The sequence below is a fragment of the Micromonospora sp. FIMYZ51 genome (genome assembly GCF_038246755.1).
Lineage (GTDB): Bacteria > Actinomycetota > Actinomycetes > Mycobacteriales > Micromonosporaceae > Micromonospora.
On record NZ_CP134706.1, the window covers coordinates 739,191 to 968,686 of the forward strand.

Sequence of the window (229,496 nt, forward strand, 5' to 3'; positions counted from 1 at the left end):
CACCCATCATGCCCGCCCGCGGTGGACCATGTCGCCCGCCCCGGCGTGCGGAATCCACCTCAGGGGCTATGTTGTGGGCGTGCAGGCGACGGAGGCGGGGCAGGTTCCCCGGTGATCCATTTTCCCGCTCAGCGGCGCGGCCCGCTCAGCGCGCTGAGCCTACGGTTGGCCGCCGCCGTCGGGCTGGTGCTCGCCGTGGTCGCGGTCGTCTACCTGGAGCGCGACCAGTACCGTGACGTCAACGGTGACGGCCTGACCCTGCTGGACTGCTTCTACTACGCGGTGGTCTCGCTGTCGACCACGGGGTACGGCGACATCGTGCCGGCCACCCAGGCGGCCCGGCTGGTGAACGTCCTGTTCATCACCCCGGCCCGGGTGCTGTTCCTGATCATCCTGGTCGGCACCACGCTTGAGGTCCTGACCGAGCAGTACCGGACCGGCCGTCGCCTGCACCGGTGGGAGAGAAAATTGAAGGACCACGTCATCATCTGCGGCTACGGCACCAAGGGGCGCAGCGCCATCTCCGCGCTTATGGAGAACGGGCTGGACAAGTCCCGGATCGTGGTGGTGGAGCGCAGCGGCGCGGCGTTGCGGCAGGCCACCTCGAACGGGCTGGTCGCCATCGAAGGATCGGCGACCCGCTCCTCGGTGCTCAACCAGGCGCATGTGCGTACCGCCAAGGCGGTGATCATCGCGACCGACAGCGACGACGCGTCGGTCCTGGTGGCGCTGACCGTACGCCAGCTCACCGCCGGCCAGGTCCGGATCATCGCCGCCGCTCGGGAGGCGGAGAACGCCCCGCTGCTCAAGCAGAGCGGTGCCCACCACGTGATCGTCTCCTCGGCCACCGCCGGCCGGCTGCTCGGCCTGTCGACCTCGGCACCGCCGCTGATCGACGTGGTGGAGGACCTGCTCACCCCCGGTCAGGGCATGGCGCTGGCGATGCGGTCGGCCGAGCGCCACGAGGTCGGGCGGAGCCCCCGGGACCTGGACGCGCTGGTTATCGCGCTGGTCCGCCGGGGCAAGGTGGTCACCCTGGCGGACCAGGCGGGCGCGGTGGTGGAGACCGGCGACCTGCTGGTGCACGTACGCGACGACCGGCCCACCGCGAACGCCCTGCCCTGACCGGACGCGGCGAAGATCAGTTGATCGTCCAGGTGTCGCCGCTGGCCAGCAGGCCGGCGAGCTGCTGCTCGGGGGTCTCGGTCACCTGGGCCCGGGCATCGGCCAACTGCTCCTGCACCACGCTGTCGTAGGACGGCCGGCGCACCGAGCGGAACACGCCGATCGGGGTGTTCCGCAGGTCGAAGCCGGGCAGCCGGGACAGCGCGAAGGCGTACGCCGGGTCGGTGACGCCCGCGTCGTGCACGACGATCTCCTCGGCGGGCGTGGCGGCGGTCTCGCGTACCTCCAGGCCGAAACCACCCGGCGGGTGTACGACGCAGAACTGCCCGTCCTTGCCGAAGGTGATCGGCTGGCCGTGCTCCAGCCGGATCAGGTGGTCGTCCCGGATACCCGGGTCCTTGAGCGCGTCGAACGCACCGTCGTTGAAGATGTTGCAGTTCTGGTAGATCTCCACGAACGCCGAACCCTCGTGCTCGGCCGCGGCACGCAGCACCGACTGGAGGTGCTTGCGGTCGGAGTCGATGGTCCGACCGACGAAGGTCGCCTCCGCGCCCAACGCCAGCGAGAGCGGATTGAAGGGTGCGTCCGCCGAACCGACAGGCGTCGACTTGGTGATCTTGCCGACCTCGGAGGTGGGGCTGTACTGCCCCTTCGTCAGGCCGTAGATCCGGTTGTTGAACAGCAGGATCTTGAGGTTGACGTTGCGGCGCAGCGCGTGGATCAGGTGGTTGCCGCCGATGGAGAGCGCGTCGCCGTCGCCGGTGACCACCCAGACCGACAGGTCGGGACGGGAGACCGACAGCCCGGTGGCGATCGCCGGGGCCCGGCCGTGGATCGAGTGCATCCCGTAGGTGTTCATGTAGTACGGGAAGCGCGACGAGCAGCCGATGCCCGAGACGAAGACGATGTTCTCCCGAGGGATGTTCAGCTCCGGCATGAACTGCTGGACGGCCGCCAGGATCGCGTAGTCACCGCAGCCGGGGCACCAACGCACCTCCTGGTCGGACTTGAAATCCTTCGCGGTGAGCTTGAGGGCGACGGGCTCAGACATTCTTCAGGACCTCTTCCAGCATCGTCTCCAGCTCGGCGGCGGTGAACGGCAGGCCGCGGACCTGGTTGTAGCCGATCGCGTCGACCAGGTAGCGGGCCCGGATCACGTGGGCGAGCTGGCCGAGGTTCATCTCGGGGATGACCACCCGGTCGTAGGAGCGCAGCACCGCGCCCAGGTTGGCCGGCATCGGTGCGAGGTGCCGCAGGTGCGCCTGCGCCACCGACAACCCGCGCTGACGCAGGGTGCGGCAGGCGGCACCGATCGGGCCGTACGTCGAGCCCCAGCCGAGCACCAGCACCCGGGCGTCCCCGTCCGGGTCCTCCACCTCGACGTCCGGCACCGGAATCGCCTCGATCCGGGCGGCCCGGGTACGCACCATGAAGTCGTGGTTGGCCGGGTCGTACGAGATGTCGCCGGTCTTGTCGGCCTTCTCCAGCCCGCCGATGCGGTGTTCCAGGCCCGGGGTGCCGGGAATCGCCCACGGCCGGGCCAGGGTCTGCGGGTCGCGCAGGTACGGCAAGAAGGTGCTGCCGTCCTCGCCGTTGGGCGCGGTGGCGAACTCGACCCGCAGGTCCGGCAGGGACGCCACGTCCGGCAACAGCCACGGCTCGGAGCCGTTGGCGACGTAGTTGTCCGACAGCAGGATCACCGGGGTGCGGTAGGTAAGCGCGATCCGCGCCGCCTCCAGCGCGGCGTGGAAGCAGTCGGACGGCGACTTCGGGGCGATCACCGCCACGGGTGCCTCACCGTGCCGGCCGAACAGCGCCATGTTCAGGTCAGCCTGCTCGGTCTTGGTCGGCATGCCGGTGGACGGGCCGGCGCGCTGCACGTCGACGATGAGCAGCGGCAGTTCCAGCGCCACGGCCAGCGAGATCGTCTCGCTCTTCAGGGCCACCCCCGGGCCGCTTGTCGTGGTGACGCCCAGGGCGCCGCCGTACGAGGCACCCAGCGCGGCGCCGATCGCGGCGATCTCGTCCTCGGCCTGCATGGTGGTGACGCCGAACCGCTTGTGCTTGCTCAACTCGTGCAGGATGTCCGAGGCCGGGGTGATCGGGTACGCGCCGAGGAAGACCGGCAGGCCGGAGCGGACCCCGGCGGCGACGATGCCAAGCGACAGCGCCGCGTTGCCGGTGATGTTGCGGTACGTGCCCGCCGGCATCCGGGCCGGCTTGACCTCGTACCGGACGGAGAAGTCCTCGGTGGTCTCGCCGAAGTTCCAGCCGGCCTTGAAGGCGGCCACATTGGCCGCGACCAACTCGGGCCGCTTGGCGAACTTGCGCTCCAAAAACCGCAGGGTCGACTCGTACGGCCGGGAGTACATCCAGCTGAGCAGGCCGAGGGCGAACATGTTCTTGGCCCGCTCGGCGTCCTTCTTGGACACTTCCTGCTCGGCCAGGGCGCCGATGGTCATCGAGGTCAGCGCCACCGGGTGGACCGCGTAGCCGTCGAGCGTGTCGTCGTCGAGCGGGTTGCTCGCATAGCCGACCTTGGCCAGGTTGCGCTTGGTGAACTCGTCGGTGTTGACGATGATGTCGGCACCCCGGGGCAGGTCGGCGAGGTTCGCCTTGAGCGCCGCCGGGTTCATCGCCACCAGCACGTTCGGTGCGTCACCCGGGGTGAGGATGTCGTAGTCGGCGAAGTGCACCTGGAAGCTGGACACGCCCGGCAGGGTGCCGGCGGGAGCCCGGATCTCGGCCGGGAAGTTGGGCAGCGTGGAGATGTCGTTGCCCAACTGCGCGGTCTCCGAGGTGAACCGGTCGCCGGTGAGTTGCATGCCGTCGCCGGAGTCGCCAGCGAACCGGATGACCACCCGGTCGAGTTGGCGGATCTGCTTGCTCACGGCCGCACCTCGCTTCGTTGCGTGCCGCGCTGCGGCCGGCTGAACTGGCTGGTTACCCCGTCTTGCCCGGCCACGAAGACCTCCTTGACGCGCCGCTGCACCCGGCCGCCCGGTGACCGACCGGCCCGCTGTCGTTCCTCACCTGAGAGCCTACGTCGAATCGGGGTCACCTCTTGCCCACCGGTCCGCCGACTGGGACCGGATCATGGGGGTTTATGTGGGATCTTGTGGGCTTTCGTCCGGCGCGCCGTAATCCAGATCACCGCCCCGGCGCCGAGCCGGTCGTTGCGCCCGGAACCAGATGCCGCCCTCGGTCTCCGGTGCCGACCCGGTACCGGGAGGTGGGCCCGATGCGGCCCGCTGGGCCGCCGGCGGGTCGGCGCCGGGCACCGCCGTCCGGCGGCGTAGCGACATGGTGACCAGGCCGAGGGCGAGCAGCACCGGCAGCGCGATCAGCGACACCGCCGTCCGGGTCGTCGAGGTCATCCCGTCGCCCCGCGCCGTCGCCCCGGCCGGTAGCGCGCTCGGCGCGGCGACCGGTGGCGGCACCACGGCCGGTCCCTCCGGCAGCACCGCCGTGATCTGGAAGCTGAGTTGCACCCGCCGGCTGGGACCGTCGCGCTGGTCGAGGTGGCCGATCACCACACCCGCGAGCGGCTCGGCCCGGCGGACCTGCGGTGCCGCCGCGATCGGCAGGCGCAGCTGGGCCGTCCGCCCCGCCGGCACCGACCCCAGGTCGCAGCGGGTACGGGTGGCCGTCGCGGCGACACAGCGCGCCGGTGGTGCCGGCACCGTGATGCCGGCGGGCAGTTCCACCTCGACCCGCCCCCGCGCCTCGACCCGGCCGCGGTTGCCCAGCGAGACGGTGAGTCCGGCGCTGCCGCCGTCGGCGTCGATGGCTACCTCGTTGGCCCGCAGGGTGATGCCGCCGCTGTCGACCTGCACCCCGGCCGACCGGGATGGTGCCCCGGTCGGCGTCGGCGTCAGCGTCGGCTGGGCGCTCGGCGGTGCGGCGGTGGGCCGTGGCGTGCTTGTCGACCTGGGCGGCCCGCTGCTCGGTGTCGGTGCGCGGCTGGTGCCGCTCGGCGTGGGTGTCGACGGCGCCGGCGACTGTGGCGTGCTGGTCGCGCTCGGCGGCTCCCCGGTGGTCGGCGGCGTGCTGGGTGCCGTCGGGTCGTCCGTCGGCTCGGTCGGCGGGTTGTCCGGCCCGGTCTCGCCGGTGCGGTTCGGCCCCGTCCCGTCGGTGCGGTTCACCGGCGCGGCGACCGCCGCCCAGCCGGGCCCCACGGCGACGCCGGTGGCCAGGCCGAGGGCCAGGGCGCAGGCCAGCAACGGCCGTACGCGCCGTCGGTCGGCCCGCCGCTGGGCGGATCGTCCGGGTGGCCGAGCCATCGGGCCTCCGTACTGGTGGGTGGTGGTGCTGCCATGGTGGTCAGAAGTTGCCTGGGGACACTAGTCCCCGGTGAAAACAACTTCGCAACGCCGCAGCAAATTGATCCGGACGGTAGGCTGACCGACCGTGACCGGTTACCTGGGCTCGTACGCGACGCTCGGGCTGTTGCTGCTCGTCGGCGTGCTGTTCCTGGTCGTCGCCTTCGCGGCCAACCGGGTGCTGCGTCCCGCCCGGCCAGCCGACCCGCCCGGCAAGCGCACCAGCTACGAGTGCGGCCTCGACCCGGTCGAGGGCGACTGGGCGCAGATGCAGATCCGCTACTACGTGTACGCGTACCTCTACGTGGTGTTCGCCGTCGAGGCGGTGTTCCTCTTCCCGTGGGCCCTGGTCTTCGACCGGGCCGGCTTCGGGCTGGTCACCGTGGCCGAGATGGCGGTCTTCGTGGCCGTCCTCGCCCTCGGCCTGCTCTACGCCTGGCGTCGCCGGATTCTCACCTGGACCTGACCTGACCGGTCCCGTCAGGCGAGGCCGCGGCGGGTGAGCACGGGTGGGCGGGTGCCCGCGACGGCGGCGACCATGTCGAGGACGCGGCGGGTCGGCCGGACCTGGTGGGCGCGGAACACCCGGGCACCCAGCCAGGCGGAGATCGCGGTGGCGGCCAGCGTGCCCTCCAGCCGCTCGCTCACCGGCAGGTCCAGCGTTTCGCCGATGAAGTCCTTGTTCGACAGCGCGACCAGCAGCGGCCACCCGGTGTCGGCAAGCTCGCCGAGCCGCCTGGTGATCTCCAGCGAGTGTCTGGTGTTCTTGCCGAAGTCGTGTGCCGGGTCGACGAGGATTCCGTCTGCCCGTACCCCGAGCGAGACCGCGCGGTCGGCGAGGCCGGTCACCGTCCGAATCACGTCGGCCACCACGTCGTCGAAGGCGGCGCGGTGCGGCCGGGTACGCGGGCTGAGCCCGCCGGCGTGCGAGCAGACCAGCCCCGCCCCGGTCTGCGCGGCGACCCGGGCCAGCGCCGGATCCGCCCCCGACCAGGTGTCGTTGAGCAGGTCCGCGCCGGCCGCCACCGCCTCGACCGCGACCTCGGCGCGCCAGGTGTCGATCGAGATGACCAGTTCGGGGAAGGCGGCCCGGACGGCGGCGATGGTGTCGACGGTGCGACGGATCTCCTCGGCGACGTCGACCTCGGAGCCCGGTCCGGCCTTCACCCCGCCGATGTCGACGATCTCCGCGCCCTCGTCCACCGCCCGCTCCACCGCTCGTAGTGCGCTGTCGGCGGCGAACGTCGCGCCCCGGTCGAAGAACGAGTCCGGGGTGCGATTGACGATCGCCATCACCACCAGATCGTCGGGGCCGAACGTCCGTCCACCGAGCCGAAGCACCCCGGCCACGTCGCCTCCTTCACCGCCGTACGCCCGGCCGACGTCGCTGCCGGGCACCGGTGACGCTAGCCGGTCGCCACCGCCGGTTCCCGGTCCCGTCCGATCCGCCGCGCCGGGTGGGGTCGCTCTGCTCCCTTCGGCGTGCCACGATCAGTGCATGGGTCAGCTTCTGCTCGTGCTGGTCGTGGCGGTCGCCGTCGCGGCGGTGGTGTTCGGAGTGACGGTACTGATCGGTGGCCGGGATCCCGGCCTGGTTCCGGCGGAGGCGGACGGGCGCGCGGTGCCGCTGCCCGGCGACCGCCCGCTGCGCGAGACGGACGTGGGCGAGGTGCGCTTCGATACCGCGTTGCGCGGCTATCGGATGGCCCAGGTCGACCAGGCGTTGCGTCGGGCCGCGTACGACATCGGTTACAAGACCGAGCTGATCGGGGTCCTGGAGGCCGAGGTGGCGGCGCTGCGGCAGGGGCGGACGGCCGACGCCGACGCGCTGCGGCAGGCCCGCGAGCAGTCGGCCGGTCGGGCCACCGCGCCGCCCGAGCCAGCCGCCACCAACGAGCCGGTCATCGAGGTCACCGTGCGCACCGATTCCGCCGCCACCTCCGAGTCGGCCACCGCGTCTGAGTCGGCCACCGCGCCGGAGTCGGGCACCGCGCCGGAGTCGGGCTCGGCGTCCGGGTCGGCCACCGCCAGCGCAGCCGGCGAGCCGGCCGGGACCGCGGCGGCCGTGGATCCCACGCCGGAGAGCGGTACCGAGTTCGGCGCACCGCAGGCGGGCCGGACGGCCGAGACGAAGGACGAGCCGGACGCTGCCGCGGTCCGCTCGGAGTCGAAGTGAGCGATCCGGAGACTCCCGACGATCTTCGCGAGGCGGCGCAGCCCGGTGCCGGCGAGGTGACCGCCACCGTGATCGTCAACGCTCCGGCGGAGCAGGTCTTCGCGGCGTTGCTGGCCTGGGAACGGCAGTCCGACTGGATCCCGTTCACCAAGGTGCGGGTGGTCGAGGGCGACGGTGGCGAGGGCAGCCTCATCGAGGCGGTCACCACGCTCGGCCCGGCGGTGCTGCGGGACGAGATGCGGGTGGTCCGCATCGACGCGCCGTACGAGATCGGCGTGGTGCACTGCGGGACGCTGCTGCGCGGCCCCGGTGTGCTGCGCTGCACCCAGTTGGCGGGCGGGCGCAGCCAGGTGGTCTGGCACGAGTGGTTCCACGTGCCCGGCGGGCGCGCCGGCCGGGTGGCCTGGCCGGTGCTCTGGCCGGGCTCGAAGTTCAGCCTCACCCAGGCGCTGCGACGCTTCGCCCGCCAGGTCGAGCAGGGCCGCCTGCCCTGACCAGCGAGCCGTGACGGATCGCGCAGCGGCTGGTCGTCGGGGGGCCTGACTAGCCTGGGTGCCGTGACTGATCTGGTGATCGGCGCCGACGGGCTGGCCCGCTGCGCCTGGGGAGCGAGCACCCCCGACTACGCGATCTACCACGACACCGAGTGGGGCCGCCCGCTGCACGGTGACGACGAACTCTACGAGCGGATCACGCTGGAGGCGTTCCAGTCCGGGCTGTCCTGGCTGACCATCCTGCGCAAGCGGCCGGCGTTCCGGCGGGCCTTCGACGACTTCCGGATCGCCACCGTGGCCGGTTACGGCGAGGCGGAGGTGGCCCGGCTGCTCGCCGACGCGGGCATCGTCCGCAACCGCGCCAAGATCGAGGCGACCATCGCCAACGCGCGGGCCGCGCTGGAACTGCCCGAGGGGCTCTCCGCGCTGCTCTGGTCCTTCGCGCCGACCGGCCGGGCCCGGCCCACCAGCCCCGCCGAGGTGCCGGCGCTTACCGAGGCTTCCACCGCGATGGCCAAGGCGCTCAAGAAGCGCGGGTTCCGGTTCGTCGGCCCGACCACGGCGTACGCGCTGATGCAGGCGACCGGGATGGTCGACGACCACCTCACGGGCTGCCACGTCGTGCCGTCCGCTGCGGGCGTGATGGGATAGCACCATGACGACCGACACCGCACACCGGGTGAACGGGGCGAGCCACCCGGAGGGCACGGGCACCTGGGCGGTCCTGTTGCCCGCCGGGCGGTACGACGCCGAGCGGCTCGTCCACCACGACACGCTGGAGTTGACCGAGCTGGCGGACGCCGGCCTGCCCCGCCCCGGTGACCAGGTCGCGGTGCTTGCCGACGAGCCGTTGCGGCTGGTGGCGGTGGGTCGGGTCAGCGCGCCGACGGCCCAGCGTCCCGAGGACCCGGACGATCCGCAGTCCGACCGGGTGTCGCAGCCGCTGGTGGTGGCGTACACCCGACGGGCCTTCGACCAGCCGGTGCCGGCCGACGCGCTGGTGCTCGGCGGTCCGGTGACCGCCCTCGACCCGGGCACCTTCCGTGAGCTGGTCGACCGGCTCGGCCCGCCCCCGCAGCGGCGCTCCTGGCTGGTCAGCCTGGACCTGCCGATCGAGGCCGACTCGCCGGCCGAGGCGGTCCGCCTGTTCTGGGCGTACGTGCAGGAGTTGGGCCCGCGCGAGCTGCCCGCCTTCGTCTCGCCGTCCGGCGACGAGCTGGCCATGCAGGCGTTCGTGCTCGGCGCGGAGGCGAACCAGGACCCGGAAGAGGACGACTGACGCCGGCCTGACCCGGAGGGCCCGGTCCGGCGCGGCCAGCGGCTCGCTGCGGGCCAGCCAGCGGCAGCGCCAGCTCCGGTGGCGGGGCCGGGGTGCGGCAGCGCCAGCGAGCGGCTCAGCGGCCCTCGAAGACCGGCTTCTGCTTGGTGACGAAAGCCATGGTGGCCGTCCGGTGGTCCTTGGTGCCGCCGCAGATCGCCTGGGCCTGCGCCTCGGCGGCCAGTGCGTCGGCCAGGGTGCCGGCATCGGCCACGGAGAGCTGCCGCTTGATCGCCGCGTACGCCACAGTCGGTCCGGCGGCCAGTCGGGCGGCGAGTTCCTGGGCGGCCGGCAGCACGCCTTCGTCGTCGTCCACCAGCCGGTTGAGCAGGCCCAGCCGGCTGGCCTCTTCGGCGCGTACCGGTTCGGCAAGCATCAGCAGCTCGACGGCCTTGGCGTGGCCGACCAGCCGGGGCAGCGTCCAGGACGCGCCGGTGTCGGCGGCGAGCCCGACCCTGGCGAAGGCCATCAGGAAGCTGGTCGACGGCCCGCCGATGCGGATGTCGGCCAGGAACGCCAGCGAGGCACCGGCCCCGGCGGCCATCCCACGGACCGCGGCCACCACCGGCTTGGGCAGGTTGGCCAGCCGGGCGGCGATCGGGTTGTAGTGGGCCTGGACGGTGTCCAGCGGGTTGCCGCCGTTCCCCGATTCCAGGGTGCTCACGTGCTCGCGTAGGTCCTGGCCGGCGCAGAACGACCCGCCGGACCCGGCGAGCACCACCGCCCGGCAGCTCCGGTCGGCCTCCAGTTCGGCGAGAACGTCCCGCAATGCCTCCTTCAGTGCCACGTCGAGCGCGTTCATCGCGGTCGGGCGATTCAGCGTGAGGGTGGCGACGGCGTCGGTGCGGTCGACGAGCAGCGGGTCGGTCACGTCTGGCGATCCTTCTGTCGGGCCAACCGGTTACCACCGTCGAGGCACTGCTCGACGTACCGGTCGGCGGCTGGCCGGAGCCGGGCCGCGTGGCGGTCGAAGAAGCCGGCCGCGGCAATGCCGGGCCAGCGTTCGGGCAGCAGCGCCGGGGGCAGCTGCGGGTCCCGGAAGAGGAAGGTACGCCACGCGTGCACCAACCGGAACCGGGCCGCGTACGCGTCCTCGTCGCCGCTGCGGACGGTGATCCCGGCCAGGGCCGCCCGCTGCTCGGCGACGAAGCGCTCGTAGGCCCGGCCGATCTCGGCCAGGTCCCAGGCCCGGCGGACCAGGCCCATCGCGCCGGGGGTGCCGGCGGCGTGCGCGGCGCTGAACCGCTCGAAACGTACCCCGGCCTCGCTGAGCAGCAGGTCGATGTCCTCGGCGGGCCGGGTGGCGACCCAGGTCTGCTCGTCGAGCGTGCCGTAGCCGAGGTAGCGCAGGTTGGCGGCGAGCCGCTGGCGGTCCCGGCGCGCGGTGGGTGCGTCGAGCACCAGCAGATCGAACCGGCCATCCCAGGTGACCCGGCCGGTGCGGTAGATCCGGGAGGCGGCCTCGTCCAGCCGCCGGGCGGCTTTCGGAGTGATCGAATAGCCTGGTCCGGAGGCCAGCTTCAGCGGTTCGAGCCAGCCCTGACGGACCATTCGGGAGACCGCCGTCCGGACGGCCGGTGGTGCGATCCCGAGCGGTGCCAGGAGCTTGACCAGGGCGGCAACCGGTGCGCGGCCACCCCGTGGCCGGAGGTGGTCGCCGTACAGGTCGAAGAGAGCCGACCGTGCCTGCATGACCGCACATTGTGACAGGCCATCTCGGGATAAGCTAGATGCTGTTACATCAATGCTGCTTCGGTTTGGGTCCGGCGGTGTTCATCAGGGAAAATCGTTGGTCGACAACCCCCCGTGCAGGTTGCGGGAGGTCATGGCTAAGTGGCTGTGGGGCAACCCACCGACCCTGGTGTAGGTCTGAGGGGAGACAACATGGCGGCGATGAAGCCGCGGACGGGCGATGGTCCGCTGGAAGTCACCAAGGAGGGCCGGGGCATCGTCATGCGCGTTCCGCTGGAGGGCGGTGGCCGGCTCGTCGTCGAGATGACTCCCGACGAGGCGACGGCGCTCGGTGACGCGCTGAAGGCGGCCGCCGGCTGAATGGCCGGTCCGTCAGCGACGCTCGCCGCCGCGGACGGTTTCGTCTAGCCCTGAGCCACCGGTTACGGCCGGTGGCTCAGGGCCTTCACATCATTTCGCGGGCGTTCCGGTCCGCGACCTTCTTCAGGAGGTACGGCTCCGCGTGCTCGCCATCCGTCTGACCGCCGAGCCGGACCGGCTCGACACCGTGGCCCTGCCCATCCGACCGGGCGGTGCCGACGACGCGCCGGCCGCCCCGGCCCCGACCGGCGTGGCGCTGCCCGCCGGGGTGGCCGACGAGGCCGCTGCGCTGGCCCCGCTGGCGCGGCTGACCGGCCGGGCCGGTGAGGTCCGGACCCAACTTCGACCCGCAGGTGGGCCTGCCCGGCTGCTGCTGGTGGGGATCGGCGCGGGCGACGAGGCCGCCTGGCGCGCGGCCGGGGCGGCGTTGGTTCGGGCCGCCAAGGATGAGACGCATGTCACATTCGGGTTGTCGGCCGGCGTGTCGTCGGAGGCGGTTCGTGGACTCGTCGAGGGGCTGCTGCTGGGTTCGTACCGGTTCCGGCTCGGCGCCGACACCGACGCTCCCACGCTTGTCGGCGTCGACCTGGCGGTCACCGACCCCGAGGCCCACGAGCAGGCGGTGCAGACGGCCCGGACCACCGCCCGGATGACCCGGCTGGCCCGTGACCTCACCAACACCCCGTCCTCGGTCAAGGACCCGCAGTGGTTCGCCGACCAGGTCGCCGAGGCCGCCGCCGACCTGCCCGGGCTACGCCTGCGGGTCCGCGAGCCGGAGCAACTGGCCGCCGAGGGATTCGGCGGGATCCTCACGGTCGGCGGCGGCTCGGCCAGCGGCCCACGCCTGGTGGAGCTGGACTGGCAACCAGCCGACGCCCGGACCCACGTGGTGCTGGTCGGCAAGGGCATCACCTTCGACACCGGTGGCATCTCGATCAAGCCGGTACCGGCGATGAAGCTGATGCGCAAGGACATGGCCGGGGCGGCTGCGGTCGTCGCGGCCACCCTCGGCGCGGCGGCGCTGCGGCTGCCGGTCCGGGTCACCACCCTCGCCCCGCTGGCCGAGAACATGGTCAGCGGCGGTGCCTTCCGCCCCGGCGACATCGTCCGGCACTACGGCGGTCTGACCAGCGAGACGACAAACTCCGACGCCGAGGGGCGGCTGGTCCTCGCCGACGCACTGGCGTACGCCGTGCAGGAGCTGAAGCCGGACCTGCTGATCGACCTGGCCACCCTCACCGGGGCGAACGCGGTCGCGCTCGGCACCCGCACCGGCGCCCTCTACAGCGACAACGACCAGCTCGCCAGGGACCTGTTGGCCGCCATCGACGCGGCCGGCGAGTCGGCCTGGCGGATGCCGCTGCCCGCCGACTACGTCGAGCACCTCGGCAGCGACCTGGCCGACCTGTACAGCGCGCCCACCCAGGGGGCCGGATCCGTGCTCGCCGCGCTCTACCTGCGGGAGTTCACCGGCGAACTGCGGGACCGGTGGCTGCACGTGGACATGTCCGCCCCCTCCTGGTCGGATCGGGACGACGCGGAGCTGACCCGGGGCGCGACCGGCTGGGGCGTCCGCGGGCTGCTGCGCTGGCTGGGCACCCTCGCCTGAGCGGGGTGGCTCAGCACCTGACGGCGGCGAGCAACCCGCTGCCCACCGGCAGCACCGCCGGGACCCAGTGCTCCGACTCGCGGATGGCCTTCACCGTCTCGCGTACCGTCACCGTCTCCGCGTCGCGCGCCGCCGGATCGCCGATCCGGCCCCCGGCCAGCGCGCCGTTGAGCACCAGCACACCGCCCGGCCGCAGCAACCGCAGGGCGGCGTCCACGCAGGCGGTGAAGCCGGTCGCCTCGGCGTCGACGAAGACCAGGTCGTACGCGCCGTCGGCGAGCCGGGGAAGGACGTCGAGCGCCCGGCCGGTGATGATCCGGGTACGGCCGGCGGCGAAGCCGGCCTCGGCGAAGATGCGTCGGGCGATCCGCTGGTGCTCCACCTCGACGTCGATGGTGGTGAGCACCCCGTCGGTCCGCATACCGCGCAGCAGCCACACGCCGCTGACGCCGGTGCCGGTGCCGATCTCCACCACCGCGCGGGCGTTGCCGGCGGCGGCGAGCAGGCGCAACGCGGCACCCGCACCGGGGGTGACCGCGTCGAGGCCGACCTCGCGGGCGAGACTACGCGCGGTGCGCAGGACTAGATCCTCGGTTACGTACGACTCGGCGAAACTCAGAGCCGGGTTCGTCGAACTGCCGGAACCGGCGACCGTGGCGATGGGGCACCTCCGGGCGGCGAGCATGATGGGTGGGGCGGGTGGGCATTGTGACTCTAGAGGCGGTCCGCCAGGGACGCAGCCGGGCGTCCACCCACGGTGACAACCGCTGACCCCTGGGGCGTATCCGTGCAATCCTGGAAGCGGTGTCCCGTCGACCGCTCACGGGCGACGCCCGATCGCGGAGCGTGGATACCGGGGACGGAGTGGGAGGCACCGAGTGACCGACGGCTGGGACTGGCGCCAGCCCGGCGGGAGCGGCGTACCGGCGGGACAGCCGGGGCCCGGACACCCGTCGGTGGGCTCGCCGGCGACACCGCTGCCGAGCGGCCAGCCGGCCGCGTCAGCGCAGCATGGCGGCCACCCGGCGGCATCGCCATGGTGGTCCGACGCGCTCGCCGATCCGTGGCGAGATCCGCACGCCCGGGCGGCGGTGGTGCTACCGGCGGCACCTGCTCCGGGCACCGAGCCGGAACCGGTCACCGACCCGGACGCCCCCGGGCGGCCGAGGCTTCGTCATCTGCTGCTCATTCCGCTGGTGAGCGCCCTGCTCGCCGGCATGCTCGGTGGTGCCCTCGGGTACGCCTTCGCGGTCCGTGGCGGGGCCGGTGCGCCGGTGCTCGGTGCCCCTGCGGGCTCGGCACCCACGCTCGCGCAGCGGGCACCGGAGTCGCTGGCCGGGGTCGCCGAACGGGTCCTGCCCAGCGTGGTGACCGTACGGGTGGCCGGGGTGGCCGGCACCAGTGAGGGCTCCGGCTTCATCGCCAGCGTGGACGGACACGTGATCACCAACGACCACGTGGTCGCGGGCGGCACCGGCCAGGCGTCAGTGATCTTCAACGACGGCAGTACCGCCTCGGCGACCGTGGTGGGGCAGGACCCGGAGTCCGACATCGCAGTGATCAAGGTCTCCCGGAACGGACTGCGTCCGGTCGAGTTCGGCGACTCCGACGCGCTCGCGGTCGGCGACCCGGTGCTGGCCATCGGTTCGCCGCTGTCGCTGGCCAACACGGTCACCGCCGGCATCGTGAGCGCCCTGGACCGGACGATGCAGGCCGGCGAGCCCGGTGGGCCGACGCGCTACTACGCGGCCATCCAGACCGACGCCGCGGTAAACCACGGCAACTCGGGTGGCCCGCTGGTCGACGCGGCCGGGCGGGTGATCGGGGTGAACTCCACGATCAAGTCCCTGGTGTCGGACGGCCAGGAGGCGGGCAACATCGGTCTCGCCTTCGCCATCCCGATCAACCAGGCCAAACGGATCACCCAGGACATCATCGGCACCGGCAAGGCCCGCCGTACGGTGATCGGGGCGCAGGTCGGCGGCCCCGGTTCGGGCAACGGCGGTGCCGGCGTACGCCTCGCGGCGGTCGAGCCGTCCGGGCCGGCGGCCGGTGCCGGCCTCCAGGCCGGCGACGTGATCCTGAAGCTCAATGGTCGTCCGATGAGCGAGCCGACCGACCTGATCGCCCTGGTCCGCAAGTACGCACCCGGCTCGGTGGTGACCGTGGAGTACCGCCGGGGCTCCACCCGGCAGAACGCTTCGGTGACCCTCGCTGCGGACGTGAAGTGACCGCTCGCCCTCTTCTGGCCCGGCTGCCGACGTGCGTAGTCTGGCTGCGGTAGCCGGGGAGGAGGCCCAGCGTGTTCGAGAACCTGAACGTGTGGGAGGTCGGTGCGCTGCTGCTGCTGGCGCTGCTGATCTTCGGCGACCGGCTGCCGGCGGTGATCGCCGACGGGCTGCGCATGGTGCGCAACCTGCGCAACATGGCCCGCAACGCGACCACCGACCTGAGCAAGGAACTCGGCACCGACATCCAGCTTGAGGACCTGCACCCCAAGGCGTTCATCCGCAAGCACCTGCTCACCGAGGAGGACGAGCAGGCGATTCGGAAGCCGTTGCAGGGCATCTACGACGATCTCCGCGCGGACGTCACGACCGTGCACAACGACCTCAAGGAGGTGGCCACCGCGGCGGATCCCCGTACGCCCGCCAGCTCCGTACCGTCGTCGTCCGGGTCCGCGCCGGCTGGCGGCGCGACCCCGGCACCGGCCCCCCGCGCGGCCAGCTACGACGAGGTCACCTGACCAGGCGAGCGGTCAGCGGCCGGCCGGCTTGAGGCCCAGCGGCTTGCCGAGCAGCGACTCACGCCGCAGCGCGAGCCGGTCGGCGACCTGGTTCAGCGCCTTCGCCGCCGGCGAATCCGGCTCGGCGAGCACGATCGGGTTGCCCTCGTCGCCCGCCTCCCGGACCCGGGTGTCCAGCGGCACCTGACCGAGCAGCGGCACCTGCGCCCCGATGGTCTGGGTGAGCGAGTCGGCGACGGTCTGGCCGCCGCCGGCCCCGAAGATCTCCATCCGGGAACCGTCCGGCAGCTCCAGCCAGGACATGTTCTCGATCACACCGACCACCCGCTGGTGGGTTTGCAGGGCGATCGCGCCGGCCCGCTCGGCCACCTCGGCGGCGGCGGCCTGCGGCGTGGTGACCACCAGGATCTCGGCGTTGGGCAGCAGCTGGGCCAGCGAGATGGCCACGTCACCGGTGCCCGGCGGCAGGTCGAGCAGGAGCACGTCGAGGTCGCCCCAGTAGACGTCGGCCAGGAACTGCTGGAGAGCGCGGTGCAGCATCGGGCCGCGCCAGACCACGGCGGCGTTGCCGGCGGTGAACATGCCGATCGAGATGACCTTCACGCCGTGCGACTGCGGCGGCATGATCATGTCTTCGACGCGGGTGGGGCGGCCGTCCGCGCCGAGCATCCGGGGCACCGAATGCCCGTAGATGTCCGCATCCACCACACCGACGGATAGGCCCCGGGCGGCCAGGGCGGCGGCCAGGTTCACCGTCACGCTGGACTTGCCCACACCACCCTTACCGCTGGCCACCGCGTACACCCGGGTACGCGAGCCGGGCTGGGCGAAGGGGATGACCGGCTCCTCGGTCGCGCCACCGCCGCGCAGCTTGGTCTGGAGCGCCTGGCGCTGCTCGGGGCTCATCACGCCGAACTCGATCTCGACGCCGGTGACCCCGCTCACCGCGCCCACCGCAGCGGTGATGTCCGCGCGCAGCTTGTCCTTCAACGGGCAACCGGCCACCGTGAGCAGCAGCTCGACCCGGACCACACCGTCCTCGCCGATCTCGGCGGAGCGGACCATGCCGAGTTCGGTGATCGGCCGGCGGATCTCCGGGTCGTTGACGGTGGCCAGGGCGGCCTGAACGGCGTCGTTGACGGTGCTGACGGGAGCTGACATGCCCGCAATGCTACGTCGGTCGGGATCGGCTCCCGGTGCCAGCGGCACCCGGTGTGAGCGAGACGATCAGCTCTCCGGTGGGCGGCTCGCCCCGGCCCCGCGAGTGCCGTCCCCGCGATGATCGTCGTCGAGTTCGTCGCGGGGCTCGTCGAGCCCGTCGCCGGTACGCGCGTCGGCCTCCGCCCGCAGCCGGCGCTCCAGTCGCTGCCGGCGCTGCGCCGCCTCGTCCAACTCCTCGGCCAGCCGGGACAGCTCCGAGCGGACGAAGTCGCGGGTGGCCACCTCACCCAGCGCGATCCGCAGCGCGGCGATCTCCCGGGCCAGGTACTCGGTGTCGGCCTTCTGCATGGTGGCCCGGCGTCGATCCTCCTCCAGCGCCACCCGGTCGCGGTCCGACTGGCGGTTCTGCGCCAACAGGATCAGCGGTGCCGCGTACGACGCCTGGATGGAGAGGATCAGCGTGAGGAAGGTGAAGGTGTACGGGTCGAACCGGATGCCCTCCGGTGCGAGGGTGTTCCAGACGAACCAGAGCACCAGGACCAGGGTCATGTACACGATGAAGAGCGCCGTGCCCATGCCGCGCGCGATGCCCTCGGCCCAGCGGCCGAAGGTCTCCTGATCGACCCGGGGCAGCCGCACCCCGCGTGGCTCCCGGGGCAGGTCCAGCCGCTCGGCTCGTCGCTGATCAGCCATGACGGCGCTCCATGGGGTTGTCGGCGACGGTCGGGCTCGTGGTCGCCTCCGTGGCAGGGCCGGTCACGGCGTCACGATCCCGCCAGTCCCGGGGCAGCGAATGATCCAGCACGTCATCGACGGTGACGGCACCCACCAACCGGTTGTTCCGGTCGATCACCGGCATGGCCACCAGGTCGTAGGTGGCCATCCGGCGGGTGATCTCCGGCAGCGGGGTGGCCGGCCGCAGCGGGTCGATGTCGTTGACCACCACGCCGCCGAGCAGGTCGGCGGGAGGCTCCCGAAGCAGCCGCTGGAAGTGCACCATGCCCAGGTAGCGGCCGGTCGGGGTGGTCATCGGCGTACGGGCCACGAACACCTGGGCGGCCACCGCCGGGGAGAGCTGCGGCTCCCGGATCCGCGCCAGCGCCTCGGCGACCGTGGCGTCCGGCGGCAGGATCACCGGTTCGGAGGTCATCACGCTGCCGGCCGTGCCCGGGGTGTACTTCAGCAGCTGCCGCACCGGGTTGGCCTCGTCCGGCTCCATCAGGTCGAGCAGCACGTCCTGCTCCGGCGGGGGCAACTCGCCGAGCAGGTCGGCGGCGTCGTCCGGATCCATCTCCTCCAGGACGTCGGCGGCCCGCTCGCGACCCAGCGCGGCGAGGATCTCGACCTGGTCGTGCTCGGGCAACTCGCTCAGCACGTCGGCGAGCCGCTGGTCGTTCAGGGCCGCGGCGACCTCGATCCGTCGGGCGGCGGGTAGGTCCTGCAACGCGTTCGCCAGGTCGGCCGGGCGCAGATCCTCAAGTACGGCCAACAGGTTCGCGGTGCCGCGGGCGTCGGCGACGCCACTGAGTCCGCCTACCTTGTCCCACTCGACCTGGTGCAGGTTGCCCCGGCGGGTGAGCCGGCCGGTGTGCTCGCGTACGGCCACCCGGGTGAGCGACCACTCGCCGCCCCGGCTGCACTCCATCGCCACGTCCACCACCGTCGCCGCCCGATGCTCCGGCTCGATCTGCACCCGGCGGTCCAGCAGTTCCTGGAGCACCAGCAGCTCGTTCGGGCGCTTCTCGAAGCGGCGCAGGTTCAGGGTGCCGCTGCCCAGCACGATCGCGTCGGCGTCGATGGAGGTGATCCGGTTGATGGAGAGGAAGATCTGCCGGCGCATCGGCATCTCGGCGACCAGACCCACCACCTCGGGTGGCCGTTGGGCCGGACGCAGGCGGGCCACCGCGTCGCGGACCCGGCCCACCTGGTCGCCGTTGGGATCGAAGACGGCCACTCCGGCAAGTCGGGCGATGTACACCCGGGTCGGCGTGCTCACGCGCACCAGCCTAAGGGCCTAGGGTTTATCAACATGTCGACCTTGGCTTACGAGATCGTGGACGTCTTCACCGACCGTCCGTACGCCGGGAACCCGCTCGCGGTGGTCTTCGGCGCCGAAGGGCTGGCCACCGAGCAGATGCAGCAGCTGGCCCGGGAGTTCAACCTGTCGGAGACGGTCTTCGTGCTGCCCGCCACACAGGTCGGCGCAACCTACCGGGCCCGGATCTTCACGCCGACCGAGGAGTTGCCGTTCGCCGGTCACCCCAGCGTCGGCGCGGCGGTCACCGCCAGCCGGCGCGGACTGTTCCCGGTGGGACAGGTCACTCAGGAGTGCCAGGCCGGCGTGCTGCCGATCGAGGTGGCCGAGACGGGTGCGACCCTGACCGGCGGCAGCCCCACCCTCGGCCCCGAACTGGATCCGGAGCCGCTGCTGGAGGTGGCCGGACTGGCCGCCGAGGACCACCTCGGGCCGCCGCCCCGGGTGGCCGGCTGCGGACTGGAGTTCCCGTTCCTGCCGGTACGCCCCGACGCCCTGGCCCGCGCCCAGGTCAACCCGGTGGCGGCACGACGGTACGGGATCGAGCATGTGAGCGTCTTCTCCTGGAACGCCGACGCGCAAACCGCGCACGCCCGCGTCTTCGTGCCCGGACTCGGCGTACCCGAGGATCCGGCGACCGGATCGGCCGCGCTCGGCCTCGGGGTGTGGCTGGTCGCCAGCGGCCTGCTGCCGGCTGAGGGACGATCGTCGTACGCCGTCGCGCAGGGTGTCGAGATGGGGCGGCCGTCCTCGCTGGCCTGCACCGTCACCGCGGAGGGCGGCGCGGTGGTGGGCGCCACCGTCGCCGGCCAGGTGATGGCGGTGGCGCGGGGAGAGATCCTGGTACCGCCGTTCGTCGGCTGACCCGGCCGACGCCGTACGAGAGGATGCCGTGGTGACCGACGAGCCCGACCGCACCCCGCTTGTCGACGAGGCGATGAAGAAGGCTTCCGTGGCCTGGGTCGCGGTGGCCGGTGGCCCGTCGTTCGCGCTGTGGTGCGTGCCACTGGAGAACGCGCTGTTCGTGGTCACCGGTCCGGGCGAGCAGGCCGCGCCGGGGTTGGCCGACGCCGACGAGGCGCAGGTGACGCTCCGTGGTGACCACGGCGGCCGGATCGTGACCTGGCCGGCCCGGGTCAGCCGGGTGGTGCCGGGGACCGAGGAGTGGGAGACGTTGGCCCCACTTGTGGGTGCCAAGCGACTGAACGCGCCCGGCCCCACCGCGGATCTGCTGGCCCGCTGGGCGGCCGACGGGTGCGCCCTGCTCCGGCTGGCTCCCGCCGGGGCGCCGCTACACGGCGCGGAGTTGCCGGACGGCTCGCTCGCGGAGCCACCCCGGCCGGCGCCGGTGGTCCGCCCGACCCGCCGGCCGTTCCGGCTGCACCGGGTCCGGCGGCGCTGAACACACCGGTAGGCCGCCCGCAGCGGTCTGGTGTAACCGTGCCCTGACGCCACGTACCCGCCGCCCGCGTGTGAGGATTTCACCTCGTGCCGCCGCTACCGGACCGCCCGCCGCTGAACCTGCTCACCACCGGAGCCCTGGCGCTCGCTGTCGTCGCGGTCTCCTCCTCCGCGCCGCTTATCGCGTTCGCCGCCGCCCCGGCCCTGGCCGTGGCGTTCTGGCGCAACGTGCTCGCGGTGGCCGCGCTGAGTCCGTTCGCGGTGGCCCGTCGACGGGCCGAGTTCCGGCGGCTGCTCACCGGCTCCGGTCGGCGCGAGGGCATGTTCTGCGTACTGTCCGGGGTGGCGCTGGCGGCCCACTTCGCCACCTGGATGCCGAGCGCGAAGATGACCTCGGTCGCGGCGGCGACGGCCCTGGTCGCCACCCAACCGGTCTGGCAGGGGCTGATCGCCCGAGCGCAGGGCCGGCACCTGCCGCTGGGCATGTGGGCCGGGATCGGCGTCTCCGTCGCCGGTGCGGTGTTGGCCACCGGCGCCGACTTCACGGTCTCCGGCACGGCCTTCGCCGGTGATTTGCTGGCCCTGGTCGGTGGCATGTTCGCGGCCGTCTACGTCGCGCTTGGCGAGCAGGCCCGGGTCACGGTGAGCACCGCTACCTACACCACCATCTGCTACGGCGTGTGCGCCCTGGCCCTGCTGGTGGTCTGCCTGGTCGGCCGGGTGCCGCTGGGCGGCTTCGACACCGGGACGTGGCTGGCCGTGCTGGCCTTGGTCGTCGGGGCCCAACTGCTCGGCCACTCGATGTTCAGCTACGCGCTGCGGCGGGTCTCGGCCACCACGGTCAGCGTACTGATCCTGCTGGAGGTTCCCGGCGCGGCGCTGATCGGCTGGGCCTGGCTGGGCCAACTGCCCGCCCCGGCGACCCTGCCCGGCCTGGCGCTGCTGCTGGCCGGCGTCGCTCTGGTGGTGCTCTCCAGCGCCCGGACCGCCCGGCGCGCGGCGCCGGTCACCACCGCCGTCCCCGCCGACGCGGCACCGGTACGCGACTGAGCGCCGGCCGCCTCAGATTTCCTGCACCTCCAGCACCCGGGTGTTCGGCGCGGCCTCGCCCAGCGCGGTCCGCAGCGCGGCGCGTTCCGGGTCGGCCAGGAACGCCGTGTAGCCGGCCCGGGTGTCGAACCGGATGACGTGCACCTCGTTGTGCCCGTCGCCGGTGCGCAGTCGCCGCTCGACCCGGCCGCCGTGCCGGGGGAGCAGGGCGAGCACGGTGTCCTCGTACCGCTGGCCGGCCTCGACTGCGGCGGCCGGATACTCCACCAGGGCGACCAGGCGCACCGCGGCAGCCGAGTCGGTGACCAGCGACTTCCAGAATTGATGATCCACATGACCGCCCGGGATGCCCTCCCGGCGGCCGGTGTCGAGATAGCCGTGGTGGCGGTAGAAGTCCGGGGCCTGGAACGAGAACGAGGCGACCGAGATCTCCGTGCAACCTCTCCGCCGGGCCTCCTCCTCGGCCGCCGCCAGCAGCCGACCGCCCCAGCCCTCGCCGCGCCGGTCGGCGCGGACCCAGACCATGTTGATCCCAGCGCAGCCGCCCCAGGTCCACCCGGTCAACCCGGCCACCAGCGCACCGTCGGACCCGGTGACCCGTACCGAAAGATCGGCCTCGTCGTCGGCGCCGGTCGCCTGCTTGTTGAAGGCGGTCAGCTCGGCGTCCAGCCGGGCGGCCAGGTCCTCGTCCTTGCCGATTACCCGCAGGCTCTCGTTCCCCATGATCGTCACACGCCGGAGTATCCCAACGCCCTGGATCCCACGCGACCCCGTGACCTTCTTGCCGCCCTCCTCGCCGCCCCTCCGACCCGCCACCTGCGCCCTTTGCTCTGCTTCACTCCGCGTACCGGTTACCGGTCGAAACCGTTGCGTCGGTGGAAGCAGAGCAAAGGCACCGGGGGTGGCTGGGTAGGTTCGTTCGCCGTGGTCATGAGGGGCTAGCGTGACGGCACACGTGTCCTCGCAGTCGTTTGCGACGGGCCGGCCGCACCCGGAAGGAGCAGCGCCGATGGCCGTTGTTGGACGTCCCCGCCGATCCTGCCTCGCCGTGCCCGGGTCCAGTCTGAAGATGCTCGGCAAGGCGCAGGGCCTCCCCGCCGACCAGGTCTTCCTGGATCTGGAGGACGCGGTCGCGCCGCTGGCCAAGCCGGCGGCCCGGAAGAACGTGGTGGCCGCGTTGAACGAGGGCGACTGGGCGGGGAAGACCCGGGTGGTCCGGGTCAACGATCTGACCACGCCGTGGACCTACCGGGACGTGATCGACGTCGTGGAGGGGGCGGGCGCCAATCTGGACTGCGTGCTGCTGCCCAAGGTGCAGGACGCGGCCCAGGTGCAGTGGTTGGACCTGACCCTGACCCAACTGGAGAAGACGCTCGGCCTGGCGGTGGGCGGGATCGGCATCGAGGTGCAGATCGAAAACGCCGCCGGCCTGGTCAACGTCGACGCCATCGCCGCCGCCTCACCGCGGATCGAGACGATCGTCTTCGGCCCGGCGGACTTCATGGCTTCGATCAACATGAGGTCGCTGGCGGTCGGTGGGCTGAACCCGGACTACCCCGGCGACCCGTACCACTACATCCTCATGCGGATCCTGATGGCCGCCCGGATGCACGACAAGCAGGCCATCGACGGCCCGTTCCTACAGATCCGGGACGTGGCTGCGTTCCGTGCGGTGGCGAAGCGGTCGGCGGCGCTGGGCTTCGACGGCAAGTGGGTGCTGCACCCCGGGCAGATCGATGCCGCGAACGAGGTCTACTCGCCGACCCAGGCCGACTACGACCACGCCGAGTTGATTCTCGACGCGTACGAGCACTGCACCTCGGAGGCGGGCGGCAAGCGCGGCGCGGTGATGCTCGGCGACGAGATGATCGACGAGGCGTCCCGCAAGATGGCACTGGTGATCGCGGCCAAGGGGCGGGCCGCCGGGATGACGCGTACCTCGACCTTCACGCCGCCGGAGTGACCAAACCGGACCGCCCGCCGCCCCGACCGGAACCGGGGCGGGCGGGCAGGTCGCTGATCTCAACTGCTGGATGAGCTGGCGATGGCGATCCCGATTGCGACAACGTAGCCGATGATCACCAGCGCGAGCAGGCCGGTGAGGATCCAGCCGACGATGATGGCCGCCTTCGCCATGCCTTCGCCGCTCTCGCCGGTCTCCCGGATCTGGCGCATGGCCACGTGCCCCATGATCGCGCCGATCGGCGCGGTGATGCAGGAGCCGATCCCGATCAGGGAGAGCACCAGGGCGACGATGGCCATCGAGTTCGTTTGCCGCTGCGGGTAGCCGTAGCCGGGCTGCGGCGGCGGGTAGCCGGGCTGCGGCGGCGGGTAGCCGACGGGCCCGTACGCCGTGCTGCCCGGGTCCACCTTCGCGCCGGCGTACGGATCGGTGCTCGGGTAGGGGGTGACCGGCTGGTACGGGTCGTACCCGGCGGGCTGCTGCGGTATGGGTTGCTGCGGGCTCACCGGCAGGGTCGGATCGGCCGGCGGGCTGGAGGGCTGGCCGGTCGACGCGGGGTCGGGCCAGCCGCCGGACGGCGGGGGCTGTGTCATCGGGCTCACTTCCGTCGCGATGCTCGGGCGCAGTCAGGGTAGCCACCTTCCGGCAACCCTTCGACGCGCCCGGCAGCGGGTGCCGCGTTGCTCGGCGCCCCGGCAGGAGGCAGGATCTCGGCATGGCGATTGACGCGCGTGCGGCAGACCGGTCCGGCGGCAGGACGAGACGGGATGTCAGCCGGCCCGGCGTGGCTCGACGCTCCCGCCCCGCCGCAGGGTCGGGGCCCGAGGACCAGGGCGCACCGGCCCCGCTGCCCGATCCGGTGACCATGCGGCTGGACGGCAAGGTCGCCCTGGTGACGGGCGCGGGCAGCCCGGACGGCATCGGGTACGCCACCGCGCGGCGACTGTCCGACCTGGGCGCCCGAGTGGCAATCGTCTCCACCACCCGGCGCATTCACGACCGGGCGGGCGAACTCGGCGTGACCGGATTCGTCGCCGACCTGACCGACGAGTCGGAGGTCGGCGCGCTGGCGGACGCGGTCGCCGAACAGCTCGGTGACGTGGAGGTACTGGTCAACAATGCCGGCCTGGCCAGTCGGGCCAGCCCGGAGGTGCTTCGGCCGGTCGCCCAGCTCAGCTACGACGAGTGGCGTGGCGAGATCGATCGGAACCTGACCACGGCGTTCCTGTGCAGCCGGGCGTTCATCGGCGGGATGGCCGAGCGCGGCTGGGGCCGGATCGTGAACCTTTCGGCGACCGCCGGTCCGGTAAACGCGCTGCCCACCGAGGCGGCGTACGCGGCGGCCAAGGCGGGCGTGGTGGGGCTGACCCGGGCGCTGGCGATGGAGATGATCGCCGACGGGGTGACGGTGAACGCGGTGGCGCCCGGCACCATCTACACCGCCGCCTCGACAATGGCCGAGATCAAGCAGGGCCTGGGTACCCCGGTCGGTCGTCCCGGCACCCCGGACGAGGTGGCTGCGGCGATCACCTTCCTCTGCTCGCCGGCAGCGTCCTACATCACCGGCCAGATGCTTGTGGTCGACGGTGGCAACAGCGTGCGGGAGGCCCAGTTCCGCTGACCAGTGCCCGGCTGCTGCCCGGCGTCTCGCTGCTGCCCGGCGTCCGGCCAGTGCCCGGCGTTTCGGTTGGTCAGGTGCGGGTGCCGTCCGCGCCGGCCCAGATCACCAGGGCGAGCCAACCGCAGCAGAACAGCAGGTAGAGCCCGGTGAAGATGTAGCTGAGCACCAGGCCCCAGGTGGCCAGCTGATCGCCTTGCTCACCGCTGGTGCGGAGCTGGCGCTTGGCCAGGTGGCCGAGGGCGATGCCGGCCGGGGCGAAGACGAACGCGAAGACCAGCGACAGGATGGCGAGCACATTGGTGCCGCCACTGCCACCACCACCGCCCGGCGGTGACGGTGGGCCGTACTGACCGTAGGGCACCTGGGGGGCGTACGGCGGTTGCTGCCCCCACTGCTGGCCGTGTGGCGGCTGCCCCGGGTGCTCGTACGACGGCTGCCCGTAGGCCGGCTGGTCGTGATGCGGCGGCTGATCACCAGGCGGCTGCCCGTACGGCTGCCCACCTGGCGGCGGCTCGAAGGGCGACGGTGGCTGCTCCGGTTCTGGCGGCTGGCTCACACTGCCGGACGCTACCCGCAGGTCAGCCCAGGCGGGTGAGATTCGCGGCGGCCCGCTCGACGATCAGGCAGCGGTTCTCGACATAGTCGAGGCCGGCCTCCTCGGCGATCTGACGGGCCCGGGGCGAGACGATCCCCAACTGCAACCAGACCGCAGGCGCGCCGATCGCCACGGCCTGGCGGACGACGTCGACCGCATCCTCGGCGGGGCGGAACACGTCGACCAGGTCGACCGGGTGCGGGATGTCGGCAAGCGACCGGTACACCGGCTCACCGAACAGTTCGTCGGCGGTCGGGTTGACCGGGATGATCCGCCATCCGTACCGCTGCATCTCGGCCGGTACGCGGTGCGCGGCCTTGCTCGGGTCGCGCGAGGCGCCGACCACGGCGATCACGGCGGATTCGGCGAGGATCTGCTCAGCGGAACGCACCCGCCGACTGTAGCCCCGCCGAGCCGCTCCCGCCCGCCATCCGCGTGCCGCCGCATGCCGTATCCGCGTCCCGCCGCCATCCGCGTGTCGCGTGCCATCCGCGTGTCGCTGGCTGCCGGGCGCCGCTGGCTGCCGGGTGCGATCCGCCCCGGTGACGGTAGAGCCGGCTGGCGGTCAGAGCAGACTGAGTTGGACCGGCTCTGGTGCGTCCGGTGGCGACGCCTGGCGGTGGTCGCTCTGGTCGGGCCGGTGCAGGCCATGACGGCGCGCGGCGATGCGTACCCGCGCGGACAGCTCCCGCTGATACGGCTGTGGGGTGTAGGCACCCGCCCGGTACAGCTCCCGGTAGCGGGGAACCAGGTGCGGGTGTTCCCGGCCGAGCCAGCGCGCGTACCACTCGCGGGCGCCGGGGCGTAGGTGCAGCGGCAGCGGCGTCACGCTGGCGGCCCCGGCGGCGGCGATCGCCGCCACCGTGTGGTCGATGGACTCCTCGGAGTCGCTGAGGCCGGGCAGGATCGGTGCCATCAGCACCCCCACCTCGAAACCGGCGTCGGCGAACTGGCGTACGGCGTCGAGCCGCCGCTGCGGGCTCGGAGTGCCCGGCTCGACCGACCGCCACAGCCCGCCGTCGACGAAGCCCACCGAGAACGACACGCCGACCCGGGTGACCCGGGCCGCCTGCCGCAGCAACGGCAGGTCCCGCAGGATCAGGGTGCCCTTGGTCAGGATCGAGAACGGGTTCGCGAAGTCACGCAGCGCCTCGATGATCGGCGGCATGAGCCGGTAACGCCCCTCGGCCCGCTGGTAGCAGTCGACGTTGGTGCCCATCGCCACGTGCGCGCCCCGCCAGCGCGGCGCGGCCAACTCCCGGCGCAGCAACTCGCCCGCGTTGACCTTGACGACCACCTGCCGGTCGAAGTCCGCCCCCGCGTCGAAATCGAGATAAGTATGGGTGTTTCGAGCAAAACAGTATAAACAGGCATGGCTGCAACCCCGGTACGGGTTGATCGTCCACTCGAAGGGGACGCGAGACGTGCCGGGGACCTTGTTCAGGATCGATTTGGCCCGCACCTCGTAGAAGGTCATGCCGGCGAAGGCCGGGGTGTCGAAGGTGCGGACGGTCGCACCGGGCAGCGCCAGCGGCAGGGGTGGAGTCGCTGGCGCTGCCCGCCCGGGATCTTCCCCGACCGGGGGAGCGGTCAGGTTCTCCCAGCGCATGGCCATCATTCGAACACACGTACGAGTTGGTCGCAAGTGATCCGGCGGACATCAACGGCCGATCGGGTCCGCCACGATAGAAGATGGAGGCATGGAGAGGCCCACCTTCGTCTACGACGGGGACTGCGCGTTCTGCACGAGCTGTGCCGAGTTCATCGAGCGCCGCATCCCGACCGGCGCCCGCGTGGTGCCCTGGCAGTTCGCCGATCTCGACCGCCTCGGTCTGACCGAGGCGGAGTGTGAAGAGGCGGTGCAGTGGGTGGGGCTCGACGGCAGCCGCGCCGCCGGCCCGGACGCCATCGCCGCCCTGCTGGGTAGCAGCGGCCGAGTGTGGCGGATCGCCGGGGCAGGGCTCCGCTTCGCGCCGGTACGCGCCGCCGCCTGGCCCGCGTACCGCTGGGTGGCCCGCAACCGGCACCGGATGCCCGGCGGTACGGCCGCCTGCTCCCTGCCGCAGGCGACCCGCGAGCGGCTCTACGGCCCGCCGAGCAGCTGAGCGTCCCGCCGGCAGGCTGCGCTGCGCGCCGGATGGCGGTGCGTTCCGCCGGTCGGCGGTGCTGAGGTGGCCGGCGGTGCGTCAGCCGGCCGGCGATGCCGAGTCGGCGGTGACCGGTGGTGCGGGTATGGCCGGGTCTCGGCCACCCTGACCGGGCCGGCGGGCCAGCAGCCAGCGCAGTGCGACCACCGGACGGACTTTCTCCAGCGGCAGGAAGCTGGTCATGGCGACCAGGTGCGGGGCGAACGAGATGGTGATGGTCGCGATGGTGACCAGGTGGAACGAGTAGAAGAAACCGACCGTGGCGAGCCGCCAGCGCTCGGGCAGTACGAAGATCAACGGGCTGAGTAGTTCGAAGGCGAGGATGCCGAACTGGGCGACGAGCAACAGGTGGGGGACCTGGGCGATCAGATCGGCCAGCTCGGTGCCGCGCCGGATGATCGCCTTGGCCAGCACCGAACCGGTTGCCCAGTCCAGGCCGCCGAAGCGGAACTTCGCCCAGGCGGCGAGGAAGTAGGTGCAGATCACCGCGAGCTGGGTGACCCGTAACGCCCAGCCGCCCGCCTCGGTCCTGGTCGGATCCCCGTGCCGGGCTCGGCCCACGGTCGGCAGCACGGCCAGCGCGACGAGCAGGGCGAACCGGTCGTGGTCCACCTTCCCGTAGCTCATCGCGATGATCATCCACTGGAGGTAGAGCGCGAAGACGGCCCAGCCGAGCAACCGGGGCGCACGGCCGGTGGCGGCGAGCAGGGCGAGCAGCAGCAACGCCCAGAAGATCGCGCTGACCAGCGCCGCGGTGGGGGTCGGCAGCGGCAGGACGCGCCCGACGAAGAGCGGCTGGTACAGGTCGGCCGAGACGTCGACCCGGGCGCGTACCCAGGGAGTGAAGATCAGCAGGTCACCGGCGACGAAGAGGTAGACCAGGGTGCGGAAGGCGGCGACGCGGGCGCGCGGCACCGGCTCGGTCAACCAGCGGCTCACGACGTGACCTGCCAGCTGACCACGGTCTCGTCGTACCACCGGCCGGTGGGCCGGCGGTCGGTGATGTCGTGCCAACGGATCACGATGCGGACCTCGGTCAGCTCCGGGGCGTCTGGATGCCGCCGGGCGTACGCCTCGGCCACCTGCCGCAGCAGGCTGGGATCGGCGGAGTAGCGCGCCTGCTGGCCCTCGATCTCGGCCCGGCGGATGCCTGTCGCGCCCTCGCCGAGATCGACCAGGCTGCCGGTGCGGTCCACCCCCTCGACCCGGGTGTCCGGTGCGTCCGCGTTCGGCGGATCCGAGGTGGAGTACATCCGGAAGGGGCCGAACGGGAAGTGGTCGTCCTCGCCCCAGATCGTGCCGGCCAGCAGGACGGCCAGGGCGAGCACGGTGACGCCCACCCGGATCGCCCGACCACGGCTCGTCAAGGTATCCATCGGATGCAGAAGATACGGCACCCACGTTCGCCGGCGTGGCTGGTGTGGTGGGCCGTATCCGAGCTGTGACGAGGGGCGGAGCGGGCTGGCCGGCCGTGAAATGGCGGTGGCCGGGCCCGAATCGGGCCCGGCCACCTGGTGGTACGCGAAGGTCAGTGCTTGTGCTCGGCGAGCTTCTTGCGTACGTCGTCCATGTCGAGCGCGCGGACCTGCTCGATGAGGTTCTCCAGCGCCGACTCCGGCAGGGCGCCCGGCTGGGCGAAGACGATCACGCCGTCGCGGATGGCCATGATCGTGGGGATCGACCGGATGTCGAACTTGGCGGCGAGTTCCTGCTGCGCCTCGGTGTCCACCTTGCCGAAGGTGATGTCGGAGTGCTTGTCCGACGAGCGCTCGTAGACCGGAGCGAACCGCTTACAGGGGCCGCACCACTCGGCCCAGAAGTCGACCAGAACGATGCCATCGCTCTCGGTCACCTGGTCGAAGTTAGCCGTGGTCAGCTCGACGGTTGCCATATGAGTCTCTCCGATCACCCGGAACAAGTTACGTCTGGTGGAACCCGGCAGCGACCTATCGCATTCCCGCCCGGCTCTCCCCGAAACCCGGTTGCCCGGCCCCGGTGGGGGCTTTGTCCGCATCGATCACCGTCGGTCCGCCGGGCGTTCCGCAGGACGCAAATGCATGTCGCAATTGCGTAACCAGCCGTGATGGGAGCGTTTCCAATGAGATCGATCGCCGATCGCTCTGCGACCAGGTAAATTCGGCGCTGACGAGCACCGATTCGACCTGCGGAGATCGCTTGAGGGCAGATGATCAATCACGCTCCGTAATGTAACAAAAAGATAAATGTGACCTCGGTCTCTGTGCGACCGGACAGGCGTACGGCAGAATCTTGAGACATCAGAGCGTGGGCGGCGGGTGCCGGGGAGGGCCCCGCCGCTCATTGCGTCCGGACCCCCGGCCCCTTCCGTTGATCATGAAGTTGACGGCAGTGGTTGATCTTCAAACTGCCGCCAACCTCATGATCAACCTTGGTGGAGCCGGCGGAGCGGGTTCGAGGTCCCGGTCGGGCGCATATGCTGGCTGCGGAGGTCCCGCCATGAGCGAGCGCTGCGAGCGAGAAATCGGGCTCGGTGCGGTGTTGCCGCACGCGGCCGAGCGGGGCAACGAGCTGAGCCAACGCAGCACACCGCAGGGCGGAGCGCCGGCATGAGCCGCTCGGTCGCCGACGAACCGCCCGCCCCCGAGCGCCGCGTCGCGCGTACCCGGGCAGGGCCCTATTCGACGACCGAGTGGGAACTGCTCACCAGCCTGCCGGGCCGGGTGATCGTGATCGCCGCCCAGCCCGGTCCGGGCCGGCCGCCCCGAGGGGTGACCGCCGGCATCGCCGGGCTGGACGCGGTGGCCGCCGGCCGGGCCTTCGACAGCGACCTGGTCCGGGCGGTGGTGGCCGAGATCTACGCCCGGCACGACGGCGCGTCGCTTCCCGCCGCGCTCACCGAGCTGGTGGACGTGCTCGCCGACTGCCGCAGAGCGGTCCGGGTGCTCGACCGGCGCGCCGATCCGGCCGACTCGGCGGCGTACCGGCAATGGGTCCAGTCGGTCGCGGCCCGGGTCTGCGGCACGGCATCCGGGGCGCTCCCGCCCGGCACGCTGGCCCCCGCCGAACGTCGCCTTCTCGACCGGCTCGGTGTCGCGCTCGGACTCCGTTAGACGACCGCCCGCCGACGCTGCCACCGCCACCCGCGCCGGTCTGCCCGCCGGGACCGGCCTGCGCGCCCGACCGGCGGGGCTGATCGGCGCGCCCGACCGGCGGGACCGGCCTGCGCGCCCGACCGGCGGGGCTGATCGGCGCGCCCGACCGGCGGGACCGGCCTGCGCGCCCGACCGGTGCTGCCGATCGGCGCGCCCGACCGGCCGTTCTACCCTGCGGGACCGACCGGCGGGACCGACTGGCGGGGGCGACTGGCGGGGGCGACCGGCGGCCGGCACGACCTCGGCTGCGGGAGCGTAACCTGCGTGACCGTGACCGGCGAGCAGCTTGACATCGGTGTGGGACCCTGGCTCGGGGATCCGCCCGACGACCCTCGGTACGACCCGGAACTGCTCGCCGAAGGCGACCGGCGCAACGTCGTCGATCGTTACCGGTACTGGCGGCGGGAGGCCGTGGTCGCCGATCTGGACCGCCGACGGCACGACTTCCACGTGGCGATCGAGAACTGGCAGCACGACCTCAACATCGGCACGGTGGTCCGCAACGCGAACGCGTTCCTCGCCGCCGAGGTGCACATCGTCGGCCGGCGCCGATGGAACCGGCGGGGCGCCATGGTGACCGACCGCTACCAGCACGTACGGCACCACGAGACGATCGAGCAGTTTGCCGCCTGGGCCACCCGGGAGGCGCTGCCGCTGGTCGGCATCGACAACCTGCCCGGTTCCCGTCCGCTGGAGACCACCACCCTGCCCCGGCGGTGTGTCCTGCTCTTCGGCCAGGAGGGTCCGGGCCTGTCGGACGCCGCGCGGGACGCCTGCGACCAGCTCTTTTCCATCGCCCAGTACGGCTCGACCCGATCCATAAACGCCGGCGTGGCGAGCGGGATCGCGATGCACGCCTGGATCCGCGCGTACGCCGGACCCCCGCCGGACTGAGCGACGGCCGGGACCGGAAGACGGCCGATCGTCGCGGGCAATCGGGTCGCTCCGCTTGACGGCTCGCCGCTGCCGGGTGACGGTGGTGTGGTGAGTGTTGCGGTGAGTTGCCCCAGATGCGGTGGATCCGTGCGGCCACCGGATCTGATGCACGCCGAGTCCCGCTGCCTCGACTGCGGGCCGGTCGCACCGCTGCACGTCCCGGAGCACATCGGGGCCGAGATCGTGGCCAGCGTCGTGGAGCGCATCCAGGCACAGGAGGAGCCTGGGCGGCCGGCGGTGCCGCTCTGGTGCCCCTGGCCGTTGCCGCCGGGCTGGACCACGACCGGCGTGGCGTGGGCGGGCGACGACCGGCTCGGAGTACGCGCCACCGCGGTCGCCTGCGCCGGCCCCGCGCCGCTCGGTGCGGGCCCCGCCGACCTGGTTTTCGTGGCCGAGGAGCCGGGAGTGGGACTCGGCGCGCGGTACGCGGGCGTACCCGGCCCGGACGCCGGCCCGGAATTGGCCGAGGCGTTGACCGAACCTGGCCCGGGGCATCCCGGTCATGTCGGGCGGGCAGCGGTCCGGGCGGCCGGCCACCCAACTCCACTGTGGTTGGTTAATTCCCGGACAGATCGAAGCGCGTACGTCGGCGAGGCTCGGGGATTGTGGCTGTATGCGATAGCCTGGCCGGCGAGCGCGGGACATCTGCTCGCCGAGGACGTGCTGCTGCACGACCTGGTCGAGTGGACACCATCCGAGCTCGTGTACGGCGCACCATCTCCGTACCTGCACGGGAAGGCTTGACAAGCCCCCCGGAATGTCGGAGAACGGACGCAGATATTCACGGTACGACACCACGCTGATACTCTGGGTGCCGCTGCGGTAATGGGACCCGGCGCCGCGCGAGAGGATGGCCCGCCATGGTCAAGAAGGTCCTCACCTGGGCCGGAATCGCATTCTTGATCTTCTTCGTCGCCTACCGGCCAAATTCCGCCGCAGACGTGTTCAAGTCACTGGGCGGCGGGATCATGGACATCGCCCAGGGCTTCGGCGACTTCTTCACCAGCCTGGTCGCCTAGCTACCGATGGGCAGCCCCTCCGGTCCGCCGTTCGATCCCGACGACCCAGACCGGGCCCGCCGGGAGCGCGACACCGAGCCGATTCCCCGGATCGACCCCGACGACGGTCCGTACGGCTCCGAAACCCGCCGTAGCGACGGCCCGATCTTTTCGGACGATGCCGGTTACGGCGACGGTCCGGGCTACGGCGGCGACCCCCGGTCGGGACGCGCCTGGGTGCGCGACCCGGAGGCTGGCTACCAGCCGCCGCAGATCTCCGAGGAGGAGTTGGCGGGGCTCCGGGCCGATGCCAGTGGGATGACCCCGCGCCGGGTCCTGCCACTTGAGGACGAGCCCAGCTCGCTTGTGGCGCGCTACCTCTTCCCGACCGAGCGCTACCGGGGCGAGTGGAAGCGACACTGGATCCACCTCGCCACCCCGCTCATCGTCGGCATCGCCGCCACCTTCGTGCTCGGCTACCTCTCCGGCTTCCTCGCCGGGCAGGACGTCGGTGCCCTCACCACCATCGCGGTCCTGCTCTGGTTCGCCGTGATGGGCTGGGTGGCCTGGCGGGTGGCCGACTGGTGGTACGACCGATTCATCCTGACCAACAAGCGGGTCATGGTGGTCAACGGCATCATCACCCGGCGGGTCGCGATGATGCCGCTGACCCGGGTCACCGACATGAAGTACGAGCAGTCGCCAGCCGGTCGCGCACTCAATTACGGCACCTTCGTGCTGGAGTCCGCCGGCCAGGAACAGGCACTGCGCGAGGTGAAGAACCTGCCCAACCCCAACGAGCTCTACCTGCGTGTGGTCGAGGAGATGTACGAGCCGCAGGCGGTCGAGGCCCGGCTGGGCAAGGAGCAGGACGAGGCCAAGGCCGACGACGGCGCCTGAGGGCTATCGACCGAACATCGGAGCTGTCGCGGAACCTTTCACTCTCGACCCACCTTGTCCGGCCGTGGCAGGCTGCCTGGCGGGATCAGGAACGGAGGTGGCGCGTGGCCGACAGCGACCCGCTGGAGGAGGAGTTCCGTGATTTCGTCACGGCCCGCTCCGGCGCGCTGCTGCGGAGCGCGTACCTGTTGACCGGGGACTGGGGCACCGCGGAGGACCTGCTCCAGACGGCGTTGACCAAGACGTACCTGGCCTGGAAGCGGCTCGGCGGGATCGAGGCGATCGAACCGTACGCCCGCCGGGTCATGGTCAACACCTCGACCAGTTGGTGGCGACGCCGCTGGCACGGCGAACGGCCGACCGCGGTGCTGCCCGAGCGGGCCGCCGCCGACGTGATCGAGCAGCAGCTCGACCGGGACGTGCTCTGGCGGCACCTGCGTGCGCTGCCCGCCCGCCAGCGTGCGGTGCTGGTGCTGCGTTTCTACGAGGACATGTCGGAAGCGCAGACCGCGGCTCTGCTGAACATCTCGCCGGGCACCGTCAAGAGCCAGACCTCCCGGGCACTGGCCACCCTGCGTCGGCGGATCGGCACGGAGGAGGCGCTCGTGCTGCCCGGCTCCGAGGCGCCGTCCGCCGCACCGCCGCCCACCGCCGTGCGGGCGACGACCGGCCGGTCCGGCGCGCGGACGACGGCCAACCGCTCCTCCGGTACGCCCGCCACGGCCAACCGTTCCGGTACGCCCGCCACGGCCAACCGCTCCTCCGGTACGCCCGCCACGGCTGGCCGGTTCGGGCAGCCATCGCCGGTGCCGGCCGGCGATCTGCCTGGCCGGCCCACGGCGCCAACGCCACCGGTCGCGCCGCCACCCGTCGAACATCCGCCTCCGGTCGCCGCGCAGCCGCGTGGTGCGCTGGCCGGAGAGCGTCGGTGAGCGCTGGTTCCGGAGGCCGTGACAACCCGAGCGGGCCTCCGGGTCGTTCCTTGAGCGTGGGGCAGGACGAACTGGAACAGGCCGTCCGGGAGGCGTTCTCCCGGCAGGCGGCGGTGTCGCGTACCCCCGCCAGCGATTCGGCCGCGGCGGTGATCCGGCGGGCGAACCGCATCCGACGTCGGCGCACCTTCGCCGGGACCGGGCTGGCCGCGGTGGCGGTCGTGCTCGCCACCGCCACGGCAATGCAGCTGGGCGGGCAACAGCCGCCGGTCGGGGGCACCGTCGTGATCGGCGAGCCGGATCTGGGACCGGCGGTGACCTGGACCCCGACCAGCCTGCCGACCGGCCCCGACACCCAGACCCCGCTCGCCGACGTCGACCTGGTGCTGGGCGGGGCGATCGCCACCGCACAGGGGCGGCGGATCACCCTCCTCGACACCGTCCGGATCGAGCGTGCGCACCGGCGGGCCGACGGTCGCGGTTGGCTGGCCGTCGGGCCGCCAAGCCTGGCCGGCCGCTTCCTGTGGTCGGTGGCACCGGACGGTGCCGTTCAGGCGCTGCTGGCCGGTGCCGACGAGATCGTGTTGGACGCGAAGGGTCAGCAGGTCGCCTGGAAGCAGGGCACCGCGCTGGCCGCCGCCAAGATCGTCAACGGCGATTTGGTCGCCACCGCACGCGCCGAGGTGCCGGCCGAGGCCGTGCCGCTGCGGTTCGTCGGCGGCTCCGTCCTGCTGCGGCTCGATCCCGGCCGCCCCGGGCATGCGCTGTGGCGCCTGCAACCCGGCCCGCTCGACCCCGGCACCGACCGGGCCAGCCGTCGGATCTTCGGCGCGTTGCCCGACGGACGCATCGTCGGCGAGATCACCCGCGGGGCGGCGAAGCGCAGCTGTCTGACCTTGCTCGACCCGGCGGGCCTCGCCCCGGCTGGTGCCGACTGCGGGCCCGAGGTGAGCGGCGACGGACCGGGCGCAGTGTCGCCGGACGGGCGCTGGCTACTTGTCAGCGGGCGGTCCGGAGGGCAGGACCGGACGGTCCTCGTCGACCTGCGCCGACTCGACCGGTCCACCGAACCGGTGCCGGCCGGGCCGGCCGCGACCGGTGCCGCGGTCTGGAGCACGGCCAGCACCGCCTACTACACCGATGCCGCCGGCCGGCTGATCCGCATCGACGTCGACCGGGTGACCGCCGGCCGCCCAGCGGATCCGGTCGCCCTTGCCGGCCTTCCCGCCGAGGTTCGCCCGGTGGTGGTGAGCGCAGGCTGAGCGGCCGTCCCCGGTAACCTCGGGCGATGATCGCCCGGATCGACCTGCACACCCATTCCACCGCCAGTGACGGCACGCTCAGCCCGGCCGAGCTGGTCCGGGCCGCCGCCGAGACCGGGCTGGACGTCGTGGCGATCACCGACCACGACACCACCGCCGGCTGGCAGTCGGCGCTGCGAGCGCTGCCCCCCGGACTGCGGCTGGTCCGTGGCGCTGAGCTGTCCTGCCGCTGGTTCGGTGAGCAGCCACCGCTGCCGCTGCACCTGCTGGCGTACCTCTTCGATCCGGATCATCCGGAGCTGGTGGCCGAGTTGGCCCGGGTGCGGACCGCCCGCGCGGAACGGGGCGAGCGGATCGTGGCGCTGCTGCGGGCCGACGGCATCGAGGTCAGCTGGTCGGAGATCCTGACCGGCGCGGGCGGCGGGACGGTCGGCCGGCCGCACATCGCCCAGGCGTTGATCCGGGCCGGCCTGGTCACCACCACCGTCGAGGCGTTCGGGCCGGACTGGCTTGGGGAACGGTACCGGCTGCCCAAGGAAGACATCGACGTCTTTCAGGCCGTACGGTTGATCCGCGCGGCGGGTGGCGTGCCGGTCTTCGCCCATCCGAAGGCCAGCCGGCGCGGCCGGGTCGCCCCGGACGAGCTGTTCGCCGAGCTGGCAGCGGTCGGCCTGGTCGGACTGGAAGCCGATCACGAGGACCATTCGCCCGCCGAGCAGGCACACGTACGCGGGCTCGCCGCCGAGCTGGGCCTGCTGGTGACCGGCTCGTCGGACTTCCACGGCAGCCACAAGACCGTCCGGCTGGGCGCCTTCACCACCGCCCCCGAGGCGTACGAGCAGATCGTCGCCGCCTCGTCCGGGGTGATCGAGGTTGCTTCGGGCTGACCTGCGATTTCGACGCCGGCACCCGACGCTACGGTGACCGGGTGGATCTCAAGCTCTTCGGCGAGGTCTTCGTGACCCTGCTGGTCATCGTCGACCCGCCGGGCATGATGCCGATCTTCCTCGCGCTGACCGGGCCGCTGTCGGCGCGGGAGCGCAACCGGGCGGCCTGGCAGGCGGTCGCACTGGCGCTCGGCGTCATCGTGATCTTCGCGGTTGCCGGGCAGACCCTGCTCGCCTACCTGCACGTCGACCTGCCGGCGTTGCAGGCGGCCGGCGGGCTGCTGCTGATCCTGGTCGCCCTGGAACTGCTGACCGGCAAGGCCGACGACCCGACCAAGCAGGCCACCTCGAACATCGCCCTGGTGCCGCTGGGCACCCCGCTACTGGCCGGACCCGGCGCGATCGTGGCCACCATGCTCTTCGTCCAGCAGGCCGAGGCGGCGGCGGACTACATCGCCGTCGCCACCGCGATCGTCGCGGTGATGCTTACCGTCTGGATCGTGCTGCGGTTCTCCGGCGGGATCGTCAAGATCCTGCGCCCGGGCGGTATCGAGGTGCTCACCCGGATCGCCGGCCTGCTGCTGGCCGCGATCGCCGTACAGCTCATCGCGGACGCGATCTTCGCCTTCGTGGCCGACTTCACCGGGGCGGGCTGACCGGCGGCACCCCACAGGCCGGGCTGACCGACCCGGCCGCCCGGGCCGGGGGCTGCTCCGTGGCTCGGGCCTGGCTGCTCCGTGGCTCGGGGTTGGCTGCGATGGCTCGGGCCTGGCTGTCGTGGCTCGGGCCGGGCTGTCGTGGCTCGGGCCGGGCTGTCCGAGCACGGGGCTGGCTGCGCGCTGCCCCGGCTCGGGCTGGTCGGGCTGCCTGCGCGGCGGGCGGGTCGACCGGGCCGGCGGGAGTGTCGGGGGTGGATGGCAGGATCACAGGCGTGCGACGAGCCTCCCCGACCGGACGACCTGCCGGCGGTCGCGCGCCCCGGCCCCGCAACGCGCCGCCCGAGCAGCTCGGCTTCGAGGGCATGCCGGAGCGGCTTTTTGTCTGCACCCCGAGCAAACTGGGCGCGTACGCCGACTGTCCACGGCGCTACCGCTACTCCTACGTCGACCGTCCCGCCCCGCCGAAGGGGCCGCCGTGGGCGCACAACTCGCTGGGCGCCAGCGTGCACACCGCCCTGAAGAACTGGTACGCCCTGCCAGCCGATCGGCGTCGCCCCGAAGTGCTGCCCACCCTGCTCAAGGGCACCTGGGTACGCGACGGCTACCGCGACGACGAGCAGGAACGCGAGGTCTACCGGCGGGCACTGGGCTGGCTGGAGGCGTACGTCGAGGGGCTCGATCCGGCCGACGAACCGGTTGGAGTGGAGCGGGTGGTCGCGGTGAAGACCGGGGTGCTGGCGTTCAACGGCCGGGCCGACCGGATCGACTCGCGGGCCGGTGACGCCGGCCCCGAGTTGGCGATCGTCGATTACAAGACCGGCCGGGCCGGACTGGACGCCGACGACGCGCGGGGCTCGCAGGCCCTGGCGCTCTACGCGTACGCGGCCGAGCGGGTGTTCCGCCGGCCGTGTCGCCGGGTCGAACTGCACCACCTGCCCAGCGGCACGGTCGCGGCACACGAGCACACCGTCGAGTCGCTGGCGCGGCAGGTGACCCGGGCCGAGGAGACCGCCCGCGACATCATGGCGGCCGAGCGGACCATCGCCGACGGCGGCGACCCGGACGAGGCTTTCCCGACCACGCCCGGGCCGCGCTGCGCCTGGTGCGACTACCGGCGCAGCTGCCCGGCCGGTGCGGCAGCCCCGGAGAAGGAGCCGTGGGCCGCCGTGGACCGCCCCCCGGAGCAGCGCTGACGGCCGGTCCGGATCAGGGCGTGACGCCTGTCGGGCCGTCGGCCAGCGGGGCGACTCGGGTCATGCATGGTGTGACGCTTGCCGGTGCCGGCCTGCTAAGCGACTCGGGTCATGGTGTGACGCTTGCCGGTGCCGGCCTGCTAAGCGACTCGGGTCATGGTGTGACGCTTGCCGGGCGGTCGGCCAGTCGGGCGACGCGTTCCTTGGCCGCACGCTGCATCGGGCCCTCCCGCCAGTCGCGTGGCAGCGCGGTGAGGGCGAGGCGCAGCGCGCGTACCGAGACGTCGGCCGAGAGAGCGGTGGTGGGCAGGCCCAGTCCGCCGTACAGTCGCCGGGCCCAGGCCGGCAAGAGCGCGAGCGCGGTGCCGGCGATGCCCAGGTAGGCCCAGCGGGGTGGCCCCAGGTTGAGCCCGAGCCGGGCGGGCAGGCTGAGCCGCCAGGGCAGCGGCGGCGCGGTCAGGAACAGGGCGGTCTCGGCGGCCTCCCGGGTCATCCGCAGCTGGGGCCGGACGCGCTGGTAGTACTCGGCCACCTCGGCGGCCGTGCCGGGGACCGTCTCCGGGTCCAGCCCGACCAGTGCGGCGGAGCGGCGCTGCTCGGTGTAATACCGGTCCACCTCGGCCGCGTCCAGCGGTACGCCGGCCCGGCGCGCGGTGTCGAGGAACGATTCCACCTCGGCGACGTGCACCCAACGCAGCAGGTCCGGCTCGTCGACCCGGAACCGTTCGCCGGTGGCCGGGTCCACCGCCGTCAGCCTGGCGTGCAGCCGGCGGAGCCGCCGCCCCGCCTCCTCCGCCTCGGCAGTGGTGCCGAAGATCGTGCTACCCACGTAGTCGGCGGTGCGGATCAGCCGGCCCCAGGCGTCCCGGCGGTAGTTGCTGTTCTGCGCCACTCCGGCCATCGCCCTCGGGTGCAGGGCCTGAAGATAGAGCGACCGCAGGCCGGCGACGAACAGGATCGGCTCGGCGTGCAGCTTCCAGGTGACCGAATCGGGACCGAACAGGCCGACGTCAGGGGCTTCCACCAACCAAGCGTGCCACGCCCGGCCGGGTAGCTCAGTCGTGGGCGTCGCGGCGGGCCGGGTAGCTCAGTCGTCGGCGTCGCGGCGGGCCGGGTAGCTCATTCGTGGGCGTCGCGCCCGGCCGGGTAGCTCAGTCGTCGGCGTCGCGGCGGGCCTGGCAGGCGGGACATAACCCCCAGAAGGTCACTTCCGCCTCGTCCACCTGGAAACCCTGGGCAGGTCCCGGGTCGAGGCACGGGGCGCTGCCGACCGCGCAGTCGACGTCGGCGATCTCGCCGCAGCTGCGGCACACCACATGATGATGGTTGTCGCCGACCCGGGCCTCGTAGCGAGCGGGACTGCCGGCCGGCTCGATCCGGCGGGACAGGCCGGCTCGGGACAGCGCGCCCAGCACGTCGTAGATCGCCTGGGTGGAGACGGAGTCGAGGCGCTCGCGTACCCGTCGGGTGATCTCGTCGACCTCCAGGTGGCCGCCGCCGGCCAGGACGTCGAGCACGGCGAGACGCGGCCGGGTGACCCGCAGCCCACGCGACCGGAGCAGCTCCTCACCCCTGGACATGCGTCAATGACAGCACGGCCCTGGTGACGCGACAACCGGGGTGTTCTGCCTGCCGGCCCGGCCGCCCCGCACTCCGCCGGCACCGGGCCGGCTGAACCGAGCCGATCGATCGCGCGTGTGCACCAGGAGAGCTCTGGGCGGGCGGACGACACCGCCGTACCCTGACTCTCCACGATCACCTATCGCCGGAGGTCCGATGTTCGAAAAGGTGCTGGGTCTGCCCGCGCACGTGCTGGTCGTACACGCGGTCGTGGTCTTCGTTCCGCTGCTGGTGCTGCTCGCCGTCGCGTACATCGCGTTGCCCCGGTTCCGGGCACGGCTGGACTGGGCGTTGTGGATCCTGGCGGTGGTCGCGCCGGTCACCGCCTGGGTCGCCGAGGAATCCGGGGAGGCGCTTCAGGAGCGGCAGATCGCGCGGGGCTTCTCCGGCGAGATCCTGGAGAAGATCAACGACCATGCCGAGTACGGCGGACTGCTGTTCCGGTACACACTGGGTCTCGCCGTGGCGGTCATCGCGCTGCTCGTGGTGACCAGCCGGCACCCTCGGGTGGCGAAGCTGCCGCGCTGGGTGTCGCCAGTGTTGTCGATCGTGGTGGTGGCGCTGGGTGTGGTCGCCATCGTCTACGTCTGGCTGACCGGCCACTCGGGTGCCGAGATGGTCTGGGGCAACACCTTCGACTAGCGCCGCCGGCTCACCGTAGGGCCCGGGTGCAGAGCAGACAGACCAGCAGGAACAGGACGACGGCGGCGACCACCCCCAGCGTCCAGGTCACCCGCTGCGCACGCTGCTCCTGGGCGTCCAGGGCGGCCATGTCCTGGGCCGGCAGTTGCCGTGGTGGGTTCGCCCGCAGCTGCACCTCGGGCCGCCAGCCGGCCGGTGGCGCGACGGTGGGCGGCGGCCCACCGTAGGCGGGTGGCGCGGAGGTCGGTGGTATCGGCGGTTGCCCGGTGCCGCCGGCCTGGGCCGGGCGGTCCGCCGGTGCGCTGGGCGGTGACCCGGCGCCGGGTTCGGGCCGGCGCCACTGGTCGTCGGACGCCGGGCCGGATCGGGGGGTCGTCACGGCCTCCGACGCTACCAACCGCCGCGCCGCCCGTCGGCCAGGCCGCGCCGCGCTGCGTTACCCTTGCCGCTCGTGAGTACGCGGGATCCCGGCAGGCGGGGCGACGACGACCGTACGGTCGACCTGAGCGACGACATGGTGGTGCTGCCCGAGCAGACCGCCGACGACACCGACCGCGGTTGGGGAGAGTCGGCGGGCGGCAACGACGAGCGCCTGCTCGCCGAGCGCCCACCGCACTGGGACTGACCCGCCCACCACCCCGCTTCGCCCGGCGGCGTCACCCACTCACCCGCTCACCTGCTCCGCGCGGCGGTGCCCCGCACTCACCCGCTCACCTGCTCCGCGCGGCGGCGCCCCGCACTCACCCGCTCACCTGCTCCGCGCGGCGGCGCCCCGCACTCACCCGCTCACCTGCTCCGCGCGGCGGTGCCCCGCACTCACCCGCTCACCTGCTCCGCGCGGCGGTGCCCCGCACTCACCCGCTCACCTGCTCCGCGCGGCGGCGCCCCGCACTCACCCGCTCACTCGCTTCGCGCGGCGGTGCGATCGATGCGGTTGGGGCGGTGGGGTGTTAAGAAGGGGCCCCTTTACCGCACCAGGCGTTAATAAGGGGCCCTTCCTTGCGTCAGCTGGTGGCGGTGGCTGCCGGGGACTTGCTCGCGCCGCCGGAGGAGCCGGTCGACGAGCCACTGGTGGATCCGGACGACGGGGTGCTCGACGAGGAGGTCGAGGTCGTCGAGCCGGCGGACGACGAGTCGGACTTCTCGGACTTGCCGCTGGTTGCACTCGACGAGGTGTCCGAGCCGGAGCTGCGGGAGTCGGTGCGGTAGAAGCCGGAGCCCTTGAAGACGATGCCGACGGAGTTGAACAGCTTTCGCAGCCGCCCCTCGCATGCCGGGCAGTCGGTCAGCGGCTCGTCAGAGAAGGACTGCACCGCCTCGAGCTGGTGACCGCACGCGGTGCAGGCGTACTGGTACGTGGGCACGTTCTCCTCCGGATCTGACACGGCCGGTTGGCACTCGACGTATTCGAGTGCCAATGGTGCGTCATTGGCCCCCGGTTCGTCCAGCGGAAGTGTGGGGCACGACACCCGGGGGTGCCGGCAGCGCGTACCGGCCGCCGGGGGTGATCGCCGCGCGCACCGGTCGGTCGTGTGGTTCGGCGGGCAGCGCGTCCAGCAGTTCGCCGTCGTGCAACGGCACCACCGTGTAGGCGGTGGCGGGCAATCGGGCCAGGGCGCGGTCGTAGGAGCCGCCACCCCGACCGAGGCGTACGCCCCGACGGTCCACCGCCAGCGCGGGCACGACGACCAGTTCGGCGGCGGCGATCGCGACCACCCCGAGGCGGGGCGTGGCCGGTTCGCGGATGCCTCGACCGGCGGCCACCATCGCCGCCGGGCCGGCCCAGGTGGCCCAGTCCAGATCCAGGTCGTCGCGGAGAACCGGCAGGATCAACTGCGCCCCGGCGGGCAGCGCCGCGGCGAGCACCGCTGGCAGGTCCGGTCCGCCGGGCTCGGTGCCGACCGGCGCGTACGCGGCCATCCGCCCCGGCCGCAGGCGGCGTACCAGGGCGACCAACTCGGTCTGAACCCGTTCCGCCGCGTCCCGGCGGGCGGCCTCGGACAGGGCTCGGCGGCCGGCGAGCAGCGCGCCGCGCCGCGCCCGCTTCGCCTCACGTGTCACTTCCGCGTCCTGCGCAAATTCCGGCACGCAACACTCCTCACGCAACGCCTGTATCGCGGTCGCTCTGTGTCAGCATCGCAAGCGACGGTCGCAACTTCCGGGGGGAAGTGTTGACGCTACGCGGGCGGTTGACCGCAGCCTTCCTGGCTGTGGCGTTCGGCCCGGTCCTGCTCGGTGCGGTCTTCGTCGCCTCCACCGTGGCGGCGGTGGATCGTAGCCGCGCCACGGAGCGGTTGGCGGTGGCCGCCACGGCCGTGCGTACCTCGATAGACGCACTCTGCCAGCAACTGCGCGCCGCAGCCGACGCGGTCGCCCTCACCGCCGACCACGCCGGGGCAGCCGCCCAGGTGGTCGACCGGGGACTCGCCGCCGCCGTACAGGTGACCGACGTGACCGGCCGGGTCAGCTACGCCACCCCGAACCTCCCGCCGGCACCCTGGCGGGACTGCACCGCCTCGACACCGCTCGGCGGACCGGCGGGGGCGCTGGTGGCCCAGGTGGAACTGCGCGACACCACCGGTGCGGCGCTGGGTACGGTCGCCGCCGCGCAGCCGGTCGACCCGGCGCTGGTGGCGCGGTTGGCGGCGGTGACCGGGGTCGCGGTGACGCTGCTCGACGGTGCCGCCCCGCCGATGCAGGTGGCCCACACCACCGAGTCCGCCGGCGGCCGGGACGCCGTGCTCGCCGCTGCCGCGTCCCTGCACGACGATCGGGTCACCAGCACCACCGACGGCCGCTACCTGCGCCGGGCCGGCCCGACCGCCGGGCAGCCGCTGCCATTGGTGCTCTCGGTACCCAGCGACCAACCGCCCGGCCTGTACGCGGTCCTGGTCGCGGTGGTGCTGGCGGCTGCCCTGCTGGGCGTGGCCGCCGCCTGGCGGCTGGCCCGGGTGAGCACCCGGCCGCTGGTGGAACTGGCCGGTGCGGTGGACCGGGTGGTCGCCGGTGACCTGACCGCCCGGGTGCCGGTCCGTGGTGGTGACGAGATCGGCCGGCTGGCCGATGCCGTCAACCGGCTGACCCGTGAGACCGGTGGTTACCTGGCGGCGCTGGCCAGCAGCCGGGACCAGTTGCGCGGGCAGCTCGCCGTGCTCGGCGACACCCTGGCCAGCACCCACGACCTGCAACGGATCCTGCGGGTGACCCTGCACAGCGCGCTGGCGGCGACCGGTGCCCGAGCCGGGGCGGTGCTGCTCACCGGGCCGGGCGACGGGCTCGTCGCGCAGTGCACCGAAGGGTTCGAGGGGTGGCGGCCCGGCACCGAGCCACCCCGGGTGCCGTTGGCCACCGGCGCGATCGGTGCCGTCGCGGTGACCGGGCAGCCCTGCCGGGGCCGGTTGCCGACCGACGCCGGGCCGCCCGGTGAGCCGCGTTGCCGGACGTACGTCGCGGTGCCGCTGGCCGGGCCCGGGACGGCAGGGGAGACTCGACCCGCCGAGGCGGCGGTGCCCGTCACCGGGACCGTTGCCAACGGGGCCGGGACCGCCGCCACGCTTGGCGTACTCGCCCTCTACGACCGGCTCGGCGGCGACGAGTTCGACGACGAGGATCTGGCCACCCTGCGCACCTTCGCCGCACACGCGGCAGTGGCGGTGCACAACGTACGCGTCCACGAGGAGACCCAGCGGCTGTCGCTCACCGACCCGCTGACCGGGCTGTGGAACTACCGCTACCTGCGCGAGTCGCTGCGTCGGGAGGTGGAACGGGCCAACCGGTTCGGGCGGATGGTGAGCGTCCTCGCGCTCGACCTGGACCGGTTCAAGTTGGTGAACGACACTTATGGCCACGCGGCCGGCGACCACGTGCTTGTCGAGTTCGCCCGCCGGGTACGCGGCGAGATCCGGGAGGTGGACCTCGCCTTCCGGCAGGGTGGGGAGGAGTTCGTGGTGCTGTTGCCGGAGACCGACGCCCGAGGCGCGGCGATCGTCGCCGAGCGGCTCGGCGCGGCCATCCGCACCACCCCGGTGGCGGTGGTGGGGCATGCCGGGGTGCCGGAGTCGATCCCGGTCACCGTCTCCATCGGCATCGCCGTCTATCCCGATCATGCCGACACCGGACCACGGGTGCTGGAGGCGGCGGACGAGGCGCTCTACGCGGCCAAGGCCTCCGGTCGGGACACCTGGCGGGCCGCACCCACCCGTCCGGGCGGCGAACCGGCCGGGGCGGGTGCCGTCGGCACCGGCAGAACCGGTCAGGCGGGCGGCGCGTCTTCCGGTCCTCACCCGCCGAGTTACCGCCATGGCCGATAGTCTCGCGACATGTCGGAGCACTCAGCGAACCCCTCAGCGGCCGCCGCCACCGGTCGCCCCCGAGCCGTCAAAGCCGTCATTCCGGCCGCGGGCCTGGCGACCCGGTTCCTGCCGGCCACCAAGGCGGTTCCCAAGGAACTGCTGCCGGTTGTCGACCGTCCGGTGTTGCAGTACATCGTCGAGGAGGCGGCCCAGGCCGGCATCGGCGACGTGTTGCTGATCACCGGCCGGGGCAAGACGTCGATGGTCGACCACTTCGACCGCCGCCCCGACCTGGAAGAGCGGCTCGCGGAAAAGCCCGACCTGCTCGCCGCCGTCAAGCGGACCGAGGAGATCGCCGCCATCTACACCTGCCGGCAGCCGGAGCAGCTCGGCCTCGGCCACGCGGTCGGGTACGCCGAGTCGCACGTCGGCGACCAGCCCTTCGCGGTGCTGCTCGGCGACGAGTTCGTCAAGCTCTCCGAGCCGCTGCTGCCGGCCATGCTGGAACTTCAGGCCCGCACGGGTGGCGTGGTGCTCGCCTTCTTCGAGGTCGATCCGGCCGAGACCAAGCGGTACGGCATCGCCTCGGTCGAGCCCGCCGAGGCCGAGTTGACCGACATCGGCGAGGTCGTGAGGGTGACCGGCATGGTCGAGAAGCCGAAGCCGGAGGAGGCGCCGAGCAACCTCGCCGTGCTCGGTCGCTACGTGCTGCCCGGCAAGATCTTCGACGCCATCCGACGGACCCCGCCCGGCAGCGGCGGCGAGATCCAGCTGACCGACGCGATGGAACTGCTGCGTACCGAGGGCACACCGGTGCACGCGATCGTCTACCGGGGCACCCGCTACGACACCGGGATGCCGCTGGGCTATCTCCAGACCGTGGTCCAGATCGCCGCCGAACGCGAGGACCTGGGCAGCGAGTTCCGCAAGTGGCTGGCCGAATTCGTCAACTCCGACGCGTCGGGCGGTCCGAATACATGACCGCGCCGGCCGACGCCGAGGCGGCCGAAAACGGGTTGACGCGGCTCGCCGACTACCTGGGCAGCGTGCTGCGCAGGTTACGCGCGCTGCCTCCGCTCGACCTCGACCTCACCCAGGCGTACGGCAATGTCCTCGCCGAGGACGTCGTCGCGCCGCACGCCTTCCCGGCCTTCGACCAGGCAGCGGTCGACGGTTACGCCGCGCGCTGGGAGGACATCGCGGGCGGGGCCCGGGGTGCCGGCTACGTCCCGGCCCAGTCCGGTGGGCCGGGAGGCCGCACGGTACGGCTCAACGTGGTCGGTGATCTCGGCGCGGCCAGTTGGCGGCCGGTCCGGCTCACCCCGGGCTCGTGTTTCTCGGTCGCCGCAGGTGCGCCGTTGCCGATCGCCGCAGACGTGGTGGTGCCGGTGGAATGGACCGACCAGGGCATGGCGGCGGTGGAGATCTTCCGCGCCCCGAAGCGAGGGTACGGAGTACGCCGGGCCGGCGAGGAGGTGGCGGCCGGTGCCGTGCTCGCCCCCTCCGGCACGTACGTCTCACCCGCCCTGGTCGCGGTGCTGGCCGCCACCGGGATCGGGCACGTGGTGGTCCGACCCAGCCCACGGGTGGTCATCGTGGCCACCGGCGACGAACTGGTCGACGTGGGCCGGGGCAGCCAGCCCGGCCAGGTGGTGGACGCCAACTCGCACGCGTTGACCGCTGCGGCGGCGGAGGCGGGCGCGTTGGCGTACCGGGTGGGCATCTGTGACGACGACCCGGAGGGGCTGCGCGGGCTGCTGGAGGACCAGACCCTGCGCGCCGACCTGATCATCACGACCGGCGGGACCGGCACCGGCCCGGGTGACATGGTCCGACGCATCCTGTCCCGCCGAGACGGCGGCCGGGCCGGCCCGGTCACCTTCACCGACGTGGCGCTCTATCCGGGCACCGCGCTCGGCTTCGGCACCGTCGGCGCCGAGGAGGTGCCGGTGGTCTGCCTGCCCGGCGACCCGGGTGCCGCGATGATCGGCTTCGAGGTGCTGGCGCGCCCGGCGATCAACCTGCTCGCCGGCGCCGAGCCGGTGTTCCGGCCCAGTGTGCGGGCACACCTGCTGGAGACCGTCTCGTCGCCGGCCGGGCTGCGCGAGTTCCGGCCCGCCCACGTCGCCGAACGGCGTGGCGGGGGATACACTGTCCAACCGCTCAACGGCGGCCCGTTCACCCTCTCCGGCCTGGCAGAGGCGAACGGCCTTCTCGTTCTTGGCGAGCGGGTGACCGCAGCCGCCGCCGGCTCCACCGTGGACGTGCTGCTGCTGGACCGCCGACGGTGAATCGCCGCTGACGCTCGGGTTTGGAGGATCGGTGCGGTTCAGACGGGCACCCGGCTGGCCGGTGGTGCTCGCCGACGGCCCGGTACTGCTGCGGCCGTACCGGCGTTCGGACGCGACGCCCTGGTCGGAGGTGCGCCGCGCAAACCGCGACTGGCTGGCCCCCTGGGAGTCCTCGCTGGCCGGTGACTGGGCCGAGCTGAACTCGCCGGCCACCTTCCGCTGGGTCTACCGCGACCAGCGACGCTCGGCGCGTACCGGCGAGGGGATGCCGTTCGCGGTCTGCCTCCACGAAGACGGCGAAGAGCGGTTCGTCGGCCACCTCAACGTGGGCAACATCGTCCGGCGCGCTTTCTGCTCCGGCTACGTCGGATACTGGGTGGACCGCCGGGTGGCCGGCCGTGGCGTGATCCCCACCGCGCTCGCCCTCGCCGTCGACCACGCCTTCGGCCCCGGTGGCCTGCACCGGGTGGAGGTGAACATCCGGCCGGAGAATCTGCCGTCCCGCCGCGTGGTGGAGAAGCTCGGCTTCCGCGAGGAGGCGTACCACGCGCGCTACATGCACATCGACGGTGCCTGGCGCGATCACATCGGGTACGCGATGACCAGTGAGGAAGTCGCCGCCGAGGGCGGCCTGTTGGCCCGTTGGCACCGGCTGCGCGCCGGTACCTGGTGAGCCGTCCCACGTCCGGGATCGGCGCGGCGCAGTTGTTCCGAGGGCGGTGACCCGTAACCTCAGGTAACTGCAAGCTGCGGCAAGCGCTGCCCGACCTGCACGATTCACGCCGCCGGCACCGGTCGGTGGAAGATCCTGCGGCCGGGCGGTGGTTGCTCCGAATTCGGTGACGGGAGGGGTGAGGGTGCCGACCTCGGTGCTCCTCGCCGTCCTCGCCGCCGCCGGTCTGCTCGCCCTCGCTCCGGCGTTGGTCCGCCGGTACGACGCCGCCGAGCGGCTGGTGGCGGAGCGGGCGCAGTCGACGGCGCGGGTGCTCGAGCGCCGTCGACGACGTCGCACTGTCCCGGGCCGGCGCCCGGTCAACGCGCCCCGCACCCTGGTCGTCACCCTCAGTGAGGATGCCAGCTCGGGCGCGCTCGCCGCCCCGGTCTCCGGCCCGCCCGCCGCCCGCCGCTCAGGTGGCGAGCCCGGCGGCGGGCGGCGTTCCGGTCGGCCGAGCCGGCTGCGCGCCGTACCGTCGGTCAGCGGCCGATCCCGCCGCCGCCCGGACCGGCGTCGCCAGCACACCCCCGCCGTCTACCGCCGTCGCCGGGTGCTCGCCGCGCTGGTCCTGCTCAACGCCGTCGAACTGGTAGGCGTGCTGGTGGTCGGTCCCGGCTTCTGGATCAGTTTCGCGGTCACCGGCACCCTCCTGATCGTGTACGTCGCCCACCTGCGCGCCCGCGCGGTCGCCGAGCGCCGCCGCCGTCGCGCCCGCGCCCGCGAGGCCGCCTGGCTGGCCGCCCGCCAGGCCGAGGTACGCCGGGAACAGGCCCGTCGCGCCGCCGCCCGCCGCGAGGCGCAACGTCGCCTGGCCGCCCAGCGGGAGGCCGTCCGGCGTACCGCCATGGGCCTGGACCGCCCCGCCGACCTCCCGGCGGCGGCCAACGGCGGCTCCGTCTCCTACCGCCGCACCGGCGGCCTCCGCGGTCGCCCCTACGAAACCGGCCGCGGCATGTAAGGCGGCATGTAAGGAAGGGCCCCCTTTTAACGCCTGCGGTAGAGGAAGGGCCCCTTATTAACACTGCCGGTGGGCGCCGCGCTTGCGGGAGTCAACACTGCGGGCGGGCCGCCGCCCGAGCGGCACGTGGGGAGCGGCACACGATGATCGTGCCGGCCCGCCCGGTGGTGCCAACACGGTGCCAACACCGGTGGGCGGGGCGGTTCGCGGCCGGGACGGTCGACCTGTTAGCCTTGTCGCCGGCCCGCCCGGTGTAAGCCGGGTGGGACCGACGCCGGTCCGCCGGCGGAGGGGCTGTGGCGCAGACCGGTAGCGCACCTCGTTCGCATCGAGGGGGTCAGGGGTTCAAATCCCCTCAGCTCCACCCAGTTCAGAGGCCGTTTCCGCAAGTCGGAGACGGCCTTTTTCGGACTTGTCCCGCGGCGGCCAACCCGGAGAGCGCGTACGCCCAGGTCGGCTCGTCGGGGTAGCCGTCCGGGAACTGTCAGGCGGCCAGTGCCCAGGCGATCAACGCGAAGATGACCAGGACACTCCAGTTGACCCCGACGGGTACGCCGGCGTCAGTCGAACAGCCGGTCGAGCGCTTCCTGTTCGAGGTCGCGCCAGCGCTGGGCGTCCTTCAGTGCCTTGGCGATCTCCTTCTCCTCAAGATGGTGGGCGCCCTCCTCGCGGATGCACGCGACGCTGAACGGCCCGCCGACCGAAGGCGAGGTCCGTTCCAGCGACTCCAGTACCCGTACCACGCCCACCACGCCGTACTCGACGGTGCGGGTGGTCATCCGGAAGTGGGACAGCAGCGCGCCGGCCTGCTGGGCCATGGGCGCGCCGGAGCCGATGGCGTGGAAGCCCACGTCTTCGTAGCGGCCGATGAGCCCGTTGGGGTTGATCTCCACGATCCACGGTCCGCCCTGGCTGTAGCCGGCCGCGAGCAGGTACGCCGACACTCCGCCGCCGCCGTCCTCGCCGGGCACCTCCGGGATGTATTTCTCGTAGTGCTTCTTGAAGACGGGCAGGACGCGCTCCTGCAACTCGTCGCCGATGTCGGGTGCTTCGAGGATTGCGGTGGCCGAGTCCTGGAGGAGCGGGCGCAGGTCGTTGAGTACGCCTCGCGCGCCGCTGCCGCCCCAGGCGGCGCAGGAGCCCAGCGGGTGCAGCTTCTGGGCGGGGAAGCTCAGACCGCGGTCGCTCTCGGTGATCTGGGAGTCCGCGCCGATCACCACCCCGTCGCTACAGACGACAGCGAGTACGACGGTCATGGGGTCCTCCAGGGCAGGGGTATGAGGTTGGGCGCGAGGTACCCGGCATCCCGCGTGCCTACACCCCGACGGGTGTCGGCCCGTTCGCTGCCCCGGACGAGAATCCCCCTCCCGCCGCACAGGAGAGGACTCTCAGGCCGACCGGGCGGGCGGGGTGCTGGCGGCCGGTCAAGCGGTGGCCGGAATGACCAGTACGATGACGAGCCGCTCGGCGAGAAGTGGATACGCTCGCGGTCGTGACGCACGAGAAGGAGATCACTGAGCCGATCGACCTGTGCCTGGCCAACGGGCGGCTGCGTCCCGCCGCGGTGGGTTGGAGCCGGCGTCCCGTACACCGGGCGAACCTGCGCGGCTGGGGCCGCAACAAACGCTGGGAGTACTGGGGAATCGTCACGCCGCGCCACATCGTCGGCCTGGTCGCCTCGTCGCTGGACTACGCCGGGGTGCACAGCCTCTACGTGCTCGACCGTACGACGAATGTCGAGACCGACCGGAGCGTGGTGGTTCCCTTCGCTCGGGGCACCGTTTTCCCGCCGGTAAGCGGGGTGGGTGTGGTGCGGGCCCGTGGCGGCGGGATCTCGATCGACATCGACCAGGCGGTGACCGGGACCACGATCCGCGCCGCTGCCCCGGACATCGAGGTCGATCTGGTGGTGGCGCTGCCGGAGGGGAACGAGTCGCTCAGCGTGGTGGTGCCCTGGAGCACCCGCCGCTTCCAGTACACGGTCAAGGACGTCGGTCGCCCGGTACGCGGCAAGCTGCGGGTCAACGGGGAGGACCACGTGATCGCCGAGGCCGACTCGTTTGCCGTCCTCGACCACGGGCGCGGCCGGTGGCCGTACGCGATCCGCTGGAACTGGGCTGCCGGCAGCGGCCCGGGCCGGGCCATCCAACTCGGCGGACGGTGGACCGACCGCACCGGCTCCACCGAGAACGGCCTCTTCGTCGACGGCCGGCTGCACAAGATCGGCGATGACCTGCGCTGGGAGTACGACCGCGCCGACTGGCTGCGGCCGTGGCGGATCAGCGGTGCACGGGTGGCCGTGCGGTTCCATCCCTTTCACGAGAAGGTCGCCCGGACCAATCTCGGTGTGCTCGCCAACGAGACGCATCAGTGCTTCGGGCACTTCACCGGTTGGGCGACGACCGACGACGGCGAGCGGATCGACCTGGACGGGCTGGTCGGCTGGGCCGAGGAGGCGCGCAACCGCTGGTAGCGCGCGGGCCAGGCCGGGGCACGTGAATCGCACCGGTGCGGTGGATCAATTTTCTACGCGTGCCGCCGGTGGCCGCAGTACACAGAACTCGTTGCCGTCGTGGTCGGCGAGCACGTGCCAGGCCCAGCCGTCTTCTTCGATGCAGGTTTCGGTAATGCGCCGCGCGCCCAGCGACATCAGCCTGGTCACCTCTGCTTCCAGGTCGGGCACGCGCAGATCCAGGTGCATTCTGTTCTTCTGTGCCTTCGGCTCGGGGACTCGCTGCAACAGCAGCTCGACGCCGTTGCCGTCGGCTGGCAGCAGGCGCCGGTAGCGCCCGGGCGAGAGGGGTCCGGCCACGTATCCGAGCACCTGGGACCAGAACGTCCCCGCACGATCGAGGTCGGCACAGTCCAGGACCACCGCGAGGACGACGTCGTGCCGTCCGCCGAACCGAGCCGGTCCTTCGGTCATGACAGCAGGCTAGCCCGCCGGCTTCGGGTACGCCGACCGACCCGCATGATCCATGTCCTGAGTCGACTGTCAGGATTGCGGTATGACGGTTCAATTCGCCGGCCGGGTTGCGCTGGTCACAGGTGGCAGCCGCGGGATCGGCGCCGCCGTCGCGCGACGGCTGGCCGAGGACGGCATCCACGTCGCGTTCACCTACCGCGCCGCGGAGGCGAGCGCGAAGGCCGTGCTTGCCGACATCGAGGCGTACGGGCGTAGCGGCCTGTCGATCAGTGCGGACAGCGCCGATCCGGCGGCGGTGGTCGGTGCCGTCGAGCGGACCGTTGCCGAGTTGGGGCGGCTGGACATCCTGGTCAACAACGCCGGGGTGTTCGCGGGTGGGCCGATCGAGTCGGTCAGCTTCGACGACCTCGACCGGGCCGTCGCGGTGAACGTACGCGGGGTCTACCTGGCCACCCAGGCGGCGGTACGCCACATGGGCGCGGGCGGCCGGATCGTCAACATCGGCAGCAGCTTCGCCAGCCGAGTGCCGGCTCCCGGGGTGAGCGCGTACGCGATGACCAAGAGCGCGGTCAACGGGCTGACCCGGGCACTCGCCCGCGAACTCGGCCCGCGCGGGATCACCGTCAACCTGATCCTGCCCGGCTCGACCGACACCGACATGAACCCGGCGGACAGTGCCGGCGCCGACGCGCAGCGGTCGCACATCGCCCTCGGCCGGTACGCGTCACCGGCCGACGTGGCAGCCACGGTGAGTCACCTGGTGGGGGACGGCGGACGGCACATCACCGGCGCGTCGATCGCCGTCGACGGCGGCGCGACGGCCTGAACGTCGCGTCGGCCTCAACGCGCGTCAGCCTGAACGTCGCTCGGCCTGGAGGCGCGACGGCCTGAACGTCGCGTCGGCCGGTCAGGTCGTAGGCTCCTGTCGCAGCTGGGTGGCGGTGCGGACGAGCCCGGCGACGGCCCGGGAGCGGCTGTGCGGCGGCCAGGCGAGCACGGTGGTGACGTGCGGTGCGTCGGTGAGCGGGACGGCGGTGTGCGCGTTCCACAGCCACGATCGGGACGAGGCGCAGAGGACGGCCATGGTGCGTCCGAGGGCGATCAGCTGCGCCAGTTGCGACTGGTCGTGGATCTCGGGGCCCGGGCCGGGCTCGTACGTGCCGTCCTGCCGGGGCCAGCGGGCGACCGGCAGCTCCGGTACGTCGCTGATCTCGGCCATGCTCAGGGACGTACGCGCGGCGAGGGGATGCCCGGCGGGCACGATGGCGACCTGGTGTTCGGTAAGCAGGTCCTCGGTGTCGAGGCTGGCGAGGTCGTCGAAGGGGCGCTGCATGAGGGCGACGTCGGCGCGGCCGTCGCGCAGCATCCGCGCCTGTTCGCCCATGCGGCAGAGCAGCACGTCGACCTCGACCGCGCCAGGTTCGGCGGCGTGGGCGTCGAGCAGCTTCCGCAACAGCTCGTGATTCGCCCCGGCCTTCGTGGCAAGCGTCAGGTGGTTCGGGGCGGACGCGGCCCGGCGGGTACGGCGGGCGGCTGCGGCGGTGGCGTCGAGGATGGTGCGAGCCTCGTCGAGCAGCACCTGACCTGCGCCGGTGAGGGTGACGCCCCGGCGGTTGCGGTCGAGCAGGGTGACGCCGAGGCGCCGTTCCAGCTGCTGTATCGCCCGGGACAGCGGTGGCTGGGCGATGCCGAGGCGCTCGGCCGCCCGGCTGAAGTGCAGTTCCTCGGCGACCGTGACGAAGTACCTGAGTTCGCGGGTCTCCAGAGTGTCCACGACAGCGACGATACTGCGGTGATACCGGCCGGGTATGACAGCGCACCCAACCGGTGTAACGGCGGCACTCGTTGCCGAGCCACCATCGGCGTCATGAGTGACACGAAGACCGCGCTGGTCACCGGCGCGAACAAGGGACTCGGCTACGAGATCGCGGCCGGGCTGGGCGCGCGAGGCTACCGGGTGGCGGTGGGGGCCCGCGACCGTGGGCGGGGCGAGGCGGCCGTGCAGAAGCTGATCGCCGCCGGGGTGGACGCGTTCCCGGTCCCGCTGGACGTGACAAGCGACCGGAGCGTCGCCGAGGCGGCCGAACTGATCGACCGCCTCGACGTCCTGGTCAACAACGCCGGCATCTCGGGAGAGAGCGGGCCGGGATGGGTGCAGGATCCGACCACGCTCGACCTCGACGTGGTCCGCACGGTCGTGGACACCAACGTCTACGGCGTGATCCGGGTGACCAACGCGATGCTGCCGATGTTGCGGCGCTCGGTCTCCCCGCGCATCGTCAACATCTCCAGCAGCGTCGGATCGTTGACCTGGCAGACGGACCCGAACATCGAAGTCGGCCCGGTCATGGCGGCCTACTCGCCGACGAAGTCGTTCCTCAACGCCATCACGGTGCATTACGCGCGGCAGTTCGCCGGCACGGGCATCCTCATCAACGCCGCCTGTCCGGGCCTGATCGCGACGGATTTCACCGGCTTCCATGGCCGGCCACCCCAGGAGGCGGCGGCGACCCCGATCCGGCTGGCCACTCTGCCCGACGGCGGCCCGACCGGCTCGTTCTTCAACGACGACGGCGTGATCCCCTGGTGATTCCGAACATGTCCCGGCATCGGGTGCCAGGAGCGCCCACATTTACCGATGGGCGTCGATCCCTTGACGATGTCGGGATGTGAACGTTATCAATCAGTTGGTGGGTGTGAAAGCGTGGTGACGAGAGGCGACGAGACATGCGACTGAAGCTTTGTGGCAGGTTGCTGGCGGCCACTCTCACCACGCTGGTCACGGCGGCCACCGTCGCCGTCGTGGGGCCCGCTGCCCCGGTGCGGGCGGCCGCCGTGACCTTCACCAATCCGCTCGCCGAACAGCGCGCGGACCCGCACATCTACCGGCACACCGACGGCTACTACTACTTCACCGCGACCGTGCCCGAGTACGACCGGATCGTGCTCCGCCGCGCCACCACGCTCCAGGGACTCGCCACCGCCAGCGAGCGGGTGATCTGGCGCCGGCACAGCAGCGGCGAGATGGGCGCGCACATCTGGGCACCTGAGATCCACTTCATCGACGGCCGGTGGTACGTCTACTTCGCCGCCGGTCGCACCGAGGACGTCTGGGCCATCCGGCCGTACGTGCTGGAGAGCAGCGCCGCGAACCCGCTCGACGGGCCGTGGGCCGAGCGTGGCCAACTCCAGCCGGCCCGGAGCAGCTTCTCGCTCGACGCGACCACCTTCGTGCACAACGGCCAGCGCTACCTGGCCTGGGCGGAGTACGCCGGCAGCAACTCCAACATCTACCTCGCCCGCGCGGTCAACCCGTGGACGTACGCGGGCACCCCGACGTTGATCGCCACCCCCACGTACGCCTGGGAGACCCGGGGGTACCGGGTGAACGAGGGACCGGCGGTGCTGATCCGCAACGGCCGGGTGTTCATGACCTACTCGGCGAGCGCCACCGACGCCAGCTACGCCGTCGGGCTGCTCACCGCCTCGGCGGGCAGCAACCTGCTGAACGCGGCCTCCTGGTCGAAGCGGGCCACGCCGGTGCTGGCCAGCGACAGCCGGACCGGCCAGTGGGGACCGGGACACAACTCCTTCACCGTCGCCGAGGACGGCAGCGACGTGATCGTCTACCACTCCCGCAACTACGAGCGGTACCTCGGCAACGGCTACGACCCACTCAACGATCCGAACCGGCGGACCCGCATCCAGCGGGTCTACTGGAACGCCGACGGTACGCCGAACTTCGGCGTACCGGTGCCGGACGGCGTGACTCCGGTCCGGCTGCGGGCACACGACCTGCCGGACCGCTACCTGCGGCACTGGGAGTTCCGGGCGCGCCTGGAGCCGAACGTCACAAACCTCGCCGACTCTCAGTTCCGGATCGTCGCTGGGCTGGCGGACCCGGCGGCGATCTCGCTGGAGTCGACAAACTATCCCGGCTACTACCTGCGGCACCGCAACCACCAGCTCTGGGTCGAGCGCAACGACGGCACCAGCCTGTTCCGGCAGGACGCGACGTTCCTCCGCCGGCCCGGCCTGGCCGACCCCGCCAAGGTGTCCCTGGAGTCGGTGAACTTCCCCGGCCAGTACGTCCGGCACCGGGACGGACTGCTGTATCTCGAAGCCGTTGCGGACGCGGCCGGGCGGGCGTCCGCCACCTTCGCCCTGGAGTAGCCGAACGTGTCGGTGGGGGTGCCTAGACTCCCGCGACATGGCGACGGTGACCTTTGTGGACGAGAGCACGGCCGGTGCGCGTACCCCCGCGTGGGCCTTGCGGATCTTCGAGGAGCGGCTGACGCTGCGTGAGCTGATCCGGCGGCGGATCCACCAGGAGGTGGCCGAATACCACGCCGCCACCCCGGCACCGCGCCGGCTGCTCGTGCAGCCCACCCGGACCGAGCAGGCGTTGAACGGCGATCCCGCCGAGCGGTCGCCGCGCCGGGTCGACCCGGCGCGGCAGGTGGCCCTGGCCGAGGAGGCGTTCGGCCGCAACGGTTTCGTGGTGCTGGTCGGCGACCGCCAGGTCGAGGAGTTGGACGACGAGCTCGACCTGCGCCGCGACACCGAGGTCACCTTCCTCAAGCTCGTCCCGCTGGTGGGTGGCTGATGACCACCGCCACCGCCACCGTCTGGTACGTCACTCGCACCCGGGACCTGGTCGCCGCGAACGACCTGACCGCACTGGCCGACCACCTCTACGCGCAGGCCGTGGTCTGCCGGCACCACACGGCGGTACGCGAGTCCCTGCGCCCGCTGTCCCGCCCGGATGTGGCCCGGTTGGTGCACGGCATGGTCCGCATCGCGCTGAAGAACCCGGTGCGTTCCTGGGCCGCGCGAGACATGATCAACCAGGTGGCCCGGCGGCTCCCCACCGAGCTGACCGCCGAGCAGCTCAAGGATCTCACCGCGTACGCCGTCCAGATGTGGCATGGGCTGCCGCCCAGCGCGCTGGAGATCGTGGCCCGCGGGCTGGCCGCGACCGGCCCGCTCCCGGCCGACCTGGCGAAGGTGATGACCGACCGGTCCGGGGAGAGCCAACGATTGCGCCTGCTGGTGGCCGAGCTGGGCGGGCCGTACCTCGACCCGAGCGACCCGTGGGCCGAGCAGATCGGCACCGAGCTGTCTACCCTCGACCCGGCCTGGCAGCGGCTGATCGCCCATGCCAGCACCGCGATCACCGCCCGCCCCACGGCCGGCTGGTCGGCCGAGGCGTCCCGGCTGCTCGCCGAGATCGATCCGGCTGAGACCATGCGGGTGCTCGACGGGTGGCTGGCCGCCGCATCGCGTACCCCACAGTCGCAGCCCACCTCGGCCAACGCGGACCTGCTGCGCGGTCTGCTCTGGCTGGCCGAGCGGTCCGCGCCCGCCCCCGAGCAGGTACGCCGGATCGGTGGCCTGGTCGAGGCGATGCTGCGCCGGCTGCCCGGGATCGGGCCGGCCTGCCCGAAGGTGGCAAACGCGGCGGTCGGGGTGCTCGGACGGCTCGACGGCGAGGCGGCGCTGGCGCAGCTGGCCCGGCTGTCGGCCCGGGTCACCTACAAGGGCACCCGCAACGAGATCGACAAGGCGCTCGACGTCCGCGCCGCGGCGCTCGGCATCGGCCGGGACGAGATCGAGGAACTGGCCGTCCCGGACTACGGCCTGACCGAGGTGGGCCGGCACGAGGTGGTCCTCGGCGGGTGCCGGGCCGAACTGCTGATCGTTGCCACGGGCGCGACCCTGGTCTGGCACAACCAGGCCGGCCGGCAGGTGAAGAGCCCGCCGGCGACGGTACGCCGCGACCACGTCCCGGCACTGGCCGAGCTGAAGGGCCTGGCCAAGGAGGTCACCGGGATGCTGGCCGCCCAGGCGGCCCGGCTGGACCGGCTCTTCCTGGCCCAGCGCAGCTGGCCCCTTGCCGTCTGGCGGCAGCGCTATCTGGACCATCCGCTTGTCGGCGTGCTGGCCCGCCGGCTGCTCTGGCTGGTCGACGGGGTGCCCTGCGGTTGGGCCGACGGTGCGCTGCGCACGGTGGACGACACTGCGGTCACCGCCGCCGACGATGCCGAGGTGCGGATCTGGCACCCGATCGGGCGGCCGGTGCCGGAGGTCGTCGCCTGGCGGGAGTGGCTGGAGCGGCACCTGATCGTCCAGCCGTTCAAGCAGGCGCACCGGGAGGTCTATCTGCTCACCCCCGCCGAGGAGGCCACCGGCACGTACTCCAACCGGTTCGCCGGGCACATCCTGCGCCAGCACCAATACCACGCGCTGGCCGCGATCCGGGGCTGGTCCGACCGGCTCCGGTTGATGGTCGACGACTCGTACCCGCCCACGCTGCGCGAACTGCCGGGCTGGGGGCTGCGCGCCGAGTACTGGGTGGAGGGTGTCGGCGACGACTACGGCACCGACACCACCGAGAGCGGGTCGTACCTGCGGCTGGTCACCGACCAGGTGCGCTTCTACCCGATCGCCGCCGCGCAGAACTGGTCGCACGCCTCCGGTGGCGGCTACGCGGGCGCCCGGTGGACCGACGCCCGCCCGGTTGACCCGCTGCCGCTCGACCAGATCCCGCCGCTGGTGTTCAGCGAGATCATGCGGGACGTGGACCTGTTCGTCGGGGTGGCCAGCGTCGGCAACGATCCGACCTGGTCCGACGGCGGCCCGCAGGGTCGGTTCCGGGACTACTGGTCGTCGTACAGCTTCGGGGAGCTGTCGGCGACCGCCGAGACCCGGCGGGACCTGCTGGCCCGGCTGCTGCCCCGGCTGGCGGTGGGGCGGCGGGCCCGGATCGACGGCCGGTTCCTCGTGGTCGACGGTGAGCTGCGCACGTACCGGATCCACCTGGGGTCGGGCAACATCCTGATGAGCCCGAACGACGAGTATCTCTGCATCGTGCCGGACCGTGGCGCGGGCCGGCTGGGCGAGCAGCAGTTCCTACCGTTCGAGGGGGACGGCATGCTCGCCGTCATCCTCAGCAAGGCGATGCTGCTGGCCCGGGACGCCGAGATCACCGACCCGTCGATCACCCGGCAGATCAAGCCCGGCTAGCCGCGACGAAGCTCGCCGGTCTCGCTAAAGTTCCTGCACCGGGCGGGACAGCAGGCAGAACTCGTTGCCTTCCGGATCGGCGAGCACGACCCAGCTGGCGTTGGCGGCCTGTCCCACGTCGACGCGCCGTGCGCCGAGGGTGAGCAACCGGTCAAGCTCCGCCGCAGTGGACACGCCGTCGGCCCGCAGGTCGAAATGCAACCGGTTCTTGACCACCTTGCCCTCCGGCACGGCCGCCACGTCGATCATCGGCCATGATCGGTCCGCGACCGCGATGGTGATCACCTCGGCGTCCTCATCGACCACCTGCCAGCCGAGGACGGCGCACCAGAAGTCGGCGATCACCCGCGGTCGGAGTGCGTCGATGGCGATGGCGGCAAGGCGGCTCGGCATGCGGCCCATTGTCGCCCAGCCACGGCGAGACGTCGCCCGAGATAGCGCCGGTCTGGGCCGCCGGCAGGTCACGCCCGGGCACCAGGGTGTGACCTGCCGGCGGGGCTTACCGAGTGGGTGGACTCACGCGCGAACCCGCCTGGCGGAAGGGCGGCGGGTGAGGGCGAAGCCGACGACGCCGGCCACCGCGGCGAGCATGCCGCCGGCCGTGGTCCAGATCCAGCGGGAGCCGGCCTCGGGCAGCCAACCGGTCAGGTTGAGGTTCCAGCCGTCCTCGTCCTCGTCGGCGGGGGCAGCCGTCGGTTCCGCGTCCAGCACGCTGCCGGCGTTTGTCGGTGGGACCAGCGGGGCCTCCAGTTTGCCGTCCTCCGCAGCGGAGCCGGCGTCGCCGGTGGCGGAGATCAACAGGTCCACGTCGATCGGCCGGCCGAGGTCGGGCTCGGGCACGTCGACCACGGTGAGCCGCACGTAGTACGTGCCGGGCAGCGGGTCGGCGGACCACGGCTCGGCCCAGGGGCGGACCCGCCGCAGGGTGCAGCCGATGGCCACGGTGCTCGCCGAGGCGTCGGCGGTCGGCGTCTGCGCACCGGCCGTGCACGCCTGGCGGCGACGCAGCCCGTCGAAGACCTCGACGGTCCAGGTCGACCTGCCGGTGCGGTTCTGGGCGAGCGCGACGGTCGCGCTGATCTCGTGGGTCTCACCCGCGGCGGCCGAGAACGACCAGTAGAGGTACTCGCCGGTCGAGGCACCGACGCGTACCGGCTGGCCGGCGGCGACCGGGGTGGCGCTCAGGAACGAGGTGCCGGCCTTGGTCACGGTGGCGGCGCCGGGCGAGGGGGTCGGGGTGGGTGCGGCCAGCGCCGTGGCCGGGGCCAGGACGAGACCCGCAGCCAGCAGTGCGGTCACGGTAGCCAGGTGGGTACGCATCCTCAGTTCTCCCTCCAGGTGGCCACCCACCAGCGGGTGAGCAGGCCGGCGACGAGCCCGGTGAGCAGCCCCGCCACGGTCAGCAGGAGCAACAGCACCCAGCCCCGGCCCAGGTCCGGCCCGTCGGGGGCGGGGGAGGCGGCGACCACGTCGATGGTCAGTTCGACCGGCATGCCGGGGTCCTTCTCGGTGCCCGACCGGGGCGAGAACATGTTGCTGACCACCAGGCAGACGGTGGTGACGGTGGGCGTCGCGCTGGCCGTCGGCGTGGGCGCATCCTCGTCGCGCTCGGCGTCGTCACCGTCCTCGTTGGCCGACCAGCGCAGCCCGGCCGAGACCACGTCGGTACGTCCGCTGCCGGCGTCCACGCCACGGACCAGTTCCCGGCCGTCGGACGCGGTGGCCCGCAGCAGTACGCCGTAGTCGGGGTTGACCGGCCGGTCCATCGCCACGCTGACCGAGGCGCGCAGTTCCTGCCCCACCTGGACCGGCACCCGGTACCAGCGGTGCTCGGAGAAGGTCTCCCGGTCGGTGTAGACGCCGGGGGCGAGCAGCGGCGCACCCTGGCAGACGTCCGCCCCGTCGACCTTGGCCGGCGTGGTCGCGTACGTGTCGCGGGCCCGGTCGACAAGTTGCTTGAGCCGGTCGGTGAGGTCGTCGGCGCTTGTCGCCGCGGTGTACGTGCCGCCGGTGGCGGCGGCGATGCAGAGCAGCTGCTTGCGTACCTTCTCGTCCGGGGCCAGGCCGAGGGTGTCCACCACAAGCGTGGTGCCCTGGGCCGCCAGCTCCCGGGCCACCTGACACGGGTCCGGTGGAGCGCAGGTGTCCTCGCCGTCGGTGATCAGCACGATCCGCCGGGCGGTGCTGCCGGTGCCGAGGTCCTTGGCGGCCTCACGCAGGGCGAGCCCGACCGGCGTGAATCCGGTCGGGCGCAGCGACGCCACGGCCGCCTTGGCCGCTGTCCGGTCCACCGGGCCGACCGGCACGATCTGCTGGGTGTCCAGGCAGCCCTGCTCTTTGTCCTTGCCCCGGTAGGTGGCACCGAGCACCCGGATGCCCAGCTGGGTTTCGTCGGGCAGGGCGTCCACCACCTCGCCGAACGCCTGCTGTGCCACCGAGATCCGGCTGCGTCCGTCGATGTCGGTGGCCCGCATCGAGCCGCTCACGTCCAGCACCAGCTGGACGCGCGGCGGCTCGGCCACGGGTTCTGCCCTGTCGTCGTCGGCGAATGCCGGCACCGGGCCGGCCAGCGTGGTCGCCGCCAGCAGTCCGAGCAGGACGGCTGACGACCATCTCTTGTTGATCACCGGGCGGAGTGTAGCGACGTCCATTCAGGACAGAGACGCCGGTCACCCGGTGAGGTGTCACGGCTTCCAGGAGCCGGCGGTCTCGAAGAGGTGCTGGTACTCCAGCGCGCCATTGGTGTCGGCGACGTCGAAGACCACCGTGCCCGAACGCTTGCTGCCGGTCCGCAGGTTGTTGCCGGCGCCGAGCGGATCCCCGCAGCCGGCCAGCGCGCCGACCAGCCCGTTGACCGTGGTGCCGTCGTCGGCCACCCACTCGAAATAGAACGGGTTGATCGAACCGGTGCCCTTGGTCACGGTGGCCGTCACCTCGGCGATCAGGTACCGGCCCTTCTGTGGTTTGGGCGCGTACGTCTGACATGCCTCCGAGACCGTGCGGAACTTCGCCACGGTGATCTCGACGGTGCCGTCGTTGTCGGTGATGACCAGGGTGTCGCCGGCCTTCATGTTGAAGGTCTCGCCGGTGGGGGCCGGCCTGGTCGGCGTGCTCCGGGCGGGCGCGCTGGTCGCCGGGGTGGGCAACGGGGCGTAGCTGACCGTCGGGGTGGGCAGCGCCTCGGACACCTGGTCGGCGGTCTGCCTCGCGCCGGCGATGAGCGCGGCGATGCCACCGACGCAGCAGAGCAGCGCCACGACCGCCACCACGATCACCACGATCAGGACCGTCCGGCCGCCACGGCCGCCGGTCGGCTGCGGCGGGCCGTACGGAACACCGGGGCCGCCTGGCGGGTACGGGCCGCTCGGCGGGTAGCCGCCGCCGGGCGGGTACGGGCCACCGGGCGGCGGGTAAGCGCCGCCGGGCGGGTACGGGCCGCCCGCCTGGTAGGGATCGCCCGGCGGGTACGGCGTACCCGAGCTGGGCGCCTGCGCCTCGCCCGGTTGCGGCGCGCTCCACGGGTTGTCGGTTCCGGGTTGCGGCGCGCTCCACGGGTTGTCGGTTCCGGGTTGCGGCGCGCTCCACGGGTTGTCGGTTCCGGGTTGCGGCGAAGCGGGCCAGTTCACGTCCGGTGCGGCCCCCGGCGTGGGCTGGGCCGACGGGGCTGCCCACGGGTCGCCCGGCTGCTGCGGATTCGGCTGGTAGGGGTCGTGTGGCCCGTCTGGGGGCTGGGGGTGACTCACCGTACTCCTCGGGCACCTGCTGGGGACGCGAACCGCCTGACGCTACCGCGTAGCGGCAACACCGGGTCGCCGCGGCGGGTCAGGAATCGCCGGCTCGGCAGATGTGCTTCCGGCGGTCCGGCCACGTAGGGTCGATCGGCGGCGATGGATGGGCGGCTCGGTGGCCACGGTTGACCAGCCCGCCGCGATGATGTAACGCCGAGGCAGCTCCGGGCGCTGCTGGGTTTGGTGTGTGTGGGGGTGATGTGTGATCGACGGCGGCTGCTCGTCCGCCGTCCAGGTTGGAGGCGGAAGGGAACGCGATGACCAGTGGCGCGGATCGCTCGGGTGCGACAGTGCCCCAGGGGGACGGCAACATCCCGGCGACACCGGGTCAACACACCCCGGTAGCACCTGGCTGGACCTGCGGTTCCTGTGGTGCGGACTGGCCGTGCGCGGCCAAACGCGAGCTACTCCTGCGTGAGTACGGGGTCGACCGGGCGATGCTCAGCGTCTACCTCGGGGCATGCCTGGCCGCCGCCGCCGAGGACCTGCGGGCGCTCGGATCCGGCACGTTGCAGGAGCGGTTCTTCGGCTGGCTTCCGCCGCGGTCGAGAAGAGCCGAGCTTCCTCCTCGGCCGAAAAAGGGTTGAGCGCAGCGTCCGTGATCGGTCACGCAGCGGTGGTCGCCGACGTCAATCCCGGCGGTAAAAGTCGATCGTCGGAAATCTGACCCTTGCCGCCCCGTTGTGCCGCTGGTCATGGGTGGTTAAGCTTTTCATGCGCGCCCCAATCGCCCGCTTCCCCCGTGGCAGGCGATCGGGGCGCGCCCTTTTGTGCTCAGCAGGGCCCACCTGACGTACGAAAGAGCCCATCCGCCGCAGCGGATGGGCTCTTCGCATAGGCGGAGCCGAGGCCCGGCCCCGGGCGGTGGGCCCGGGGCCGATGCCGTGCTCAGATCCAGCGACCGTCCAACCACATCCGTGCCGACCATTCGGCGTACGGCAGGACCTGGCCGACGAAGATCGGATAGAAGTAGGCGAAGCAGAGCACGACGAGCGCCAGGTACGCCCCGACGATCACCCCGCCGACCAGCCGACGATCCTGGCTGGCCTCGTCGTCGGTAGCGCCGACGGGCTGACCACCGCCGGGGCCGGCGGGTGTGGCGATCGCACCCAGTACGTAGACCACCGCCAGCACGAGGAACGGCACCGCGGGCGCGGCGTAGAAGGAGAACATCGTCCGGCCGTCGGCGGCGAACCAGAACCAGGGCAGCAACCCCGCGCCCACGAACAGCAGGATCGCGCCGGCCCGCCAGTCCCGCCGGGCGAGGCCGAGCCAGATCAGCGCCGCCAGCGCGGGCAGGAACGACCACCACAGCAGCGGCGTGCCGAGCAGCAACACCTCGGCGGCACAGCTCGCCTGGCCGCAGTTACCGTCGCCGGACCAGTAGAAGGCCACTGGGCGGCCCAGCAACAGCCACTGCCACGGCAGCGACTGGTACTTGTGCGCGTCGTCGAGCTGGTTGTGGAAGCCCAGCGCGGCCTGGTGGTACTTGACCAGGTTCCACAGCGCGCCGATCACCGGCGTGTCGCTGAGGCCCGCGCCCGGGTACCGCTCGGCGAGCCGGTAGTAACCGTCCTGGCTGAGCAGCCAGCCCCACCAGGTCGCCACGTAGGTGACCGCCATCAGCACCCCGGCGAGCACCATCTGCGGGAACCCGTCGAGCATCGTCGCCCGCCACGGCCGGGGCACCCCGGCGGACCGGCGGGCACCGACGTCCCAGAGCAGCATCAGCAGCGCGAAGGCCGGAACGAAGAACAGCGCGCTCCACTTCACCGCGAAGGCGCAACCGAGCAGTACCCCGGTCGCCAGCCGCCACCAGGGCCAGTTCCGCCACCCGCCCGGCGGGCGGCCGGCGCGCCCCGGCGCGGTGGGATCCAGCCCGGCCGCCAGGGCGCGGGCCCAGCGCCGCCGGGTCGCGTCCCGGTCGAGCACCAGCGTGGCGAACGCGGCCAGCACGAAGAACAGCAGGAAGATGTCGAGCAGTGCGGTGCGGGACAGCACCAGGTGGAAGCCGTCGAGCGCGAGCAGCAGACCAGCGGCGCAGCCGAGCAGCGTGGAGCCGAACATCCGGCGCCCGGTCCGGATCAGCAGCAGCACCGAGAGGGTGCCGATCAGGGCTGCCGAGAAGCGCCAGCCGAACTCCGGCGAGGTGGTCCAGAGCTGGCCGGGCACCGAGATGCCGTGTTCGGCGTCGGAGTAGCCGAAGGCCCACTCGCCGAGACCGATCAACCACTTGCCAAGTGGCGGGTGGACCACGTACGACGGGCCGCCGTCCTTGTAGTTCCACTCCACGTGCTTGTCGATCAGGGCCCAGGCGTCGCGGGCGTAGTAGATCTCATCGAAGATCTTGCCCGGCGGATGGCTGAGGTTGGCGAAGCGGACAATCGCCGCGATCGCCACCACAAGCATCGTGGCCAGCCAGGAGTGTCCGTCCAGCCGACCCTCGACGGTGGCCAGCCGGCGCCGGACTATCTCCGGTACGCCGCGTGGCGTCGGATCGGTGGAGCCGGCAGTGGCTGCCGCGGACGCCGGATCCGGCCGGTCCGCGCTGGCGCTCTGTGCTGTCGACGCACTCGTCACCCGGCGATCGTAGGCTGCGGAGGGGGCCAATGGCGTGGGTCGTCCTTAAATCCGGTACGAGCGTCGATGAAGGAGTAGCGGACCTGTGGGAGAAATGACCGAAATGGGGCGTCTGGTGCTCCTCGGTGCGCCGCTCGGCAATCCCGCTGACGCCTCCACCCGGCTGCGCGACGTGCTCGCCACCGCCGACGTGGTCGCCGCCGAGGACACCCGGCGGTTGAGCCGGCTCGCCCGCGACCTCGACGTGACGATCCCCGGCCGGATCGTCAGCTACTTCGAGGGCAACGAGGAGCGGCGTACGCCGGAACTGGTCGACGTGCTCGCCGCCGGGTACCTCGTCGCTCTGGTCACCGACGGTGGGATGCCGAGCGTCTCCGACCCCGGCTACCGGCTGGTCCGGGCCGCCCTGGACGCCGGTGTTCCGGTCACCACCGCCCCCGGGCCCAGTGCCGTCACCACCGCCCTGGCCCTGTCCGGGCTGCCCTGCGACCGGTTCTGCTTCGAAGGGTTCCTGCCGCGCGCCCCGGGCGCCCGCCGGGCCCGGCTACGGACGCTGGCCACCGAGGAACGGACCCTGGTCCTCTTCGAGGCACCGCACCGGGTCGCCGCCGCGCTCGCCGACCTGGCCGACACGTTCGGCGCGGACCGACCCGCCGCGCTCTGCCGCGAACTGACCAAGACGTACGAGGAGGTGCTGCGTCGTCCCCTCGGTGAACTGGCCAGGTGGGCCGCCGAGGGCAACCCGCGCGGCGAGATCACCCTCGTGGTGGCCGGCGCCCCCGCCACCCCCGCGACCCGCCCCGACGACGACGCGCTGCGCGCCGCAGTGGCCGAGCGCGAGGCCGCGGGCCTGAGCCGCCGCGACGCGATCACCGACGTCGCGACCGCCTTCGGCCTACGTCGCCGCGACGTCTACGCCGTCGTGCACCAGGTGTAAGGAAGGGCCCCTTGTTAACGCCTGGTGTATAGGAAGGGCCCCTTCCTAACGCCACTGGGCGCCGGGCTGCGGCTACCAGGCCATCGGGTGTCGGGCTGCGGCTACCAGGCGGCTGCCAGGAAGCCGAGCGCGATCACGAGCGGGCCGGCGAGCGAGGCGGCGACCGCCCAGCGCCGGTCCCGTGGCTCGGGCAGCCGGGTCGCGCCGGTCCAGTGCGCGATGCCCGCGCCGCAGCCGAGCACCGCCAGCAGGCCGAGCAGCCAGCGCAGGTGCAGACCGAACCCCCGATCGGCGTACGCGGTGCCGCCGCTCGGGCCGGTCATCCGGGCCGGCAGGTTCGCACCGGCCGTGCTCCGGTGCGCGGGCACCCCGCTGACCCGTACCCCGTGACTGCGGAACGTGCCGTCCGTCGCGGTGAAGATGCCTCGGCACCGTTGGGTCAGGCCGCCGCCGGAGCACTCCGTCACCACCGCCGTGCCCGGGGCGGCGTGTCCGACCGCGACCCAGAACGGGCTGGCGCTCACCCAGGCGAAGAAAGCCGCCGCCAGGCTCAACCCGATAAGCGAGGCGAGCCCCGGCAGCGGATCCGGCGGGTGGTTGCGCACCGCACGACGACGACGCGCCCGCCGCACGCGGCGCCACCAACCGCCGGTGTCGCCGGTCGCCTCCGGCCGCACCGGCGTACCGTCCCAGTGCACCTCCTCGATGGGCGCCCAGAACGCGTCGTCGTCCGGCGTACCGTCGTCGGGGGCGCAACGACCGCCGGGCGGTCGGACCGGGACCCGGCGGGGCAGCGCGTCGACCGGCGCGCCGGTGGTCGGTTCCAGTTCGACCGCGGCGTGGTCCGGCCCGCCCGGCACCTCGCCGCCGGGCCCGGCCCGGGGGTGCGGCGGCGTCACCGGATGGGTACGCGCAGACGCGGCCGACTCCGGCCGGGCCTCGGTGGGAAGGCCGTCCTCTGGGCCGCGGGCGGCTCTGCTGCCAGTCACGCGGTTCATTGGACACCGGCGAGAATGCCTGACCGGGCAGCTCAGGCAGCGTGTCGGCGACAAATCGGACCAGCGGGTCGGGTGGCGCGACCACCAGGTCGACCCGCCACCCGTATTGGTTCGCAGCCACCCGAGGCGGGTCATTAGGCTTGCTGGTCATGAGTCACGTTCTCGCGGCGGTCGCCTGGCCGTACGCCAACGGCCCGCGCCACATCGGCCACGTCTCCGGTTTCGGCGTTCCCTCCGACGTCTTCGCTCGGTACATGCGGATGGCCGGCCACGACGTGCTCATGGTCTCCGGCACCGACGAGCACGGCACCCCGATCCAGGTGCAGGCCGACGCCGAGGGGCTCAAGCCGCGTGAACTGGCCGACCGGTACAACCGGGTGATCGTGGAGGACCTGCACGGCCTCGGCCTCTCCTACGACCTGTTCACCCGCACCACCACGCGCAACCACTACGCGGTGGTGCAGGAACTGTTCGAGGGGATGTACCGCAACGGCTACATCGTGCCGAAGACCACCATGGGCGCCATCTCGCCGTCCACCGGCCGGACCCTGCCCGACCGGTACATCGAGGGCACCTGCCCGATCTGCGGCTACGACAGCGCCCGGGGCGACCAGTGCGACAACTGCGGCAACCAGCTCGACCCGATCGACCTGATCAACCCACGGTCGAAGATCAACGGCGAGACGCCGGAGTTCGTGGAGACCGAGCACTTCTTCCTCGACCTGCCCGCCCTGGCCGACGTCCTGCGACAGTGGCTGGGCACCCGGGAGGGTTGGCGCCCGAACGTGCTGCGGTTCTCCCGGAACCTGCTTGACGACCTGCACCCCCGGGCCATCACCCGGGACCTGGAGTGGGGTGTGCCGATCCCGCTCGACGGCTGGCGCGAGCGCACCGACAAGCGGATCTACGTGTGGTTCGACGCGGTGATCGGCTACCTCTCCGCGTCCATCGAGTGGGCCCGCCGCTCCGGCGACCCGGAAGCCTGGCGCAAGTGGTGGTCCACCGACGGCGCGGGCAAGGACGCCCAGTCCTACTACTTCATGGGCAAGGACAACATCGTCTTCCACTCGGTGATCTGGCCGGCGCTGCTGGCCGGCTACTCCGGCGAGGGCAGCCGGGACGGGGAGCCGGGCCAGCTCGGGCGGCTCAACCTGCCGACCGAGGTGGTCTCCAGCGAGTTCCTGACCATGGAAGGGCGCAAGTTCTCCTCCTCCCGCCGGGTGGTCATCTACGTCCGGGACTTCCTTGAGCGCTACGACGCCGACGCCCTGCGCTACTTCATCGCGGTGGCCGGCCCGGAAAGCAACGACACCGACTTCACCTGGGCGGAATTCCTCCGGCGCAACAACGACGAGCTGGTCGCCGGCTGGGGCAACCTGGTCAACCGGTCGATCTCCATGGCGGCGAAGAACTTCGGCGAGATCCCGCCGATCGGCCCCGACGGGCTGACCGAGGCCGACCAGGCGCTGCTGGCCGTGGCCCGCGCCGGCTTCACCACGGTCGGTGACCTGATCGCCAACCACCGGCAGAAGCAGGCCATCGGCGAGGCCATGAAGGTGGTCGCCGAGGCCAACAAGTACCTCTCCGACCAGGCACCGTGGAAGCTCAAGGGCGAGGCGGACAAGCCCCGGATGGGCACCATCCTGCACGTCGCCCTCCAGGTGGTCAGCGACGCCAACACGCTGCTCACCCCGTTCCTGCCGCACTCCGCCCAGAAGGTGCACGAGCTGCTCGGCGGCACCGGCGTACACGCGCCGATGCCGGTGATCGAGGAGGTCACCGACCTCGACGTCGGGCCGGGCTATCCGGTGCTGACCGGGGACTACACCCAGGGCGCGCGGTGGGAGTCCGTACCCCTGGTGGTGGGTCGGGCGCTCGCGGCGCCCAAGCCGGTGTTCCGCAAGCTCGACCCCTCGATCGTCGACGAGGAGTTGGCCCGGCTCGGCGGCTGATCCCGCACCGGCCCGACGGGCGCGACCCCGGCGGAGGTCGCGCCCGTCGCCCGTCTCAGCGGGACGATCCGTCAGCGGTACGGCTGCCGGCCGTGTCCGGTCAGGCCCGGGCCATCGCCGGCGACCCGATGAACTCCATGATCGCCCGGTTCACCTCGTCGGCGTTGGTCCACGGGGTGCCGTGCGGAGCGCCCTTGAGGGTGACCAGTCGGCCGTCGGAGAGCATCGGCTGGAGCCGCTGACCGGTCTTCGGGTACGGCAGCACCATGTCCTTGTCGCCCTGCACGATCAGCACCGGCACGTCGATCCGCGACACGTCGCCCCGGAAGTCCTCGCCCCAAGCGTCCACGCAGTCGTGGGTGGCCTTCCCCGAGGCACGCGCGCCGATCTCCCAGTGCGCCCGGTACGCCTCCTCGCTGACCAGCTTGCCCTTGTTCTCGTCGTAGTTGAAGAAGGAGTTGCAGAACTGGGTCAGGTAGGCGAAGCGGTCGGCGAGAATCGCCTGCTTGAACCCTTCGAAAAGGTTCGCCTCCACGCCCTCCGGGTTGTCCGGAGCCTGCTTCAGGTACGGCGCCAGCGGCGCCAGCAGCACCGCCCGGTCCACCCGGTCCGAGCCGTACGCGCCCAGGTAGCGGGTCACCTCGCCGGTGCCCATCGAGTGGCCGACCAGGATCGCGTTACGCAGGTCCAACTCCGTCATCAACACGTCGAGGTCGGCCGCGAAGGTGTCGTAGTCGTACCCCAACGCCGGCTGCGCCGAATTGCCGAAACCGCGCCGGTCGTACGTGATGACCCGGTACCCGGCCGCCAGCAGCGGACCCGAGATCTTCTCCCACGTCGCCCCGTTGAAAGGGAAGCCGTGGATCAACACGATCGGCTGGCCGGAGCCGTGATCCTCGTAGTACAGGTCGATGGGCGCAGAGTTCTCCGTGCCGACGGTGATGAAGGGCATTACGTCCTCCTGTCCAAGGTGGGAGACCGAGCCTTCCCCGGCAGGCGCCCGTTATTCGTCACCGCTCCGGCCGTGGAGCGTCGGCACCGGCCCGCCGTCGAGCTCGTACGGCTGATCCACGATCTGGTCGTCGACCACCTCGCCGCCGGGCGCCCAGGTCTCGTAGACGCCCCGTTCGTGGCACTGTGCCCCGGTAGCGGCCACCGCGTCCGGGTCCGGCCGGCGCAGCCGCAGCCGCAGCCAGCCCGACTCCTCCCGCAACACCAGGCAGGGCACGCCGCGCCAGGCCGCCAGCCGCAGCCGCCGACTCACCCCGTCGACCGGGTACTGGGCGGCCCGGGTCAGCGCCAGCACCCGGAACCCGTCGGGCGGGTCCGCCACCGCCTCGTACTCGTCGCCCGCGTACCTGCCGACCAGACGGGTGGCGCAGGGCGCCTGACCGGTCGGCACGTACTCCTGCTCCGGCGACAGGCCGGGCACTGCGGCGAGCAGATGCCGCCACTGCGGGCCGACCATCCGCAGCCAGCCGCGTTGCTCGGCCTGGTAGACGTAGAGCACCACCTCCACCCCTTCCGCCGGATAGGCGAGCAGGGTGGCGTTCGCTGGCATGGGCAGATCGGCGAAGTCGCGGGTGACGAACTCGGGAATCAGGTGATTGCTGCTCGGCGTGAACCCGGTACCCAGCACCGCCGGCCCCACCCGGTCCCGCGGACCCAGCGCGGTCAGCCCCCGGTACGCCGACCCGGCCGGCATGTCGTAGTCACCGGGGTCGGCGGCCCGCCACCGCAGCGCGTACGTGACATCCGCGCCATCCCGGCCGCCGCCGTCCGTACGCAGCACAGTGGTGGCCGCCGGGGTACGCAGATGCGCCACGTCATGTTCCCGGTAACAGAATCCGTGCGGCAACCAACCCCGTACATAACCGGCGAGTTGCCGGGCGGAGAGCACCTTCACCATCCGCGTGCCGCGCCGTACGGTCGCCGAGGCGCGGACCGTGGCGATCAGCGGATCATCCGCCGCCCCGGGCTGCTGAGCGAGCCGGTGCACCGCCGACCAGCCGCGCTCCCGGTGCAGCGGCACCAGCAGCGGTGCCTCCGCCGGCTCGGCCGACCGGGTCGCGCCGTGCACGGCGGTGACCTCGGTGACGTGCACGAACCGTCGCCATCCGAGCGCCGAGGCGGGCCGGGGCGCCCACTCGAAACCGGGTGCCTCGGTCGCGCTGAACAACTCGTACGCCGCGCCTCGGGCGATCTCCTCGGCTGGATAGACGGCACCTGCGTACGCCACCCGCAGACCCGTACGCTGCGCGGTGCTCTCGGCCTGACCGGTGACGTTCACGCGGTCGGGCCGCCGCGCCGAACGCTCACGGCTGCATTCCGATCTCACTCATGCCCTCACCCCATCCCTCGCATCCCCCGGAGCGACGGTAGGGCCGGCCGGCGTGGACGGGGTGAACACCGGGTGGCGGCCGGGTGGATTCGGCCCGTGTGTGATGCTGTCGGGGAGATGAGCGAGCCGACCGAGTCCCGCAGCCAGCGCGCGGCACGCCGCGCCGGTGAGTTCCCACCCGCACCCGAGCCGCTGCCGCAGCCGGTGCTGGACAGCCACACCCACCTGGACATCACCGTCAGCGAGGCGGGCGTACCGGCGGGCAGCGCCGCCACCGATCCGGTCGCGGCGGCGATCGACGTGGCTGCCATGGTCGGCGTCGACCGGCTGGTGCAGGTCGGCGTCGACGTCGACTCCTCCCGGTGGGGCGCCGAACTGGCCGACCGGCATGCCGCGGTGCTGGCCACCGTGGCGCTGCATCCCAACGAGGCACCCCGGCTGCCCGACCTCGACGCCGCCCTGCGCCAGATCGAGGCGCTGGCCGCCCGGGACCGGGTACGCGGCATCGGCGAGACCGGCATGGACTTCTACCGCACCCGCGACGACGGTCGCGCCGCGCAGGAGGAGAGCTTCCGGGCACACATCGCCATCGCCAAGCGGTACGGCAAGACCCTGGTCATCCACGACCGGGACGCGCACGCGGACGTGCTGCGCATCCTGGACGACGAGGGCGCACCGGAGACCGTGGTGCTGCACTGCTTCTCCGGCGACGCCGAGTTCGCCGCCGAGTGCGTCCGCCGGGGCTACCTGCTCAGCTTCGCCGGCACGGTCACCTTCGCCAGCGCCGGGGCACTGCGCGAGGCCGCCGCGCTGACGCCGCTCGACCAGATCCTGGTGGAAACCGACGCGCCGTACCTCACCCCGATGCCACACCGGGGGCGGCCGAACGCGTCCTATCTCATTCCGCTCACCGTCCGGGCCCTGGCCGCCACCACCGGTGCCGACCTCGACGAACTCTGCGCGGCCATCTCCGCCACCGGCGAACGCGCCTTCGGCCCCTGGCGCTGAACCCGCCCGGCGCAGCGTTCCTTCCGTTCCCTGCCGCGGAGCCGCCCGGCGCAGCGTTCCTTCCGTTCCCGGGCGCGGAACCGCCCGGCGCAGCGGAGTGTTAATAAGGGGCCCTTCCTCTGCCGGAGGCGTTAATAGGGGGCCCTTCCTTTAGCCGTAGGCTGTCGGGATGGCCGTTGATCTGCTCGGGCCGGCGGAGATCCGGGACCTCGCCGCCCGGCTCGGTGTCGCCCCCACCAAGAAGCTCGGCCAGAATTTCGTGCACGATCCGAACACCGTGCGCCGGATCGTCGCCACCGCCGGGCTCTCCGGCGACGACGTGGCGCTGGAGGTGGGACCCGGGCTCGGCTCGCTCACCCTCGGGCTGTTGTCGGCCGCCGCCCACGTGCACGCCGTGGAGATCGATGCGGCGCTGGCCGGCGCGCTGCCCGACACCGCCGCCCGGCGCGCCGGCCCGGCCGCCGCCCGGCTCACCGTGCACCACGCCGACGCGCTGCGGATCACCGCCGCCGAGCTGGCCGACCCGGCGCCCACCGCGCTGGTCGCGAACCTGCCCTACAACGTCGCCGTGCCGGTGGTGCTGCACCTGCTCGCCGAGCTGCCCAGCCTCCGGCACGGGCTGGTGATGGTGCAGAAGGAGGTCGCCGACCGGCTCGTCGCCGGCCCCGGCTCCAAGGTGTACGGCGTACCGTCGGTCAAGCTTGCCTGGTACTCGCATGCCCGCGCCGCCGGCAAGGTGCCACCTAACGTGTTCTGGCCGGTGCCCAACGTCGACTCTGGTCTGGTCGCCTTCACCCGCCGCGACCCGCCCCGCACGGACGTGTCCCGGAAACAGGTGTTCGCCGTGGTGGACGCCGCCTTTGCGCAGCGCCGCAAGACGCTGCGCGCCGCCCTGGCCGGTTGGGCCGGCGGTGCCGACCGGGCCGCCACGGCGCTCACCGCCGCCGGCATCGACCCCGGCGCACGCGGCGAGTCACTCACCGTGGAGCAGTTCGCCGCCGTCGCCGCGTCGGCTCCGGGCGCGACCGTCGCCGCGCAGTAGGCTGACGCCGTGCGGGCAGAAACCCGCGCACCTGTACGCGTACGACCTCGTCGACGGCCGGAGCGAGCCGGTCGCCGACCCCCGCCGAGGAGCTGATCGTGACCAAGCCGTTTGACGTCCGGCTGCGCGTCTGGGACATCACCCCGTGACCGAGGCATGGCGACCGGAGGACGACGAGCCGCGTGGGGCCAGCGGACCGGTGCGCGTGAAGGTACCCGCCAAGGTCAACCTGCACCTGGGGGTCGGCCCGTTGCGCCGGGACGGCTATCACGAGCTGAACACCGTCTATCACGCGATCTCGATCTACGACGAGCTGACCGCGCGGCGGGGCGACACGCTCACCCTCACCATGGAGGGCGAGGGCACCGGAGAACTCGCCCTGGACGACTCCAATCTGGTCATCCGGGCCGCCCACGCCCTCGCCGGATACGCCGGCGTGATGCCGCACGCCCGGCTGCACCTGCGTAAGCAGATCCCGCTCGCCGGTGGGCTCGCCGGTGGTAGCGCCGACGCCGCCGCCGCCCTGGTCGCCTGCGACGCGCTCTGGGGCACCGGACTGTCCCGGGACGAGTTGGCCGTCATCGCCGCCGACCTCGGCTCGGACGTGCCCTTCCTGATCCATGGCGGCACCGCCCTGGGCACCGGCCGGGGCGAGGCGGTCAGCCCGGTCCTGGCCCGCCCCACCTCCTGGCACTGGGTGGTCGCCATCGCCGACGGCGGCCTGTCCACCCCACAGGCTTACCGCGAACTGGATCGGCTGCGCGAGACCGGCGCCGCCGGACCGGCGCTGGGCAGCACCGACGCCCTGCTCGCCGCCCTGCGGCAGCGCGATCCCCGGGTACTCGCCCCCACCCTCGGCAACGATCTACAGGACGCCGCGCTGGCCATGCGTCCCGCGCTGGCGGCCACCCTCAAGGCCGGCGAGGCGGCCGGGGCACTCGCCGGCATCGTCTCCGGCTCCGGACCGACCTGCGTCTTCCTCACCGCCGATGCCGCCGACGCCGTACGCGTCGCCGCCGAACTGGAAGCCGCCGAGGTGTGCCGGCAGGCCCGTACCGCCCACGGCCCGGTGCCCGGCGCCCGGATCACCTGACCGACGGCCGACCGGGTCCCGGCACGGACGCCTTCGGGCGCGCCCGGCGCTCCGCGTACGCTGGAGGTCCAGGCGTCCCCAGGTGCCCGTCGGCACCGGGACGCCTTGATCATGGAAGGTGGGGCATGGCCAACATCGTCAACCTGGACCGGGTGTCCAAGGGCTATGGCGCGGCCGGGCCGCTGCTCACCGACGTCTCGCTCGGCCTCGACGACGCCGACCGGATCGGTGTGGTCGGGCTCAACGGTGCCGGCAAGTCGACCCTGCTGCGACTGCTCACCCGCACCGAGGAACCCGACGACGGACGGGTCACGCACCGCCGCGACCTACGGGTCGCCTGGCTGCCGCAGAACCTCACCCTCAGCCCGGAAGCGACCGTCCGCGACGTGGTCCTCGGCACCGCGTGGCTCGCCGAAGGCATGGGTGCCGAGCACGAGTGGGCCGGCGACGCCGGTGTCCGGGCCATCCTCGACGGGCTCGGCATGCCCCACCTCGGTCTCGACGCGCCGGTCGGGCCGATGTCCGGCGGCGAGCGCCGACGGGTGGCGCTGGCCGCCCTGCTGGTCCGCGACGCCGACCTGCTCATCCTCGACGAGCCCACAAACCATCTGGACGTCGGCGGCGTCGACTGGCTGGCCCGGTACCTGCTCGGCCGCAAGGGCGCCCTGGTGGTGGTCACCCACGACCGGTGGTTCCTGGACGCCGTCTGCACCACCACCTGGGAGGTCGCCGACCAGACCGTACGGGCCTACGAGGGCGGCTACGCCGCGTGGGTGCTCGCCCGCGCCGAACGCGAGCGGATCGCCGCAGCCACCGAGGCCCGCCGCCAGAACCTGCTCCGCAAGGAGATCGCCTGGCTGCGCCGGGGCCCGCCCGCCCGCACCTCGAAGCCGAAGTTCCGCATCGACGCGGCCAACGCGCTGATCGCCGACGTGCCGCCGCCGCGCGACACCATGTCGCTGCAACGGCTCGCCACCGCCCGGCTCGGCAAGCAGGTGTACGACCTCGAACAGGTCCGCCTGCACGCCGGCCCCAAGACCATCCTCGACGACGTCAGCTGGCAGGTGGGCCCCGGCGACCGGATCGCCGTCCTCGGTGCCAACGGCGCGGGCAAGACCACGCTGCTGCGGATGCTCGCCGGGATCACCCGCCCGGACGGCGGGCGCCTGGTCACCGGCTCCACCGTGCGGCCGGCCTTCCTCTCCCAGGAACTCGCCGAACTGCCAAGCGAACTGCGCGTCCTGGAAGCCGTCGAGGAGGTGGCCCGACGGGTCCGCCTCGGCGACCGGGAAATCTCCGCCGCCCAGCTCGCCGAGGTGTTCGGCTTCGACGACCGGCGGCTCTGGACCCCCGTGGGTGATCTGTCCGGCGGTGAGCGCCGCCGGCTCCAGATGCTGCGCCTGCTCGCCGGTGAGCCGAACGTGCTGCTGCTCGACGAGCCCACCAACGACCTCGACACCGACACCCTCGCCGCCCTGGAGGACCTGCTCGACTCCTGGCCCGGCACCATCGTGGTGGCCAGCCACGACCGCTATCTCATCGAGCGGGTGGCCGACTCGACGTACGGGCTGTTCGGAGACGGCCGGCTGGTGCATCTGCCCGGCGGCATCGACGAGTACCTGGCCCGCGCCGCCGGCCTTCCCGGTCCGGCCGGTAGCGCCGCACCGGTGACCGGCACCGCCAGCAGCGCGGCGGGCGACACCGGGATGAGTGCCGCCGAGGCCCGGCAGGCCCGCAAGGAGCTGGCCAAGCTGGAGCGGCAGGTCGGCAAGCTGGAGCAGAAGGAGGCGGCGCTGCTCGACCAACTCGCCACGCACGCCACCGACTACAACCGGGTCGCCGAGCTGGACGCCCAGCTCAGCCAGGTGCGCGCCGAACGGGAACAGATCGAACAGGCGTGGCTGGAACTGGCCGAGGAGATTCCTGCCTGACTGCGGCCCGGGGCCGGCCCGCGACGCCACGACCTGCGGGCGCCCGGGACCCGTGTGCGGCGTCATATCGCGGGGTACGGGAGAATCGGCGTCGACCCTCACCCAACGGCGTTGGAGACACAGACATGCATACCCCCGTCAACCACCCCGCGCAGCCGATCTACCGGGCGATCGGCGGGCTGACCGGTCTGTACCTGGTGGTCTTCGGTGTGCTCGGTTTCTTCGCCAGCAGCGGCGAGTCCTTCCTCGGCCGGGGCGACACCCAGGTCCTGGGCCAGGGCACGAACCTCGGCTTCTCGCTGTTGAGCGTCGTCCTGGGCGCCATCGTGCTGGCCGGCACGGTGATCGGCCGCAACCTCGACGTGCTGATCAACCAGTGGACGGCGTACCTGATCATGGTGGTCAGTCTGGCCGGGCTCGCCTTCATCCGGACCGAGGCCAACATCTTCAACCTCAGCGTCGCCACGGTCATCGTGCTGATGGTGGCCAGCCTGGTGCTGCTGCTGGCCGGCATGTACGGCAAGGTCGGCAGCGACGACGAGCACGAGGCGTGGAAGAAGGCTCGGCTCGTCCTCTGAAGGGTCTGCTCCGGTTTGGGTTTTCGCCGGAGCCCGACCCGCTCCGGCGAAAACCCGTCGTGGCACCGCACCGTGCGGGACAATTGTGGTGATTGTTCCTGTCGCGTGGAGGAGCCATGCCGCACTTCCCGGTGAACCACCCCGCGCGCCCCATCTACCGGGCACTCGCCGGTCTGATCGGGCTCTACATCCTCGTCTTCGGCGTCTGGGGCACCGTACTGAGCTGGGGTGACCCGCTGTTCGCCCGGGACGGCAGCTGGGCCCTCGGGCTCCGGACCAACCTGGCCTTCTCGCTGGTCTCCGTGCTCTTCGGAATCGTGCTCATCATCGGCGCATCCCGGCGCGGCAACCTCGGCCATTACATGAACCTGACCGCCGGAGTCGTCTTCCTGGTCACCAGCATCCTGATGATGTCGGTGCTACAGACCAGCGCCAACTTCCTGAACTTCTCCATGTCCACGGTGATCGTCTCGATGCTCTTCGGCCTGATCCTGCTCGGCACCGGGGTGTACGACAAGGTCGGCCCGGAAGAGCACGCGGAGGCCGAACGCAACCGCCGCGCCCACCCGGTGGCCGAGATCCACCGCCGACGCTGACCAGCCCGCCGGGTCGGCCGGTCAGCGACCTCTGGTGATCAGCCCCGGCTTCGCCTCCAGGTGCGACAACCCGTTCCAGGAGAGGTTCACCAGGTGCGCCGCCACCGTCTCCTTGCGCGGCTTGCGGACCTCCAGCCACCAGCGGCCGGTCAGCGCGACCATGCCCACCAGCGCCTGCGCATACAACTCGGCAAGCTTCGGCTCGTACCCCCGGCTGGAGAACTCCGCGCCCAGGATGTGCTCCACCTGATGCGCGACGTCGTTCATCACGCTGCTGAAGTTGCCGCTGGCGGAGAGCACGGGCGACTCCCGTACCAACACCCGGAAGCCGCTCGTCTCCTCCTCGATGTAACTGAGCAGGGCCAACGCCGCCTGCTCCAGCAACTCACGAGGATGGCCCGCGGTAAGCGCCGTGGTGATCCGGTCCAGCAGGGACCGGACCTCCCGGTCCACCACCACCGCGTAGAGCCCCTCCTTGCCGCCGAAGTGCTCGTAGACCACCGGCTTCGACACCTTGGCCCGGGACGCCACCTCCTCGATGGAGGTGGCGTCGAAGCCCCGCTCGGCGAAGATCTGCCGACCGATCGAGATCAGTTGCTCACGGCGTTGGGCGGCCGACATGCGTACCCGGTTGGTCGGCTTGGCCGCCGCGGCGGCGGGGACCGCACGTCGGACGGCCTTGTCGCCCGCACCGCTGGGATTCTCGGCCACCTGGTCACCTCGCTGGCGCTCGGTGACGCCCGGTTGGGGGATCCTGCCTGTGTTCTGCCCGGTCACCCGAACATACTGCCAGGTAACTTGCCGGCGAGCGGTCCGCTCGTCGTCACGCTGCCGCCTGGCCCGCCGGCTTCGCCAACTTCGCCGCGATCCGCTCCGGCTTCGGCCAGCGGACGTCCCAGGCCGCGCCGACCTTCTCGAACAGCCAGATCACCCGGGCGGAGATGTCGATCTGGCCGCGCAGCACCCCGTGCCGGGCGCTGGTCGGGTCGGCATGGTGCAGGTTGTGCCAGCTCTCCCCGAAGGAGATCAGGGCCAACGGCCAGAAGTTCGAGGCCCGGTCGCCATGACGCATCATGAACGGCCGCTCACCGTACACGTGGCAGACCGAATTGATCGACCAGGTCACGTGGTGCAGCAGCGAGATGCGGACCAGCCCGGCCCAGAAGAGCGCGGTCAACGCACCCTGCCAGGACCAGGTCAGCAGCCCGCCCATCAGCGCCGGGCCGAGCACCGAGGCGACCACCAGCAGGGGGAAGAGCCGTTGGATCCGCCGGATGTCCGGGTCGGCCAGCAGGTCCGGGGCGAAGCGTTCCCGATTCGACAACTCGCGGCCGAACAGCCAGCCGACGTGCGCGTGGAACAGTCCCTTGATCAGCCCGCGCAGGGTGGTGCCGAAGCGCCACGGCGAGTGCGGGTCGCCCTCCAGATCCGAGAAGGCGTGGTGGCGGCGGTGGTCGGCGACCCACTGGATGATGTCACCCTGCACGGCGACCGAGCCGGAGACGGCAAGCGCGATGCGCAGCCACCGCTTCGCCTTGAACGAGCCGTGGGTGAAGTAGCGGTGGTAGCCGACGGTGATGCCCAGGCCCGCCAGTACGTACCAGAAGGCGGCGATGCCCACGTCGACCCAGCTCAACCAGCCACCCCAGGCAACCGGCACGGCGGCGATCAGCGCGAGAAACGGGATCACCACAAAGGCCCACAAGGCGATCAGGATGCCGCGGGACTGGGTGCCCTCGGTGAGGGGTTTCGGACCGGTCGGATGCGAGTCGATGAGAGCGGTGGACATGTCACCTCGCAGGGGACGGTAGAACGTGAATCTACGGCTACGTCACCGTAACTTAAGGGTCCGGTAGATCGCATCAGACAGCGACCAGAAGCTATGCCAGCCACGTCGTACCCTGCTCTTAAGCCGCGCCGCATGACCGACTTCGACGCCACCGAGGTGCGTCGGCTGCGCACCGCGGAGCAGCTCTCGATCCGCGAGATTCAGGCCCGCACCGGGCTCGGACGCAACCGGGTCCAGCAGTTGCTGCGCGGCGTCCCGGCGCCGGAGCGGACCCGGCGCCCCAACGCCAAGGACGACCTGCGCGCCGAGGCGCCACGACGCTGAAGCGGCACCGCCCCACAAGTGTCCGACACAACACCGGCGAGACGTATCGGGGCTGCCTGAGCGTCGAGGTGCCACGGTCGCGGCGGCTGTATTGGAAGATCGAGGGGATCATGAAGGGTATGAGTGATGGTGTCGCGGACGCGGGACGCTAAGGTGTAGGGGTCGGCTAGCTACTAGCTTTCTGCCCGTTTTAGACCATCCCGGGTCGTCTAATGGCAGGACGTCAGGTTTTGGTCCTGATTGTAGGGGTTCGAGTCCTCTCCCGGGAGCTTCCGCTGATCGGCGGCTGATGTCTGGTTAGCATGGCCGCGAGAGTGTCCGTGTTTCGACGGGAGCCACGTCGTGTCCGAGCCCCACCCCCGCACCGTCGTCGTGCTCGCCGCCGGTGAGGGCAAGCGGATGAAGTCCTCGCTGCCCAAGGTGCTGCATCCGCTGCTCGGCCGGACGCTGCTCGGCCACGTGCTGGGCGCGGCGGAGCCGCTGGCCGCGCAGCACACGATGGTGGTGGTGGGCCATGGCGCGGACCAGGTCCGGGCGCATCTGGCCGAGGTCGCTCCGCAGGCCACCGCGGTGTTCCAGGCCGAGCAGCTCGGCACCGGGCACGCGGTGCGGATCGCGCTGGAGGCGGCGCCCGAGGCGACCGGCACCGTGGTGGTGCTCAACGGCGACGTGCCGTTGTTGCGGCCGGAGACGGTCACCGCGTTGGTCGCGGCGCACGAGGGCGAGGGCGCGGCGGCGACCGTGCTGGCCGCGCAGGTCCCGGACCCGACCGGGCTCGGTCGCATCGTGCGGGATGCCGACGGCCGGCTGCGGCAGATCGTCGAGCAGCGCGACGCCAGCCCTGAGCAGTTGGCGATCCGGGAGATCAACGCGGGCATCTACGCATTCGACGCGGCCCGGTTGCGGGACGTGTTGGGCAAGCTCTCCACGGACAACGACCAGGGCGAGGAGTACCTGACCGACGTGTTCGGGCTGCTGGTCTCCGCCGGTGAGCCGGTGGCGGTGCACCTGGCGGACGACCACACCGAGACGCTCGGCTGCAACGACCGGGTGGAGTTGGCCGCGCTGCGGCGCCTGCTGCGGGACCGGGTCAACGAGCGTTGGATGCGCGCCGGGGTGAGCCTGTTGGATCCGGAGACGACCTGGATCGACGTGACGGTGGCGCTCGACCGGGACGCGGTGGTGGACCAGAACACCCAACTGCGCGGTGGCTCGGTGGTCGGCAGCGGCGCGGTGGTGGGGCCGGACGTGACGTTGATCGACACGGTGGTGCACGCCGGTGCGACAGTGCTGCGTAGCCATGCGGTGGGTGCCGAGGTCGGTCCGGGTGCGAGCGTTGGACCGTACGCGTACCTGCGGCCGGACGCGCGGCTGGCGGAGAAGTCGAAGGTCGGCACGTTCGTCGAGGTGAAGAACTCCGAGGTGGGTGCGGGAGCCAAGGTGCCGCACCTGTCGTACGTCGGTGACGCGACGATCGGGGCGCGGGCGAACATCGGCGCGGCGACGATCTTCGTGAACTACGACGGGGTGAACAAGCACCGCACCGTGGTCGGTGAGGCTGCCTTCGTGGGCTGTGACACGAGCCTGATCGCGCCGGTCGAGGTGGGTGCCGGGGCGTACGTGGCGGCGGGCAGCGCGATCGCCAAGGACGTGCCGCCGGGCGCGCTCGGGGTGACCCGGGCGCCGCAGCGCAACATCGAGGGCTGGGTGGCGCAGCGTCGACCGGGCACGCGCTCGGCCGAGGCGGCCGAGCGGGCGGCGCAGAGTGCGTCGACCGAGGGCCCTGCCGCAAGGGAAGGTGAGGCAATCCACGGCGCCGCCGAGCCAGTGGGCCCGGCGGCCGAGGCGGGAGATACTGCAACCGAATAGTCCCCGGCCGACCACCACCGTAGGCCGGGTACCACCGACCAAAACGGGAGCAGACGGGCCCATGGGCAGCATCGTCGCCGAAAACCGCAAGAGCCTGATGCTCTTCTCCGGACGTGGTTTTCCGGAGCTGGCGAGGGAGATCGGCGAGGTGCTCGGCGTCGCGCCGACGCCGGCCGACGCGTACGAGTTCGCAAACGGCGAGATCTTCGTACGATTCAAGGACTCGGTACGTGGTTCGGACGCCTTCGTGGTGCAGTCCGTCACGCACGGGGTGAACACATGGGTCATGGAGACCCTGATCATGGTCGACGCGCTGAAGCGTGGTTCGGCCAAGCGGATCACGGTCGTGTTGCCGTTCTATCCGTACTCTCGGCAGGACAAGAAGCACCGTGGCCGGGAGCCGATCTCGGCCCGGCTGATCGCGGACCTGTTGAAGACCGCAGGGGCGAACCGCATCCTCACCGTGGACCTGCACACCGCGCAGATCCAGGGCTTCTTCGACGGCCCGGTGGACCACCTCTTCGCGATGGACATCCTGGCCGAGTACGTGGAGCGCAGGTACGCGGGCCGGCCGATGACCGTGGTGGCCCCGGATTCGGGTCGGGTGCGGGTGGCCGAGCGGTGGACCGACCGGCTGGGCGGCTGCCCGCTGGCGTTCATCCACAAGACGCGGGATCCGCTCAAGCCGAACCAGGTGGTGGCGAATCGCGTGGTCGGCGAGGTGGAGGGTCGGGTCTGCCTGATCGTCGACGACATGATCGACACGGGTGGCACGATCTGCAAGGCGGCGGACATCCTGAAGGAGTCCGGTGCGGCGGACGTGATCGTGGCGTCCACCCACGCCCTGCTCTCCGACCCGGCTACGGAGCGGTTGAAGAACAGCCCGGTCAGCGAGGTGGTGGTGACGAACACCCTCCCGCTGCCGGTGGAGAAGCAGCTCGACAAGCTCACCGTGCTCTCCATTGCGCCGCTGCTGGCCCGGGCGATCCGAGAGGTGTTCGACGACGGTTCGGTGACCACCCTCTTCGGTGGGCTGAGCTGACCTGAGGTTGCGGCACCCGGGCGGGCCGAGGTGCGTGGTCGGCCCCGCCCGGGGCGTCCGGACGGGCATGTGCGGGGACTGCCGGAAAGCCGGGAAGTTGCTCGGGTAGACTGGTGCGGTTGCCACGGCGAGGGTGCCCTGCGGGCCGCTGAAAAGCGCCGCACGGAGGCACCGTGATCGACGCGGTGCTCCGGGCAGTCTGCTGACGCATGAGCCCCTGCGAGCCCCCCGCCCAGCACCGCCAGACGACAAGCTGCCGCAGCGAAGCATCAGGAGTTTCCCCGTGTCCGAGGTAAAGATCAGCGCCGAGCCCCGCACTGAGTTCGGCAAGGGTGGTGCCCGTCGTACCCGCCGGGCCGGCAAGGTGCCCGCCGTGCTGTACGGCCATGGCGAGAAGCCCAAGCACATCGCCCTGCCGGCCCGCGAGTTCGCGGCGGCCATCCGCAAGGGCGGTGCCAACCAGCTCTTCGCGATCGAGGTGAGCGACGGCACTCAGGCGCTGGCGCTGCCGAAGGCGATTCAGCGTGACCCGATCAAGGACACCTTCGAGCACGTCGACCTGCTGCTGGTGCGTCGGGGCGAGAAGGTCACCGTCGACGTGCCGGTCCAGCTGACCGGCGAGGCGGCGAAGGACACGCTTATCGTGCACGACCACGACACCCTGTCGGTGACCGCCGACGCGACCAAGGTGCCGGACCACCTGGAGGCGTCGGTCGAGGGCGCCGAGGCGGGTGTTCAGGTGACCGCCGGTGACGTGACGCTGCCGGCCGGCGTCGAGCTGGCCGCCGACCCGGAGCTGGCGGTCGCCACGGTCACCGCCGCGCCGACCGCCGAGCAGCTTGAGGCGACGCTGCCCGAGGTCGAGACGGCCGACGAGGAGACCGAGGCCGGCGTCGGCGAGGGAACCGCGGAGTCCGCCGAGGGTGCCGAGGCCGGTGAGCCGGCCGCCGCGGGTGGCGAGGAGACCGCCGAGGCGCGGACCGAGTCCTGAGCGGTCCAGAGACTGTGCGACAGGCGTCCCCGGTTGCCGGGGGCGCCTGTCGGCGTATCGGAGCAGGATCTCGGTAGCGGAGGGACGAAGGGTGACGGACGAGACCGGGCCGTGGTTGGTGGTCGGCCTGGGTAATCCGGGTCGGGAGTACGCCGGCAACCGGCACAACGTCGGGTTCATGGTGGCCGACCTGCTGGCCGATCGGCTGGGCGCGAAGTTCGGCCGGTTCAAGCGGGCGATGGCGGATGTCGCCGAGGGGCGGCTCGGGTTCGGTGGCCCGAAGCTGGTGCTGCTCAAGCCGCTGACGTACATGAACCTTTCCGGCGGGCCGGTGGCGAGCCTGGCCCAGTTCTTCCAGGTGCCGCCGGCACAGGTGATCGCGGTGCACGACGAGCTGGACATCGCGTACGGCCAGGTGCGGGTGAAGTGCGGCGGGGGCGAGGGCGGGCACAACGGCCTGCGGTCGATGTCGAAGTCGCTGGGTACCAAGGACTACGTGCGGGTGCGGTTCGGGATCGGCCGGCCACCGGGGCGGCAGGATCCCGCCGACTATGTGCTGTCGGACTTCGGCGCGGTGGAGCGCAAGGAGTTGGATTTTCTGGTGGATCGGGCGGCGGACGTGGTGGAGTCCGTGGTCACCCGGGGTGTGGAGCCGACGCAGAACCTCTATCACGGCGGGTGATGGTCGGGTTGCGCCGGCCGGGCCGGTAGTCTGCGGGTTCGGCGGCCGGGCGGGCCGGCTGCTCGGCGTACGCGGATCGTGGCGAGGCGACGGGAGCGCAGAGCATGGGCAGTCCACCGATGGCCGACGGTGCCTTCGCGCGGTGGTTGGCGGACCGGGCCGGTCAGGCGTTGGTGGGTCTGCGGGCGGAGTTGGGGTTCGCCGACGCGGGTGCGCTGAAGTCGGCGGGGGACAAGGTCTCGCACGACCTGATCCGGACCGAGTTGGCGAGGTGGCGTCCGGGCGACGCGGTGCTCTCGGAGGAGGATGAGGGTTCCCGGCTGGCGTGGGCGGCCGAGGTGAGCAGCACGACGGTTTCCCGGTTGACCGCCGACCGGGTGTGGATCATCGATCCGTTGGACGGCACCCGGGAGTTCGGCGAGGAGGGGCGTGCGGACTGGGCGGTGCACGTCGCGCTCTGGGCGCGTAACGCGCCGACGTCGCACGGTCTGGTCGCGGGCGCGGTCGGGTTGCCGGTGCGGCACCGGGTGCTGGCCACGGACCAGCCGCCGGCGTACCCGCCGATGCGGTCGGCGGCGGAGCCTGTCGACGGTGCCCAGCGGCTCCGGTTGGCGGCCAGCCGGAGTCGGCCGCCGGTGTTCCTCACCGATCTCGCCGAGGATGTCGGTGCGCAGTTGGTGCCGATGGGCTCGGCCGGGGCGAAGATCGCCGCGGTGATCACCGGCGAGGTGGACGCCTACATCCACGCGGGTGGCCAGTACGAGTGGGACTCGGCTGCGCCGGTGGCTGTGGCGACGGCCACCGGTTTGCATGCTTCCCGAATTGACGGTTCTGCGCTGGAATACAACCAGGCGGACCCGCGCCTGCCTGACCTGCTGGTGTGCCGCAAGGATCTCGCTAGCCGGTTACTTGCAGCGCTGCACCGGCATTGCGGGTAGCCTGGCGCTACTTCCTGACATGTCCGACCGGAAAGGTCTGGAACCGGATGAGCGAGCGAATCGAGTCGCTGTCATGACTGTTACCCCCGCCTACCAGGTCACGCACCTCGACGCGTTGGAGGCGGAGAGCATCTTCGTGATGCGCGAGGTGGTCGCTGAGATGGAGCGGCCGGTGCTGCTCTTCTCCGGCGGCAAGGACTCGATCGTCATGCTCCGGCTGGCCCAGAAGGCGTTCGCGCCGGCCCAGATTCCCTTCCCGGTGATGCACGTGGACACCGGGCACAACTTCCCCGAAGTGCTCGACTATCGGGATCGCCGGGTGGCCGAGCTGGGCCTGCAACTGGTGGTGGCCAGCGTGCCAGCGGCACTGGCCAGCGGGTTGGTCCGGGAGTCGGCGGACGGGATGCGCAACCGAATCCAGACGCCGGTGCTGCTCGACGCGGTGGAGAAGCACCGGTTCGACGCGCTCTTCGGCGGTGCCCGCCGGGACGAGGAGAAGGCCCGCGCCAAGGAGCGGGTGTTCAGTTTCCGGGACGAGTTCGGCCAGTGGGATCCGAAGAACCAGCGGCCGGAGCTGTGGTCGCTCTACAACGGCCGGCACCACCCGGGCGAGTCGATCCGGGTCTTTCCGCTGTCGAACTGGACCGAGTTGGACGTCTGGCACTACATCGCCCGGGAGCGGATCGACCTGCCGTCGATCTACTTCGCACACGAGCGTGAGGTGGTCGAGCGGGACGGGATGCTCTACGCGGTAAACGAGTTCCTGCCGGCCCGCGTCGGTGAGGAGCGGTTCAAGGCCCGGGTGCGGTATCGCACGGTGGGCGACGCCTCCTGCACGGCGGCGGTCCGCTCCGACGCCGACACGGTGGAGAAGGTCATCGAGGAGGTCGCCGCGACCCGGATCACCGAGCGCGGGGCGACCCGCGGCGACGACCGGGTCAGCGAGGCCGCCATGGAGGACCGCAAGCGGGAGGGCTACTTCTGATGACGACCGAGACGTTTGCGCCGGCCGGTGCCGAGCCGGCCGCTCGGCCGATGGACCTGCTGCGCTTCGCGACCGCGGGCAGCGTGGACGACGGCAAGTCGACCCTGATCGGTCGGCTGCTGTACGACACGAAGTCGCTCTTCACCGACCAGTTGGCCGCCGTGGAGGCGGTCAGCGCGGCCCGGGGCGACGAGTACACCAACCTGGCGCTGCTCACCGACGGCCTGCGGGCGGAGCGGGAGCAGGGCATCACCATCGACGTGGCCTACCGCTACTTCGCCACGCCCCGGCGCAAGTTCATCATCGCCGACACCCCCGGGCACATCCAGTACACCCGGAACATGGTCACCGGTGCCTCCACCGCCGACCTGGCGCTGATCCTGGTGGACGCGCGCAAGGGCCTGGTCGAGCAGTCCCGCCGGCACGCCTTCCTCTGCTCCCTGTTGCGGGTGCCGCACCTGGTGCTCTGCGTCAACAAGATGGATCTCGTCGACTTCTCGCAGGAGGTCTTCGAGCGGATCGCCGACGAGTTCACCGCGTTCGCCGCGAAGCTGGACGTGCCGGACCTGACCGTGGTGCCGATCTCCGCGTTGCGGGGGGACAACATCGTCACCCGTTCGCCGAACATGCCCTGGTACGAAGGGCCGGCGCTGCTGCATCACCTGGAGCGCGTACACATCGCGAGCGACCGCAACCTGGTCGACGTCCGCTTCCCGGTGCAGTACGTGATCCGCCCGCAGTCGACCACGGTCACCGACTACCGGGGTTACGCCGGCCAGGTGGCCTCCGGGGTACTCAAGCCGGGCGACGAGGTGATGGTGCTGCCGTCGGGCTTCACCAGCCGGATCAAGGCGGTGGAGACCGCCGACGGGCCGGTCGCGGAGGCGTTCCCGCCGATGTCGGTCACGGTACGCCTGACCGACGAGATCGACATCTCCCGGGGCGACATGATCTGCCGGCCGAACAACGCGCCGACGGTCGCCCAGGACGTCGAGGCGATGGTCTGCTGGATGGACGAGACCCGCCCGTTGCAGGTCGGCGGCAAGTACGCGATCAAGCACACCACCCGGGTGGCCCGGGCGATCGTCCGCAGCCTGCACTACCGCCTCGACATCAACTCGCTGCACCGCGACGACTCCGCGACCGAGTTGCGGCTCAACGAGATCGGCCGGGTCCGGCTCCGCACCACCGTCCCGCTGCTGGCCGACGAGTACCGCCGTAACCGCACCACCGGCGGCTTCGTCATCATCGACGAGGCCACCAACCGCACCGTAGCCGCCGGAATGATCGTCGAAGCCGCCTGACCGGACCTCTCTTCTCCTTCTCCGCGATCTTGCCCTTTGGGTCGCCTTTTTGCCGCCTCTGCGGGCATTTGTCCCGACAGAAACTGCAAGATCGCGAGGGCTGGGGTGGCGGGGAGCGCGGGGAGGCGCGGGGGCGGGTGGGGTTAGTCGAGGCGGGTGGTGCCGGGGGCGGGGTCACGGTGGTGTGGGTGGGGGCGGTGAAGGCGCGTTCGGCGTACGCGGCGGTGACGGCGGCGGCCACCTGGTCGGCCTGATCCGCCTCGATCAGGGCCAGTACGCAGCCGCCGAAGCCGCCGCCGGTCATCCGGGCACCGAGCGCCCCGGCGGCGAGTGCGGCCTCGACCGCGGTGTCCACCTCGGGCACGGTGATGGCGAAGTCGTCCCGCATGGAGGCGTGCGAGGCGGTGAGCAGTGCACCGATCCGCCGGGGCTGTCCGGCGCGGAGCAGGTCGACGGTGTCCAGCACCCGCTGGTTCTCGGTGACCACGTGCCGGACCCGGCGGCGGGTCTCGTCGTCGGTGAGTTGGGCGAGCGCGTCGTCGAGTTTCTCCGCCGGCACGTCCCGCAGTGCCCGCACGCCGAGCGACGCCGCGGCCTGCTCGCAGGAGGCGCGGCGGGCCGCGTACTCGCCGTCGGCGTGGCGGTGCGGGGCACGACTGTCGATCACCAGCACGGCCAGCCCGGCCGGGTCCAGGTCGAACGGAATGTGCGTCACCTGCTCGGTGCGGCAGTCGAGGAAGAGGGCGTGCCCGGCCCGGCACCGAATCGCCGCCGACTGGTCCATGATCCCGGTGGGTGCGCCGACGTAGCGGTTCTCGGCCCGCTGGGCCAGCCGGGGCTGGTGCTCGGCGGGCAGGTCGAGCCCGCCGAGGTCGACAAGCGCGGCCAGCACGGCGGCCTCCAGTGCCGCCGAGGAGGAGAGCCCGGCACCGAGCGGTACGTCGGAGGCGATGGCCAGGTGGGCGCCCGGCACGGGGTGACCCGCGTCGCGTAGCGCCCACACCACCCCGGCCACGTACGCCGCCCAGCCGGTGACCCGGCCGGGGGCGGCCACCTCGGCGACGCCGAAGTCGACCGTCTCGCCGGTCAGCTCGGACCAGACCGTCCAGTCGTCGGTGGGCCGGGGCGTCGCGGCGACGACGGTCCGCTGCGGCAGCGCGAACGGCAGCACGAAGCCGTCGTTGTAGTCGGTGTGCTCGCCGATCAGGTTGACCCGGCCGGGAGCCGCCCAGCGGCCGGCGGGCGGTTCGGCGTACACCTGCCGGAAGCCGGCGGCGGCGCGGTCGGCGACCTCGCGGGCGCGGCCGGTCACGGCTGACCCAGCCGGTGGGTGCGGTAGAAGGCCCAGGCGTCGGTGACCATGTCGTGCAGGGTCGGCTTGCCCGGTTCCCAGCCCAACTCGGTGCGGGCCAGCGTGGCGGAGGCGACGAGCACGGCCGGGTCGCCCTCCCGGCGGGGTGCCACCTCGACCGGCACCGGGTGACCGGTGACCTCGCGGACCACCTCGATCACCTGCCGGTTGGTGAAGCCGTTGCCGTTGCCGAGGTTGTAGACGCGGTGCTGACCGGCGGTGGCTGCGTCGAGGGCGAGCAGGTGGGCCCGGGCCAGGTCGGCGACGTGGATGTAGTCGCGCACGCAAGTGCCGTCGGCGGTGGGGTAGTCGTCGCCGAAGAGTTGCAGCTTCTCCCGCTGGCCGGCGGCCACCTCCAGGGCGATCGGGACGAGGTGGGTCTCCGGGTCGTGCCGTTCGCCGAGGGCGGTGTCGCCGTCCAGGTACGCCCCGGCGACGTTGAAGTAGCGCAGCGAGACTGCGGCCAGGCCGTGACCGATCGCCTCGGAGGTGAGCGCCAGGTCGACGGCGAGTTTGGTCGCGCCGTAGGTGCTGGTCGGAGCCTTGTGTGCGGTCTCCGGGATGGGCAGCTCGCTGGGGTTGCCGTAGACGGCGGCGGTGGAGGAGAAGACCAGCCGGGGCACGCCGGCGGCGCGGACCGCGTCGAGCAGCGCCAACGAGCCGACGGTGTTGTTGTGCCAGTACCGCTCGGGGGCGACCATGGACTCCCCGGCGGCGATCAGCGCGGCGAAGTGCAGCACGCCGTCGAAGCCGGAGCGCGGGGTGAGGACCCGGGCCGCGTCGTGCAGGCCGACCGCCACGTGGGTGGCGTCGGGGGCGAGCGCCTCCCGGTGGCCGGTACGCAGGTCGTCCAGGACGACCACCTCGTGGCCGGCATCGAGAAGCATCCGGGTCACCACGCTGCCGATGAAGCCCGCGCCGCCGGTGACGAGCAGTTTCACGCCGTCTCCTCCCGCCCGACCCGTTCGGCCGTGGCTTGTGGTGGTTCTCACCCTACGGTGAGGACGCTGGCTACCATCACTGTCATGCGGGCAGCGCGTCGGCGCGGATCCCGGCGGCGGGAGTCGGACCGACCCCGCCGCGAACCTGGGCCGCTGGCCCGCGCCGTGGCCGGGGTGGTGGTCCGGGCGGCTGACGGCGCGTTGCGGCTGGTCACCGACCTGCTTGGCACCGGGACGGCGGCTGGCCGGGAGCGGATCAGCGAGGCGGAACTGCGGGATCTGGTCGCCGCGAACACGGTGCTCGACCCGGTGGGCCGCCGCATCATCGACGAGGTGCTGGTGGCCGGGGCGCGGTTGATCCGTGAGGTGATGATGCCCCGCACCGAGGTGGTCTTCCTCTCCGCGACGCTGACCCTCGCCGAGGCCGAACCGCTGGTCCGGGAGGGGACGCACACCCGGTACCCGGTGACCGACGGCACCCACGACGACGTGGTCGGCGTCGTGCACCTGCGGGACGTGCTGCTGCGGCCGGAGCGCGATCCGGGCACCCGGGTCGGCCAGCTGGCCCGCGAGGTGAAACGGCTGCCGGCCAGCAAGCGGGTGCTCGCCGCGCTCACCGAGATGCGCCGGGAGGGGCACCACCTGGCCGTGGTGGTCGACGAGTACGGCGGCACCGCCGGCATCGTCACCTGCGAGGACCTGATCGAGGAGCTGGTCGGGGAGATCCACGACGAGTACGCCGAGGTACCGGAGCCCGCGCTCACCGGTCTCCCGGCGGTGGTGGACGGCCGGCTCAACCTCGCCGATTTCGCCGAGCGCACCGGTGTGCCACTGCCCGACGGGCCGTACGAGACGGTGGGTGGTTTCGTGATGGCCGGGCTGGGTCGGTTGCCTGCGCCGGGCGACGAGGTCGCGGTGCCCGGCGAGCCCGCCGGACGCTCGGGCGGGGTGCTGCTGCGGGTGCTGACCCTGGAGGGACGGCGGGTGGCCCGGCTCGCGGTCACCGCCGCTCGCCTGCCCGAACAGCGGCGGGACGTGGCCAGCGGCGCCGACCGGGCCCGACCCGCCGGCCCGTCATGACGTGGGTCGGGTGTTGCTGACAGAATTGCCGGCATGTCCGACGTTCCCGCCCGCCCGCGCGTCTTCTCCGGCATCCAGCCGACGGCCGACTCGTTCCACCTCGGCAACTATCTCGGCGCGGTGCGGCACTGGGTGGCGTTGCAGGATTCGCACGACGCCTTCTACTGCGTGGTCGATCTGCACGCCATCACCGCCGGGCACGACCCGAAGGTGCTGCACCAGCGGTCCCGGGTGGCCGCCGCGCAGCTGCTGGCCGTCGGGGTGGACCCGGACCGCTGCACGCTTTTCGTGCAGTCGCAGGTGCCCGAGCACACCCAGCTGGCCTGGGTGCTGGGCTGCATCACCGGGTTCGGTGAGGCCAGCCGGATGACCCAGTTCAAGGACAAGTCGCAGAAGCAGGGCAACGAGCGGGCCAGCGTGGGCCTGTTCACGTACCCGATCCTCCAGGCCGCCGACATCCTGCTCTACCAGGCCAACGCGGTGCCGGTCGGCGAGGACCAGCGCCAGCACCTGGAGCTCTCCCGCGACCTGGCGCAGCGGTTCAACACGAACTTCGGGCCGACCTTCACGGTCCCCGCGCCGCACATCGTCAAGGAGACCGCGAAGATCACCGACCTCCAGGACCCGACGGCGAAGATGTCGAAGTCCTCCTCGTCGCCGGCCGGCATCGTGGACCTGCTTGAGGATCCGGCCCGCTCGGCCAAGAAGATCCGCTCGGCGGTGACCGACACCGGCCGAGAGATCGTCTTCGACGAGCAGACCAAGCCCGGCATCTCCAACCTGCTCACCATCTACTCGGCGTTGAGCGGGCGCGGCATCGACGATCTGGTCGCCGCGTACGACGGCAAGGGCTACGGCGACCTGAAGAAGGATCTCGCCGAGGTGGTCCGGGAGTTCGTGACGCCGATCCAGGAACGCACCCGCGCCTATCTCGACGACCCCGCCCAGCTGGACAAGCTGCTCGCCGCCGGTGCCGAGAAGGCCCGCCGGGTGGCGGTGCCGACGCTGCTCAAGACGTACGAGCGGGTGGGTTTCTTCCCGCCGGTGCGCGGCGAGTAGCCGTCCGCGCGGGCGGTGGGGACGAGTCGGCGGCCGAAGGGGTGGCGCGAGGCGTGGGTCAGGGGAACGGGGTACCGGCGGAGTCCGGCGACACCGTCCAGATCGGCATCGCGGTCGACATCCCCGAGCCGTGGGGCAGCCTGCTGACCCGACGGCGGCTGGCGGCCGGCGACCCGAACACGGTGCCGGCCCACGTCACGCTGCTCGGGCCGACCGAGATCCCGGTGGCCGTGCTGCCTGCGGTGGAGCGGCACCTCGCCCGGGTCGCCGCCGCCCACCTGCCGTTCACCCTGCACCTGCGGGGCACCGGCACCTTCCGGCCGGTGACCCAGGTGGTGTTCGTCGCGGTGGCCGCCGGGATCAGCGAGTGCGAACTGCTGGCCGCCGCGATCAACGCCGCGCCCCAGCTCCGTCGGGAGCTGCGCTTTCCCTACCATCCACACGTGACGGTGGCGCAGGACGTCGCGCCGGAGGCGCTGGACAAGGCGTACGAGGATCTGGCCGACTTCTCCGCGATGTTCGAGGTGGAGTGCTTCACCCTCTTCTCGCACAGCGGGCAGACGCGGTGGCAGCCGCGCCGGGACTTCCGGCTGGGCGGCTGATCGGCCGACTGGCCCGGTGCCGGTACGGGCGTGCCGAAGGGGCATCGGCGAGGATGACGACGTGAACGTTCTGGGCCGGACCGAGGCCGCCATCGATCGCGGGTTGAGCGCTGCCCGCCGCCGGTCCCCGGCCTTCGGTCACCTGTGGCGGGCCGGGGTGCTCTACACCGATCTACAGGGCGGCCGGTTGGCCGCCGCGATCGCCTATTACGGATTCTTCGCCGTCTTCGCCCTGGCGCTGGTCGGGTACGCGATCTTCGGTGCGCTCCTGGACGAGAACGACGAGGCCCGGGCGGCGGCGGAGGACTTCCTCCAGGAGAACCTGCCCTTCCTCGACCCGGGTCAGGTCGCCGAGAGCAGCGGCACCGTCGGCGTCGTCGGCCTGCTCATCCTGATCCTGACCGGGATCGGCTGGGTGGAGGCCATCCGCTCCTCGCAGCGGCTGATCCACGGCCTCGACCAGCATCCCGGCAACCTGGTCGTACGCCGGCTGGTCGACCTCGGCGTGCTGCTGGTGGTCTTCGTGCTGCTCGGAGCCTCGGTGGCGGCGGTGGACGCGCTGGAGTCACTGCTGCGGTTCCTGCTGCGCAGCACCGGCTCGGTCGCGCTCACCACCGTCAGCGCCGTGCTCAGCGTCCTGGTCAACTCGGTGCTGGCCACCCTGCTCCTGGTCGCGGTGCCCCGGCTGCGGATGAGCCGGGCCCGGCTGCGGCCGGTGGTGCTGTTCGTCGCGGTCGGCATCACCCTGCTCAACACCGTCGGCCGGTTCTGGGTGGGACGGATCGAGCACAACCCGGCGTACACGGTGGTGGCCACCGCCGTGGGCCTCTTGGTCTACCTCTACCTGCTCAACCAGTTGGTGCTCTTCGGCGCGGCGCTGCTGGCAACCAGCCGGCGCGGTCGGGTGGTGGACCTGGCGGGCCCGCGCGGGCCGGCCGACCTCGACGAGGGCACCGATCCGGGCACCCCGGGCGGCGCCGGCTGACCGGAGCGCGTTGCGCGAACCCGCCCCGCACCGGGCGGGCAGCGACGATGATGGGCCGGTGGGGGCACTCGTGACGCTGGACCTGCCGAGCGACTCGCCGATGCTGGATCTGCCGTGGGTCATCACCTTCGGCCCGCTCGGCGACGCCGACGAATGGGAGCCGGTGGTCTGCGGCCCGTACGAGCGACCGCACGCGTTGGCGCTGGCCGAGGCGGTGGTCGCGGACGAGCAGCTGATGGCGGTGGTGGAGCCGCTGGTGCCGGCGGTCTCGGTGGAGCAGATCCGGGGCGAGATCGCCGCCGCGCAGCTGGCCGCCGAGGACGAGACGGTCCGGGTCGACCAGGCCGACCTCTACGGCGACCTCGAGGACACCATCGACGAGGAGGAGGAGCTGGCGACCGAGCGCCCCGCCGAAACCGCCCCCCTCCCAGCTCCGGACCCAGCCGACCTACGCGCCGCCTTCGCCCGCATAGCCGCCCGCCTAACCACCTGACCCACCCTGGGCACTTCCCCGTTGATCATGAGGTTGACGGCAGTTTGAAGATCAACTTATGCCGTCAACCTCATGATCAACGCTAGATGGGGCGGTGGAACCAGGCGGCGGCGTCGACCGGGAGGAGGTGGTGGGCGGTGGGCTGTTCGGTGAGGGGGGTGCTGGTGGCGATGGGGTCGCCGTATCCCTCGATCAGGACCGGGGTGTCGCCGAGGTTGACCACGCAGGTCAGCTCGGTGTCGTCGGCGGTGCGGCGGAAGGCGAGCACGCCCGGGGCGGTCTCCAGCCAGGTGATGTCGCCGAGGCCGGCCAGCGCGGGGTGCGTGCCACGGATCCGCAGCGCCGTCCGGTACAGCTCCAGCGTCGAGTCGGGCGCGCCGGTCTGGGCGGCCACCGAGAGGGCCCGCCAGGTCGCCGGGGCCGGCAGCCAGCTCAGCGTGCTGCCGGCCGGCCCGAAGCCGTACGGAGCCAGTTCGCCGCTCCACGGGATGGGCACCCGGCAGCCGTCGCGGCTCTCGCCGGTACGCAGGAAGGCCGGGTCCTGCCGCAGCTCGTCCGGCAGGTCGAGCACCTCGGGCAGGCCCAACTCCTCACCCTGGTAGAGGTAGGCGCAGCCGGGCAGGGCGAGCATCAGCAGCGCGGCGGCGCGGGCCCGGCGCAGCCCGACCTCCCCGTCGCCGTAGCGGGTGACGTGCCGCTGCCGGTCGTGGTTGGAGAGCACCCAGGTGGTCGGGGCGCCGACGATTGTCGCTTCGGCCAGCGCGGTGTCGATCACCTTGCGGAAGGAGTCGGCCGACCAGGTGGCGTCGAGGAAGTCGAAGCTGAACGCCTGGTGCAGCTCGTCCGGGCCGATGTAGCGGGCCAGCCGCTGCGGGGTCTCGGCCCAGGCCTCGGCCACTGCCATCCGGCCGCCGGGGTAGCTGTCCAGGATGGGCCGCCAGGCGCGGTAGATGTCGTGCACCTCGTCCTGGTCGAAGTAGGGCAGCCGGCCCTTGCCGAGCAGTTCCGACTGGCGTCGCCCGGTGGTCATCGAGCTGAAGCCGACGTCCGGCAGCCCTTCGGCCTTGATCATGCCGTGCGCCACGTCGATCCGGAAGCCGTCGACGCCGCGGTCGAGCCAGAACCGCAGGACGTCCTCGAACTCGGCGCGTACCTCGGGGTGCCGCCAGTTCAGGTCGGGCTGGGCGGGGTCGAACAGGTGCAGGTACCACTGGCCGTCAGCCAACCGCGTCCAGGCCGGGCCGCCGAAGATGCTCTCCCAGTCGTTGGGCGGCTGCTCGCCGTGCTCGCCCGTGCCGTCGGCGAAGAGGTAGCGCGCCCGCTCGGCCGAACCGGGCGCGGCGGCCAGGGCGGCCTGGAACCAGGGGTGCTGGTCGGAGGTGTGGTTGGGCACGATGTCCACGATGATCCGCAGGCCGAGCGCGTGGGCGTCGGTGATCATCGCTTCGAAGTCGCCGAGGGTGCCGAACATCGGGTCGACGTCGCGGTAGTCGGCGACGTCGTAGCCGCCGTCGACCATCGGCGAGGTGTAGAACGGGGTCAGCCAGAGCGCGTCCACGCCGAGGTCACGCAGGTAGGGCAGGCGCTCGCGGATGCCGTTCAGGTCACCGATGCCGTCGCCGTTGGAGTCGGCGAAGCTGCGGACGTAGACCTGGTAGACGACGGCGGACCGCCACCAGTCGGCGTCGGAGGTCAGCGGCGAAGGGGTGCTGACGGTCATCGGGTGTTCCCCGTTCTGTGGCGCGGGACGGCGGCACCGGCGGTGACGGTGGACGCTCAGGGTGTTCCAGCAGGATGCCGTCCCACCCTTGCAAGAGTCAAGCATTCCTTGCGCAAGAACCATCGCTGCGGCCGTCGTCGCAGCCAGCTCCGGCTCCGCCAACGTGCAGTTCAGGTCGGCTCTCTGCGCGCTTTCGCGGCTTACGGCGCGACGGAAAGTGCATGATCGCGGGGGTTCAGCGGTGGCGGAGGGGTGCGGGAGATGGCGGTCGAGCCGCGGACCACCAGCTCCGGCCGGAACAGGTACTCCGAGTGCGGTGCGCCGTGACCGTTGATCTCGTCGACCAGGGCCCGGACCGCGGCCACCGCCATCGCGGCCACCGGCTGGCGCATGGTGGTCAGCGGCGGATCGGTGAAGGCCATCAGTGGCGAGTCGTCGTAGCCGACCACCGAGAGGTCCTCGGGGACGGAGAGACCGCGCTGCCGGGCGGCCCGGATCGCGCCGAGCGCCATCAGGTCGGAGCCGCAGACGATGCCGGTCGCGCCGCGCTCGATCAGCCGGCCGGCCGCCGCCTCGCCGCCCTCCACCCCGAACAGGGAGAGCTCGGTCAACTCGGTCAGCTCCTCGTCGCTCACCCCGGCGAGGCGCTCCATCGCCGCCTTGTAGCCGTTGACCTTGCGCTGCACCGGCACGAACCGGTCCGGTCCGGTGATCAGGCCGATCCGCCGGTGGCCCAGGGCCACCAGGTGGGCCACGGCCAACTCGGCCGCCTCCCGGTCGTCGCACGAGACGAAGGGCGCCGGGATGCCGGGCGCGTACCCGTTGATCATGACGATCGGCAGCGGGCGGGCGATCAGCGTCCGGTACCGGTCGTGGTCGGCGGCGGTGTCGGCGTGCAGGCCGGAGACGAAGACGATGCCGGAGACCTGACGGTCGAGCAGCATCTCGACGTACTCGTCCTCGCGTACGCCACCGGGAGTCTGGGTGCAGAGCACCGGGGTGTAGCCGGTGGGTGCCAGGGCCGACTCGATGATCTGGGCGAAGGCGGGAAAGATCGGGTTGTCCAGCTCCGGCACCACCAGACCCACCAGCCCGGCACTGCGCTTACGCAGCCGGGCGGGGCGCTCGTAACCGAGCACGTCTAGGGCGGTCAGGACGGCCTGCCGGGTCTCGGGTGCCACGCCGGGACGGTCGTTGAGCACCCGGGACACGGTGGCTTCACTGACGTCGGCCTGCTGGGCGATGTCGGACAGGCGAGCGCGCATGGCGGCACTGTAGCTCACTGACAAGTTCTTGCGCAGTGGGCAGCAAGAACTTGCAGAATCGAGCAGAGCGCGTCGGGGAAGCGTTCTCCAGCACCACGCGGACCGTCCGAATCGGTTACCGAAAGTGATCGACTGGTGGTCGCAAGGTGGCTGTCATGGCTGCTTCTCGGCCTCCGTGGCGCGGGAAATGCCCAGTTGGCGGCAGTTGTCGAGGGTTGATGTTGCGGATGGGCCACGGTTGTTGCAAGGGAGTTCGCAAGGGGTTTCTAGTTACGAAACTTCTTGCTACTGTCCCGCCGTTACCCGGCAGGCAACTTAGGAGCGAACATGAGTCGCACAGCCAGGGGGATCGCCGTACTCGCCTCCGCCACCCTCGCCCTCTCCGTCGCTGCGTGCGGCGGCGAGGACCAGGCGGCCGAGGAGCAGCCCAAGGTCGACCCCGCCTCTCTCACCGCAGAACTGACCTGGTGGGACACTTCTGACCCGCAGAACGAGGGTCCGGCGTTCAAGGAACTGATCGCCAAGTTCAACCAGACCTACCCGAACGTGAAGATCAACTATCAGTCGGTCCCGTTCGGTGAGGCGCAGAACAAGTTCAAGACCGCCGCACAGGCCAAGACCGGCGCTCCGGACATCCTGCGGGCCGAGGTGGCCTGGGTGCCCGAGTTCGCCTCGCTGGGTTACCTCTACGCGCTGGACGGCTCCGAGTTGCTCAGCGACGCCGACGACTACCTGGAGACCCCGCTCGCCTCCAACAAGTACGACGGCAAGACCTACGGCGTCCCACAGGTCACCGACAGCCTCGCGCTGATGTACAACAAGGAACTGCTGACCAAGGCCGGCATCAGCGAGCCGCCGAAGACCTGGGCCGAGCTGAAGACCGTGGCGCAGACCGTCAAGGAGAAGACCGACGCCGAGGGGGTCTACCTCAACCCGGCCGGCTACTTCATGCTGCCCTTCATGTACGGCGAGGGTGGTGACCTGGTCGACACCGAGGGCAAGAAGATCGTCATCAACTCGGCAGAGAACGCGGCCGGGTTGCAGATCGCCAAGGATCTGATCGACAGCGGTGCGGCTGCCAAGCCCTCCGCCAACGACGCCTACGGCACCATGATGACCCTGTTCAAGGAGCAGAAGGTCGCCATGATCATCAACGGGCCGTGGGAGGTCAACAACGTCAAGTCGGCGCCGGCCTTCGGCGGCCTGGAGAACCTGGGCATCGCCCCGGTGCCGGCCGGCTCGGCCAAGGCCGGTGGCCCGGTCGGCGGGCACAACTACGTGATCTGGTCCGGCATGCCGCAGGAGAAGGTCGACGCCGCCGTCGCGTTCGTCAAGTTCATGAGCAGCGCCGAGTCGCAGGCGTTCCTCTCGGACAAGCTCGGCCTGCTGCCCACCCGTACCTCCGCGTACCAGGTCGACTCGGTCAAGAACAACGCAGTGGTCGCCGCGTTCCAGGCGGTGAACGAGGCCGCCGTGGGTCGTCCGTGGATCCCCGAGGCCGGTCAGTTCTTCGGCCCGCTCGACCAGATGGCCACCGAGGTCCTGATCCAGAACAAGGACCCGAAGGCCGCGCTGGACGCCGTCGCCAAGAAGTACAAGGCCGAGGTCGTCCCCGGCTACGGGCTCTGACCTGATCGTCGACGCCGGCGTTCGCCGGTGACCTATCGGCACCGACAGGGTCGCGTGACTGTGCCGTCGCGCGGCCCTGCCGGACCTTGAGCAGTGGAGCGCAGCTGATGACCACCGTGACAGCCGATCCGGCGCCGGCGTCGACGCCGCCCGGCCGATCCGCTCGTCCTTCCCGGCTGCGCCGCAGCTGGGAGAAGCACTGGTACGCCTGGGCGATGGTCCTGCCCGTCGTCATCGTCCTGGCGGTTCTGATCTTCTACCCGCTGTTCCGCGGGATCTGGCTCTCCTTCACCAACCTCACCGAGGCCAACCAGGTCGCCGAGATCTGCACCCGGTCGATCACCGGCGGCGAGGTCTGCGCCGACAACCCCAACAAGTGGGAGTTCGTCGGCCTCGACAACTACGTGCGGGTGCTCACCGGCGAGGTCGGTGAGTTCTGGCAGTGGACCGGCGTCACGCTGATCTGGACGTTCGTCTGCGTGATCTGCCACTTCGGGCTCGGTCTCGGCCTGGCCAGCATGCTCAACCGCCCGATGCGGGCCCGTGGCCTGTACCGGGTGCTGCTGGTCCTGCCGTGGGCGGTGCCGGCCTTCGTCAGCGCGTTCGCCTGGAAGTTCATCTTCAACGAGCGCTTCGGCCTGGCAAACGCGCTGCTCGGTGCCCTCGGTATCGACCAGGTCTCGTGGTTCGCCGACCGGTGGACGGCGCTCTTCACCGCCATCGTCACAAACGTCTGGCTGGGCGTGCCGTTCATGATGGTGGCGCTGCTCGGCGGCATGCAGACCATCCCGTCCGAGCTCTACGAGGCGGCCGAGATCGACGGTGCCTCGGCGTGGCAGCGGTTCCGCAACATCACGCTGCCCGGCCTGCGTCCGGTCAGCATGACCGTGGTGCTGCTCGGCACCATCTGGACCTTCAACATGTTCCCGATCATCTTCCTGGTGACCGAGGGGCAGCCGGCCGGGCAGAGCGAGATCCTGGTGACCGGTGCCTACCGGGCCGCCTTCGAAGGCATCCGCAACTACTCGCTGGCCTCGACGTACGGCGTACTGATCCTGTCGATCCTGCTGGTGTTCTCGGTGTTCTACCGGCGGGCGCTGCGCAAGCAAGGCGAGGTGTGGTGATGAGCAAGGTGGTCCGTCCGGTGCGCAGCCGGCGCAGTCCCGCGATGTCGGTGCTGCTGCACGGCACGCTGATCCTGGCCTCGCTGATCGCCATCGGGCCGATCGCCTGGGTGCTGCTCTCCTCGCTCAAGCCCGGGTACGCGATCCAGAGCAGTGAGCTGACCCTGTTCCGGGACACCACCCTGGCCAACTACAGCTACGTGTTGACCGAGACGAACTTCCCGCGCTGGTTCCTCAACTCGGTGATCGTCGCGGCGTTCACCATGACCATCGGCATCTTCCTGGCGGCCACCACCGGCTACGCGGTGTCCCGGTTCAATTTCCCGGGTCGCCGACCGCTGATGATGGTCTTCCTGGTCACCCAGATGTTCCCGGTGGCCATCCTGATCGTGCCGATCTACACGATCCTGGCCCGGCTCGGGCTGATCAACACCATGCCGGCGTTGATCGTGGCGTACCTGACCATCGCGGTGCCGTTCTGTGCCTGGATGTTGAAGGGCTACTTCGACTCGATTCCGACCTCGCTTGACGAGGCGGCGGCGCTTGACGGCTGTGGGCCGTTCGCCATCTTCTGGAAGGTGGTGCTGCCGTTGGCCCGGCCGGCGGTGGCGGTCACCGCCTTCTACACCTTCCTCACCGCCTGGGGCGAGGTGGCGTACGCGTCGGCCTTCATCCAGACCGACAACAAGTTCACCCTGGCGTACGGGCTCCAGCAGTTCGTGCCGCAGTTCAACCCGCAGTGGGAGTACCTGACCGCCGCTGCGGTCCTGGTCACAGTCCCGGCCGGGCTGGTTTTCTTCGTCGCCCAGAAGCACCTGGTGTCCGGTCTGACCGCAGGTGGCACCAAGGGCTGACCGGGTGGCTCTACTACAAAACGTCGTTGATAGGGCAGGATGGGTCCGGTGGAAGCACTTCGACTCATCCTTCTCTACGTCCATCTGATCGGGTTCGCGCTGCTGCTCGGTGGCGCGATCGCCCAATACCTCAGCGGCAAGTTCCGGATCAACGCCGCCATGCTCTGGGGCGCGGTGATCCAACTGCTGACCGGCATCGGCCTCTCCGCGCCGCTGCGCGACGGCGACGAGCCGGCACCGGCGAAACTTGTGACGAAGTTGGTGCTCGCCCTGCTCATCTTCGTCATGGTGTTCTTCTCCCGGAAGCGGTCCGAGGTCAACCGCGGCCACTTCCTGGCCATCGTCGGATTGACCCTGGTCAACGCGGCGGTGGCGGTCTTCTGGCGGTGACCGTCGGTCGCCCGCCGAACTCCGGAAAAAGGACTTTCCGGACACTCCTTCGCCCGCCTGCCGGCACCTTGAGTGATTTGCCCCACCCAAGCATTACGTAGGGGTAACAGGCCTCCAACAGTCCTGCACGATTGTCGGTCGGCAGGTGGGCGCGGGCGTACGCTCTGCGTCCGTAACGTGGGACGCCGGCGGCACAGCGCAAGCCGGTTCAAGGACTGCCACCGCAACCACGCGGTGTGCAATGGGAAGGGAGCTGTCTTGCGCTCGGTGCGTGGGATGCGGATCGCCTCGATCATCGCGGCGGGTGGGCTCGTACTGAGCGCCGCCGCCTGTGGCGAGGCCCCGGATGAGGACAACAACGCCGGTTCGGGCGGCGAGGCGTACACCGCCTGCATGGTCACCGACGTCGGCGGCATCGACGACAAGTCGTTCAACGCCTCGGCCTGGAAGGGCCTGGAGGAGGCCAAGGCCGAGAACAGCAACATCAACATCAAGTACGTCGCGTCCAAGGCCGAGGCGGACTACGAGCCGAACCTCACCCAGTACGTCAACCAGGACTGCAACTTCATCCTGGCCGTCGGTGGCCTGATGCAGGACTCCACCCAGAAGATCGCCGAGGCGAACCCGGACCAGCAGTTCGGCATCGTCGACGCCAACCCGGGCGTGGCAAACGTCTACCCGATGGAGTTCGACACCGCCCAGGCCGGCTTCCTGGCCGGTTACGTCGCCGCCGGAATGAGCCAGAGCGGCAAGGTGGCCACCTACGGCGGCATGAAGATCCCGCCGGTGACCATCTTCATGGACGGCTTCGTCGACGGCGTGGCGCACTACAACCAGGCCAAGAGCGCAAACGTCCAGACCCTCGGGTGGAACAAGGCGACCCAGAACGGCTCCTTCACCAACGACTTCGTCAAGCAGGACGAAGGCAAGAAGGTCAGCGACGCGCTGGTCGCGCAGGGCGCGGACATCATCATGCCAGTCGCCGGTGGCGCCGGCCTCGGCACCACCGGTGCGGCCAAGGCCTCCGGTGGCAAGTACAACACCATCTGGGTGGACGTCGACGGCTGCGAGAGCACGCCGGACTGCTCGGCGATCATCACCACCGTGGTGAAGAACATCCCGGGTGCCGTCAAGGAGGCCGTGCTCAAGGCCGCCGGTGGCGAGAAGCTCAACGCCGAGCAGGGCTTCGTGGGCACGCTTGCCAACGACGGCGTCTCGATCGCCCCGTACCACGAGTTCGACAGCAAGGTCCCGGCCGAGCTCAAGGCCGAGGTCGACAAGCTGAAGGCGGACATCGCCGCGGGCACCGTCAAGGTCACCTCGGCCGCCCAGCCGAAGTGACCCGTCGCCGGCCGTCGGCGGTGCGACGATCACCGCAGGCGGCCGGCGCGCCACGCATTCCATGATCCGGCCGCTCCGGCGCGGGGAGACCCGCCGTGCCGGAGCGGCCGATCCGTGTCACCGGTCGGGGCCCCGCCGCGACCAGCTCGCCAGCAGCTACGCTGCACCATCGCTTCGCACCCCGGGAGGTTGCGCTGAGACTCGAACTGCGCGGCATCACCAAGCGGTTCGGTGATCTGGTCGCCAACGACCACATCGACCTCACGGTGGAGCCTGGAGAGATCCATGCCCTGCTCGGCGAGAACGGCGCCGGCAAGTCGACCCTGATGAACGTGCTCTACGGGCTCTACCAGCCCGACGAGGGCGAGATCCTGGTCGACGGGGAGCCGTTGAAGCTGCGCGGGCCCTCCGACGCGATCGCGGCCGGCATCGGCATGGTGCACCAGCACTTCATGCTGGTACCGGTCTTCACGGTGACCGAAAACATCATGCTCGGTGCCGAGCAGGTGCGCGGCGGTATCGCCGGTTTCCTGGACCGGCGCCGGGCCCGGCGCGAGGTGGCCGAGGTCTCCGAGCGGTACAACCTCCAGGTCGACCCGGACGCGGTGATCGAGGACCTGCCGGTCGGTGTCCAGCAGCGGGTGGAGATCGTCAAGGCACTCACCCGCGACGTCGACCTGCTCATCCTGGACGAGCCGACGGCGGTGCTCACCCCGCAGGAGACCGAGGAACTGCTCGCCGTGATGCGGTCGCTCAAGGCCGCCGGCAAGTCGATCGTCTTCATCACCCACAAGCTCGGCGAGGTCAAGGCGATCGCCGACCGGATCACCGTGATCCGGCGCGGCAAGACGGTGGGCACGGCCTCACCGGAGGCCAGCCGCGACGAGTTGGCCGCGCTGATGGTGGGCCGTACCGTCCGGCTCACCGTGGAGAAGACCCCGGCCACCCCGGGCGAGCCGGTGCTGGAGGTCGCCGGCCTGGTCGTCGACGACGAACGGCAGTGCCGCGCGGTGGACGGCGTCGACCTGACCGTACGCGCGGGCGAGGTACTCGGCATCGCTGGCGTGCAGGGCAACGGGCAGACCGAGCTGATCGAAGCGATCATGGGGCTGCGTCCGCTGCTCGCCGGCACCATCACCCTCGAAGGTCGGCGGATCGACGGCTGGTCGACCAAGAAGGTGCTCCGGGCGGGCGTCGGCTACGTGCCGGAGGACCGCAGCGTGGACGGCCTGGTCAAGGAGTTCTCCGTCGCGGAGAACCTGGTCCTGGACATCTACGACCGGCCGCCGTTCGGCCGTGGCCTGTCGCTGCGGCCGGACGCGATAAGCAAATCGGCGGCCGAGCGGATCGAGCAGTTCGACGTACGCACCTCCTCGGCGCAGGCGCCGGTGGGCACCCTCTCCGGCGGTAACCAACAGAAGGTGATCGTGGCCCGGGAGCTGTCCCGGCCGCTGAAGCTCTTCATCGCCGCCCAGCCCACCCGAGGGGTGGACGTCGGCTCGATCGAGTTCATCCACAGCCGGGTCATCCGGGAGCGGGACATCGGCACCGCCGTGCTCGTGGTCTCCAGCGAACTCGACGAGGTGATCGGGCTGGCGGACCGGATCGCGGTGATGTACCGGGGCCGGATCATCGGCATCGTCGGCCCGGACACCCCACGCGAGGAGATCGGCCTGCTGATGGCGGGCATCACCCCCGGCGCGACGGGCGGCTCGCCGGCCGCCGAGGGCGGACCGGCCGCGACCGGTCCAGGCAGCGAGGACGAGAAGGCATGACCGAGAACCCCCAGTCGGGCTCCCCGGACAAGGAACCGGCGAGCCAGGAGCAGGCCGTGGAGACCGCGCTCGACAACACCGAACGCGCGGAGCCGGCCGGCCGGCCCACCGCCGGGCCGCAGCCGCGTCCCACGCTGGGGCGGCTCTTCCTGGAGAACCTGTGGGCCGCCAACACGTTCACGGTGACCCTGCTGTCGCTGCTCCTCGCCATGATCGTCGGCGCGGTTCTGATGATCGTCTCGGATCCGGACGTGCTGGCCACCTACACCTACTTCACGGCCCGCCCCACCGACGCGCTCAGCGCCAGCTGGACGCTTGTCAGCGAGGCGTACGCGAACCTGTTCAAGGGGTCCGTCTTCGACCCGGCCGCAAACACCCTGAACGCGGCACTGAGCCCGATCTCGGAGACGCTCACCTACACCGCGCCGCTGGTCTTCACCGGTCTGTCGGTGGCGCTCGCCTTCCGGGGCGGCCTGTTCAACATCGGCGCCCAGGGGCAGGCCATCATGGGCGTCATCCTGGCCGCCCTGGCCGGCTTCCTGCTGCCGCTGCCGCCCGGGCTGCACCTGCTGGTCGCGGTGCTGGCCGGCGCGCTGGGCGGGGCCCTCTGGGGCTTCATCCCGGGCATCCTCAAGGCGCGCACCGGCGCGCACGAGGTGATCAACACGATCATGCTCAACTACATCGCGGTCTACTTCCTGACCTGGCTGATCGTGCAGAACGGCGTGCAGGACCCGAACCGGACCGACGCGATCAGCCGACCCGTGGACGCCTCCGCCCAACTGCCGCGCCTGTTCGGCGACGGGCTGCGGGCGCACGCCGGCATCCTGCTGGCCGTGCTGGCCACCTGGGCGGTCGCCTGGCTGCTCAACCGGTCCACGCTCGGCTTCGAGCTGCGGGCGGTGGGCGCCAACCCGGACGCCGCCCGGACCGCGGGCATGAGCGTCACCCGGACGTACATCCTGATCATGGTGTTCGCCGGTGCGCTGGCCGGGCTCGGCGGCTCGCAGATGGTGCTGGGCACCACCGCCGCCGCGCTGACCCCGCTGGTGGTCGCCCAGATCGGGTTCGACGGCATCCTGGTCGCCCTGCTCGGCCGGGTGAAACCGTGGGGCGTGGCGCTTGCCGCGCTGCTGTTCGGCGCGTTGCAGGCCGGCGGCAACCGGATGCAGTCGTACTCGGGCATCTCGCTGGAGCTGGTCACCGTGCTCCAGGCGCTGATCGTCATCTTCATCGCCGCGCCGGCCCTGGTGAAGGCGATCTTCCAGCTCCGGGCGGCGCGGGCCGCCCGGCTCCAGACGAGCCTCGCGAAGGGCTGGTGAGGCATGTCCACCATGGCTGTTCCCGACGTCGCGGTCGCACCCGTCGACGAGGGCTTCTGGACCCGGACCCGCAAGGTTGGCCTGGTGCTGCTGGCACTTGGTCTGCTGGCCACGGTGGTGTTCGGCGCGCTGGCCACCGACGAGCAGGCCCGGTTCACGCTCAGCGAGGACGCCGCCGGGGCGGCGCTGGAGGTCAACGGCACGGTCGGCGCGATCATCTTCGGCCTGCTCACCCTCGCCGCCGGTGGCGCGATGCTGGCCAGGCTGCCGAAGCGCTGGTTCATCCCGCTGCTCGCCGTGGGCCTGGTCGGCTTCGTGCTGTCCTTCCTCTGCTGGCAGGTGTCGGACGCCCCGACCGGGCAGAACTTCATGCCGCTTGTCAACATCGTGCGGGGTACGTTCCTGCTCGCCCTGCCACTGATCTTCGGTGCGCTGGCCGGGGTGCTCTGTGAGCGTTCCGGCGTGGTGAACGTGGCCATCGAGGGGCAGCTGCTGATGGGTGCCTTCAGCGGTGCGCTCTTCGGCAGCATCTCCGGCAGCGTCTGGGTGGGCCTGATCGCCGCCGCGATCGGCGGCTCGTTCATCTCCCTGCTGCTTGCCGTCTTCTCCATCCGCTACCTGGTCGACCAGGTGGTCATGGGCATCGTGCTGAACCTGTTGGCGCTCGGCATCACCGGCTTCCTGTACGAGCGGCTGATGCAGACCAACGCGGCCCGCTACAACAGCGCCCCGCGCTTCAGCAACTGGGAGATCCCGCTGCTGTCGGACATTCCGGTGCTGGGTCCGGCGCTGTTCCGGGGCAACCTCTTCCTCTACCTGGCCCTGCTGCTGGTGCTCGTGATCCACATCGGGCTGTTCCGGACTCGGTGGGGGCTGCGGACCCGCTCGGTCGGCGAGCACCCGACGGCGGCGGACACCCTCGGCGTGAAGGTGCTCGGGCTGCGCTACCGCAACGTGATCATGGCCGGGGCGATCGCCGGCATCGGCGGTGCGTCGTACACCCTGGCGCTCTTCTCGTTCACCAAGAACATGATCGGGGGTAAGGGCTTCATCGCCCTGGCCGCACTGATCTTCGGCCGGTGGAGCCCGACCGGGGCCCTGCTCGCCGCACTCTTCTTCGGCTTCGCCGACCAGCTGGCCACCTACCTGGGCGCGATCAACAGCATCATTCCCGGTCAGTTCCTGGCCATGCTGCCGTACCTGGCGACGATCCTGGCGGTGGCCGGGCTGGTCGGCCGGGTCCGGGCACCGGCGGCCGACGGCAAGCCGTACATCAAGGGCTGATCCAGGGGGCGGACCATGGAGATCGACTGGGAACGGCTGCGGGCCGCCGCAACCGAGGTGATGCGGCACGCGTACGTGCCGTACTCGAAGTTCCCGGTGGGGGCGGCGGCGCTCGTCGACGACGGCCGGGTGGTGGTCGGCTGCAACGTGGAGAACGCCGCGTACGGCGTGGTGCTCTGCGCCGAGTGTGGCGTGGTCTCCTCGTTGCACGCCACCGGCGGCGGCCGGATCGTGGCATTGTCCTGCGTCGACGCCACCGGTGAACCGCTGATGCCGTGCGGGCGTTGCCGGCAGTTGCTCTGGGAACAGGGTGGGCCGGAGTGCCTGATCGAGGCCAGGAACGGCCCGCTGCGGATGGCCGAGCTGCTGCCGCACGCCTTCGACGTGACCGACCTCGACGCGGTCACCAGCGAGCAACCGGTGCCGGTGGTGCCCGACCGGCTGGCCGCCTGGCGCGGGCGCGGCACCGTCTTCGTGCACCCGGACCTGTCGGCGGGGCGGCAGGTCTGGACGGCCTACTGGGAACGCTCGGCCGGCGACGACGCGGGCGCCGAGACCGGGGTCCTGGAGGAGGGGCCGAGCTGGGACGACCCGGCGGAGGCGATCACCTGGGGGCTGGCGCGTACGCCTCGGGTGGTGGTGGTGGACGAGTCCGGCACGATCTTCTGGGCCGGCGAGGGGGAGCCGCCTGCGGAGATACCGGTTCGCTGGGGTTGAGCTTGGGCGACGGGCTGGGGGAACCGGTATCGCCATTCGACTAGGAAAGATCGATCTGATGAGTGGTTTTGCTGCGGTTGATGTGATTCGGGCCAAGCGGGACGGGGGAGTGCTCTCCGACGCGCAGATCGACTGGGTGGTGGACGCGTACACCCGGGGCGCCGTCGCCGACGAGCAGATGTCGGCGCTGGCCATGGCGATCCTGCTGAACGGGATGACGGCGCCGGAGATCGCCAGGTGGACGGCGGCGATGATCGCCAGCGGCGAGCGGCTGGACCTGTCGTCCGTGGCCCGGCCGACCGTCGACAAGCACTCGACCGGCGGCGTCGGCGACAAGATCACCCTGCCGCTCACGCCGCTGGTGGCGGCCTGCGGCGCGGCGGTGCCGCAGCTGTCCGGGCGCGGGCTCGGGCACACCGGCGGCACGCTGGACAAGCTGGAGTCGATCCCGGGTTGGCGGGCCGCGCTGAGCAACGCGGAGTTCACCGCCCAACTGCGCGACATCGGCGCGGTGATCTGCGCGGCCGGGTCGGGACTCGCGCCGGCCGACCGCAAGCTGTACGCGCTGCGGGACGTCACCGGCACCGTCGAGGCGATCCCGCTGATCGCCAGCTCGATCATGAGCAAGAAGATCGCCGAGGGTACGGGCGCGCTGGTGCTGGACGTGAAGGTCGGCTCCGGCGCCTTCATGAAGTCGGTCGACGACGCCCGTGAGCTGGCTCGGACCATGGTCGAGTTGGGCGGCGCGCACGGGGTGAAGACAGTCGCCCTGCTGACCGACATGTCGACCCCGCTCGGCCGGACCATCGGCAACGGGGTCGAGGTCACCGAGTCGGTGGAGGTGCTCGCCGGGGGTGGCCCCGCCGACGTGGTGGAGCTGACCCTGGCGCTGGCCCGGGAGATGCTCGACGCGGCCGGGCTGCCCGACGCCGATCCGGCCGCCGCGCTGCGGGACGGGCGGGCGATGGACGTGTGGCGGTCGATGATCCGGGCCCAGGGCGGCGACCCGGACGCGCCGATGCCCGAGGCGAACGAGGTCGAGGTGGTACGCGCCGAGGCCGACGGCTACGTCGCGGCGGTCGACGCGTACGCGATGGGGGTGGCCGCGTGGCGACTCGGCGCGGGCCGGGCGCGCAAGGAGGATCCGGTGAGCGTGCCGGCCGGTGTGGTGCTGCACAAGCGTCCCGGTGAGCCGGTCAAGGCCGGCGAGCCGCTCTACGAACTGCGCGCCGATCAGCCGGAGCGGATTCCGGCGGCGTTGGCGGAGGCGGCTCGGGCGGTCACCCTGGCGGAGCGCCCGCCGGCGCCGGTGCCGTTGGTGATCGATCGCGTCGAGTAACGAAACCCTGGTCGGACCCATGGTGTCGAACCGATGGGGCGACTACTCTCGCAGGCCAGGGGGACAGTCGGCGCCACGCCGGTGTGAGCAGACAGGGATGTTGCCGTGATCGTTCCCGCCCCCGATCCCCGGGAAGTGCGTGAAGCGAGCCTGGAGGAGCTGTCCCGGCTGCGGTTGCCGTTGCCGCCGGCCCAGTTCCCGCTGGTCTGGGAGCCCGGCGACCGGATCGAGCTGCGGCCCACCGCGGAGATCGAGGCGCGGATCGCGGTGCTGCACCTGATCCTGGCCCGCTGCTTCGGCATGCCGCCGCAGGCCGCGATGAGCTGGCTGCTCGCCTCGCATCTGGTGGAAATGGTCACCCCGCCGGAGTTCCAGTTCGTCACCGGCGCCAAGGGCGATCACCGCTCCTTCGTGCTGCACCATGACGCGCTCTTCTCGCTGGCCTGGGTCCTCGGCCTGACCAAGCAGCTCGATCCCAGCCTGCCGGTGGACGAGCGGCTGATCGAGCGGCTGCCGCACATCGTCGAGGGGGAGACGTTCCAGCAGTGGCGCTCGCGGATCCTGGCCGCGCCGCAGCATCCGGCGGATGCCGCCGCCCTGCTCGACCTGCACTACTGCCTGGACTGGGCGTACCTGGAGGTGGACCGGTCCGGCCGGGCGCTGCCGGGACTGGTGGACGCGAATGCGATCGGGCAGCGCCGGTGGGCGCTGGAGTGGGCGGTCATCCTGCGTGGGCCGTACCACGACGAGCCGCCCGGTTGGGAAGAGGTGGACCTCTCCACCTAGCGGTGGCGGCCGTTCACCGACGGTGCTCTGGTGGCGGGTCAGTGGCTCGGGCGGTGCACACCGAGGCGTACCGCCATGGTCACCTGGACCGGCTCGCCCAGCTCGGCGATCCGGTCGGCCAGTCCCGCCGGGTCGGCGTGCCAGGCGCTCGGGCCCATGCCGACAAGCGTGGCCACCTCCGCAGCGCAGAGCGTCAGCATCCGGCGGTGCACGGTTGCCGACTCCTCGACGAAGTGCCCGCCGAGGCTGGCCGCGACCCGGTCGGCCTTGGTTGGGTCGACCCGGAGCAGGCCGAGGGCGTCGACAAGTTCGGTGAGGTGGTCGGCGGCCGGGGTCACCACCAGCAGCCGGCCGGCCGGGTCCAGGACCCGGCGGAACTCGGCGCCGTTGCGGGGGGCGAAGACGTTCAGCAGCAGCGTCGCGGCGGCGTCCGCCAGCGGCAACCGCTGCCAGGTGTCGGCAAGCGCCGCGGTGACGCGCGGATGGATCCGCGCGGCCCGCCGCAACGCCGGCTTGGAGACGTCCAGGGCGAGACCGGCCGCGCCCGGCAGCGCCGCCAGCACCGCGGCGAGGTGCCGACCGGTCCCCGCCCCGGTCTCCACCACCAGGGGGTACGCCCCAGCGCCGTCGCCGTGCCTCCGGCTGCCGCCCGCCACCCCACCGCCCGCGCCCTTTGCTCTGCTTACCTCGGCGCAACAGTTTCGCCCGGTTTCCGTTGCGTGGGTTGACGCAGAGCAAAGGGCGGGTGGGAGGGACCGGTGGGCTGCCTCCGTCACCTCGGCGGGCAGGGCGGCGCGGGCAGCGGTGGCGAGGGCGGTGGAGATGGTGTCGTAGTGGCCGGCAGCCAGGAAGTCCGCCCGGGCAGCGACCATTTCGGCGCTGTCCCCGCCGTGCGGGGCGCGACCGGCGAGCAGATTGACGTAGCCCTGCCGGGCGATGTCGAAGCTGTGCCGACGGGGGCAGCGCAGCGCGCGGGTCGCCCCGGCAGCGACCTCGGCCAGGGGCTCGGCGCAGACCGGGCAGCGCAGCCGGTCGACGACTTGACGATCCATCACCGCAGCAGGTCGCAGGCCGGTTCCACGTGCCCGAGCGTACCGAGTACGTCGGCGCGGACTAGGGTCTGGTCATGGTCGCGAGTATCCGATATGAGGACATCGTCAAGGCGCCCAAGGCGCTGCTGCACGATCACCTGGACGGCGGCCTGCGGCCCGCGACGATCGTCGAGCTCGCCGCCGAGGTCGGTCACGAACTGCCCACCACCGATCCGGTGGCGTTGGGCCGCTGGTTCGTGGCGGCGGCCGACTCCGGCTCGCTGGAGCGCTACCTGGAGACGTTCGCGCACACGGTAGCCGTGATGCAGACCGCGTCGGCGCTGCGCCGGGTGGCCCGCGAGTGCGCCCTGGACCTGGCCGCCGACGGGGTGGTCTACGCCGAGGTCCGGTTCGCCCCGGAGCAGCACCTGGAACGGAACCTCACCCTGGACGGCGTGGTCGAGGCGGTGCTTGCCGGTTTCGTCGAGGGCAGCGCGCTCGCCGCCGAGGCGGGTACCCCGATCCGGGTCGGCACGTTGCTCACCGCGATGCGGCACGCGGCCCGGTCCCAGGAGATCGCCGAGTTGGCAGTGCGCCATCGCGACCAGGGCGTGGTGGGCTTCGACATCGCTGGTGCGGAGGCGGGCTTCCCGCCCACCCGGCACCTGGACGCCTTCGAGTATCTCCAGCGGGAGAACTTCCACTTCACCATCCATGCCGGTGAGGCGTTCGGACTGCCCTCCATCTGGCAGGCGATCCAGTGGTGCGGGGCCGACCGCCTCGGGCACGGCGTACGCATCGTCGACGACATCACCGTCGGTGCTGCCGAGCCGGCGCTCGGGCGACTGGCCGCGTACGTGCGGGACAAGCGCATCCCGCTGGAGCTCTGCCCGTCCTCAAACGTGCAGACCGGTGCCGCCGCGTCGATCGCCGAGCATCCCATCGGGCTGCTGCGCGACCTGCGGTTCCGGGTCACCGTCAACACCGACAACCGGCTGATGAGCGGCACGTCGGTGTCCCGGGAGATGGCGCTGCTCTGCGAGGCGTTCGGCTACGGCTGGCGCGAGGTGCAGTGGTTCACCATCAACGCGATGAAGAGCGCGTTCATCCCGTTCGACCAGCGGCTGCGGATCATCGACGAGGTGATCAAACCGGCGTACGCGAAGCTGCTGGGGTGAGCGCCACTGCGGGGTGAGCGCGGCCGGTGGTGTGCCGGGGCGGGTCGAACCCCGCCGGTGAGTTCAGCCGGTGCCGGGGTGCCCGGCGGCGAGCAGGCCCGCCACCCGGCGCAGCACGTCCCGGCCACGGGCCGCCTCCGCGCCCAGCCCGGTCTGCCGACGCAGCACCGCCGGCTCCGTGCGCAGCAGGGTCACGCCGCGACGGATCAGCATTGCCGGCCCCTTGCGTTGCTCGGCGAGGTCGCGGGTCAGTCGGCGGAGGAAGGTCGCGCCGCGCGGTCGCCGCAGGGCGTACGCCCCGGCGAGCAGGCCCCGGCGGCGGCATTCCGCGACAATCTCAGCCGCAAATATCCCTTCAGCTACAAAGAGTGGCGAATCAGCCAGCTCGAATGGCCGGGTGGCCACCCGGCGGTCCTCGCTGATCGCATAGACCGGCACTTCTGCCCGGCCGTGCCGGACCAGTCGGGTAATGACCTCGACCGCGCTGGTGGCATCCCACGCCCCGGGCGACTCCCAGTCGATCTGACCGTTCCGTCGCGGTAACGTTGGGTCATCGCCGTCCTTGTAGAAATCGTCTAAGCAGAGCACGGGTAGCCCCGTTTGTCTGGCTATATACGACTTTCCGGAGCCGGATGGGCCGGCAAGCAGGACGACTCGACGCGGGATTTTCATTACTTTAGGTGACTCCGGACAGACGGACCGCGAGCAATTTGCATCAACATCTCATCACACCTCTGGTTCGGGACAACCTGGGCTTTCTCTTTCCGGGACGGCGTGATGGAATCTCGGATGGTCCGACCCGCCGGGTCGGCCGCTGGGCGTTGCCCGGGGCAACGCGGACGCTGCAATCACGAGGGCGGTGACGTGAGCAAACGGCCGAAGACGGCAGGCTCCTTCCTGTCGCGTCTGCGCCGGCCGGCTGGTCGGCTTCGCGACATGCCGATCTGGTCCAAGCTCGGTCTCATCATGATCGTGCCGACCATCGCCACGGTCGTCGTGGGTACCAGCGGCCTGGTTGACCACCTGGATTCGCTCAGCGACGCGAACCGCGCCGGTGACCTCGCCGAACTCATCGGGCACTCCGGTGAACTGGTGGACGGTCTCCAGGACGAGCGGACCGCGGCGGTGCTGCTGCTCGGTGTGCCGCCGCAGCCGGCGGGCCAGGCCGAGTCGGAGGCGAAGAAGCGCTATTCCGCCCTCTACAGCGAGGTTTCGTCCCGGGTGGACGAAGGCGCCCGCCCGTACGCGCAGCAGCGGGGTGACCTGACCGACCTGCCCGTCAGCCTGGAGCTCCTGCTCGACCAGATCAACGAGCGCCTCGGCGATCTGCCGGGCACCCGGAGTCAGGTGCTGAACGGCAAGTTCAAGATCACTGACGCATTGCAGTCGTACGACGAGCTGATCAACCAGCTGCTCGCCGTCCGGGACTCGGCCAGCCAGCTGGCCGGTGACAACGACCTCAGCGACCGGATGCGGGCCGCTGCCGCCGTCGCCCGGGAGAAGGAGTGGCTCTCCGTCCGCCGAGTGGTGGTGCACCGCGCCCTGATCCTCGGTGGCATGAGTTCGACCCTGCGGACCGACTACATCTCCAGCGAGACCGGCCAGCAGCAGGCACAGCAGAGCTTCAACGCGGTGGCCACCGAGGCCGAGTCGGAGTTCCACGCCCAGACCATCGGCGGCGGTGACCGCCGGCAGGCGACCATCTACATCAGCCAGGTGAACGCCGACACCTCCGAGAACCTCTCCGGCATCTCCTTCTCCCCCGAGCAGTGGGACGCGGCACTTGTGGCGAACGGCAAGCTGATCCGCACGGTCGAGTCGAAGTTCGACTCGGACGTGGTGGCGCAGGCCGGTGAGCTCCGCTCCGACGTGCAGCGGCAGGTGTTCCTGGAGACCGGCCTGCTGCTGACCATGCTGCTGCTGGCCATCTTCCTGGCCTACCTGGTCGCCCGCTCGATGGCCCGTTCGCTGCGCGAGCTCCGCCAGGGCGCGCTCTCCATCGCCCAGTACGGGCTGCCCCAGGCGGTGGCCCGGCTGCGTGACCCGCAGGTGACCGGGCAGCTCTCCCCGGTGCAGCTGGCCAACCAGATCGCCGAGCCGCTGCCGGTGCGCAGCAAGGACGAGTTCGGTCAGGTGACCGAGGCGTTCAACGCGGTCCACCTGGAGGCCGTCCGCACCGCCGCCGAGCAGGCCGCGCTGCGCGCGTCCGTCGCGACCATGTTCGTCAACCTGGCCCGCCGCTCCCAGATCCTGGTCGACCGGCTGATCGGGCACCTCGACCGGCTGGAGCGCGGTGAGGAGGACCCGGACCGGCTGGCCGAGCTGTTCCAGCTGGACCACCTCGCCACCCGGATGCGCCGCAACGACGAGAACCTCCTGGTGCTCGCCGGTGCCGACTCGACCCGGGTGCAGCGGGAGCCGGCCGCGCTGATCGACGTGCTGCGTGCCGCCCAGTCCGAGGTCGAGCACTACACCCGGATCGAGTTCGGGGTGATCGACCGGGACATCGAGGTCGCCGCGCACGCGGTAAACGACCTGGTGCACCTCGTCGCCGAGCTGTTCGACAACGCCACCGCCTTCTCGCCGCCGGACTCGCAGGTGCTGGTCGAGGCCCGGCGGGTCGGTGACCGCGCCTCGCTGTACGTCGAGGACCGGGGCATCGGCATCAGCCCCGAGCAGTTGGCCGACCTCAACGAGCGGCTGGCCACGCCGCCGCAGGTGGACGTCGCGGTGTCCCGGATGATGGGCCTGGTCGTGGTCGCCCGGCTGGCGTCCCGGCACGGCGTCAAGGTCGAGCTGCGCTCGGGCAGCAGCGACCGGGGCACCGTCGCCGAGGTCGCGTTGCCGCCCACCGTGCTGGTGCCTCGGGCGCTCTCCGGTCGAGGCCAGCAGCCCGCCGCGTTGCCCGCCACGCCCGGTCCCGCGTCCGGGCCGAGTCCGACGTTCGGCGCGCTGCCGGCGCTCGGCGGTGGGGCGACCACCCCGCCGGCACCCGCCCAGCGTCCAGGCGGCTCGGGTAACCAGGTGACCCTTGGTGGCCGACCCTTCGACCCGGCCAGCCGCAACGGCGCCGGCACGCCGGCCCAGGTGTCCGGCGCAGCCTCGGGGAACCTGCCCGCCTGGTCGGACCTGACCGGTGCCAGCGGTGTCGGCGGCGGCAGTGGCTTCGCCCCGCGCAGCTCGAACGGCCAGTCGGTGGATCCGCTGCCGCAGCGCCGGGCCGGCGACGAGCCGACCGTCACCGACCAGCCGCCGACCATCCCGCGTCAGCTGCCCAGCAGCCCCGAGTCCGGGCCGTACGCGCCGCCGGCGGTGTCGGCACCGCCGGTCCCACCGGTGTCGTCCGCGCCGCCGGTCTCGGGCACGCCCTACTCCGCCCCGCCGGTCTCGGCGGCTCCGGTCTCCGGTCAGCCCGTGTCGTCGGCGCCGATCTCGGCGGCGCCGATGTCGGGATCGCCGGTCTCGACGCCGCCCGGCAGCCCGCTGCCGCAGCGGCCCGTCTCAGCGGCACCCACCGCCGGCCCGGCGAGCAGCCCGGCACCGCCGGCCTGGCCGCCGGTCGCCGGCGAGCCGGCCGCGCCGCCGGTGCCCGAGCGGCTGGCCGCCGCCCTGGACATGACCACCGAGCTGCCGCGGGTGCAGCGCCCGGCCCCGCCCGCCCGGCCGACCACGCCCACTCCGCAGGCGCAGAACCGGCAGCGGTACGCGGATGAGACGATGGAGCTGCCAATCTTCCGGGAGTTGGAGTCGGCGTGGTTCCGCACCCGCCGCCCGGGCCCGGAGGAATCGGCGGGGACGCGGCAGCCGGCGGCGAATGGTGCCGTGACCCAGCAGTTCTCCACGGTCGACACCGCCGATCGACCGGTACCGCAGAACCCGACCGGGACGACAGGTAACGAACCGATGGCAGAGACTCCGACGGCCGCAGGCGCGTCCGGCGGGTACGGCGCGCCGAGCGGCGGAACCCGCCCGGGCGCCGCCGAGAGCAGGCCCTCGTACCGGTCCACGCCGCAGGAGAACGTGTGGCAGACTGCCGCCGACGACGGTTGGCGGGCGGCCACCGCAGCCAGCCAGGCGCCAGCTGCCGGAACCACCCAGACCGGGTTGCCGAAGCGTACGCCGATGGCGCAGCTCGTTCCGGGAGCGGTGGAGAAGCCGAGCGCCTCGGTGCAGCGACGTAACCCGGAGTCGGTACGCGGTCTGCTCTCCGCCTACCACCGGGGCGTGCAGCGAGGGCGTAGCAGCCAACCCTCGGACAGCAACCCGACCGGCCCGGAGGAAACTTCGGGCGGGCAGAGCGGGCAGAAGGAGCAAGAAGGATGACTACTACGCAGGATCTCGGTTGGCTGCTGGCCAACTTCGCCGATCGGGTGCCCGGTGTCGCACACGCGGTCGCCGTCTCCGCGGACGGTCTGCTCCTGGCGTCGTCACGAGACCTTCCGCGAGACCGGGCAGACCAGCTGGCGGCGATCGCCTCGGGTCTGGTCAGCCTGACCCAGGGCGCGGCCCGCTGCTTCGAAGGAGGCGCGGTGCTCCAGACCGTGGTCGAGATGGACAATGGCTTCCTGTTCCTGATGTCGATTTCGGACGGCTCGTCGTTCGCGGTGCTCGCCGCGCGTAGCTGCGACGTCGGGCAGGTCGGTTATGAGATGGCCCTGCTCGTTGACCGGGTGGGTGACGCCCTGACTCCGGCGCCGCGTACGGCTGTCGGGATGATGGGCTGATCGTCGCGCCGTCCGGTGGGGCAGGCGGGGCGCGAACATTGCATACGACGGGTAGCACCGGTGCGATCCGGTGCGGGGTACGAAGGAGGTGAGCGGCGACATGGCTGATCGTGACGAGCCAACCGGCGCGTTGGTCCGTCCATACGCCGTGACCCGAGGACGTACCCGTCCCCGCCTCGACATCGCCCTGGAGGCGCTCGTCGAGACAACGGTGCGCGGTCGGGCCGTTGCCACTGGCAACGGTGGTCAAGGCCGTGAGCACCAGTACATCGCCGCGCTGTGTGACGGACGCGTGCAGTCGCTCGCCGAGATTGCGGCGCGGATGCAACTTCCGCTCGGCGTGGCCCGGGTGCTCATCGCCGACATGGCGACGGACGGCCTGGTCGCGGTCCACGAGCCGACCATCCTGGACGACTCGGACGACGCGGTGGGCACTGAATTGCTGGAGAGGGTGCTGAGTGGACTTCGCAGGCTCTGACATGTCGCACCGCCCGCCGACCCCGAGCGGGCGCGTGACGTCGGCGAAGATCGTTATTGCCGGTGGATTCGGCGTCGGCAAGACGACTCTGGTCGGCTCGGTTTCTGAGATCACGCCGCTGACGACCGAGGCCATCATGACCTCCGCCGGCGTCGGCGTCGATGACACCCGGCAGGTGCCGGGGAAGACGACGACCACGGTGGCCATGGACTTCGGCCGCATCTCGATCGATCGTGACCTGATCCTGTACCTGTTCGGTACGCCGGGTCAGACCCGGTTCTGGTTCATGTGGGATGAACTGGTCCGGGGTGCGATCGGCGCGGTGGTGCTGGTGGACACCCGTCGGCTGGCCGACTGCTTCGCGGCGATCGACTTCTTCGAGCATCGGCGGCTGCCGTACCTGGTGGCCATCAACTGCTTCGACGGCATGCAGTACCACGACCCGCAGGATGTCCGGGAGGCGCTCGCGATCTCCAGTGACGTGCCGGTGGTGGCCTGTGACGCCCGAAACCGGGAGTCGACGAAGCACGTGCTGATCTCGCTGGTCGAGTACGTGCTCACCATGCGTCGCTCGCGGGCCGTCGCGCCGGCCTGAGGGTCGTTCCAGCGCCCGGTGACGGCCTCTGTCGACACCGGGCGCTGAGTGCTGTCCGCGCCTCTGCCGCGCGGCCGGAGTTCGGTGTCCCGTTACCTTTTTGATCGTCCCCAGCCGGGGACTCCTCGGTCGCCCGGCCCGGTATGACTTCCTGCCCCTGTCGTAGGCATGATCCGGGGGGTGTTGTCGCCGGGTCGGGTGGCGTCGGCGGACCGCTGATAGGGACACGGCCGCCCTGTTTGGGGTTGGTCTCTTCGTAACGTGGGTGCCGGCAGTCCGACGCCTGGACCTGTGGCCGAGGCCACGGACGATGCGTGGAGGCGGGTGTGGTGCACGGCGGATACGGCGTCTACCTCGGGTTGGATGTCGGTAAGGGTGATCATCACGCGGTCGGGTTGGCGCCGGACGGCAAGCGGCTGCACGACGCACCGTTGCCGAACACCGAGGCTCGGCTGAGGCAGTTGTTCGACAAACTCGCCGGCCACGGTCGGGTGCTGGTGGTGGTCGACCAGCCCGCCTCGATCGGCGCCCTGCCGGTCGCGGTGGCTCGGGCATGCGGTCATCAGGTGGCCTACCTGCCCGGCCTGGCGATGCGCCGGATCGCCGATCTGCACCCCGGAAGCGCGAAGACCGACGCCCGCGACGCCTATGTCATCGCTGATGCCGCCCGCACCCTGCCGCACACGCTGCGGCGGGTCGACGTCGGAGATGAGGCTCTGGCCGAGTTGGAGGTCCTCGTCGGCTTCGACGACGACCTCGCTGGCGAGGCCACGCGCGTGTCGAACCGTATCCGGGGACTACTCACCCAGATTCATCCCGCCCTGGAACGGGTTCTCGGCCCGAAGGTGCACCACAAGGCCGTGCTGGAGTTGCTGTCGCGCTGCGGCGGACCGGCCGGACTCCGCAAAGCCGGTCGCCGCAAACTACTCTCGATCGCCGCCGTCCACGCACCCCGCATGGGTGAACGGCTCATCGAACAGCTCATGGCAGCCCTCGACGAACAGACCGTCACCGTCCCCGGCACCCAAGCAGCCGAGACGATCCTGCCCCGTCTCGCCGACAGCCTCCGCGACGTCCTACACCAACGCGACCAAGTCGCCGACCAGGTCGAGAGGATGCTTGATGCACACCCTCTTGCCCCGGTCCTGACATCGATGCCCGGCATCGGCGTCAGGACCGCCGCCCGATCCTGCTCGAAGTCGGCGACGGCACCGCCTTCGCCACCCCGGCCACCTCGCCGCCTACGCCGGCCTCGCCCCCGTCACCCGACGCTCCGGCACCAGCATCCGCGGCGAGCACCCACCCCGAGGCGGCAACAAGAACCTCAAACGCGCGTTCTTCCTCGCCGCGTTCGCATCCCTCGCAGACCCCGTCAGCCGCGCCTACTACGACCGCAAACGCGCCGAAGGTAAACGCCACAACGCCGCCCTCATCTGCCTCGCCCGACGCCGCTGCGACGTCCTATACGCCATGCTCCGCGACAAGATCCCCTACCAACCCCGCCCGACCAGCCCCGTCCCCGCTTGACGAAACCCATAGGGACACCCCCCCCTGGCCGCCACACCGTCCGTTCGAGCCGTCAGGGCCTTCTCAGCGGCCCGCGTGACGCCGTTGCTGGCGCTCGGGGGCAGCCGTACCGGTGCGGGCCGATGTGACACCCCCGGCGGTACGCAGCACCCGGGTGCCGCCGGTACGCCCTGAATCGCCGGCTGTTCGGCGGGTCAACGCCCGGCCCCGCCGACCGGCGTCAAAAAGGACGCGGGTGAGCGGGGCGCGGGCGGCGTCAGGAGGGGCGGGCGGCGTCAGGAGCGGTAGCCGGCAGAGCGGTACTCGTATTCCCGATCGTCGTCGCGGTCACCGGTGTCCCGACTGAAGTCCCAGCCGCCCGCCGATTCCCGCCCCGGCCGGCCACCGACCGCGAAGCCGCCAATCTCCTGCCCTCGGCGCCAACCACGGAAGTAACCGGTGGTGTTCTCGGCCAGGCTGGCCGCGTCGCGCACGATGCGCAGTGGACGCTCCTCGCGCAACGGTGAACCGGGTACGAGGTTCGCCTGCGGTACGCGCTTGGGCAGCCCGGCGTTCGTCTCGTCGCCCACCGCCGGGCGGGCGGCCTGCTCGGCGGCCTGCCAGCCACTGTCGGCCAGGGACGACCAGTCGAGATCCGAGTCCTCGCCGTGCCCGACGAACCAGGCCGACTTGGCCTGCGCGAAGATCAGCAGGTCGCCGTCGCCCTCGTCGGAGATGGGTGGCGGGCGGCGCTCGACCGGCGGCTCCGGCCGGCGGGCCGGCAGCGTGACGTCCAGGCGTTCGGCCGGCCGCTCGCCGCGCGGTGCACCTTCCCGCTCGACTAGGCGCAGCGGTGGCGTGTCCAGCGGCGGTTCCGCTCCGGGGCGCAGCGCCCGGTCGGCCAGCGGCGGGGGCTCGACCAGCCGCAGCACCGGCGGCTCCGGGGGCAGGTCGTCGGCGAGCCAGGGCGGGGTCACCCGACGCTCGGCACCGAGCTCGGCGGGACCATCGGCCGGGGTGTCTGCCGCTGCCCGCCGGTTGCCCTCGTAGGAGCCGGCCACCGGATTACGGGCCGGACTGTCGGCCGGAGTCTCCGGGTTGTTGACAAGCGGCCAGTTCGCCCGGGAACCAGGTGCGGGCGGCTCCTGGCCGGGACGGGTCGCCGGGATCGGAATGCTCAGGTCGGTCGCGCTGAAGCCGCCAGCCGGTGCCGGCGGTTCTCCGTTGGTCTTCGGCCGTGGCGGGATGACGGTGCGTTGCCGTTCGGCCCGCGCGTTGTTGATGGCTGCGGCGGTGAGTGTCGGCCGGAACGGCTCGCCCGCCTCGGCGGGCGGCACCGAGCCGCGCTGCGCCGGTGCGATCGGGGTGATCCCGGGCGGCGGCGGTGGCGGCGTGGAGATCGGCCGGTTGGTCGGACCGTCGATCCTCGACGGAGTCGGCTCGGGCCGCGTGGGCGGCGCCGAGACGGGCGGGCCGGCTACCGCGGCCGGTGCCACCGGAGCGGGTGCGACGGGCGGTGGGGTGACCGGGGCGGGCGCCACCGGCGGCGGGCCCAGCGGTCGGGGCGACGGTGGCGTGGCGCTGCCCGGCACCGGCTCGGGCCGGCTGCGGCGTCCGACGGCTGGTTCGGGACCGGTGGGACGCACGGCACGCAGGCCGGCTCCGGAACCGGCGGGCGACAGGTCACCGGCCGAGGACTCGGCGCGCCGCTCGACGGACCGCCGACCGGGCAACTGCACCGGCGCGGCGGTGCGGGCGCGTAGCGCGCCGACAAGCGCCTGACAGCCCGCGTCGCAGGCGCGTACGGAGGCGACCGCCTGCCGGATCGTTTCGGCGGCGGCGGAGATGAGGGCCCGGTTGACCGTGGACCGGCGGGGGGTCTCGGCGATGGCCACCCGCAGCGCGGTGACGGCCTCGTCGATCGCTTCGGCGTCGCCCAGCCCTTCGGCCGCGAGCTGGGCGGCGACCGCGTCGGCGGTGACCGCGGCGTCGCGGCCCCGGCCGGCGGCGTCGGTGAGCATGCCCGGCTCGGGCAGGGCGTCCAGCACGGCCAGCGGGATCAGGTCGGCGGGGTCGGGGTAGGCGCGCAGCGCGGCCGGGTAGAGCTCGCGGAGCACCTCACGAAGCGCGACCGCGGCGGAGTGGCGTCCGCTGGCCAGGGCCGCGTGTGCGGCGAGCACCTGCTTGTAGCCGACGAGTTCCCGGGGGGCCGGTAGGGTCACCGCCGAGAGCGCACCCGCCTGGAGGGCGCGGGCCAGGCCCACCGCCCGCCGTACGGCCGGTGGGGACTGCATTTCCTCGACCGAGTCGTCGTCGGCGAACCGCTCGGCGAAGTCGTCCACCGAGTCGTCGTCGGCGATCGCCAACGGGCGGCCGGCGGCACTGAGCAACGAGGTGACGGTGTGGTCGTCGCTGTCGGCGGCGATCGCCGCGCCGCTCGGCCCGCCGGAGCGTTCCACGAGCAGCGTGACCAACCGGGCGTAGCCCGCCGGGTCGTCGCCGATCTCGCAGACATGCAGCAGACGGCCTGCGTCGTCGACCACAGCGGACGTCAGCGTCGAACCGGCCGGGGCCGATCGGTCGGCCGGATCCGCCGAGGTCAGACCGCAGTACATGCGCACGAGCGCCACGGCGTCGTCCTCCTCCCGGAACACAGGGCTTTCTCTCTGCCAGAGACTGATGCTCCCTGGTGCGGGTCAGTCGCGCCAGTCCACGACCGCAGAGATCTTTCCGACAATGGTGCGCCAGCCCAGACTTGCGGTCTGTGCCCCGATTTTCTTCAACCGACGTCGACCCATGAAACCGCTGATGCCGCCATTGACGGAGGCCCGTAGCGCCTCGTCCAGATCGTCGAGACTGGAGCCGCTGGAGAGCATGTCGAGCACGGCGGGCAAACGCAGCGCGTAGGCCACATCCCGGGCCACCTCGCCAGCCTCGATGAGCAGCGTCGGATCCCAGGTGTCGTGCCCGCCGCGAAGGTTTTCCACCACGAGATCGAGCTCGTAGATGTCCTCGTCGCGCGGCGCGATGTCGGCCGGTTCCACCCGTTCGGACAATTCATTCCAACTGTCCAGCTGAGACAGATCGTTTGGCGCACCGGAACGGACGAAACTCACAAGCGACTCGGGGGTCTTGAACAGCAGCAGTCGTCCCCGGTGGCTGAGGAATACCGGCACCTCCTCGTCGCCGGTCTCGTCGGCCGCCTTCTCGTCGGTGTCGTCCGGCTCGGTGTCGTCCTTGTCGTCCTTGCCCGCGCCGGCCTTGGCCTGCTTCTCCTCGTCGTCGCTCTCGGCGAACTCCCGGGCGAGGTCCTCGTCGAGGATCACGACGTCGCCGTCCTCGTCGTCCTCGACCTCCTCCACCACCTGGCGGCGGGCCAGGAAGGGGTCGTCGGCGTCGCGCTCGGCCACATCGGTGGGGTTCACCTCGCGGGCCGGCCGGTACGCCCGCAGGGTGTAGCCGGTGCCGGCGGGCAGGGCGATCTCCACCGGGTCGATTCGCAGGTCCTCCCAGAGCGCCCGGGCCGCGTCGGCGGACGCGGCGGCGTCCGGCTCGGCGGGACCGGTCGCGTCATCGAGCGCGGACTCGGCCGGGCCGGTCGTGTCATCGAGCTCGGGCTCGGCGTCGGGCCGTTCAGGCGACTGGCGGGCCACGGTGACCTCCGGGTGCGTCGGGCTGCCCACTCATCGGCGCGGTGCCGACGGGTGACTCTGGGCACATACCCTAGTTGGCTGCTCTGGGTAACGGGTGCCGGCCCCGGTGGCGGCGTCCACCTCCGACAGGTAGCTTGTCTACCTATGAACGCCCAGGCGCTGCACGGACATCTCGACGCCTTGCTGCTCGCCGTGCTGGAGCGGGGCGCCCTGCACGGTTACGCAATCATCGAGGCGTTGCGGACCCGTAGTGACGGCCGGCTCGACCTACCCACCGGCACGGTCTACCCGGCGTTGCGGCGGTTGGAGCGGGCGGGTCACGTGGCGAGTGCGTGGAGCACCGTGAACGGCCGGGAGCGGCGCACCTACGAGCTGACCGACGCGGGCCGACGCGCGCTGGCCGACCAGCGATCGGGATGGCGGCAGTTCAGCGCCACGGTCAGTCGCTTCCTCGATCCAGGCCCGTCGTCCGCGACGGCGGGCTGACCGGCCCGGCCGCCGCTCGACGGCAACCGGCCCGGCAGCCGCTGGAAGGCAACCGGCCCGGCAGCCGCTGGAAGGCAACCGGCCCGGCCGCCGCTCGACGGCAACCGGCCCGGCCGCCGCTGGACGGCGGGCGCAGCGCCCCGGCCGCCGTTCGATGGCGGGCTCAGCGGGTGGCGAGCAGCCAGGTGCGCGCCGCCCGGCCCAGCCAGACATGGGCGGCTCCGCCGGCGAGCATCCCGACGATCATCGGCGGCCAGCTGAGGGCCGCGTCCCAGAGCACGATCGACCAGCCGAACAACGCCACGCCGGTGAACGCGCCCAGCACGGCGGCGACCGTCAACAGCGCACCCACCGCGTGGGCGACCGCGGTGAACACCGGGCGGGACGAGCGGGCGGTCGCCGTCACGAGCGCCAGGCCGGCGGCGCCGAGCAGGAACGCCGCCGCCCAGATCCAGTCCACGGACTGCGACAGCAGCAGGTAGCCGGCGGGCGGTGGAGGTCCGTCGCTCCAGCTCGACCCGCGCCAGGTCAGATCACCGGCGAGCGCGGCGGCTGCGGCGAAGGCGAGGATCCGCAGCGACAATCCGCGCAGCGCCGCCACCGCCAGCTCGGCCTGGTACGCGGGGGCGAGCTGCTCCGGCGTACCGAAGTCGGTGACCGCCCGCCGGGCCGCCTCGTGGGCGGACAGCCCCCCGTCCCGGTACGCCTCGACCGCGTCCAGCAGCCCGTGCCGCGCCTCGGTGAGCAGGTCCGCCCGCAACCGGCGCGGGCCGCGAAGCCGACCGGCCAGCCGCCGCAGGTGTTCGTCGATCAACACGTCATCCCCGACCGGCATGCGTCCACCCTGCCACGCAGCGCAACCTCTGGCGTCCGGGAAAACCCCGAGTCGATCAACCAGGGGCCGACCGGGGGCGAGAGCGTCGTCGCACGCTAGGCGGTGCGGGTGGCGAGGGCCAGATAGCCGTGTTCGGCGGCTTGTTGGAGCAGCCACTGGTCCCGGTACCAGCCGGCAGCCGTGACCAGATCGGCGTGCCGGCCGCGTTGGACGATCCGACCGGCGTCCAGCACCACGATCTCGTCCAGCCCGGCGAGACCGCTGAGCCGATGGGAGATCAGCAACACCGAGTGCCCGGCCGGGAGAGCGGCGAGGGCCGAGGCGAGCACCTCGTCGGCGGCGACCGGATCCAGGCCCTCGGTCGGCTCGTCCAGCACCAGCACGGCCGGCGCGGCGAGCAGCGCCCGGGCCAGCGCGAGCCGCTGTCGCTGCCCGCCGGAGAGCTGTCCACCCTGCTCGCCGACCACCGTGTCCCAGCCCTGCGGCTGCTCCCGGACCCAGTCCGCCAGCCCGGCCGCCTCGACTGCGCCGGTGAGCGCCGCCTCGTCCGCGTCGGCCCGACCGAGCAGCAGGTTGTCGCGGACCGAGGCGTGGAAGACGTACGCCTCGGCGAGCAGTCCGCCGACCAGCTGTGGCAGTTCGTCGGGCGGGTAGCTCGACACGTCCCGTCCGTCCAGGGTGACCCGGCCGCTGTCGGGGCGTACCGCGCCGGTCAGCACGGCGGCCAGGCTGCTCTTGCCCGCGCCACTCGGCCCGACGACCGCCACCCGGCGACCCGGCGGCAGGTCGAGGTCGAACCCGTCCAGCGCGGCGGGAGCATCGGCCCGGTACCGGACGGTGACCCCCGCGAACCGCACGTCCGGCGCGGCGCGCCCGGTCGTGGCCGGCGCCTCCGGCGCGCCGGCCGCTGGCTGCTCGTCGGCCGCCGGGCCGGTGGCCCGGTCCTCGGCCGGGGTGGGGGTGACGAGGCTGGCGATCCGGGTCAGGCCGGTGCGCAGCCCGGTCCACTGCCGGGCGGCGCCGACCAGGGCGAGGGCGATCTCCACCGCGGCCAGCGTGCCGACCGCCAGGACGCCGATCAGTACCCCGTCCACCCCGGCGCGGAGGGCGACGAGCACCACCGCGCCAGCGGTCAGCCCGGCCACCAGCACCCCGGCGGCGTCGACCGCGAAGCCGAGCGCGGCGAGCCGGCGTTCCAGCCGGGCCAGCCGTCGGGCCCGCCGCTCGGCCGCGCCGAGCGCGTCGCCGGTGGCCCCGAAGGCGGCCAGGTCGGCGGCGCCGTGGGTCAGGTCGATCGCGTCGGCGGCGAGCGCGCCACGCAGCGGCGCCACCTCGGCGCTGGCTCGCCGGGTCAGGGCGGTGGCCAGCGCCGGCAGGACCACTCCGGCCAGCAGCAACCCACCGGCCAGCACGAGCGCGGCCGGCGGCGAGACGAGCGCGGTCAGCCCGACCGCCAGTACGCTCACCAGCCCGGCCGCCGCGCCCGGGACGAGTACCCGGAGCAGCAGATCCTGTACCGCGTCCACGTCGGAGACCAGCCGGCTCAGCGCGTCACCGGTGCGTGGTGAGGCGTCGCGTCGGGCGGCCAGCGTGGCGAAGGCCCGGGTCCGGACGTCCGTGACGAGGCGGAGCACCGCGTCGTGGCCGGCGAGCCGTTCGGTGTAGCGCAGTACGCCCCGGCCGACGGCGAGTGCCCGGACCGCGACGATCGCCACGGTGAGCCGGTCCAGCGGCGGCTGGCCGGCGGCGGTCATCAGCAGCCAGGTCGCGGTGGCCATCAGGGCCAGTCCGGCGAACTCGGTGGCTGCGGCGAGCAGCCCGGCGCCGATCAGCCGGCGCAGGTACGGCCGGGCCAGGCGGAGCACGGCCAGCTCGGCGGAGCCGCTGGTCATCGGGCCTCCCCGGCCGGGGTCGGGGTGAGTTCGGTGACCCGACCCTCGGCGACCCGCAGCACGCGGTCGACGCCGGTGAGCAGCGCGGGCCGGTGCGCGACGAGCAGCGCGGTGCGGTCCTCGACCAGCCGGTGGGTGGCCGACAGCACCGCGGCCTCGGCGGCGGCGTCGAGGCGTGCGGTCGGTTCGTCGAGCAGGACCACTGGCGCGTCCCGCAGGAACGCCCGGGCCAGGGCGACCCGTTGCCGTTGTCCGCTGGACAGGCCGTGCCCGCGCTCGCCCAGCCGGGTGTCCAGCCCGGCGGGCAGCGCGGCGACCACGTCGTCGAGGAGGCGGCCCGGACCGCGGCGGCGACCCGGGCCGCCGGGGCGTCGGGGGTGCCGAGGCGGATGTTCTCCGCAAGCGAGGTGGCGAAGAGGTGGGCGCGCTGCGGCACCCAGGCCACCTGTCGGCGCCAGCCGTCGAGGTCGGCGTCGGCGAGGTCGACCCCGCCGACGGTCACCCGGCCGGTGGTCGGTGCGACGAAGCCGAGCAGCAGGTTCAGCAGGGTGGTCTTGCCGGCACCGCTCGGGCCGATCACCGCGATCCGTTCACCCGGCCGGATGGTGAGCGTGACGTCCCGCAGCGCCGTGGTGCGCTCGTACGCGACGGTCACCGACTCGAACCGGATCTCGCCGCGCCCGTCCGGCAACGCCCCGGTGTGGGCGGCCGGTGCCGGCGCGGAACCGGAGAGCGTGAGCGCCTCGTCCAGCGCGGTGAGCCCCTCCATGCTGGCGTGGAACCGGCTGCCGGCCGCCCGCAGTGGCAGGTACGCCTCCGGGGTGAGCAGCAGCACCAGCAGCGCGGTTTGCAGGGTCAGCCCACCGCCGAGCAGTCGGATGCCCACCGGCACCGCGACCAGCGCCACCGACAGGGTGGCGACGAGTTCCAGCACCAGGGCGGAGAGGAAGGCGATGCGCAGGGTCTTCATGGTGGCCACCCGGTGCCCGTCGGCCATCCGGCGGACCGCCTCGGTCTGCGACCGGGCGCGGCCGAAGGCGCGCAGCGTGGGCAGCCCGGCCACCATGTCCAGGAAGTGCCCGCCGAGCCGGGACAGCCGCCGCCACTGGCGTTCGGTGGCGGCCTGGGCCTGCCAGCCGAGCAGCGCTCCGAAGATCGGGATGAGCGGCAGGGTGAGCGCGATGATCACCGCTGAACTCCAGTCGGCGAAAAAGACCCGACCCAGTACGGCGACCGGCACGGTGACGCTCAGCACGAGCTGCGGCAGGTACCCGGTGAAGTACGCGTCCAGGGCGTCCAGTCCGCGACCGGCGAGGGTGGCCAGTTGCCCGGCCCGCTGGCCGGCGACCCAGCCGGGCCCGTGCCGGGCGACCGCACCGAGCAGGTCGGCCCGGAGCGTGGCCTTGACCGTGGCGGCCACCCGCGCCGACACCGCTCCCTGCGCCCAGACCAGCACCGACCGGGCCGCCACGGCGGCGACCAGGCCGGCCAGCGCGGTCCGGTCCAGCCGCCCGGTGAAGGCGGTGGCCAGCAGCGTGGCCAGGAAGGTCGCCTGCGCCACGACCAGCCCGGCGGCGAGCACGCCGAGCAGCGCGAGCAGGGCGAGGTCACGTCGGGCCGCGGGGACCCGGCGCAGCAGCCGCGGGTCGAAGGGGCGGCGGTTCACCAGTACACCGGTGCTCTGCCGTCGGTTCGTCCCCGGAAAATCCACCAGCTCATCGCCTGGAAGCCTAGTAGGGCCGGTAGCAGCGGCAGCGCCAGCCAGCCCAGCAGGCGCAGCGTCGGGGCGCTGGCTGCCGCGTCGGCCACGGTCAGGGAGGCACCGGGATCGACCGTCGACACCAGCGCGTACGGCCACAGGGTCGCCCCGACCAGCAGCACCGGCAGCGCGAGGGCGGTGGCGGTGGCGGCGAAGGCCACGCCGGACCGCCGCCGGCCCAGCGCCGCCCGCGCCACAAGCAGGGCCGCGACCAGCGCCAGCCCGAGCAGTACGCCGATCGCGGGGCGTTGCGCGGCGGCGCGTACCCGGTCGGAGAGCAGGCCGAGGACGGCGGCTGCGGTGACCGCGATGATCGCGGCGACGACGAGCCGGCGGGCCAGCGGGCGGAGTCGGGCGCCCTCGGCGGCCGGCAGCCGCAACGTGAGGAAGGTCGCACCGTGCGCCGCGACCAGGGCGAGCAGGGCGAGCGCGCTGGCGGCGGCGAACGGAGTGAACAGGTGCGCCACCCCGACCACGTGCCCGTCGGCGTGCCGGGGTACGCCCTGGAGCAGCCCGGCGAGCACGACGCCCCAACCGAGCGCGGCGAGCAGGCTGCCCACCACGATCACCCGGTCCCAGCCGGCGCGGGCCGACCGGCCCGCCGGTCGGCTGCGCAGTTGCACCCCGGCGGTCACCAGGATCACCCCGGCCAGGGCGGCGACCACGGCCGGGTAGCTGCCGGCGAGCAGTTCCCCCTCCAGCACCGGAAACGCGCCGAACAGGATGCCCACGGCGGCCACCAGCCAGACCTCGTTGCCGAGGAAGAACGGCCCGACCGCGTTGAGGGCGGCCCGCCGCCGGGTCGGGTCCGCGCCCCGCGCCAGCAGCAGCCCGACGCCGTAGTCGTAGCCGCCGAGCACCAGGTAGCTGGCGAAGAAGAGGCCGAGCAGGGCGTACCAGGCGAGTTCCATCGCAGTTCTCCCTCAGACGAAGGTGGGCTCGGGGTGGGCGTCGTCGGTGGCCGGATGGGCCGGCGGACGGCCGAGAGCGGGATCGGCGGCGCCTCGGGCGGCGTGTCGGGCCAGCAGCACCCAGTTGGTGACGGCGAGGGTGCCGAGCAGCAGCGTGAAGCCGGTAAGTGAGGCGGCCATCAGCCATCCGCTGATCGGGGAGACGGCCTGGTCCACCGGCAGCAGCCCGTACGCCACCCAGGGCTGGCGGCCGATCTCGCGGGCGAGCCAGCCCAGGATCAGTGCCACGAACGGCACCGGCACGGCGAGCACGAGCAGCCAGAGCGGAACCCGGAGCCGGATGATCCAGTCCCGCCAGAGCAGCGGCAGCAGCAGCCAGAGCAGGCCGAGACCGAAGCCGATCAGGATCATGAACCCGAGCCCGACGTTGGCCAGTACCGGCGGCAGGTAGTCGCCCGGCCCGAACCGGGCGGTCCAGTCGGCGATCAGCGCCTCGGCCTCGGGGGTCTCGCCGCCGAACTTGGTCGGCTGCACCACGTTCACCGACCCGAACTGGGCGAAGCCGAAGCCCTGCACGAGGCCGATCGACAGCGTGGCGGTGACCACACCGATCCGCAGCGAGGTGCGGAACAGGTCGTAATCGGTGGTGCGCCGGAGCAGGTGCCAGGCGCTGATCCCGGCCATCAGCAGCCCGCCGGTGAGCAGGGCGGCCGACACCACGTGGCCGAGCGCCATCCCCAGCGCCGGGTTGGTCAGCAGCGCGGAGAAGTCGGTCAGGTGGGCGACGCCGTCGCGTACCTCGTAGCCGACCGGGTTCTGCAACCAGGAATTGGCCACCATGATCCAGAACGCCGAGGCGTACGCGGTGAGCGCGACGCCGTACAGCAGCGCGAGGTGTACGCCCCGGCGCAGCCGGTGCCAGCCGAAGATCCACATGCCGAGGAAGGTCGACTCCAGGAAGAAGGCGACGAGCGTCTCGATGGCAAGCGGAGCGCCGAAGACGTTGCCGACGTAGCGCGACAGCCCACTCCAGTTCAGCCCGAACTGGAACTCCATCACGATGCCGGTGGCGATGCCGAGCACGTAATTGATCACGTAGAGCTGTCCCCAGAACCGGGTCAGCCGCTCCCAGCGGTGGTTGCCGGTGACCAGCCAGGCGGTCTGCAACCCGACGAGGAGGGTGACCAGGCCGAGGGTGACGGCCACGAAGAGGAAGTGCACCGACGCGGTCGCGGCGAACTGTAGGCGGGCGAGGAGCAGGGTGTCCATGACCGGCTCTCCTGAGGGGATCAAGTGAGATAGGGAGCCTACACGTAGAGACGCTACCTATTGCGCCGCGCGACGACCGGAGCCCGCATGATCAGGGTCAATTCAGGGTGGTCAGGTGGTCAGGTGGTCAGCTCAGGAAGAGCGAGATCGGCAGATAGGCGGCGGTGGTGGTCACCGCCAGCGCGACGGCACCGAGCAGCCGGGGCGGGCGCTCGGTGACCAGCAGCCGCTGCACGCGTACGTCCAGGTCCCGGTCGCCCAGGCCGAGCGCGCCGGTCGGGGTGATCCGGTTCTCGGCGGCGGCGAAGCGCCGCAGCGCCCCGGCCAGCGGCGCCTCGGCGTGCAACTCCCGCGCCTTGTCGTCGGCCCGCATCTCGACCAGCAGGCCGACCCGCTCGTGTGCCTGCCGGACCCAGCGCACCCAGGGCAGCGCCCGGCACAGCGCGGTGAACGGCAGCAACACCAGGTCGTGCCGCTCCTGTGCGTGTGCTCGCTCGTGGGCGAGCACCGCCGCCAACTCGGCCCGGTCGAGCAGGTTCAGCGTGCCGGCGCTGACCACCACCCGGGGCCGCATCCCCGGCAGGCAGTACGCGGCCGCGCCAGGGTGATCCAGCACCAGCGCCCCGGGCACGGTGGGATCCCGCCGGGCCACCAGGGTGAGCAACTCCCGGTGCCGGCGCTGGGCGCGTACCGTGCCGTGGATGCTGCGTACCGTCGTGGTGAGCAGCACCGCCCCGATGCCGAGACCGACGCCGACCAGCCCCAGGTGCACGACGCCCAGCTCGGCCGGCAGGGTGTTGTGCCACAGGTCGCCGGCGAGCGCGAGCAGGGCGCTGCCGGTGCCCCGCTGGTAAGGGGTCAGCCCGAGCGATATCGGCAGGCCCACCGCGCTCAGGCCGGCGCCCAGGCCGACCGCCTGCCAGCAGAGGATCGCCACCCGGGGGCTGCGCCACGTCCAGGTGGACCGAGCCAACACCTGAGCGATCAGCCAACACGCCACCATCGAGGCGGCGAAGTGCAGGGTGTGGGCCACGGCGTCGCCCCTACCGTTCGGCCGTCTCGCCGGCCCGACCCGGCCGGGACGCCGGATCGGCCGCAGGTGCCTCGACCCGATCGGTGAGCGGCCCGCCGTCCGCCGGGCTCGACGCCATCCCGGCCTCGGCGGAGAGGGCGGCGCGCAGCACGTCGGCCTCGGTGCCGGTGACCGAGCGGGCGAACCGGACGAGCGCCGCGTCCCGGCTGCCGCCCAGGTCCAACGCCTCAAGCATGAGCTGGGCGATGTACGCCTCGCGGCTGGCCGCGGCCCGGTACCGCCAGGCCCGACCCTCGCGCTCGCGCTCGACCATGCCCTTGCCGGCGAGCCGATCCAGCACCGTCATCACCGTCGTGTACGCCAGCTCGCGCCCGTCCAGCGCCTCGGCCACCTCCCGCACCGTGACGCCGTGCGACGCGCCGGGGGCGCCGTCCCACAGCACATCCATCACCGCGCGTTCGAGGTCACCGAGCCGAGTCACGCCGCAATCCTACCCCCCGTAGTAGTCCCCGCCCCTGGGGCAGCACCCCTGAAGCCGTAACCCAAGCTCGGACCGCGCCCAGGTCAGGTTTCCGGGGAGCCCCGCCCGCGCAGGGATCAAGCCTGACCGCCCGGAGCGGGCGGGGCTCCCCGGAAACCCTCCACAGCGCGAACCGGGAACTCAGACCCCCTTCGGGTGCCAGACCGTCTTCGTCTCCAGCAACGCGGTCATCCGGCTCAGGCCCGGATCCGCCGACCAGTCGTGATCGGCGGGCACCGGCCGGAGCACCCGCTTGAGGTTCTCCGCCGCCTTGACCTCCAGATCGGCCGCCAACTCCGGGTCGGCCACGCCGGTCAGGTCGATCGCGTTGACGTCCATGTGCGCGGCAAGCGTCGGCACGGTCTCCGGCAGCCGGCCGGTGAGGATGTTGACCACACCGCCGGGCAGGTCGGAGGTGGCCAGCACCTCGGCCAGGGTCACCGCGGCCAGCGGGGCGGCCGGCGAGGCGGCCACCACCACGGTGTTCCCGGTCACGATCGCCGGGGCGATCACGCTGACCAGGCCGAGCAGCGCCGGTGCCTCGGGAGCCACCACCGCCACCACGCCGGTCGGTTCCGGCGCGGAGAGGTTGAAGTACGGCCCGGCCACCGGGTTGGCACCGCCGTAGACCTGCGGCAGCTTGTCCGACCAGCCCGCGTACCAGACCCAGCGGTCGGTCGCCGCGTCCACCTCGTCGCCGGGTACGCCGAGGGCGACGAACTGCTCGCGCCGACCTTCCAGCATCTCGGCCACCCGGTAGAGAATCTGACCCCGGTTGTACGCGGTAGCCCCGGCCCACCCCTTGCCGGCGGCGCGGGCGGCGACCACGGCGTCCCGGGCGTCCTTGCGGGAGGCCAGCGACACGTTGGAGTCCTGCACGAGATACGACCGTCCCGACTCGCTACGCGGGAACTTCCCGCCGATGAAGAGCTTGTACGTCTTGCGTACCGCGACCCGCTCAGACATTGAGGTACGCCTCCAGCCCGTGCCGGCCACCCTCGCGGCCGTAGCCCGACTCCTTGTAGCCGCCGAACGGCGAGGTCGGGTCGAACTTGTTGAACGTGTTGGCCCAGACCACGCCGGCCCGCAGCCGGTCGGCCAGCCAGAGAATCCGGGAGCCCTTGTCGGTCCAGATCCCGGCCGACAGCCCGTACGGCGTGTTGTTCGCCTTCTCCACCGCCTCGGCCGGGGTGCGGAAGGTGAGCACGGAGAGCACCGGGCCGAAGATCTCCTCGCGGGCGATCCGGTGCGCCTGGGTGACCCCGGTGAAGATGGTCGGCGCGAACCAGAAGCCGCGCTCGGGCAGCTCGCACGGCGGCGACCAGCGCTGCGCGCCCTCGGCGGCACCGGCCTCGGAGAGTTCCTTGATCCGGGCCAGCTGGGCGGCCGAGTTGATCGCCCCGATGTCGGTGTTCTTGTCCAGCGGGTCGCCGACGCGCAACTGGGCCATCCGGCGCTTGAGCGACTCCAGCACCTGCTCGGCGACCGACTCCTGAACCAGCAGCCGGGAACCGGCGCAGCAGACGTGGCCCTGGTTGAAGAAGATGCCGTTGACGATTCCCTCGACCGCCTGGTCGATCGGAGCATCGTCGAAGACGATGTTCGCGGCCTTACCGCCCAGCTCCAGGGTGAGCTTCTTGCGCGTACCGGCGACCGCGCGGGCGATGGCCCGGCCGACGTCGGTGGAACCGGTGAAGGCGACCTTGTCCACGCCGTCGTGCTCCACCAGCGCCCGGCCGGTGTCGCCGGCACCGGTGACGATGTTGACCACGCCGGGCGGCAGGTCGGCCTGCTGGCAGATGTCGGCGAAGAGCAGCGCGGTCAGCGGGGTGGTCTCGGCCGGCTTCAGCACCACCGTGTTGCCCGCCGCCAGCGCGGGGGCGATCTTCCAGGCCAGCATCAGCAGCGGAAAGTTCCACGGGATGACCTGCGCGGCCACGCCGAGCGGCTGCGGGTTCGCCCCGAAGCCAGCGTGCGGAAGCTTGTCGGCCCAGCCCGCGTAGTAGAAGAAGTGCGCGGCGACCAGCGGCAGGTCGACGTCGCGGGACTCCCTGATCGGCTTGCCGTTGTCAAGCGACTCCAGCACGGCCAGCTCGCGGGAACGCTCCTGGATGATCCGGGCGATCCGGTACAGGTACTTGGCCCGGTCCCGGCCCGGCATCGGACCCCAGACCTTCTCGTACGCCTGCCGAGCGGCACGGACCGCGCGGTCCACATCCTGCGCGCCACCCTCGGCGATCTCGGCCAGCACCTCCTCGGAGGCCGGGTTCACCGACTTGAAGCTGCCGCCGTCGGCCGGGTCGACGAACTTGCCGTCGATGAACAGGCCGTAGGACGGTTTGAGGTCCACCACCGAGCGCGACTCGGGGGCGGGAGCATATTCGAACATCGCGGTCAGTCCAGGGTGAAGTAGTCGGGACCGGCGTAGACGCCGGTCTTCAGCTTGGTGCGCTGCATCAGCAGGTCGTTGAGGAGGCTGGACGCGCCGAAGCGGAACCAGTCCGGGTCCAGCCAGTCCGGCCCGACGGTCTCGTTGACCATGACCAGGTACTTGATGGCGTCCTTGGTGTTCTTGATGCCGCCGGCCGGCTTCACACCGACCTGCCGCCCGGTGGCGGCCCGGAAGTCGCGGACCGCCTCCAGCATCACCAGAGTCACCGGCAGGGTGGCCGCGACCGGGACCTTGCCGGTGGAGGTCTTGATGAAGTCGCCGCCGGCAAGCATCGCCAGCCAGGAGGCACGGCGCACGTTGTCGTACGTGGCCAGCTCGCCGGTCTCCAGGATCACCTTGAGGTGCGCGTCGCCGCAGGCTTGCTTGGTCGCCACGATCTCGTCGTACACCTCGGCGTAGCGGCCGGCCAGGAAGGCACCCCGGTTGATCACCATGTCGATCTCGTCCGCGCCCGCCCCGACGGCCGCACGGGTGTCGGCGAGCTTGACCTCCAGCGGTGCCTGACCGGACGGGAAGGCGGTCGCCACGCTGGCCAGGTGGACCTTGCTGCCGCGCAGCACCTCGGCCACGTGCGGGACCATCGACGGGTAGACGCAGACCGCGCCGACGTGCGGGCAGGACGGGTCGGCCGGGTCCGGGCGCAGTGCCTTGGCGGCGAGCGCCCGCACCTTGCCCGGGGTGTCCGCGCCCTCAAGCGTCGTCAGGTCGACCATCCGGATGGCGAGATCGATCGCCTGGGCCTTGGCGGTGGTCTTGATGGATCGGGTGCCGAGTTGGGCTGCCCGCTGCTCCGCGCCGACCTGGTCCACGCCCGGTAGGCCGTGCAGGAAGGTCCGCAGAGCGGTCTCGGATCGTCCCAGTTCGGTGAGGTCCGACCGGGCCGACGTCGCTGTCGCCGTCATGGCTCGAAGTCTACGCAGGTCGACCTGGAGTGATCTTGATCACGGCAGCTGCTGGGCGCGCAAGGGTGAGCGACGTCGCTGGTCCGGGCCGGGCCGGTCGCGGCAGCCGCCCGGGCAGGTAGGTTGAGCGATCGTGGACGTACTCGTCATTGACCATCCGCTCGCCCAGTCCCGGCTGACCGCCATGCGGGACGAACGGACCGACTCCGCCTCGTTCCGGGCCGCGCTGCACGAACTCACCACCATGCTGGTGTACGAGGCAGCCCGCTACTTCCCGGTCGAGAAGTACCCGGTGCGTACCCCCGTCACCGACACCGACGGCACCCGGCTGGCCAACCCGCCGCTGCTGGTGCCGGTGCTGCGGGCCGGTCTCGGCATGGCCGACGCCGCGCTGGGGCTGCTGCCCGAGTCCTCGATGGGCTTCGTCGGGCTGGCCCGCGACGAGGAGACGTTCGCGCCGCGTGCCTACATGGAATCCCTGCCCCGGGACCTGAGCGGCCTGCCGGTGCTGGTCCTCGACCCGATGCTGGCCACCGGAGGGTCGCTGGAGCACTGCTGCCGGCTGCTGGCCGAACGCGGCTGTACCGAGATCACCGTGCTCTGCGTGCTCGCGGCCCCGGCGGGCATCGCGCGGCTGGAGCGCTCCGGCCTACCGTTGCGCCTGGTCACCGCCGCCATCGACGATGGCCTCAACGACAGCAAGTTCATCGTGCCGGGTCTCGGCGACGCCGGTGACCGGCAGTTCGGCGGCATGCCCCGGTTCTGACTCAGCCGGTCAGGGTGTGCGACCAGCTCTGCGGTACGCCACCGGAGAACGGCTGCACGCCGTGGAAGAGCCGAGGCGGCTCGGCGAAGACCAGCGGCAGGAAGTTGGCGTCGCTGGGGCGTACCGGCACCCGGCCGGTGAGCAGGTCCGCCACCGGGTGCCAGGCCAGGGTGCCCTCCGGGCACTCCCGGTACGGCTGACCGGACCACCCGGTGACCCGGAAGACGAAGGCGAACCAGTTCTCCCCGGCCCGACCGAACCCGGGCCAGGAGATGGTGCCGGCCAACTCCAACTCGTGGCAGTCCAGCCCGGACTCCTCCCGGATCTCCCGGGCCATCCCGGCGGCGGCGTCCTCGCCCGGCTCCAACTTGCCGCCGAGCCCGTTGCAGTAGCCCAGGTGCAGGTCGTCGGGGCGCCGATCACGGTGCACCAGCAGCACCTGACGCCGGTCCGGGGTGAGCAGATAGCCGAGGGTCGCCATGATCGCCTGCACCCGGACACCGTACGTTCATCGCTTCCGGTTCGGACCGGGCCGCGCCGTGTGGCGGGGTGGATTTGACCCGCGACGAGTGGGGTGCAGGGACTAGCGTCTCGGAACATGACTGGTGTGCCGCTCGCCGAGGAGTTGCTCCTGCTCGCGTACGACGACGAGACCGGCAAGTCGACGATGCCACGGATCAGCCTCGACCTCGGGATGGCTGCGGCGGTCCTGATCGAGCTGGCGCTCGCCGAGCGGATCGCGTACGCCGACGGCACCCTGACGGTGGTCGACCCGACGCCGACCGGCGAGCCGATCACCGACGACGTGCTGGCCCGGATCGCCGCCGACACGCCACACAGCCCGTCGTCCTGGGTGCAGCGGCTGCGGCACGGCCTGCGCGACAAGATCCTCGGTGACCTCTGCGACCACGGCGTCGTCCGGGACGTGGACGAGACCGAGTTGGGCTTCATCCACGTACACCGTTATCCGGTGCTGGACCGCTCGGTGGAGGCGGACTCCCGCCAGCGGCTCGCCGCCGCGTTGACCGGCGCCGCCCCGGACGAGCGGACCGCCGCGCTGGCCACCCTGGTCGCCGTACTGCGGATGGAGTCCGCGCTCGGCGTCACCGGCGAGGCCGCCGACCGCGCCCGCCGCCGACTGGCGGAGATCGCCAGCGGTGCCGGCTTCTCCGGCGAGGTGAGCCTTGCGGATTCGGTGGTCCGTCCCTCGGTCGGTCTGGTGGTGGCCGCCCTGGGGCGCGCCGTCGAGGCCGCCCTCGGCCCCCGCCGCTGACCCGTTCCGGCCGCCAGCGGCAGCACCCGGATGGTGATGTTGTGCCGCTTGTCCGACGGTTACCCAGCGCAGCGGGCTGGTGCGCGGCGACTGTTAAAAGGGGGCCCTTCCTATGCACGATGCGTTAATAAGGGGCCCTTCCTTACACGCCCAGGGCGTGGGCGATTTCGGTGCGTAACGTTGCGACGGCGCTCGTCGCGCGGGAGCGTGCCGCGGCGACGTCGCCGGCCGCGACCGGTTGCACCACTTCGAGGTACGCCTTGAGTTTCGGCTCGGTGCCGGAGGGGCGGATCACCACTCGGGCGGTGTCGGTACGCAAGATCACCACGTCCGCCTCCGGGAGCAGGTCCCGGGTCTCGATGACCGGCTGGTCGAGCAGCGTGCCGGGGGTGGTGGCGCGGATGCGGGCCATCGCGTCGGAGATCAGCCGCAGGTCGTCGACGCGTACCGAGAGTTGGTCGGTGTGGTGCACGCCGAACTCGGCGGCCAACTCGTCAAGCCGGTCGGTGAGCGTACGCCCCTGCGCCTTGAGGCCGGCGGCCAGTTCGGCGACGGTAAGTGCGGCGGTGATGCCGTCCTTGTCCCGGACGTGTTCCGGGGCGACGCAGTAGCCGAGCGCCTCCTCGTAGCCGAAGACCAGCGGCTCGGTGCCACCGCCGGCCCGGACGATCCACTTGAACCCGGTGAGCGTCTCGTCGTACGGCAGGCCCCGGGCGGCGCACATCGCCCGCAGCAGCGACGACGAGACGATGGTGGTGGCGTACAGGCCGGTCACCCCGCGCCGCATCAGATGGTCGGCGAGCAGTACGCCCACCTCGTCCCCGCGCAGCATCCGCCAGCCCGACCCCCCGCTCCCGCTTGCGGGATCGCGGACCGCGACCGCGCAGCGGTCGGCGTCGGGGTCGTTGGCGATGGCGAGGTCGGCGCCGGTGGCGTCGGCGAGCGCGACCAGGCGGTCCACCGCGCCCGGCTCCTCGGGGTTGGGAAAGTGCACGGTGGGGAAGCGTGGATCGGGTTCGGCCTGGTCCGGGACCACCCCGGGCACGGGGAAGCCGGCGGCGGCGAAGGCGGCGGTGAGGACGGTCGCCCCGACACCGTGCAGCGGGGTGTACGCCACGTTCAGGTTCCGGGGACCACCGGCGGGTAGCACCTGCACCGCCCGTGCCACGTACCCGGCGACGATCTCGTCGCCGAGCACCTGCCCGGCGGCACCGAGCGGCACCTCGGCAAGCGGGCCGACCGCGCGGATGGCGGCCTCGATGCCGGCGTCGGCGGGCGGCACGATCTGCGCCCCGGCACCCAGCACGCCGCCGAGTTCGGCACCGAGGTAGACCTTGTAGCCGTTGTCCTGTGGCGGGTTGTGGCTCGCGGTGACCATCACTCCGGCGACGGCCCCCAACTGCCGCACCGCGTAGGCCAGCACCGGGGTGGGCAGTGGTCGGGGGAGCAGCAGCGCCGGGCGACCCGCCCCGGTGGCGACCTGGGCGGTCCGGGCGGCGAATTCGCGGGAGCCGCGCCGAGCGTCGTACCCGATCACCAGCGGGCCGGTGCCACCCTGGGCCGCGAGCCAGGCGACCAGCCCGGCGGCGGCCTGGGTGACCACGGCGAGGTTCATCCCGTTGGGGCCGGCGCGCAGCGGCCCGCGCAGCCCGGCGGTGCCGAAGGTCAGCGGCCCGGCGAACCGGTCGGCCAACTCGGGGGCGCTGGCCGGGAGGCGATCGAGCACCGCCCGCAGCTCCGCCCGGTCGGCCGGGTCGGGGTCGTCGGCGAGCCAACGTTCGGCCCGCTCGCGGAGTGTGTCGAGATCAGTGGTGTCCGCCGCCATGGCCTCTTGATAGCACGGCGGCGGATCACCACGGACGCGCGCCCCGGCTCAGCCGGCGGCGGTGAGCTGGAACGACTTCAGCATCTCGTCGTAGATCGGCTTGCTCTCGGCGAAGCGGGCGTCGTTCGAGGTGAGGTAGAACGAGTAGATCCGTCCGTCGTGGGCGACGCCGTGCCACACCCCGTGCCGCATGCTGTCACCCTCGCCGCAGGTGTACTCGAACTCGACCGACGGCTTGCCGGCGAGTTCCCTGGTCTCCTTCGAGACCTGGTTGTACGGCTTGGCGCAGGAGGTCGACCTGGTGCGCAGACCGTTCTCGGCGACCTCCGCCCAGCGGGCCGAGGTGCCGCGCCACTCCTCGTTGAGGATGCGGACCCGGCGGCCACTGTCCTCCGGGTCGGTGTAGTCCACATAGACGGCGCCCTTGGGTGCGGCCTTTTTCCAGCCCTTCGGCACCAGCATCTGCACCCCGCGCCCCGAGTGCTCCTGCATCTCGACGCCGGGGCCCTCCTCGGCGCTGTTGGACGGCTCGGCGAGCGGGGTGGTGGGCGGGGAGTCGTCGCCGCCGGTGAGGGCCACGACGGTGATCAGCAGCAGCAGGGCGAGGCCGCCGGCCGCCGCCAACTGCATTTTGCGCGGCCAGCCCTGCACGGTGGCGACCAGCCGGGCACCGATGGCCTTCGCCCGGTCGAGCGGGCTGGTGCCGGCAGCAGCGGCGGGTGGCGGTGCGCCGTACTGGTGGCTGGGCGCGGCCGGCCACTGGCCGGCGCCGTAACCGCCGCCGCTGAGCTGCTGGCCGGCGCGGTAGCCGCCGAGTTGCTGGGTGGCGTCGGGCTGCCCGCCGCCGTAGCCGAACACCGCGGGCCCGACGCGCTGGGTGGCGTCGGTGCCGATCCGCTGGGTGCTCTCGGCCCCGAACCGCTGGGTCGCCTCGGCACCGCCGATGTGCTGGGTGGCCTCGGCCCCACCGATGCGCTGAGTGGCCTCGGCCCCACCGATGCGCTGAGTGGCCTCTGCTCCGGCGCCGTAGGTGCGACCGGTGGGCGGTGCGGACATCGCGGCGCTCTGCTGCGCCGGCCGGGCCAGCGCGTCGGCGCTGGTGTCCGCCATGGCGCTGGCGCTGGCTGCGGTGGCCACACCGGGACGCTCACCCCGACGCAGCGCGGCGAGCCGGTCGGTAAGCGACTCACCGGGCGCGAGCATCGCCGGGCCGCCGATCTGCCCGCTCGGCTCCGGCTTCTTCGCCGCCGCCGGAGCGGTGACCGGTGCGGGCTGCGGCATCTGCATCACCGAGTACGGGTCGGTCATCGAGTTGACCGCGGCGGCGTTGCTGCTCAGCGGTCCGGCGAGCAGTTCGCGCAGCATGGCGCGGGCGGTGTGCACGTCGAGCCGGCGGGCCGGATCCTTCTCCAGCAGGCCCATCAGCACCCGGGTCAGCGGGCCGCTGCGCTGCGGCGGGGCCGGCGGGTCCTCGACCACCGCGTGCATGGTCTCGATCGGGTCGCCCCGGTCGAAGGGCGGACGCCCCTCCACCGCCGTGTAGAGCGTCACGCCGAGCGAGAAGAGGTCGCTGGGCGGGCCGAACTCCTGCCCCATGGCCCGCTCGGGCGAGATGAAGTGCGGCGAGCCGAGCACCATGCCCGGCGTGGTGAGCTGCACGTCGGTGGGCATCCGGGCCACGCCGAAGTCGGTGAGTACGCAGCGCCCGTCCGAGCAGATCAGCACGTTGGCGGGCTTGACGTCGCGGTGCAGCACGCCGATCGCGTGGGCCACCTCCAGCGCGCCGAGCAGGGCAATGCCGATCTTGGCGACCACCCGCTGGGTGACCGGCCCGTCCTCGATCACCATGTCGGCAAGGCTGCGGGCGTCGAGCAGCTCCATCACGATCCACGGCCGGCCACCCTCGGTGACCACGTCGTAGACCTGCACCACGGCGGGGTGGGCGATGGCGGCGGCGGCGCGGGCCTCGCGCAGGGTGCGTTCGTACATCGCGTCGCGGTCGCTCGGGGCCAGCCCCGGTGGGAGGACGACCTCCTTGACCGCCACGTCGCGGCGCAAGAGTGTGTCTGTGGCCCGCCAAACCGTGCCCATGCCACCGTTGCCCACCGTGGAACGCAGCGAGTACCGGTCACCGATGACGGTGCCGGGTGTCGCGCGTCCGTTGGTAGGGGTGCTGACTGGTCCGCCGCTCCACGTCGGGATCTGAGTCACAGAAAAGCCACCGGGGGAATCGAGGGGGGCTGGGACACAACCTCCCTATCTTGCTGGTTCAGACGCCCGATGCGAAAGCCGGCACGGGGACCGTTTCCGTTACTGCACGGTACGCACTCGCGTTCTCGCGTTCGGTGACGACTGTTCGATGCGTAGTGTGTGCTACCCCTCACTCGGCTGTCCGGCTTCTCCGGCCTACCATCCGGTGATGAGCGAACGGCGGTTGAGCGAGTCCGGTTTCCCGATCAAGGGTGTGTACGCGGCGGCCGACCTTCCCGACGACCTGGACTCCCGGCTGGGCGGGCCGGGCGAGTTCCCGTACACCCGCGGCGTCTACCCGACCATGTACACCTCCCGTCCGTGGACCATGCGCCAGTATGCCGGTTTTGGCACCGCCACCGAATCCAACGCGCGCTACCACCAGTTGTTGCGGGCCGGCACGATGGGTCTCTCGGTCGCCTTCGACCTGCCCACCCAGATGGGCTACGACTCCGACGACCCGATCGCGCACGGCGAGGTGGGCAAGGTCGGGGTCGCCATCGACTCCATCGAGGACATGCGGCTGCTCTTCGACGGCATCCCGCTGGACAAGGTCTCCACCTCGATGACGATCAACGCCCCCGGTTCGGTGCTGCTCCTGCTCTACCAGCTCGTGGCCGAGGAGAACGGGGTGCCCGGCTCGGCGCTGAACGGCACCATCCAGAACGACATCCTCAAGGAGTACATCGCTCGGGGGACGTACATCTTCCCGCCGAAGCCCTCGCTGCGGCTGGTCGCCGACACGTTCGGCTACTGCCGGGCCGAGGTGCCGAAGTGGAACACCATCTCCATCTCGGGCTATCACATGGCCGAGGCCGGTGCCTCTCCCGTGCAGGAGATCGCCTTCACGCTTGCCAACGGCGTCGAGTACGTGCGGGCCGCGATCGCCGCCGGGCTGGCCGTGGACGACTTCGCCCCCCGGCTGTCGTTCTTCTTCGTCGCCCGCACCACCCTGCTGGAGGAGGTGGCGAAGTTCCGGGCCGCCCGGCGGATCTGGGCCCGGCTGATGCGCGACGAGTTCGGGGCGAAGAATCCGAAGTCGATGATGCTGCGCTTCCACACCCAGACGGCCGGCGTGCAGCTGACCGCCCAGCAGCCCGAGGTGAACCTGGTCCGGGTGGCGGTGCAGGGGCTCGGTGCGGTGCTCGGCGGCACCCAGTCGCTGCACACCAACAGCTTCGACGAGGCGATCGCGCTGCCCACCGAGAAGGCGGCCCGGCTGGCGTTGCGTACCCAGCAGGTGCTCGCGTACGAGACGGACCTCACCGCCACCGTCGACCCGTTCGCCGGCTCGTACGTGGTGGAGGCGATGACCGCCGAGATCGAGACGGCGGTCGACGCGCTGATGGCCCGGGTCTTCGAGCACGGTTCGGCGGTGGATGCCATCGAGGCGGGCTTCCAGAAGCGGGAGATCGAGCAGTCGGCGTACCGGGTGGCGCAGGAGATCGACTCGGGTGAGCGGGTGGTGGTCGGGCTGAACCGGTTCGCCATCGACGAGGAGGAGCCGTACGAGCCGCTGCGGGTCGATCCGGCGATCGAGGCGGCGCAGGCCGAACGGCTGGCCAAGCTGCGCGCCGAGCGTGACGGCGACGCCGTGACGCGGGCCCTGGCCGAGCTGCGGGCGACCGCCTCCGGCACCGGTAACGTGCTCCATCCGATGAAGGCGGCGCTGCGCGAGCGGGCGACCGTTGGCGAGGTCTGCGGGGCGCTGCGCGAGGTGTGGGGCAAGTACCGCCCGACCGACCGCTTCTGATCGGCCCGGCCGGGCCCACCACGGCCCGGCCACTCCACCCGGTTTCCCGGCCCTTCACCCGGCACCGGCCACTTCACCCGGCGCGCTGCGGCCCCCACCGGACGCGCCCGCCACTCCGCCCGGTCGGCCGCCCGGCTCGGCTCGTGCAGCGGGCCTGGCCGGTGCGGAGCGTGTCGGAAGCGCGCTCGCCGGGTACTCCCATTCAGGTGATCTCCAGGACGCACATGGTGTGCGGTCGGGGGAGGCCCGAACGTGTGAACGTCCACGGTGCCGGTCGCCGGGGGTGGTCGGGTAGTCGTCATACGGTCAGTTAATTCGTCTGACTAATGCGACAATTCGGAACGCCGGTCCAGGAATTCACGAAGTTCCTGGCGGGCCGGGCTCGGTTACGCGTTGTAGGAGGTGGGGGTCGGGTGACGGCGGCTGACCGCGATCTACCTGCTGTCTCGTACGCGCGTGAAGGCTCCGAGCAGGGCATTCGTGACGCTGTGCGGTCTGACCATCACCGGAACGAGGTTGCGCAGAGTTACCTTCGGGGGTCTACGCTGTCTGCTGTTCCCAATGATCCATCCATCTCTAGTGATCGAGATTTCGACGTGACGAGTGCGTTGACGATGCCGACCGGCGACCAGCTGGCGCCGTCCTGGCCGGAGGCGCCGCCGGCCGGTGCTGAGCCCCTGCCCTTCGAGCTGGACCACCTGCTCGCCCTCCGGGTACCGGGCCTGATCGCTACCCGCCGTCACATCCACTCGCATCCGGAGCTCTCCGGTGCGGAGTTCGAGACCGCCGCGTTGATCGCCCGGGAACTCGCCCTGGCCGGGCTCAGCCCTCGGCTGCTGCCGAAGGGCAACGGCGTCATCTGCGACATCGACGGGCGGCCGGACGGTCCGGTGATCGCGCTGCGCGCCGACATCGACGCGCTGCCGCTCACCGACGTCAAGGACGTGCCCTACCGCTCCACCGTGGAGGGCGTCTGCCACGCCTGCGGCCATGACGTGCACACCACCGTCCTGCTCGGCGTCGGCATGCTGCTCGCCCAGCTCGCGGACTCCGGCGAGCTGCCGGGCCGGGTCCGGTTGATCTTCCAGCCCGCCGAGGAGATCCTGCCCTGCGGCTCGCTGGAGGTGATCGAGGCCGGTGGCCTCGACGACGTGGTGCAGATCTTCGCGCTGCACTGCGACCCGAGCCAGCCGGTCGGCAAGGTCGGCCTACGGGTGGGCCCGATCACCGCCGCCGCGGACAACGTCACCGTCCGGCTCACCGGGCCGGGCGGCCACACCGCCCGCCCGCACCTGACCGTCGACCTGGTCGACGCGCTCGGCCGGTTGATCACCGAGGTGCCGGCCCTGGTCAGCCGGCGGGTGCCGGCAAACAGCGGGCTGCTGCTGGTCTTCGGGCACGCCACCGCGGGCACCCGGTACAACGTCATCCCCTCCGAGGCGTCCGCCTCCGGCACGCTGCGGGTGATGGACCGGGACGCCTGGGAGACGGCCCCGAAGATCGTCTCCCAGGTGGTCCGGGACGTCATCGCGCCGACCGGGGCCACGGTCGACCTGGAATACCTGCGCGGCCGTCCGCCGGTCTGCAACGACGCACAGGCCATCAAGGTGCTGAGCGGCGCAACCCTCGCCGCGCTCGGCCCGGATGCGGTCGTGGAGACCCCGCAGAGCATGGGCGGCGAGGACTTCTCCTGGTATCTGGAGTACGTCCCCGGCGCGTTGGCCCGCCTCGGGGTCGGCCGCTCCGGGCCGAACGTGGACCTGCACCGGGCGTCGTTCGACGTGGACGAACGGGCGATCCCGGTGGGCGTACGACTCATGGTGCAGACCGCGCTCCAGGCACTGGCGGCGGTGCGCTGACCTGCGACGGCGTGCCGCCCGGAGGCGGTGCGCTGACGCCCGGCGGTGGTGGCGCGCCGACCGGCGCGACGAGCGCCGGCTCCGGGGGCCGGTTGCGGCGGCGTCGGCGGTTGAGCCACCACACCGCCCCGAGCGGTACGCCGAACACCAGCAGCCACGGCAGGAGCGCACCGAGCACGGTGAGCAGGACGGTCATCGAGTTCAGGAAGACCTTCCAGCCGCCGCTGAGCCCGACCAGGAAGCCGATCTGCTTCTCGTCCTCCTCCTCGGCGGTGCTCGCGTCCCGTCCGACCAGGGTGACGGTGATCGTGGACAGTGCGGTCAGGTCGCTCAGCCGCCGCTTCTTCGCCTCCAACGAGGCCAGGTCGGCCTCCCGGCGGGCGAGTTCGTTCTCCAGGTTGATCAGGTCGGCGATCGACTTGGCCTGCCCGAGCAGCCGCCGCGCGTTCTCCACCCGGGCCCGCTGGGTGGCGATCCGCGCGTCGAGATCGACGGTCTCCTCGGTGACATCCTGGGTGCCGATCTCCCGACGTTCCTGACGGCCCAGGCCGGCCAGTTCCTCCACCGCCGCGTAGAAGCGGTCCGCCGGCACCCGCAGCTGCAACTCGGCAAACGCGTCGGCGTCGGCGCTGTGCCGCTGGTCGCCGCCGACGAAGCCACCGGCCCGGGTGGCCACGGCAACGGCCGAGCGCGCGGCGGCCTCCACGTCGTCCACTCTCACCCGCAGCGATCCGGTGTAGATGATCGAACGATTATCGATCCGGGTGTCCGTCGCCGCGCCGCCGCTGGCCGGCTTCTCCGCCGTGCCGGCGTCGCCTCCCTCGTGCGCCGGGCCGGCGGCGGCCCCCGCGTCGGACACCGCCGAGTCGTCGCCGCCGCTGTCGCTGCTGCATCCGGCGAGCAGCAGCAGGGCGACAACCGCCGCCACCACCGCGGTCGGCGACCTGCGGACCCTTCTCACGCTCATCCCCGTTCCCCTCTCACTTTTCCCAGTCGCGTGATAGCTCGGACGCCCCGCGCCACCCGACGGGTTCCGGCAGACTGCGCTGAGGACGTCACGATTCGATATGGAGGCCATCACGATGCGGCTCACCAAGTACGCCCACTCGTGCCTGCGGGTCGAGCACGACGGGGGAGTGCTTGTCGTCGATCCCGGCATGTTCAGCGATCCGGCGGTGGCGCTGGACGGGGCCGACGCGGTGCTGATCACCCACGAGCATCCCGACCACGTCGACGTCGAGGCGGTCAACCGGCAGTTGGCGCGGCGCCCGTTCGTCATTCACGCCCCGGCCGCGCTCGCCGGCACCCTCAAGGACGCGGCCGAGGTGCTGCGTCCGGTCGTACCCGGGGAGTCGTTCACCGCCGCCGGGGTCCCGATCCGGGCCTACGGCGGCCGGCACGCGGTGATCCACCCCGACATCCCGGTGGTGGACAACCTCGGCTACCTGATCGACGACGTCGTCTACCACCCCGGCGATGCCCTTTTCGTCCCGGACGACGTCCAGGTCGACACCCTCTTCGCGCCGATCCACGCGCCCTGGTCGAAGTTCTCCGAGGTGGTCGACTTCATCCGCGCGGTCGCGCCGCGTCGGGTCTTCGCCCTGCACGACGCGCTGCTCAACGCCAACGGGTACGCGGTGCTCGACCGGCAGTACACCGCCCTGTCCGGCAGCGAGTACCAGCGGCTGGAGCCGGGCACCCGGATCGACGGCTGAACCGTGGCCGGCCCCCCGCGCGACGTCGTCGAGCGGCTCTACCGAACGCCGCCGGAGCGCTTCGTCGCGGCCCGGGACGCCGCTGCCGCGCAGGCGCGCCGCGACGGCGACCCGAAACTCGCTCGGGAGATCGCCCGCCTGCGCCGGCCGACGGTGGCCGCCTGGCTGGTCAACCTGCTCGCCCTCGAACGTCCGGAGCTGGTGGCCGACCTGGTGCAGTTGGCCGACGCCCTGCGGGAGGCGCAACGCGAGCTGCGTGGCCCGCGCCTGCGGGAGCTGTCGGCGCAGCGGCGGGCCGCGGTGGGCGCGCTCGTCGCCGAGGTACGCCGGCTCGCCGCCGGGGCGCAGGGGGCGCCCTCGGCCGGGAAACTGCCGTTGGCCGAGGTCGAGTCGACGCTTAACGCCGCGCTCGCCGACGCCGAACTGGCCGAGCAGGTGCGCTCCGGCCGGCTGTTGCGGTCGGTGCACTACGCCGGGTTCGGTGAGGTGCCCCGGCCACAACTGCGCCTGGTGACCGGTGGCGAGGAGCCGCCCGCCGCGCCACCGGCCCGGCAACGCGGGCCGGACCGGGGTGCGCTGCGGGCCGAGCAGGCGCGGCGGGCCGCCCGGGCGGAGCTGACCCGCCGCCGCACGGCACTGGAGAAGGAGTTGGCGCGGGCGCGTACCGATCAGGAACGGGCCGAGGCGGAGCTGGCCGGCGCGGTGGCGACCGAGCGGGACGGTGCCGCCGCGCTGGACGCGGTCGAGACGGAGTTGGCCGAGTTGGAGCGTCGGCGAGCCGTGGCCGAGCAGGAACTGAGCCGGGCCCGGTTGGCCCGGCGCGCCGCCGAGCGGGCGGCCAGCGGCGCCCGACGCCGTACCGGTGAGGTCGAGGCCGCGATGGAGGCGTTGGCGGCCGAGGAGGGGGATGCCGCCGACGGCGACGAGGCGGCAGACTGATTCTTCGTGGACGGACCTACGGCTGGATCCTTCATGGACGGACCCATCGCCGCGGTGCAGCAGTCGGCGTGGAACACCGTCGCCCACACCGCTTCGGGCGCAGCCCGCGTGCCGGCACCCGTGGGCGGAGCGGGATGACCCCGGAACAGGTGGCCGCCGCGAGCAAACCGGCGGTGCTGGTGCTCGGCGAGGCCTACAACAGGTGTCCCACCACCCTGCGCCGGGCCCGGCTGCTCGGCATCTCGGGCTGGGCCTTCTACATCACCGGTCGGGCCGGCGCGCTTGGTGACGTCCGGGCCGAGACGGCAGCCGCCGCGCTCGGCTTCATCGCTCCCGACGCGGTGGCCGACGGTTGGGATGCCGCCGCCCGCACGGTACGGCCGGTCGAGGTGGCCGCCGCCAGCCTGGCCGAGTGCTGCCGCTGGGGCGAGGAGAACCTGGCCACGGTGCCCGGCGTCGACCGGCTCGCCACGCTTGTCGAACGGGCGGTCGCGGCTGCCGACGCCAGTGGGATGCCGCTCTTCGCGGCGTGGCGGGCCATGCCGTCGCCCGCGCAGCACACGGCTGCCCGGGCCGCCACCGGGCTGCGTCTGCTCCGCGAGCATTTCACCGGCGCGCACCTGCTCGCGGTCCGGGCCAGCGGGATGAGTCCGCTGGAGGCGGTGCTGGCCGGCCCGGAGGGCGAGAGCGGCGCGGTCGCCTGCGGCTGGCCGCCGCCGTACCCGCCGGTCGGCCCGCTGGTGCGGCGGCGGCTCTGGGCCGAGGCGGTGACCGACCGGCTCGTCGCACCCGCGTTCGCGGCACTCGGCCCCGGCGACGGCGCCGAGCTGGTGGAGCTGCTGGCCGGGATGCGGGCACACGCCCAGGGCTGACGAACCGCCGAGACCGGGACGAATCACCCGGGCTCCGGGGTCGCCGCCCGGCCCGCGGACGGCCGGTAGCAGACTGGGGGCGTGCGAAACGCGCTACGCCGACGCGGTGCCGGTGGGGCGGGACCGCAGCTCGAGGACATAGTCGTCCGGCGCGCCCGCCTTCTCGGCGGCGTTCGCGATCTCCGACAGGTACCACGAGGTGGGCAACCCACCCTCGTAGCCGTCGAAGACGTAGACCCAGGCCGTCACGTCGCCGTCAAGCGTCGACACGCGGACGGTCAGCTTCCGGTACGTGCCGGAGGTGACGCCTTCGATCTCGTCGAGCTGGGCCGCGTCGTACGGGTGGATGTCGTAGAGCGCGACGAACACCCGGTCGCCGGGCGACTCGACTACGGTGCTGACCGCGCCCTCCCAGCCGATGACGTCCTCACCGGCGAAGGTGAGCCGCCAGCCCTCCAGCCAGCCGACGCCCACCATGGGCGAGTGCGGGCAGTATGCCCGCATCCGGGCGGGGTCCAGGTTCGAGCCGTAGGCGGCGTAATGACGCACGGCGATGACGATAGCCCGGCCGACGGGCGGGGGAGAATACGGGCGGCGCGTGTCGCCCGTGTCGAGACGAAGAAAGTCACAGTGAGCATGGACGAGGGGCGGTCGTGGTGAGCCGGATCGTGATCATCGGCGGTGGACCGGCGGGCTACGAGGCGGCACTTGTCGCCGCCCAGTTGGACGCCGACGTCACCGTGGTCGAGGCGGACGGCGCGGGCGGTGCCTGCGTACTCTCCGACTGCGTACCGTCGAAGACCTTCATCGCCAGTTCCGAGGTGGTCACCGGGTACCGCGACACCGAGGTGTTCGGGGTGCACTCCGACGGCCTGGAGGCGGTCACCGTGGACGCCCGGTTGGTCCACGAGCGGGTCAAGCGACTCGCCCTGGCCCAGTCCGCGGACATCCACGCCAAGCTGGTCAAGGCCGGGGTCACCTTCGTCTCCGGTCGGGCCCGGCTGGGCGAGGACACGCTCGGCCACACCCACCGCGTGATCGTCACGCCGCACGGCGAGGAGGCCGCGTACGCGATCGACGCCTCGACGGTGCTGATCGCCACCGGCGCCACCCCCCGCCAGCTGCCCACCGCGCTGCCCGACGGCGAGCGCATCCTGACCTGGCGGCAGGTCTACGACCTGCCCGAGCTGCCGGAGCACCTGATCGTGGTCGGTTCCGGCGTGACCGGTGCCGAGTTCGCCAGCGCGTACCTGGCGATGGGAATCAAGGTGACCCTGGTCTCCAGCCGGGACCGGGTGATGCCGCACGAGGACGCCGACGCCGCGCAGGCGATCGAGCGGGTCTTCCGCTCCCGGGGGATGAGCATCCTGAACAACTCCCGCGCCGAGGGCGTGCGCCGCACCGCCGACGGCGTCGAGGTCGAGCTGAGCGACGGCCGCAAGGTGTCCGGGTCGCACGCGCTGATCGCGGTCGGTTCCATCCCGAACACCGCCGAGCTGGGACTGGCCGAGTACGGCGTCGAACTGGCCCGGGGCGGCTACGTCACGGTGGACCGGGTGTCCCGCACCAACGTGCCCGGCATCTACGCGGCCGGCGACTGCACCGGGGTACTGCCGCTGGCCAGCGTCGCCGCCATGCAGGGCCGGATCGCCATGTGGCACGCGCTGGGCGAAGCGGTCCGGCCGCTGCGGCTGCGGACGGTCGCGGCGAACGTCTTCACCGACCCGGAGCTGGCCACCGTGGGCGTCTCCCAGGACGAGGTGGACGCCGGCCGGATCCCGGCCCGGCAGGTGATGCTGCCGCTGGCCGGCAACGCCCGGGCGAAGATGGACGAGGTGGCCGACGGTTTCGTCAAGCTGTTCTGCCGGCCGGCCAGCGGCCAGGTGATCGGCGGCGTCGTCGTCGCGCCGAAGGCCAGCGAGCTGATCCTGCCGATCACCATGGCGGTGGAGAACAACCTCACCGTCAACGAGTTGGCCCAGACCATCACCATCTATCCCAGCCTCTCCGGCTCGGTCACCGAGGCCGCCCGCCAACTGATGCTCCACGAGCTGGAATAACCCCAGGTGGCGAGGGCGGCGAGGAGGGTCAGGAGGGCCACCTCGGTGAGGATGAGGGCGCGTTCGATCAGGCCGTAGAGGGCGCGGTCGCCGGGGTAGGCGGACCAGACCATCGTCGCCACCAGCAGCAGGCTGACCAGGGTCAGGGCGCGCAGCCAGCGGGCGGCGCGGGCGTCGGCGGACAGCCGGTCGGCGAGCAGCCAGCCGGCGAGCGGCAGGGCGAGGAAGGCGATCACCGAGGCGTACCGGTGCACGTAGGCCGCGGTGCCCATGTCGGTGCCGGGCGGGTTGGTCGGCACCAGCCCCGACACCAGCAGACCGCCCGCCCAGATCGAAAGCAGCCACTCGGCTGCCCGACCACGGCGACCGGCCGTGGTGGCCGCACCCGCAGGTGTGCCGGAACAGGGGCGGCCGAGTCGAGCCAGGGCCGGGACGAGCGTGGCGGAGGCGGCGCCGAGCAGCAGCATGGCCACGTGGATGATCCCGCCGGAGTCGGAGACGGCGTAGTCGCTGACGGTCAGGCTCACCGGGTCCAGATCGCTGACGCCGGCATGACCGATGACGGCGAGCACCGCCGCGAGGGCGATTCCGCCGAGCGCCGGTACGCCGCTGTTGCGGATTCCAGGCATGCCTCAGCCTGTCGCCGGTACGCCCTCAGATGGATCCGGGACGAGCACCGAAATCCGACCCGGGGAGCACCCCGATCAACCTCCGGCGTTTCCCCCCGGGTGGCCGTAGGTGAGAACTTTTTCTCGGTGCCGGACGCATCGGGGCCGACCCGGTGCCCAGGGTCACCGCCAACCGGCCGCCGTGACCGTGACCAGGGACACCTCATCCGACGGTCAACCCACGTAGCCAGGGCACAACCGCCCAACCACGGGATATCGAAGGGGATTCACCACGAGGTGCGGTCGCCGAAATCTCGTTCGGCGGCGTACCGTTGTCGGCGCGCGGCCCGGTGAGCGTCGGGTCCCCCGTTCCTGACGCCCGGGCCGCCGCCGGGCCGCTGGCAGGTCCCGTGCCAGCGGCCCGGCCCTCGTCGCAAGCCGGGCACCCGATGACGCGGGGAGGGTGGCCGGCAACCGCGGGATCAGCCCGTGGCGGAGGCCGCCGGGATGCTCGCCGGATCGTCACCGTCCCCGACCGCCTGGCGAAACTGGGACTGGTAGAGCCGGTGATAGGGGCCCTTCGCGGCCAGTAGCTGCTCGTGGGTGCCCTGCTCGACGATGCGGCCGTGCTCCATCATCAGGATCAGGTCGGCGTCGCGGATGGTGGAGAGCCGGTGCGCGATGACGAAACTGGTCCGTTCCGAGCGCAGCGCCGCCATCGCCCGCTGGAGCAGCACCTCGGTACGGGTGTCCACCGAGCTGGTCGCCTCGTCGAGAATCAACAGCGCGGGTTCGGCGAGGAACGCCCGGGCGATGGTGATGAGCTGCTTCTCACCGGCGCTGACATTGCTGCCCTCCTCGTCGATCACCGTGTCGTAGCCGTCCGGCAGGCTGCGGACGAACCGGTCCACGAAGGTGGCCTGGGCGGCGGCGAGGATCTCCTCCTCCGTCGCGTCGGGGCGGCCGTAGGCGATGTTGTCCCGGATGGTGCCACCGAACAGCCAGGTGTCCTGGAGCACCATGCCGATCCGGCCGCGTAGCTCGTCGCGGCGCAGCGTGGTGATGTCCACCCCGTCGAGCGTGATCCGGCCGGCCTCCAGCTCGTAGAAGCGCATGATCAGGTTGACCAGGGTGGTCTTGCCGGCGCCGGTCGGCCCGACGATGGCCACCGTGTGCCCCGGCTCGGCCACCAGGGACAGCTCCTCGATCAGCGGCTCGTCCGGGGCGTACCGGAACGAGACGCGTTCGAACTCGACCCGGCCGTGCGGGTCGGTCACGTGTACCGGGGTGGTCGGGTCGGGAAGCTGCTCGTCGGCGTCCAGCACCGCGAAGACCCGCTCCGCCGAGGCCACCCCGGACTGGAGCAGGTTGGCCATCGAGGCGACCTGAGTGAGCGGCTGGGTGAACTGCCGGGAGTACTGGATGAACGCCTGCACGTCGCCGAGACTCATCGCGCCGGAGGCGACCCGGAGCCCGCCGACCACCGCGATCGCCACATAGCTGAGGTTCCCGATGAAGAGCATCGCCGGCATGATGATCCCGGAGATGAACTGCGCGCCGAAGCTGGCCTGGAACAGCTGCTCGTTCTTGGCGTGGAAGGCTTCCTCCACTTCGCGCCGCCGACCGAAGACCTTGATCAGATCGTGGCCGGTGAACGCCTCCTCGATCTGCGCGTTCAGCTCCCCGGTATGGGTCCACTGCGCGATGAACTTCCGCTGCGACCGCCTGGCGATCTGCCCGGTCACCACGACCGACAGCGGCACCGCGACCAACGCGACCACGGCGAGCAGCGGCGAGATCCAGAACATCATGCCGAGTACGCCGACGACGGTCAGCAGCGAGGTGAGCAGTTGGCTCAACGTCTGCTGGAGGCTCTGCGAGACGTTGTCGATGTCGTTGGTGACCCGGCTGAGCAGCTCGCCGCGCGGCTGCCGGTCGAAGTAGGGCAGCGGCAGGCGGTTGAGCTTCTCCTCCACCTCTGCCCGCAGCTGGAACACGGTCCGTTGGACCACCCCGGTGAGCAGCCAGCCCTGCCACCACATCAGCAGGCTGGCGGCCAGGTAGAGGCCCAGCGCCAGCAGCAGCACCCGACCCAGGGCCGGGAAGTCGATCCCGGCACCGGGCACCACGTCCATCCGGGCGAGCATGTCGGCGAAGTTGTCGTTGCCGGCCGCCCGGGCCGCGGCGACGGCCTCGTCGGCGCTGCTGCCCGGCGGCAGCTGCTGGCCGATCACCCCCGTGAAGATCAGGTCGGTGGCGTACCCGAGCACCTTGGGTCCGATCACGGTGAGCCCGACGCTCACCACCGCGAGCGCGACGATCGCCGCCACGTGCAGGCGTTGCGGACGCAGCCGACTCAGCAACCGGCGGGCGGTGGGCCCGAAGTTCAGGGACCGTTCCGCGGGCATCCCGGCGCCCATCCACGGCGGTCCACCGCGCTGGCCGCCGGGCGGCAGCCGTTTCGGCGTAGGCCCCGGCGCAGCCGACCGTTGCGCCGGCATCCGGTTTCGCTCGGTCATGCCGGCACCTCCGTGGTCTGCTGCGACGCCACGATCTCCGCGTAGGTCGGGCAGGTGGTCAGCAACTCCTCGTGCCGGCCCATCCCGACCACGCCGCCGTTCTCCAGCACGATGATCTGGTCGGCATCGACGATGGTGGAGATCCGCTGGGCGACGATCACCACCGCTGCGGTGGCGGTGACCGGCCGCAGGGCCGCGCGCAGCCGTGCGTCGGTGCCGAGGTCGAGCGCGGAGAACGAGTCGTCGAACAGGTAGATCTCCGGCCGGCGGACCAGGGCCCGGGCGATGGCCAGCCGCTGCCGTTGGCCGCCGGAGACGTTCGTGCCACCCTGGCTGACGGCTGTGTCCAGCCCTTCGGGCATGGCCTCGACGAAGTCTCGGGCCTGGGCGATCTCCAACGCCGTCCACAGCTGCTCGTCGGTGGCGTCCGGATTGCCGTAGCGCAGGTTGCTCGCCACGGTGCCGGTGAACAGGTACGGCCGCTGCGGCACCAGCCCGATCCGGCACCACAACTCGTCCGGTGCGAGTTCCCGCACGTCGACACCGTCGACGAGCACCTGGCCGGCGGTGACGTCGACCAGCCGGGGGATCAGGCTGAGCAGGGTCGTCTTGCCCGCGCCGGTGCTGCCGACGATCGCCGTGGTGGTGCCCGGGGTGACCCGGAACGAGACGTCCCGCAGCACCGGTTCGGCGGCACCCGGGTACTGGAACTGCACGTGCCGCAGCTCCAACTCGGCCCGGGTGGGCACCTCGGTGACCGGGGCGGTGGCGGGCGCCACCGAGGATTCGGTGTCGAGCACCTCCACGATCCGCTCGGCGCAGACCGCCGCGCGCGGCACCATCATCAGCATGAAGGTGGCCATCATGACGGCCATCAGGATCTGCATCAGGTATTGCAGGAAGGCCGTGAGCGCGCCGACCTGGATCGCCCCGGCGTCCACCCGTTCCGCGCCGAACCAGAGCACCGCCACGCTTGAGACGTTGAGCACCAGCATCACCACGGGAAAGATCAACGCCATCAGCCGGCCGGTGCGCAGGGCGGTCGCGGTCAGGTCGGTGTTCGCGGCGGCGAAGCGCCGCACCTCGTACGGCTCCCGCACGAACGCCCGGACCACCCGGATCCCGGTGATCTGCTCCCGCAGTATCCGGTTGATCACGTCGATGCGGGTCTGCATGAGCCGGAAGCCGGGCACCATCCGCCGGATGACCAGGCCCAGCACGATCGCCAGCACCGGTACGCAGACCAGCATCAGCCAGGAGAGACCGACGTCCTCCCGGAGCGCCATCACCACGCCACCGACACTCATGATCGGCGCGGCGACCAGCATGGTGCAGCTCATCAACACGAGCATCTGCACCTGTTGCACGTCATTGGTGTTCCGGGTGATCAGGGACGGCGCGCCGAAGCGGGCGACCTCCCGGGCCGAGAAGGCGTTCACGTGGCCGAAGACCGCAGCCCGTACGTCCCGGCCGAAGCCCATGGCGATCCGGGCGCCGAGGTAGACCGCCGCGACGGCGCAGACGATCTGCACCACGCTGACCGCGAGCATCCACCCGCCGGTCCGGATGATGTAGTCGGTGTCGCCCAGGGCGACGCCGAGGTCGATGATGTCGGCGTTGAGGCTGGGCAGGTAGAGCGAGGCCATGGTGCCGACGAACTGGAGCAGCACCACGGCCGCCAGCAGCCGTTGATACGGCCGTAGGTGCCTGCGGAGCAACGTGATCAACACGTCTGGCCTCCCGCCGGTCCGTGGGCTGCCTCGTCGCTGCCGATGATCTCCAGCAGGAACTGCCGGATGACGGCCGCCTTGGCCGGGTCGGCGTCGACCGAGGTGAGCGGCCGGCCGGATCGGACGGCGGTGGTGAGGGTGTCCACCCGGTCCTGCCCGGCCGTGGTCAGCGTCAGTTTGACGCTGCGGCGGTCGGTGCCGTCGCGCTGCCGTTGCACCAGGCCCTCGCGTTCGAGGGTGTCGACGATGCCGGTGAGCGTGGCGGGGCGGACGAAGCACAGCTCGGCCACCGCCCGGTGCGGCAGTTCGCCGTGTTCGGCGAGGGCCATCAGGGTGACCATCCCGGCCTGGGTCAGGCCGTGCTCCTCGGCCAGGTAGCGGTTCCACCGCTGGCTCACCAGGTGGCCGGCGACCACAAGCAGGCGGCCCAGCGGCACCTCTGCCAGCTGCATCAGACTCATGGCTGGAGATTAGCCACCTGATAGTCAGGGGCCAAACTATTTTCCGGAGGGCAGCTGGTCACGGCGGCGAGCGCCCCAGGGTTGACGGATGCGGGCCAGGTCGGGACCATTTCCGATCCGGCTCACCAACTGGTCGGCAACGGCATCCCTTCGGTGTAGCCGGCGGTGCTCTGCACACCGACAAGCACCCGCTCGTGGAACTCCGGCAGGCTGCGCGCCCCGGCATAGGTGAACGCGCTGCGTACGCCGGAGATGATCTCGTCGATCAGATCCTCCACCCCCGGCCGGGTCGGATCCAGATACATCCGGGCGGTGGAGATGCCCTCCTCGAAGATGGCCTTCCGGGCCCGGTCGTACGGGCTGTCCTCGGCGGTCCGCGCGCTTACCGCCCGTGCCGAGGCCATGCCGAAGCTCTCCTTGTAGCGCCGGCCCTCCTCGTCGGTGTAGAGATCGCCGGGCGACTCGTAGGTGCCGGCGAACCAGGAACCGATCATCACGTTCGACGCCCCGGCGGCCAGCGCCAGCGCCACGTCGCGCGGGTGCCGCACCCCACCGTCGGCCCAGACGTGGCGGCCCAGCCGCCGGGCCGCCGCCGCGCAGTCGAGCACCGCCGAGAACTGCGGCCGGCCCACGCCGGTCATCATCCGGGTGGTGCACATCGCACCTGGACCGACGCCCACCTTGATGATGTCCGCGCCCGCCTCGACCAGGTCGCGTACGCCGTCGGCGGTGACCACGTTGCCGGCCGCCACCGGCACGCCCGGGTCGAGCCCGCGCACGGTCCGCAACGCCGAGATCATCCGTTCCTGGTGGCCGTGCGCGGTGTCCACGACCAGGGTGTCCACCCCGGCCTCCAGCAGTGCCGCCGCCTTGCCCGCCACGTCGCCGTTGATGCCCACCGCCGCCGCGATCCGGAGCCGACCCTGGCCGTCCAGGGCGGGCCGGTAGAGCGTGGCGCGCAGGGCGCCCTGCCGGGTGAGTACGCCGACCAGCCGGCCCTGTCCGTCCACCACCGGGGCCAGCCGCCGCCGACCCGCGGAGAGCCGGTCGAATCCGGTACGCGGGTCCGCGTCCGCCGGCACGGTGTGCAGGTCGGCGGACATCACGTCGTGCAGTTGGGCGAAGCGGTCCACCCCGACCGTGTCCGCCTCGGTCACCACGCCCATCGGGCGGCCGGCGTCGTCGACCACGATCACCGCACCGTACGCCCGCTTCGGCAGCAGGTGGATCGCGTCGCCGACGGTGTCGGTGGGGCCGAGCGCGATGGCGGTGTCGTGCACCAGGTGTCGCTCCTTGACCCAGGCCACGACCTCGGCCACGACCTCGATCGGGATGTCCTGGGGGATGACCGCGATGCCGCCGCGCCGCGCCACGGTCTCCGCCATCCGCCGCCCGGCGACCGCCGTCATGTTCGCCACCACAAGCGGGATCGTGGTGCCCGTGCCGTCGCCGGTGGCGAGGTCGACGTCCAACCGCGAGCCGACCTCGGAACGGGCCGGGGCCATGAAGACGTCGTTGTAGGTCAGGTCGTACGCCGGGGTAGCGCCATTGAGGAACCTCACCTGGCCATCATTCCTGCCGGCGGTCACCGGCGCTCCCCGTGGTAAGCGAAAACACCCCCAGCCGCGCTCAGCCCAGCAGCAGTGCGGTCGCCACCGCCACCATGACCACCGCGATCACCCCGTCGAGGACCCGCCAGACCCGGGCCCGGGCGAGCAGCGGGGCGAGCCGGTACGCACCGACGCCCAACGCGGTGAACCAGACCACGCTGGCCACCGCCGCGCCGAGCCCGAACACCCAGCGGTGCTGGTGCTGCTGGGCGAGGCCGCCGACGAGCAGCACGGTGTCCAGGTAGACGTGCGGGTTGAGATAGGTGAAGGCGAGACAGGCGGCAAGCGTCGCGCCGAGCCGGGCCGGGGGTCGGTCGGCGGGAGTCAGCGTGCCGGGCCGCAGCGCGCGGCGGGCGGCCAGGGCGGCGTACCCGAGCAGGAACGCCGCACCGCCCCACCGGATCGCGGTGAGCAGGTCGGGACGACCGGCCACCACCGAACCCACTCCGGCGATGCCGAGGCTGATCAGCAGCGCGTCCGAGACCGCACAGGTCAACACGACCGGCACCACATGTTCCCGGCGCAGGCCCTGGCGGAGCACGAAGGCGTTCTGCGCGCCGATGGCGACGATCAGGGCGATGGAGAGGGAGAAGCCGGCAATGGCTGAGGTGAGCACGGGATCGACGGTAAGCGGGCGACTTGTTTCGGTCCAGCTAAAGATTCTTCGGATGGTTAAGCTCAGCTTCATGAGCGGCCTGGACTCCACCCAACTCCGTACGCTCGTGACTGTCGTCGCCGAGGGCAGTTTCGAGGCAGCCGCGCGACGGTTGCACGTCACCCCATCGGCAGTCAGCCAGCGGATCAAAGCGCTTGAGGAGAGCGTCGGGCAGGTGCTCGTCCGGCGGCAGCGGCCCTGCGAGGCCACCGAGGCCGGCCGTCCGCTGCTGCGCCTCGCCGGTCAGCTCGCCCTGCTCGAACGGGAGGCGCTCACCGAGGCGCGTGGCGCACTCGGCGGCGAGCCAGGTCGTACCCGGATCGCTGTGGTGGTCAACGCGGACTCGCTCGCGACCTGGTTCCCCGCGGTGCTGGCCCGGCTGCCGGCCGAACCCGAACTCTGCTTCGACCTCCGCCAGGACGACCAGGACCACAGCGCGGAACTGCTGCGCGCCGGCACGGTGATGGCTGCGGTGACCGCGGAACGCGACCCGGTGCAGGGCGGCCGGGTCCGACCGCTCGGCGCGATGCGTTACCGGGCGCTGGCCGCGCCGCCGGTGGTGGACCGGTACTTCGCCGACGGGCTCACCCCGGCGACACTCGCCGCCGCGCCGGTGGTGATCTTCGACCGCAAGGACCGCCTGCAACACCGCTTCCTGCGTACGGTGACCGGCCGCGACCTCGACCCGCCCGGGCACTACGTGCCGTCGGTGCCCGCGTTCAGCGCGGCGATCCGGCTCGGTCTCGGCTGGGGGCTGGTGCCGGAGCAGATCGCCGAGGCCGACGTGGCCGCCGGCAACTGCGTGGACCTCGCACCCGGCCGGGTGGTCGACGTGCCGCTCTACTGGCAGCACTGGCACCTCGACTCACGGCTGCTCACCGCACTCACCGCCGCCGTCTGCGCAGTCGCCGCCGAAACGCTGCGCCCGGTCGCCGCATAAATGTAAGGAAGGGGCCCTTCCTAACGCCTGGTGTATAGGAAGGGCCCCTTCCTAACGCTCACTCGATGCGGCAGATCGCGGCACCGGCCGTGATCACGGCACCGACCTCGGCCGAGAGGCCGCTGACCGTACCCGCCTTGTGGGCGTGCAGGGGCTGCTCCATCTTCATCGCCTCCAGCACCACGACCAGGTCACCCTCGGCGACGGTGTCCCCGTCGGCGACCGCGATCTTGACGATGGTGCCCTGCATCGGGGAAGTCAGCGAGTCGCCGCCGGCCGCCGCGGTGGCGGTCGACCCACCGCCCCGGCGGGTGGGTCGCTTCCCGGCGGGCGCGGCGGAGCCGGCACCCGCGCCAAACCCGGCGGGCAGGCTGACCTCCAGCCGCTTGCCGCCCACCTCGACCACCACGGTCTCCCGCTCGGCCGGCTCGGCGGCGGTGCCGGCGACGGCCGTGAACGGCGGCACGGTGTTGTCGAACTCGGTCTCGATCCAGCGGGTGTGCACGGCGAACGGCTCGGCGGTGAAGGCCGGATCACGGACCACCAGGCGGTGGAACGGCAGTGCGGTGGCCATCCCCTCGACCACCATCTCGTCCAGCGCCCGGCGGGCCCGCTCCAGTGCCTCGGTGCGGGTCTCCCCGGTGACGATCACCTTGGCCAGCAGGGAGTCGAAGTTGTCGCCGATCACGTCGCCGGCCGAGATGCCGGTGTCCACCCGTACGCCGGGACCGGTGGGCAGCCGCAGCGCGGTGACCGTGCCGGGGGCGGGCAGGAAGTTGCGACCCGGGTCCTCACCGTTGATCCGGAACTCGATGGAGTGCCCGCGCGGCTTCGGGTCCTCGACGAACCGCAGCTTCTCGCCGTCGGCGATGCGGAACTGCTCGCGTACCAGGTCGATGCCGGCGGTCTCCTCGGTGACCGGGTGTTCCACCTGGAGCCGGGTGTTGACCTCCAGGAAGGAGATGGTCCCGTCGACGCCGACCAGGTACTCGACCGTGCCGGCGCCGTGGTAGCCGGCCTCCCGGCAGATCGCCTTGGCGCTGTCGTGGATCTGGGCCCGTTGCTCGGCGGTGAGGAACGGTGCCGGTGCCTCCTCGACCAGTTTCTGGTGCCGGCGCTGCAACGAGCAGTCCCGGGTGCCCACCACGATCACGTTGCCGTGTTTGTCGGCAAGCACCTGCGCCTCGACGTGACGCGGCCGGTCGAGGTACCGCTCGACGAAGCACTCACCCCGGCCGAAGGCGGCCACCGCCTCCCGGGTGGCCGACTCGAACAGCTGCGGAATCTCCGCCATGGTGCGGGCCACCTTCAGCCCGCGCCCGCCGCCGCCGAACGCCGCCTTGATCGCCACCGGCAGGCCGTGGTCGACGGCGAAGGCCAGCACCTCGTCCGGGCTGCCCACCGGGTCGGCGGTGCCGGGCACCAGCGGGGCACCCGCCCGCTGCGCGATGTGCCGGGCGGTGACCTTGTCACCGAGATCCCGGATCGCCTGCGGGGTGGGACCGATCCAGGTCAGACCGGCATCGATGACGGCCTGGGCGAAGTCGGCGTTCTCGGCGAGGAATCCGTAGCCGGGATGCACCGCGTCGGCACCGGACCGGGCGGCGACGTCGATCAGCTTGTCAATGCGTAGATAGGTATTCGCAGCAGTGTCACCGCTCAGGGCGTACGCTTCGTCGGCGAGCATGGCGTGCAGGGCCTCCCGGTCGGAGTCCGCGTACACCGCGACGCTCCCCAGGCCGGCGTCCTGGCAGGCGCGGATGACGCGGACGGCGATCTCGCCCCGGTTGGCGATGAGTACCTTGCGCACCTTGGCTCCTCCCAGCGGTTACTGACCGGGAGTTTATAGCTCACCCGGGTGGCCCTAACGATCGCTCAGGTGGCGGTGACGAACGATGGCCGACGACGGCTTCGAACGGGGAGTGCGGATGATCGAGACCAGAGGGCTGCGCAAGTCGTATCCCAGCCGTGCCGGTCGGGAGACCAAGACCGTGGAGGCCGTACGCGGCGTCGACCTGGACGTCTCAGCGGGGGAGATCTTCGGGTTCCTCGGCCCGAACGGCGCTGGCAAGACCACCACCCTGCGGATGCTGGCGACGCTTATCGAGCCGGACGGCGGTCAGGCCACCATCGCCGGTGCAGACCTGCTCAAGGACCCCGGTGAGGTACGCCGCCGGATCGGCTACGTGGCGCAGGGCGGCAGCACCTGGGACGAGTCCACCGCCCGGGAGGAACTGGTCCTCCAGGCGCGGCTGTACGGCATCAGCAAGGCCGAGGCGCAGCGGCGGGCCGTCCGGGCGCTGGAGGCGTTCCAGCTCACCGAGTTCGCCGACCGCAAGTGCAAGACGTACTCCGGTGGGCAGCGACGCCGGGTGGAGATCGCGCTGGGCATCATCCACGAGCCGAAGATCGTCTTCCTGGACGAGCCCACCACCGGGCTCGACCCGCAGAGCCGGGCCCACATGTGGGACGAGATCCGGCGGCTGCGTACCGACGGCATGACAGTCTTCATCACCACGCACTACCTGGACGAGGCGGACGCGCTCTGTGACCGGATCGCGATCATGGATCATGGCGAGCTGGTCGCCGAGGGTACGCCGGCTGAGCTGAAGCGGGAGATCTCCGGCGACGTGGTGCAGGTCGGCCTCGACGCCGCCGCCACCGGCAACGTCGAGAAGCTGCTCGACGGCGAGGAGTACGTCAACCAGTTGGAAACCCTCGACGAGGGCGGCCTGCGTCTCTTCGTCGACGACGGTGCCACCGCCATTCCCCAGATCCTGCGTCGCATCGATGGTGCCGGCATCGACCTCAGGTCGATCGAGCTGCACCGCCCGAGCCTCGACGACGTCTTCCTCACCAAGACCGGCCGCTCGCTGCGCGAGTCCTGACCGCAGACCAGGAGATCTCATGAAGCTCGCCCGCGACACCTGGCTGATCTTCCAACGGCAGCTGCTTCTGCTGCTGCGCAACCCCGTGTGGGTCTTCGTCGGCGTCTTCCAGCCGGTGATGTACCTGCTGCTCTTCGCCCCGCTGCTCAAGCCGGCGCTTAACGCACCCACCCAGGCCGAGGCGTACAAGGTCTTCGTGCCCGGCCTGCTGGTGCTGCTGGCCATCTTCGGCGGCCTGTTCCAGGGCTTCGGCCTGATCGCCGAGCTGCGCGCCGGGGTCATCGAACGCTCCCGGGTCACCCCGGTCAGCCGCCTCGCCCTGCTGCTCGGCCGCTCCCTGCGCGACGTGGTGTCGCTGCTGGCCCAGGCGGTCATCATCACCCTGCTCGCGCTCCTGTTCGACCTGCGCGTCTTCATCGGTGACCTGCTGCTGGCGTATCTGATGCTCGCCCTGATCGCGCTGATGACCTCGGCGGTCTCCTACGGCGTCGCGCTCAAGGTGAAGAGCGAGGACGCCCTCGCCCCCCTGATGAACACGGTGGCCCAGCCCGTGCTGCTGCTCTCCGGCATCCTGCTGCCGCTCGCCTTCGCGCCCGGCTGGTTGCAGGGCGTCGCCAGGTGGAACCCCTTCTCCTGGGCGGTAGACGGCACCCGGGCCCTCTTCAACGGGGACATCGGCAACGACCGGGTCTGGCAGGGGCTGGCCATCATCACGGTGCTCGCCGCCGCCGGTGTCCTCTGGGCCGCCCGCCAGTTCGCCCGCAGCGTCAGATGACCGGCTGTGGTGTAAGGAAGGGCCCCTTATTAACGCCTGCGGTATAGGAAGGGCCCCTTATTAACAGCCGGTGCGCGTGCACGGCGCCAGCATGCGACCGGTCAATGCACCCGCGCGAGGGTCAGGCCGTCCGCGATCGGCAACATCACCGCCTCGACCCGTACGTCGGCCAGCACCTGGTCGTTGAACGCGGCGATCGCCCGATCGTCGGCACTCTGCGGCGCGATCACCCGGCCGTGCCGCAACACGTTGTCGACGGCGATCACCCCACCGGGGCGCATTCGCGGCACCAGTTCGTCCCAGTAGACCGGATAACCGGTCTTGTCGGCGTCGATGAAGGCGAAGTCCAGGTAACGCTCGTCGGGCAGTTCCCGCAGCCGCTCACCGGCCGGACCGATGCGCAACTCGATCCGGTCGTCCACACCGGCCCGCCTCCAGTAACGGCGCGCCACGCTGGTGTACTCCTCGGAGATGTCGAAGCAGGTCAGTCGGCCCCCATCGGCGATCCCACGGGCGATCGCCAGCGAGGAGAGGCCGGTGAAGGTGCCGACCTCCACCGCCTGGCGGGCGCCGAGCAGCCGGGTCAGGAACGTCAGGAAGGCGGCCTGCTCCGGCGCGACCTGCATGGAAGCCTGCGCGGGCAGGATGGCAAGCGTCTCCTCGGCCAGATCGCGGACGACCTCGTCCGGCGGGATACCGTGCGAGACGAGGTAGGTGTGCAACTCGTCGGTGAGCGGAATCGACTTGAGCGTCATGCTCGGACGCTAGCCGAGCGGCTCGACCAACTGGTTGCCGGGCGCGACCTTCGTCCACAGATCGGTGATCCGCAGCCCCAAGTCGGCGAGCAGGCGCCGCAACAGTGGTAGGGAAAGCCCGACAACCGTCCCCGGGTCGCCTTCGATCCGCTCCACGAACGGTCCGCCGAGACCGTCGATCGTGAACGCGCCAGCCACCGCGAGCGGCTCACCCGTACCGACGTACGTGGCGATCTCATGGTCGCTGATGTCGGCGAAGTGCACCACCGTCGAGGCCACCGCCTCGGCCCGACGCCCGCCCACCATGTCGATGAGACAGTGGCCGCTGTGCAGCACCCCGCTGCGACCGCGCATCCGCTCCCAGCGCCGGACAGCGTCGGCGGCGTCCTCGGGCTTGCCGAGAATCTCCCCGTCGAAGGCGAGCACCGAGTCGCAGCCCAATACGAGCGTGCGCTGGTCGTCGGTGGGCCGCAGCCGGGTCAGCACCGCCTGCGCCTTGAGCCGGGCCAACTCCAGGCAGAGTTCTTCGGCCCGCTCGGTCACCACGAGCGATTCGTCGACCCCGCTGACCAGCACCTCCGGCTCGATGCCGGCGGCCTGTAGGGACTTTCGGCGGGCAGGACTCGCCGAGGCGAGCACCAGACGTAGCGGCAAGGCATCAGACACCCCGCCGACGTTACCGGCTAGCTCCGTTCGCCACGCGGCGCGCCGCCCCGGCCGCTCGGCCTCCGGCTCGCCCAGGCTCAGCAGTCGTACGCCCAAAGGTCGTCCTCGCCATCTCGCGGGCCCGATCGCTGACGGCTCAGCTAGCCATTCCCCGGCGTTTCAGGTAGCTCCAACGCCAACGATCATCAAGGCAGCCTCCGGCGGATAGCGGCGTTGCATCAGCGAGTGATTCTGGGCGGCGGATCGTCGGATCGCCGCCGGTGCCGCACGAACAAGGCCCAAGCGCCGCCAGCCGCCAGCAGCACACCGAGGGTGACCAGGCCGCGCACGGTCGCAGCACCCTCCTCATTGGACCATGGCCCATCCGCCGCCGTGGTCGGGCCGCCGTCGTCCGGCGCGCTTGTCGGCACCGACTCAAAACCCCTAGGCGGTACGTCTGCCGTCAGCGCCGCCACCAGATCGATGACGCCGTACCCGTACTGGTCGTCCCGGCCAGGCGGCCCCTTGTCGATCGCAGTGGCAGTCAACCGATGCGCCACCTCGTCCGCCGGAAGGTACGGATACTTGGCCCGAATCAACGCCGCCGCCCCCGCCACAATCGCCGCAGCGCTCGACGTACCCGTACCCTTCAAGTACAAGTCATCGTAGCTTGTGCTGTAGATTTCCACAGCTGGCGCGACTATGTCGATCTCAGGTCCAACCACCGATACTTCGGCGTGAACTCCTCGACGGTCGACTCCGCCTACGGAAATTACGCCTTTCAAAGCGGCAGGCCAAATGACGTGTGCGTCATTCGGCCGGTTGCCTGCTGAGGCGACGACGAGTATGTTAGCGGCGCGTGCGGCATCGATGGCGCGCAGAAGGCGGGAATTTACGCCGTTGCCTCCTGCCGAAATGCTAATAATGTCAGCCCCGGCTGAGATCGACTTTTCGATAGACTCTGCTAGTCGGTCCGTGTCTCCTTCGCTGTTAGATTTGAAGGACCTGATTGGCAAGATTTTCGCCTGTGGGGCGATTCCGAGAGCGCCTGTGCCGTCTCGGCGTCCGTGGGCAGCGATGAGTCCGGCCATCCCTGTCCCGTGTCCGTTGTGGTCCTCGTGGCCATTGCCGCCCGTCTCGGACAGGAGATCTATTCCATCGAGAACGTTCTCATGAAGATCTGTGTGGGGATAAACTCCTGTGTCGGTTACGGCGACAACAACACCTGCGCCTCGGCTAATTTGGTGAGCCTCTTCGACGTTTAGATAGTCCAAATGCCACTGGTCGCCTCGGACGCGGTTTGCGCCATCGGGAGATGGGGATGCGGTGTTGGCTGGGTGCGCAAGGGGAGCCGTGGGTATGAACAGCGGGTTCAGTGAGATTGCAGCCGCGAGACTGGCCCAAGTCTTCACCGATTGATGCCAATGGCTGGGCCAGGGTCAATCGGTCCTTCCTCGTCAGGGGAGCGAACGATTGGACTGACCCCTTGGTCCATTTCCCATGGGTTGTCTGGGTCCCACTGGCGTTGCTCGTCGTCCCGGTCTGTACGCCCTAAGGATCCTGTTGTTCCTGCAATTCCGGGGATCCCTGACCTGAGAGTCGACTCGGAGATGGTATGTGGGTGTATCCCGCCAATGCCTCTTCCGCCTCTCGGGCGAGAACCGGCGGCACCACTTGGGGTAGTGCCTGCCGCCCCGCCACCGATGACCCCACCGATCGGGTTGGTCCGCCGAGGCTGTGCACTGCCCGCACCTGGTTGGTTGGGGCCGATTCCGGGTATTCCGCCAATTACGCCACCTGGTGGCATGGCGTGAGGCGCGTTTGGCGATTTTGGATGGAGGGGGAAGGCGCCGCCTCCGGTAATCGGGCGGCTGGTCTGGCCCGGTCGAGTCTGTCCAGGCATGCTCTCTAGAGGATTCCGTGGCGTTGTCAACGGTGGCACTGATGGGAGGCCGATCCCAGGCAATGGGACCTTTGGACTGGCAGGCGTCTCTGTGCCGGGTGGTCCTAAATTGGCTGGGGTTGACCCTAAGGGAGGTGTCGCCCCACCCAGCACTGGTCCAATTTGAGGAGCCTTCGGGCCAGGCACTGGCCGCATTGGGGACGTAAAGCCTTTGCTTATGTTCGTCGCAGTGGCTCGTAGGGCTACAGGAACAATCGGGGGGATGATTGGTGGTGCTCCTGCCGATCCGCCGTATACATCGGGATCTGAGGGCTGCCTGGTTATGGGCTGTGCTGGTGGGGGTTGGCGGAGCATTACTTGGGCTTGTTGGAGTTCGCCGCTGAGTCCATACATGATGCCGCGGGCCTGAACGTTCAGCCGTTCGAGATCGGCGTCGGCGACCGGAGGCTGGCTCGTTCTGCTGCCGGCGGCGGCCTTGGGGTCGGCTACGGTCTCGTCCCATGCGCGCTTCTGTTGGAGCTTGCCGGCGTACTCCTCGTAGATTTTCTTGAGTTCGGTGCGGGTGCTGGCGAGCGCCTGGGTTGCGGCGGACAGCGCGCTCTGGTTGGCGGCGGCGGCGTCGTGGGTCTGTTGTACCTGCTCGATCAGATCGTCCAGCTCGGCGAGGTAGACGCGGGCCGCGGCGTTGGTTTCGGGTGGCCAGGCTTTTGCCAGACCGTTTCGGTAGGTCCGGAGCCGGGTGAGGTGCTCGCTGGCCAGGTCGCAGACCTTGCGCCAACCGGCGACGTGCCGCCAGTGCTGATCGGTCTGGTGGTCTTGCAGGCAGGCCCACATGTCGCCGACGTTCATGAGGTACCAGTCGGTGAGGCCACCGCTGCGGCCGACGCCGGGTTCTCTCATGGCAGCACCACCGGGCCGGCGCTGTCGGGGCCGGTGGGGTCGGTGAGCGACGGCGACGCGGCGGACTGCCCGGACGCGAGGCCGGTGCGGTTGAGCGCCGCCTGAACGTCGGCGACCTGGGCTGCCGAGAAGGCGTCGGCTGCGCCGTACCGGTCGGCCACCTGACCTGCGGCGGCGGCCAGGTGGCCGGTGCTGTGGCCGAGACCCCAGACGGCGTTGGCGGCGGCTTGCTGGGTTTCCCAGTGTGCCCGCATGAACTGCACCAGCTCGATGAACGCGTCCGCCGGATTGGGCACCTTGGCGAGCATGTCATTGGCGATGTACGGCAGGTGGGTGGCGTAGTTCTTCTCCACCTCGGCGCGGAGCCGATCGGCGAACTCCCGCATCTGCCGGATGTCTGCCTCGATGCCGCCGTAACCGCGTAACCAGGACGCTTGTCGATCGTCCTCGGGGATCATCGGCCCCTCCCAATCTGTCACGGCTTCGTTTCACTGAGTGAGGTTAGTAGCTGGCCGCCGCCCTCGGGAGCCCCTGCCGCCGCGCCGATGTCCGGCCGCGTCCGGTGGCGTGTCGGATATCCGAAGGTCAGCGCGGAAGTCCGGAGGCCCGCCAGGCGCCGGGACCGGGCAGCGGGCGTACGCCCGAGGGGTGGCCGCTGCGGGCCCAGGCCGAGCCGGGAGCCGGCGCCGGTACGGCTGCCGGGCGGGAACGGGCGACGAGCGCGCCGACCAGCGCGGCCACCTCTTCGGCCGTCGGCGTGCCGCGCACGATCCGGAACAGCGGCTCATCCCCAGACATGTCCGCCAGCGTACGCCGGGTGAGTTTTGATCTTCGTCGCACAGTGGCGTGCCGGCGGTGTGACCGTCAGCGCTGCCGGGTACCGTCTCAGCGATGTCTGAAGCTTCCTCCCCCCAACTCGTCGCCGACCGGTACCGGCTCATCTCGCCGCTCGGTCAGGGCGGCATGGGTCGGGTATGGAAGGCCCGCGACGAGGTGTTGCACCGCGACGTCGCGATCAAGGAACTGGTACCGCCGCCGGGTCTGACCAACGACGAGCGCCGCGAGATGCGGGAGCGTTCGCTCCGCGAGGCCCGCGCGATCGCCCGCCTCAACAACATCAATGTCGTACGCATCTTCGACGTGCTCCGCACCGACGGCGACCCCTGGATCGTCATGGAGTACGTGGCGTCCCGCTCGTTGCAGGATGCGCTCGCGGCCGACGGGCCGGTGTCGCCGGCCCGGGCGGTGGAGATCGGGCTGGGCGTGCTGAACGCGCTGAAGGCCGCGCACAAGGCCGGCATCATGCACCGTGACGTGAAGCCCGGAAACGTGCTGCTCGGCAACGACGGTCGGGTGGTGCTCACCGACTTCGGCCTGGCGACGATTCCGGGCGACCCGAACGTCACCCGCACCGGCATGGTGCTTGGCTCACCGGCGTACATCGCACCGGAGCGCGCCCGGGACGGCACGTTCGGGCCGGAGGCGGACCTGTGGTCGCTGGGCGCCACGCTCTACGCGGCGGTCGAGGGCAAGTCGCCGTACGCGCGACCGTCGGCGATCGCCACGCTGGCCGCGCTCGCCACCGAACCGGTGCCGCCGGCACGCAACGCCGGTCCGCTCAAGCAGGTGCTCGCCGGGCTGCTGCGTAAGGATCCACAGGAGCGCATCACCGCCGAGTCGGCTGAGCGCATGCTGCGCAAGGCCAGTGGGCGGCGGGCTCGCGGCATCTCGCTGCTTGATGGCGTACGCCGGCCGGGGCCGAACGGTCCGCGCGAGCCGCGTCCGCCGCTGGTGCCGGGGCCACGCCCGTCCGGGGAACGCCCGGCGACGCCGTCCGCCCCGGTCACGCCGCCTGCGCCGCGTACCCCGCCGCTCGCCGGGCTCGCCGCTGGCGCTGCTGCCGCCGGCTCCGCGCGGGACCAGTCGACCACCACCCCGCCCGGATCGGACGCCGCACCCACGGCGAAGGTCGGCTCGGACGCGGCCCCGACGGCGAAGGTGGACGGTGCCGCCTCGGGCCCGGAGGCCGCCCCGACGACCAGGGTGGACGCCTCCTCCGGCGGCGTCTCTGATGCCGCGCCCACGGCGAAGGTGGACGCCCCTGATCCGGCTGGCCCGGCGAGCGGGTCGGGCGCGCCGTCCGCCGCCGACAAGGACTCCGCCGGCAGCAAGGACGCCACCGACGCCGGGGACACCGCCGGCACCGGGGACCCTGCGAGAAGCGACGATTCCGGCGCTGGCGGCGAGGACGCTGCCGAGGAAAGGACTGCGGTCGAGGGCGGCGCGGCCACGGCGGGCGATGCGGCGTCCGGTACGCAGGCCGCTGCGGCGGGCGCTGCCTCGACGGTGACGCCGACGGCCGGCCCGGACCGGTCGACGTCGGAGGTCTCGGCGACCCGGGTGGATTCGCAGGCACCGGTGGCGGACGCGACTCGGGTGGTAGCGGGTGGTACCCCACAACTGTCGTCGGCACCGGTGAGCCCGGCAGCGGCCCGCGGCTCCATTTTCACCGCCGGTCAACTGCGGTCGGAGCGGACCCGGCGCGCCGTGCTCGTCGGTGCCCTGGTCGCCCTGCTGCTGGTCGGCCTGGTGGTGGTCGTACCGCTGCTCACCAGCCGCGACAGTGGCGGAGGGGAGACCCCGCAGGACACCGCCGGCAGCACCGAGGCGTCCGCGTCGCCGGCCTCCGAGGCACCCGCGCCGCCGCCACCCACCAGCGCGGCTCCGCCCAGCCCCAGCCCGTCCGCCTCGCCGAGCCCATCCGAGACCGCCGCCGGTGGCGTGCCGGACGGATGGACGCTGCGCACCGACCCGGTGGGCTTCAAGGTGGCGGTGCCGGACGGCTGGCAGCGCAGCTCCGGCAGCACCTGGGTCAAGTACCGGGATCCGAACGGGGTCAGCGAGCTGACCATCGACCGCACCGACACGCCGAAGAAGGACGCGGCGGCCGACTGGCGGCGCATCGAGCCGGGTCGGAAGAACGTCCGTGGCGTGCAGAACTATCGGCTGATCGACATCTCCCCGCTCGACTGCAAGTGGCGTACCTGCGCCGACTGGGACTGGTTGCAGACCCGCAACGGGGTCGAGATCCGGGTCCGTAACCGGGGATTCGTGACCGCCAGCAACCGGGGCTTCGCCCTGCGCTGGGAGGTGCCGAACCAGGACTGGGACGCGCAGCTCGAAAACTTCGAGATGATCTTTCGGGAGTTCGTGCCGGACCGTCAGGACTGACGCCGAGGCATGGTCTTCCGTCGTTCGGGGTATCTGATCTCCGAAGACGGAAGGGAGGCCCGAAATGGGTTACCGAGTAAGGGATGCCCAGCCCCGTCTGGCACTGTGGACGCTCGTGGCGCTCGGCAACGTCGCACTGCTGGTCGCCGCCGTCGGTGTCGCCGTGCTGGCCACGCTGGTCAGCATCCTGACGCTGGCCGGAGCCGCGTTCGTCGGCTGGAACGTTACCCGCCGGGGCACCATCACCCGCCGTGGCGGCATGACCGTACCGGTCGCGCTGGCTGCCCGACGGCGAGCCTGAGCGGCACTGTCCGGGACGGTGGACCTGAGTCGCCGTCCGACACAGGAACACGAGGGGCGCCGCGCCGGCGGTAGGGCTGAGGGTGGGCACGCCGGCAGGGGCTGTGGAACGGACGCGGCGGTGGGTCGGTGTCTGCTTCGCGCAGGGACGCCGACCCACCGCCGCAGCCGTACGTCAGGTGTTGTTGGCCAGTGCGATCAGCCGGCTGCGGTCGCCGTTCCAGTAGTTACGGTCGACCCCGCCGCTGATGCCGGCGACGCTGCCAGAATCGGTGTACTGCCAGAAGCTCCAGAATGGCGCGCCGGCCGGCAGGGTGCCGACCGAGGAGGACCAGCGGGCAACCCAGAGCGGGTGGTTGGCCCAGGGGCCGCTCCAGCTACCGGTGCACTGGTTCCAGAAGCTTGTGGTGGTGTAGATGACCGCGTAGCGGCCGGTGCGCGAGCGGTAGGTGTTCAGGAAATCCTGCACCCAGTTGCGCATCGCGGTGGTGCTCAGGCCGTAGCAGTAGCCGCCGCTGTACGGGTTCGCCTCCAGGTCGAGCGCTGCCGGGAGGGTACGGCTGTCGGCCGACCAGGCGCCGCCGTTGGAGGCGAGGAAGTTCGCCTGCACCGCGCCGGAGGAGATGTTGGGCCGGGCGAAGTGGTACGCACCCCGGATCACCCCGGCGTTGTACGCGTTCACGTAGTTCGCGTTGAAGTTCGGGTCCTTGTAGCTCGTACCCTCGGTGGCCTTGATGAAGGCGAACTGGATGCCGGCGTTGCGGACGCTCGTCCAGTTGATGGTGCCCTGGTAGCGCGAAACGTCGATGCCGGGCACGGTGGCCGCGGCGGCCGGGGTCGCGGTGGCGACGAGCCCGGCCGCGGCGGCCGCGAGCACGGTGAGCGCGGCAGCGGTCAGCCGGCGCAACGATGATCTGGTACGACCCATGACGTCCTCCTGAGACGGGTGTCGATTGACAGTCATCTTTGGAGGGTGGTGTCCGGCAGATCAATGGAGATGAGGAAAACTTAAACCGCGCGGAGTGTGGTGCGGGCACACCTGGCGCTCAGCGCAGCGCCGCCGGGTCGACCTGCCAGCGGAACGGCTCAGCGAGCGTGAGCGTCTCACCGGCCTTGGCCACCTGGTCCTCGACGTAGTGCCCGCCGTCGAGCCGGTACAGCCGCAGCGAGGGAGCGTCACCGTCCTGCTCGACCAGCAGGTACCAGGGGATCCGGGCGATCGCGTAGAGCTGCATCTTTACTACCCGGTCGGCGGCGGCGTTGCCCGGCGACACGATCTCGCAGACCAACGCCACCTCGCTCGCCTCGATCACGTCGCCCTCGTCGTCGGTGTCCGCCACGACAACATCCGGTATCGCGATCCGGTTGGATCCGAGCCGAACGTTGACCGCCTCGAAGACCAGGAACCCGCCAGGGTGGGCCGCCGGCCGCAGTGAGGCGACGAGACTCCAAGACACCAACTGGTGGCGCTTGCTCGGGGCAGGGCTCAAGATCAGGCTCCCGTCGAGCAGTTCGATTCGGCTGTTGGTCTCGCCCAGCGCGAGGTATTCGGCCTCCGTCCAGAGGCCCATGTGCGACTCCAGGGGCTCCGCGCTCACCGGCGTTCACCTCCCGATCCGATTCGTCACCCGGTCAGTCTCACACCATACGGGCGGTTGGCCCGGGATCGACACCCGAACGCCTCACCCGCCGGAGGACCGGGCTGGCACGCGGCCGGTAGGCTCGCGCCCCATGGTGTCGATCGAGGGCATGACCGCGTTCTGGGACCGCCTGCTCGGTGCGCAGCCCGACCCGCCTCCGCTGCTGGTGGTGCTTACCGGCCTGGTCGCGCTGCTCGTGGTCGCCACCCGGCTGCCGTGGCGGATCGCCCGCAACGTGATCACCATCGCTCACGAGGGCGGTCACGCGCTGGTCGCCGTGCTCACCGGGCGCAAACTGCAGGGCATCCGGCTGCACTCGGACACCTCCGGGCTCACCCTCTCCGCCGGCCGTCCTACCGGTCCGGGCATGGTGCTGACCCTGCTCGCCGGGTACATCGCCCCACCCCTTGTCGGTCTGGGCGGGGCCTGGCTGCTCGCCGGCAACCGGATCACCCTGCTGCTCTGGATCGCCGTGATCCTGCTGCTGGCCATGCTGATCATGATCCGCAACGTCTACGGTGCGCTCACCCTGGTGGTCACCGGCGGTGCGGTGCTCGCCATCTCCTGGTACGCCAGCCCGCAGGTGCAGGCCGCCTTCGCCTGGACCGGCGTGTGGTTCCTGCTGCTCGGCGGCGTACGCCCGGTCGTGGAGTTGCAACGGCTGCGTACGCAACGGGGCATGCCGGCCTCCGACGCCGACCAGCTGGCGGGGATCACCCCGCTGCCGGCGTTCTTCTGGGTGGTCCTCTTCGGCCTGGTCAACCTCGCCGTGCTGGTGGCCGGCGGCCTGATGCTTGCCGGCCCCCTGCTCGCCGAGGCCGGCCTGGTCGCTTCCGGCTGACCGGTCACGGCAGTACCACCAAGTCGTGACCCCGACCTCCGTTCAGCGCACCTCCATCGACTCTCCCGAGTCTGCTTCATGACCAAGTGGCGCCGGCTTGCCGACCCGCTCTGCGCGGCGGGTGACGATAGTCAGCCGCTCGGGGCTCATGCAGATCCACTGTCCGGAGCCGGACTCCGGTCGCAGCACCCAGATCGCCTCGCTGAGGATGTCGGTGACGATGCCCGGTCGGTCCGCATCCTCGTCGTGGACCAGGTCGCCGACCCAGGCCAGGGGTGCGTCATCGCGTCCTTGGTCGGGCTGCCGGTCGAGAGGGTTCGCCTGCGGAATTGGCTTCGACATGATGCTCTACCTCCGGTCGGGATGTGGGGTTGGCTGGCGAGTCCGCCGCGCATTCGTGGTGGCTGACCTGGGCTGCTGCGGTCGGTCGGCACGTTGATTACCGCCTCGCCGGGGAGCGGGAGCGGGTGGACTGAGTCTTCGGAGTCCGGCGTGCTGGACGAAGACCTCTCGTCGGACGATCGCGTCGCCGCTCTTGTCCAACTACCTCCGACGGAATCGGTGCCATGCCGTGATCCGGGTACGCGCGATGTGAGCCTCCGGGCACCAGCCGCTGTCCGTGCAGCGCTCGCAGCGGTGGTGTCGGTGGTATTCGAGGACGTACCAGGAGTGCTTGATCAGGTGAGGCGTACGCCGCGCCGTCACGACCAACACCCCGTCCGATGCCTGCCCGGCAGCGGGAGTTCCGGCGAGTGGATCACCCGGTTACGCCTGCGGTCCGGCTCGACGGGAGTCTCCATGATCCGTTTCATGCGCCTCCCTCTCTCGCGGTCAGCCGTGCAGAAAGCAACCGTACTGCCCTACCTAGTAAAGCGCAATGATGCGGAGAGTCGGGTTGCCGAGTAAGGCAGTAGAGTCGTTCTCGCATGAGGAGGGAGAGTTCCCCGTGAGTCGTTACGAACAAAACAGCACGTCAGACCGCTACGTGACCCCCGGTGGCGGTGACGCGTGGGCCGACGAAGCAGCCTCGACGGGTAGGCAAGGAACGCAGCGCATTACCGCAGCGGAGGAGATTTCCGCGCCTCCAGAGGTCGCCGACGCCCTGCGTCTAGCGCCGAACGCGCGTGTCGTGCTCCGACAGCGGGTAATGCTGCTCGACGGTCACGCCGTGGAACTCACCGACTCCTACTACCCGAGCAGCATCGCCATCGGAACACCGCTGGCCGACCGCGCCAAAATCCCCGGCGGTTCCGTCACCCTGCTCGCCAACCTCGGATATACCCCCGCCCGCGCGGTAGACGACATCACTGCGCGTCTGTCCACCCTCAGGGAGCAGGATGAACTCCACATCACCGAGCGAGACCCGGTGATCGTCCTCACTCGGCTCACGTTCGCCGCCGACGGCACTCCGTTCGAGTACAGCGTCATGACGATGACTGCCGCCGGCCGTCACCTCCGCTACCAGACCAAGGCGTGATCATGCCTCGACCGCAGAAGGACCCGCGTGCTCGCCACCAGCAGGTGGCGGCTGACCTGCGGGCGATGATCCTCTCCAAGGATCTGCCGCCGGGTAGCAAACTGCCGAGCACCGCCCAGTTGCAGCAGGAGTACGGCGTCCCCAACCAGACCGTGCAGAACGCCGTCGCTGTTCTCAAGCGCGAGGGCTACGCCGACAGTGCGCCGGGCAAGGGCGTGTTCGTCCGTGAACGCCCACAGCACATCGTCGCGCCGGCAGCTTTCATGACCCCGCCATCGGCCGGCCAGCCGTATCCCTGGCTCAGCGAGGCCGAACGGCGTGGGTTGAAGGGCTCGGCTGACCTGCTGCACGTCGCTGAGGTGATCCCTCCCGCTCAGGTCCGACTCGCGTTCGGTCTCGCGCACGGCGACGTGGCTGTGCTGCGCAAGCAGGTCATGCAACTCGACGACGAACCCGCCGAACTGGTGCACTCCTACTATCCGGTCGACATCGCGCGGGGAACACCGCTTGCCGAGAAGCGGCGTATCAAGGGCGGTACGCCGCGCGCCCTCAGCGACCTGGGGTTCGCGCCCAAAGAGTTCGTCGATCAGGTGTCGACGCGCCCGCCGACCTCCGAGGAGTTCGTCGTCCTGGAGTTACCGCCCGACATCTCGATCATGCGAACGTTCCGTGTCGTCTACGCGGAGGGCCGCCGCCCGATCGAGGCGACGGTCATGGTGAAGGCCGGGCACATGTACGAGTTGCAGTACCACCAGATCGTGAACCCGCCCCTGATGTGAATCTTGGTGCGAAAACGCCCCTCTGGGGGCGCTCTCGTACCAAGATCCGATATCGCGACCCGGCTATCGGGGCACGCGGCTCGGGCGATTCGGCAACCGCGCCCACCCCCTCGTGCGTGTCCATTGAGACTCGCAGGGAGGTAGCAGGTGCCGGACGCCGACGGGTTCGACGAGTTCTACCGGGGGAGCCGACAACGGTTGCTCGGCTTCGTCTACGTGCTTACCGGTGACCTCGCCGAAGCCCAGGACGCCGTTCAGGAGGCGTACGTACGGGCCTGGCAGCGGTGGTCCACGGTGGGCGGCTACGACGAACCCGAGGCATGGGTACGGGTGGTGGCCAGCCGGCTCGCGGTGAGTCGTTGGCGCAGTATGCGTAGCCGGGCACGGGCGTACCTGCGGCACGGTGCCGTGGAAAGCGTCCCCGCCCCGGGCACGGAAACCGTCGAGGTAGTCGCCGCGTTGCGCCGCCTGCCCGAGGAACAGCGGATCGCGATCGCCCTGTACTACCTGGTCGGCCTGCCGGTCGCCGAGGTGGCGCGGCAGACTTCCGCCCCCGTCGGCACGGTCAAGGCCCGTCTCTCCCGGGGGCGTGCCGCGCTCGTCGGGCTACTCGCCGTCTCTGACCTGGAGGAGGCAACCGGTGCGTGACGAGATGACGTTCGCCGAGCGACTGCACCAGGACCTGCGGGATGTCCGCTGGCCGGAACCGGCGGTGCTGCGTGAGCGGGCCCGCCGCCGTCGGCGCCGAGCCGTGTTGGGCGCGGCGAGCGCCGTACTGGTCCTGGCGGCTGGGCCCGCGATCGCGGCGATGGGTCTCGTGGCGCCCTCGCCCTCCGCGCCGCAAACGTCGCCGCCGACCTCCGCACCGCAAACGTCGCCGTCGCTCTCCGCCGGCATTCCGCACGAGGCGTTGGTCCAGCCGGAAGATCTTGTCACGAAGACCGCTCCGCCGCTGGGCCAGAGCGGGCTCGGTGAGCCGGTGCGGATCGACCATATGCTGTTGTTGTGCCTTGAGGCGCAGGGCCGGACAACATATTGGGAGACGTCGCGGTACTCGCGTTCGCAGACCCTGCTGCGGGAGTCTGCGGGGTCTGAGCCAAGGCCGGCCGACGTGGTGGTCAGCCAGGAGGTTTACCGGATCGCACCTGAGGCCGCCGCCGGCTTCTTCACCCGACTCGACGCACTGCTCGCACCGTGTGCGTCCTGGCGATTGAAGGGCGAGGTCCAGTGGGGAGACCGGATCGCGCGAGCCGAGGCGGACCATCGGTGGGAAGTGACGGAGCGTGACTTCGCGGGGGACGAGGCGATGCTGATCCGGCACACCGTCATGGGGGCACGCAACCTGGAGACTGGTGAGACCCGGAAGGGGGGACGGCCCGAGAGCCGCGCCGTGGTGCGGGTCGGCGACCTGATCACGGTGCTGACGGTCGGCCGCGACGGCACCGAGCCGGAGTTGCGGCAGGTTGCCGCCGTCGCGGCCGACCGCCTCTGCGTGGCGGCCAACGTGGCCTGTTGACGCTGGACTGCCCGCTCGGGGGCGTTAAGAAGGGGCCCTTTCTATGCACGAGGCGTTAACAAGGGCCCCTTCCTTACATACACACGCGCCTATAGCGGGATGTTGCCGTGCTTTTTCGGGGGGAGGGTCTCGCGCTTGGTGCGCAGCACCCGCAGCGCGCGGACGAGCTGGGTGCGCGTCTCGTGCGGCTGGATCACCGCGTCCACGTAGCCCCGCTCGGCGGCGATGTACGGGTTGGCCAGGGTGTCCTCGTACTCGGCGATCTTCTCGGCGCGGAGGGCGGCCGGATCCTCGGCGGCGGCCAGCTCCTGGCGGTAGAGGATGTTCACCGCGCCCTGCGCACCCATCACCGCGATCTGCGCGGTCGGCCAGGCGAAGTTCAGGTCGGCGCCGAGATGCTTGGAGCCCATCACGTCGTACGCTCCGCCGTACGCCTTGCGGGTGATGACGGTGACCTTCGGCACGGTGGCTTCGGCGTACGCGTAGATCAGCTTGGCGCCCCGGCGGATGATGCCGTCCCACTCCTGGCCGGTGCCGGGGAGGAACCCGGGAACGTCCACGAAGGTCAGCACCGGGATGTTGAACGCATCGCAGGTACGCACGAAGCGGGCCGCCTTTTCGCTCGCGGCGATGTCAAGCGTGCCGGCGAAGTGCATCGGCTGGTTGGCCACCACGCCTACCGGACGCCCCTCGACCCGGCCGAAGCCGATCACCATGTTCTGCGCGTAGAGCGGCTGGACCTCCAGGAACTCCCCGTCGTCAAGCACGTGCTCGATCACCCGGCGCATGTCGTACGGCTGGTTGGCCGAGTCCGGGATCAGCGCGTCCAGTTCCCGGTCGGCGTCGGTGACGGCCAGGTCCGCGTCGACCGGGTAGACCGGCGGCTCGTCCAGGTTGTTCGACGGCAGGTGGGACAGGAGCGCCCTGACGTAGTCGACCGCATCTTCCTCGTCCGTGGCGAGATAGTGCGCGTTGCCGCTGCGGGTGTTGTGGGTATGCGCCCCGCCCAGCTCCTCCATGCCCACGTCCTCGCCGGTCACCGTCTTGATCACGTCTGGGCCGGTGATGAACATGTGCGAGGTCTGGTCGACCATCACGGTGAAGTCGGTGACCGCCGGGGAGTAGACCGCGCCGCCCGCGCACGGGCCCATGATGAGCGAGATCTGCGGGATCACGCCGCTGGCCCGTACGTTGCGGAAGAAGATCTCGCCGTAGAGGCCGAGCGAGACCACGCCCTCCTGGATCCGGGCGCCGCCGGAGTCGTTGATGCCGATGACCGGGCAGCCGATCTTCATGGCCAGTTCCATCACCTTGACGATCTTCTCGCCGAAGACCTCGCCCAGGGAGCCGCCGAAGACGGTGAAGTCCTGGGCGAAGACGCAGACCTGGCGGCCGTCCACCGTGCCGTAACCGGTGATCACGCCGTCGCCGTACGGGCGGGTGCGGTCCAAGCCGAAGTTTGTGGAGCGGTGCCGGGCGAACTCGTCCAGCTCGACGAAGGAGCCCTCGTCGAGGAGCATCGCGATCCGCTCCCGAGCGGTCTTCTTGCCCCTGGCGTGCTGCTTCTCCACGGCGCGGGCCGAGCCGGCGTGGACCGCCTCGTCGACCCGACGTTCCAGGTCCGCCAGCTTGCCGGCGGTGCTGTGGATGTTGGTCCCGGTCTCGGTAGTCACCCAGGGAATATAACGATGGTTCAGGTCACCCACGGTGTGCAGTCCGCCCCCGGACGCGCGGCCGTAGGCTGGCGGGATGCCGGGTTCGCCGTACACCGATCTGGATCGCCCGCCGCTGTCGGCGGCCCGGTTGCGCCGGGCGCTGGTCGCGCCCTACGGCCCGTGGTCGCGGCTGGAACTGCGGACCGAAACCGGTTCCACGAACGCTGACGTCGCCGAGGCGGCGCAGGGTGGCGAGCCGGAGGGCCTGGTCGTGGTCGCCGAGCGGCAGACCGCCGGACGTGGGCGGCGCGGGCGGGTCTGGCAGTCACCGCCCCGGGCCGGCATCGCGACAAGCGTGCTGCTCCGGCCCGGACAGGCCGTGCCGGACCGGGACTGGCTGGCCGCACCACCGTCGGGGTACGGCTGGCTGCCGCTGCTGGCCGGCGTGGCGCTGGTCGAGGCGGTGACCCGGCTGGCCGAGCTGGACGCCACCCTGAAGTGGCCGAACGACCTGCTCATCGACGGGGCCAAGTGCGCCGGGATCCTTGCCGAGGCGGTGCCCGGCCCTGTTTCGGGTGAACCTCCGGCCGTGGTGCTCGGCATCGGGCTGAACGTCACACTCCGCGCCGACGAGCTGCCGGAACATCCGACCGGCCTGCCGGCGACCTCGCTGCAACTGGCCGGCGCGGCGGCCACCGACCGGGATCCCCTGCTGCGTGCCCTGCTCCGGTCACTCGCCGACTGGTACGCCCGCTGGCGGGACGCCGGTGGTGACGCGACGGCCAGCGGCCTGCGGGAGGCGTACCTGAAGGTGTGCGACACCGTGGGCCGTGAGGTCCGCGCCCTGCTTCCCGACGGCACCACCCTCACCGGCACCGCCACCACCGTCGACCAGGACGGCCACCTCCTCCTAACCACCCCCACCCCGCATCCCCTCCCCACCCCGCATCCCCTCCCCACCCCGCATCCCCTCCCCACCACCACCCACTCCTCCCCGCCGCCGACCTCCTCCACCTCCGCTGACCCCTGCCACCCCACCCCACCCCCACCCCCACCCCCGCCCCCGTCCCGCCCCGCGATCTTGCAGTTTTGGTCGGGACAAATGGGTCTTTAAGGTGCACAACGGCGACGGGAAGTGCAAGATCGCGGAGGGGGTGGGTGGGCGTGGCCGGGTGGTGGATGTGGGGGAGTGGGGGCGGGGGGTTAGCGTCTGGGCGTCCGGTTCTGCGAGGAGGTATCCGTGGCGTTCCCCGAAGACGTGCTCACCGAGGACGAGCACGTCGTGCTGCATCTGCATCCGCACTGGAAGGCCCTGGTCCGGCCGGTGGTGGTGCTGGTGCTCGCCATCGCCGCGGTGGCGGCCGGCGTGCTGTTCCTGCCCTCCGGTGGTGGCGGCTCGATGACGCTCGCCGTGATCGGCGGTCTCGGCGTGCTGGCGGTGCTCTGCCTGACCGTCTGGCCCTACATCTCCTGGCGAGCCACGCACTACCTGTTCACGAACGAGCGGGTGGTGCTCCAGCACGGCATCTTCTCCCGGGAGCGGCGGGACATCCCGCTCAGCCGGGTCAACGACCACTCGATGAACCAGCACCTGATGGGGCGTCTGTTCGGCTACGGCACCCTCACCATCGAGTCGGCCGGGGAGCGCGGTCAGTCCGTGCTACCCGACGTGCCGAAGGTCGACCGGGTCCAGACGAAGCTCTACGAACTGGTCGAGGCGTTCCACGACAAGCACTCGCTCGGCGATGGTGAGCTGCGCGAGATTCTCGCCGAGCGGGACAAGAGCGCCGGCACCTGACCGCCCGCCGCAACGTCGTGGGCCCGGAATCACCACTCCCGGCCCACGACGGGGACCGGTCACGATGGTCTCCGGTGGGAGGGTTTCGCGGTCACCTGCGCAACGGGTTCGAGGTCACCGGCGGAACCGGTCGCGAAGGTCAGCGGCGGCGGAAGCGGCGTGGCGCGGGAGCGGCCTGGAGTTCGGCCAGTTCGGCTTCCAGTTCCCGGTCCAGCGCCGCGCTGAGTTCGGCCTCGGCGCTCAGCGCACCGGTTCGTGGCTGGATGGGGCGGTGGCCGTCGCCCGGCTGCCGCGCCGGTGGCTCCTCTTCCTCCAGTTCCGTGATCGACTCGGCGAGTTCGGCCACCGGGTCCATCTCGGCCATCGTGTCCCACTCGTCGCGCGGCAGGCCCTGCCACGTCTGGGGGGCCTCGGCGGGCGCTGCGGGCTGGAAGACGAAGGTGCGGTACGACCAGAAACGGAACAGGGTGGCGAGCACCACGCCGCCGGTCTTGGCGATGTTCAACGCCAGCAGGCCGGTCACGCCGAGCCCGTACTTGGCGGCGGCGAGTACGCCGAGTTCGATGAGTAGGCCCACTCCGTTGAAAAAGAAGAACAGGGCATATTCCCGACGCATCGCCGATTTCGGACGATCCCGGTACGTCCAGTGCCGATTCATCAGATACGACGTGATCGTCGCCACCACTGTGGCGACCACTGCGGCCTTGAGTTGACCGTCTACGAAAACGGTGAGTGCGAGTGCATTGAACACGGCGTAATTAATGACCGTGTTGATGCCACCGACCAAGCCGAATTTGAACGCCTCGTGGAGGAACTTGTGCCAGCGCTCGGGCAGCAGGCGGGCGAGAGGCATGCGAAACACCTTAGGGCAGTGGGCTGGGGTCGGCTGGTTCGTCCGGGTGAGTGGGCGCCGGGTCACGCCCGGAGATCCCGGTTCACTTCCGCGACGTCTGGAGTTCCCGCTTCGACGAAGACGAACCGCCGGTATGACCAGAAGCGGAACAACGTCCCGAGCCCGGTGCCCACGACGTAGCTGGCGATGTTGTCGGCGAGGCGGTTCTGGAAGACCTCCGGCCAGATGCTGCCGAGCCCGTAGCGGCTGATGGCCAGGCAGGCGACCGCGATGCCCAGACCGACCGCGTTGAAGACGAAGAAGAGCGCGTACTCGCGGGCCGGGTTGGAGCGCTTCCGGTGCCGCCAGGTCCAGAAGCGGTTGCCCAGGAAGGCGAAGGTGGCGGCGATCACCGTGGAGATGGTCTTCGCGGTGATCTGCTCGATGCCCTGCGGGCCGATCAGGTAGTTGAAGAGCGCGAAGTCGACGAGGAAGGCGACCCCACCCACGGTCGCGAACTTGCTCAACTCCCGCACCAGGTGACCGAACCGGTCGACCAGGGTATGCACCAGACCCGAGCGGGTCGGCGGGGAGTCGGACTCCCCGGTCATCGTGGCGGCCACCGTGCGAGCGTACCGGTTGACAGCCACCCAGACGGGTAGCAACGACCACCGAGGTCCAGCGGTACGGCGAGACGAACGGGCACGGACGGAGCGTAACCGCCGCCGGTGGAATGTGGCGTTGGGTTGCCCTTCCCGTGATGCCGGTCGCAGCGGGTCGACCCGGCAGCCTCACCGGTACGCCCGCCGAAGGTCCGCCGCAGGATTTGCGTGAAACTGCGCGTAAAAGCGGGTAAAGGCTCGTGAAGCCGCAGCGTGACCGTGCCTTGTGCAGTTCTTCACAACCGGTCCCACTGACTGACGAGGTCCACCGGTTTACGCTGAGCCCAATCCCAGGTTTCCACGAGGCGACGCGATGCGGCGCCAATACTCGTGCACTCCATAGACCGGTCAGCGTCGACCACAAGGAGATGTGTCATGGTTGCTCCGGCCACCGTTCGGGGGATCGATCAGGCCCCGACGTCCCACCCCAAACTGCTCGCCTGGGTCCGTGAGGTCGCTGAACTGACCACCCCTGACCAGGTTGTCTGGGTGGACGGCTCCGACCAGGAATGGCGTCGGCTCACCGACGAACTGGTCGAGTCCGGCACCCTCATCCGGCTGAACCCCGAGAAGAAGCCAAACTCGTTCTACGCGCGGACGGACCCGACGGACGTGGCACGGGTCGAGGAGCGGACGTTCATCTGCTCCGTCGACGAAGCGGACGCCGGACCCACGAATAACTGGATGGCGCCCGCCGAGATGAAGCGGACGATGACGGAGTTGTACCGCGGCTCGATGCGCGGGCGGACGATGTACGTCATCCCGTTCGTGATGGGTCCGGTCGAGGCCGAGAGCCCGATGTTCGGTGTGGAGATCACGGACAGCCCCTACGTGGTGGCGTCGATGCGGATCATGACCCGGATGGGCGCCAAGATCCTCGAAGCGATGGGCGACGACGCGGACTTCGTGCACGCGCTGCACTCGATCGGTGCGCCGCTGGCCCCGGGTCAGCAGGACGTCGCCTGGCCGTGCAACGAGACCAAGTACATCTCGCACTTCCCGGAGACCCGGGAGATCTGGTCCTTCGGCTCCGGCTACGGCGGCAACTCGCTGCTCGGCAAGAAGTGCTACGCGCTGCGGATCGCCAGCGTGATGGGGCGGGACGAGGGCTGGCTCGCCGAGCACATGCTGATCCTCAAGATCACTTCGCCGGAGGGGCGGGTCTACCACATCGCCGGCGCCTTCCCGTCGGCCTGCGGCAAGACCAACCTGGCCATGCTCGAACCGACAATCCCGGGCTGGAAGGTCGAGACGATCGGTGACGACATCGCCTGGATGCGGTTCGGCCCGGACGGCCGGCTCTACGCGGTCAACCCGGAGTACGGCCTCTTCGGCGTCGCTCCCGGTACCGACTGGAAGACCAACGCCAACGCCATGCGGACGCTGGACCGGGGCAACTCCATCTTCACGAACGTGGCGCTCACCGACGACGGGGACATCTGGTGGGAGGGCATGGGTGAGCCGCCGGCCCACCTGATCGACTGGAAGGGCAACGACTGGACGCCGGAGAGCGAGAACCTCTCCTCGCACGCGAACAGCCGGTTCTGTACCCCGATCACCCAGTGTCCGATCCTCGCCGAGGACTACTACGACCCGAACGGGGTGCCGATCGACGCGATCCTCTTCGGCGGCCGGCGGCGGGACACCGTACCGCTGGTCACCGAGGCCCGGGACTGGGTGCACGGCGTCTACCTGGGTGCCACGCTCTCCTCGGAGACCACCGCCGCCGCCTCCGGCGCGGTCGGCGTGGTCCGCCGCGACCCGATGGCGATGCTGCCGTTCATCGGCTACCACGCCGGTGACTACTTCCGGCACTGGATCGAGATGGGCAAGGGGGCCGACGGCGACGAGGCGAAGCTGCCGAAGGTCTACTACGTCAACTGGTTCCGCAAGGACCCGGAGGGCAACTTCCTCTGGCCGGGCTTCGGCGAGAACTCCCGGGTGCTCAAGTGGATCATCGAGCGGATCGAGGGCCGGGCGGAGGCCGTGGAGACGCCGATCGGGATGGTCCCCACGGTGGACGCCCTCGACGTCGAGGGGCTCGACATGACCACGGAAGACGTGCGGATCGCCCTCAAGGTCGACCCGAACGAGTGGCGGGACGAGCTGCCGCTGGTCACCGAGTGGTTCGAGAAGTTCGGCGACAAGCTGCCCGGCGTCCTCTGGGCCGAGTTGGACGCCCTGCGCGCCCGGCTCGACGCGGAGCAGCCGCAGCGGTAGGTGTGATCCTCGCCCGCTGCGGGCATCATCGGATCCCATGAGGACGGCCGCCGAGACCGAGGTCCGGCGGCCGTCCGCCGTCCGGGCGCTCACCACCCTGCTCGCGGTCACCGCCGCGGCCACCGTCGTGGTCGAGGTACTCAACTGGTGGTACGCGCCGGAACAGGGCTTCGGTCTCGCGGTACGCACCGGCTGGGCGATGCTGCGTTCGTTCGGCTTCCTGCTGTTGATCGGGCATGTCCGCCGGGGGCGTACGGTGGCCCGCCCGCTGGGCCTGATCCTCGCCATCACCACCGTGTTCGCCGTCGGCCGGCTGATCGTGCCCCGGCACGGCGTGCCACCGCTGCCGGGACTGCTGGGCTTCGCCCTGCTCACCGCGCTCTGCGTCGCCGTGGTCTGGCTGCTGTACCGGTCCTCGGCCGTGGCCGGGCACCTGGTGCGGCACCGCGCCCGGCTGGTCATCGACCGGTCCGGCATCTCCTGGCGGGAACTGCCGCCCCGCCGGCCGGAAGCCAGCGCCTGGCTGCTGACCAGTCGGGTGGCGGCGTTCACGTACAGCCCGCTGATGCTGGTACCGGCCCTGGTCGCCGGGGCGGCGATCCTGGACGGCCGACTGTTCGCCGTCCCCGCGGTGCTGTTCTGGCTGGGCGCCGGCATCGCGACCAGCTACCTGGTGCTGTTCTGCACCGCCTTCCTGCTGCGTGGCCGACGCTGGGCCGGCACCCTGCTGGTGGTGATCACCGTCGGCGTGCTCGCCGTCGACCTGCCCCTGTGCTGGTGGCTGCTCGGTGTCGACGGCCTGGTCCGCGACGGCGCACCGCTTGTCGCCGCCGCCGGTCTCGCCGTCTACGGCGTACGCCGGGCCGCCCGCGTGACCGACGAAGCCGCGCCGCGCTGACCACCCCCTCCGGCCGCCACCTGCCACCGCAACACGCTTTGCTCTGCTTCAACCGGCGCGCCAAATTCGCGACCATTGCGGTGCGTGGGTTGACGCAGAGCAAGGGGCCATCGGGGGGTACGGGAGGAGGGGCCGTGCGCGACGAGTTCGACGTGGTGGTGGTCGGGGCGGGGCCGGCCGGAGCGGCTGCCGCGCTGGCCGCCCGTCGGGCGGGAGGTGAGGTGCTGTTGCTGGACCGCGCCGACTTTCCCCGCGACAAGGCGTGCGGTGACGGCATCGCCGCGCACGCGCTGGACGTACTCGCCGAACTGGGGGTGTCCGACGCCGTGGCCGGTTACCCGCCGGTGCCGGCGCTGCGGCTGGTCGCGCCCGGGGGTGCCGCGGTGGCCCGGGCGCTGCCGAGGCCCGCGTACACGGTGCCGCGTCAGGTCTTCGACGCCCGGCTGGTGACGGCGGCGGTGGGTGCCGGTGCGCTGCTGCGTCGCCGGGCGGTACGCCGGGTCGAACTGCGGCCCGAGCGGGTGGTGCTCGACGGCGAGATCTCCGCGCGGGTGCTTGTCGGCGCGGACGGTGCCGGGTCCGTCGTGCGCCGGGCGTTGGGCGAGCGGGCCAATCCCGACCGGCACCTGGCGCTGGCGATCCGGGGCTACGCACCCGCACCCGCCGGTCCGCCGGTACAACTCATCGTCACCTCGGCCGCGCGTTGGCCGGCGTACGCCTGGTCGTTTCCGATCGGCGACGGCCGCGCGAACGTGGGCTACGGGGAGGTGCTGCGGGGCGAGGCGCTGAGCCGGGCGCACCTGCTCGACCGGCTCGCCGCCCTGCTGCCCGACCTCGAACCGGCGGCGGTGACCGGGTTGCGGGCCCATCACCTGCCGCTGTCGACGTTCCGGCCGGTACCCGGCAGCGGTCGGGTACTGCTCGCCGGGGACGCGCTGTCGTTGATCAACCCGTTCACCGGTGAGGGGATCTTCTACGCGCTGCGCTCAGGTGCCCTGGCCGGCGCGGCGGCGACAAGCGCGCCCGAGCAGGCCGCCCGGTGGTACGCGCGGGCGCTGCGGCGCCGGCTCGGCAGCCATCTGCGGCACAGTTCGGTGGCGGCCTGGTTGGCCCGGCACGACCGAATCGTCGATGCGGCGGTGCAGGCGGCCCGCCGGGACGAGCGGGTCTTCGGCACGGTGGTCGAACTGGGCCTGGGCGACGGACTGCTGGACGCTCGTACGCTCGCCCTGATCGCGCTCGGCCTCTCGGCGCGCCGTCGGCCACCGGGGCGCTGATCGGCGCGGGGGCTCGCTACCCTGCAAGTGATGACTCTGCGGAAACTTCTCTACTCCGTCTACGAGCGGCGGCTGACGGCCAAGCTCGCGGGCCGTCCGGTGCCCCGCCACGTGGGCGTGATGTGCGACGGCAACCGCAGGTGGGCCCGGGAGATGGGCTTCGTCGATCCGAACGACGGGCACCGGATGGGTGCCGAGCGGATCAAGGAACTGCTGCGCTGGTGCGATGCCGCCGGCGTGGGCCACGTGACGCTCTGGCTGCTCTCCACGGACAACCTCTCCCGGCCGGCGGCGGAGCTGGATCCGCTACTCAAGATCATTGAGGATCTGACCACCGAGCTGGCCGAGGAGGGCAATCCCTGGCGGCTGCGGATGGTGGGCGCGCTCGACGTCCTGCCCACGGGCCTCGCGACGGCCCTCAAGGCCGCCGAGGAGCGGACCCGGGAACGCTCCGGCAGCGCCCAGGTCAACATCGCGGTCGGGTACGGCGGCCGGCGGGAGATCGCCGACGCGGTGCGCTCGCTACTGCTCGAACACGCCGCGAACGGCGGCACGCTTGAGGAACTGGCCGGGTCGCTCGACGTCGACGACATCTCGGAGCACCTCTACACCCGCGGCCTGCCGGATCCGGATCTGATCATCCGGACCAGCGGGGAGCAGCGCCTGTCCGGCTTCATGCTCTGGCAGTCGGCACACTCGGAGTTCTACTTCTGCGAACTCAACTGGCCGGATTTCCGCCGCGTCGACTTCCTCCGCGCACTGCGCTCGTACGCCACCCGGCAGCGCCGCTACGGTGTCTGAGCCGTCCGGGCAGCGCCGCTCCGGCGTCTGGGCCGTCCCAGCCGCGCCGCTACGGCGTCTGAGCCGTCCGGGCAGCTCTGGGCCGTCCCCAGGCCGCCCGCGCCTCAGCTGAGCTGGTGCGCGGCGGAGGTGAGGAAGTCGCCGAGCGCGGCCGGTGAGTCGATGGTCAGGTCAGCGGCCTCGGCGACCTCGTGCCCGGTCTCCGGGTTGGCGACGGCAACGCAGACGCCCAGGAAGTTCGCATCGGCGGCGGCGCGGGCGCGCAGCGCGGCGAACGCCTTGATGTCGGAGACGTCATCGCCGAAATACCAGGCTCCGCTCGCCCCCTGCACCAGCTCGTCGATCACCATGCCCTTGTCCCGGTCGACCGGCGGCTTGACCTCCAGCACCATCCGCCCGACCTGAACCCGCAGGCCGAGGCGTTCGGCCTGGGCGTTGCCCCACTCCTCGACGGTGGCGGCGAGCTGCGGTGCGGTACGCCAGTGCAGGGCCACGGAGAGTCGCTTGTACTCCACCAGGGCACCGGCTGGCAGTTCGGCGCGGGCCAGTTCGGCGAGTTCGGCCATGGTGGGTACCCACGGCAGGGCAGCCGGCTCGGTGACGGTGGCACCGCCGGAGTGGCTGTGCTCCAGCCCGTAGAGCCCGTAGAGGTCGACGCCGGTCAGCCCGCCGAAGTGTGCCCGGAGGAACTCCACCGGCCGGGCGGAGACGATCGCGATCCGGCGTACCACCGGGGCGAGTGCCTCGATGGCGGCCAGCACCTTCGGCGCGGGCTGTACCTGTGTCGGATCGTCGGCGACCGGCGCGAGTGTGCCGTCGAAGTCGAAGAAGAGAACGGTCTCGGCCGCCCGGTCGGCGGTGGTTCGCCAGGCCAGGTCGGCGTTCAGCGGGATCTTCGGCTGGGGATTGCCCAGATTCAACGGCGGCACGGGCGACAGCGTACCCCGGGTTCCGCCGGTCAATCCCGGCGTGAACCTGCTTGCAAAAGCGGGCGGGATCAGCGTTCGGCGGCTCCGCGTCCCCGTCGTCCGAACGGCACCACGGCCGCCTCCTGACCGTGGTTGAGCAGGTAACCCTCGACGAATCCGGCGTTCCGGTCCCCGGTGTGTGTCTCGATTTCCCGCAGCCGCTCCACCAGGAACTCGGTGAGGGCGGTGAGCCGGTCGTTGAGTCGGTCGTGCAGCTCGGCGACCACGGCCAGGACGATCGAGGTGCCGGCGGTGACCAGCGTGAAGAGGTTGACGAGCAGGGGTAACTGCCCGCCGTTCAGGGCCAGGGTCACCGCGTTTCCGGTGACGCAGAGCGTCAACGAGACCGTCGTGACCACGACTGCCATCCATTTCAGGGTCATGAGAGACCCCCTTCTGTCCCGCAGGGCTGGGTTCGGCCTTGTCCCGTCCCCCCGCCGACGACGAGCCCAAGCAGTACGAATACGGACGCTAGCGCGCCCGTTCCGGCCCCGTAGCGAAACGAATGATCCTGACCTGCCGTTCTTTCGCCATCTGAGGAACTAGCCGGCCGCGTCCCCTCGTTTTCGGACACCAGTCGGGAGAGTCGGGCGATATGCGAGGTAACGAATGGTTTCTCTGATGTGGAACTTCTCCGCATCCGATACGCCGGGATCGACCAGCCGGCGCAGCAGCGCCTCGACGTCGGGGTCCATCGGCGGCGGCGGTGGGGCGTCGCGGCGGGCGGCGTTGCTGTCCCAGCCCAGCGCCGCGAAGGCGGTCGCGGGGTCGAGCCCAAGGCCCTGGCAGAACGCGACCACCCGTTCGGCCGCCGGGTCGCTGGCCCAGTCGCCGCGTACCCAGCGGTTGATCGTCTGGCGTGAGACGCCGGTGCGCCGGGACACCTCGGTGCCGCTCCAGGCCCGGGTCGCGCGGGCCTCGGCGAGGGCCTGTCGGACGAAGGTGGCGAAGGCGATCTTCCGTGCGTTGGCCGTCTCGGTCACCCCGTGACCGTACGGCCGGGCGGCCCAACCGGAGGGGCCCGGCACGCCTCTGTCACGCTTGCGTGACGTCATCGGTGGCTGTCGGGTTACTGATGTAGCACTGTCTTTGAGGGGTCCCACCTGGGCAGAATAGATGTGCGTGGAGGTGGGGGCAAACAGCGAAGAAAGCTGATACTGTCACGTGCATGGGACAACCTACGGTGTGTCACGTGCATGAGACGAGCGCTCGTTGCCAGCGTCACGCGCCCGGTTCGAGGGGGGTGCGGTGACCGAACTCGCCACCCGCGCCCAGGCGTTCAGCCTGGTCGCAGCGGGCGTCGCGGCCGGGTTGAGCGCACCCTGGCGCCTCTACCTCGCTCGGGGCTGTCGCTACCTGTCGCTGTGCGTCGGCGACCGGGCCGAATGGAACGCCTGGCGGACCCACCTCGGCTGCCCGGAACTCAGCGTCCGGGTCTACGACGCCGGTGGGGAGATCCGCCGCTCCTCGGTGGCCGAAGTGGTCCTGGACGGCTGCCGGATCAGCGTCGAGTTGGTGGAGGAGATCGGCACCGACGACCTCGACCGGTTGCTGGTCGCCGACCCCACCACGATCGAGCCGGAGGAACGATGAGCGGGGCGCGGGGGATGGGAGCCGCCGGATGAGTCCCCTCCTCGCGATCTTCCTGGTTCTCGTGCTCGCCGCCACCAGCTACGCCGCCGGGCGGCTGCACGGGCAGCTCAGCTACCGCATCGGTTACCGCTTCGGCTACCGACAGGGCTACTTCGACGGTGACCGTGGGGCGTGGAACCGGCGTCGCCGGGAGGCACAGGCCGCCATCGCGTCCGCGCTCGCGGTAAGCGCGCCTCCCGCCACCCGGGTCTCCGCCACGGTGGTCCGGGCGGGCGCGGGCACCACGTACACCGGATCGTCGTTCGCGGAGCCGGCCGCCTCGGTCACCGGACGGCACCCGACCGGCACCCTCGTTCGACGGACCGGCTGAGACCGGTCGCCGGGCCACGGCCCGGGGCAAGCCGCGGCGCACCGTCCAGGCGGACGGTCGCCGTCGGGGTCACGGTCAGAGCGGTGACAGTGGCCCCACCGGCCGGGATGCGCGCAGGGGGCATGCATCCCGGCCGGTTCACTCGGCCACTAGCCGGACGGGTTGCGGGCAGCTAGCGTCTAGGCATGGCGCGGGATTGTCCCGAGCCAGCCGGCCCGCCCGGCCTGCGACCTCGCGCACGGGGCCCGCATCCGACCCCGTGTCCGTCGGGCACCGGAGGAGGCGGACCGCGGGTGGCCGGGTGCCCATCCGCCGGAGCAGGCCTGTGACGACTCGCCGTACGACCGCCGGTGCCGAACAGGGGCCGGCCGCGACTGCCACGACCCGCCGCACCACCCGGAGCCGCCGCACCGCGGCCACCGGGCCGGCCGACCCCAGGGAGCCCCGACCAGCGGGCCAATCCTTCGTCCTGGACACCTCCGTGCTGCTCAGCGATCCAGCGGCGTTCCACCGCTTCGCCGAGCACGAGGTGGTGCTTCCCCTGGTGGTCATCTCCGAACTGGAGGGCAAACGCCATCACCCCGAGCTGGGCTGGTTCGCCCGGCAGTCCCTGCGCATGTTGGACGAGTTGCGGGTCCGCCACGGCCGGCTGGACCGGCCGGTGCCGGCCAACGACGAGGGCGGCACGCTGCGGGTGGAGCTCAACCACACAGACGACGGCGTGCTGCCGCCGGGGTTCCGCAACGAGTCGAACGACGCCCGGATTCTTTCCGTCGCGCTGAACCTCGCTGCCGAGGGCCGGACGGTGACTCTGGTCAGCAAGGACATGCCGCTGCGGGTCAAGGCCGCCTCGGTCGGGTTGTGCGCGGACGAGTACCGGCACGGTCAGGCCAGCGACCCGACCTGGACCGGCATGGCCGAGTTGGAGTTGAGCGAGGAGGCGATCGCCAAGCTCTACGGCGGCGAGACCATCGACGTGGACGCTGCGGCGGGCCTGCCCTGCCACACCGGCCTGGTGTTGCACTCGTCCCGGGGCTCGGCGCTGGGCCGGGTGCTACCGGACAAGACCGTGCGGCTGGTACGCGGCGACCGTGAGGCGTTCGGCGTGCACGGGCGTTCCGCCGAGCAGCGGATCGCCCTCGACCTGCTGCTCGACGAGTCGATCGGCATCGTCTCGCTCGGCGGCCGGGCCGGCACCGGAAAGTCCGCCCTGGCGCTCTGCGCCGGCCTGGAGGCGGTGATGGAGCGCCGCCGGCACAAGAAGGTGATCGTCTTCCGCCCGCTGTACGCCGTCGGCGGCCAGGAGCTGGGCTACCTGCCCGGCTCGGAGTCGGAGAAGATGTCGCCCTGGGCCCAGGCGGTCTTCGACACCCTCGGTGCCGTGGCGCACGAGAACGTGATCGAGGAGGTCGTGTCGCGAGGGCTGCTCGAGGTGCTGCCGCTGACCCACATCCGTGGGCGGAGCCTGCACGACGCCTTCGTCATCGTCGACGAGGCACAGTCGTTGGAGCGTGGGGTGCTGCTGACCGTGCTCTCCCGGATCGGCCAGGGCTCCCGGGTGGTGCTGACCCACGACGTCGCGCAACGGGACAATCTGCGGGTCGGTCGGCACGACGGCGTGACCGCGGTGATCGAAGCGCTGAAGGGCCATCAGCTCTTCGCGCACGTCACGTTGAGCCGTTCGGAGCGGTCGCCGATCGCCGCGATGGTGACGGATCTACTCGAAGACATCCCATGATGATGCCCGAATTAGGGCCTTTTGTGCCGATTATTTGAGTGACCCACGTCACAATTGATCGTGACCGTTTCCCATCAGCCTCACTGTGCGCGATTGTGTCCCACGGGCGCCCACGCACCATGCGTACCGCTGGTGATCGTCCACCCCACCCGGGGCGGACGGCTCGCCGGTAGGCGGATCGGTGCGTCGACGGTGACCGGCATCGCCGGTCGCGGGCGCTCGTGGCGCGCTTCGGCCCGGTGTGGGCCGTGGTCACGCCGCGTCCCTGACCCCGACGAAGGGATCACTTCGTGAGTCGGCCCTGGAGCCGGTTCGCCGCCCGTGGCGCAGCAGTCGCGCTGCTCTCCGTAGGCGTGGCCGGCGGTTTTTACCTCACCGAGGACCGCCAGTCGCAGCGCCCGGGTCCCGGGGCGCAGGTGGCCGGCACAGTAACCCAGATCGACGTCGATTACCGGCAGGAGCAGCAGGTCTCCCGTCAGGTACGGGCGGTTCGACAGCAGGCGACCGAGGCCCGGCAGCGGGCCCGTGCCGCCGCCGAGAAGGCCCGGAAGGCCGAGGAGGCGGCGCGTAAGAAGGCCGCGGAGGAGAAGGCGGCCAAGGAGGCCGCTGAGGCCGCCGCAAAGGCCCTCAAGCCGTACGACGGCCCGGTGCCGGCCTCCTGCAAGGAGTACAGCGGCCACCGGAAGACCGGCTGCGCCCTGATGATCGACGCAGGCTTCAAGATCGACCAGTTCCCCTGTCTGGACAAGCTCTGGAACAAGGAGAGCGGCTGGAACCCGAAGGCCCACAACCGGTCTTCCGGGGCGTACGGGATTCCGCAGGCGCTACCGGGCAACAAAATGGCCTCGGTCGGCGACGACTGGCAGACCAACCCGGTGACCCAGATCAAGTGGGGTCTCGGCTACATCGAGGGTCGCTACAACACCCCGTGCAGCGCGTGGACGCACTCGCAGAACAAGGGCTGGTACTGACCTGACCGCGACGACGGGCGGGGGCTCCGGGGCGACCCGGTTCCCCGCCCGTCGTTCTGCCTGGCCCCGAGCATGCCCCGGTCGTACCGGCGGATGGCGCAACCGGACGGGGCCGGGCCGGGACGCGACCGGTTAGGAATGCCCCGGACGGGCGGTGGGCCGTCCCGGGCGGGACGAAAAGTGGCGGCTGCCGGCGTTTGCTGATAGCTGTTGTCAGGTGACCCTGCAACCGGGAAATGGCGACCCGCACCAGTTCGGCACCGCGGCCTTCTACGCGTCCATCGGCCGGGCCTTCGTCGCCATGTGCGCGGTGGTGCCGGTGCTGTTCCTGATCGAGGGCCTCGACCAGTGGCTCGGTGCCGGGTTCGACGCCGCCGCCGGCATCATCCCGCAGCGCATCGACGGCCTGGACGGCGTCTTCTTCTCGCCGTTCCTGCACCACGGCTTCGACCACCTCTACAGCAACAGCATTCCGCTGATCCTGCTCGGCACCTTCGTGCTGGCCGCGGGCGCCCGCCGGTTCCTCTGGTCCACCCTGGTGATCGTGCTGGTGAGCGGGCTGGGCGTGTGGTTCACCGGGTCACCCAGCACGATCGTGGTGGGGGCCAGCGGGGTGATCTTCGGCTACCTCGGCATCCTGCTGACCCGGGGCATCTTCGAGCGGAGCTGGTGGAACTTCGCCGTCTTCCTGCTGGTCGGGCTCCTCTACGGCGGCCAGCTGGTCGGCGTCCTGCCGACCGACGAGCGGATCTCCTGGCAGGGGCACCTGTTCGGGCTGCTGGGCGGCATCGTGGCGGCGATCATCTTCCGCCGTCGTCGGCCCGATCTCGACGGGCCCTACCGGTCCGAGTCGCCGATGACCATGCCCTGAGCGCAGCTCGCCCGCCGGCCGACGCCGCGCCCATCGCCGGGTCGCCGCCACCGCCGGCCGGGCCGACGTGATCCGGTCAGGTCCGTCCCGCGCGCCGGCGGTCGCCCGGTCCCGCGCGCCGGCCGCCGCCAGCGGCGAGCGCGACGGCGACAAGGGTGAGCAGGGCCCCGAGTAGGGTGGTCGGATCCGGGCGCGAGGCCGCCGTGGGCAGCAGCACATCCAGCAGTACGGCGCCGATCACCTGGCCGGCGATGGTGGCCAGGCCGAGCAGGAGTACGCCGGTGAGCTGGACCACCGCCGCGGCGACCACGATGAACGCGATACCGATCGGTCCGCCCAGGTAGAGCCAGGGTTCGCTGGGCAGGCTCCCGGGCGGCCGACCGCGTACGGCGAGGCTGACAACGAACGCGAGCAGCAGCACGGTCGTGCCGACTGCGAAATTGACGAACGCGGCGGTCAGGCTGCTGCCGCTGACCACCCGGACCCAGCCGTTCACCGCCTGTTGCCAGGCCACCCCGACGCCGGCCAACAGGGGGAGCACGGCCAGCCCGAGAATCGCCGGATCGCCGAGCCGGTCGCCCACCGCCAGCAGTACCGCGGCCACGGTCAGGACCGCTCCGCCCAGGCGGGCGGCGGTCACCGGTTGCCGGCCGGCCGGACCGATGCCGGCCCGGTCGACGGCCAGACTGCTGCCCGACTGGCCGGCGACCACCGCCACGGTGAACACGGCCACACCGAGGCTGCCGACCGTGGCCCCCTGGGTGGCCACCAGGAATGCTCCGCACGCGCCACCGAGACACTGCCAGGGACGTAGCGTGCCGTTGGTGAGCGCGTCGCGCAGGGCGCGCAGCCCGCGTCGCCCGTGCCGGCTGGCGGGTGCCAGCACCGCCAGGAGCAGCAGGCCCAACCCGAACGAGACGACCGCTGCGGCTATGCCGTCGCCCAGGTGGGCGCCCAGTTCGCCGTTGATCCGTGACTGGCTGGCGACGGCGACCCCGCCGACCATCGCCAACCCCACCGCGCCGGCCCGGCGACGCGCCGACACCGTCGGCGCGGTCACCGTTCCAGCCGTACTCACACCATCACGACTGCTCGGCCAGGGGTCGGCCGTCAAAGTCCACGGCGGAGTAGAGCGCCAGCTTCTCCAACCGGTGGTACGAGTCGATCACGCGGATGGTGCCGCTCTTGGAGCGCATCACGATCGACTGGGTGTACGCGCCACCGGAGCGGTACCGCACGCCGCGCAGCAGGTCGCCGGAGGTGACGCCGGTGGCCACGAAGAAGCAGTTGTCGCCGGTGACCAGGTCGTCGGTGGTGAGCACCCGGTCCAGGTCGTGCCCGGCGGCCAGGGCCTTCTCCCGTTCCGCGTCGTCGCGCGGCCAGAGCTTGGCCTGCATCATCCCGCCCATGCACTTGAGGGCGCAGGCGGCGGTGATGCCCTCCGGCGTACCGCCGATGCCCATCAGCACGTCGACGTCGGACTCGCCGCGGGCGGCGGCGATGGCACCGGCGATGTCCCCGTCGGAGATGAACCGGATTCCCGCGCCGGCCCGGCGGATCTGGTCGATCAGCTCGTCGTGCCGGCTCCGGTCAAGTACGCAGACGGTCACCTCGGACACGTCGGTGCCCTTGACCTTGGCGATCCGGCGCAGGTTCTCGGCGACCCCGGCGTTGATGTCCACGACGTCGGCGTAGATCGGCCCGACGGCGAGCTTCTCCATGTAGAAGACGGCGCTCGGGTCGAACATCGCGCCCCGCTCGGCGACCGCCAGCACCGCCAGGGCGTTCGGCATCCCCTTGCTCATCAGGGTGGTGCCGTCGATCGGGTCGACCGCGACGTCCACCTCCGGGCCGGTGCCGTCGCCGACCTCCTCGCCGTTGAAGAGCATCGGGGCGTTGTCCTTCTCGCCCTCGCCGATCACCACCACACCCCGCATGGGGATCGAGTTGATCAGCTTGCGCATCGCGTCGACGGCGGCGCCGTCGCCGCCCTCCTTGTCGCCTCGGCCGACCCACCGGCCGGCGGCCATCGCCGCCGCCTCGGTGACCCGAACCAGGTCGAGGGCGAGGTTGCGGTCGAGATCCTGTGGGGTACGCGTCCTGGTGGTCGTCATTGAACGGCTCCTCCTCGCGACGGTGCGGGGTTGACCGGGCCGGCTGATCTGGGCATGGGTCGTTCGCCGGCGGTGTTCCTGATCCTCACACGATGGCGGATCCGGGAGCAGGGCGGGGCGGTGATGGGCCGGATACCGCCGGTCGGGCCAGCTGCGAGAATGGCGGGGTGGAACCCGCGCAGCCCGCTGACCGAGCACCCGTGGACCGGCCGACAAGCGACCAGCCGACCGTCGACCGGACGGACGTACCCGAGGAACGACCGCACCCGGCGGCGAGCGCCGTGCCGGCACCGGCCGAGCCCGCCGCGAAGTCCGAGCGATCGCCCCGGGACATGGCCATCTCCCTGCTGGTGCTGCTGGTTCCGATCGTTCTGCTGCTCGCCTTCTACCGGGGATTCCTCGGTGGGGACGAGCCGACCACCGTCGATCCGACGCCGGCCTTCGAGCAGGCGCGGTCGGCCGGGGCGTTCCCGGTGAGCGAACCGACCGGGCTGGGCGAGGGGTGGCGGACCGTAAGGGCCACCTACCGCATGGCGGAGGGCGGCGCGATCCTGCGCGTGGGGTACGTCACACCGGAGGGGCGGGGCCTTCAGGTGGTGCAGAGTGACGTGCCGGCGGAGCAGCTGCTGCCCACCGAGTTGACCAACGAGGGGCAGCCGCAGGGGCAGACCGACCTCGGGACGAGCACCTGGCAGCGGTACACCGCCCGTGGCAACGAGCAGGCGCTGGTTCTGCTTCAGCCGGATCGCACCGTGATCGTGGTCGGGGATGCCCGGGACAACGAGCTTCGGGAGATGGCCACGGCCGTCGACTGAGTGCCCCCCGGATGTCCGGCCGATCCGTTACGCTCCCCGGGTTCGATGCCCGGCCGGCGTTGGCCGGGCCGTTTTTTCCGGTTGAAGAGAGACAATCTGTGAACATTCGACGCTGGAGCGTGGGCGTCATCGCCGCCACGCTGCTCGTTCCCGGCGTAGCCGCCTGCAACTCCGGCACCACCGAGACGCCGGCTGCCGGCTCGTCCGCGCCGGCCGTCCCAGCCGACCCGAAGGAGGCGCTTGTCGCCTCCACCAAGGGCCTGGCGGAGGGCAACTACACCTTCAACATCACCGCCGACTCGATGAGCGGCAAGGGTGTCTTCCACAAGCCAAGCAACAGCGCCCAGATGGCGATGAACATGGACGTCGAGGGCATCAGCTTCGACTTCGAGCTCATCCAGATCCAGCCGGACACCTGGCTCAAGGTCGACCTGGGCGAGCTGTTCGCCGGGGTGCCCGGCATGGAGGCGATGAAGGACAAGTACCAGCACCTCGACGCCGCCAAGGCCGGCCAGAACAAGAACCTCGACCTGCTGAGCGACGGCACCGACCCGGCCGACGCGGCGGCGATGTTCCAGGGTGTCACCGAGGTGCAGAAGACCGGCGAGGGCGCGTACAGCGGCAAGGTCGACCTCACTGCGGTGAAGGACTCGGTCGCCGCCGACGAGGACATGCTCAAGGCGCTGGGTGACCAGGCCAAGGCGATCCCCTTCACCGCGAAGCTGGACTCCGAGGGTCGGCTGACCGAGCTGGTCATCTCCGTGCCTGCGGCCGGCGAGATCAAGGCGCAGGACATCAAGATCAACTACGCCGACTACGGTGCCGCACCCACCGTGCAGAAGCCGTCGGCGGACCAGGTCATCGAGGCCAACGAGCAGATCTACGACATGTTCAAGTAGGCCGTACGGCAGTACCGGACGGGGGCGGGCTCGGCTCGCCCCCGTTTCGCGTCCGTGGTGCCGTGGCATGCCGGCGGCCCGACCGGGCTTGGCGTGGCGTCGATGTGCCGTCGGGGCTCCGGGTGATTGCGCGAGCCGCCAGCAGGGAACAAGGCAGGTGAGCCTCCGGCGCGTGCCGCGTCGGCCAACCCTGCTGGGAGACATCGATGAGCGTACGACGACTGAGCGCCGGTCTCATGGCCGCCGCGCTGCTCACGCCCGGAGTTGCCGCCTGTGCCACCACCGGCGACGGTACGGCCGGGCCCACTGCCACACCCTCCGCCACGGTCACCGGCACCGCCGCCGCGCCGGAGGGGGACGCGGCGGCCAAGCAGGCGTTGCTGGACTCGACGCGGGAGATCGGCAACGGCAACTTCCGGTTCCGGATGTCCGGTGCCGGATCGACCGCCGAGGGGCAGGTGCACCAGCCGAGCCAGAGCGCGGAGCTGCGGATGAGCATCGGCGAGGCGGGCGACGACCTGGCGATGACCCTCGACCTCATCCACGCCACGCCGGACAGCTGGGTCAAGCTGGACCTCAGCGGTGCCGCAGCGGCCAGCGTGCCCGGGCGCGACCGGCTCAGCCTCGGCAAGTACCAGCACCTCGACCAGAGCCGGATCAAGGGCAACCGTAATCTCGGCTTCGACTTCGACCAGGTCGACCCGGCCGGCAGCGAGGTGCTCACCCAGGCCGTCACCGAGGTACGCCGTACCGGCGAGGGCGCGTACGCCGGCACCATCGACGTCTCGAAGGCCACCGAGGCCGGATCGCTCGACCAGGGTCTGATCACCGCGCTCGGCGCGCAGGCGAACTCGGTGCCGTTCACCGCGACGACCGATGCGCAGGGGCGGCTCACCGAGCTGGTCCTCCAGATCCCCGCCGCCGGCCAGGTGCAGGCTCAGGAGATCCGGGTCACGTACAGCGACTACGGCAACGCGACCGCCGCGCAGAAGCCCCCGGCCGACCAGGTCGTCGAGGCGCCGCCGGAGCTGTACAACCTCTTCGACTGAGACTCGACCGAGATCGCAGGCACGCGACGAGGTTGGCGAAGTGCGGCGGGGGCGCATCGTCCCCGCCGCTTCGTCGTACCGATCGCTGGATCGCGCCCGATTCCGGTCAGCTGCTCGGGGTGGACCGGGCTGCATCGATGCGGGCGCGGGCGCCGTCGAGCCAGCGCTGGCAGATCACGGCCAGTGCTTCGCCGCGCTCCCAGAGCGCCAGCGACTCTTCCAGCGACGTGCCGCCGGCCTCCAGCCGTTCGACCACCGACGCGAGCTCGGCCCGCGCCTGTTCATAGCTGAGCTGTCCGTCGGCGCCACTGGTCTGCTCATCACTCATCCCACCCATCCCACCCATCCCACCACAACCACCCCCGCACCCACCCCACCCACCCCACCCCCACCCCCACCCCGCACCGCCGATCTTGCACTTTCGGTCGGCGATAGGCGGCTTTTGCCCTTTTTGCGGGGACAGAAACTGCAAGATCGCGTGGGCGTGGGCGTGGGCGTGGGCGTGGGCGTGGGCGTGGGGTGTTAGGGGGTGACGGTGGCGGAGAGGTCGCCCTTGGCCAGGCGTAGGCGCAACGGGGTGCCGGGGGTGGCGTCGGTGGGAGTGCGGACGACGTGGCCGTCGGTGCGCTGCACGATGGCGTACCCCCGGTCGAGGGTGGCGGCGGGGGAGAGCGCGCGGAGCCGGGCCAGCGTGTGCCGTAGGTCGTCATCGGCGGCGGTGAGGCGGTGGGCCAGGCAGCGTTCGGCACGCTGGCGCAAAGCGGCCAGCTCGGTGGCCCGTTGCTCGATCATCACCGCCGGGCGGGCCAGCACCGGCCGCGAGCGCAGCGCGTCGATCCGGTGCGTCTCGCGGTCGACCAGGTTCTGCACCGCCCGGTGCAGCCGGTGTCGGGCCTGGTTGATCAGGCGCAGCTCCTCGGCCAGGTCCGGCACCACCCGCTTGGCGGCGTCGGTGGGCGTCGACGCCCGGACGTCGGCCACGTAGTCGACAAGCGGCGCGTCGGTCTCGTGGCCGATCGCGCTGATCACCGGCGTACGGCAGGCGTACACGGCCCGGCACAGCGCCTCGTCGGAGAAGGGCAGCAGGTCCTCGATGCCGCCCCCGCCCCGGGCCAGGATGATCACGTCGATGCTCGGGTCGGCATCGAGGACCCGGAGTGCGTCCACGATCTGCGGTACGGCGGCAGGCCCCTGGACGGCCACGTTCACGGTCCGGAAGTCCACGGCCGGCCAGCGGCGGCGGGCGTTTGTCAACACGTCGCGTTCGGCGGCGCTGGCCCGGCCGGTGATCAACCCGATCCGCCCCGGCAGGAACGGTGGCCGACGCTTGCGCGCCCGGTCGAACAGCCCTTCGGCGGCGAGCAGCTTCTTCAGCTTCTCCAACCGGGCCAGCAGCTCGCCGAGTCCGACCTGGCGGATCTCGTCGGCGCGGAGGCTGAGCGTGCCCCGAGCGGCGTAGAACTCGGGCTTGGCGTGCAGCACGACGCGGGCACCCTCGCGCAGCTCGGGGGCACCTGAATCGAGTACGTCCCGGTTGGTGGTGACAGTGAGGCTGAGATCGGCCGACGGATCACGCAGGGTGAGGAAGACCGTGTTCGCGCCGGGTCGGCGGCTGATCTGCGCCACCTGTCCGTCGACCCAGACCCAGCCCAGCCGCGCCACCCAGGCGCCGATCTTCTGGCTGACCACCCGCACCGGCCAGGGCTCCTCCGAGCTGCTCGGCGCCGTACCCGTGCCTGGTGCTGACCCGTCCGCGCTCATCCGCTAACCCTAAGGCCGCCCGGCACGCATGGGCGGTGGGCCTGCGCCGGTCGCTCGGCAGGCGCGGGCGGTGGGCCTGCGCCGGTCGCTCGGGAGGCGCGGGCGGTGGGTCCGCGTACGATGAGGGGGTGACTGAGGCTGAGACGACTTCCCGGACCGGCAAGCGCGTGCTCCTGGCCAAGCCCCGCGGCTACTGCGCGGGCGTCGACCGAGCGGTGCAAACCGTCGAGGAGGCGCTCAGGCTCTATGGCGCGCCCATCTACGTACGCAAGCAGATCGTGCACAACAAGCACGTGGTGCGGACGCTGGAGGCCAAGGGTGCGATCTTCGTGGAGGAGAACGAGGAGGTGCCCGAGGGCGCCACGGTGATCTTCTCCGCGCACGGCGTGGCGCCCGAGGTCTACGAGCAGGCGAAGCAGCGGTCGCTGAAGGCGATCGACGCGACCTGCCCGCTGGTGACGAAGGTGCATCACGAGGCGAAGCGGTTCGCCGCCGAGGACTACGACATCCTGCTCATCGGTCATGAGGGCCACGAGGAGGTCATCGGCACCTCGGGCGAGGCGCCGGAGCACATCCAGCTGGTGGATGGCCCGGAGGACGCCGACCGGATCACCGTGCGGGACCCGAACAAGGTCGTCTGGCTGTCGCAGACGACGCTCTCGGTGGACGAGACGATGGAGACGGTGGCCCGGCTGAAGAAGCGGCTGCCGATGCTCCAGTCGCCGCCCAGCGACGACATCTGTTACGCCACCAGCAACCGGCAGCACGTGGTCAAGGAGATCGCGGCGGAGTGTGACGTGGTGATCGTCGTCGGCTCGCGCAACTCCTCCAACTCGGTACGGCTGGTCGAGGTGGCGCTGGACGCCGGGGCCCGCGCCGGGCACCTGGTCGACTTCGCCCACGAGATCGACGACGCCTGGCTGACCGACGCGCAGACGGTGGGTCTGACCTCGGGTGCGAGTGTGCCCGAGGAACTGGTCCAGGAGGTGCTGACGCACCTCGCCGAGCGTGGCTTCACCGACGTGGAGGAGGTGGTGACCGCCAACGAGCGGCTCACCTTCTCGCTGCCGCAGGAACTCAAGCGCGACATGAAGGCCGCTGCGGCGGGCCGCGCCTGATCCGTACCGCCCGCTGGGAACGATCGGCCCGCCCACCACGTCAGAGCAGGCATGAGGACCATTCGGATCGCCGCCGCCGCGCTGATCGTCTGCACGGCGCTCACCGCCTGCGCCGGTCAGGACGCCGGAGGCGGCTCCGCCGCCCCGACCCCGACGGAGGCATCACCCGTGACCGAGCTGCCCACCCCGGATCCGACCGGCCCCCTCCCGCAGCCCACCGACCCGGTGAACCCTCCCGCGCAGCCCGGCCACCCCGGCAAGGGCGCGGTCACTCCGCCCCGGCCGACCGCGACAACTGAGCTGACCCTGACCGGCCGGATCGAGGCCGGTGTCGAGCCCGGTTGCCTCCTGCTCGACGGGTACCTGCTGCTCGGCGGCCCTCGCGAGGTGCTGACCGCCGGTGCCACCGTGACGGTGACCGGTAAACCCGCGCCGGGCCTGATGACCACCTGCCAACAGGGCACCCCCTTCCAGGTGGCATCCGCCAAACGCGCCTGACCGCACCCCCACCCGGTTTGATCATGAGGTTAGCGGCACTTGTCGATATTCAAAGTGCCGCTAACCTCATGGTCGACTGAGGAGGTGTCGGGGCCGGCTGGCAGGATGCGTCGATGCGTTCCCGATCGTTGCTCCTCTGTGCAGCGGGCGTCCTGTCCGTGGTCCATGTGGTGGGCGTACTCACCAACGAGCCGATTCTGCGCCAGGCCGAGGTGGCGGCGTTGTTGCTGCTCCTGGCGTACGCGCTGCTCGCCGGGCGACTGTCGCCACGCTGGGCGCTGCCGGCGGCGCTCGCCGTGCTGGTTGTCGACGCGTCCCGGACGATGCCCGCCGATCCCGCCGACGGCCGTCGCTGGCAGATGTTCTGGTCCACGGCACCGCCCGACGTGACCGTGGGGCTACGCACGGGACTTCAACCGACCTGGGCAGCCCTGGTCGCCGTGTTGCTGTTGCTGCTGATGGTGGCGCGGTGGCCTGGTCGGCGGCCGAGCCGGCCGATCCTGGTCGGTCTGGCGCTGGTCGCCGTGACGGTGACCGGGTACGCGGTACTCGGGCTGGTCGAGGTGCGCCGCGCCGCGTCGGACGTGGCTGCCTGGCGACCCGACGACCACGGCTGGCAGTCCGACAGCACCCTGGTGGCTGCCGTGGCCATCCTGCCGCCGCTGGCGCTCGTGCTCGGCGTACTCGTGCTGGCCGCGATGCTGATCGCGCGAGGACGTCGACTGGCCGCCGGTGGCGCCGGACTGCTGGCCGTGGCCGCCCTGCTCCACCTCGACGTGGCCCTCGCCGCACACACCTCGCTGCCGTATTCGGCGAGCCGGGGTGTGCTGTTCACCGACGCGTTCGTCGTCACCGGCTCCACCGACGCCTTCACCCTGGCCACAGTGCCGGCCCTGACCATCGTCGCCGAACTGGCCGGTTACCTGCTGCTCGTGGTCGGCCTCAGCGGTGGCGGCCCGGCACGGACCCGGCCGGCGGGCGAAGCAGCAGCGCCGGCCGGTGGCTGAGCGAGCGGCTCATCCGGCGGGTGGGGCAGGGCGTCGGGTAGCGGCAGCGGATTGCGCCGCCGGGTGACAGACGGGAGCCCGCCCCCGGAGATCCGGGGACGGGCTCCCTGTGCTGCGGGTGGTGGTCAGTTCACCGCGCCGATGGAGACGGTGCCGCGACCGACGACCGCGCCCTCGCTGGTCACCACGGCCAGCTCACCGGAGAGCTTCCGGCCCGCGGCCGGGGCGGACTGGGCGGTCACCGTACCCGAGAGGGTGCCGGTGGCCCCGTGCGCCAGGGTGAGCGTGCCGCTCGACGCCGCCAGGGTGCCGAGCGCCGGAGACGAGTACGAGTCCTGGTAGTCGTACTCGGTGCTGCCACCGGCACCGTCCACCGCGTACGCGTCCACGACGACCCGGTAGGTGCCCGCGACCGGGTTGGTCAGGGTCACCGCCTCCTCCGAGTCACCGTCGGCCTGCTGCCCGACCAGGGTGGTGCCCCGGTAGATGAACAGGTCGAGGTCGGCACCGGCGTTCGACGGGTTACCGATGCGGGCGGTGAAGGTGGTCGCCCCCGCCGGCACCTCGACGATGAACTCCTGCTGAGCCAGCTCCACGATGGTCGGCCGCTCGGCGTGCGCGCTGGAGAGCGGGCCGCCGCGCCCGGTCACCGAGACCGGGCCGAAGGTGTTCTTCAGCGACCAGCTCACCGAGGTCGGGGCACCGGCGGTGACCGCCGGCAGCTCGACCACGGCCGGGTCGACCGCGACGCCCTGAACCCGAGCCTGGAGCTGGTACGGGTTGTTCAGCGCCGGCGAGGTCCGCCGGGACTCCACCTCGATCTCCCAGACCCCGGGCATCGGGTTGGCGTAGTCCCGCTCGAACGAGTCACAGACGACCGTGCTGATGAAGTTCGTGAAGCAGGCCAGGCTGGAGGTGCTCTCCACCGGGACGCCCCACGGGTTGATGGCGATGAAGCGGGTCTGCGACCCGGTGGCGATGCCGGCGAGGTTCACCTGGAGGGCACCGGCACCCGGCGGGACCGTCACGAAGTACGACGTGGTGCTGTTCCGGTCCACCGAATCGCGCGCCGAGTACGCGAAGTTGGGCTTGCTGACGTCGTTCGAGGCCACCACCACTGCGGAGAACTCGAAGTCGATCGTGTTGGTGGCCGGGTCGTCGATGGTCACGAGCGTGCTGTGCGCTCCCGCCGTCTTGGGCTTGGCGGTGACCGTGATGGTGACGGCCTTGTTCAGCGGCAGCGTGACGTTCTTCGGCGCCGAGAACGTGCCGTTGTTGCCGCGCAGACCAACCTTGTGCTTGATGTTGCCGGTCGGGCCGGTGGTCCGGGTCAGCGTGACCTGGTACGACTTCGACTGGTTCACCTTGTGACCGCCCTCGGCGGAGCCGCAGCGGTTGTAGACGCCGCTGCCCCGGTTCGGGGTGGCCAGCTGACCGGAGAGCGCCGTGCAGACCGGGGCGTCGGCCACGTACTCGTTCGGCTCCACGCTCTTGCGCAGCAGCTTCCAGGCGCCCGGCACGTCGAGCATGCCGTAGCCCTGGGCGTACGTCGGGGTGTCGGCGATCGGCTTGGCCGAGCTGAAGATGGCCCGGCGCAGCGCGGCCGGCGTGACCCCCTGGTCGGTCGCCTTGGCGGCGGACAGCAGCAGCGCGGCGCCACCGGCGGCCTGCGGAGAGGCCATCGAGGTGCCGTTGAACATGCCGTAGCCCGGCGGGAGGGCGTAGCCGGCCTCGGCGACCGGGCTGCCGGCCTGCCAGACCGGGGTGGTGGAGATGGCCGAGCCCGGTGCGGCGATGTTCGGCTTGGCGCCGCCGTCCTCACGCGGGCCGCGCGAGGAGAAGTTGAACAGGGCGTTCTTCTTCTTGACCACCGAGCCGTAGTTGGCCAGCCAGGTGTCCTTGCTGACGCTCGCCGCCACGCTCACCACGTTGCTGGAGGCGGACGGGTCGCCGATGGTGTTCACGCCCGGACCGGAGTTGCCGGCCGAGATGAACATCTGCACCCCGTAGGTGGTGATCAGGTTGTTGTAGAGGGTGGCGCGGGCGTTGTTGCCGTCGTTGAGCGCCGGCAGGCCACCGATCGACATGTTGATGACGTCGACCCCACGGTTGATCACCAGGTCGGCCATGCCGGTGGTGAGCGCGGCGTACGTGCAGCCGCCGCCCCACGAGCAGGCACGGGAGGAAACCAGCTTGGCGCCGGGGGCGGCACCGTTGAACGCCTTGTTGCCCAGCATGCTGTTGGCGGCGGTGATGCCGGCGACGTGCGTGCCGTGCGCGCTCTCGATGATGCCGATGTTTACGTAGTCGACCAGGCCCGGGCCGCCCAGCGGGGTGGTGTCGACGTTCTTGCGGTACTCGACCACGAACGACATCCGCTCCGCTGCGGGCGTCGCCGGGTTGTCGGTGCCGAAGTAGCCGACGTCGAACTTCTCCTTGTAGGGCCGCATCACGGCCTCGTCGGTGAAGTCGCCGTCCTGGTCGGTGTCGACCCAGACGTTGTTTGTCGTCGGGTCGAAGAGGATGCCCCACTGGTCGGTCTTGTCGCCGTCGCGGTTGACGTCACCGGCGGGGTCGCTCCGCTCGGTGATCGACTCGCTGAACAGGTTGAACCGGTAGGTGCCCGCCGGTGCCGTCCAGGTGCGTCCCGCCACGGTGAAGGACGGACCGGTCACCTGGGTGATCATCGGTCGCCAGGTGGAGTCCTCGAACGGATCCGTGGCGGTGACCCAGTCGACGATCTTCCGCTCGCCGGTGGTGGTCTTCTGCAACGCCGGGTGCTCCAGGTCCACACCGGAGTCCATGATGCCGATGGTGACGCCGCGCCCGTCCCACTTCGGGTTCTGCTTGACGAACTTGACCGCACCGATCTCGCCCGTCGGCATGTAGGCGTTGTCGGCGGGCGTGTTGGCGCCCGGGCCGCTGAGCGTGCTGCCCTGCTTCTCGGCCTTCTTGCCGCCCTGGACGGCCTCCGGCTTCGGGTCGGGCAGCTGGATTTCCTGGTCCAGGTCGACGGCGGCGACGCCAGGCAGGGTGGCGGCCTTCAACGCCTTGCTGGTCGGCACCTTGGCCAGCACGTAGCCGATGGTGTCGTAGCGTTCGTTGACCGCGGCACCGAGCTCCTTGAGGTCGCCTTCGACCTCCTTCGCCTTGCCCTTCTCGGTGGCGACGATCATCGTGACCGTGGGTGCCTTCTTCGCCTCCGCCTCGGCGAGCAGCTTGGCGTCGTGCTGGCCCAGCGCCTCGGCGGGGGTGACCTGCGCGGGGTCGAGGCCGGCGGGAGCGGCGCTTGCGGTGGCGGCACCGCCCGCCACGGTCACGGCGCCGGCCGCCATGACCGAGGCGAAGAGCGCGGCGGAGGTACGCCGGCTCAGGTTTCGGGGTTTACTCACGTTCTCTTTCCTCCAGAGAACTCAGGCGCCCTCAGATGCAGGGCACGCGTGAGCGAATCCTTCGCGGTGCCGACCGTCGATGTCACTACCGCCCGGTACGTTGTGACCATCTCGTGATATGAGTATTTCCCGCTGTCACAAAGTTGCCAGTCAGGGCACCGATTTGGTTGACCGGATTCGATCATCCGGTGTGGAATCATCGACAAGTTCGGGTGCCTGCGGTTGCCGGGGAGCCAGCTCCACCTGGCCCGGCGTGGGTATTTCCTGGTCGGACACTCCCAGCTCGGCCAGCTTGCGTGCGCTGACCAACACCCGCGCCTCCAGCGATCCCACCGCCCGGTTGTACGCGGTCACCGCGGCACCGAGCGAGGAGCCGAGCTTGCCCACGTGGTCACCGAGCGTGGAGAGCCGTCCATACAGTTCCCGGGCCAGCGAATGCACCGCGACCGCGTTGCGGGCCAGCTGTTCCTGCCGCCAGGACCAGGCCACCGTACGCAACATCGCGACCAGGGTGGCCGGAGTGGCCAGCACGACGTTGCGGGCGAAGGCGTGTTCCAACAGCGTCGGGTCGCGCTGCAACGCCACGTCCAGGAACGGATCGGCCGGTACGAAGAGCACCACGAACTCGGGAGTGGACGGGAACGCCGCCCAGTACGACTTGGCGGCCAGCGCGTCCACGTGGGCCCGCAGGTGCTTCGCGTGTGCGTCGAGATGCGCGTCCCGGCCGCGTTCGTCGCGCGCCTCCATCGCGGTGAGGTACGCGTCGAACGGTGCCTTGGCGTCCACCACCACGGTCCGCCCGCCGTGCAGTCGAACCACCAGGTCGGGGCGTACCGTCTGGTGGTCGGTGGCGGCGGTGACCTGCTCGGAGAAGTCGCAGTGCTCCAGCATGCCGGCGGCCTCGACGATCCGGCGCAGCTGATGCTCGCCCCACCGGCCGCGTACCTGCGGGGCGCGCAGCGCCGCGACCAGCTGTTTCGTCTCGGTACGCAGCTCGCCGGAGACGGCGCTCATCGAGCGCACCTGCTCGCGCAGCTCGGCGTACGCGTCGACCCGGTCCCGCTCCAGTTCGGCCACTCGCTGCTCGTAGCGGCGCAGGGTGTCGTGCAGCGGCGCCACCGCCCGGGCGACCGCCTCCTGCGACTGGGCCGTCGCCTCGTAGCTCAACGCCCGCATCGACTGCTCCAGCCGTCCCTCGCCGTCTCGGGTGGCGCGCAGGGTGGCGTCCAACCGGGCGATCTCGGTCGCCGCCCGGGCCCGGCCGGCGAACCAGCCCACCGCGCCACCGGCACCGAGACAGACGACGACAACCACCAAGGTCGTGAACTCCACGCCACGAGCTTGCCAAACAACGCCTACCGGCGCCGCTCACGCGTGCGGCCTTTCGGCCGGAGCATCATCCGTGCCGCTCATGCGTGCGGCCTTTCGGCCGGAGCGTCAGCGGTGCCGCTCCCGCTTGCGGCCTTTCGGCCGGAGCGTCTGAGGTTCCCCCGGTAGCTCGGAGGCTTTCGATCATGCGTGCAGGCTTTCGGCCGCTAGGGCCTGTGTCGAAGTCGGTCACAGCCACTCGTTGATCGCGGCGATGTGAACGGTAGCTTCGTAGCGGACGGCGAGTTTGTCGAAACGAGTCGCTACGGCTCGATAGCGTTTGAGCTGGTTGATGCCGCATTCCACGGCGTGACGCTGCTTGTACCGCTCGGGATCGAAGGCCGGTGGCCGGCCGCCCTTGGACCCCTTCTTGCGCCGGTTGGCGTCTTGGTCGGCCTTTGACGGGATCGTCGCGGCGATGCCGCGTCGGCGCAGGTAGCGGCGGTTAGCTCGGGACGTGTACGCCTTGTCGGCCAAGACTCGGTCCGGGCGGGTTCGGGGCCGGCCGCCGCCGAGGCGGGGCACCCTGATCCCGTCGAGCACCGCCACAAACTGCGGGCTGTCCCCACGCTGCCCAGCGGTCAACACGATCGACAACGGCTTGCGCCCTTGCTCGCAGGCCAGATGCAGTTTCGTGGTCAGCCCACCCCGCGACCGCCCAAGCGCGTGATCGGTCGGCTCGACCATGACCCCGCCCGGCGGCTCGGCCTGCAGATCCCCTTTACGCGCCCCGGCGGCGTGCTGATGAGCCCGGGCAACCGTCGAGTCCACCGACACGTCCCAGACGACGCGTCCGGACGCATCAGCCACCGCCTGCAACACCGTCAGGATCCTCGCCCAGGTCCCATCACGCTGCCAACGCCGAAACAGCCCGTACACCGCAGCCCAGGACCCATAACACTGCGGCACGTCCCGCCACGGGGCACCGACCCGAATCCGCCACCGAATCCCATCAATGAGCTGCCGTTTCGTCCATACCGACGGCCGACCTGGCCTACGCCCCACAGGCAGCAGCGGCTCCAGCGCCACCCACTGTGCGTCGGTCAAGTCGTGCCGCCTCGCCACCGCTAGGGTATCCACGAGGTCTCCGGTGTTCGGGTTCTGCTTGGTCGCTGAACCAGATACCGGAGACCTCGCTACATCTCGAACACCGACACACGAAGATCCTCAAGCCGGCAGCTCAAGCCCTGCCACCGACTTCGACACACGCCCTAGCGCGCCGGGCGGCCGGCTGCCCGGTCGGCCATGTGATGCGGTCGGTGGGCGCAGCAGGTGGGTCCGTGGCACCGGGTGGGTACGTTTGAGTTGTGGAACTTCTGCTGGTCGTAGTCCTCTTGGTGGTCCTCGGCGTCGGCGTGGCGCGGTGGCAGCGGCAGCGTGCGGCGCGTGACCTCGCCGACGTGCAGGCCGACGCGCGCCGCTGGTACGAGCGCCTCGGCGGACAGGTGATGAACCTCAGCGGCGAGGAACCGGCGGTGCGCCAGGCGCTTGCCGACGCCGCGGAGCGTTACCACGCGGCCGGTTCGCAGCTGGAGCAGGCGCGCAGCGCCACCCAGTACCGGCTGGCCCGGGAGACCGCGATCGAGGGCCTGACCTACATCCGGGCCGCCCGGGTGGCGCTCGGCATCGATCCGGGGCCGGACCTGCCGCCGTTGGCCGCCGCGAGCGGTGCCGGGCAGCTGACCGTGCCGCGCCAGGTGGATGTGCAGGGTCAGACGTTCAAGGCGGGCCCGCAGCCGGGCCGGGACACCCCGTACTACTACCCGGGCGGCCGGATGCAGGGCCGGCCGGTGCCGGCGGGCTGGTACTCCACGCCCTGGTGGAAGACCGCGCTGGGTGCCGGTGCTGGCGTCATCGGCGGCATGCTGATCGCCGACGCGCTCTTCTCGCCGTCGTTCGGCGACCCCGGCTACGACGCCGCCGCCGGCATGGGCGACACCGGCGGCGACTTCGGCGGTGGTGATTTCGGCGGCGGCGACCCCGGCGCCGGTGACTTCGGCGGCGATTTCGGTGGCGGCGACTTCGGCGGTGGTGATTTCGGTGGCGGCTTCGACATCTGACGCCCGACCGATCGGCAGCTGTTAAGAAGGGGCCCTTCCTATACCGCAGGCGTTAACAAGGGCCCCTTCCTTACTCCTCAGCCGGTGTTGCGCATGCCGGCGGCGATGCCGTTGACCGTGGTGAGCAACGCCCGCTCCAACGCCGTGCCGTCGCTGGGTGCGCGCCGCCCGCCCGGCGCGGTGACCATCGCCCGTCCGGCGGCACCCGAGTCGCGGTACTGCCGCAGCAGCGCCACCTGGAGATGGTGCAGCGGCTCCAGGTAGGTGTCGCGGACCGCCAGGGTGCGCTGGAGCACCGGAGAGTTCTCCAGCAGGTCGGGCGAGTCGGTGACGGCCAGCACCTCGCGCCGGGTCAGCTCGTACTCCTCCTCGATCTTGGCGAAGATCGGGTGCAGCCTCTTCGGGACCAGGGTCTCCACGTACCGGCGGGCGATGCCGAGGTCGGTCTTGGTAAGCATCATCTCCACGTTCGACAGGAACGTGCGGAAGAAGTGCCAGTTGCGGTGCATCTCGGCGAGCACGTCGGCCAGGCCGGCCTCCCGGGCGGCGGCCAGGCCGGAGCCCACCCCGAACCAGCCGGGCACGATCTGCCGGGTCTGGGTCCAGCCGAACACCCACGGAATGGCCCGCAGCCCGGACAGGCCGGCACCGGTGTTGGGGCGCTTCGCCGGCCGGGAGCCGATGTTCAGTGCGCCGAGCAACTCGGTGGGCGTGGACGCCCAGAAGTACGCCGGCAGGTCCGGGTCCTCCACCAGCGACCGGTACGACCGGTACGCCGAGGAGGACACCACGTCCATCGCCGCGTCCCAGCGTTCCAGCATCTCGGCGGGCTGCCGGGGCGCGGTGTGCAGCAGGGTGGCCTGGAGCACCGCGGCCACGGTCAGTTCCAGGTTCTCCCGGGCCAGCGCGGGCAGCGTGTACTTGTCGGAGATGACCTCACCCTGCTCGGTCACCTTGATCGCGCCGTCCAGCGTGCCGTACGGCTGGGCCAGGATCGCGTCGTGCGTCGGCCCGCCGCCGCGACCCACCGTGCCGCCCCGGCCGTGGAAGAGCCGCAGGTGCACACCGTGCCGGGCGGCCACGTCCCGCAGCGCCCGCTGGGCCCGGTGAATCGACCACTGGCTGGTGGTGATGCCGGCCTCCTTGTTGGAGTCGGAGTAGCCGAGCATCACCTCCTGCACGTCACCCCGGGCCGCCACCAGCGCCCGGTACGCGGGCAACGACAGCAGTTCGTCGAGCAGTTCACCACCGGCGTTCAGCTCGGCGGGAGTCTCCAGCAGCGGCACGAAACCGATCCGGGCCCGCCCGCTGTGCACGTCCACCAACCCGGCCTCGCGGGCCAGTAGCACCGCGGCGAGTACGTCGTCCACGCCGAGGGTCATCGAGATGATGTACGACTCGATGACCTCGCTGCCGAACCGGTCCTGCGCCTCGCGGATGGTGCCGAACACGTCGAACGTCTTGCGGGCCGACTCGCTCAACGGGGTGTCCGCAGTGGAGAGCGGCCGACGCCCGGTCAACTCGTCGGCGAGCAGCTTGGTGCGCTCCAGCCGGGTCAGCGCCGGGTAGTCGTCGACCTCGCCAACCGCCTGGTAGAACTGGGTGAGCACCTCGTGGTGCTTCTCGGCGTGCTCCCGGACGTCCATGGTCGCCAGGTGCAGGCCGAACGCGGAGACGGTACGGATGGTCGAGGCGAGCCGGCCGACGGCGGTGAGCTGGCCGGAGTTGCGGGCCAGCGAGGCGCGCAGCAGCTCCAGGTCGGCGATCAGCTCGGCGGAGCCGCGATAGTCCCGCCCCGGCACGTGCGGCGTGCCCTGCCGCAGCCGGGCGCGGGTGTTGGCCAGCTTGGCCCGTACGCAGCGGGCCTTGAGGCGGTACGGCTCCTCCGCGTTGACCCGCCGGAACCGGGGCGCCACCTCGGGCAGCGCGTCGAGGTCGGCGGCGAGGCTGGCGGAGAGGTCCAGCGACACCCCGCGCAGCCGGCGGGAGACCGACACCTCGTTGATCAGTTCCTCCATCGCCGCCTCGGTGGCGGAGAGCCCGTGCTCGTGCTGGATGGCCAGCACCTCGCGGGTCACCGTCGGGGTGACGAAGGGGTTGCCGTCGCGGTCCCCGCCGATCCAGGTGCCGAAGGTGAGCGGGCGGGCCGTCGGCGAGGTCTCCACGCCGAGGGTGCGCAGCGTCTCGGCCAGGTCGTCGAGCACCTGCGGGGCGGCCTCGGCGTACAGGTCGCGCAGGTAGTAGATGGCGTTGCGGGCCTCGTCGGTCGGATCCGGCCGGTCCAGCCGCAGCTCGTCGGTCTGCCACATCAGGTCCAGCAGCTCGGCCAGCCGCCGGTTCGCCGGGCCCTCGTCGCTGGCGCCGTAGAGGATCGCGTTGGCCGTCTCGGTGTCCAGCTCGTCGGCGATCGCGCGCAGCTTGGACAGGATCGACCTGCGGGCCGCCTCGGTCGGGTGGGCGGTGAAGACCGGGCGCACGGCCAACCGGCGGGCCACCGAGGCGATCTCCTCCGCCGGCACGCCCCGCTCGGAGATCATTTTGGCCGCCTGGTCCAGCCAGCCACCGTGGATCGCCCGGCGGCGACGCAGGTCGCGGGCCCGGTGCACCTGCTCGGTGATGTTGGCCAGGTGGAAGTAGGTGGAGAAGGCGCGGGCCAGCTTGGTGCCGGTGGTCACGTCCAGGCCACCGAGCCGGCTGGCCGCCGCCGGTGGGTCGGTACGGACCTGGGCGCGGATCTCCTCGACGAGGTCGAGCAGGGGGCGGCCCTCCTGGCGGGCCAACGTCTGCCCGAGCAGCGTGCCGAGGCGACGGATGTCGGCGCGCAGGGCGGCGTCCGGGCCATCATGATCGTGCTGGTCGGTCACCATGCGCTCCTCACATGAGTACGAGGGACAGCGCTGTCCGACTCCCCCGATCGTATCCAGCTCAACCCCGATGAAAGGAAGGGCCCCTTGTTAACGCCTTTTGTATAGGAGGGGCCCCCTCCTAACAGCTTGACCGCTCACGCATCAGCTGTCCGCACCTTCCAGTGCTGCTCAGGCGTTCGGTGCCGCCCCTACTGGCGGCGGCGCGCCGGCCGTACCACCGCCCTCGCGGTGATCAAGCCCACGTCCCGCTCCTGATGTGGATCTTGGTCCGAAACCGCCCTCATGGGGGCACTTTCGGACCAAGAATCCCCACCGCTGGAACACGCCCGCGCGGACGGTGCGGACGGTTAGGCGGTGGGGTCGGCACCTGGGGCCGGTGTCGGGTCACTTCCCGCAAACGATCACGTCGCGGGTTCCACCACGGCGTACGCGCGGACGGGGAAGGTGGCCATGCCGGCGACCCGGGGCGGGGCGGCGGTGAATCGGAAACCGTCGGGCGGCAGGGCGGCGAGCCCGGTCAGGTGTTCCACGATCGAGAGGCCGGCGGCCAGCAGGATGCTGTGCGCGGGGCGCTCACCGCCCGCCGCCGCAGACATGTCGTCGATGTTTATGGAGTCGATGCCGATCAGGGTCGCACCCGCGTCGACCAGGGCCTGCGCGCCGTCGCCGGTCAGGTAGGGCGCCTCCGACGCGGCGTACCGCTCGGTGCCGAAGTGGGTGTCCCAGCCGGTGTGCAACAACACCGCTTTACCGGCGACGTCGTACGGGGCCAACAGCAGGCGGTCGATCGCCCGGACGTCACCGGGAACCCGGACCACGATCCCCGGCAGGTCGACGAGCCGGTCCAGCGGTACGCCGGCCAGGTCGGCGCCATCGGCGTAGCGGTGGGCGGGGGCGTCCAGGTAGGTGCCGGTGTTGGCGATCATGTCGATCCGGGCGACCTGGAACTCGACGCCCGGGGCGTAGCGTTCCCGGGACCCCTCGAAGGTCAGCCAGTCGGTGATCCGGGGTGCCGGCCAGTGCGGCAGGGTGACCATCCCATCGGTGATCACGTGGCTCAGCTCGACCAGGCGGCGGCCCGCCCCCTCGCCGGGGGTCGCCACACCGCGACCGCCCCTGTGCGCTTCCTCGATGATCGTCTTGTTCGTGATCCGCACCTCGGCCACCATCAACAACCCGAGATGCCGGACGAACAGCGTGGCCAACTCCTCGTCGGTGACGTCGCGGCCCGGAATGTCCAGCCGGAACCCCTCGGTACGCAGGCTGCCCCCGTTGGCGAAGGTGACCGCTGCGTCGAACTGTGCCCGAAAATCCCCGTCCATCCTCGGCAGCCGACCACAACCGTCAACCGGCCGTCAAGATCTCTCCCACCTCCGTCGGTGGCCCGTACCGACGGAGCGGGGAGGTCGGCTGCCGTGGACGGCGGTGGATCGTCGGTCCGGGGCGATAGTGTCGACCGGTGTAACCCCCCGTCCGGCCGGACGCGGGGTGATCGTCGTGCCCTCGCCTCGGAAGTGATCATGACTGCGCTCACCGGACTGTTCGCCGCCGCTCTGGCCGACCCGGGCCTGGCCCGGGTCCGTGACCTGGCGCGCTCCGGTGCGGCCCAGGTCGACGGCCTCGACCTGACCGCCCCGCCGGCGCTGCGTCCGTTCGCGGTCGCCGCCGTGGCGGCGGACCCCGCTGGCCCGGCCAACGGCGCTGCCGCCCCGGCAGGCGCCCCGGGAGGCCGAGCGGCAGGCGCCCCGGCAGGCACCCCAGCAGGCACCCGGAGAGGCGGAGCGGCAGGCACCCCGGGAGGCGGAGCGGCAGGCGCCCCGGGAGGCACCCCGGGAGGCGGGCTGGCAGGCGGGCCGGACAGCGGGGGAGCCGGGCGGCCGGTGCTGGCGGTCACCGCCACCACCCGCGAGGCCGAGGATCTCGTCGCCGCGCTTGGCAGTCTCCTCCCGGCCGAGCAGGTGGCGATCTTCCCGAGTTGGGAGACGCTGCCGCACGAGCGGCTCTCGCCGCGCTCCGACACCGTCGGTCGCCGGCTGGCGGTGCTGCGCCGGCTCGCCCACCCGGACTCGGCCGACGCGCACGGACGCACCGGGCCGCTGCGGGTGGTCGTGGCGCCGGTCCGGTCGGTGCTGCAACCGCAGCTCAAGGGGCTCGGCGACCTGGAGCCGGTGCGGCTGTCGGCCGGCGAGGAGGCCGACCTGGAGCAGGTCGCGCGACAGCTGACCGACATGGCGTACGCGCGGGTCGACCTGGTCACCAAGCGGGGCGAGTTCGCCGTACGCGGTGGCATTCTCGACGTCTTCCCGCCCACCGACGAGCATCCTTCCCGGGTCGAGTTCTGGGGCGACGAGGTGGAGGAGATCCGCACCTTCGCCGTCGCCGACCAGCGCACCATCGAGCAGGTCGCCCAGCTCTGGGCGCCGCCCTGCCGGGAGTTGCTGCTCACCCCGGCGGTCCGCGAGCGGGCCGCCACGCTGGCGCAGCAGCATCCGGAGCTGGCCGAGATCCTGGACAAGCTGGCCGGTGGCGTACCGGTCGAGGGGATGGAGTCGCTCGCCCCGGCGCTGATCGGCGGTGACTCGATGGAGCTGCTGCTGGACTGCATGCCGGCGGGCACCCACGTGTTGCTCTGCGACCCGGAGCGGATCCGCACCCGGGCGCACGACCTGGTGCGTACCTCGGCGGAGTTCCTCGCGGCCAGCTGGGCCGCGGCCGCCGTCGGTGGCCAGGCCCCGGTCGACCTCGGCGCCGCCGCCTTCCGCACCCTGGCCGACGTCCGCACGCGGGCCGCTGACCTGCGCCAGCCCTGGTGGACGCTCTCGCCGTTCGGACTGGCCGAGCCGGCCGGCGCGGCGGCGACCCGGCAGCCGTGGGAGGACGAGCCGGAGCCGGTCGACGTCACCCCCGACGACGCGATCGCGGTGGCCCTGACCGCCCAGCCCGCGCCGCTCTACCACGGCGAGACCGCCCGAGTGGTCGACGACCTCAAGCGGTGGGCCGGTGAGGGCTGGTCGATCGCGCTGGTCTTCGAGGGGCACGGTCCCGCCCAGCGGGCAGTCGAGGTGCTCCGCGACGGCGGCCTCGGCGCCCGGCTGACCGAGGAGGTGCCGGCCGCGCCCGCCCCGGGCGAACTGCTTGTCACCTGCGGCAGCCTGACCGGTGGCTTCGTCGACGAGGCGGCCCGGTTCGTGCTGCTCACCGGCAACGACGTCACCGGTGGTCGGGGCGTCTCCACCCGGGACATGCGCAAGCTGCCGAGCCGGCGGCGCAACACCATCGACCCGCTCGAGTTGCGCGCCGGTGACCACGTGGTGCACGAGCAGCACGGCATCGGCCGGTACGTGGAGCTGGTGCAGCGTACGGTCAACGGTGCCTCCCGGGAGTACCTGGTCATCGAGTACGCCCCGAGCAAGCGCAATCAGCCGGGCGACCGGCTCTTCGTCCCCACCGACCAGCTCGACCAGTTGAGCCGCTACGTCGGCGGTGAGCAGCCGACCCTGCACAAGATGGGCGGCTCGGACTGGCAGAAGTCCAAGGCCCGGGCCCGCAAGGCGGTCCGCGAGATCGCCGCCCAGCTGATCCAGCTCTACGCCGCCCGCAAGGCGTCCAAGGGGCACAACTTCGGGCCGGACACCCCGTGGCAGCGGGAGCTGGAGGACGCCTTCCCCTGGCAGGAGACGCCCGACCAGCTCTCCGCCATCGAGGAGGTCAAGCGGGACATGGAGCAGAGCGTCCCGATGGACCGGCTGATCTGCGGAGACGTGGGCTACGGCAAGACCGAGATCGCGGTACGGGCGGCCTTCAAGGCGGTGCAGGACGGCAAGCAGGTGGCCGTGCTGGTGCCCACCACCCTGCTGGTGCAGCAGCACTACAACACTTTCGCCGAGCGGATGAGCCAGTTCCCGATCACGATCCGGCAGCTGTCCCGGTTCCAGACGCCGAAGGAGGCCGAGCAGACGCTGGAGATGGTGGCCAACGGCACCGCCGACATCGTCATCGGCACCCACCGGCTGCTTCAGGCGGCCACCCGGTTCAAGTCGCTGGGGCTGGTCATCGTCGACGAGGAACAGCGTTTCGGCGTCGAGCACAAGGAGCACCTGAAGTCGATGCGGGCCGCGGTCGACGTGCTGAGCATGTCGGCCACCCCGATTCCGCGGACCCTGGAGATGGCGATCACCGGGATCCGGGAGATGTCCACGATCGCCACTCCGCCCGAGGAGCGGCACCCGGTGCTCACCGCCGTCGGGGCGTACGACGAGCGGCAGGTGGCCGCCGCGATCCACCGCGAGCTGCTCCGCGACGGCCAGGTCTTCTACCTGCACAACCGGGTCGAGTCGATCGAGCGGACCGCCCGGCGGCTGCGCGAGCTGGTGCCGGAGGCCCGGGTCGCGGTGGCCCACGGCCAGCTGGGCGAGGACGCCCTGGAGCGGGTCATGGTCGGCTTCTGGGAGAAGGAGTACGACGTCCTGGTCTGCACCACGATCGTGGAGTCCGGCATCGACATCCCGAACGCCAACACCCTGATCGTGGAGCGGGCCGATTTGCTCGGCCTGGCTCAGCTGCACCAGATCCGGGGCCGGGTCGGCCGGGGCCGGGAGCGGGCGTACGCGTACTTCCTCTACCCGCCGGACAAGCCGCTCACCGAGCACGCCCATGAGCGGCTGGCCACCATCGCCCAGCACACCGAGCTGGGTGCCGGCATGTACGTGGCGATGAAGGACCTGGAGATCCGGGGCGCCGGCAACCTGCTCGGCGGCGAGCAGTCCGGGCACATCGAGGGCGTCGGGTTCGACCTCTACGTGCGGATGGTCGGCGAGGCGGTGCAGGCGTTCAAGGGCGAGCGTCCCGAGGAGGAGACCGACGTCAAGATCGACCTTCCGGTGGACGCGCACCTGCCGCACGACTACGTCGGCGTGGAGCGGCTGCGCCTGGAGATGTACCGCAAGCTCGCCGAGGCCCGCGACTCCGAGCGGCTGCGCGAGGTGGCCGCCGAGATGACCGACCGGTACGGCGAGCCGCCCGCCCCGGTGCAGAACCTGATCGCGGTGGCCCGGTTCCGGTTGCTGGCCCGACGCTACGGCCTGACCGACGTCAGCATGCAGGGCAAGCACCTCCGGTTCGGGCCGCTGCCGCTGCCGGACTCCAAGCAGCTGCGGCTCAAGCGCTACCACCCCGACTCGGTCTACAAGGCCGCGCTCGACCAGGTGAGTGTGCCCCGCCCGACCACTCGCCGGATCGGTGGCGAGCCGTTGCGCGACCAGGCGCTGCTGGAGTGGTGCGCCCAGCTCCTCTCCGACGTGCTCGGCGAACCCAGCCCGGCCCGGCCGGTCGCGGTCGCCGCGAGCTGAGCTCCGCGCCGGCTTCGGCGACCCCACCTGACCCCGGCCCGACCGGTCGCCGCCGCGAGCTGAGCGCGTGCCGGCTTCGGCGAACCCTCCCAGCCAGGGTGGGAAGTGGGCATGAGAGAGTGACGGGCATGCGTGCTCGCCGTCTTGTCGCCGTCGCCAGCGTGGCGGTCGGCCTGGTCGCTCTCGCCGGTTGCCGTTCCGAGCCCGGTGTCGCCGCGTACGTCGGTGACCACCGGATCACCGAGGACGCGGTCACCGAGGTCATCGACGACGCGCGGGCGAAGAACCCGGCGCCGACCGAGACCTCCGAGCCGGCCGAGGTCCCGGCCGGAGCGGCACCTCGGCTGCCGGGGCGCAGCGAGGTGGTGAGCGTCCTGGTGCTCAGCGAGGTCTGTGACCGGGTCTCCGCCGCCGAGGGTTACCGGCCGCAGCGCGAGGTCGACCCGGCCCAGATCGCCCAGGGCGTCGGCCTGAGCCCCGAAACCGATTACGTACGCCAGACCGCCGAGCTGTACGGCTGTCTGTCCGGCATTCCGGTAGGTGAGCCGGTGGCCCCGACCGAGCAGGAGTTGGCCGACCTGGTGGCCGCCGGCAAGCGGGCCGGCGCGGTGCCGGCCGAGGTGACCGTCGAGCAGGCCGCCGCCCAGCTCGACGGCGAGCAGCTTCGCTTCGCGCTGGCCAACCGCAACTCGCTGGCCCAGGCGGTCGACGCCTACGACGTGACCGTCAATCCCCGCTATCGGCCGCTGATCTTCCCGGTGCTGAGCTTCAGCGCGGAGACGCCGATCGTCGCGGTGGGCGTGCCGCTGGGTGAGCCGGGCTCGGGCGCGGTCTCCGACATCTCCACCCCGAAGCCGAAGCCGACGGCCGGCCCGACCGACGGCTGAGCATGCCCCGGATCGTCCTGCTGGTCACCTCGCCCCGGTTGCCGGCGGGGCTGCTGACGGCAGCTGCCTGGGACGTCGTACGCGCGGCACCGGTGCTGGCGGCGGCGGAGAGTGAGCTGACCACGGCGATCCGGGCGTCCGGCGCCCAGGTGCGGGTGCTCGACGGCCCGGCGGTGCCCGCATTGCTGGACTCGGCCGCAACGCACGGCACGGTGGTCTGGCTGGCCGGCCCCGCCGGTGACGAGACGCTCGCCCGCGAGCTGGGCCTGCGGTTGGCCCGCGAACCGGGTCTGGCGGAACTTGAGCTGATGTACGGCTCGTGGGATCCGCCGGGTGCCCGGCTGCTCGACGCGGTGGCCGTGCTGGACCGGCTGCTCTCGCCCGGTGGTGATCCGTGGAAGCGGGCGCAAACCCATCGCAGCCTGGCCGGGTTCCTTCTCGAAGAGTGCTACGAGGCGTACGACGCGATCATCGCCGGGGACACCGACGCGCTGCGCGAGGAGTTGGGTGACGTGCTGCTCCAGGTGGTGCTGCACGCGCGGCTCGCCGAGGAGTTGCCCGAGGACCGGCGGTGGACGGTGGACGACGTGGCCGGCGGGCTGGTGGAGAAGATGGTCCGGCGCAACCCGCACGTCTTCGCGGGTGCGGAGGCGGGCTCGCTGGAGGAGATCACCGCCAGCTGGGAGCGGATCAAGCAGGCCGAGAAGTCCCGCGACTCGGTGCTGGACGGCATCGCGCTCAGCCAGCCCGCCCTGGCCCTGGCCGCGAAGATCCTGGAGCGCACCGAGCGGGTCGGCCTGTCTGTGCCGCTCCCGTCGCCCCAGGCCCAGCCGGATCCCGAAGGCATCCTGGGCGCGACGCTGCTGGCCACCGTCGCCCAGGCCCGCGACGCGGGCCTGGACGCCGAGTCCGCCCTGCGCCACGCCACCCTGGCCCACGCAGACCTGATCCGCGCCACCGAACCCCCATCCACCCACTCCGACCAGTGACAAGACGTTCGGGTCGGGAATCGGCTCCGACGGAGATGCGAACTTCTTGATCAACCGGGCGATTGCGGAGCCGGCGTTGGGAGGCGGGTGCGGGGTGGGGTGGTTAGGGTCGGGGGGTGGAAGAGTTCCGGGTGGTGGGGGAACGGATCGTCGAGGCGGTGCTGGCGGCGCGACCGGGGCTGGCGACCTCGGTGGGCGACCATCGATACGACGATCGGTTGCCGGATTTCTCGGCCGACGCGGTGGACCGCGACCGGGCGATGCTGGCGGACGCGGCAAGCGTGCTCTGCGAACTCGATGCGGATGTGCTGGACACCGCGGAATCCGTCGACCACGCGCTGCTTGCCACCCTGGTCGACCGCTACCTGTTCGAGCTGACCGAGATCCGGGCGCACGAGTGGGATCCGTTGGTGCACAACCCCGGGCCGCTGCTGCATGCCCTGGTCGCTCGCCCGTACGCGCCGGCCGAGGAACGGTTGACCGCCCTCGCCGGCCGGCTCGCCGCCGTACCGGATGCGCTGGCGACCGCACGCGCGGCGTTGCGCGACATGCCCCGCATCCATGCCGAGACCGCCGTCGGGCAGTTCACCGGCGCGGCGGCGCTGATCCGCGACGAGGTGCCGGCCCTGCTCGCGCAGGCACCCGCACTGCTGGACCGGGTCGAGCCGGCCGCCACCAGCGCGATCGCCGCGCTTGAGGAGTTCGTCGCCTGGCTGCGCACCGGCCTGGCGGCCGAGGCCGGGCCGGGCCGCGACCCACGGCTGGGCCGCCGCCGTTGGGAGGCCCGACTCTGGTACGCGCTCGACACCGAGCTGGGCGCCGCGGAGATCCAACGCCGGGCGTGGGCGAACCTCGACCGGGTCACCGAGGAGATCCGTGCGGCAGCGGTCGAGCTGGTCGGCGGCCCGGCCGACGACGAGACCGTACGCCGGGCCCTGGACCTGCTCGCCGCCGAGCATCCCGACGACCACACAATCGTCGACCTGGCCGCCGTCACCCTCGACGAGGCGAGCGACTTCGTGCGGGCGCACGACCTGGTCACCGTGCCGAACGACCCGTGCGTGATCCAGGTGATGCCGGAGTTCGCCCGCGGTGTGGCGGTGGCCTACTGCGATGCGCCCGGCGCGTTGGAGACCGCCGACCTGCCGACGTTCTACTGCATCGCACCGACCCCGGCCGACTGGCCGGCGCGGCGGGTGGACTCGTTCTACCGCGAGTACAACGACCACATGATCCGCAACCTGACCGTGCACGAGGCGATGCCCGGTCACTTCCTCCAGCTCGCGCACGCCCGCCGCTACGCGGGCTCCACCCGGGTCCGGGCACTGACCCGCTCCGGTCCGTTCGTCGAGGGTTGGGCGGTCTACGCCGAGGAACTGATGACCAGGTACGGCTTCGGCGGCCTGCCGGTGCGCCTGCAACAGCTCAAGATGCAGCTGCGGATGACCCTCAACGCCCTGCTGGATCAACTCGTGCACGCCGAGGAACTGTCCGAGGACGAGGCGATGGCGCTGCTGACCGGGCGAGGTTTCCAGGAGGAGGGGGAGGCGTCCGGCAAATGGCGGCGCGCCCTGCTCACCTCCACCCAGCTCTCGACGTACTTCGTCGGTTACCAGGAGGTCGCCGAGATTGCCGCAGCCCGACCAGCCGAGGTGCCGGTACGCGACTGGCACGACGAGATGCTCGCCCACGACTGCCCACCACCACGGCACCTGCGTACCCTGCTCGGCTGCTAGCGCTGCGCCGGTGGCCGGTGCCGGCGGCTCAGCTGCCGGCGGGGCGGCGGTCCACCACGTCGGCACCCGGCGGCAGCTCGAAGGCCGAACCGTCGACCTGCTCCTGGTAGCGGCTCAGCGCCAGTTCCACCGGCTCGCCGTCGAGCTGACCGGTGAAGCTGCCAAGCGTCCCCTCCCCGGTCACGCAGGCGGAGAAGCTGTCGGCGCTCTGGCGGATGTCGACGCAGGTGGCGTGGAGCCCGGCGACCGTGGTTTCGCTCTGGGTGATCACCGCGCCCGGATCCAGCGCCGCCGTGGTCAGCAACCCCATCACCATCGGCGGGGTGACCAGCCCTTCCTGTTCGGCCGCGGCGAAGACGACGACCGAGGGCTTGCTGTTCGGGGCGGGCGGCGCTTCGAGGGTGCAGACGGTGCGTCGGTCCTGCACCCCGCAGCGGGTGGTGGCCTCGTCGGTGACCGTGAGCTTGCCGCCCGGCCACGCGTACGAGGACCGGGCCGGATCCTGCGCCTGGCTGATCGTCGCGGTCTGCCCGCCGGGGAGCTGGTACTCCGCCGAGTAGGTCGACTCCAGTGCTCGGTCCATCCGGGCGGCGAGGTCGTTGACGATGTCGGCCCGTCCCATCGCGCGCCCGGCGTCGTCGAGGGCTTGACAGCCAGTGACGGTGAGCAACACGGCGGCCGACGCGGCGAGTGTACGGAGAGTGGTCGAGGCGGCGGGCATGGCGACCAGCCTGATCGATCGGATCCCCCTCGTGCAAACTCGTTGCCGGTTGACGCACGAGAATCCGGGAATGTCCGACCTGGCGGTAGTCGGAGAGTGAGCGGTCGACCAGCCCGGTCGCCGTGCGTAGGGGCGGGGACCGATACGCTGCGTTCAACACCTGCCTCAGCCGCACAGTCGCGGCCAAACCGGACGAGAGCATACGAACGAGGAGCGACTCAGTGGCAACCATCGAGGTAATCGAGGCTCGGGAGATCCTGGACTCGCGGGGCAACCCGACCGTCGAGGTCGAGGTTGGTCTCGACGACGGCACCATCTCCCGGGCAGCGGTGCCCTCCGGCGCCTCCACCGGCGCCTTCGAGGCAATCGAGCTGCGCGACGGCGACAAGGGCCGCTACCTGGGCAAGGGCGTGGAGCAGGCGGTCGCCAACATCGAGGACCGGATCGTCGACCAGCTGATCGGCTACGAGGCCAGCGAGCAGCGGGTGATCGACCAGAAGATGCTCGACATCGACGGCACCGACAACAAGGCCGAGCTGGGCGCGAACGCCATCCTCGGGGTCTCGTTGGCGGTGGCCAAGGCCGCGGCCGGCAGCGCCGGCCTGAGCCTCTTCCGCTACCTGGGCGGGCCGAACGCGCACCTGCTGCCGGTGCCGATGATGAACATTCTCAACGGTGGGGCGCACGCCGACAGCAACGTCGACATCCAGGAATTCATGATCGCGCCGATCGGCGCGCCGAGCTTCCGGGAGGCGCTGCGCTCGGGCGCCGAGGTGTACCACGCGCTGAAGTCGGTGCTGAAGAAGAAGGACCTGTCGACCGGGCTGGGCGACGAGGGCGGCTTCGCGCCGAACCTGCCGACAAACGCCGCCGCCCTGGACCTGATCGCCGAGGCGGTGGAGAAGGCCGGCTACCGGCTCGGCAGCGACATCGTCTTCGCGCTCGACGTGGCGGCCACCGAGTTCTTCGCCGACGGCCGGTACACCTTCGAGGGGGTCGCCAAGACCGCCGAGGAGATGAGCGAGTACTACACCAAGCTCGCCGACGCGTACCCGATCGTGTCGATCGAGGACCCGCTGGCCGAGGACGACTGGACCGGCTGGCAGACGCTCACCGCCGCGATCGGCAACCGGATCCAGATCGTCGGCGACGACCTGTTCGTCACCAACCCGCAGCGCATCGCCCGGGGCATCGCCGAGCAGGCGGCCAACTCCGTACTGGTGAAGGTCAACCAGATCGGTTCGCTCACCGAGACCCTGGACGCGGTGGACCTGGCCCACCGGGCCGGCTTCAAGTGCATGATGAGCCACCGCTCCGGCGAGACCGAGGACACCACCATCGCCGACCTGGCGGTGGCCACCGGGTGCGGTCAGATCAAGACCGGTGCCCCGGCCCGGTCGGACCGGGTCGCGAAGTACAACCAGCTGCTGCGGATCGAGGAGGAGCTGGCCGACGCGGCGCGGTATGCCGGGGCGGGCGCTTTCCCGCGCTACCGTTCCGCCTGACGGGTGCGAGACCTCGGGGGAGGGGTGTGATGCAGCAGCGCCGTACGCCGGGCGGTCAGCGCCCGGCCCGCCGGCCGGGTCAGCCCGGTCGATCGGGCGTGGGTCGGGGCACCGTCCGCGACGGCGGCGTCCGCGCCACGCCGCGCGCCGCCGCCGGCCGGACGCCCCGGCCGCGCGCGGTGCCGAGGCGGTACGTTCCGCCAAGCGGCCCGCCGCTGCCCGGCGTACGACGGCCGGCGGCGGGGCCATCCGGCGCACCGCGTCCCCCTCCCGAGGTCTCACCGGGCGGGCCACCGTGCTGTTCGCGGTGCTGATCGCGCTCGCCCTCGCCTACACCTATCCCGTCCGGGTCTACCTCGACCAGCAGGCCGACATCGAACGGATGGAGGCCGCGCAGGAGGCTCAGCGCAAGCTGATCGCCGAGCTGACCACCGAGGCCGAGAAGTGGCAGGACGACGCGTACATCGAGACAAAGGCCCGGGAACGGTTCTTCATGCGCCGGCCCGGCGAGAAGATGGTGATCCTGCTGCCGCCGGCGGACACCGCCGACGCCAGCGACCCCGACGAGTCGGCGACGGCCGCCCCACCTGATGCGTGGTACGACACCCTCTGGTCGAGCGTACGGGCCGCCGACGCCAACCAGTCCGACGAGTGAACGAGGACAGCGCACCGTGACCGTCGTACCCCCGCAGGAGCCGGCGGCGGCTTCCGTACCCCCACCGAAGCGGGAACCGGCCACCGAGGCCGACCTGGCCGCGGTGGCCGCGCAGCTCGGCCGCCCGCCCCGGGGGACCCGTGCGGTGGCCCACCGGTGCCCGTGCGGCCTGCCCGACGTGGTGGAGACGACGCCCCGGCTGGCCGACGGCACACCGTTTCCGACGCTGTTCTATCTGACCTGTCCCCGGGCCACCGCGGCGTGCAGCCGCCTGGAGTCGGCCGGGCTGATGCGCGAGATGGCGGACCGGCTGGCCACCGATCCGGAGCTGGCCGCCGAATACCGCGCCGCACACGAGGACTACCTGACCCGGCGGGAGGCGATCGCCGAGGTCCCCGAGATCGCCGGCATCTCGGCCGGCGGCATGCCTGGCCGGGTCAAGTGCCTGCACGTCCAGCTCGGCCACGCGCTCGCCGCCGGGCCGGGGGTGAACCCGTTCGGCGACGAGACGCTGGCGTTTGTCGAGCCCTGGTGGGCCGGGGGCCGTTGCGTCGACGTGCCGGAGGCCGAGTGACCGCCGACACGACCGGCGGCCCGGCCGCGCCCGCCGAGGACGTCTCGTCGACCGGCCCGGCGCCGAGCGCCGAGGACCCTTCGGGCCCGGCTCCGAGCGCCGAGGAGGCTTCGTTCGCCGGCTCGGCTCCGGTCGCGGTGGTGCCGGACGACTTCGTGATCCGGCGGGCCCGGACCGCGGACGTGCGGGCGATCCGGCGCCTGGTCGACACGTACACCGACGACCGTCGACTGCTCAGCAAGGCGACCGTGACGCTCTACGAGGACGTGCAGGAGTTCCGGGTGGCCAGCCGGATCGCCGACGGTGCGGTGGTGGGCTGCGGTGCGTTGCACGTGATGTGGGAGGACCTGGCGGAGATCCGTACCGTCGCGGTCGACCCAGCCTGCCGGGGGCAGCGGATCGGGCACCGGATCGTCGCCGAGCTGATCGAGGCGGCGCGGGAGGTGGGGGTGGCGCGAATCTTCGTGCTGACCTTCGAGACCCGGTTCTTCGGTTCGTTCGGCTTCACCGAGATCGACGGCGCTCCGGTGCCGCATCCGGTCTACGAGCAGCTGCTGCGCTCGTACGACGAGGGCGTCGCCGAGTTTCTCGACCTGGAACGGGTCAAGCCGAACACCCTGGGCAACACCCGAATGCTGCTGCGGCTTTGACCGGCGCCGGTAGGGTGGCCCGCGTGACGACGCGCGTGGCCGCCATCGACTGCGGCACCAACTCGATCCGGCTGCTGATCGCCGACCTGCCCGATCCGTCGGCCGGGCCGTCCGCGCCCCTGGTCGACGTGCGGCGACGGATGGAGATCGTCCGGCTGGGGCAGGGGGTGGACCAGACCGGACGGCTGGCCCCGGAGGCCATCGAGCGGACCCGGGTGGCGCTGGCCGAGTACGCCGTCGACATCGAGAAGTCGGGTGCCGAGCGGGTGCGGATGTGCGCCACCTCGGCCAGCCGCGACGCCCAGAACGCGGCCGACTTCCGGGCCATGGTGGAACAGACCCTGGGTGTCGCGCCCGAGGTGGTGAGCGGCGACGAGGAGGCCCGCCTCTCCTTCACCGGTGCGGTGCGGGGGCTGCCCGCCGACGCCGAATCGCCCTATCTGGTGCTCGACATCGGTGGCGGCTCGACCGAGTTCGTGGTCGGCGACCGGGAGCGCGGTGTGCACGCGGCGATCTCGATGGACATCGGCTGTGTCCGGATGACCGAACGGCACCTGCACGGCGACCCGCCCGGCCTGGACGAGATCGCCGCCGCGCGGGCCGACATCACGGTGGCGGTGGACCGGGCGCTGGCGGCCGTACCGGGCCGCGAGGCGGCCACCCTGGTCGGGCTCGCCGGGTCGGTCACCACCGTGGTGGCGATCGCGGTGGGGCTCACCGGGTACGACCCGACCCGCATCCACCACGCCCGGGTGTCGTACGACCGGGTGGCGGAGGTGACCGCGGACCTGCTGGCGATGAGCCGCGACCAGCGCCTGGCGGTACCGGTGATGCACCCCGGCCGGGCCGACGTGATCGGTGCCGGGGCGCTCGTGCTTCAGGTGAGCATGGAACGGGCCGGCGCGGACTCGGTGGTCGCCTCGGAGCACGACATCCTCGACGGCATCGCCTGGAGCCTCGCGCCGGCAGCCTGACGCTGCCGGGAAGCTGGGAAATGGCTGAACGGATGAGGTCCGCGGGACAGCGGACGCCGTCGATGATCGCTACGGTGTCGTCTGCTCATTCATCCCTCGGAAGGAAAACCCGTGTCAGAGCAGGCAGCCCCGCCGTCCACTTCGGACGCCCAGCAGATCCCGCCGGGCGCGCCGGCACCGCCCGCGGCGGGCATGCAGCCACCCGCACCGACCGAGCCGGAGCAGCGTTCCGGCGGTGGCAAGAAGAAGCTGCTCGGCATCGTCGGCGCGGTCGTCGCCTTCGCGGTCGTCGCAGGGCTGAAGTTCGGCCTGGGCAACCTGCTCAACCGGGACGAGGCGGCCGAGGCGAAGGTCGGCGACTGCATCGCCGAACTGTCCGCGAGCAACCTCGGTGAGCAGGAGACCGAGGTCGACGGGGCGAAGGTGGTCGACTGCACCGACAGCAAGGCGGCGTACAACGTCGTCGGTCGGGTCGACGGGCAGACCGAGGCGCAGGCCAGCTCCGGCGAGGCGTGCAACCAGTACTTCAGCGAGACCGACGACGGCTACGTCTTCTACTCCATCAAGCCGGGAAGCACCGGCTACCTGCTCTGCCTGACCAAGCGGGCCTGAGCGGACCTCGGCACCATCCCACCACGGTCGACGGCGGCGCGGCGGACACCGCGCCGCCGTCGGCGTTTGCCGGCCACCGGGCGGGACGTGTCCGGGAGGTGAATGCCACTCTCCTGCCGTCTTCCCGGGGCGGTCACGGCGTGGCAGGCTACCCGCACGTATCACCACTGGGCGACCAGCCAACGATGACTGACCGCTAGGAGGACGGGCCGATGGGTGAGATGGTTACCTACCGTGTCAACGGAGGGAACGGAGCGGGATACCTCGCGATACCCTCGACCGGTGCGGCCAGCCCCGCGATCATCGTCATCCAGGACTGGTGGGGTCTGGCGCCCCACGTCCGGTCCGTGGTGGACCGCTTCGCCGAGGCGGGCTTCGTCGCCCTGGCGCCCGACTTCCGGCACGGTGGGCCGGCGAGCAAGCCGAGCGAGCCGCGGCTGATGCTGAACAGCACGCAGATGGACGAGGCCGCCGCCGACATCGCCGCCGCCGCCGACTACCTCGCCGGCCGTGGTGAGGTCACCGGCAAGGCCGGCTGTGCCGGCTTCTGCGCGGGTGCCAGCCTGGCGTTGTGGGCGGCGAGTCAGACCGAGCGGATCGTCGCCACCGCCGCGTTCTACCCTCGGCTGCCCTGGGAGGGCATGCGCGCCGAGTGGCCGGACTACGCGGGCAAGGCGGCCCTCATCCACTGCTCCGAGGCCGACGGTACGTCAAGTGAGCCGGGCGTGCAGGCCGTGCGCCGGGCCATCGAGAACGCGGGCGGCAGCTGCCAGCTGCACGACTACCCGGGCACCGAGCACGCCTTCTTCAACGAGGACCGGCCGGAGAAATTCGACCAGCGCGCCGCCACCAGCGCCTGGGCCCGTACCCTCGAACTCTTCCGGGCCAAGCTTGGCTGAGCCGCGTACCCCCGCCGAGGTGGTCGTCCGCGCGACGCGGGCGACCGACCTGGCCGACCTTGACGCGGCGATCAGCGATTGTTTCGCCTGTCCACGGCTGGTGGACTGGCGGGAGGAGGTGGCCCGCACCCGCCGCGCCGCCTTCCGCGACCAGGAGTACTGGGGCCGGCCGGTGCCCGGCTTCGGTGATCCGGCCGCCCGGATCGCCATCCTCGGCCTGGCCCCGGCCGCGCACGGCGGCAACCGCACGGGTCGGATCTTCACCGGTGACCGCTCGGGCGACGTGCTCTTTGCCGCGCTGCACCGCGCCGGGCTGGCCAACCAGCCGACAAGTGTCGCCGCCGACGACGGGCTGGCGCTGCGGGAGACGCGGATCTTCGCTGCGGTGCGCTGCGCACCGCCGGACAACAAGCCCACCCCGGCCGAGCGGGACACCTGCGCGCCCTGGCTGCACCGGGAGGTCGCGCTGGTGCAGCCGACCCTACGGGTCGTGGTCGCGCTTGGTGCCTTCGCCTGGGCTGCCTGGTGGCCGGCGTTGCGTCAGGTGTACGGCTTCCGTCCGCCCAGCCCGCGACCGTCGTTCGGCCATGGGGCACACTGGTCCGGCACGGCCGTACCGGAATTGCTCGGTTGTTATCACGTCAGCCAGCAGAACACTTTCACCGGACGGCTGACACCAGGGATGCTGGACGACGTGTTCGCCCGGGCGAAACGATTGGCCGGAGTGGACTGAGGCTGCGGGGCGGTGGCAATGGCGACGACGGACTGTGAGCGCGATGCTCGACCGTACGCCTCGGTGGCCCGGAGGTAGCCGGATGGAGGTCCTGCGCAGGTGGTGGCCGCTCGCGATGGTGGTCGGCCTGCTCGCGGCAGTCACCCTGGCGGCCGCGAACTCGTCGATCGGCGCGAGCCGGGTCCCGCCCGCTGCCCAGGACGCCCCGTTCGTCCTGGAGTACCCGACGGAGGACCCCCGCCCGTCGATCCCGGTCGAGCCGCGGGAGGCCGCCGAGCAGACCCGCACCCAGATCCCGTCGTGGCTCGGTACGGCCGCCTTGGCGGTGCTCGGTGCGGCGATGCTCGCCGCCTTCGGCTACCTGCTCTGGACGCTGGTGCGGACGGCGGCTCGCCGGGTCACCCGCCGGCTGCCGGCGCGCCCGGCCCGGCGCAGCGCCGAGGGCACGGCGCGTGAGGTGGTCGCCGCCGTCGACGCCGGCCTGGTCGACCTGGACGACCGGTCCACCGACCCGCGGACCGCGGTGATCGCCTGCTGGGTCCGGCTCGAAGAGGCCGCCTCGGCCGCCGGCGTGCCCCGGCTCACCGGCGACACCCCGACCGACCTGGTCACCCGGCTGCTGCGCGGCGACCCGGCCGCTGGCGTGCCGGCGATCGTCAGCGCCGACGTGCTGGCCGAGTTCGCGCACGTCTACCGCGAGGCCCGGTACGCCACCCGGCCGGTCGACGAACGAACCCGTGACCAGGCACGCGCGGCGCTGCGCCGGTTGCGCGGCGAACTCACCGCCACGGTCGAGCAGGTGACGACGTGAACGCCCGGAAACGAACGCACCGGCGGCCCGGCGCGCCGGCCGGTGCCGAGGTGACGTCGTGAGTCGAGCCAGCATCGACGACC

General features: G+C 71.5%; 212 protein-coding genes, 2 tRNA genes and 9 pseudogenes (1 of these 223 only partly in view). 132 read left to right on the forward strand and 91 right to left on the reverse strand.

Translation table 11 applies throughout. From position 1 onward, the window contains the following. The first annotated feature begins 111 nt into the window (after positions 1-111). Positions 112-1,125, forward strand: coding sequence for a potassium channel family protein (locus QQG74_RS03590; RefSeq protein ID WP_341718872.1), 1,014 nt, complete (start codon positions 112-114; stop codon positions 1,123-1,125). Positions 1,126-1,141: 16 nt separating this feature from the next. Here the strand turns inward: QQG74_RS03590 and QQG74_RS03595 are convergent, their stop codons facing one another. The 3 genes from QQG74_RS03595 to QQG74_RS03605 all read right to left on the reverse strand — a co-directional run bounded on the left by QQG74_RS03595 (position 1,142) and on the right by QQG74_RS03605 (position 4,961). After that, on the reverse strand, positions 1,142-2,176 hold the full coding sequence (locus QQG74_RS03595) for a 2-oxoacid:ferredoxin oxidoreductase subunit beta (protein ID WP_341718873.1): 1,035 nt from the start codon (positions 2,174-2,176) through the stop codon (positions 1,142-1,144). Then, on the reverse strand, positions 2,169-4,016 hold the full coding sequence (locus tag QQG74_RS03600) for a 2-oxoacid:acceptor oxidoreductase subunit alpha (RefSeq protein ID WP_341718874.1): 1,848 nt from the start codon (positions 4,014-4,016) through the stop codon (positions 2,169-2,171). Before QQG74_RS03600 ends, QQG74_RS03595 begins: the two co-directional genes overlap by 8 nt. A 213-nt stretch (positions 4,017-4,229) precedes the next feature. Beyond that, complete coding sequence (locus QQG74_RS03605) at positions 4,230-4,961, reverse strand: hypothetical protein (RefSeq protein ID WP_341718875.1); 732 nt, start codon at positions 4,959-4,961, stop codon at positions 4,230-4,232. Between QQG74_RS03605 and QQG74_RS03610 the strand changes: the two genes are divergently transcribed. Together QQG74_RS03610 and ndhC are read left to right on the forward strand one after the other, a co-directional pair. Beyond that, positions 4,939-5,472 (forward strand): hypothetical protein, encoded by a 534-nt coding sequence (locus tag QQG74_RS03610; protein ID WP_341718876.1) that lies wholly within the window; start codon positions 4,939-4,941, stop codon positions 5,470-5,472. The genes QQG74_RS03605 and QQG74_RS03610 overlap by 23 nt on opposite strands. 63 nt (positions 5,473-5,535) lie before the next feature. Next, positions 5,536-5,913, forward strand: coding sequence for an NADH-quinone oxidoreductase subunit A (gene ndhC / locus QQG74_RS03615; RefSeq protein ID WP_341718877.1), 378 nt, complete (start codon positions 5,536-5,538; stop codon positions 5,911-5,913). Between the two features lie 14 nt (positions 5,914-5,927). On the opposite strand, the gene folP is transcribed toward ndhC, so the two are convergent. Beyond that, on the reverse strand, positions 5,928-6,797 hold the full coding sequence (folP, locus tag QQG74_RS03620) for a dihydropteroate synthase (RefSeq protein WP_341718878.1): 870 nt from the start codon (positions 6,795-6,797) through the stop codon (positions 5,928-5,930). A gap of 148 nt (positions 6,798-6,945) precedes the next feature. Here folP and QQG74_RS03625 point away from each other — a divergent pair, with 148 nt between their 5' ends. The 4 genes from QQG74_RS03625 to QQG74_RS03640 all read left to right on the forward strand — a co-directional run bounded on the left by QQG74_RS03625 (position 6,946) and on the right by QQG74_RS03640 (position 9,396). After that, positions 6,946-7,623: a DivIVA domain-containing protein gene (locus QQG74_RS03625; protein WP_341718879.1), complete on the forward strand. Its 678-nt coding sequence runs from the start codon at positions 6,946-6,948 to the stop codon at positions 7,621-7,623. Beyond that, entirely contained in the window at positions 7,620-8,117 is a 498-nt protein-coding gene (locus tag QQG74_RS03630; protein WP_341718880.1) for an SRPBCC family protein, read from the forward strand. Before QQG74_RS03625 ends, QQG74_RS03630 begins: the two co-directional genes overlap by 4 nt. A 63-nt stretch (positions 8,118-8,180) precedes the next feature. Further along, on the forward strand, positions 8,181-8,768 hold the full coding sequence (locus tag QQG74_RS03635; protein WP_341718881.1) for a DNA-3-methyladenine glycosylase I: 588 nt from the start codon (positions 8,181-8,183) through the stop codon (positions 8,766-8,768). Between the two features lie 4 nt (positions 8,769-8,772). Then, positions 8,773-9,396, forward strand: coding sequence for a hypothetical protein (locus QQG74_RS03640; protein WP_341718882.1), 624 nt, complete (start codon positions 8,773-8,775; stop codon positions 9,394-9,396). Between the two features lie 115 nt (positions 9,397-9,511). Here QQG74_RS03640 and QQG74_RS03645 read toward each other — a convergent pair whose 3' ends face one another. Together QQG74_RS03645 and QQG74_RS03650 are read right to left on the reverse strand one after the other, a co-directional pair. Beyond that, positions 9,512-10,306 carry an enoyl-CoA hydratase-related protein gene (locus tag QQG74_RS03645; RefSeq protein ID WP_341718883.1) on the reverse strand — a complete coding sequence of 265 codons (795 nt, stop codon included), beginning with the start codon at positions 10,304-10,306 and terminating at the stop codon, positions 9,512-9,514. Further along, entirely contained in the window at positions 10,303-11,127 is an 825-nt protein-coding gene (locus QQG74_RS03650) for a PaaX family transcriptional regulator C-terminal domain-containing protein (RefSeq protein ID WP_341718884.1), read from the reverse strand. Before QQG74_RS03650 ends, QQG74_RS03645 begins: the two co-directional genes overlap by 4 nt. A gap of 192 nt (positions 11,128-11,319) precedes the next feature. On the opposite strand from QQG74_RS03650, the gene QQG74_RS03655 reads away from it, so the two are divergent. Continuing rightward, entirely contained in the window at positions 11,320-11,487 is a 168-nt protein-coding gene (locus QQG74_RS03655) for a DUF3117 domain-containing protein (protein WP_013283866.1), read from the forward strand. 142 nt (positions 11,488-11,629) lie between these two features. After that, positions 11,630-13,096, forward strand: a complete 1,467-nt coding sequence (locus QQG74_RS03660) for a leucyl aminopeptidase family protein (protein WP_341718885.1) — start codon at positions 11,630-11,632, stop codon at positions 13,094-13,096. 10 nt (positions 13,097-13,106) lie between these two features. Here QQG74_RS03660 and QQG74_RS03665 read toward each other — a convergent pair whose 3' ends face one another. Continuing rightward, on the reverse strand, positions 13,107-13,781 hold the full coding sequence (locus QQG74_RS03665; protein ID WP_341718886.1) for an O-methyltransferase: 675 nt from the start codon (positions 13,779-13,781) through the stop codon (positions 13,107-13,109). A 292-nt stretch (positions 13,782-14,073) separates the two neighbouring features. Between QQG74_RS03665 and QQG74_RS03670 the strand changes: the two genes are divergently transcribed. Together QQG74_RS03670 and QQG74_RS03675 are read left to right on the forward strand one after the other, a co-directional pair. After that, positions 14,074-15,327 carry a trypsin-like peptidase domain-containing protein gene (locus QQG74_RS03670; RefSeq protein ID WP_341721119.1) on the forward strand — a complete coding sequence of 418 codons (1,254 nt, stop codon included), beginning with the start codon at positions 14,074-14,076 and terminating at the stop codon, positions 15,325-15,327. Positions 15,328-15,398: 71 nt separating this feature from the next. Continuing rightward, positions 15,399-15,842: a preprotein translocase subunit TatB gene (locus tag QQG74_RS03675; RefSeq protein ID WP_341718887.1), complete on the forward strand. Its 444-nt coding sequence runs from the start codon at positions 15,399-15,401 to the stop codon at positions 15,840-15,842. A 12-nt stretch (positions 15,843-15,854) separates the two neighbouring features. On the opposite strand, the gene QQG74_RS03680 is transcribed toward QQG74_RS03675, so the two are convergent. The 3 genes from QQG74_RS03680 to QQG74_RS03690 all read right to left on the reverse strand — a co-directional run bounded on the left by QQG74_RS03680 (position 15,855) and on the right by QQG74_RS03690 (position 18,999). Then, positions 15,855-17,003 (reverse strand): Mrp/NBP35 family ATP-binding protein, encoded by a 1,149-nt coding sequence (locus tag QQG74_RS03680; protein ID WP_341718888.1) that lies wholly within the window; start codon positions 17,001-17,003, stop codon positions 15,855-15,857. Between the two features lie 66 nt (positions 17,004-17,069). Further along, a complete protein-coding gene (locus QQG74_RS03685) occupies positions 17,070-17,696 on the reverse strand; it encodes a DUF1003 domain-containing protein (RefSeq protein ID WP_341718889.1) in 627 nt (208 codons plus the stop codon). Then, positions 17,689-18,999 (reverse strand): CBS domain-containing protein, encoded by a 1,311-nt coding sequence (locus QQG74_RS03690; protein WP_341718890.1) that lies wholly within the window; start codon positions 18,997-18,999, stop codon positions 17,689-17,691. Before QQG74_RS03690 ends, QQG74_RS03685 begins: the two co-directional genes overlap by 8 nt. Before the next feature lie 33 nt (positions 19,000-19,032). Here QQG74_RS03690 and QQG74_RS03695 point away from each other — a divergent pair, with 33 nt between their 5' ends. The 3 genes from QQG74_RS03695 to QQG74_RS03705 all read left to right on the forward strand — a co-directional run bounded on the left by QQG74_RS03695 (position 19,033) and on the right by QQG74_RS03705 (position 21,489). Continuing rightward, on the forward strand, positions 19,033-19,902 hold the full coding sequence (locus tag QQG74_RS03695) for a PhzF family phenazine biosynthesis protein (RefSeq protein WP_341718891.1): 870 nt from the start codon (positions 19,033-19,035) through the stop codon (positions 19,900-19,902). Between the two features lie 31 nt (positions 19,903-19,933). Beyond that, positions 19,934-20,440, forward strand: coding sequence for a hypothetical protein (locus QQG74_RS03700; protein WP_341718892.1), 507 nt, complete (start codon positions 19,934-19,936; stop codon positions 20,438-20,440). A gap of 86 nt (positions 20,441-20,526) precedes the next feature. After that, a complete protein-coding gene (locus QQG74_RS03705) occupies positions 20,527-21,489 on the forward strand; it encodes a DMT family transporter (protein ID WP_341718893.1) in 963 nt (320 codons plus the stop codon). A 12-nt stretch (positions 21,490-21,501) separates the two neighbouring features. On the opposite strand, the gene QQG74_RS03710 is transcribed toward QQG74_RS03705, so the two are convergent. Beyond that, positions 21,502-22,212 carry a GNAT family N-acetyltransferase gene (locus QQG74_RS03710; RefSeq protein ID WP_341721120.1) on the reverse strand — a complete coding sequence of 237 codons (711 nt, stop codon included), beginning with the start codon at positions 22,210-22,212 and terminating at the stop codon, positions 21,502-21,504. A gap of 286 nt (positions 22,213-22,498) precedes the next feature. Here QQG74_RS03710 and QQG74_RS03715 point away from each other — a divergent pair, with 286 nt between their 5' ends. Beyond that, complete coding sequence (locus tag QQG74_RS03715) at positions 22,499-23,452, forward strand: CoA ester lyase (RefSeq protein ID WP_341718894.1); 954 nt, start codon at positions 22,499-22,501, stop codon at positions 23,450-23,452. Between the two features lie 59 nt (positions 23,453-23,511). Here QQG74_RS03715 and QQG74_RS03720 read toward each other — a convergent pair whose 3' ends face one another. Further along, a complete protein-coding gene (locus tag QQG74_RS03720; RefSeq protein WP_341718895.1) occupies positions 23,512-24,045 on the reverse strand; it encodes a DUF4190 domain-containing protein in 534 nt (177 codons plus the stop codon). A 122-nt stretch (positions 24,046-24,167) separates the two neighbouring features. On the opposite strand from QQG74_RS03720, the gene QQG74_RS03725 reads away from it, so the two are divergent. Beyond that, positions 24,168-25,073: an SDR family NAD(P)-dependent oxidoreductase gene (locus tag QQG74_RS03725; protein WP_341718896.1), complete on the forward strand. Its 906-nt coding sequence runs from the start codon at positions 24,168-24,170 to the stop codon at positions 25,071-25,073. Between the two features lie 70 nt (positions 25,074-25,143). Here the strand turns inward: QQG74_RS03725 and QQG74_RS03730 are convergent, their stop codons facing one another. The 3 genes from QQG74_RS03730 to QQG74_RS03740 all read right to left on the reverse strand — a co-directional run bounded on the left by QQG74_RS03730 (position 25,144) and on the right by QQG74_RS03740 (position 27,277). Then, positions 25,144-25,629 (reverse strand): DUF4190 domain-containing protein, encoded by a 486-nt coding sequence (locus QQG74_RS03730; protein WP_341718897.1) that lies wholly within the window; start codon positions 25,627-25,629, stop codon positions 25,144-25,146. Positions 25,630-25,651: 22 nt separating this feature from the next. Then, the gene (locus tag QQG74_RS03735) at positions 25,652-26,059 is read right to left on the reverse strand and encodes a CoA-binding protein (RefSeq protein WP_341718898.1); all 408 of its coding nucleotides are present in this window, start codon (positions 26,057-26,059) and stop codon (positions 25,652-25,654) included. Between the two features lie 174 nt (positions 26,060-26,233). Further along, positions 26,234-27,277, reverse strand: a complete 1,044-nt coding sequence (locus QQG74_RS03740; RefSeq protein ID WP_341718899.1) for an Rv2578c family radical SAM protein — start codon at positions 27,275-27,277, stop codon at positions 26,234-26,236. A 91-nt stretch (positions 27,278-27,368) separates the two neighbouring features. Between QQG74_RS03740 and QQG74_RS03745 the strand changes: the two genes are divergently transcribed. Then, positions 27,369-27,773 carry a DUF393 domain-containing protein gene (locus tag QQG74_RS03745; protein ID WP_341718900.1) on the forward strand — a complete coding sequence of 135 codons (405 nt, stop codon included), beginning with the start codon at positions 27,369-27,371 and terminating at the stop codon, positions 27,771-27,773. 81 nt (positions 27,774-27,854) lie between these two features. Here the strand turns inward: QQG74_RS03745 and QQG74_RS03750 are convergent, their stop codons facing one another. The 3 genes from QQG74_RS03750 to trxA all read right to left on the reverse strand — a co-directional run bounded on the left by QQG74_RS03750 (position 27,855) and on the right by trxA (position 29,706). Further along, positions 27,855-28,754, reverse strand: a complete 900-nt coding sequence (locus QQG74_RS03750) for an MFS transporter permease (protein ID WP_341718901.1) — start codon at positions 28,752-28,754, stop codon at positions 27,855-27,857. Next, positions 28,751-29,191, reverse strand: coding sequence for a hypothetical protein (locus QQG74_RS03755; protein WP_341718902.1), 441 nt, complete (start codon positions 29,189-29,191; stop codon positions 28,751-28,753). Before QQG74_RS03755 ends, QQG74_RS03750 begins: the two co-directional genes overlap by 4 nt. 152 nt (positions 29,192-29,343) lie before the next feature. Beyond that, entirely contained in the window at positions 29,344-29,706 is a 363-nt protein-coding gene (gene trxA / locus QQG74_RS03760; protein WP_341718903.1) for a thioredoxin, read from the reverse strand. Between the two features lie 694 nt (positions 29,707-30,400). Between trxA and QQG74_RS03765 the strand changes: the two genes are divergently transcribed. The 10 genes from QQG74_RS03765 to QQG74_RS03810 all read left to right on the forward strand — a co-directional run bounded on the left by QQG74_RS03765 (position 30,401) and on the right by QQG74_RS03810 (position 38,713). Continuing rightward, positions 30,401-30,904, forward strand: coding sequence for a hypothetical protein (locus QQG74_RS03765; RefSeq protein ID WP_341718904.1), 504 nt, complete (start codon positions 30,401-30,403; stop codon positions 30,902-30,904). Between the two features lie 312 nt (positions 30,905-31,216). Continuing rightward, positions 31,217-31,840 carry an RNA methyltransferase gene (locus QQG74_RS03770; protein WP_341721121.1) on the forward strand — a complete coding sequence of 208 codons (624 nt, stop codon included), beginning with the start codon at positions 31,217-31,219 and terminating at the stop codon, positions 31,838-31,840. A 102-nt stretch (positions 31,841-31,942) separates the two neighbouring features. Next, positions 31,943-32,626 (forward strand): DUF6758 family protein, encoded by a 684-nt coding sequence (locus QQG74_RS03775; protein ID WP_341721122.1) that lies wholly within the window; start codon positions 31,943-31,945, stop codon positions 32,624-32,626. Between the two features lie 116 nt (positions 32,627-32,742). Then, the gene (locus QQG74_RS03780) at positions 32,743-32,901 is read left to right on the forward strand and encodes a hypothetical protein (RefSeq protein WP_007455302.1); all 159 of its coding nucleotides are present in this window, start codon (positions 32,743-32,745) and stop codon (positions 32,899-32,901) included. Positions 32,902-32,907: 6 nt separating this feature from the next. Further along, positions 32,908-33,780 carry a PH domain-containing protein gene (locus QQG74_RS03785; protein WP_341718905.1) on the forward strand — a complete coding sequence of 291 codons (873 nt, stop codon included), beginning with the start codon at positions 32,908-32,910 and terminating at the stop codon, positions 33,778-33,780. Positions 33,781-33,884: 104 nt separating this feature from the next. Beyond that, a complete protein-coding gene (locus QQG74_RS03790) occupies positions 33,885-34,712 on the forward strand; it encodes a SigE family RNA polymerase sigma factor (RefSeq protein WP_341718906.1) in 828 nt (275 codons plus the stop codon). Positions 34,713-34,762: 50 nt separating this feature from the next. Beyond that, entirely contained in the window at positions 34,763-35,974 is a 1,212-nt protein-coding gene (locus QQG74_RS03795; RefSeq protein ID WP_341718907.1) for a hypothetical protein, read from the forward strand. 26 nt (positions 35,975-36,000) lie between these two features. Then, a complete protein-coding gene (locus tag QQG74_RS03800; RefSeq protein WP_341718908.1) occupies positions 36,001-36,861 on the forward strand; it encodes a PHP domain-containing protein in 861 nt (286 codons plus the stop codon). Between the two features lie 41 nt (positions 36,862-36,902). Beyond that, a complete protein-coding gene (locus tag QQG74_RS03805; RefSeq protein WP_341718909.1) occupies positions 36,903-37,517 on the forward strand; it encodes a MarC family protein in 615 nt (204 codons plus the stop codon). A 275-nt stretch (positions 37,518-37,792) separates the two neighbouring features. After that, complete coding sequence (locus QQG74_RS03810) at positions 37,793-38,713, forward strand: PD-(D/E)XK nuclease family protein (protein ID WP_341718910.1); 921 nt, start codon at positions 37,793-37,795, stop codon at positions 38,711-38,713. Positions 38,714-38,867: 154 nt separating this feature from the next. Here the strand turns inward: QQG74_RS03810 and QQG74_RS03815 are convergent, their stop codons facing one another. Then, positions 38,868-39,737, reverse strand: coding sequence for an oxygenase MpaB family protein (locus tag QQG74_RS03815; protein ID WP_341718911.1), 870 nt, complete (start codon positions 39,735-39,737; stop codon positions 38,868-38,870). A gap of 127 nt (positions 39,738-39,864) precedes the next feature. Continuing rightward, positions 39,865-40,293, reverse strand: coding sequence for a Fur family transcriptional regulator (locus tag QQG74_RS03820; protein ID WP_341718912.1), 429 nt, complete (start codon positions 40,291-40,293; stop codon positions 39,865-39,867). A gap of 196 nt (positions 40,294-40,489) precedes the next feature. On the opposite strand from QQG74_RS03820, the gene QQG74_RS03825 reads away from it, so the two are divergent. After that, positions 40,490-40,975, forward strand: a complete 486-nt coding sequence (locus QQG74_RS03825; protein ID WP_341718913.1) for a DUF2231 domain-containing protein — start codon at positions 40,490-40,492, stop codon at positions 40,973-40,975. 10 nt (positions 40,976-40,985) lie between these two features. Here QQG74_RS03825 and QQG74_RS03830 read toward each other — a convergent pair whose 3' ends face one another. After that, a complete protein-coding gene (locus QQG74_RS03830) occupies positions 40,986-41,354 on the reverse strand; it encodes a hypothetical protein (RefSeq protein ID WP_341718914.1) in 369 nt (122 codons plus the stop codon). 72 nt (positions 41,355-41,426) lie between these two features. Here QQG74_RS03830 and QQG74_RS03835 point away from each other — a divergent pair, with 72 nt between their 5' ends. Next, entirely contained in the window at positions 41,427-41,600 is a 174-nt protein-coding gene (locus QQG74_RS03835) for a hypothetical protein (RefSeq protein WP_341718915.1), read from the forward strand. Between the two features lie 379 nt (positions 41,601-41,979). Here the strand turns inward: QQG74_RS03835 and QQG74_RS03840 are convergent, their stop codons facing one another. Next, a complete protein-coding gene (locus tag QQG74_RS03840; protein ID WP_341718916.1) occupies positions 41,980-42,360 on the reverse strand; it encodes an FmdB family zinc ribbon protein in 381 nt (126 codons plus the stop codon). A gap of 40 nt (positions 42,361-42,400) precedes the next feature. Further along, positions 42,401-43,036 (reverse strand): 5-formyltetrahydrofolate cyclo-ligase, encoded by a 636-nt coding sequence (locus QQG74_RS03845; protein ID WP_341718917.1) that lies wholly within the window; start codon positions 43,034-43,036, stop codon positions 42,401-42,403. Positions 43,037-43,146: 110 nt separating this feature from the next. Here QQG74_RS03845 and QQG74_RS03850 point away from each other — a divergent pair. The 6 genes and pseudogenes from QQG74_RS03850 to QQG74_RS03875 form a co-directional block, all read left to right on the forward strand. Then, positions 43,147-45,162: pseudogene (locus QQG74_RS03850) on the forward strand (diguanylate cyclase); the annotation flags it as partial. Between the two features lie 132 nt (positions 45,163-45,294). After that, positions 45,295-46,248: a UTP--glucose-1-phosphate uridylyltransferase gene (locus QQG74_RS03855; protein WP_341718918.1), complete on the forward strand. Its 954-nt coding sequence runs from the start codon at positions 45,295-45,297 to the stop codon at positions 46,246-46,248. Next, on the forward strand, positions 46,245-47,558 hold the full coding sequence (gene glp, locus QQG74_RS03860) for a gephyrin-like molybdotransferase Glp (protein ID WP_341718919.1): 1,314 nt from the start codon (positions 46,245-46,247) through the stop codon (positions 47,556-47,558). The genes QQG74_RS03855 and glp overlap by 4 nt, the downstream gene beginning before the upstream one ends. Before the next feature lie 31 nt (positions 47,559-47,589). After that, positions 47,590-48,231 (forward strand): GNAT family protein, encoded by a 642-nt coding sequence (locus QQG74_RS03865; RefSeq protein WP_341718920.1) that lies wholly within the window; start codon positions 47,590-47,592, stop codon positions 48,229-48,231. 178 nt (positions 48,232-48,409) lie between these two features. Then, on the forward strand, positions 48,410-49,231 hold the full coding sequence (locus QQG74_RS03870; protein ID WP_341718921.1) for a hypothetical protein: 822 nt from the start codon (positions 48,410-48,412) through the stop codon (positions 49,229-49,231). A gap of 290 nt (positions 49,232-49,521) precedes the next feature. Then, positions 49,522-49,595 (forward strand) — tRNA-Ala (locus tag QQG74_RS03875). 54 nt (positions 49,596-49,649) lie between these two features. On the opposite strand, the pseudogene QQG74_RS03880 reads toward QQG74_RS03875, so the two are convergent. Both QQG74_RS03880 and QQG74_RS03885 read right to left on the reverse strand, forming a co-directional pair. Further along, positions 49,650-49,787, reverse strand: a pseudogene (locus QQG74_RS03880) (site-2 protease family protein); the annotation flags it as partial. Between the two features lie 4 nt (positions 49,788-49,791). Beyond that, complete coding sequence (locus QQG74_RS03885; RefSeq protein ID WP_341718922.1) at positions 49,792-50,487, reverse strand: proteasome protein; 696 nt, start codon at positions 50,485-50,487, stop codon at positions 49,792-49,794. Between the two features lie 236 nt (positions 50,488-50,723). On the opposite strand from QQG74_RS03885, the gene QQG74_RS03890 reads away from it, so the two are divergent. Continuing rightward, positions 50,724-51,704, forward strand: coding sequence for a DUF2804 domain-containing protein (locus tag QQG74_RS03890; protein ID WP_341718923.1), 981 nt, complete (start codon positions 50,724-50,726; stop codon positions 51,702-51,704). A gap of 45 nt (positions 51,705-51,749) precedes the next feature. Here QQG74_RS03890 and QQG74_RS03895 read toward each other — a convergent pair whose 3' ends face one another. After that, on the reverse strand, positions 51,750-52,157 hold the full coding sequence (locus QQG74_RS03895; RefSeq protein WP_341718924.1) for a VOC family protein: 408 nt from the start codon (positions 52,155-52,157) through the stop codon (positions 51,750-51,752). An 82-nt stretch (positions 52,158-52,239) separates the two neighbouring features. On the opposite strand from QQG74_RS03895, the gene QQG74_RS03900 reads away from it, so the two are divergent. After that, a complete protein-coding gene (locus tag QQG74_RS03900) occupies positions 52,240-52,983 on the forward strand; it encodes an SDR family oxidoreductase (protein WP_341718925.1) in 744 nt (247 codons plus the stop codon). A gap of 81 nt (positions 52,984-53,064) precedes the next feature. Here QQG74_RS03900 and QQG74_RS03905 read toward each other — a convergent pair whose 3' ends face one another. Then, a complete protein-coding gene (locus QQG74_RS03905) occupies positions 53,065-53,922 on the reverse strand; it encodes a LysR family transcriptional regulator (protein ID WP_341721123.1) in 858 nt (285 codons plus the stop codon). A gap of 102 nt (positions 53,923-54,024) precedes the next feature. Here QQG74_RS03905 and QQG74_RS03910 point away from each other — a divergent pair, with 102 nt between their 5' ends. The 4 genes from QQG74_RS03910 to QQG74_RS03925 all read left to right on the forward strand — a co-directional run bounded on the left by QQG74_RS03910 (position 54,025) and on the right by QQG74_RS03925 (position 59,183). Further along, the gene (locus tag QQG74_RS03910) at positions 54,025-54,747 is read left to right on the forward strand and encodes an SDR family oxidoreductase (RefSeq protein ID WP_341718926.1); all 723 of its coding nucleotides are present in this window, start codon (positions 54,025-54,027) and stop codon (positions 54,745-54,747) included. Positions 54,748-54,884: 137 nt separating this feature from the next. Next, entirely contained in the window at positions 54,885-56,330 is a 1,446-nt protein-coding gene (locus QQG74_RS03915) for a family 43 glycosylhydrolase (protein WP_341718927.1), read from the forward strand. A 37-nt stretch (positions 56,331-56,367) separates the two neighbouring features. After that, entirely contained in the window at positions 56,368-56,763 is a 396-nt protein-coding gene (locus QQG74_RS03920) for a hypothetical protein (protein WP_341718928.1), read from the forward strand. Further along, complete coding sequence (locus tag QQG74_RS03925) at positions 56,763-59,183, forward strand: DUF4132 domain-containing protein (RefSeq protein WP_341718929.1); 2,421 nt, start codon at positions 56,763-56,765, stop codon at positions 59,181-59,183. The genes QQG74_RS03920 and QQG74_RS03925 overlap by 1 nt, the downstream gene beginning before the upstream one ends. Before the next feature lie 24 nt (positions 59,184-59,207). Here the strand turns inward: QQG74_RS03925 and QQG74_RS03930 are convergent, their stop codons facing one another. The 4 genes from QQG74_RS03930 to QQG74_RS03945 form a co-directional block, all read right to left on the reverse strand. Then, positions 59,208-59,576 (reverse strand): VOC family protein, encoded by a 369-nt coding sequence (locus QQG74_RS03930; RefSeq protein ID WP_341718930.1) that lies wholly within the window; start codon positions 59,574-59,576, stop codon positions 59,208-59,210. 123 nt (positions 59,577-59,699) lie between these two features. Continuing rightward, a complete protein-coding gene (locus QQG74_RS03935) occupies positions 59,700-60,503 on the reverse strand; it encodes a peptidase (protein ID WP_341718931.1) in 804 nt (267 codons plus the stop codon). 2 nt (positions 60,504-60,505) lie between these two features. Next, positions 60,506-61,810 (reverse strand): VWA domain-containing protein, encoded by a 1,305-nt coding sequence (locus QQG74_RS03940; RefSeq protein ID WP_341718932.1) that lies wholly within the window; start codon positions 61,808-61,810, stop codon positions 60,506-60,508. A gap of 57 nt (positions 61,811-61,867) precedes the next feature. Then, the gene (locus QQG74_RS03945) at positions 61,868-62,926 is read right to left on the reverse strand and encodes a hypothetical protein (protein WP_341718933.1); all 1,059 of its coding nucleotides are present in this window, start codon (positions 62,924-62,926) and stop codon (positions 61,868-61,870) included. A 335-nt stretch (positions 62,927-63,261) separates the two neighbouring features. On the opposite strand from QQG74_RS03945, the gene QQG74_RS03950 reads away from it, so the two are divergent. Next, entirely contained in the window at positions 63,262-63,558 is a 297-nt protein-coding gene (locus tag QQG74_RS03950) for a hypothetical protein (RefSeq protein WP_341718934.1), read from the forward strand. 301 nt (positions 63,559-63,859) lie between these two features. Here QQG74_RS03950 and QQG74_RS03955 read toward each other — a convergent pair whose 3' ends face one another. After that, on the reverse strand, positions 63,860-65,443 hold the full coding sequence (locus QQG74_RS03955) for a phospholipid carrier-dependent glycosyltransferase (protein ID WP_341721124.1): 1,584 nt from the start codon (positions 65,441-65,443) through the stop codon (positions 63,860-63,862). Positions 65,444-65,636: 193 nt separating this feature from the next. Between QQG74_RS03955 and rsmI the strand changes: the two genes are divergently transcribed. After that, on the forward strand, positions 65,637-66,488 hold the full coding sequence (gene rsmI / locus QQG74_RS03960) for a 16S rRNA (cytidine(1402)-2'-O)-methyltransferase (RefSeq protein WP_341718935.1): 852 nt from the start codon (positions 65,637-65,639) through the stop codon (positions 66,486-66,488). 101 nt (positions 66,489-66,589) lie between these two features. Here rsmI and QQG74_RS03965 read toward each other — a convergent pair whose 3' ends face one another. Further along, positions 66,590-67,486: a hypothetical protein gene (locus QQG74_RS03965; RefSeq protein WP_341718936.1), complete on the reverse strand. Its 897-nt coding sequence runs from the start codon at positions 67,484-67,486 to the stop codon at positions 66,590-66,592. Positions 67,487-67,635: 149 nt separating this feature from the next. Between QQG74_RS03965 and metG the strand changes: the two genes are divergently transcribed. Further along, positions 67,636-69,438 (forward strand): methionine--tRNA ligase, encoded by a 1,803-nt coding sequence (gene metG, locus QQG74_RS03970; RefSeq protein WP_341718937.1) that lies wholly within the window; start codon positions 67,636-67,638, stop codon positions 69,436-69,438. 100 nt (positions 69,439-69,538) lie between these two features. On the opposite strand, the gene QQG74_RS03975 is transcribed toward metG, so the two are convergent. Further along, a complete protein-coding gene (locus tag QQG74_RS03975) occupies positions 69,539-70,390 on the reverse strand; it encodes an alpha/beta hydrolase (RefSeq protein WP_341718938.1) in 852 nt (283 codons plus the stop codon). A 51-nt stretch (positions 70,391-70,441) separates the two neighbouring features. Beyond that, positions 70,442-71,728 (reverse strand): hypothetical protein, encoded by a 1,287-nt coding sequence (locus tag QQG74_RS03980; RefSeq protein ID WP_341718939.1) that lies wholly within the window; start codon positions 71,726-71,728, stop codon positions 70,442-70,444. A 168-nt stretch (positions 71,729-71,896) separates the two neighbouring features. Here QQG74_RS03980 and QQG74_RS03985 point away from each other — a divergent pair, with 168 nt between their 5' ends. The 6 genes from QQG74_RS03985 to QQG74_RS04010 all read left to right on the forward strand — a co-directional run bounded on the left by QQG74_RS03985 (position 71,897) and on the right by QQG74_RS04010 (position 78,027). Then, on the forward strand, positions 71,897-72,787 hold the full coding sequence (locus tag QQG74_RS03985; RefSeq protein WP_341718940.1) for a TatD family hydrolase: 891 nt from the start codon (positions 71,897-71,899) through the stop codon (positions 72,785-72,787). A gap of 169 nt (positions 72,788-72,956) precedes the next feature. After that, the gene (rsmA, locus tag QQG74_RS03990) at positions 72,957-73,829 is read left to right on the forward strand and encodes a 16S rRNA (adenine(1518)-N(6)/adenine(1519)-N(6))-dimethyltransferase RsmA (RefSeq protein ID WP_341718941.1); all 873 of its coding nucleotides are present in this window, start codon (positions 72,957-72,959) and stop codon (positions 73,827-73,829) included. A 145-nt stretch (positions 73,830-73,974) separates the two neighbouring features. Beyond that, positions 73,975-74,922, forward strand: coding sequence for a 4-(cytidine 5'-diphospho)-2-C-methyl-D-erythritol kinase (locus QQG74_RS03995; protein ID WP_341718942.1), 948 nt, complete (start codon positions 73,975-73,977; stop codon positions 74,920-74,922). 125 nt (positions 74,923-75,047) lie between these two features. Continuing rightward, entirely contained in the window at positions 75,048-76,853 is a 1,806-nt protein-coding gene (locus tag QQG74_RS04000; protein WP_341718943.1) for an ABC-F family ATP-binding cassette domain-containing protein, read from the forward strand. 125 nt (positions 76,854-76,978) lie between these two features. Further along, positions 76,979-77,431 (forward strand): DUF4383 domain-containing protein, encoded by a 453-nt coding sequence (locus QQG74_RS04005; RefSeq protein WP_341718944.1) that lies wholly within the window; start codon positions 76,979-76,981, stop codon positions 77,429-77,431. A gap of 116 nt (positions 77,432-77,547) precedes the next feature. Beyond that, a complete protein-coding gene (locus QQG74_RS04010) occupies positions 77,548-78,027 on the forward strand; it encodes a DUF4383 domain-containing protein (RefSeq protein WP_341718945.1) in 480 nt (159 codons plus the stop codon). Positions 78,028-78,048: 21 nt separating this feature from the next. On the opposite strand, the gene QQG74_RS04015 is transcribed toward QQG74_RS04010, so the two are convergent. Both QQG74_RS04015 and QQG74_RS04020 read right to left on the reverse strand, forming a co-directional pair. Then, on the reverse strand, positions 78,049-78,738 hold the full coding sequence (locus QQG74_RS04015; protein WP_341718946.1) for a TetR/AcrR family transcriptional regulator: 690 nt from the start codon (positions 78,736-78,738) through the stop codon (positions 78,049-78,051). Between the two features lie 112 nt (positions 78,739-78,850). Further along, positions 78,851-79,816, reverse strand: a complete 966-nt coding sequence (locus QQG74_RS04020; protein WP_341718947.1) for an acyl-CoA desaturase — start codon at positions 79,814-79,816, stop codon at positions 78,851-78,853. 132 nt (positions 79,817-79,948) lie between these two features. Between QQG74_RS04020 and QQG74_RS04025 the strand changes: the two genes are divergently transcribed. From QQG74_RS04025 to QQG74_RS04065, 9 genes are all read left to right on the forward strand, one after another. Then, complete coding sequence (locus tag QQG74_RS04025; protein ID WP_341718948.1) at positions 79,949-80,140, forward strand: hypothetical protein; 192 nt, start codon at positions 79,949-79,951, stop codon at positions 80,138-80,140. A 198-nt stretch (positions 80,141-80,338) separates the two neighbouring features. Continuing rightward, a tRNA-Gln gene (locus QQG74_RS04030) sits at positions 80,339-80,409 on the forward strand. Positions 80,410-80,482: 73 nt separating this feature from the next. After that, positions 80,483-82,009 (forward strand): bifunctional UDP-N-acetylglucosamine diphosphorylase/glucosamine-1-phosphate N-acetyltransferase GlmU, encoded by a 1,527-nt coding sequence (glmU, locus tag QQG74_RS04035; protein ID WP_341718949.1) that lies wholly within the window; start codon positions 80,483-80,485, stop codon positions 82,007-82,009. 61 nt (positions 82,010-82,070) lie between these two features. Further along, positions 82,071-83,051, forward strand: coding sequence for a ribose-phosphate diphosphokinase (locus tag QQG74_RS04040; protein ID WP_341718950.1), 981 nt, complete (start codon positions 82,071-82,073; stop codon positions 83,049-83,051). A gap of 283 nt (positions 83,052-83,334) precedes the next feature. Further along, positions 83,335-84,042, forward strand: coding sequence for a 50S ribosomal protein L25/general stress protein Ctc (locus tag QQG74_RS04045; protein WP_341718951.1), 708 nt, complete (start codon positions 83,335-83,337; stop codon positions 84,040-84,042). A 91-nt stretch (positions 84,043-84,133) separates the two neighbouring features. Beyond that, positions 84,134-84,724, forward strand: coding sequence for an aminoacyl-tRNA hydrolase (gene pth / locus QQG74_RS04050; protein ID WP_341718952.1), 591 nt, complete (start codon positions 84,134-84,136; stop codon positions 84,722-84,724). A gap of 104 nt (positions 84,725-84,828) precedes the next feature. Beyond that, a complete protein-coding gene (locus QQG74_RS04055; RefSeq protein ID WP_341718953.1) occupies positions 84,829-85,662 on the forward strand; it encodes a 3'(2'),5'-bisphosphate nucleotidase CysQ in 834 nt (277 codons plus the stop codon). 73 nt (positions 85,663-85,735) lie between these two features. Further along, complete coding sequence (gene cysD, locus QQG74_RS04060; RefSeq protein WP_341718954.1) at positions 85,736-86,647, forward strand: sulfate adenylyltransferase subunit CysD; 912 nt, start codon at positions 85,736-85,738, stop codon at positions 86,645-86,647. After that, entirely contained in the window at positions 86,647-87,951 is a 1,305-nt protein-coding gene (locus QQG74_RS04065; protein ID WP_341718955.1) for a GTP-binding protein, read from the forward strand. Before cysD ends, QQG74_RS04065 begins: the two co-directional genes overlap by 1 nt. A 143-nt stretch (positions 87,952-88,094) precedes the next feature. Here the strand turns inward: QQG74_RS04065 and galK are convergent. Together galK and galE are read right to left on the reverse strand one after the other, a co-directional pair. Next, positions 88,095-89,209 (reverse strand): annotated as a pseudogene (gene galK, locus QQG74_RS04070) (galactokinase). Between the two features lie 50 nt (positions 89,210-89,259). Then, complete coding sequence (galE, locus tag QQG74_RS04075; protein WP_341718956.1) at positions 89,260-90,243, reverse strand: UDP-glucose 4-epimerase GalE; 984 nt, start codon at positions 90,241-90,243, stop codon at positions 89,260-89,262. An 84-nt stretch (positions 90,244-90,327) separates the two neighbouring features. On the opposite strand from galE, the gene QQG74_RS04080 reads away from it, so the two are divergent. The 5 genes from QQG74_RS04080 (at position 90,328) to QQG74_RS04100 (ending at position 94,462) form a co-directional block, all read left to right on the forward strand. Next, positions 90,328-91,323 (forward strand): hemolysin family protein, encoded by a 996-nt coding sequence (locus QQG74_RS04080; protein ID WP_341718958.1) that lies wholly within the window; start codon positions 90,328-90,330, stop codon positions 91,321-91,323. 33 nt (positions 91,324-91,356) lie between these two features. Next, complete coding sequence (trpS, locus tag QQG74_RS04085) at positions 91,357-92,382, forward strand: tryptophan--tRNA ligase (protein ID WP_341718959.1); 1,026 nt, start codon at positions 91,357-91,359, stop codon at positions 92,380-92,382. Positions 92,383-92,435: 53 nt separating this feature from the next. After that, complete coding sequence (locus QQG74_RS04090; protein WP_341718960.1) at positions 92,436-92,984, forward strand: 2'-5' RNA ligase family protein; 549 nt, start codon at positions 92,436-92,438, stop codon at positions 92,982-92,984. Positions 92,985-93,045: 61 nt separating this feature from the next. Continuing rightward, complete coding sequence (locus QQG74_RS04095; protein ID WP_341718961.1) at positions 93,046-93,969, forward strand: YhjD/YihY/BrkB family envelope integrity protein; 924 nt, start codon at positions 93,046-93,048, stop codon at positions 93,967-93,969. 58 nt (positions 93,970-94,027) lie between these two features. Next, positions 94,028-94,462 (forward strand): hypothetical protein, encoded by a 435-nt coding sequence (locus QQG74_RS04100; RefSeq protein ID WP_341718962.1) that lies wholly within the window; start codon positions 94,028-94,030, stop codon positions 94,460-94,462. Between the two features lie 82 nt (positions 94,463-94,544). Here QQG74_RS04100 and QQG74_RS04105 read toward each other — a convergent pair whose 3' ends face one another. Continuing rightward, positions 94,545-96,182: a glycoside hydrolase family 13 protein gene (locus QQG74_RS04105; protein WP_341718963.1), complete on the reverse strand. Its 1,638-nt coding sequence runs from the start codon at positions 96,180-96,182 to the stop codon at positions 94,545-94,547. A 200-nt stretch (positions 96,183-96,382) separates the two neighbouring features. Then, positions 96,383-97,447 carry a LacI family DNA-binding transcriptional regulator gene (locus QQG74_RS04110; RefSeq protein WP_341718964.1) on the reverse strand — a complete coding sequence of 355 codons (1,065 nt, stop codon included), beginning with the start codon at positions 97,445-97,447 and terminating at the stop codon, positions 96,383-96,385. Positions 97,448-97,774: 327 nt separating this feature from the next. Between QQG74_RS04110 and QQG74_RS04115 the strand changes: the two genes are divergently transcribed. From QQG74_RS04115 to QQG74_RS04165, 11 genes are all read left to right on the forward strand, one after another. Next, entirely contained in the window at positions 97,775-99,076 is a 1,302-nt protein-coding gene (locus tag QQG74_RS04115; RefSeq protein ID WP_341718965.1) for an extracellular solute-binding protein, read from the forward strand. Positions 99,077-99,183: 107 nt separating this feature from the next. Beyond that, positions 99,184-100,200 (forward strand): sugar ABC transporter permease, encoded by a 1,017-nt coding sequence (locus QQG74_RS04120; RefSeq protein ID WP_341718966.1) that lies wholly within the window; start codon positions 99,184-99,186, stop codon positions 100,198-100,200. Continuing rightward, complete coding sequence (locus QQG74_RS04125) at positions 100,200-101,054, forward strand: sugar ABC transporter permease (protein WP_341718967.1); 855 nt, start codon at positions 100,200-100,202, stop codon at positions 101,052-101,054. Before QQG74_RS04120 ends, QQG74_RS04125 begins: the two co-directional genes overlap by 1 nt. 48 nt (positions 101,055-101,102) lie before the next feature. Next, positions 101,103-101,444 carry a hypothetical protein gene (locus tag QQG74_RS04130; protein WP_341718968.1) on the forward strand — a complete coding sequence of 114 codons (342 nt, stop codon included), beginning with the start codon at positions 101,103-101,105 and terminating at the stop codon, positions 101,442-101,444. 276 nt (positions 101,445-101,720) lie between these two features. Then, a complete protein-coding gene (locus QQG74_RS04135; protein WP_341721125.1) occupies positions 101,721-102,785 on the forward strand; it encodes a BMP family ABC transporter substrate-binding protein in 1,065 nt (354 codons plus the stop codon). 95 nt (positions 102,786-102,880) lie between these two features. Beyond that, a complete protein-coding gene (locus tag QQG74_RS04140) occupies positions 102,881-104,560 on the forward strand; it encodes an ABC transporter ATP-binding protein (protein WP_341718969.1) in 1,680 nt (559 codons plus the stop codon). Further along, positions 104,557-105,882: an ABC transporter permease gene (locus tag QQG74_RS04145; RefSeq protein ID WP_341718970.1), complete on the forward strand. Its 1,326-nt coding sequence runs from the start codon at positions 104,557-104,559 to the stop codon at positions 105,880-105,882. The genes QQG74_RS04140 and QQG74_RS04145 overlap by 4 nt, the downstream gene beginning before the upstream one ends. Positions 105,883-105,885: 3 nt before the next feature. Next, on the forward strand, positions 105,886-107,166 hold the full coding sequence (locus tag QQG74_RS04150) for an ABC transporter permease (RefSeq protein ID WP_341718971.1): 1,281 nt from the start codon (positions 105,886-105,888) through the stop codon (positions 107,164-107,166). 15 nt (positions 107,167-107,181) lie between these two features. Then, positions 107,182-107,883 (forward strand): cytidine deaminase, encoded by a 702-nt coding sequence (locus QQG74_RS04155; RefSeq protein WP_341718972.1) that lies wholly within the window; start codon positions 107,182-107,184, stop codon positions 107,881-107,883. Between the two features lie 58 nt (positions 107,884-107,941). Then, on the forward strand, positions 107,942-109,222 hold the full coding sequence (locus QQG74_RS04160; RefSeq protein WP_341718973.1) for a thymidine phosphorylase: 1,281 nt from the start codon (positions 107,942-107,944) through the stop codon (positions 109,220-109,222). Positions 109,223-109,327: 105 nt separating this feature from the next. Further along, a complete protein-coding gene (locus tag QQG74_RS04165) occupies positions 109,328-110,008 on the forward strand; it encodes a DUF4272 domain-containing protein (RefSeq protein ID WP_341718974.1) in 681 nt (226 codons plus the stop codon). 38 nt (positions 110,009-110,046) lie between these two features. On the opposite strand, the gene QQG74_RS04170 is transcribed toward QQG74_RS04165, so the two are convergent. Next, a complete protein-coding gene (locus QQG74_RS04170) occupies positions 110,047-111,060 on the reverse strand; it encodes a putative RNA methyltransferase (protein ID WP_341718975.1) in 1,014 nt (337 codons plus the stop codon). Positions 111,061-111,134: 74 nt separating this feature from the next. On the opposite strand from QQG74_RS04170, the gene QQG74_RS04175 reads away from it, so the two are divergent. Further along, positions 111,135-112,217 carry an adenosine deaminase gene (locus tag QQG74_RS04175; protein ID WP_341718976.1) on the forward strand — a complete coding sequence of 361 codons (1,083 nt, stop codon included), beginning with the start codon at positions 111,135-111,137 and terminating at the stop codon, positions 112,215-112,217. A gap of 63 nt (positions 112,218-112,280) precedes the next feature. On the opposite strand, the gene QQG74_RS04180 is transcribed toward QQG74_RS04175, so the two are convergent. Further along, positions 112,281-112,622, reverse strand: a complete 342-nt coding sequence (locus tag QQG74_RS04180; RefSeq protein ID WP_341718977.1) for a hypothetical protein — start codon at positions 112,620-112,622, stop codon at positions 112,281-112,283. 459 nt (positions 112,623-113,081) lie between these two features. Between QQG74_RS04180 and QQG74_RS04185 the strand changes: the two genes are divergently transcribed. The 5 genes and pseudogenes from QQG74_RS04185 to QQG74_RS04205 all read left to right on the forward strand — a co-directional run bounded on the left by QQG74_RS04185 (position 113,082) and on the right by QQG74_RS04205 (position 119,541). Beyond that, complete coding sequence (locus tag QQG74_RS04185) at positions 113,082-116,540, forward strand: nitrate- and nitrite sensing domain-containing protein (RefSeq protein WP_341718978.1); 3,459 nt, start codon at positions 113,082-113,084, stop codon at positions 116,538-116,540. Continuing rightward, positions 116,537-116,941: a roadblock/LC7 domain-containing protein gene (locus tag QQG74_RS04190; protein ID WP_137778231.1), complete on the forward strand. Its 405-nt coding sequence runs from the start codon at positions 116,537-116,539 to the stop codon at positions 116,939-116,941. Before QQG74_RS04185 ends, QQG74_RS04190 begins: the two co-directional genes overlap by 4 nt. Before the next feature lie 100 nt (positions 116,942-117,041). Beyond that, a complete protein-coding gene (locus tag QQG74_RS04195; RefSeq protein WP_091416218.1) occupies positions 117,042-117,419 on the forward strand; it encodes a DUF742 domain-containing protein in 378 nt (125 codons plus the stop codon). 1 nt (position 117,420) lies between these two features. Next, positions 117,421-118,014, forward strand: a complete 594-nt coding sequence (locus tag QQG74_RS04200) for an ATP/GTP-binding protein (RefSeq protein WP_088969745.1) — start codon at positions 117,421-117,423, stop codon at positions 118,012-118,014. Between the two features lie 329 nt (positions 118,015-118,343). Continuing rightward, a pseudogene (locus tag QQG74_RS04205) lies at positions 118,344-119,541 on the forward strand (IS110 family transposase). 275 nt (positions 119,542-119,816) lie between these two features. Here QQG74_RS04205 and QQG74_RS04210 read toward each other — a convergent pair. Next, positions 119,817-122,174 carry a transposase gene (locus QQG74_RS04210; protein WP_341718979.1) on the reverse strand — a complete coding sequence of 786 codons (2,358 nt, stop codon included), beginning with the start codon at positions 122,172-122,174 and terminating at the stop codon, positions 119,817-119,819. A 42-nt stretch (positions 122,175-122,216) separates the two neighbouring features. Further along, positions 122,217-123,203, reverse strand: a complete 987-nt coding sequence (locus tag QQG74_RS04215; RefSeq protein ID WP_341718980.1) for a DNA primase — start codon at positions 123,201-123,203, stop codon at positions 122,217-122,219. Positions 123,204-123,317: 114 nt separating this feature from the next. Here QQG74_RS04215 and QQG74_RS04220 point away from each other — a divergent pair, with 114 nt between their 5' ends. Continuing rightward, positions 123,318-123,659, forward strand: a complete 342-nt coding sequence (locus tag QQG74_RS04220) for a helix-turn-helix transcriptional regulator (RefSeq protein ID WP_341718981.1) — start codon at positions 123,318-123,320, stop codon at positions 123,657-123,659. A gap of 163 nt (positions 123,660-123,822) precedes the next feature. On the opposite strand, the gene QQG74_RS04225 is transcribed toward QQG74_RS04220, so the two are convergent. The 10 genes and pseudogenes from QQG74_RS04225 to deoC all read right to left on the reverse strand — a co-directional run bounded on the left by QQG74_RS04225 (position 123,823) and on the right by deoC (position 135,232). After that, entirely contained in the window at positions 123,823-124,494 is a 672-nt protein-coding gene (locus QQG74_RS04225; RefSeq protein WP_341718982.1) for a permease prefix domain 1-containing protein, read from the reverse strand. 95 nt (positions 124,495-124,589) lie between these two features. Next, positions 124,590-126,380 (reverse strand): annotated as a pseudogene (gene cydC / locus QQG74_RS04230) (thiol reductant ABC exporter subunit CydC); the annotation flags it as partial. Between the two features lie 2 nt (positions 126,381-126,382). Next, positions 126,383-128,052, reverse strand: a pseudogene (cydD, locus tag QQG74_RS04235) (thiol reductant ABC exporter subunit CydD). Next, on the reverse strand, positions 128,049-129,056 hold the full coding sequence (locus tag QQG74_RS04240) for a cytochrome d ubiquinol oxidase subunit II (RefSeq protein WP_341718983.1): 1,008 nt from the start codon (positions 129,054-129,056) through the stop codon (positions 128,049-128,051). Before QQG74_RS04240 ends, cydD begins: the two are co-directional and overlap by 4 nt. Before the next feature lie 12 nt (positions 129,057-129,068). Continuing rightward, positions 129,069-130,325, reverse strand: coding sequence for a cytochrome ubiquinol oxidase subunit I (locus QQG74_RS04245; protein WP_341718984.1), 1,257 nt, complete (start codon positions 130,323-130,325; stop codon positions 129,069-129,071). Between the two features lie 127 nt (positions 130,326-130,452). Then, entirely contained in the window at positions 130,453-131,358 is a 906-nt protein-coding gene (locus QQG74_RS04250) for a M56 family metallopeptidase (protein ID WP_341718985.1), read from the reverse strand. 10 nt (positions 131,359-131,368) lie between these two features. Further along, positions 131,369-131,839: a BlaI/MecI/CopY family transcriptional regulator gene (locus QQG74_RS04255; RefSeq protein WP_341718986.1), complete on the reverse strand. Its 471-nt coding sequence runs from the start codon at positions 131,837-131,839 to the stop codon at positions 131,369-131,371. Positions 131,840-132,019: 180 nt separating this feature from the next. Next, positions 132,020-132,844: an aldehyde dehydrogenase family protein gene (locus QQG74_RS04260; RefSeq protein ID WP_341718987.1), complete on the reverse strand. Its 825-nt coding sequence runs from the start codon at positions 132,842-132,844 to the stop codon at positions 132,020-132,022. Next, on the reverse strand, positions 132,837-134,267 hold the full coding sequence (locus tag QQG74_RS04265; protein WP_341718988.1) for an aldehyde dehydrogenase family protein: 1,431 nt from the start codon (positions 134,265-134,267) through the stop codon (positions 132,837-132,839). Before QQG74_RS04265 ends, QQG74_RS04260 begins: the two co-directional genes overlap by 8 nt. Positions 134,268-134,272: 5 nt before the next feature. Next, positions 134,273-135,232, reverse strand: a complete 960-nt coding sequence (gene deoC / locus QQG74_RS04270; protein WP_341718989.1) for a deoxyribose-phosphate aldolase — start codon at positions 135,230-135,232, stop codon at positions 134,273-134,275. A 133-nt stretch (positions 135,233-135,365) separates the two neighbouring features. Here deoC and upp point away from each other — a divergent pair, with 133 nt between their 5' ends. Beyond that, positions 135,366-135,998, forward strand: coding sequence for a uracil phosphoribosyltransferase (gene upp, locus QQG74_RS04275; RefSeq protein ID WP_341718990.1), 633 nt, complete (start codon positions 135,366-135,368; stop codon positions 135,996-135,998). 1 nt (position 135,999) lies between these two features. Here upp and QQG74_RS04280 read toward each other — a convergent pair whose 3' ends face one another. Beyond that, positions 136,000-136,491 (reverse strand): 8-oxo-dGTP diphosphatase, encoded by a 492-nt coding sequence (locus tag QQG74_RS04280; RefSeq protein WP_341718991.1) that lies wholly within the window; start codon positions 136,489-136,491, stop codon positions 136,000-136,002. Positions 136,492-136,596: 105 nt separating this feature from the next. Between QQG74_RS04280 and QQG74_RS04285 the strand changes: the two genes are divergently transcribed. Then, complete coding sequence (locus QQG74_RS04285) at positions 136,597-137,271, forward strand: GPP34 family phosphoprotein (protein WP_341718992.1); 675 nt, start codon at positions 136,597-136,599, stop codon at positions 137,269-137,271. A gap of 142 nt (positions 137,272-137,413) precedes the next feature. On the opposite strand, the gene QQG74_RS04290 is transcribed toward QQG74_RS04285, so the two are convergent. Further along, positions 137,414-139,096 carry a phospho-sugar mutase gene (locus QQG74_RS04290; protein ID WP_341718993.1) on the reverse strand — a complete coding sequence of 561 codons (1,683 nt, stop codon included), beginning with the start codon at positions 139,094-139,096 and terminating at the stop codon, positions 137,414-137,416. Positions 139,097-139,144: 48 nt separating this feature from the next. Continuing rightward, positions 139,145-141,307 (reverse strand): serine/threonine-protein kinase, encoded by a 2,163-nt coding sequence (locus QQG74_RS04295; protein ID WP_341718994.1) that lies wholly within the window; start codon positions 141,305-141,307, stop codon positions 139,145-139,147. 208 nt (positions 141,308-141,515) lie between these two features. Here QQG74_RS04295 and QQG74_RS04300 point away from each other — a divergent pair, with 208 nt between their 5' ends. Both QQG74_RS04300 and QQG74_RS04305 read left to right on the forward strand, forming a co-directional pair. Beyond that, a complete protein-coding gene (locus QQG74_RS04300; protein ID WP_341718995.1) occupies positions 141,516-143,099 on the forward strand; it encodes a methylmalonyl-CoA mutase family protein in 1,584 nt (527 codons plus the stop codon). A gap of 596 nt (positions 143,100-143,695) precedes the next feature. After that, positions 143,696-144,958, forward strand: a complete 1,263-nt coding sequence (locus QQG74_RS04305; protein ID WP_341718996.1) for an amidohydrolase — start codon at positions 143,696-143,698, stop codon at positions 144,956-144,958. On the opposite strand, the gene QQG74_RS04310 is transcribed toward QQG74_RS04305, so the two are convergent. Next, positions 144,915-145,925, reverse strand: coding sequence for a DUF4349 domain-containing protein (locus QQG74_RS04310; protein ID WP_341718997.1), 1,011 nt, complete (start codon positions 145,923-145,925; stop codon positions 144,915-144,917). The genes QQG74_RS04305 and QQG74_RS04310 overlap by 44 nt on opposite strands. A gap of 115 nt (positions 145,926-146,040) precedes the next feature. On the opposite strand from QQG74_RS04310, the gene QQG74_RS04315 reads away from it, so the two are divergent. The 3 genes from QQG74_RS04315 (at position 146,041) to QQG74_RS04325 (ending at position 148,484) form a co-directional block, all read left to right on the forward strand. Beyond that, positions 146,041-146,673 (forward strand): MBL fold metallo-hydrolase, encoded by a 633-nt coding sequence (locus tag QQG74_RS04315; protein ID WP_341721126.1) that lies wholly within the window; start codon positions 146,041-146,043, stop codon positions 146,671-146,673. A gap of 3 nt (positions 146,674-146,676) precedes the next feature. Continuing rightward, positions 146,677-147,612 (forward strand): hypothetical protein, encoded by a 936-nt coding sequence (locus tag QQG74_RS04320; RefSeq protein WP_341718998.1) that lies wholly within the window; start codon positions 146,677-146,679, stop codon positions 147,610-147,612. A gap of 134 nt (positions 147,613-147,746) precedes the next feature. Beyond that, a complete protein-coding gene (locus QQG74_RS04325) occupies positions 147,747-148,484 on the forward strand; it encodes a hypothetical protein (RefSeq protein WP_341718999.1) in 738 nt (245 codons plus the stop codon). Positions 148,485-148,577: 93 nt separating this feature from the next. Here the strand turns inward: QQG74_RS04325 and QQG74_RS04330 are convergent, their stop codons facing one another. Beyond that, positions 148,578-149,033: a gamma-glutamylcyclotransferase gene (locus QQG74_RS04330; protein ID WP_341719000.1), complete on the reverse strand. Its 456-nt coding sequence runs from the start codon at positions 149,031-149,033 to the stop codon at positions 148,578-148,580. Positions 149,034-149,140: 107 nt separating this feature from the next. Between QQG74_RS04330 and QQG74_RS04335 the strand changes: the two genes are divergently transcribed. Beyond that, on the forward strand, positions 149,141-150,544 hold the full coding sequence (locus tag QQG74_RS04335; RefSeq protein ID WP_341721127.1) for an NAD(P)H-quinone dehydrogenase: 1,404 nt from the start codon (positions 149,141-149,143) through the stop codon (positions 150,542-150,544). Here the strand turns inward: QQG74_RS04335 and QQG74_RS04340 are convergent. The 6 genes from QQG74_RS04340 to QQG74_RS04365 all read right to left on the reverse strand — a co-directional run bounded on the left by QQG74_RS04340 (position 150,478) and on the right by QQG74_RS04365 (position 158,088). Continuing rightward, positions 150,478-151,173, reverse strand: coding sequence for a DUF998 domain-containing protein (locus tag QQG74_RS04340; RefSeq protein WP_341719001.1), 696 nt, complete (start codon positions 151,171-151,173; stop codon positions 150,478-150,480). The genes QQG74_RS04335 and QQG74_RS04340 overlap by 67 nt on opposite strands. Positions 151,174-151,634: 461 nt before the next feature. Next, positions 151,635-153,671, reverse strand: coding sequence for an ABC transporter ATP-binding protein (locus tag QQG74_RS04345; RefSeq protein ID WP_341719002.1), 2,037 nt, complete (start codon positions 153,669-153,671; stop codon positions 151,635-151,637). Then, positions 153,668-155,401, reverse strand: a complete 1,734-nt coding sequence (locus tag QQG74_RS04350) for an ABC transporter ATP-binding protein (protein WP_341719003.1) — start codon at positions 155,399-155,401, stop codon at positions 153,668-153,670. The genes QQG74_RS04345 and QQG74_RS04350 overlap by 4 nt, the downstream gene beginning before the upstream one ends. After that, the gene (locus QQG74_RS04355) at positions 155,395-155,862 is read right to left on the reverse strand and encodes a MarR family winged helix-turn-helix transcriptional regulator (RefSeq protein WP_341719004.1); all 468 of its coding nucleotides are present in this window, start codon (positions 155,860-155,862) and stop codon (positions 155,395-155,397) included. The genes QQG74_RS04350 and QQG74_RS04355 overlap by 7 nt, the downstream gene beginning before the upstream one ends. 122 nt (positions 155,863-155,984) lie before the next feature. Then, positions 155,985-157,424, reverse strand: a complete 1,440-nt coding sequence (locus tag QQG74_RS04360) for a GuaB1 family IMP dehydrogenase-related protein (protein WP_341719005.1) — start codon at positions 157,422-157,424, stop codon at positions 155,985-155,987. A 67-nt stretch (positions 157,425-157,491) separates the two neighbouring features. Further along, positions 157,492-158,088, reverse strand: coding sequence for a LysE/ArgO family amino acid transporter (locus QQG74_RS04365; protein WP_341719006.1), 597 nt, complete (start codon positions 158,086-158,088; stop codon positions 157,492-157,494). Positions 158,089-158,158: 70 nt separating this feature from the next. Here QQG74_RS04365 and QQG74_RS04370 point away from each other — a divergent pair, with 70 nt between their 5' ends. Beyond that, positions 158,159-159,067: a LysR family transcriptional regulator ArgP gene (locus QQG74_RS04370; protein ID WP_341719007.1), complete on the forward strand. Its 909-nt coding sequence runs from the start codon at positions 158,159-158,161 to the stop codon at positions 159,065-159,067. A gap of 58 nt (positions 159,068-159,125) precedes the next feature. On the opposite strand, the gene QQG74_RS04375 is transcribed toward QQG74_RS04370, so the two are convergent. Beyond that, on the reverse strand, positions 159,126-160,877 hold the full coding sequence (locus QQG74_RS04375) for a biotin carboxylase N-terminal domain-containing protein (RefSeq protein ID WP_341719008.1): 1,752 nt from the start codon (positions 160,875-160,877) through the stop codon (positions 159,126-159,128). Positions 160,878-160,995: 118 nt separating this feature from the next. Here QQG74_RS04375 and QQG74_RS04380 point away from each other — a divergent pair, with 118 nt between their 5' ends. After that, positions 160,996-161,955, forward strand: coding sequence for an ATP-binding cassette domain-containing protein (locus QQG74_RS04380; RefSeq protein ID WP_341719009.1), 960 nt, complete (start codon positions 160,996-160,998; stop codon positions 161,953-161,955). A gap of 19 nt (positions 161,956-161,974) precedes the next feature. Further along, positions 161,975-162,730, forward strand: a complete 756-nt coding sequence (locus QQG74_RS04385) for an ABC transporter permease (protein WP_341719010.1) — start codon at positions 161,975-161,977, stop codon at positions 162,728-162,730. A 101-nt stretch (positions 162,731-162,831) separates the two neighbouring features. Here QQG74_RS04385 and QQG74_RS04390 read toward each other — a convergent pair whose 3' ends face one another. The 5 genes from QQG74_RS04390 to QQG74_RS04410 all read right to left on the reverse strand — a co-directional run bounded on the left by QQG74_RS04390 (position 162,832) and on the right by QQG74_RS04410 (position 167,731). Further along, positions 162,832-163,485: an O-methyltransferase gene (locus QQG74_RS04390; protein WP_341719011.1), complete on the reverse strand. Its 654-nt coding sequence runs from the start codon at positions 163,483-163,485 to the stop codon at positions 162,832-162,834. A gap of 9 nt (positions 163,486-163,494) precedes the next feature. Then, entirely contained in the window at positions 163,495-164,151 is a 657-nt protein-coding gene (locus tag QQG74_RS04395) for a nucleoside triphosphate pyrophosphatase (RefSeq protein ID WP_341719012.1), read from the reverse strand. 218 nt (positions 164,152-164,369) lie between these two features. Beyond that, complete coding sequence (gene mycP, locus QQG74_RS04400) at positions 164,370-165,491, reverse strand: type VII secretion-associated serine protease mycosin (RefSeq protein ID WP_341721128.1); 1,122 nt, start codon at positions 165,489-165,491, stop codon at positions 164,370-164,372. Positions 165,492-166,929: 1,438 nt separating this feature from the next. Next, positions 166,930-167,391 carry a hypothetical protein gene (locus QQG74_RS04405; RefSeq protein ID WP_341719013.1) on the reverse strand — a complete coding sequence of 154 codons (462 nt, stop codon included), beginning with the start codon at positions 167,389-167,391 and terminating at the stop codon, positions 166,930-166,932. 127 nt (positions 167,392-167,518) lie between these two features. After that, entirely contained in the window at positions 167,519-167,731 is a 213-nt protein-coding gene (locus QQG74_RS04410) for an acyl-CoA carboxylase subunit epsilon (protein ID WP_341719014.1), read from the reverse strand. A 93-nt stretch (positions 167,732-167,824) separates the two neighbouring features. Here QQG74_RS04410 and QQG74_RS04415 point away from each other — a divergent pair, with 93 nt between their 5' ends. Next, the gene (locus tag QQG74_RS04415) at positions 167,825-170,164 is read left to right on the forward strand and encodes a protein kinase (protein ID WP_341719015.1); all 2,340 of its coding nucleotides are present in this window, start codon (positions 167,825-167,827) and stop codon (positions 170,162-170,164) included. 64 nt (positions 170,165-170,228) lie between these two features. Then, on the forward strand, positions 170,229-170,465 hold the full coding sequence (locus tag QQG74_RS04420; RefSeq protein ID WP_341719016.1) for a hypothetical protein: 237 nt from the start codon (positions 170,229-170,231) through the stop codon (positions 170,463-170,465). A gap of 174 nt (positions 170,466-170,639) precedes the next feature. Here the strand turns inward: QQG74_RS04420 and QQG74_RS04425 are convergent, their stop codons facing one another. Together QQG74_RS04425 and QQG74_RS04430 are read right to left on the reverse strand one after the other, a co-directional pair. Then, positions 170,640-171,392, reverse strand: a complete 753-nt coding sequence (locus tag QQG74_RS04425; protein WP_341719017.1) for a GH25 family lysozyme — start codon at positions 171,390-171,392, stop codon at positions 170,640-170,642. Between the two features lie 118 nt (positions 171,393-171,510). Further along, positions 171,511-172,062 carry a Uma2 family endonuclease gene (locus QQG74_RS04430; protein WP_341719018.1) on the reverse strand — a complete coding sequence of 184 codons (552 nt, stop codon included), beginning with the start codon at positions 172,060-172,062 and terminating at the stop codon, positions 171,511-171,513. Between the two features lie 133 nt (positions 172,063-172,195). Between QQG74_RS04430 and QQG74_RS04435 the strand changes: the two genes are divergently transcribed. Continuing rightward, positions 172,196-172,945 carry a M50 family metallopeptidase gene (locus QQG74_RS04435; RefSeq protein ID WP_341719019.1) on the forward strand — a complete coding sequence of 250 codons (750 nt, stop codon included), beginning with the start codon at positions 172,196-172,198 and terminating at the stop codon, positions 172,943-172,945. A 42-nt stretch (positions 172,946-172,987) separates the two neighbouring features. On the opposite strand, the gene QQG74_RS04440 is transcribed toward QQG74_RS04435, so the two are convergent. Beyond that, positions 172,988-173,287, reverse strand: coding sequence for a hypothetical protein (locus QQG74_RS04440; protein ID WP_341719020.1), 300 nt, complete (start codon positions 173,285-173,287; stop codon positions 172,988-172,990). 604 nt (positions 173,288-173,891) lie between these two features. Between QQG74_RS04440 and QQG74_RS04445 the strand changes: the two genes are divergently transcribed. The 4 genes from QQG74_RS04445 (at position 173,892) to QQG74_RS04460 (ending at position 176,717) form a co-directional block, all read left to right on the forward strand. Beyond that, a complete protein-coding gene (locus QQG74_RS04445) occupies positions 173,892-174,422 on the forward strand; it encodes a UTRA domain-containing protein (protein WP_341719021.1) in 531 nt (176 codons plus the stop codon). Positions 174,423-174,466: 44 nt separating this feature from the next. After that, on the forward strand, positions 174,467-175,201 hold the full coding sequence (locus QQG74_RS04450; protein ID WP_341719022.1) for a GntR family transcriptional regulator: 735 nt from the start codon (positions 174,467-174,469) through the stop codon (positions 175,199-175,201). A 147-nt stretch (positions 175,202-175,348) separates the two neighbouring features. Then, positions 175,349-175,849: a SigE family RNA polymerase sigma factor gene (locus QQG74_RS04455; RefSeq protein WP_341719023.1), complete on the forward strand. Its 501-nt coding sequence runs from the start codon at positions 175,349-175,351 to the stop codon at positions 175,847-175,849. Then, positions 175,842-176,717, forward strand: coding sequence for a hypothetical protein (locus tag QQG74_RS04460; protein WP_341719024.1), 876 nt, complete (start codon positions 175,842-175,844; stop codon positions 176,715-176,717). The genes QQG74_RS04455 and QQG74_RS04460 overlap by 8 nt, the downstream gene beginning before the upstream one ends. A gap of 89 nt (positions 176,718-176,806) precedes the next feature. Here QQG74_RS04460 and QQG74_RS04465 read toward each other — a convergent pair whose 3' ends face one another. After that, positions 176,807-178,390, reverse strand: coding sequence for an acyl-CoA carboxylase subunit beta (locus tag QQG74_RS04465; RefSeq protein ID WP_341719025.1), 1,584 nt, complete (start codon positions 178,388-178,390; stop codon positions 176,807-176,809). Between the two features lie 76 nt (positions 178,391-178,466). Here QQG74_RS04465 and QQG74_RS04470 point away from each other — a divergent pair. Next, positions 178,467-179,395: pseudogene (locus tag QQG74_RS04470) on the forward strand (biotin--[acetyl-CoA-carboxylase] ligase). A 217-nt stretch (positions 179,396-179,612) separates the two neighbouring features. Further along, positions 179,613-180,170: a PH domain-containing protein gene (locus QQG74_RS04475; RefSeq protein ID WP_341719026.1), complete on the forward strand. Its 558-nt coding sequence runs from the start codon at positions 179,613-179,615 to the stop codon at positions 180,168-180,170. A 139-nt stretch (positions 180,171-180,309) separates the two neighbouring features. On the opposite strand, the gene QQG74_RS04480 is transcribed toward QQG74_RS04475, so the two are convergent. Both QQG74_RS04480 and QQG74_RS04485 read right to left on the reverse strand, forming a co-directional pair. Next, a complete protein-coding gene (locus QQG74_RS04480) occupies positions 180,310-181,023 on the reverse strand; it encodes a GtrA family protein (RefSeq protein ID WP_341719027.1) in 714 nt (237 codons plus the stop codon). A gap of 62 nt (positions 181,024-181,085) precedes the next feature. Continuing rightward, positions 181,086-181,613, reverse strand: coding sequence for a GtrA family protein (locus tag QQG74_RS04485; protein ID WP_341721129.1), 528 nt, complete (start codon positions 181,611-181,613; stop codon positions 181,086-181,088). A 426-nt stretch (positions 181,614-182,039) separates the two neighbouring features. Here QQG74_RS04485 and QQG74_RS04490 point away from each other — a divergent pair, with 426 nt between their 5' ends. The 4 genes from QQG74_RS04490 to QQG74_RS04505 all read left to right on the forward strand — a co-directional run bounded on the left by QQG74_RS04490 (position 182,040) and on the right by QQG74_RS04505 (position 186,860). Continuing rightward, entirely contained in the window at positions 182,040-183,884 is a 1,845-nt protein-coding gene (locus tag QQG74_RS04490) for a phosphoenolpyruvate carboxykinase (GTP) (protein ID WP_341719028.1), read from the forward strand. Between the two features lie 37 nt (positions 183,885-183,921). Beyond that, on the forward strand, positions 183,922-184,782 hold the full coding sequence (locus tag QQG74_RS04495; RefSeq protein WP_341719029.1) for a hypothetical protein: 861 nt from the start codon (positions 183,922-183,924) through the stop codon (positions 184,780-184,782). Positions 184,783-184,916: 134 nt separating this feature from the next. Beyond that, positions 184,917-186,059: a geranylgeranyl reductase family protein gene (locus tag QQG74_RS04500; RefSeq protein ID WP_341719030.1), complete on the forward strand. Its 1,143-nt coding sequence runs from the start codon at positions 184,917-184,919 to the stop codon at positions 186,057-186,059. Positions 186,060-186,089: 30 nt separating this feature from the next. Next, positions 186,090-186,860 carry an isoprenyl transferase gene (locus tag QQG74_RS04505; RefSeq protein ID WP_341719031.1) on the forward strand — a complete coding sequence of 257 codons (771 nt, stop codon included), beginning with the start codon at positions 186,090-186,092 and terminating at the stop codon, positions 186,858-186,860. A 104-nt stretch (positions 186,861-186,964) separates the two neighbouring features. Here the strand turns inward: QQG74_RS04505 and otsB are convergent, their stop codons facing one another. The 3 genes from otsB to QQG74_RS04520 form a co-directional block, all read right to left on the reverse strand. Beyond that, positions 186,965-187,789 (reverse strand): trehalose-phosphatase, encoded by an 825-nt coding sequence (gene otsB / locus QQG74_RS04510; RefSeq protein WP_341719032.1) that lies wholly within the window; start codon positions 187,787-187,789, stop codon positions 186,965-186,967. A 68-nt stretch (positions 187,790-187,857) separates the two neighbouring features. After that, positions 187,858-188,211 carry a hypothetical protein gene (locus tag QQG74_RS04515; RefSeq protein WP_341719033.1) on the reverse strand — a complete coding sequence of 118 codons (354 nt, stop codon included), beginning with the start codon at positions 188,209-188,211 and terminating at the stop codon, positions 187,858-187,860. Positions 188,212-188,370: 159 nt separating this feature from the next. Beyond that, on the reverse strand, positions 188,371-188,811 hold the full coding sequence (locus QQG74_RS04520; protein ID WP_341719034.1) for a helix-turn-helix transcriptional regulator: 441 nt from the start codon (positions 188,809-188,811) through the stop codon (positions 188,371-188,373). Between the two features lie 265 nt (positions 188,812-189,076). On the opposite strand from QQG74_RS04520, the gene QQG74_RS04525 reads away from it, so the two are divergent. From QQG74_RS04525 to QQG74_RS04545, 5 genes are all read left to right on the forward strand, one after another. Next, on the forward strand, positions 189,077-189,421 hold the full coding sequence (locus tag QQG74_RS04525; RefSeq protein ID WP_341721130.1) for a hypothetical protein: 345 nt from the start codon (positions 189,077-189,079) through the stop codon (positions 189,419-189,421). Between the two features lie 28 nt (positions 189,422-189,449). Then, the gene (locus tag QQG74_RS04530) at positions 189,450-189,791 is read left to right on the forward strand and encodes a hypothetical protein (RefSeq protein WP_341719035.1); all 342 of its coding nucleotides are present in this window, start codon (positions 189,450-189,452) and stop codon (positions 189,789-189,791) included. A gap of 325 nt (positions 189,792-190,116) precedes the next feature. After that, the gene (locus QQG74_RS04535; RefSeq protein ID WP_341719036.1) at positions 190,117-191,529 is read left to right on the forward strand and encodes a PhoH family protein; all 1,413 of its coding nucleotides are present in this window, start codon (positions 190,117-190,119) and stop codon (positions 191,527-191,529) included. Positions 191,530-191,819: 290 nt separating this feature from the next. Next, on the forward strand, positions 191,820-192,500 hold the full coding sequence (locus QQG74_RS04540; protein WP_341719037.1) for a transglycosylase SLT domain-containing protein: 681 nt from the start codon (positions 191,820-191,822) through the stop codon (positions 192,498-192,500). 217 nt (positions 192,501-192,717) lie between these two features. Then, positions 192,718-193,371 carry a rhomboid family intramembrane serine protease gene (locus QQG74_RS04545; protein WP_341719038.1) on the forward strand — a complete coding sequence of 218 codons (654 nt, stop codon included), beginning with the start codon at positions 192,718-192,720 and terminating at the stop codon, positions 193,369-193,371. Between the two features lie 76 nt (positions 193,372-193,447). Here QQG74_RS04545 and QQG74_RS04550 read toward each other — a convergent pair whose 3' ends face one another. Beyond that, positions 193,448-194,377 (reverse strand): DMT family transporter, encoded by a 930-nt coding sequence (locus QQG74_RS04550; protein ID WP_341721131.1) that lies wholly within the window; start codon positions 194,375-194,377, stop codon positions 193,448-193,450. Between the two features lie 76 nt (positions 194,378-194,453). After that, positions 194,454-195,485, reverse strand: coding sequence for a class II fructose-bisphosphatase (gene glpX, locus QQG74_RS04555; RefSeq protein ID WP_341719039.1), 1,032 nt, complete (start codon positions 195,483-195,485; stop codon positions 194,454-194,456). A 167-nt stretch (positions 195,486-195,652) separates the two neighbouring features. On the opposite strand from glpX, the gene QQG74_RS04560 reads away from it, so the two are divergent. The 3 genes from QQG74_RS04560 to QQG74_RS04570 all read left to right on the forward strand — a co-directional run bounded on the left by QQG74_RS04560 (position 195,653) and on the right by QQG74_RS04570 (position 198,248). Continuing rightward, entirely contained in the window at positions 195,653-196,300 is a 648-nt protein-coding gene (locus tag QQG74_RS04560; RefSeq protein ID WP_341719040.1) for a DUF4245 domain-containing protein, read from the forward strand. 98 nt (positions 196,301-196,398) lie between these two features. Continuing rightward, entirely contained in the window at positions 196,399-197,199 is an 801-nt protein-coding gene (locus tag QQG74_RS04565) for a hypothetical protein (protein ID WP_341719041.1), read from the forward strand. A 206-nt stretch (positions 197,200-197,405) separates the two neighbouring features. Next, positions 197,406-198,248 (forward strand): hypothetical protein, encoded by an 843-nt coding sequence (locus tag QQG74_RS04570; RefSeq protein WP_341719042.1) that lies wholly within the window; start codon positions 197,406-197,408, stop codon positions 198,246-198,248. Between the two features lie 106 nt (positions 198,249-198,354). Here QQG74_RS04570 and QQG74_RS04575 read toward each other — a convergent pair whose 3' ends face one another. Both QQG74_RS04575 and xseA read right to left on the reverse strand, forming a co-directional pair. Next, entirely contained in the window at positions 198,355-198,576 is a 222-nt protein-coding gene (locus QQG74_RS04575; protein WP_341719043.1) for an exodeoxyribonuclease VII small subunit, read from the reverse strand. 194 nt (positions 198,577-198,770) lie between these two features. After that, a complete protein-coding gene (xseA, locus tag QQG74_RS04580) occupies positions 198,771-200,009 on the reverse strand; it encodes an exodeoxyribonuclease VII large subunit (protein ID WP_341719044.1) in 1,239 nt (412 codons plus the stop codon). A 128-nt stretch (positions 200,010-200,137) separates the two neighbouring features. Between xseA and QQG74_RS04585 the strand changes: the two genes are divergently transcribed. The 3 genes from QQG74_RS04585 to QQG74_RS04595 all read left to right on the forward strand — a co-directional run bounded on the left by QQG74_RS04585 (position 200,138) and on the right by QQG74_RS04595 (position 202,632). Next, positions 200,138-201,127, forward strand: a complete 990-nt coding sequence (locus QQG74_RS04585; RefSeq protein WP_341719045.1) for a 4-hydroxy-3-methylbut-2-enyl diphosphate reductase — start codon at positions 200,138-200,140, stop codon at positions 201,125-201,127. 51 nt (positions 201,128-201,178) lie between these two features. After that, complete coding sequence (locus QQG74_RS04590) at positions 201,179-201,625, forward strand: hypothetical protein (protein WP_341719046.1); 447 nt, start codon at positions 201,179-201,181, stop codon at positions 201,623-201,625. Between the two features lie 113 nt (positions 201,626-201,738). Continuing rightward, a complete protein-coding gene (locus QQG74_RS04595) occupies positions 201,739-202,632 on the forward strand; it encodes a hypothetical protein (RefSeq protein WP_341719047.1) in 894 nt (297 codons plus the stop codon). A 125-nt stretch (positions 202,633-202,757) separates the two neighbouring features. Here the strand turns inward: QQG74_RS04595 and QQG74_RS04600 are convergent, their stop codons facing one another. The 3 genes from QQG74_RS04600 to QQG74_RS04610 form a co-directional block, all read right to left on the reverse strand. Next, a complete protein-coding gene (locus QQG74_RS04600) occupies positions 202,758-206,024 on the reverse strand; it encodes a S8 family serine peptidase (protein WP_341719048.1) in 3,267 nt (1,088 codons plus the stop codon). 150 nt (positions 206,025-206,174) lie between these two features. Further along, on the reverse strand, positions 206,175-207,356 hold the full coding sequence (locus QQG74_RS04605) for a DNA recombination protein RmuC (RefSeq protein WP_341719049.1): 1,182 nt from the start codon (positions 207,354-207,356) through the stop codon (positions 206,175-206,177). A 225-nt stretch (positions 207,357-207,581) separates the two neighbouring features. Then, the gene (locus tag QQG74_RS04610; protein ID WP_341718701.1) at positions 207,582-208,472 is read right to left on the reverse strand and encodes an IS5 family transposase; all 891 of its coding nucleotides are present in this window, start codon (positions 208,470-208,472) and stop codon (positions 207,582-207,584) included. 227 nt (positions 208,473-208,699) lie between these two features. Between QQG74_RS04610 and QQG74_RS04615 the strand changes: the two genes are divergently transcribed. Next, positions 208,700-209,452 carry a hypothetical protein gene (locus tag QQG74_RS04615; RefSeq protein ID WP_341719050.1) on the forward strand — a complete coding sequence of 251 codons (753 nt, stop codon included), beginning with the start codon at positions 208,700-208,702 and terminating at the stop codon, positions 209,450-209,452. A 77-nt stretch (positions 209,453-209,529) separates the two neighbouring features. On the opposite strand, the gene ppc is transcribed toward QQG74_RS04615, so the two are convergent. Together ppc and QQG74_RS04625 are read right to left on the reverse strand one after the other, a co-directional pair. Next, complete coding sequence (gene ppc / locus QQG74_RS04620; RefSeq protein ID WP_341721132.1) at positions 209,530-212,316, reverse strand: phosphoenolpyruvate carboxylase; 2,787 nt, start codon at positions 212,314-212,316, stop codon at positions 209,530-209,532. 404 nt (positions 212,317-212,720) lie between these two features. After that, complete coding sequence (locus QQG74_RS04625) at positions 212,721-213,641, reverse strand: cyclase family protein (RefSeq protein WP_341719051.1); 921 nt, start codon at positions 213,639-213,641, stop codon at positions 212,721-212,723. A 540-nt stretch (positions 213,642-214,181) separates the two neighbouring features. Here QQG74_RS04625 and mfd point away from each other — a divergent pair. The 4 genes and pseudogenes from mfd to QQG74_RS04645 all read left to right on the forward strand — a co-directional run. Then, positions 214,182-217,667, forward strand: a pseudogene (gene mfd, locus QQG74_RS04630) (transcription-repair coupling factor); the annotation flags it as partial. 128 nt (positions 217,668-217,795) lie between these two features. After that, positions 217,796-218,554, forward strand: a complete 759-nt coding sequence (locus QQG74_RS04635) for a hypothetical protein (RefSeq protein WP_341719052.1) — start codon at positions 217,796-217,798, stop codon at positions 218,552-218,554. 2 nt (positions 218,555-218,556) lie between these two features. Beyond that, positions 218,557-219,543 (forward strand): nucleoside triphosphate pyrophosphohydrolase, encoded by a 987-nt coding sequence (locus QQG74_RS04640; RefSeq protein WP_341719053.1) that lies wholly within the window; start codon positions 218,557-218,559, stop codon positions 219,541-219,543. Between the two features lie 116 nt (positions 219,544-219,659). Then, entirely contained in the window at positions 219,660-221,279 is a 1,620-nt protein-coding gene (locus QQG74_RS04645) for a DUF885 domain-containing protein (protein ID WP_341719054.1), read from the forward strand. Between the two features lie 28 nt (positions 221,280-221,307). Here the strand turns inward: QQG74_RS04645 and QQG74_RS04650 are convergent, their stop codons facing one another. After that, entirely contained in the window at positions 221,308-222,000 is a 693-nt protein-coding gene (locus QQG74_RS04650; protein WP_341719055.1) for a hypothetical protein, read from the reverse strand. Positions 222,001-222,221: 221 nt separating this feature from the next. Between QQG74_RS04650 and eno the strand changes: the two genes are divergently transcribed. The 10 genes and pseudogenes from eno to QQG74_RS04700 form a co-directional block, all read left to right on the forward strand. Beyond that, positions 222,222-223,505 carry a phosphopyruvate hydratase gene (eno, locus tag QQG74_RS04655; RefSeq protein ID WP_341719056.1) on the forward strand — a complete coding sequence of 428 codons (1,284 nt, stop codon included), beginning with the start codon at positions 222,222-222,224 and terminating at the stop codon, positions 223,503-223,505. A gap of 29 nt (positions 223,506-223,534) precedes the next feature. Continuing rightward, a pseudogene (locus tag QQG74_RS04660) lies at positions 223,535-224,160 on the forward strand (septum formation initiator family protein). 16 nt (positions 224,161-224,176) lie between these two features. Continuing rightward, complete coding sequence (locus QQG74_RS04665; RefSeq protein ID WP_341719057.1) at positions 224,177-224,734, forward strand: DUF501 domain-containing protein; 558 nt, start codon at positions 224,177-224,179, stop codon at positions 224,732-224,734. Between the two features lie 137 nt (positions 224,735-224,871). Next, positions 224,872-225,384: an amino-acid N-acetyltransferase gene (locus QQG74_RS04670; protein ID WP_341721133.1), complete on the forward strand. Its 513-nt coding sequence runs from the start codon at positions 224,872-224,874 to the stop codon at positions 225,382-225,384. 35 nt (positions 225,385-225,419) lie between these two features. Then, positions 225,420-226,358 carry a Ppx/GppA phosphatase family protein gene (locus tag QQG74_RS04675; protein WP_341721134.1) on the forward strand — a complete coding sequence of 313 codons (939 nt, stop codon included), beginning with the start codon at positions 225,420-225,422 and terminating at the stop codon, positions 226,356-226,358. Between the two features lie 192 nt (positions 226,359-226,550). After that, positions 226,551-226,970, forward strand: coding sequence for a hypothetical protein (locus tag QQG74_RS04680; RefSeq protein ID WP_341721135.1), 420 nt, complete (start codon positions 226,551-226,553; stop codon positions 226,968-226,970). 212 nt (positions 226,971-227,182) lie between these two features. Beyond that, a complete protein-coding gene (locus tag QQG74_RS04685; protein WP_341719058.1) occupies positions 227,183-227,869 on the forward strand; it encodes a dienelactone hydrolase family protein in 687 nt (228 codons plus the stop codon). Between the two features lie 19 nt (positions 227,870-227,888). Further along, entirely contained in the window at positions 227,889-228,602 is a 714-nt protein-coding gene (locus QQG74_RS04690) for a uracil-DNA glycosylase (protein ID WP_341721136.1), read from the forward strand. A 43-nt stretch (positions 228,603-228,645) separates the two neighbouring features. Next, on the forward strand, positions 228,646-229,413 hold the full coding sequence (locus QQG74_RS04695) for a DUF4129 domain-containing protein (RefSeq protein ID WP_341721137.1): 768 nt from the start codon (positions 228,646-228,648) through the stop codon (positions 229,411-229,413). 58 nt (positions 229,414-229,471) lie between these two features. Continuing rightward, a protein-coding gene (locus tag QQG74_RS04700; RefSeq protein ID WP_341719059.1) for a hypothetical protein crosses the window boundary here: on the forward strand, positions 229,472-229,496 show its beginning. 563 nt of this gene lie beyond the right edge of the window; the window shows 25 of its 588 coding nt (coding positions 1-25); the start codon lies at positions 229,472-229,474; its stop codon lies beyond the right edge, outside the window.

Excerpts from the sequence above, each read along its gene's own strand:
- QQG74_RS03595 (WP_341718873.1), bottom strand. The coding sequence starts at position 2,176 with ATGTCTGAGCCCGTCGCCCTCAAGCTCACCGCGAAGGATTTCAAGTCC.
- QQG74_RS03610 (WP_341718876.1), top strand. The coding sequence starts at position 4,939 with ATGCCGCCGCTGTCGACCTGCACCCCGGCCGACCGGGATGGTGCCCCG.
- QQG74_RS03625 (WP_341718879.1), top strand. The coding sequence starts at position 6,946 with ATGGGTCAGCTTCTGCTCGTGCTGGTCGTGGCGGTCGCCGTCGCGGCG.
- QQG74_RS03640 (WP_341718882.1), top strand. The coding sequence starts at position 8,773 with ATGACGACCGACACCGCACACCGGGTGAACGGGGCGAGCCACCCGGAG.
- QQG74_RS03650 (WP_341718884.1), bottom strand. The coding sequence starts at position 11,127 with ATGCAGGCACGGTCGGCTCTCTTCGACCTGTACGGCGACCACCTCCGG.
- QQG74_RS03655 (WP_013283866.1), top strand. The coding sequence starts at position 11,320 with ATGGCGGCGATGAAGCCGCGGACGGGCGATGGTCCGCTGGAAGTCACC.
- QQG74_RS03665 (WP_341718886.1), bottom strand. The coding sequence starts at position 13,781 with ATGCTCGCCGCCCGGAGGTGCCCCATCGCCACGGTCGCCGGTTCCGGC.
- QQG74_RS03680 (WP_341718888.1), bottom strand. The coding sequence starts at position 17,003 with ATGTCAGCTCCCGTCAGCACCGTCAACGACGCCGTTCAGGCCGCCCTG.
- QQG74_RS03685 (WP_341718889.1), bottom strand. The coding sequence starts at position 17,696 with ATGGCTGATCAGCGACGAGCCGAGCGGCTGGACCTGCCCCGGGAGCCA.
- QQG74_RS03695 (WP_341718891.1), top strand. The coding sequence starts at position 19,033 with ATGTCGACCTTGGCTTACGAGATCGTGGACGTCTTCACCGACCGTCCG.
- QQG74_RS03710 (WP_341721120.1), bottom strand. The coding sequence starts at position 22,212 with ATGGGGAACGAGAGCCTGCGGGTAATCGGCAAGGACGAGGACCTGGCC.
- QQG74_RS03715 (WP_341718894.1), top strand. The coding sequence starts at position 22,499 with ATGGCCGTTGTTGGACGTCCCCGCCGATCCTGCCTCGCCGTGCCCGGG.
- QQG74_RS03720 (WP_341718895.1), bottom strand. The coding sequence starts at position 24,045 with ATGACACAGCCCCCGCCGTCCGGCGGCTGGCCCGACCCCGCGTCGACC.
- QQG74_RS03725 (WP_341718896.1), top strand. The coding sequence starts at position 24,168 with ATGGCGATTGACGCGCGTGCGGCAGACCGGTCCGGCGGCAGGACGAGA.
- QQG74_RS03740 (WP_341718899.1), bottom strand. The coding sequence starts at position 27,277 with ATGCGCTGGGAGAACCTGACCGCTCCCCCGGTCGGGGAAGATCCCGGG.
- QQG74_RS03745 (WP_341718900.1), top strand. The coding sequence starts at position 27,369 with ATGGAGAGGCCCACCTTCGTCTACGACGGGGACTGCGCGTTCTGCACG.
- QQG74_RS03755 (WP_341718902.1), bottom strand. The coding sequence starts at position 29,191 with ATGGATACCTTGACGAGCCGTGGTCGGGCGATCCGGGTGGGCGTCACC.
- trxA (WP_341718903.1), bottom strand. The coding sequence starts at position 29,706 with ATGGCAACCGTCGAGCTGACCACGGCTAACTTCGACCAGGTGACCGAG.
- QQG74_RS03765 (WP_341718904.1), top strand. The coding sequence starts at position 30,401 with ATGAGCCGCTCGGTCGCCGACGAACCGCCCGCCCCCGAGCGCCGCGTC.
- QQG74_RS03780 (WP_007455302.1), top strand. The coding sequence starts at position 32,743 with ATGGTCAAGAAGGTCCTCACCTGGGCCGGAATCGCATTCTTGATCTTC.
- QQG74_RS03785 (WP_341718905.1), top strand. The coding sequence starts at position 32,908 with ATGGGCAGCCCCTCCGGTCCGCCGTTCGATCCCGACGACCCAGACCGG.
- QQG74_RS03800 (WP_341718908.1), top strand. The coding sequence starts at position 36,001 with ATGATCGCCCGGATCGACCTGCACACCCATTCCACCGCCAGTGACGGC.
- QQG74_RS03820 (WP_341718912.1), bottom strand. The coding sequence starts at position 40,293 with ATGTCCAGGGGTGAGGAGCTGCTCCGGTCGCGTGGGCTGCGGGTCACC.
- QQG74_RS03825 (WP_341718913.1), top strand. The coding sequence starts at position 40,490 with ATGTTCGAAAAGGTGCTGGGTCTGCCCGCGCACGTGCTGGTCGTACAC.
- QQG74_RS03855 (WP_341718918.1), top strand. The coding sequence starts at position 45,295 with ATGTCGGAGCACTCAGCGAACCCCTCAGCGGCCGCCGCCACCGGTCGC.
- glp (WP_341718919.1), top strand. The coding sequence starts at position 46,245 with ATGACCGCGCCGGCCGACGCCGAGGCGGCCGAAAACGGGTTGACGCGG.
- QQG74_RS03885 (WP_341718922.1), bottom strand. The coding sequence starts at position 50,487 with ATGACCGTCGTACTCGCTGTCGTCTGTAGCGACGGGGTGGTGATCGGC.
- QQG74_RS03895 (WP_341718924.1), bottom strand. The coding sequence starts at position 52,157 with ATGACCGAAGGACCGGCTCGGTTCGGCGGACGGCACGACGTCGTCCTC.
- QQG74_RS03900 (WP_341718925.1), top strand. The coding sequence starts at position 52,240 with ATGACGGTTCAATTCGCCGGCCGGGTTGCGCTGGTCACAGGTGGCAGC.
- QQG74_RS03910 (WP_341718926.1), top strand. The coding sequence starts at position 54,025 with ATGAGTGACACGAAGACCGCGCTGGTCACCGGCGCGAACAAGGGACTC.
- QQG74_RS03915 (WP_341718927.1), top strand. The coding sequence starts at position 54,885 with ATGCGACTGAAGCTTTGTGGCAGGTTGCTGGCGGCCACTCTCACCACG.
- QQG74_RS03920 (WP_341718928.1), top strand. The coding sequence starts at position 56,368 with ATGGCGACGGTGACCTTTGTGGACGAGAGCACGGCCGGTGCGCGTACC.
- QQG74_RS03925 (WP_341718929.1), top strand. The coding sequence starts at position 56,763 with ATGACCACCGCCACCGCCACCGTCTGGTACGTCACTCGCACCCGGGAC.
- QQG74_RS03930 (WP_341718930.1), bottom strand. The coding sequence starts at position 59,576 with ATGCCGAGCCGCCTTGCCGCCATCGCCATCGACGCACTCCGACCGCGG.
- QQG74_RS03935 (WP_341718931.1), bottom strand. The coding sequence starts at position 60,503 with ATGCGTACCCACCTGGCTACCGTGACCGCACTGCTGGCTGCGGGTCTC.
- QQG74_RS03965 (WP_341718936.1), bottom strand. The coding sequence starts at position 67,486 with ATGAACCGCGTGACTGGCAGCAGAGCCGCCCGCGGCCCAGAGGACGGC.
- metG (WP_341718937.1), top strand. The coding sequence starts at position 67,636 with ATGAGTCACGTTCTCGCGGCGGTCGCCTGGCCGTACGCCAACGGCCCG.
- QQG74_RS03975 (WP_341718938.1), bottom strand. The coding sequence starts at position 70,390 with ATGCCCTTCATCACCGTCGGCACGGAGAACTCTGCGCCCATCGACCTG.
- QQG74_RS03985 (WP_341718940.1), top strand. The coding sequence starts at position 71,897 with ATGAGCGAGCCGACCGAGTCCCGCAGCCAGCGCGCGGCACGCCGCGCC.
- rsmA (WP_341718941.1), top strand. The coding sequence starts at position 72,957 with ATGGCCGTTGATCTGCTCGGGCCGGCGGAGATCCGGGACCTCGCCGCC.
- QQG74_RS04000 (WP_341718943.1), top strand. The coding sequence starts at position 75,048 with ATGGCCAACATCGTCAACCTGGACCGGGTGTCCAAGGGCTATGGCGCG.
- QQG74_RS04005 (WP_341718944.1), top strand. The coding sequence starts at position 76,979 with ATGCATACCCCCGTCAACCACCCCGCGCAGCCGATCTACCGGGCGATC.
- QQG74_RS04010 (WP_341718945.1), top strand. The coding sequence starts at position 77,548 with ATGCCGCACTTCCCGGTGAACCACCCCGCGCGCCCCATCTACCGGGCA.
- QQG74_RS04020 (WP_341718947.1), bottom strand. The coding sequence starts at position 79,816 with ATGTCCACCGCTCTCATCGACTCGCATCCGACCGGTCCGAAACCCCTC.
- QQG74_RS04025 (WP_341718948.1), top strand. The coding sequence starts at position 79,949 with ATGACCGACTTCGACGCCACCGAGGTGCGTCGGCTGCGCACCGCGGAG.
- QQG74_RS04040 (WP_341718950.1), top strand. The coding sequence starts at position 82,071 with ATGGGCAGCATCGTCGCCGAAAACCGCAAGAGCCTGATGCTCTTCTCC.
- QQG74_RS04055 (WP_341718953.1), top strand. The coding sequence starts at position 84,829 with ATGGGCAGTCCACCGATGGCCGACGGTGCCTTCGCGCGGTGGTTGGCG.
- cysD (WP_341718954.1), top strand. The coding sequence starts at position 85,736 with ATGACTGTTACCCCCGCCTACCAGGTCACGCACCTCGACGCGTTGGAG.
- QQG74_RS04065 (WP_341718955.1), top strand. The coding sequence starts at position 86,647 with ATGACGACCGAGACGTTTGCGCCGGCCGGTGCCGAGCCGGCCGCTCGG.
- QQG74_RS04080 (WP_341718958.1), top strand. The coding sequence starts at position 90,328 with ATGCGGGCAGCGCGTCGGCGCGGATCCCGGCGGCGGGAGTCGGACCGA.
- trpS (WP_341718959.1), top strand. The coding sequence starts at position 91,357 with ATGTCCGACGTTCCCGCCCGCCCGCGCGTCTTCTCCGGCATCCAGCCG.
- QQG74_RS04105 (WP_341718963.1), bottom strand. The coding sequence starts at position 96,182 with ATGACCGTCAGCACCCCTTCGCCGCTGACCTCCGACGCCGACTGGTGG.
- QQG74_RS04110 (WP_341718964.1), bottom strand. The coding sequence starts at position 97,447 with ATGCGCGCTCGCCTGTCCGACATCGCCCAGCAGGCCGACGTCAGTGAA.
- QQG74_RS04115 (WP_341718965.1), top strand. The coding sequence starts at position 97,775 with ATGAGTCGCACAGCCAGGGGGATCGCCGTACTCGCCTCCGCCACCCTC.
- QQG74_RS04120 (WP_341718966.1), top strand. The coding sequence starts at position 99,184 with ATGACCACCGTGACAGCCGATCCGGCGCCGGCGTCGACGCCGCCCGGC.
- QQG74_RS04125 (WP_341718967.1), top strand. The coding sequence starts at position 100,200 with ATGAGCAAGGTGGTCCGTCCGGTGCGCAGCCGGCGCAGTCCCGCGATG.
- QQG74_RS04135 (WP_341721125.1), top strand. The coding sequence starts at position 101,721 with ATGCGGATCGCCTCGATCATCGCGGCGGGTGGGCTCGTACTGAGCGCC.
- QQG74_RS04145 (WP_341718970.1), top strand. The coding sequence starts at position 104,557 with ATGACCGAGAACCCCCAGTCGGGCTCCCCGGACAAGGAACCGGCGAGC.
- QQG74_RS04150 (WP_341718971.1), top strand. The coding sequence starts at position 105,886 with ATGTCCACCATGGCTGTTCCCGACGTCGCGGTCGCACCCGTCGACGAG.
- QQG74_RS04155 (WP_341718972.1), top strand. The coding sequence starts at position 107,182 with ATGGAGATCGACTGGGAACGGCTGCGGGCCGCCGCAACCGAGGTGATG.
- QQG74_RS04160 (WP_341718973.1), top strand. The coding sequence starts at position 107,942 with ATGAGTGGTTTTGCTGCGGTTGATGTGATTCGGGCCAAGCGGGACGGG.
- QQG74_RS04170 (WP_341718975.1), bottom strand. The coding sequence starts at position 111,060 with ATGGATCGTCAAGTCGTCGACCGGCTGCGCTGCCCGGTCTGCGCCGAG.
- QQG74_RS04175 (WP_341718976.1), top strand. The coding sequence starts at position 111,135 with ATGGTCGCGAGTATCCGATATGAGGACATCGTCAAGGCGCCCAAGGCG.
- QQG74_RS04190 (WP_137778231.1), top strand. The coding sequence starts at position 116,537 with ATGACTACTACGCAGGATCTCGGTTGGCTGCTGGCCAACTTCGCCGAT.
- QQG74_RS04195 (WP_091416218.1), top strand. The coding sequence starts at position 117,042 with ATGGCTGATCGTGACGAGCCAACCGGCGCGTTGGTCCGTCCATACGCC.
- QQG74_RS04200 (WP_088969745.1), top strand. The coding sequence starts at position 117,421 with ATGTCGCACCGCCCGCCGACCCCGAGCGGGCGCGTGACGTCGGCGAAG.
- QQG74_RS04220 (WP_341718981.1), top strand. The coding sequence starts at position 123,318 with ATGAACGCCCAGGCGCTGCACGGACATCTCGACGCCTTGCTGCTCGCC.
- QQG74_RS04225 (WP_341718982.1), bottom strand. The coding sequence starts at position 124,494 with ATGCCGGTCGGGGATGACGTGTTGATCGACGAACACCTGCGGCGGCTG.
- QQG74_RS04240 (WP_341718983.1), bottom strand. The coding sequence starts at position 129,056 with ATGGAACTCGCCTGGTACGCCCTGCTCGGCCTCTTCTTCGCCAGCTAC.
- QQG74_RS04245 (WP_341718984.1), bottom strand. The coding sequence starts at position 130,325 with ATGGACACCCTGCTCCTCGCCCGCCTACAGTTCGCCGCGACCGCGTCG.
- QQG74_RS04260 (WP_341718987.1), bottom strand. The coding sequence starts at position 132,844 with ATGTCTGAGCGGGTCGCGGTACGCAAGACGTACAAGCTCTTCATCGGC.
- QQG74_RS04265 (WP_341718988.1), bottom strand. The coding sequence starts at position 134,267 with ATGTTCGAATATGCTCCCGCCCCCGAGTCGCGCTCGGTGGTGGACCTC.
- deoC (WP_341718989.1), bottom strand. The coding sequence starts at position 135,232 with ATGACGGCGACAGCGACGTCGGCCCGGTCGGACCTCACCGAACTGGGA.
- QQG74_RS04285 (WP_341718992.1), top strand. The coding sequence starts at position 136,597 with ATGACTGGTGTGCCGCTCGCCGAGGAGTTGCTCCTGCTCGCGTACGAC.
- QQG74_RS04290 (WP_341718993.1), bottom strand. The coding sequence starts at position 139,096 with ATGGCGGCGGACACCACTGATCTCGACACACTCCGCGAGCGGGCCGAA.
- QQG74_RS04300 (WP_341718995.1), top strand. The coding sequence starts at position 141,516 with ATGAGCGAACGGCGGTTGAGCGAGTCCGGTTTCCCGATCAAGGGTGTG.
- QQG74_RS04310 (WP_341718997.1), bottom strand. The coding sequence starts at position 145,925 with ATGAGCGTGAGAAGGGTCCGCAGGTCGCCGACCGCGGTGGTGGCGGCG.
- QQG74_RS04315 (WP_341721126.1), top strand. The coding sequence starts at position 146,041 with ATGCGGCTCACCAAGTACGCCCACTCGTGCCTGCGGGTCGAGCACGAC.
- QQG74_RS04325 (WP_341718999.1), top strand. The coding sequence starts at position 147,747 with ATGACCCCGGAACAGGTGGCCGCCGCGAGCAAACCGGCGGTGCTGGTG.
- QQG74_RS04340 (WP_341719001.1), bottom strand. The coding sequence starts at position 151,173 with ATGCCTGGAATCCGCAACAGCGGCGTACCGGCGCTCGGCGGAATCGCC.
- QQG74_RS04345 (WP_341719002.1), bottom strand. The coding sequence starts at position 153,671 with ATGACCGAGCGAAACCGGATGCCGGCGCAACGGTCGGCTGCGCCGGGG.
- QQG74_RS04355 (WP_341719004.1), bottom strand. The coding sequence starts at position 155,862 with ATGAGTCTGATGCAGCTGGCAGAGGTGCCGCTGGGCCGCCTGCTTGTG.
- QQG74_RS04370 (WP_341719007.1), top strand. The coding sequence starts at position 158,159 with ATGAGCGGCCTGGACTCCACCCAACTCCGTACGCTCGTGACTGTCGTC.
- QQG74_RS04380 (WP_341719009.1), top strand. The coding sequence starts at position 160,996 with ATGATCGAGACCAGAGGGCTGCGCAAGTCGTATCCCAGCCGTGCCGGT.
- QQG74_RS04385 (WP_341719010.1), top strand. The coding sequence starts at position 161,975 with ATGAAGCTCGCCCGCGACACCTGGCTGATCTTCCAACGGCAGCTGCTT.
- QQG74_RS04390 (WP_341719011.1), bottom strand. The coding sequence starts at position 163,485 with ATGACGCTCAAGTCGATTCCGCTCACCGACGAGTTGCACACCTACCTC.
- QQG74_RS04405 (WP_341719013.1), bottom strand. The coding sequence starts at position 167,391 with ATGATCCCCGAGGACGATCGACAAGCGTCCTGGTTACGCGGTTACGGC.
- QQG74_RS04410 (WP_341719014.1), bottom strand. The coding sequence starts at position 167,731 with ATGTCTGGGGATGAGCCGCTGTTCCGGATCGTGCGCGGCACGCCGACG.
- QQG74_RS04415 (WP_341719015.1), top strand. The coding sequence starts at position 167,825 with ATGTCTGAAGCTTCCTCCCCCCAACTCGTCGCCGACCGGTACCGGCTC.
- QQG74_RS04420 (WP_341719016.1), top strand. The coding sequence starts at position 170,229 with ATGGGTTACCGAGTAAGGGATGCCCAGCCCCGTCTGGCACTGTGGACG.
- QQG74_RS04425 (WP_341719017.1), bottom strand. The coding sequence starts at position 171,392 with ATGGGTCGTACCAGATCATCGTTGCGCCGGCTGACCGCTGCCGCGCTC.
- QQG74_RS04435 (WP_341719019.1), top strand. The coding sequence starts at position 172,196 with ATGGTGTCGATCGAGGGCATGACCGCGTTCTGGGACCGCCTGCTCGGT.
- QQG74_RS04440 (WP_341719020.1), bottom strand. The coding sequence starts at position 173,287 with ATGTCGAAGCCAATTCCGCAGGCGAACCCTCTCGACCGGCAGCCCGAC.
- QQG74_RS04480 (WP_341719027.1), bottom strand. The coding sequence starts at position 181,023 with ATGCCTCTCGCCCGCCTGCTGCCCGAGCGCTGGCACAAGTTCCTCCAC.
- QQG74_RS04485 (WP_341721129.1), bottom strand. The coding sequence starts at position 181,613 with ATGACCGGGGAGTCCGACTCCCCGCCGACCCGCTCGGGTCTGGTGCAT.
- QQG74_RS04490 (WP_341719028.1), top strand. The coding sequence starts at position 182,040 with ATGGTTGCTCCGGCCACCGTTCGGGGGATCGATCAGGCCCCGACGTCC.
- QQG74_RS04495 (WP_341719029.1), top strand. The coding sequence starts at position 183,922 with ATGAGGACGGCCGCCGAGACCGAGGTCCGGCGGCCGTCCGCCGTCCGG.
- QQG74_RS04505 (WP_341719031.1), top strand. The coding sequence starts at position 186,090 with ATGACTCTGCGGAAACTTCTCTACTCCGTCTACGAGCGGCGGCTGACG.
- QQG74_RS04515 (WP_341719033.1), bottom strand. The coding sequence starts at position 188,211 with ATGACCCTGAAATGGATGGCAGTCGTGGTCACGACGGTCTCGTTGACG.
- QQG74_RS04530 (WP_341719035.1), top strand. The coding sequence starts at position 189,450 with ATGAGTCCCCTCCTCGCGATCTTCCTGGTTCTCGTGCTCGCCGCCACC.
- QQG74_RS04550 (WP_341721131.1), bottom strand. The coding sequence starts at position 194,377 with ATGGTCGGCGGGGTCGCCGTCGCCAGCCAGTCACGGATCAACGGCGAA.
- glpX (WP_341719039.1), bottom strand. The coding sequence starts at position 195,485 with ATGACGACCACCAGGACGCGTACCCCACAGGATCTCGACCGCAACCTC.
- QQG74_RS04570 (WP_341719042.1), top strand. The coding sequence starts at position 197,406 with ATGAGCGTACGACGACTGAGCGCCGGTCTCATGGCCGCCGCGCTGCTC.
- QQG74_RS04575 (WP_341719043.1), bottom strand. The coding sequence starts at position 198,576 with ATGAGTGATGAGCAGACCAGTGGCGCCGACGGACAGCTCAGCTATGAA.
- xseA (WP_341719044.1), bottom strand. The coding sequence starts at position 200,009 with ATGAGCGCGGACGGGTCAGCACCAGGCACGGGTACGGCGCCGAGCAGC.
- QQG74_RS04590 (WP_341719046.1), top strand. The coding sequence starts at position 201,179 with ATGAGGACCATTCGGATCGCCGCCGCCGCGCTGATCGTCTGCACGGCG.
- QQG74_RS04595 (WP_341719047.1), top strand. The coding sequence starts at position 201,739 with ATGCGTTCCCGATCGTTGCTCCTCTGTGCAGCGGGCGTCCTGTCCGTG.
- QQG74_RS04625 (WP_341719051.1), bottom strand. The coding sequence starts at position 213,641 with ATGGACGGGGATTTTCGGGCACAGTTCGACGCAGCGGTCACCTTCGCC.
- QQG74_RS04635 (WP_341719052.1), top strand. The coding sequence starts at position 217,796 with ATGCGTGCTCGCCGTCTTGTCGCCGTCGCCAGCGTGGCGGTCGGCCTG.
- QQG74_RS04640 (WP_341719053.1), top strand. The coding sequence starts at position 218,557 with ATGCCCCGGATCGTCCTGCTGGTCACCTCGCCCCGGTTGCCGGCGGGG.
- QQG74_RS04650 (WP_341719055.1), bottom strand. The coding sequence starts at position 222,000 with ATGCCCGCCGCCTCGACCACTCTCCGTACACTCGCCGCGTCGGCCGCC.
- QQG74_RS04680 (WP_341721135.1), top strand. The coding sequence starts at position 226,551 with ATGCAGCCACCCGCACCGACCGAGCCGGAGCAGCGTTCCGGCGGTGGC.
- QQG74_RS04685 (WP_341719058.1), top strand. The coding sequence starts at position 227,183 with ATGGGTGAGATGGTTACCTACCGTGTCAACGGAGGGAACGGAGCGGGA.
- QQG74_RS04695 (WP_341721137.1), top strand. The coding sequence starts at position 228,646 with ATGCTCGACCGTACGCCTCGGTGGCCCGGAGGTAGCCGGATGGAGGTC.